171 protein-coding genes, 3 tRNA genes, 1 rRNA gene and 1 other RNA gene are annotated in these 188,647 nt (G+C 73.2%); 99 read left to right on the forward strand and 77 right to left on the reverse strand.

Going from position 1 to position 188,647, the window contains the following annotated elements:
• A 5S ribosomal RNA gene (gene rrf / locus ACFYO8_RS19425) occupies positions 1–91 on the forward strand; the annotation flags it as partial.
• Positions 92–304: 213 nt separating this feature from the next.
• Positions 305–931, forward strand: a complete 627-nt coding sequence (locus ACFYO8_RS19430; protein ID WP_354874918.1) for an NADPH-dependent F420 reductase — start codon at positions 305–307, stop codon at positions 929–931.
• Positions 932–991: 60 nt separating this feature from the next.
• Here ACFYO8_RS19430 and ACFYO8_RS19435 read toward each other — a convergent pair whose 3' ends face one another.
• The 3 genes from ACFYO8_RS19435 to ACFYO8_RS19445 form a co-directional block, all read right to left on the reverse strand.
• Positions 992–2,809 carry a VanW family protein gene (locus tag ACFYO8_RS19435; RefSeq protein ID WP_354874934.1) on the reverse strand — a complete coding sequence of 606 codons (1,818 nt, stop codon included), beginning with the start codon at positions 2,807–2,809 and terminating at the stop codon, positions 992–994.
• A 136-nt stretch (positions 2,810–2,945) separates the two neighbouring features.
• Positions 2,946–4,199: a polysaccharide biosynthesis protein gene (locus ACFYO8_RS19440; protein ID WP_355015094.1), complete on the reverse strand. Its 1,254-nt coding sequence runs from the start codon at positions 4,197–4,199 to the stop codon at positions 2,946–2,948.
• Entirely contained in the window at positions 4,196–8,596 is a 4,401-nt protein-coding gene (locus tag ACFYO8_RS19445; protein WP_354874922.1) for an alpha-(1->3)-arabinofuranosyltransferase, read from the reverse strand. Before ACFYO8_RS19445 ends, ACFYO8_RS19440 begins: the two co-directional genes overlap by 4 nt.
• 168 nt (positions 8,597–8,764) lie before the next feature.
• On the opposite strand from ACFYO8_RS19445, the gene ACFYO8_RS19450 reads away from it, so the two are divergent.
• Genes ACFYO8_RS19450 through ACFYO8_RS19460 form a run of 3 tightly spaced genes read left to right on the forward strand, consistent with a single transcriptional unit; the run spans position 8,765 to position 12,581 of the window.
• Complete coding sequence (locus tag ACFYO8_RS19450) at positions 8,765–10,642, forward strand: hypothetical protein (protein WP_387257419.1); 1,878 nt, start codon at positions 8,765–8,767, stop codon at positions 10,640–10,642.
• Positions 10,642–12,351, forward strand: a complete 1,710-nt coding sequence (locus ACFYO8_RS19455) for a hypothetical protein (protein ID WP_387257382.1) — start codon at positions 10,642–10,644, stop codon at positions 12,349–12,351. Before ACFYO8_RS19450 ends, ACFYO8_RS19455 begins: the two co-directional genes overlap by 1 nt.
• 35 nt (positions 12,352–12,386) lie before the next feature.
• The gene (locus ACFYO8_RS19460; RefSeq protein WP_354874928.1) at positions 12,387–12,581 is read left to right on the forward strand and encodes a hypothetical protein; all 195 of its coding nucleotides are present in this window, start codon (positions 12,387–12,389) and stop codon (positions 12,579–12,581) included.
• Here the strand turns inward: ACFYO8_RS19460 and ACFYO8_RS19465 are convergent.
• Both ACFYO8_RS19465 and ACFYO8_RS19470 read right to left on the reverse strand, forming a co-directional pair.
• Positions 12,566–13,744 (reverse strand): glycosyltransferase family 4 protein, encoded by a 1,179-nt coding sequence (locus tag ACFYO8_RS19465; RefSeq protein WP_387257421.1) that lies wholly within the window; start codon positions 13,742–13,744, stop codon positions 12,566–12,568. The two genes, ACFYO8_RS19460 and ACFYO8_RS19465, sit on opposite strands and share 16 nt — an antisense overlap.
• A 152-nt stretch (positions 13,745–13,896) precedes the next feature.
• Positions 13,897–15,123, reverse strand: a complete 1,227-nt coding sequence (locus tag ACFYO8_RS19470) for an acyltransferase (protein ID WP_355094796.1) — start codon at positions 15,121–15,123, stop codon at positions 13,897–13,899.
• 113 nt (positions 15,124–15,236) lie between these two features.
• Between ACFYO8_RS19470 and ACFYO8_RS19475 the strand changes: the two genes are divergently transcribed.
• The 3 genes from ACFYO8_RS19475 to ACFYO8_RS19485 all read left to right on the forward strand — a co-directional run bounded on the left by ACFYO8_RS19475 (position 15,237) and on the right by ACFYO8_RS19485 (position 19,085).
• A complete protein-coding gene (locus tag ACFYO8_RS19475; protein WP_354874932.1) occupies positions 15,237–16,388 on the forward strand; it encodes a DUF3068 domain-containing protein in 1,152 nt (383 codons plus the stop codon).
• Between the two features lie 448 nt (positions 16,389–16,836).
• Positions 16,837–17,460, forward strand: a complete 624-nt coding sequence (locus tag ACFYO8_RS19480; RefSeq protein WP_355047299.1) for a DUF6230 family protein — start codon at positions 16,837–16,839, stop codon at positions 17,458–17,460.
• A gap of 77 nt (positions 17,461–17,537) precedes the next feature.
• Positions 17,538–19,085: a DUF6114 domain-containing protein gene (locus ACFYO8_RS19485; RefSeq protein WP_387257384.1), complete on the forward strand. Its 1,548-nt coding sequence runs from the start codon at positions 17,538–17,540 to the stop codon at positions 19,083–19,085.
• 45 nt (positions 19,086–19,130) lie between these two features.
• Here the strand turns inward: ACFYO8_RS19485 and ACFYO8_RS19490 are convergent, their stop codons facing one another.
• Positions 19,131–20,801: a DUF885 domain-containing protein gene (locus ACFYO8_RS19490; protein ID WP_355047297.1), complete on the reverse strand. Its 1,671-nt coding sequence runs from the start codon at positions 20,799–20,801 to the stop codon at positions 19,131–19,133.
• A gap of 73 nt (positions 20,802–20,874) precedes the next feature.
• Here ACFYO8_RS19490 and ACFYO8_RS19495 point away from each other — a divergent pair, with 73 nt between their 5' ends.
• A complete protein-coding gene (locus ACFYO8_RS19495) occupies positions 20,875–21,849 on the forward strand; it encodes a DMT family transporter (protein WP_355015091.1) in 975 nt (324 codons plus the stop codon).
• A 3-nt stretch (positions 21,850–21,852) separates the two neighbouring features.
• Here ACFYO8_RS19495 and ACFYO8_RS19500 read toward each other — a convergent pair whose 3' ends face one another.
• Both ACFYO8_RS19500 and ACFYO8_RS19505 read right to left on the reverse strand, forming a co-directional pair.
• Entirely contained in the window at positions 21,853–22,923 is a 1,071-nt protein-coding gene (locus tag ACFYO8_RS19500; RefSeq protein WP_354869142.1) for a PHP domain-containing protein, read from the reverse strand.
• Between the two features lie 48 nt (positions 22,924–22,971).
• Positions 22,972–23,712, reverse strand: a complete 741-nt coding sequence (locus tag ACFYO8_RS19505) for a M23 family metallopeptidase (RefSeq protein WP_355047294.1) — start codon at positions 23,710–23,712, stop codon at positions 22,972–22,974.
• A 172-nt stretch (positions 23,713–23,884) separates the two neighbouring features.
• Between ACFYO8_RS19505 and ACFYO8_RS19510 the strand changes: the two genes are divergently transcribed.
• From ACFYO8_RS19510 to ACFYO8_RS19525, 4 genes are all read left to right on the forward strand, one after another.
• Positions 23,885–24,181, forward strand: coding sequence for a hypothetical protein (locus tag ACFYO8_RS19510; RefSeq protein ID WP_387257386.1), 297 nt, complete (start codon positions 23,885–23,887; stop codon positions 24,179–24,181).
• A gap of 72 nt (positions 24,182–24,253) precedes the next feature.
• A complete protein-coding gene (locus ACFYO8_RS19515) occupies positions 24,254–24,424 on the forward strand; it encodes a hypothetical protein (RefSeq protein ID WP_354869137.1) in 171 nt (56 codons plus the stop codon).
• A gap of 123 nt (positions 24,425–24,547) precedes the next feature.
• Positions 24,548–25,072: a tRNA adenosine deaminase-associated protein gene (locus ACFYO8_RS19520; protein ID WP_355047292.1), complete on the forward strand. Its 525-nt coding sequence runs from the start codon at positions 24,548–24,550 to the stop codon at positions 25,070–25,072.
• Between the two features lie 148 nt (positions 25,073–25,220).
• Positions 25,221–25,694, forward strand: coding sequence for a nucleoside deaminase (locus ACFYO8_RS19525; protein WP_355047300.1), 474 nt, complete (start codon positions 25,221–25,223; stop codon positions 25,692–25,694).
• Positions 25,695–25,729: 35 nt separating this feature from the next.
• Here ACFYO8_RS19525 and ACFYO8_RS19530 read toward each other — a convergent pair whose 3' ends face one another.
• The 3 genes from ACFYO8_RS19530 to deoD all read right to left on the reverse strand — a co-directional run bounded on the left by ACFYO8_RS19530 (position 25,730) and on the right by deoD (position 27,652).
• Positions 25,730–26,197 (reverse strand): thioesterase family protein, encoded by a 468-nt coding sequence (locus tag ACFYO8_RS19530; protein ID WP_354869132.1) that lies wholly within the window; start codon positions 26,195–26,197, stop codon positions 25,730–25,732.
• Positions 26,194–26,832: a TetR/AcrR family transcriptional regulator gene (locus tag ACFYO8_RS19535; protein ID WP_355047290.1), complete on the reverse strand. Its 639-nt coding sequence runs from the start codon at positions 26,830–26,832 to the stop codon at positions 26,194–26,196. The genes ACFYO8_RS19530 and ACFYO8_RS19535 overlap by 4 nt, the downstream gene beginning before the upstream one ends.
• 112 nt (positions 26,833–26,944) lie before the next feature.
• Complete coding sequence (gene deoD, locus ACFYO8_RS19540; protein WP_013289061.1) at positions 26,945–27,652, reverse strand: purine-nucleoside phosphorylase; 708 nt, start codon at positions 27,650–27,652, stop codon at positions 26,945–26,947.
• Positions 27,653–27,727: 75 nt separating this feature from the next.
• Between deoD and ACFYO8_RS19545 the strand changes: the two genes are divergently transcribed.
• Together ACFYO8_RS19545 and ACFYO8_RS19550 are read left to right on the forward strand one after the other, a co-directional pair.
• Positions 27,728–27,814, forward strand: a tRNA-Ser gene (locus ACFYO8_RS19545).
• A gap of 258 nt (positions 27,815–28,072) precedes the next feature.
• Positions 28,073–29,101, forward strand: a complete 1,029-nt coding sequence (locus tag ACFYO8_RS19550) for a hypothetical protein (RefSeq protein ID WP_387189297.1) — start codon at positions 28,073–28,075, stop codon at positions 29,099–29,101.
• A 24-nt stretch (positions 29,102–29,125) separates the two neighbouring features.
• On the opposite strand, the gene ACFYO8_RS19555 is transcribed toward ACFYO8_RS19550, so the two are convergent.
• A complete protein-coding gene (locus ACFYO8_RS19555; RefSeq protein ID WP_354869124.1) occupies positions 29,126–29,497 on the reverse strand; it encodes a hypothetical protein in 372 nt (123 codons plus the stop codon).
• Positions 29,498–29,714: 217 nt separating this feature from the next.
• Between ACFYO8_RS19555 and ACFYO8_RS19560 the strand changes: the two genes are divergently transcribed.
• Complete coding sequence (locus ACFYO8_RS19560; protein ID WP_354869122.1) at positions 29,715–30,362, forward strand: response regulator; 648 nt, start codon at positions 29,715–29,717, stop codon at positions 30,360–30,362.
• A gap of 83 nt (positions 30,363–30,445) precedes the next feature.
• Here ACFYO8_RS19560 and ACFYO8_RS19565 read toward each other — a convergent pair whose 3' ends face one another.
• Genes ACFYO8_RS19565 through ACFYO8_RS19580 form a run of 4 tightly spaced genes read right to left on the reverse strand, consistent with a single transcriptional unit; the run spans position 30,446 to position 33,189 of the window.
• Positions 30,446–30,967: a hypothetical protein gene (locus ACFYO8_RS19565; protein WP_354869119.1), complete on the reverse strand. Its 522-nt coding sequence runs from the start codon at positions 30,965–30,967 to the stop codon at positions 30,446–30,448.
• The gene (locus tag ACFYO8_RS19570; protein ID WP_354869116.1) at positions 30,964–31,578 is read right to left on the reverse strand and encodes a hypothetical protein; all 615 of its coding nucleotides are present in this window, start codon (positions 31,576–31,578) and stop codon (positions 30,964–30,966) included. Before ACFYO8_RS19570 ends, ACFYO8_RS19565 begins: the two co-directional genes overlap by 4 nt.
• Before the next feature lie 51 nt (positions 31,579–31,629).
• Entirely contained in the window at positions 31,630–32,142 is a 513-nt protein-coding gene (locus ACFYO8_RS19575) for an NUDIX hydrolase (RefSeq protein ID WP_091425915.1), read from the reverse strand.
• Between the two features lie 21 nt (positions 32,143–32,163).
• Entirely contained in the window at positions 32,164–33,189 is a 1,026-nt protein-coding gene (locus ACFYO8_RS19580) for a DNA-binding protein (RefSeq protein WP_354869113.1), read from the reverse strand.
• Positions 33,190–33,700: 511 nt separating this feature from the next.
• On the opposite strand from ACFYO8_RS19580, the gene ACFYO8_RS19585 reads away from it, so the two are divergent.
• Both ACFYO8_RS19585 and ACFYO8_RS19590 read left to right on the forward strand, forming a co-directional pair.
• Positions 33,701–34,033 carry a YciI family protein gene (locus ACFYO8_RS19585; protein WP_354869110.1) on the forward strand — a complete coding sequence of 111 codons (333 nt, stop codon included), beginning with the start codon at positions 33,701–33,703 and terminating at the stop codon, positions 34,031–34,033.
• Positions 34,030–35,250: a DUF6596 domain-containing protein gene (locus ACFYO8_RS19590; RefSeq protein ID WP_354869107.1), complete on the forward strand. Its 1,221-nt coding sequence runs from the start codon at positions 34,030–34,032 to the stop codon at positions 35,248–35,250. The genes ACFYO8_RS19585 and ACFYO8_RS19590 overlap by 4 nt, the downstream gene beginning before the upstream one ends.
• Before the next feature lie 63 nt (positions 35,251–35,313).
• On the opposite strand, the gene ACFYO8_RS19595 is transcribed toward ACFYO8_RS19590, so the two are convergent.
• Positions 35,314–35,398 (reverse strand) — tRNA-Ser (locus ACFYO8_RS19595).
• Between the two features lie 81 nt (positions 35,399–35,479).
• On the opposite strand from ACFYO8_RS19595, the gene ffs reads away from it, so the two are divergent.
• The 9 genes from ffs (at position 35,480) to ACFYO8_RS19640 (ending at position 45,516) form a co-directional block, all read left to right on the forward strand.
• Positions 35,480–35,569, forward strand: an RNA gene (ffs, locus tag ACFYO8_RS19600) — signal recognition particle sRNA small type.
• A gap of 107 nt (positions 35,570–35,676) precedes the next feature.
• Positions 35,677–38,316, forward strand: coding sequence for a DNA polymerase III subunit gamma and tau (locus ACFYO8_RS19605; protein WP_354869104.1), 2,640 nt, complete (start codon positions 35,677–35,679; stop codon positions 38,314–38,316).
• 108 nt (positions 38,317–38,424) lie between these two features.
• Positions 38,425–38,733: a YbaB/EbfC family nucleoid-associated protein gene (locus ACFYO8_RS19610; protein WP_354869191.1), complete on the forward strand. Its 309-nt coding sequence runs from the start codon at positions 38,425–38,427 to the stop codon at positions 38,731–38,733.
• Between the two features lie 8 nt (positions 38,734–38,741).
• Positions 38,742–39,335 (forward strand): recombination mediator RecR, encoded by a 594-nt coding sequence (gene recR, locus ACFYO8_RS19615; RefSeq protein WP_354869101.1) that lies wholly within the window; start codon positions 38,742–38,744, stop codon positions 39,333–39,335.
• Between the two features lie 228 nt (positions 39,336–39,563).
• A complete protein-coding gene (locus tag ACFYO8_RS19620) occupies positions 39,564–41,234 on the forward strand; it encodes an ABC transporter substrate-binding protein (RefSeq protein ID WP_354869098.1) in 1,671 nt (556 codons plus the stop codon).
• Positions 41,235–41,338: 104 nt separating this feature from the next.
• Positions 41,339–42,346, forward strand: a complete 1,008-nt coding sequence (locus ACFYO8_RS19625; protein ID WP_354869095.1) for an ABC transporter permease — start codon at positions 41,339–41,341, stop codon at positions 42,344–42,346.
• Complete coding sequence (locus ACFYO8_RS19630; protein ID WP_387188079.1) at positions 42,343–43,383, forward strand: ABC transporter permease; 1,041 nt, start codon at positions 42,343–42,345, stop codon at positions 43,381–43,383. Before ACFYO8_RS19625 ends, ACFYO8_RS19630 begins: the two co-directional genes overlap by 4 nt.
• A 43-nt stretch (positions 43,384–43,426) precedes the next feature.
• Positions 43,427–44,413: an ABC transporter ATP-binding protein gene (locus ACFYO8_RS19635; RefSeq protein WP_354869093.1), complete on the forward strand. Its 987-nt coding sequence runs from the start codon at positions 43,427–43,429 to the stop codon at positions 44,411–44,413.
• Positions 44,410–45,516 carry an oligopeptide/dipeptide ABC transporter ATP-binding protein gene (locus tag ACFYO8_RS19640; protein ID WP_354869090.1) on the forward strand — a complete coding sequence of 369 codons (1,107 nt, stop codon included), beginning with the start codon at positions 44,410–44,412 and terminating at the stop codon, positions 45,514–45,516. Before ACFYO8_RS19635 ends, ACFYO8_RS19640 begins: the two co-directional genes overlap by 4 nt.
• 46 nt (positions 45,517–45,562) lie before the next feature.
• Here ACFYO8_RS19640 and ACFYO8_RS19645 read toward each other — a convergent pair whose 3' ends face one another.
• Together ACFYO8_RS19645 and ACFYO8_RS19650 are read right to left on the reverse strand one after the other, a co-directional pair.
• Positions 45,563–46,024 carry a hypothetical protein gene (locus tag ACFYO8_RS19645; RefSeq protein ID WP_355047288.1) on the reverse strand — a complete coding sequence of 154 codons (462 nt, stop codon included), beginning with the start codon at positions 46,022–46,024 and terminating at the stop codon, positions 45,563–45,565.
• Positions 46,006–46,665: an HNH endonuclease family protein gene (locus ACFYO8_RS19650; protein WP_355047287.1), complete on the reverse strand. Its 660-nt coding sequence runs from the start codon at positions 46,663–46,665 to the stop codon at positions 46,006–46,008. The genes ACFYO8_RS19645 and ACFYO8_RS19650 overlap by 19 nt, the downstream gene beginning before the upstream one ends.
• A gap of 108 nt (positions 46,666–46,773) precedes the next feature.
• On the opposite strand from ACFYO8_RS19650, the gene ACFYO8_RS19655 reads away from it, so the two are divergent.
• Positions 46,774–48,219: an MFS transporter gene (locus tag ACFYO8_RS19655; protein ID WP_355047286.1), complete on the forward strand. Its 1,446-nt coding sequence runs from the start codon at positions 46,774–46,776 to the stop codon at positions 48,217–48,219.
• Positions 48,220–48,242: 23 nt separating this feature from the next.
• Here ACFYO8_RS19655 and leuA read toward each other — a convergent pair whose 3' ends face one another.
• Both leuA and ACFYO8_RS19665 read right to left on the reverse strand, forming a co-directional pair.
• Entirely contained in the window at positions 48,243–49,988 is a 1,746-nt protein-coding gene (gene leuA, locus ACFYO8_RS19660) for a 2-isopropylmalate synthase (protein WP_355047285.1), read from the reverse strand.
• A gap of 238 nt (positions 49,989–50,226) precedes the next feature.
• Complete coding sequence (locus ACFYO8_RS19665) at positions 50,227–51,501, reverse strand: MFS transporter (protein WP_387257389.1); 1,275 nt, start codon at positions 51,499–51,501, stop codon at positions 50,227–50,229.
• Between the two features lie 70 nt (positions 51,502–51,571).
• Here ACFYO8_RS19665 and ACFYO8_RS19670 point away from each other — a divergent pair, with 70 nt between their 5' ends.
• Positions 51,572–52,558 (forward strand): ArsR family transcriptional regulator, encoded by a 987-nt coding sequence (locus ACFYO8_RS19670; RefSeq protein ID WP_387257391.1) that lies wholly within the window; start codon positions 51,572–51,574, stop codon positions 52,556–52,558.
• A 10-nt stretch (positions 52,559–52,568) separates the two neighbouring features.
• Here the strand turns inward: ACFYO8_RS19670 and ACFYO8_RS19675 are convergent, their stop codons facing one another.
• Entirely contained in the window at positions 52,569–53,333 is a 765-nt protein-coding gene (locus ACFYO8_RS19675; protein WP_354869070.1) for a hypothetical protein, read from the reverse strand.
• Between the two features lie 236 nt (positions 53,334–53,569).
• On the opposite strand from ACFYO8_RS19675, the gene ACFYO8_RS19680 reads away from it, so the two are divergent.
• Both ACFYO8_RS19680 and ACFYO8_RS19685 read left to right on the forward strand, forming a co-directional pair.
• On the forward strand, positions 53,570–54,835 hold the full coding sequence (locus ACFYO8_RS19680) for an aspartate kinase (RefSeq protein ID WP_354869067.1): 1,266 nt from the start codon (positions 53,570–53,572) through the stop codon (positions 54,833–54,835).
• 6 nt (positions 54,836–54,841) lie between these two features.
• The gene (locus ACFYO8_RS19685; RefSeq protein WP_354869064.1) at positions 54,842–55,903 is read left to right on the forward strand and encodes an aspartate-semialdehyde dehydrogenase; all 1,062 of its coding nucleotides are present in this window, start codon (positions 54,842–54,844) and stop codon (positions 55,901–55,903) included.
• 33 nt (positions 55,904–55,936) lie between these two features.
• On the opposite strand, the gene ACFYO8_RS19690 is transcribed toward ACFYO8_RS19685, so the two are convergent.
• Both ACFYO8_RS19690 and ACFYO8_RS19695 read right to left on the reverse strand, forming a co-directional pair.
• A complete protein-coding gene (locus tag ACFYO8_RS19690; RefSeq protein WP_354869061.1) occupies positions 55,937–57,121 on the reverse strand; it encodes a peptidase M23 in 1,185 nt (394 codons plus the stop codon).
• Positions 57,122–57,200: 79 nt separating this feature from the next.
• Positions 57,201–58,658 (reverse strand): diguanylate cyclase domain-containing protein, encoded by a 1,458-nt coding sequence (locus tag ACFYO8_RS19695; protein WP_354869059.1) that lies wholly within the window; start codon positions 58,656–58,658, stop codon positions 57,201–57,203.
• A 179-nt stretch (positions 58,659–58,837) separates the two neighbouring features.
• Between ACFYO8_RS19695 and ACFYO8_RS19700 the strand changes: the two genes are divergently transcribed.
• The 3 genes from ACFYO8_RS19700 (at position 58,838) to ACFYO8_RS19710 (ending at position 62,460) form a co-directional block, all read left to right on the forward strand.
• Positions 58,838–59,617, forward strand: a complete 780-nt coding sequence (locus ACFYO8_RS19700; protein ID WP_354869056.1) for a phosphodiesterase — start codon at positions 58,838–58,840, stop codon at positions 59,615–59,617.
• A 5-nt stretch (positions 59,618–59,622) separates the two neighbouring features.
• A complete protein-coding gene (locus ACFYO8_RS19705; RefSeq protein ID WP_354869053.1) occupies positions 59,623–60,402 on the forward strand; it encodes a histone deacetylase in 780 nt (259 codons plus the stop codon).
• A gap of 315 nt (positions 60,403–60,717) precedes the next feature.
• Positions 60,718–62,460, forward strand: a complete 1,743-nt coding sequence (locus ACFYO8_RS19710; protein ID WP_354869050.1) for a bifunctional metallophosphatase/5'-nucleotidase — start codon at positions 60,718–60,720, stop codon at positions 62,458–62,460.
• Positions 62,461–62,552: 92 nt separating this feature from the next.
• Here the strand turns inward: ACFYO8_RS19710 and ACFYO8_RS19715 are convergent, their stop codons facing one another.
• Entirely contained in the window at positions 62,553–63,842 is a 1,290-nt protein-coding gene (locus ACFYO8_RS19715; protein ID WP_354869048.1) for an MFS transporter, read from the reverse strand.
• 109 nt (positions 63,843–63,951) lie between these two features.
• Between ACFYO8_RS19715 and ACFYO8_RS19720 the strand changes: the two genes are divergently transcribed.
• On the forward strand, positions 63,952–64,425 hold the full coding sequence (locus tag ACFYO8_RS19720; RefSeq protein WP_354869046.1) for a hypothetical protein: 474 nt from the start codon (positions 63,952–63,954) through the stop codon (positions 64,423–64,425).
• A 6-nt stretch (positions 64,426–64,431) separates the two neighbouring features.
• On the opposite strand, the gene ACFYO8_RS19725 is transcribed toward ACFYO8_RS19720, so the two are convergent.
• The 4 genes from ACFYO8_RS19725 to ACFYO8_RS19740 all read right to left on the reverse strand — a co-directional run bounded on the left by ACFYO8_RS19725 (position 64,432) and on the right by ACFYO8_RS19740 (position 67,474).
• Positions 64,432–65,535: an ionic transporter y4hA gene (locus ACFYO8_RS19725; protein WP_354869043.1), complete on the reverse strand. Its 1,104-nt coding sequence runs from the start codon at positions 65,533–65,535 to the stop codon at positions 64,432–64,434.
• Between the two features lie 76 nt (positions 65,536–65,611).
• Positions 65,612–66,286, reverse strand: coding sequence for an HAD family hydrolase (locus ACFYO8_RS19730; protein WP_354869041.1), 675 nt, complete (start codon positions 66,284–66,286; stop codon positions 65,612–65,614).
• Positions 66,287–66,368: 82 nt separating this feature from the next.
• Positions 66,369–66,445, reverse strand: a tRNA-Pro gene (locus tag ACFYO8_RS19735).
• Between the two features lie 135 nt (positions 66,446–66,580).
• Positions 66,581–67,474, reverse strand: a complete 894-nt coding sequence (locus ACFYO8_RS19740; RefSeq protein ID WP_354869039.1) for a metallophosphoesterase — start codon at positions 67,472–67,474, stop codon at positions 66,581–66,583.
• A 25-nt stretch (positions 67,475–67,499) separates the two neighbouring features.
• On the opposite strand from ACFYO8_RS19740, the gene ACFYO8_RS19745 reads away from it, so the two are divergent.
• Entirely contained in the window at positions 67,500–67,955 is a 456-nt protein-coding gene (locus ACFYO8_RS19745) for a GatB/YqeY domain-containing protein (RefSeq protein ID WP_354869036.1), read from the forward strand.
• A gap of 62 nt (positions 67,956–68,017) precedes the next feature.
• On the opposite strand, the gene ACFYO8_RS19750 is transcribed toward ACFYO8_RS19745, so the two are convergent.
• Positions 68,018–70,465, reverse strand: coding sequence for a transglycosylase domain-containing protein (locus ACFYO8_RS19750; RefSeq protein ID WP_354869034.1), 2,448 nt, complete (start codon positions 70,463–70,465; stop codon positions 68,018–68,020).
• A gap of 401 nt (positions 70,466–70,866) precedes the next feature.
• On the opposite strand from ACFYO8_RS19750, the gene ACFYO8_RS19755 reads away from it, so the two are divergent.
• A complete protein-coding gene (locus ACFYO8_RS19755) occupies positions 70,867–71,187 on the forward strand; it encodes a WhiB family transcriptional regulator (protein WP_043327856.1) in 321 nt (106 codons plus the stop codon).
• Between the two features lie 9 nt (positions 71,188–71,196).
• Here the strand turns inward: ACFYO8_RS19755 and ACFYO8_RS19760 are convergent, their stop codons facing one another.
• From ACFYO8_RS19760 to ACFYO8_RS19770, 3 genes are read right to left on the reverse strand one after another with little or no spacing between them, the layout of a single operon-like run.
• Positions 71,197–72,345: an ArsA-related P-loop ATPase gene (locus ACFYO8_RS19760; RefSeq protein ID WP_354869031.1), complete on the reverse strand. Its 1,149-nt coding sequence runs from the start codon at positions 72,343–72,345 to the stop codon at positions 71,197–71,199.
• A 54-nt stretch (positions 72,346–72,399) separates the two neighbouring features.
• Positions 72,400–73,374, reverse strand: a complete 975-nt coding sequence (locus ACFYO8_RS19765; RefSeq protein ID WP_354869028.1) for an ArsA-related P-loop ATPase — start codon at positions 73,372–73,374, stop codon at positions 72,400–72,402.
• A 49-nt stretch (positions 73,375–73,423) separates the two neighbouring features.
• The gene (locus ACFYO8_RS19770; RefSeq protein WP_354869025.1) at positions 73,424–74,002 is read right to left on the reverse strand and encodes a hypothetical protein; all 579 of its coding nucleotides are present in this window, start codon (positions 74,000–74,002) and stop codon (positions 73,424–73,426) included.
• A 335-nt stretch (positions 74,003–74,337) separates the two neighbouring features.
• Here ACFYO8_RS19770 and ACFYO8_RS19775 point away from each other — a divergent pair, with 335 nt between their 5' ends.
• The 7 genes from ACFYO8_RS19775 (at position 74,338) to ACFYO8_RS19805 (ending at position 82,045) form a co-directional block, all read left to right on the forward strand.
• The gene (locus ACFYO8_RS19775) at positions 74,338–74,769 is read left to right on the forward strand and encodes a hypothetical protein (RefSeq protein ID WP_354869186.1); all 432 of its coding nucleotides are present in this window, start codon (positions 74,338–74,340) and stop codon (positions 74,767–74,769) included.
• Positions 74,770–74,831: 62 nt separating this feature from the next.
• Positions 74,832–74,987, forward strand: coding sequence for a DUF4177 domain-containing protein (locus ACFYO8_RS19780; RefSeq protein WP_013289021.1), 156 nt, complete (start codon positions 74,832–74,834; stop codon positions 74,985–74,987).
• A gap of 5 nt (positions 74,988–74,992) precedes the next feature.
• The gene (locus tag ACFYO8_RS19785; protein WP_354869022.1) at positions 74,993–75,454 is read left to right on the forward strand and encodes a RidA family protein; all 462 of its coding nucleotides are present in this window, start codon (positions 74,993–74,995) and stop codon (positions 75,452–75,454) included.
• 124 nt (positions 75,455–75,578) lie between these two features.
• Entirely contained in the window at positions 75,579–76,373 is a 795-nt protein-coding gene (locus ACFYO8_RS19790; protein WP_387188086.1) for an MBL fold metallo-hydrolase, read from the forward strand.
• Positions 76,370–79,951, forward strand: a complete 3,582-nt coding sequence (locus tag ACFYO8_RS19795; RefSeq protein WP_354869020.1) for an adenylate/guanylate cyclase domain-containing protein — start codon at positions 76,370–76,372, stop codon at positions 79,949–79,951. Before ACFYO8_RS19790 ends, ACFYO8_RS19795 begins: the two co-directional genes overlap by 4 nt.
• Before the next feature lie 135 nt (positions 79,952–80,086).
• Entirely contained in the window at positions 80,087–80,545 is a 459-nt protein-coding gene (locus ACFYO8_RS19800) for a hypothetical protein (protein ID WP_354869018.1), read from the forward strand.
• A gap of 30 nt (positions 80,546–80,575) precedes the next feature.
• Complete coding sequence (locus tag ACFYO8_RS19805) at positions 80,576–82,045, forward strand: protein kinase (RefSeq protein WP_354869015.1); 1,470 nt, start codon at positions 80,576–80,578, stop codon at positions 82,043–82,045.
• Here ACFYO8_RS19805 and ACFYO8_RS19810 read toward each other — a convergent pair.
• The 8 genes from ACFYO8_RS19810 to ACFYO8_RS19845 all read right to left on the reverse strand — a co-directional run bounded on the left by ACFYO8_RS19810 (position 82,032) and on the right by ACFYO8_RS19845 (position 91,994).
• A complete protein-coding gene (locus tag ACFYO8_RS19810; protein ID WP_354869013.1) occupies positions 82,032–82,496 on the reverse strand; it encodes a hypothetical protein in 465 nt (154 codons plus the stop codon). The two genes, ACFYO8_RS19805 and ACFYO8_RS19810, sit on opposite strands and share 14 nt — an antisense overlap.
• A gap of 345 nt (positions 82,497–82,841) precedes the next feature.
• Positions 82,842–84,005, reverse strand: coding sequence for an acyl-CoA dehydrogenase (locus ACFYO8_RS19815; RefSeq protein ID WP_354869010.1), 1,164 nt, complete (start codon positions 84,003–84,005; stop codon positions 82,842–82,844).
• Positions 84,002–86,017 carry a biotin carboxylase N-terminal domain-containing protein gene (locus ACFYO8_RS19820; protein WP_354869007.1) on the reverse strand — a complete coding sequence of 672 codons (2,016 nt, stop codon included), beginning with the start codon at positions 86,015–86,017 and terminating at the stop codon, positions 84,002–84,004. Before ACFYO8_RS19820 ends, ACFYO8_RS19815 begins: the two co-directional genes overlap by 4 nt.
• 128 nt (positions 86,018–86,145) lie before the next feature.
• Positions 86,146–87,753 (reverse strand): carboxyl transferase domain-containing protein, encoded by a 1,608-nt coding sequence (locus ACFYO8_RS19825; RefSeq protein WP_354869005.1) that lies wholly within the window; start codon positions 87,751–87,753, stop codon positions 86,146–86,148.
• Positions 87,750–88,889: an acyl-CoA dehydrogenase family protein gene (locus ACFYO8_RS19830; protein ID WP_354869002.1), complete on the reverse strand. Its 1,140-nt coding sequence runs from the start codon at positions 88,887–88,889 to the stop codon at positions 87,750–87,752. Before ACFYO8_RS19830 ends, ACFYO8_RS19825 begins: the two co-directional genes overlap by 4 nt.
• Positions 88,886–90,556: an acyclic terpene utilization AtuA family protein gene (locus ACFYO8_RS19835; protein WP_355015090.1), complete on the reverse strand. Its 1,671-nt coding sequence runs from the start codon at positions 90,554–90,556 to the stop codon at positions 88,886–88,888. The genes ACFYO8_RS19830 and ACFYO8_RS19835 overlap by 4 nt, the downstream gene beginning before the upstream one ends.
• Positions 90,553–91,350 carry a TIGR03084 family metal-binding protein gene (locus ACFYO8_RS19840; RefSeq protein ID WP_354868997.1) on the reverse strand — a complete coding sequence of 266 codons (798 nt, stop codon included), beginning with the start codon at positions 91,348–91,350 and terminating at the stop codon, positions 90,553–90,555. The genes ACFYO8_RS19835 and ACFYO8_RS19840 overlap by 4 nt, the downstream gene beginning before the upstream one ends.
• 32 nt (positions 91,351–91,382) lie before the next feature.
• Positions 91,383–91,994 (reverse strand): TetR/AcrR family transcriptional regulator, encoded by a 612-nt coding sequence (locus ACFYO8_RS19845; RefSeq protein ID WP_354868995.1) that lies wholly within the window; start codon positions 91,992–91,994, stop codon positions 91,383–91,385.
• A 135-nt stretch (positions 91,995–92,129) separates the two neighbouring features.
• Here ACFYO8_RS19845 and ACFYO8_RS19850 point away from each other — a divergent pair, with 135 nt between their 5' ends.
• Complete coding sequence (locus ACFYO8_RS19850; protein WP_354868992.1) at positions 92,130–94,169, forward strand: aminotransferase class I/II-fold pyridoxal phosphate-dependent enzyme; 2,040 nt, start codon at positions 92,130–92,132, stop codon at positions 94,167–94,169.
• Positions 94,170–94,183: 14 nt separating this feature from the next.
• Here the strand turns inward: ACFYO8_RS19850 and ACFYO8_RS19855 are convergent, their stop codons facing one another.
• The 7 genes from ACFYO8_RS19855 to ACFYO8_RS19885 all read right to left on the reverse strand — a co-directional run bounded on the left by ACFYO8_RS19855 (position 94,184) and on the right by ACFYO8_RS19885 (position 99,423).
• On the reverse strand, positions 94,184–94,954 hold the full coding sequence (locus ACFYO8_RS19855) for a class I SAM-dependent methyltransferase (protein ID WP_354868990.1): 771 nt from the start codon (positions 94,952–94,954) through the stop codon (positions 94,184–94,186).
• Between the two features lie 4 nt (positions 94,955–94,958).
• Entirely contained in the window at positions 94,959–96,032 is a 1,074-nt protein-coding gene (locus tag ACFYO8_RS19860; RefSeq protein ID WP_354868987.1) for a radical SAM protein, read from the reverse strand.
• A complete protein-coding gene (locus tag ACFYO8_RS19865; protein WP_354868985.1) occupies positions 96,029–96,820 on the reverse strand; it encodes a methyltransferase domain-containing protein in 792 nt (263 codons plus the stop codon). The genes ACFYO8_RS19860 and ACFYO8_RS19865 overlap by 4 nt, the downstream gene beginning before the upstream one ends.
• A complete protein-coding gene (locus ACFYO8_RS19870; protein ID WP_354868983.1) occupies positions 96,817–97,311 on the reverse strand; it encodes a hypothetical protein in 495 nt (164 codons plus the stop codon). Before ACFYO8_RS19870 ends, ACFYO8_RS19865 begins: the two co-directional genes overlap by 4 nt.
• Before the next feature lie 2 nt (positions 97,312–97,313).
• The gene (locus ACFYO8_RS19875; RefSeq protein WP_354868981.1) at positions 97,314–97,775 is read right to left on the reverse strand and encodes a glycosyltransferase; all 462 of its coding nucleotides are present in this window, start codon (positions 97,773–97,775) and stop codon (positions 97,314–97,316) included.
• Between the two features lie 80 nt (positions 97,776–97,855).
• Positions 97,856–98,599, reverse strand: a complete 744-nt coding sequence (locus tag ACFYO8_RS19880) for a metallophosphoesterase family protein (RefSeq protein WP_387257394.1) — start codon at positions 98,597–98,599, stop codon at positions 97,856–97,858.
• Between the two features lie 146 nt (positions 98,600–98,745).
• Positions 98,746–99,423 (reverse strand): Crp/Fnr family transcriptional regulator, encoded by a 678-nt coding sequence (locus ACFYO8_RS19885; protein ID WP_007466162.1) that lies wholly within the window; start codon positions 99,421–99,423, stop codon positions 98,746–98,748.
• A 220-nt stretch (positions 99,424–99,643) separates the two neighbouring features.
• On the opposite strand from ACFYO8_RS19885, the gene ACFYO8_RS19890 reads away from it, so the two are divergent.
• The 6 genes from ACFYO8_RS19890 to ACFYO8_RS19915 all read left to right on the forward strand — a co-directional run bounded on the left by ACFYO8_RS19890 (position 99,644) and on the right by ACFYO8_RS19915 (position 105,054).
• The gene (locus ACFYO8_RS19890; protein WP_354868977.1) at positions 99,644–100,345 is read left to right on the forward strand and encodes an adenosylcobinamide amidohydrolase; all 702 of its coding nucleotides are present in this window, start codon (positions 99,644–99,646) and stop codon (positions 100,343–100,345) included.
• 106 nt (positions 100,346–100,451) lie between these two features.
• Positions 100,452–101,669 (forward strand): CapA family protein, encoded by a 1,218-nt coding sequence (locus ACFYO8_RS19895; RefSeq protein ID WP_355047202.1) that lies wholly within the window; start codon positions 100,452–100,454, stop codon positions 101,667–101,669.
• Positions 101,666–102,508, forward strand: coding sequence for an endonuclease III (gene nth / locus ACFYO8_RS19900; protein ID WP_387189345.1), 843 nt, complete (start codon positions 101,666–101,668; stop codon positions 102,506–102,508). Before ACFYO8_RS19895 ends, nth begins: the two co-directional genes overlap by 4 nt.
• The gene (locus tag ACFYO8_RS19905) at positions 102,505–103,110 is read left to right on the forward strand and encodes a TlpA disulfide reductase family protein (protein ID WP_354868973.1); all 606 of its coding nucleotides are present in this window, start codon (positions 102,505–102,507) and stop codon (positions 103,108–103,110) included. Before nth ends, ACFYO8_RS19905 begins: the two co-directional genes overlap by 4 nt.
• Positions 103,107–103,799 (forward strand): CoA pyrophosphatase, encoded by a 693-nt coding sequence (locus tag ACFYO8_RS19910; RefSeq protein ID WP_354868970.1) that lies wholly within the window; start codon positions 103,107–103,109, stop codon positions 103,797–103,799. Before ACFYO8_RS19905 ends, ACFYO8_RS19910 begins: the two co-directional genes overlap by 4 nt.
• A 76-nt stretch (positions 103,800–103,875) precedes the next feature.
• Entirely contained in the window at positions 103,876–105,054 is a 1,179-nt protein-coding gene (locus ACFYO8_RS19915) for a MarP family serine protease (protein WP_387257396.1), read from the forward strand.
• 15 nt (positions 105,055–105,069) lie between these two features.
• Here ACFYO8_RS19915 and ACFYO8_RS19920 read toward each other — a convergent pair whose 3' ends face one another.
• From ACFYO8_RS19920 to eccCa, 4 genes are all read right to left on the reverse strand, one after another.
• Complete coding sequence (locus ACFYO8_RS19920) at positions 105,070–105,795, reverse strand: phosphatase PAP2 family protein (RefSeq protein ID WP_387257398.1); 726 nt, start codon at positions 105,793–105,795, stop codon at positions 105,070–105,072.
• A gap of 30 nt (positions 105,796–105,825) precedes the next feature.
• Positions 105,826–106,617 carry a phosphatase PAP2 family protein gene (locus tag ACFYO8_RS19925; RefSeq protein ID WP_354868962.1) on the reverse strand — a complete coding sequence of 264 codons (792 nt, stop codon included), beginning with the start codon at positions 106,615–106,617 and terminating at the stop codon, positions 105,826–105,828.
• 40 nt (positions 106,618–106,657) lie between these two features.
• Positions 106,658–107,950 carry a type VII secretion-associated serine protease mycosin gene (gene mycP / locus ACFYO8_RS19930; protein ID WP_387189347.1) on the reverse strand — a complete coding sequence of 431 codons (1,293 nt, stop codon included), beginning with the start codon at positions 107,948–107,950 and terminating at the stop codon, positions 106,658–106,660.
• Between the two features lie 109 nt (positions 107,951–108,059).
• On the reverse strand, positions 108,060–111,998 hold the full coding sequence (gene eccCa, locus ACFYO8_RS19935) for a type VII secretion protein EccCa (protein WP_354868956.1): 3,939 nt from the start codon (positions 111,996–111,998) through the stop codon (positions 108,060–108,062).
• Between the two features lie 105 nt (positions 111,999–112,103).
• Here eccCa and eccD point away from each other — a divergent pair, with 105 nt between their 5' ends.
• A complete protein-coding gene (gene eccD, locus ACFYO8_RS19940) occupies positions 112,104–113,486 on the forward strand; it encodes a type VII secretion integral membrane protein EccD (RefSeq protein WP_354868954.1) in 1,383 nt (460 codons plus the stop codon).
• 57 nt (positions 113,487–113,543) lie between these two features.
• Here the strand turns inward: eccD and ACFYO8_RS19945 are convergent, their stop codons facing one another.
• On the reverse strand, positions 113,544–114,050 hold the full coding sequence (locus ACFYO8_RS19945; RefSeq protein WP_091425759.1) for an inorganic diphosphatase: 507 nt from the start codon (positions 114,048–114,050) through the stop codon (positions 113,544–113,546).
• A 422-nt stretch (positions 114,051–114,472) separates the two neighbouring features.
• On the opposite strand from ACFYO8_RS19945, the gene dacB reads away from it, so the two are divergent.
• The 3 genes from dacB (at position 114,473) to tilS (ending at position 118,208) form a co-directional block, all read left to right on the forward strand.
• Positions 114,473–115,999, forward strand: a complete 1,527-nt coding sequence (gene dacB, locus ACFYO8_RS19950) for a D-alanyl-D-alanine carboxypeptidase/D-alanyl-D-alanine-endopeptidase (RefSeq protein WP_387188160.1) — start codon at positions 114,473–114,475, stop codon at positions 115,997–115,999.
• Between the two features lie 66 nt (positions 116,000–116,065).
• On the forward strand, positions 116,066–117,133 hold the full coding sequence (locus tag ACFYO8_RS19955; RefSeq protein ID WP_354868948.1) for a zinc-dependent metalloprotease: 1,068 nt from the start codon (positions 116,066–116,068) through the stop codon (positions 117,131–117,133).
• Between the two features lie 124 nt (positions 117,134–117,257).
• A complete protein-coding gene (tilS, locus tag ACFYO8_RS19960) occupies positions 117,258–118,208 on the forward strand; it encodes a tRNA lysidine(34) synthetase TilS (RefSeq protein WP_354868946.1) in 951 nt (316 codons plus the stop codon).
• Positions 118,209–118,301: 93 nt separating this feature from the next.
• Here the strand turns inward: tilS and ACFYO8_RS19965 are convergent, their stop codons facing one another.
• Positions 118,302–119,261, reverse strand: a complete 960-nt coding sequence (locus ACFYO8_RS19965) for a helix-turn-helix domain-containing protein (RefSeq protein WP_354868944.1) — start codon at positions 119,259–119,261, stop codon at positions 118,302–118,304.
• Between the two features lie 42 nt (positions 119,262–119,303).
• Here ACFYO8_RS19965 and ACFYO8_RS19970 point away from each other — a divergent pair, with 42 nt between their 5' ends.
• From ACFYO8_RS19970 to folE, 4 genes are all read left to right on the forward strand, one after another.
• Positions 119,304–119,549, forward strand: a complete 246-nt coding sequence (locus ACFYO8_RS19970) for a hypothetical protein (protein ID WP_355095371.1) — start codon at positions 119,304–119,306, stop codon at positions 119,547–119,549.
• Between the two features lie 99 nt (positions 119,550–119,648).
• The gene (gene hpt, locus ACFYO8_RS19975; protein WP_013288988.1) at positions 119,649–120,224 is read left to right on the forward strand and encodes a hypoxanthine phosphoribosyltransferase; all 576 of its coding nucleotides are present in this window, start codon (positions 119,649–119,651) and stop codon (positions 120,222–120,224) included.
• Between the two features lie 431 nt (positions 120,225–120,655).
• Complete coding sequence (gene ftsH / locus ACFYO8_RS19980; protein WP_354868939.1) at positions 120,656–122,668, forward strand: ATP-dependent zinc metalloprotease FtsH; 2,013 nt, start codon at positions 120,656–120,658, stop codon at positions 122,666–122,668.
• Between the two features lie 86 nt (positions 122,669–122,754).
• Complete coding sequence (gene folE / locus ACFYO8_RS19985) at positions 122,755–123,372, forward strand: GTP cyclohydrolase I FolE (RefSeq protein ID WP_354868937.1); 618 nt, start codon at positions 122,755–122,757, stop codon at positions 123,370–123,372.
• Positions 123,373–123,459: 87 nt separating this feature from the next.
• Here folE and ACFYO8_RS19990 read toward each other — a convergent pair whose 3' ends face one another.
• Complete coding sequence (locus ACFYO8_RS19990; protein ID WP_354868934.1) at positions 123,460–124,161, reverse strand: hypothetical protein; 702 nt, start codon at positions 124,159–124,161, stop codon at positions 123,460–123,462.
• On the reverse strand, positions 124,158–126,743 hold the full coding sequence (locus tag ACFYO8_RS19995) for an FtsK/SpoIIIE domain-containing protein (protein WP_354869180.1): 2,586 nt from the start codon (positions 126,741–126,743) through the stop codon (positions 124,158–124,160). The genes ACFYO8_RS19990 and ACFYO8_RS19995 overlap by 4 nt, the downstream gene beginning before the upstream one ends.
• Positions 126,744–126,956: 213 nt before the next feature.
• Here ACFYO8_RS19995 and ACFYO8_RS20000 point away from each other — a divergent pair, with 213 nt between their 5' ends.
• A complete protein-coding gene (locus ACFYO8_RS20000; RefSeq protein ID WP_357708646.1) occupies positions 126,957–127,514 on the forward strand; it encodes a hypothetical protein in 558 nt (185 codons plus the stop codon).
• A 7-nt stretch (positions 127,515–127,521) separates the two neighbouring features.
• Here ACFYO8_RS20000 and ACFYO8_RS20005 read toward each other — a convergent pair whose 3' ends face one another.
• The 7 genes from ACFYO8_RS20005 to ACFYO8_RS20035 are packed head-to-tail and all read right to left on the reverse strand — an operon-like array spanning position 127,522 to position 135,940.
• Entirely contained in the window at positions 127,522–128,121 is a 600-nt protein-coding gene (locus ACFYO8_RS20005) for a hypothetical protein (RefSeq protein ID WP_354868931.1), read from the reverse strand.
• Between the two features lie 10 nt (positions 128,122–128,131).
• A complete protein-coding gene (locus ACFYO8_RS20010) occupies positions 128,132–129,304 on the reverse strand; it encodes a M23 family metallopeptidase (RefSeq protein WP_354868929.1) in 1,173 nt (390 codons plus the stop codon).
• Positions 129,301–129,861, reverse strand: coding sequence for a hypothetical protein (locus ACFYO8_RS20015; RefSeq protein ID WP_354868927.1), 561 nt, complete (start codon positions 129,859–129,861; stop codon positions 129,301–129,303). Before ACFYO8_RS20015 ends, ACFYO8_RS20010 begins: the two co-directional genes overlap by 4 nt.
• Positions 129,858–131,819 (reverse strand): MFS transporter, encoded by a 1,962-nt coding sequence (locus ACFYO8_RS20020; RefSeq protein ID WP_357708568.1) that lies wholly within the window; start codon positions 131,817–131,819, stop codon positions 129,858–129,860. The genes ACFYO8_RS20015 and ACFYO8_RS20020 overlap by 4 nt, the downstream gene beginning before the upstream one ends.
• Position 131,820: 1 nt before the next feature.
• Complete coding sequence (locus ACFYO8_RS20025) at positions 131,821–135,201, reverse strand: ATP-binding protein (RefSeq protein WP_354868921.1); 3,381 nt, start codon at positions 135,199–135,201, stop codon at positions 131,821–131,823.
• 49 nt (positions 135,202–135,250) lie between these two features.
• A complete protein-coding gene (locus tag ACFYO8_RS20030) occupies positions 135,251–135,613 on the reverse strand; it encodes a hypothetical protein (protein ID WP_354868919.1) in 363 nt (120 codons plus the stop codon).
• 12 nt (positions 135,614–135,625) lie between these two features.
• Positions 135,626–135,940, reverse strand: coding sequence for a hypothetical protein (locus tag ACFYO8_RS20035; RefSeq protein ID WP_354868917.1), 315 nt, complete (start codon positions 135,938–135,940; stop codon positions 135,626–135,628).
• A gap of 358 nt (positions 135,941–136,298) precedes the next feature.
• Here ACFYO8_RS20035 and folP point away from each other — a divergent pair, with 358 nt between their 5' ends.
• The 7 genes from folP to ACFYO8_RS20070 all read left to right on the forward strand — a co-directional run bounded on the left by folP (position 136,299) and on the right by ACFYO8_RS20070 (position 140,972).
• A complete protein-coding gene (gene folP / locus ACFYO8_RS20040; RefSeq protein ID WP_354868914.1) occupies positions 136,299–137,240 on the forward strand; it encodes a dihydropteroate synthase in 942 nt (313 codons plus the stop codon).
• Positions 137,237–137,596, forward strand: coding sequence for a dihydroneopterin aldolase (gene folB / locus ACFYO8_RS20045; protein ID WP_354868911.1), 360 nt, complete (start codon positions 137,237–137,239; stop codon positions 137,594–137,596). Before folP ends, folB begins: the two co-directional genes overlap by 4 nt.
• Positions 137,593–138,120, forward strand: coding sequence for a 2-amino-4-hydroxy-6-hydroxymethyldihydropteridine diphosphokinase (folK, locus tag ACFYO8_RS20050; protein WP_354868909.1), 528 nt, complete (start codon positions 137,593–137,595; stop codon positions 138,118–138,120). Before folB ends, folK begins: the two co-directional genes overlap by 4 nt.
• An 85-nt stretch (positions 138,121–138,205) precedes the next feature.
• The gene (locus ACFYO8_RS20055) at positions 138,206–138,694 is read left to right on the forward strand and encodes a DUF3180 domain-containing protein (RefSeq protein WP_120574102.1); all 489 of its coding nucleotides are present in this window, start codon (positions 138,206–138,208) and stop codon (positions 138,692–138,694) included.
• 113 nt (positions 138,695–138,807) lie between these two features.
• Complete coding sequence (locus ACFYO8_RS20060; protein ID WP_354868907.1) at positions 138,808–140,034, forward strand: ABC transporter permease; 1,227 nt, start codon at positions 138,808–138,810, stop codon at positions 140,032–140,034.
• A gap of 60 nt (positions 140,035–140,094) precedes the next feature.
• A complete protein-coding gene (locus ACFYO8_RS20065) occupies positions 140,095–140,397 on the forward strand; it encodes a hypothetical protein (RefSeq protein WP_269703652.1) in 303 nt (100 codons plus the stop codon).
• 83 nt (positions 140,398–140,480) lie between these two features.
• A complete protein-coding gene (locus ACFYO8_RS20070) occupies positions 140,481–140,972 on the forward strand; it encodes a hypothetical protein (RefSeq protein WP_354868904.1) in 492 nt (163 codons plus the stop codon).
• Positions 140,973–140,974: 2 nt separating this feature from the next.
• Here ACFYO8_RS20070 and ACFYO8_RS20075 read toward each other — a convergent pair whose 3' ends face one another.
• Positions 140,975–141,967 carry an ATP-binding cassette domain-containing protein gene (locus ACFYO8_RS20075; protein WP_354868902.1) on the reverse strand — a complete coding sequence of 331 codons (993 nt, stop codon included), beginning with the start codon at positions 141,965–141,967 and terminating at the stop codon, positions 140,975–140,977.
• 2 nt (positions 141,968–141,969) lie between these two features.
• Here ACFYO8_RS20075 and ACFYO8_RS20080 point away from each other — a divergent pair, with 2 nt between their 5' ends.
• From ACFYO8_RS20080 to ACFYO8_RS20095, 4 genes are all read left to right on the forward strand, one after another.
• A complete protein-coding gene (locus ACFYO8_RS20080; RefSeq protein WP_354868899.1) occupies positions 141,970–142,659 on the forward strand; it encodes an ABC transporter permease in 690 nt (229 codons plus the stop codon).
• Positions 142,656–143,378: an ABC transporter permease gene (locus ACFYO8_RS20085; RefSeq protein WP_091425704.1), complete on the forward strand. Its 723-nt coding sequence runs from the start codon at positions 142,656–142,658 to the stop codon at positions 143,376–143,378. The genes ACFYO8_RS20080 and ACFYO8_RS20085 overlap by 4 nt, the downstream gene beginning before the upstream one ends.
• 152 nt (positions 143,379–143,530) lie before the next feature.
• A complete protein-coding gene (locus ACFYO8_RS20090) occupies positions 143,531–144,535 on the forward strand; it encodes a glycine betaine ABC transporter substrate-binding protein (protein WP_354868896.1) in 1,005 nt (334 codons plus the stop codon).
• 121 nt (positions 144,536–144,656) lie between these two features.
• On the forward strand, positions 144,657–146,648 hold the full coding sequence (locus tag ACFYO8_RS20095; protein ID WP_387257400.1) for a hypothetical protein: 1,992 nt from the start codon (positions 144,657–144,659) through the stop codon (positions 146,646–146,648).
• A gap of 34 nt (positions 146,649–146,682) precedes the next feature.
• On the opposite strand, the gene ACFYO8_RS20100 is transcribed toward ACFYO8_RS20095, so the two are convergent.
• Both ACFYO8_RS20100 and ACFYO8_RS20105 read right to left on the reverse strand, forming a co-directional pair.
• Positions 146,683–147,852 (reverse strand): NADH-quinone oxidoreductase subunit D, encoded by a 1,170-nt coding sequence (locus ACFYO8_RS20100; protein ID WP_176722867.1) that lies wholly within the window; start codon positions 147,850–147,852, stop codon positions 146,683–146,685.
• A complete protein-coding gene (locus ACFYO8_RS20105; protein ID WP_355093786.1) occupies positions 147,849–148,895 on the reverse strand; it encodes an SAM-dependent methyltransferase in 1,047 nt (348 codons plus the stop codon). The genes ACFYO8_RS20100 and ACFYO8_RS20105 overlap by 4 nt, the downstream gene beginning before the upstream one ends.
• A gap of 192 nt (positions 148,896–149,087) precedes the next feature.
• Here ACFYO8_RS20105 and ACFYO8_RS20110 point away from each other — a divergent pair, with 192 nt between their 5' ends.
• The 7 genes from ACFYO8_RS20110 (at position 149,088) to ACFYO8_RS20140 (ending at position 155,895) form a co-directional block, all read left to right on the forward strand.
• Entirely contained in the window at positions 149,088–150,017 is a 930-nt protein-coding gene (locus tag ACFYO8_RS20110) for a Rossmann-like and DUF2520 domain-containing protein (protein ID WP_354868891.1), read from the forward strand.
• A complete protein-coding gene (gene panC, locus ACFYO8_RS20115; protein ID WP_354868888.1) occupies positions 150,017–150,859 on the forward strand; it encodes a pantoate--beta-alanine ligase in 843 nt (280 codons plus the stop codon). Before ACFYO8_RS20110 ends, panC begins: the two co-directional genes overlap by 1 nt.
• A gap of 29 nt (positions 150,860–150,888) precedes the next feature.
• Positions 150,889–151,317 carry an aspartate 1-decarboxylase gene (gene panD, locus ACFYO8_RS20120; protein WP_354868886.1) on the forward strand — a complete coding sequence of 143 codons (429 nt, stop codon included), beginning with the start codon at positions 150,889–150,891 and terminating at the stop codon, positions 151,315–151,317.
• A 211-nt stretch (positions 151,318–151,528) separates the two neighbouring features.
• Positions 151,529–152,422 carry a septum formation family protein gene (locus tag ACFYO8_RS20125; protein WP_355093782.1) on the forward strand — a complete coding sequence of 298 codons (894 nt, stop codon included), beginning with the start codon at positions 151,529–151,531 and terminating at the stop codon, positions 152,420–152,422.
• Positions 152,423–152,482: 60 nt separating this feature from the next.
• Positions 152,483–154,171 carry an L-aspartate oxidase gene (locus tag ACFYO8_RS20130; protein ID WP_355093780.1) on the forward strand — a complete coding sequence of 563 codons (1,689 nt, stop codon included), beginning with the start codon at positions 152,483–152,485 and terminating at the stop codon, positions 154,169–154,171.
• A gap of 59 nt (positions 154,172–154,230) precedes the next feature.
• Positions 154,231–155,127, forward strand: coding sequence for a carboxylating nicotinate-nucleotide diphosphorylase (gene nadC, locus ACFYO8_RS20135; protein ID WP_354868880.1), 897 nt, complete (start codon positions 154,231–154,233; stop codon positions 155,125–155,127).
• A gap of 9 nt (positions 155,128–155,136) precedes the next feature.
• Positions 155,137–155,895, forward strand: coding sequence for a type III pantothenate kinase (locus ACFYO8_RS20140; protein WP_354868878.1), 759 nt, complete (start codon positions 155,137–155,139; stop codon positions 155,893–155,895).
• Positions 155,896–155,897: 2 nt separating this feature from the next.
• On the opposite strand, the gene ACFYO8_RS20145 is transcribed toward ACFYO8_RS20140, so the two are convergent.
• Positions 155,898–156,719 (reverse strand): class I SAM-dependent methyltransferase, encoded by an 822-nt coding sequence (locus ACFYO8_RS20145; RefSeq protein WP_355047203.1) that lies wholly within the window; start codon positions 156,717–156,719, stop codon positions 155,898–155,900.
• 18 nt (positions 156,720–156,737) lie between these two features.
• Between ACFYO8_RS20145 and lysS the strand changes: the two genes are divergently transcribed.
• The 3 genes from lysS (at position 156,738) to ACFYO8_RS20160 (ending at position 161,796) form a co-directional block, all read left to right on the forward strand.
• Positions 156,738–158,246 (forward strand): lysine--tRNA ligase, encoded by a 1,509-nt coding sequence (lysS, locus tag ACFYO8_RS20150; RefSeq protein ID WP_354868872.1) that lies wholly within the window; start codon positions 156,738–156,740, stop codon positions 158,244–158,246.
• A gap of 119 nt (positions 158,247–158,365) precedes the next feature.
• Entirely contained in the window at positions 158,366–158,716 is a 351-nt protein-coding gene (locus tag ACFYO8_RS20155; RefSeq protein ID WP_354868870.1) for an Lsr2 family protein, read from the forward strand.
• A gap of 539 nt (positions 158,717–159,255) precedes the next feature.
• Positions 159,256–161,796 carry an ATP-dependent Clp protease ATP-binding subunit gene (locus tag ACFYO8_RS20160; RefSeq protein ID WP_354868867.1) on the forward strand — a complete coding sequence of 847 codons (2,541 nt, stop codon included), beginning with the start codon at positions 159,256–159,258 and terminating at the stop codon, positions 161,794–161,796.
• 114 nt (positions 161,797–161,910) lie between these two features.
• Here ACFYO8_RS20160 and ACFYO8_RS20165 read toward each other — a convergent pair whose 3' ends face one another.
• Positions 161,911–162,846 (reverse strand): A/G-specific adenine glycosylase, encoded by a 936-nt coding sequence (locus ACFYO8_RS20165; RefSeq protein WP_354868864.1) that lies wholly within the window; start codon positions 162,844–162,846, stop codon positions 161,911–161,913.
• Positions 162,847–162,942: 96 nt separating this feature from the next.
• Here ACFYO8_RS20165 and ACFYO8_RS20170 point away from each other — a divergent pair, with 96 nt between their 5' ends.
• The 3 genes from ACFYO8_RS20170 to ACFYO8_RS20180 all read left to right on the forward strand — a co-directional run bounded on the left by ACFYO8_RS20170 (position 162,943) and on the right by ACFYO8_RS20180 (position 164,864).
• Complete coding sequence (locus tag ACFYO8_RS20170) at positions 162,943–163,455, forward strand: ACT domain-containing protein (RefSeq protein ID WP_354868861.1); 513 nt, start codon at positions 162,943–162,945, stop codon at positions 163,453–163,455.
• Entirely contained in the window at positions 163,452–164,015 is a 564-nt protein-coding gene (locus ACFYO8_RS20175; RefSeq protein ID WP_354868858.1) for a peptide deformylase, read from the forward strand. Before ACFYO8_RS20170 ends, ACFYO8_RS20175 begins: the two co-directional genes overlap by 4 nt.
• A gap of 105 nt (positions 164,016–164,120) precedes the next feature.
• Complete coding sequence (locus ACFYO8_RS20180; RefSeq protein WP_354868855.1) at positions 164,121–164,864, forward strand: hypothetical protein; 744 nt, start codon at positions 164,121–164,123, stop codon at positions 164,862–164,864.
• 8 nt (positions 164,865–164,872) lie between these two features.
• On the opposite strand, the gene disA is transcribed toward ACFYO8_RS20180, so the two are convergent.
• From disA to ACFYO8_RS20200, 4 genes are all read right to left on the reverse strand, one after another.
• Positions 164,873–166,063 (reverse strand): DNA integrity scanning diadenylate cyclase DisA, encoded by a 1,191-nt coding sequence (gene disA, locus ACFYO8_RS20185; protein WP_349880028.1) that lies wholly within the window; start codon positions 166,061–166,063, stop codon positions 164,873–164,875.
• Between the two features lie 129 nt (positions 166,064–166,192).
• Positions 166,193–167,644: a DNA repair protein RadA gene (gene radA / locus ACFYO8_RS20190; protein WP_354868852.1), complete on the reverse strand. Its 1,452-nt coding sequence runs from the start codon at positions 167,642–167,644 to the stop codon at positions 166,193–166,195.
• Positions 167,645–167,745: 101 nt separating this feature from the next.
• Positions 167,746–168,507: a hypothetical protein gene (locus ACFYO8_RS20195; RefSeq protein ID WP_354868849.1), complete on the reverse strand. Its 762-nt coding sequence runs from the start codon at positions 168,505–168,507 to the stop codon at positions 167,746–167,748.
• 141 nt (positions 168,508–168,648) lie between these two features.
• Entirely contained in the window at positions 168,649–169,479 is an 831-nt protein-coding gene (locus tag ACFYO8_RS20200; RefSeq protein WP_354868847.1) for a UbiA family prenyltransferase, read from the reverse strand.
• Between the two features lie 46 nt (positions 169,480–169,525).
• Here ACFYO8_RS20200 and ACFYO8_RS20205 point away from each other — a divergent pair, with 46 nt between their 5' ends.
• From ACFYO8_RS20205 to ACFYO8_RS20220, 4 genes are read left to right on the forward strand one after another with little or no spacing between them, the layout of a single operon-like run.
• Complete coding sequence (locus ACFYO8_RS20205; RefSeq protein WP_354868845.1) at positions 169,526–170,284, forward strand: methyltransferase domain-containing protein; 759 nt, start codon at positions 169,526–169,528, stop codon at positions 170,282–170,284.
• A 41-nt stretch (positions 170,285–170,325) separates the two neighbouring features.
• The gene (locus tag ACFYO8_RS20210; protein ID WP_354868842.1) at positions 170,326–171,492 is read left to right on the forward strand and encodes an acyl-CoA dehydrogenase family protein; all 1,167 of its coding nucleotides are present in this window, start codon (positions 170,326–170,328) and stop codon (positions 171,490–171,492) included.
• Between the two features lie 44 nt (positions 171,493–171,536).
• A complete protein-coding gene (locus ACFYO8_RS20215; RefSeq protein WP_387188104.1) occupies positions 171,537–172,586 on the forward strand; it encodes a type III polyketide synthase in 1,050 nt (349 codons plus the stop codon).
• A 40-nt stretch (positions 172,587–172,626) separates the two neighbouring features.
• Positions 172,627–173,223 carry a hypothetical protein gene (locus tag ACFYO8_RS20220; RefSeq protein WP_354868836.1) on the forward strand — a complete coding sequence of 199 codons (597 nt, stop codon included), beginning with the start codon at positions 172,627–172,629 and terminating at the stop codon, positions 173,221–173,223.
• A 30-nt stretch (positions 173,224–173,253) separates the two neighbouring features.
• Here the strand turns inward: ACFYO8_RS20220 and ACFYO8_RS20225 are convergent, their stop codons facing one another.
• Positions 173,254–173,949, reverse strand: a complete 696-nt coding sequence (locus ACFYO8_RS20225; protein WP_354868833.1) for a hypothetical protein — start codon at positions 173,947–173,949, stop codon at positions 173,254–173,256.
• A gap of 327 nt (positions 173,950–174,276) precedes the next feature.
• Here ACFYO8_RS20225 and ACFYO8_RS20230 point away from each other — a divergent pair, with 327 nt between their 5' ends.
• The 3 genes from ACFYO8_RS20230 to ispF all read left to right on the forward strand — a co-directional run bounded on the left by ACFYO8_RS20230 (position 174,277) and on the right by ispF (position 176,092).
• Positions 174,277–174,762: a CarD family transcriptional regulator gene (locus ACFYO8_RS20230; protein ID WP_013288937.1), complete on the forward strand. Its 486-nt coding sequence runs from the start codon at positions 174,277–174,279 to the stop codon at positions 174,760–174,762.
• Between the two features lie 53 nt (positions 174,763–174,815).
• Positions 174,816–175,511 (forward strand): 2-C-methyl-D-erythritol 4-phosphate cytidylyltransferase, encoded by a 696-nt coding sequence (gene ispD, locus ACFYO8_RS20235; RefSeq protein ID WP_354868829.1) that lies wholly within the window; start codon positions 174,816–174,818, stop codon positions 175,509–175,511.
• Between the two features lie 98 nt (positions 175,512–175,609).
• Complete coding sequence (gene ispF, locus ACFYO8_RS20240; protein WP_354868826.1) at positions 175,610–176,092, forward strand: 2-C-methyl-D-erythritol 2,4-cyclodiphosphate synthase; 483 nt, start codon at positions 175,610–175,612, stop codon at positions 176,090–176,092.
• A 38-nt stretch (positions 176,093–176,130) separates the two neighbouring features.
• On the opposite strand, the gene ACFYO8_RS20245 is transcribed toward ispF, so the two are convergent.
• On the reverse strand, positions 176,131–176,649 hold the full coding sequence (locus ACFYO8_RS20245; RefSeq protein WP_355015088.1) for a hypothetical protein: 519 nt from the start codon (positions 176,647–176,649) through the stop codon (positions 176,131–176,133).
• Positions 176,650–176,835: 186 nt separating this feature from the next.
• On the opposite strand from ACFYO8_RS20245, the gene ACFYO8_RS20250 reads away from it, so the two are divergent.
• The 3 genes from ACFYO8_RS20250 to ACFYO8_RS20260 are packed head-to-tail and all read left to right on the forward strand — an operon-like array spanning position 176,836 to position 180,433.
• The gene (locus tag ACFYO8_RS20250) at positions 176,836–178,188 is read left to right on the forward strand and encodes a BTAD domain-containing putative transcriptional regulator (RefSeq protein ID WP_354868821.1); all 1,353 of its coding nucleotides are present in this window, start codon (positions 176,836–176,838) and stop codon (positions 178,186–178,188) included.
• Positions 178,189–178,237: 49 nt separating this feature from the next.
• The gene (locus tag ACFYO8_RS20255) at positions 178,238–179,347 is read left to right on the forward strand and encodes a tetratricopeptide repeat protein (RefSeq protein WP_354868819.1); all 1,110 of its coding nucleotides are present in this window, start codon (positions 178,238–178,240) and stop codon (positions 179,345–179,347) included.
• Between the two features lie 45 nt (positions 179,348–179,392).
• Complete coding sequence (locus tag ACFYO8_RS20260; RefSeq protein WP_354868816.1) at positions 179,393–180,433, forward strand: NAD(P)-dependent alcohol dehydrogenase; 1,041 nt, start codon at positions 179,393–179,395, stop codon at positions 180,431–180,433.
• A gap of 55 nt (positions 180,434–180,488) precedes the next feature.
• Here the strand turns inward: ACFYO8_RS20260 and ACFYO8_RS20265 are convergent, their stop codons facing one another.
• A complete protein-coding gene (locus ACFYO8_RS20265) occupies positions 180,489–181,655 on the reverse strand; it encodes a homogentisate 1,2-dioxygenase domain-containing protein (protein ID WP_354868814.1) in 1,167 nt (388 codons plus the stop codon).
• A gap of 94 nt (positions 181,656–181,749) precedes the next feature.
• Between ACFYO8_RS20265 and ACFYO8_RS20270 the strand changes: the two genes are divergently transcribed.
• The 5 genes from ACFYO8_RS20270 to ACFYO8_RS20290 all read left to right on the forward strand — a co-directional run bounded on the left by ACFYO8_RS20270 (position 181,750) and on the right by ACFYO8_RS20290 (position 186,141).
• Positions 181,750–182,619, forward strand: a complete 870-nt coding sequence (locus tag ACFYO8_RS20270; protein WP_354868812.1) for a hypothetical protein — start codon at positions 181,750–181,752, stop codon at positions 182,617–182,619.
• A 26-nt stretch (positions 182,620–182,645) separates the two neighbouring features.
• A complete protein-coding gene (gene fahA / locus ACFYO8_RS20275) occupies positions 182,646–183,845 on the forward strand; it encodes a fumarylacetoacetase (protein WP_387257423.1) in 1,200 nt (399 codons plus the stop codon).
• A 172-nt stretch (positions 183,846–184,017) separates the two neighbouring features.
• Positions 184,018–184,227 (forward strand): DUF397 domain-containing protein, encoded by a 210-nt coding sequence (locus ACFYO8_RS20280; protein WP_128137238.1) that lies wholly within the window; start codon positions 184,018–184,020, stop codon positions 184,225–184,227.
• Positions 184,228–184,337: 110 nt separating this feature from the next.
• On the forward strand, positions 184,338–184,820 hold the full coding sequence (locus ACFYO8_RS20285; RefSeq protein ID WP_355015087.1) for an SRPBCC family protein: 483 nt from the start codon (positions 184,338–184,340) through the stop codon (positions 184,818–184,820).
• Between the two features lie 67 nt (positions 184,821–184,887).
• Positions 184,888–186,141 carry a PQQ-binding-like beta-propeller repeat protein gene (locus ACFYO8_RS20290; RefSeq protein WP_354868808.1) on the forward strand — a complete coding sequence of 418 codons (1,254 nt, stop codon included), beginning with the start codon at positions 184,888–184,890 and terminating at the stop codon, positions 186,139–186,141.
• 126 nt (positions 186,142–186,267) lie between these two features.
• Here ACFYO8_RS20290 and hisC read toward each other — a convergent pair whose 3' ends face one another.
• Both hisC and ACFYO8_RS20300 read right to left on the reverse strand, forming a co-directional pair.
• Entirely contained in the window at positions 186,268–187,371 is a 1,104-nt protein-coding gene (hisC, locus tag ACFYO8_RS20295) for a histidinol-phosphate transaminase (protein WP_354868805.1), read from the reverse strand.
• Complete coding sequence (locus ACFYO8_RS20300) at positions 187,368–188,420, reverse strand: RDD family protein (protein ID WP_355093767.1); 1,053 nt, start codon at positions 188,418–188,420, stop codon at positions 187,368–187,370. The genes hisC and ACFYO8_RS20300 overlap by 4 nt, the downstream gene beginning before the upstream one ends.
• Positions 188,421–188,647: the final 227 nt, after the last annotated feature.

Here is a 188,647-nt window from a genome sequence, read left to right on the forward strand (position 1 = left end):
GCCCGGTAACATTCCGAACCCGGAAGCTAAGCCCTCCAGCGCCGATGGTACTGCACTCGGGAGGGTGTGGGAGAGTAGGACACCGCCGGACAAACATTCGAATTCAGGGCCACCCCCAACCGGGGGTGGCCCTGAATCGCGTCATGCCCCGGAATCACCACGACGGGCCACCTCGGTCTCGTACCGTCGAGCCGGGACCGACGACGCACGCCCAGGTATCCCGCCGGCTCGGTGGCCGGGAAACGTGACGTGCCGTACGCCGGAACCGCGATCAGGTCCGACCACACGGGGTACAGGAGTGGGCATGGAGATCGGAATCATCGGGTCGGGGCACATCGGGGGCACCCTCACCCGTCGTCTGCGTTCACTCGGTCACGACGTCGCGGTAGCAAACTCCCGCGGCCCAGAGAGCCTGACCGACCTCGCCGCCGAGACCGGCGCCCGTGCCGTCTCCGTGGAGGAGGCCGTGCAGGGCGCGGAACTGGTGGTCATCGCGATCCCGCTGAAGGCGGTGCCGCAGCTCCCGGCGGCGCTTTTCGACGGCAAGCTGGTGGTCGACGCCGACAACTACTACCCCGAGCGCGACGGCGACATCCCCGAGCTGCTGGACCGCAGCCTCAGCTCCAGCCGCTGGACCGCTGACCACCTCAAGGGCGCGCGGGTGGTGAAGACCTTCAACAACATCCAGGCCGCGCACCTGATGGACGAGGGCAAGCCGGCGGGCACGGCGGGCCGGATCGCGCTGCCGGTGGCCGGTGACGACGCGGACGCCAAGCGGATCGTCATGGGGCTGGTGGACGAGCTGGGCTTCGACCCGGTCGACGCGGGCACCCTGGACGAGAGCTGGCGGCAGCAGCCCGACACGCCCGTCTACGGCACCGACCGCGACGCCGACGGCGTACGCGAAGGGCTGGCCACGGCGCGGCCCTGAGAAGCGTGAGCAGAAGGCCCCGTCGGCACGTCGCCGACGGGGCCTTCTGCGTTTCGCGGATCAGTCGTCGCCCGGCTCGGGAGCGCAGATGAAACGGGGCTCGGCATCGTAGCGCCAGCTGAACTTCTCCCGCTTGATCACCTTGCCGTCCTTCTTGATCACCCGGTACGCGTCCTGGGCGAACCCGACGCTGCCGGCGGCGGCGATGCAGGTCGGCCCGGGCGTCAGGTAGACCGTCTTCGGCTGGGTGGTGTCGCGGCGAGGGCCGTACTCGGTCTTCACGCTGTCGTAGATCTTCGTGCTCCAGATCGAAACGGTGATCGAGCTGGACGTGTACGACGTGTCGATCAGCACCCCGTGGGGCGTGTTGTTGCGGAACTTGAAGTCGAGCTGCGGCCAGTAGATGGTCGACTCGATCACCGCCGGGTAGCGGCTGAAGTAGAACGAGTGCGGCTTGTGCTCGACGTCCTCCAGCCCGGCGTAGTAGGTGGCGTTGAACAGCGTGGTGGTGAACTGGGAGACACCGCCGCCGACGCCCGGCACGAGTTTGCCGCCGACGATCGTCGGCGCGTCCTTGTATCCCTGGTCGTAGCCGCGTTCGCCGGTGTGCCCGTTGAGCGAGAACGTCTCGCCCGGCTTCACCAGCGCACCGTCCACGTCCTTCGCGGCCCGGACGATGTTCTGGCTGCGCGGCGAGGAGAGACCGCCGGTGAAGTGGGTGGTGAAGCTCGACACCCGCTCCTTGATGCCGAGCTTCGCCAGCTCCGCCTCGGTCAGCTCGGGGGCGGCCGGCTTCAGCTCGGCGGTGACCGTACGGCCCTCGGTCTTCGGGAGCACCGCGAGCAGGGCCGGGCCGAGCGCGGCGGCGTCGACCTGGCGTCCGGCCTTGCTGGGCACCACCTTCGGCTTGCCGCCGCTGATGGTCAGGCCGGCGTCCTTCGGCTCCACCTCGAGCTTCGTGAGCCGGTCCCCGAGCGCGGCACGCAGCCGCTTGACGTCGACCGTCGGGGTGAGTGTGCCGGCGTCGTCGGCGGAGAAGCGCAGCGACCGGGCGATGGCGGCGGGTGGGACGGTGACCGAGCCACCGTCGGTGGTCAGCGTGACAGGCGCGGCCACCGCGGGCCGGGCCAGCTCGGCGACGAGGCGGTCCACCTCCTCGCGAGAAGTGGCCGGCCACTTCTCGACCAGCGGCACGGTGACCGGCTCGGCGGCCAGCCAGCCGGCCTTCACCACGGCGGTGGCGCCGTCGGTGTCGATCGTCAGCGCCGGCTTCGGGTAGACCGGCTTCGGTGTGGTGCCGGTCCAGATGATCGCCGGCATGGTCATCTCGCGCCCCTGCTCACCCATCGCCTTGCGCAGGGCCGCCCCCAGCTTGGCCTGGTCGACGGTGACCACCGGGTCGACCGTACGGGAGCTGACGAGGCGGCTCACCGCGTGCGCGTCGGCCTCGGCAGCCGCTGCCACTGTCGCGTCCACGTCGATGGCGAGGCCCACCTCGGACGGCTTCACCTCGGCCTTGTTCTCACCCACCGTGACCGCAAGCGGGGCGTTGAGCGTGCCGGCCCGGCGTTCCAGCTCGGCGCGCAGCGTCTGGGCCGCCTCCGCCTTGCTGCGTCCGCCCAGCTCGGCGCCGAGCACGGTGGTGCCGCGGGGCACGTCACCGGCGTACGCGTAGGCGCCCAGGCCGACGCCGCCGGCGAGAACGGCCGCGACGATCCCCCCGGCCAGCAGCAGCCGGGTCCGTCGCGAGCGTGTGGGCTTGGCCGCGCCGCCTCCGGGTGGTGTGGCGACCGGCTCGATCTCGACGCCGGGCCAGCTCACCGCCGCCACCTTGATGGTGGGTCGGTCGTCGGCAGCCGGCATCTTGTCGCCGTACATCGTCACTGCAACCTCGATCGGAAGTACACGCGGGGACCGCTTCCCCCGCGGGAGACACCTACGGTAACCAACGCTCGGACCCACCGGGAGTGTCCGGCCCGGCGGTCGTGTCGGCTGACCGCCGGTGTCGCACCGATCACCCGTTTCGGGGCCGTGCCGCGGTGTGCAGCGTCGCACGGACAGCGGCGGGCGGAGGTCCGGCCGTGCGCCGACGCGCCGGTACGGCCATCAGCAGCGTGGTGACCACGGCCGTGACGAGGGCCGCGACGACCAGGCCACCGACGGTACGCGGGCGTACGACGACGGCGACCGTCACCAGCGCGGCGGTGCCCAACCACAGCGGCGCCGCCGCCCACCTGACGCCCCCCGCGAGACGGTCGTTGAGCAGCACGAACGTCACCGCGTAGAGCGCGCCGACGGCGGCGAACAGCGGCGCGTACCGGCCCAGCGCCGTGTAGTCGGGTCCGCCGACGAGCCGGAAGGCCAGCCCGCCGGCCACTGCCGACGCGACCACCAGGACCAGACCGCAGGCGCCGGTCACCGCGAGCGCGACGGTGCGGCTGCGGCGATCCCCGCGGGCCAGGCGCGGCAGGGCCAGGACGGCGGCGACCTGCGGCGCCCAGAGCGCGCCCTTGGTCAGGACAGTCCCCACCGAGTAGGCGCCGGAGCCCGAGGGTGGCAACATCTGGCGGGCCAGCAGCAGATCGGCGTAGGAGACGACGAGCATCGCCAGCGTCGCGCCGCATCCGGCGGTCACCTGGGCGACGGTCAGGCGCGGGACGGCAGAGGGACGCCGGGGCGTGCCGGTGAGCCAGGCCAGCGCCGGGGGTGCCAGCGCGGCGGTGAGCGCCCCGATGCCGAGCGTGCCGGTCAGGCCCGCGCCGAGCAGCAGCCCGACGATCACCCCGCCGTAGCGGGCGGCGGCGAGCAGCGCCATCGCGGCGGCGAGTCGCAGGAAGCGCTGGCCGCCCTGCAACTCGCCGAGCGAGCGCGACGAGAGCACCACCGAGGCCGTGGTGACAGCCAGCAGCGCGGGTACCACGACCGGCAGGTCCAGCGTGGCGACCAGCACGGGCGTCGCCAGCACCAGCGCCCCCGCGCACAGGGCGGCGGTCAGCACGGTGAGCCGCCGGGTGTCGGACGGGCCGTGCCGGGCGTGGTGCACGGCGACGGCGAGTTGCAGGCCGAGCCCGGGCACTCCGGCGATGGCCACCAGCCCGAGGGCGGTGGCGAGCGCGCCGAGGTCGTCCGCGTCGAGCCTCCGGGCGGCGAGAACCGGCACCAGGTAGGCCAGGCCGTTGACCAGGACACCGGCCAGCGTGACGGCGACGCCCGCCGCCCCCAGCCCGGTTCTCCGGGCGTCCGCCGCCTGCGGCGGGCCCTCGCTCACGTGATCTCCGAGACGCGGGACACCGGGGTGGCGTCCGCTCCCGGTCGCCCGTCCGAGTCCGGCTCGGCGCGGTCGTCGAGGTCCGCATCCCGATCCGGAACCGGCTCGGCGTCGTTTTCCGGCGCCCGGGGGGCCGGCACGGCCGGGGCCGCCACCGGGCGGATCCGGCGTACGGGCCGTCGGCGGGCCGTCGTGGAGAGCCAGAGCGCGCCGAGGGCGGCGACCGTCACGAGCTGCGGCAGCGCGTCGGTGTGCCGGTCGGCCGACTCCAGGTAGATCCATCCCGCGAGCACCACGAGCGCCCCGGGAAGCCACGTCTCGGCGGCCCGGACGATCCGCCTGACCCGCCGGGGGTCGCCGCCCCAGGGCAGGCGACGCGGCCCGGGCACGGCGAGCATGAAGCCGGCCGCGACCAGCAGGCCGCCGAGCAGGCCGCTGTGGAGCACGAGCGCGGCGGCGCCGACTGCGAGCAGCGGCAGCGAGCGGGTGAGCCGACGCCGGGTCGCCGGCACGGCGGTGACCGCGCGATCCCCGGCGGGCCGGCGATCGGGCAGCACCGCGAGCAGGACCACCACCGCCAGCAGGACCCCGCCGAGCAACAGACCCATCCGGTACGGGGTGTCCGGCGTGAACCGCAGCACCACGTCCCCGGAGGCCCCGGCGGGCAGGATCCAGCCCTGCTGCCAGCCGTCCACCACGAGCGGGGTGAGCGTCTTGCCGCCGATGGTGGCCTGCCAGCCGGTGTTCGTGTTCTCCCGGACCGCGAGCACCCGGTCGACGGGGTGCTCGGTCACGCGTACCCGCCGCTCGGTGGCCGACCAGGAACCCACCTCGATGTCGCCGGCGGTGGCCGCCGCGACGGGCGTGGCGGTACGGGGCGCCAGCGCGACGCGGGTGGCCGTGGCGAGCGTGCCCGCCGTGGTGACGACGCGGTGTTCGCCGCTGCCCAGGTCGAGTTGCCGGGGCGTCTTCCGGCCACAGGCGGTGACCGGCATCTCGCGCAGTTCCAGCAGGTCGCGCACCGTGCCGGTGAGCGTGGTGGTGATCCGGGACGAGCCGACCTGAAGCGTCGGGCCCGATCCGCAGGGCAGCTTCAGCGGCGTCTCCGGGCGGGGTGCGACAGTGGTCCCGAGGGGCAGCACCGTCACCTCGCCGACCGCGATGGGCAGCGGCTCGGGCAGCCGCAGGCGGTACGGGTCGGCGCTGGTGGCGGACGGCTTGTCCAGGAACTGGATGGTGATCGAGTCGGTTCGCATCGGCGGGTCGAGCGTGAGCACACCGTCGTTGGTAAGCAGGTTGCTGCGGAACCCGTCGTTGCCGACCACCCGTACGCTGCCGACCCGGGTGGCGGCCGTCCCCTCCTCGACGGTGAAGCGGATCCGGCTGATGACCTGCGGTTCGAGCCAGGTGAGGCGGAGGATCGGCGCCTCGTCGTTCAGCGCCGGTGACCAGCTCGTGGCCGGGTCGCCGTCGAGAACCGCGCCGGGCCGGCCGGCCGGGTCGGGCACCGCCGTCGAGGACGCGGTGACCTGCGGCGCGAGGCGCAGCGGCTGGGCGTCGGTGACCAGCTTGTCCAGGGCGGCGTTCAGCTCCGGGCCGGGCGTCGGCCGCGCCCACAGCTTCGCGTCGTACGTCCCGGCCACCGGCAGCGTGAAGGTGCGGTCGATGGTGGAGGCGTCCTCCGAGCCGCGGATCGCGTCGGTGGAGCAGCGCGGGCGGCCGTCGACGGTGAAGCAGGCGGGCGTGGTGGGGGCCGCCGACACGACGACGCCGGCCGGCTGGTCGGTGGCGGGCGCGGCGGGCAACTGGAGCGTCCGACTGGTCTCGACGCCGGGGATCTTGATCTCGGTGATGCCGACCGACTTGTCGCCGAACGGGCGCAGGTCGAACGCGGCGTCCACGGAGACCTCGACCTTGCGGGTGGCGTGCACGCCCTGCAGCTCGAAGACCATGTGGTCGCCGAACTGCTCGACGGTGCGGCTCTCGTACCCGGCGGTCACGGTGACAGTGGTGGGCAGGGCGTCGGCCTTCAGGTCGAACCACACCTCCACCCGGGTGACCCGGGTCGGGTTCGCCAGGTTCACCTCGATCCACTGCCTGTCGCTGCGCGAGTGCGGCGCCGACCGCCAGGACGTGGCGGTGTTCCCGTCCATCGCCGCGTACGGCTGGTATTCGGGCCGGGCGCCGCCGGTGGCGTCGATCTGGGAGCGGGCGGTCGAGGCGCGGATCCCGCGGATGCCCTCGAAGCGGGCGACAGTCGACCACTCCGGTCCCCAGTCGGGCAGGTAGTCGTGTGCGGGCGCGGACACCGCGAAGGTGTCGTCGGCGGTGAGCGTCTGGGAGGAGTTGTCGCGCAGCCGGCCGAATGAGACGTCGCGCCGGCGCAGCCCGTCGGTCAGCACGACCCGGCCCGTGGACTCGCCGGCCTTCGCGTCGCCGGCCAGGACCGTCGGCGCGGCGCCGAGCTGGCCCGAGGCGGCCAGGTCGAGCAGCGACTCGGGACCGCCGACGACGGTGGTCACGTCGTCGCGGTCGTACGCGACCACCGGCTGGACGGCCCGGTCCACCCGGTACACCTCAAGCGCCCGCCCGGACACGTCCAGGCCCTGGTCGCGGAACTCGTCAGGGGAGTCGGAGCCGCCGCGTACCGGGCCGAAGGACGCGACGCGGCTCAGGCCGGGCGAGCGTTCCAGCGCCTGCCGGACGACCGCCGGGCGGGCCGTGTCGGAGCGGCCGTGGTCGAGGTCGGCGCGGAACAGGACGTGGCTGATCCCGGAGCGGGCGAGCAGGTCGGCCAGGCCGGCCGAGCCGGCGCCGGTGGCGAGCGTCGACTCGATCGCGTCCAGCAGCCGGATCGTGGCGGGCGGGGTGAACGGGATGGCGTTGCGCACCGCCCACCGGCTGTCCAGCAGCGGCTGGGCGATCTCGTCGGTGGTGCTGCCCCAGTCGTACGCGGGGAAGCGCGCGCCGGGAACGACGAGCACGCGCCCGCGGCCGGTGTTCGCGTCCAGCCAGTCGGTGGCCTCGTGCCAGTAGCCGGGCACGTCCTTCATCGCGCCCGGGGTGGCGAGGCCACCGGCGAGCGCCGGCGCCGCGACGCCCGCGACCGCGACCATGGCCGTGCCGGCGGTGAGCCAGGCGCGGGCCGTGGCCCGGCCACGGCGCTGCTCGGGGGCGGTCCGGGCGGCGCGTACCGCGAGGCTGACCAGGTGTGCCAGGCCGAGCGCCAGCGGCAGGCGGAGCAGGACGTCGAACTTGTGCACGTTGCGCAGCGGCGCGCCGATGCCGTCGAGGAACTGCTGCTGCGGCCCGGCGAGGATGTTCGGCAGGTCACCGGTGTGCCCGAGGCCGACGAGCGCGACGCCGAGCAGCAGGCCGGTGATGAGGAACCGGCGGTGCGGCATTCCGCGCCGGGACAGGCCGAGCACCCCGAGCGCGGCGACCGCCAGGGTGGCCACGACGAGCAGCGTGTCGTTCGCCAGCCGCGCGCCGGCCGGGATGTTCGCGCCGAACGGGGAGGCGAGGTACGCGACCCAGTAGGACGCGCCGCGCAGCGTCGTCACCGCGTCCGTGACGCTCGTGGTGTTGCGGGCGGTCTCGATGTAGTCCAGGAAGGGCGGGCTGTACCGGCCGAGGACGAGCAGCGGGATCAGCCACCACGCGGTGGCCAGGGCGACCGCGCCGCACCAGGCCGCGAGGGCGGTGACGCGGCGGCGCAGGGGCTTGAGCGTGGCGAGCCAGAGCAGGGCGAGCGGCACCACCGCGGCGACGGCGGTGGCGTTGACGCCGCCCGCGCAGGCGACGGCGACCGCCGACCCGGCGACCGCGCGGCGCAGCCGGGCGCCCCGGGCGAGCCCCACGAGCGGGATGAGCACCCACGGCGCGACGGCGCTGGGCCAGGACTCCACCGACGACCAGCCGAGCTGGGTGAGGATGCGCGGGGACAGCGCGAACGCGACACCGGCGATCATCCGGCCGGCGGGGCTGCCGATGCCGAGCCGGCCCGCCAGCCGCACCACACCGAGGTACGCGACGCAGAACAGCAGCGCCCACCAGAGGCGCTGGACGACCCACGGCGCGATGCCCAGTTCCGTGCCGAGCAGGAAGAACGGGCCCATCGGCCAGAGATATCCGTACGCCTGGTTCTGGAGCTGGCCGAACGTGCCGGTGGGATCCCACAGGTGCAGCGAGCGCAGCAGCCACCCGGCCGGATTGACGTTCAGGTCGACCTTGGTGTCCGGGACGACCTGCCCGGGCGCCTGCTGGAAGGCGAGGGCGGTGAGCGCGAGGCAGATCGTCAGGTGCCGGAACCGCCGTGCCGTCTGCCGGGCACGGCCGGTCTCCCGGACGGGGGCATCCGTCCCCGTCGGCGGCGTTGTCGTCCCGTCCGCCCGCATTTTCGGCTCCTGTCTCCGCCGGCCGTACGCGCCCTACAACTTGACGCGTGTCGCGCGACGTTATCCGGAACGGGCTCGCAGCGGCGACCGGGGGCCGGTGCTGGGCGTTATCGGCAGAACGGCCGTCCCCACGGCAGGTAAGCGTGTGGCAGGCTGCCGACCATGTCAATGCCACAAGCAGCGGCCGAGACGCGTCCGGCAGCCGTCGGCGCGGAGGACGACGGGCCCGGACCGATCGGTCGTTGGGTAGCTGCCGACCGGGTCCGCGCGGTCGCGATCGCCCTCATCGTCGTGTCCGTCGCGTCGCGCGCCGGGCTGGCCGCCCGTGGCTGGTTCTCGCAGGACGAGTTCGTCATCGCCGCGCAGGTGCTGGACACCCGGCTCGACGCCGACTACCTGCTGGGCACGTTCAACAACCACCTGATGCCGGCCGGGCTGGCGGTCGCGTGGCTGATGGTCCGGGCGGCCGGTTTCGCCGCCTGGCCGTGGATCCTGCTGCTGGCGGCCGGGCAGGCGGCGGTCGGGATCGCCCTGTACCGGCTGCTCCGTGACCTGCTGCGGCCCGGCTGGGGACTGCTGGTCCCGCTGAGCCTGTTCCTGTTCAGCCCGCTGACGCTCGAGGTGTCGTCGCTGTGGCTGGTCGGGCTGCTCGTGCTGCCGCCGCAGCTCGCGCTGGTCCTGGCGGTGGCGGCCCAGGTCCGGTACGTGCGCACCGGGCGGAAGCGGCACCTCGTCCTGGTCGCGCTCTGGGTGGTGTTCGGCCTGCTCTTCGACACCAAGGCGCTGCTGATCGTGCCGCTGCTGTTCCTGCTGACCGCGTTCCTGTTCACCAAGGGACGCGCGTGGCGCAGCCTGGTGACCACCGTCGTGCGGTTCTGGCCGGCGTGGCTGCTGCTCACCGCGCTGTCCGGGGCATACCTGGCGTACTACCTGACCCGTCCGGCCCGAGGGCTGGACGAGCCCACCTCGGTCGGGCAGGTCTTCACCTTCCTCGGCGACCTGATCGGCGACACGGTGGTGCCGGGCCTGCTCGGCGGGCCGTGGCGTTGGACGTACGCCGGAGACGGGCCGCCGCTGTCCGACCCGTACGACATCGCGAAGTGGCTGTCCTGGGCCGTGCTCGCGGCGCTGGTCGTGGTCACCGTGCGGCGGCGGCCGTCCGCCGGGCGGGCCTGGCTGCTGCTCGCCTGCTACCTCGGCCTGGTCGCGGCGCTGTTCGCGGTGACCCGGCTCGGCGGCCCGCTCGGGCCGCTGGTCGGCGTCGTCCCCCGGTACGTCGCGGACGTGGTGCTGGTGGCCGCGATCTGCGTCGGGGTGGCGCTGCTCGGAATGAAGGACAGCGACGAGGGCGACGTGTCCGCGTGGCCGCTGCCGACGGTGCTGAGGGAGCCGGGAGCCTTCGCGGTCGGCCTGGTCTCCATGGTCGTGCTGTTGGCCACCATCGGCGTGGGCACGCTGTGGAGCACCGCGCGGTTCGGCGACAACTGGAGCATCAAGCACGGGCGGGACTACCTGGCCACGACGCAGGCCGAGCTGGCCGCCGCGCCGCCGGGCACCGTCTTCTTCGACACGGCCGTGCCGGACCGCGTGGTGGCCGGGTACTTCTGGCCGGACAACCTCCAGTCCCACTTCTTCCGTCCGGCGGAGCGGCGGCCGACGTTCGTGACGATGAGCGAGAAGCCGTCGACGTTCGACGAGAACGGCCGGATCCGGCCGGTGGTGGTCGAGGGGCGCAAGGTCGCGCCCGGCACCGTGGAGGGCTGCGGGCACCTGGCCGAGGGCGGCCGGACCGCCCGGATCCCGATGGACGGCTACCTGGTGGAGTGGCCGTACGTGGTGCACTTCGGCTACGTCAGCTCCGGTGACTCGACCGCGGTGTTCAAGCTCGGCGAGGCGACCCGCGAGATCACGCTGACGGAGGGGCTCAACGACGTGTACTTCATGCTGGAGGGCGCCGGGTCCGCCGTCGAGCTCACGGTGAACACCCCCGGGGTCAGGTTGTGCACTAACCTGATCACCATCGGCAAGGCGGTGCCGAAGCCGTAATGACCGGACGTCCCGCCGAGGGTGGCGGCCCCGCGGCCCAGCGGTGGCGGGAGACGCTTCCGCTGTACCTCGTGGCGATCGTCGCCACCGCGTTGATCCTGGCCCCGCTCGCGGCGCCGGGCTACGCGCTGCGGTACGACATGGTGTTCGTGCCCCGGCAGCCGCTGAGCTGGGATCTGGTGGCCCCGGCGCAGAGCCTGCCCCGGGCGGTGCCGATGGACGCGCTGGTCTCGCTGGTGACCCAGCTCGTGCCGGGCTGGGTGGTGCAGCGGGTGGCGCTGGCCGGTGCGGTCCTGTTCGCCGCGGTGGGCGCGGGACGGCTGGTGCCGACGCGGCGGCGTGCGGTGCGGCTGGTCGCCGCGGTGGCGTACGCGTGGACGCCGTACCTGGCCGAGCGGCTGCTGATCGGGCAGTGGGGGCTGCTGCTGGCGTACGCCGCACTGCCCTGGCTGGTGCGGGCGGCGCTGGACCTGCGGGCGGGCCGCGACGGCGCGCTCGCTCGGGTGGTGCTGCTCGCCGCGCCCGCCGCGATCACCCCGACCGGCGGCCTGATCGCGCTGGCGACGGTGCTGGTGCTGGCGACGGACCGGGCCCGGCTGCGGCTGTCCGCGGTCGCGGTGGGCGGTGTCGCGTTGCTGAACGCCCCGTGGATCGTGGCGGCCCTGGTGACCGGCGCGGGCGGCACGTCCGATCCGGCCGGCGTGGCGGTGTTCGCGGCACGCGCGGAGAACTGGGCCGGCCCGCTGGTGGCGCTCGCGGGCACCGGCGGCATCTGGAGCGCGCAGGCCACCCCGTCCAGCCGGTCCGCCATGTTGGCCCCGCTGGCGACTGTGGTGCTCGTGGTCCTGGCCGTGGTGGGCGTCGGCCTGTTGCGACGCCGGCTGCCGGCGGGCGCGGCGGTACGGCTGGGCGTGCTGGCCGGTGGCGGGTACCTGCTGGCCGCCCTCGCGGTGCTGCCCGGTGGACAGGCGGCGTTGAGCTGGGCGGTGGCGCACGTGCCGGGGGCGGGGCTGCTCCGCGACGGCCAGAAGTTCCTCGCGCCGTACGCCCTCGTGCTGGTGGTGTGCGCGGCGCTGGGCGCCGAACGGCTGGTGGCCCGGATCGACCGCGAGGTGGGTGGGATCGTGCTGGCCGGGCTGCTGCTCCTGCCGGTGGCCGCGATGCCGGACCTGGCGTTCGGCGGGGCCGGCCGGATCAGCCCGGTGCGCTACCCGGCGGACTGGCGGGCGGTCGCCGAGCGCCTGCCCGACGATCCCGGTGAGATCCTCGCCCTGCCGCTGACCACCTACCGGGCCTATCCGTGGAACCCGGGCCGGGTGGTGCTGGACCCGGCGCCCCGCTATCTGCCGGGAACCGTGCTCACCGACGACACGCTCGTGGTCGACGACATCGCGGTGGCCGGGGAGAATCCGCGCCTGCGCGAGGTGCGCCGGGTGCTCGCCGAGGGGCGGCCGGTCTCGGCCACCGGCGTGCGCTGGGTGGTGGTGCAGCACGGTACGCCGAGCACAGTGGACCCGGCCGTTCTGGCCGGTCTCGACCTCCGGTACGAGGGGGAGTCGCTGAGCCTCTACCGGAACCCGGCCGCCTCGGGTTCGCCGCCGCGGGCCGGAGCGAGCCGCTGGCTGGTCGTGCTCGCGTGCGGAACTGCCGTTCTGGCGGTCATGGCTGCCGCCTTTTCGACCCTACGCCGGCGAGCTACTGCGTGGTAACGTCCGCTCGCACGTCTCACCATCGGAGGAATGGCATGCGTAGAGCTTTGACCCTTGTCGTGTCCGGCCTGGTGGCGGCGTTGCTGGGGATCCTGGCCCTCGGCGGGCTGTCGGCCGCCGCGACCGCCACGGCGGAGGAGGCCGCGACCGAGGCGCGTAACGCCTCGGAGGCGGCCAAGCGGGCCGGGAAGCAGGACCCGTACGCCCCCGAGGTCTACGGCAACAGGTAGGACGGGTCGCCCCGCCGCTGGACCGGGCGGGGCGAGTCCGCGGTCTCCAGCAGGGTCGCGAAGCGTTCCCCCGCCGCCGGCCAGGTGAAGTTCGCCGCGTGCTGCCGGGCCTGAGCGCCCATCTCCTGACGCATCTCGTCGTCGTGCAGCAGCGCGCGCACCTTGGCCAGGTAGTCGTCGATGTCGTCGGCCAGCAGGCCGGTACGCCCGTCGACCACCGCCTCCGCGACGCCACCCGCCTCCCGGAACGCCACTGTCGGCGTGCCCGCCGCGCCGGCCTCCACGATCGTCAGCCCCCAGCCCTCCTTGAGCGACGGCGTCAGGGCGACCCAGGCCGAGGCGAGCAGCGCGGCCTTCTCCTCCTCCGTCACGAAGCCCCGGAAGTCCACCCGGTCGGCGATGTCCAGCTCGGCGGCGACCTCGCGCAGGTGCGACTCCCACCAGCCCTGCCCGGCGACCACCAGCCGGAGCTGGGGCAGCTCGTCGGCGAGCGCCGCGACCGCTTGCAGCGCCACTTCCACCCGCTTGTGCGGCACCAGACGGTTGAGCGTCACGAGCAGCGGGAACGGGGCGCGCTCGGCGTCGGTGCGGGGCATCTCCGGCGTGCCGTTGTAGACCACCGAGACCTGCTCCGGCGGTACGCCGAGGGTGGCGAGTTCACGCCGGGTCGCCTCGGACACGGTGACGTACCGGCACCGCCGGTAGACGCGTACCGCGAGCGACGACTCGACCCACCAGCCGAACCGGGCGGCCCACTTCGGCAGGACCACCGGCCACTGCTCGCGGTGCACGTGGTGGATCAGCTTGACCACCGGGCGCCGGGCCCAGAGCGGCGCGAGGAACGGCAGGCCGTTGCAGACGTCGACCAGGATGTCCGGCCGGCCGCCCCGGCGCGCGGCGAGCGGGCCCAGGCCGAATGCTCCGGCCAGGTAGCAGAGCGCCGCCCACAGGTAGACGGTGTGCCGGCCGCCGCGCCGGACGAATCGGATGCCCGCCTCGTTGACCTCGTCGGGGGGGGCCTCGCGGTGCGCGGCGCAGAACAGGGTGGCGCGGAACCCGCGCGCCACCAGCTCGGCGGCGATCCGTTCCACGTACACCTCGGAACCGCCGCCCTCGGGGTTGCGAGTGTCTCGCCAGTTGAGGAACAGCACGTGTCCGGGCATGCCGAAGCGACGCTCCACGCGAACCCTACTCTCAAGTAATTTAGCGGTGCGCGTCACATTAAGGGCTGGGCTCCCCGCCCGGCAATGCCCCGACCGGCGGCGTCGGGCCGTCGGCCGTCGCCGGGTGACCTGGGGTGATCGGGGCGTTACTGTCAGGCTGGCGCCGCCACGTCCGGCGTGGCGGCCGCGACGGCGGGCGTCTCCGGCGCCGGCCCGGACCCGGTCGGCCGGCGGCGCTGCGTGCCGAGTGTCTGGAGAGGGCGCTCGACGCCGTAGTAGCTGATCGCGGCGTACACCAGGCCGAAGACCATGGTCAGGGCGAAGGTGTTGAGGAACCCGCCGGTGAACAGCGGCCGGTCGTCGAGCAGGTAGATCAGCTCGATGACCAGCGGGTGCCACAGGAACAGCCCGTACGACACGTGGCCCATCCACCGCGCCGCCCCGGCGCTGAAGACCTCCTTCGCGCGGGTCGGGCCGCCGAACGCCACCGGGACCGTGATGAGGACGGCGACCAGGAGGTAGAGCGCCAGCTTGGTGCCGAATTCGACGGCGGTCGGGCTGGTCAGGTCGCGCGGCCCGGCGATCGGCGTCGTCGCGATGGCCATCACCGCGACCGCCGCTCCCCAGCAGGCCAGCGGCGCCGAGGCGAGGTCGTCGAGCACGCGGAAGGCGGCCGGCGCGGTGCCGGTACGCAGGGCCACGTGCGCCGCGGCCAGCGCCATGCCGCCGCCGAACCAGGCGCCGTACGACGGGAACCACATCGTGTGCAGCGCCCCGTCGAGCCAGCCGGCGCCCATCATGGCGACCCACGCGAGGGTCAGCAGCGCGCCGGAGAAGGCGAGCAGGACGGTGCGGACGGGACGCCACGTCCGGCCCACGGCGAACACCGCGAGCAGCGGCAGGAGCAGGTAGAACACGACCTCGGTGGCGAGGCTCCAGGTCTGGCTGAGCCCGTGCCGGAGCTGGCCCGGCCCGTAGATCTGGGTGAGCGTGAGGTGGCGCAGCCAGTCACCCGCCGACACCGGGTGGTTGCCGGGCAGGACGACGAAGCAGACCACCACCGCCAGCCAGTAGGCGGGCAGGATCCGCAGCGCGCGGCGCCAGAAGTACCGCTTGGCGCGGGGCCGCGGCCGCCCGGTCGCGACGGTGAGCGCCCACGGGCGGAACAGCAGGAAGCCGGAGAGCACGAAGAAGATCGCGACGCCCACGTCCAGGCGCGCCAACCAGCCGCCCCACGTGGTGTTCATGGTGACGGCGGTCTGGAAGCCGACGTGGTGGCCGACGACCGCCACCGCGCCGATCGCGCGCAGCGCGTCGAGGGCGGGAAGACGGCCGGTCAACGACGGTTCCGGCGTTGTTGGCGTGGTGGCTGTGGACATCTGGACATCCAGGGGGTCGCTTTTGCAGGTGACTGGGGAGTAACCTCCCGCCAATGCTAAGGATCGGGTGCCCCGGACGACAGACCGTAGGGCGGCAGGTTACAGGAGGATGAGTGAAGCTTCGCGTGGGCGCCGCGCTCTTCGGGCTGGGTGTCTTGTTGCTGGTCTTCGCGGTTGGGCTGCCGTTCTACGTGGCCCCCGCCGTGACCAAGCTGCCCTATGACCTGGAACCAACGACGTCCGTCGCCGAGGCGAAGGGCGCGAAGTTCCTACAGATCAAGTCGGAGAACGGCGCGGTGAGCATCGACGTGCCGCAGGCCGATCTCGTGTCCAGCATCGAGGTCATCCCGCAGCCGGAGGACACCAAGGACCGCGTGCCCAAGGAGCTGAAGGGCGACGCGGTCATCTGGAACGTCTACCAGACGGTCAAGCGCAACGACAACCAGGATGTGATCAGCCAGTACAGCACCGAGCTGGCGCTGTACCGGATCTCCGGCGCGGCGGCGCCGTGGGACGAGCAGTGGCTCAACGAGGCCGGCGCGGAGCAGGCCCCGGTCGGCAACGTGCGTTACTCCGGCCAGATCTACAAGTTCCCGTTCGGCACCGGCAAGCGTGACTACCAGGTGTTCGACCGCGACCTGAAGAAGACGTACCCGGCGCGGTTCACCGGTACGGAGAAGATCAAGGGCGTTGAGACGTACCGCTTCGAGCAGCGGATCGAGAACGAGCCGCTGAACACCCCGGCGGACAGCATCAAGACCCTGCTGGGCAAGTTCGCGCCCAGCGCCACCAGTGGACAGGTCGTCTACAGCAACACCCGGACGCTCTGGGTCGACCCGGTGACCGGCGCCTACATCAAGGTGCGTGAGCAGCAGTACAAGGAGCTGCGCCCGGACGCCGGCGCCCCGACCGTGCTGCTGGACGCGGACTTCAACTACAACGACGCCACGATCAGCCGCAGCGTCGAGACGGTGAAGGACAACCGTTTCAAGATCGGCATGGTCAGCCTCTGGGGCCCGATCATCGCCGGTGTGCTCGGCCTGATCGCCCTCATCGCGGGCGTGTGGCTGGTGACGCGGCCCAAGGGCGACGGCAGCGCCCGGCACCGGGCGGACGTCCCGACCTCCGACCCGACGTCGACGCGGGTGGACCAGCAGCCCGTGGGTGGCCCGCTCGACGACGAGATCCCGCCGGCGTCGACGAACTGGCGGACCGACGAGCTGCCGGCCCAGCGTTCGGGCGCCGGTGAGGTGGAGCGCCGCTGACCGGTACGCCGGAAGCACGACGGAGGGGGGGGGGGGGGGGGGGGCCCCCCCCCGCGCGCCCCCCCGCCCCCCCGGGGGGGGGGGGGCCGGGGGCCCCCCCCACCCCTCCGTCGTGGAGGTCTCCCATGCGGGCGAAGCTACTTTACATTTGTTACTCGATTGTAACTGGCGGATGTCCGGTAACTTTCCGTCGCTTTCACCGTCATCTATGCCGGTTTTGCGGCGACATATCGCCCTCGACCCCCCGCCTGGGCTGGTATCTCGTGACGCCGGGTCACCTCACCGCCCCGCCCCCGTATTACCGCCCGGTAAGCGGGGGGTTGTGACCTACGCCCCATCGGGTGCACGATCAGGCTCGATCGTTACCCGTCGGTAACAGAGGGCGGGTCCAGCGCGTGCCACCGGTTCCCCCACCGGCCGCCGCGCACATTCGTTCGAGGAGGAACCCGTGCAGAATCGGCTCGACAACCAGGGTCGTACCCGGTGGCGGCGCTTCGCCGCCATGATCGTGCCCACCACGGCCGCCGCCGGTGCCATCCTGTTCGGCATGTCGACCGGCGCCATCGCCTCCGACATCACCGTGTCCGGGCAGACGTTCAAGATCGGTGCCGACCGCCTGGAGGGCGAGGGCTTCAAGCAGTACGGCGGCATCGTCCGCGAGAAGGGCGAGAACGGCAAGGCCGGCGCGACGCGCCCGGTCGCGATGGCCGAGATCAGCAGCGCCGAGCTGTACAAGCTCTGCCAGTCCGTCCGCGCCGACCTGCCCGGCCTGCCGGTGGTGCTCACCATCAACGCCGGTGACGGCAAGGAGCCGGCCCGGGCCAAGGACCTCGTGATCGCGATGGACTCGCTCGAGGGCGACGCGACCTTCACCAACATCCAGATCGGCCGCGACGCCAGCGACCTCAACCCGACGGCGCAGCGGGGCTCGTTCGGCCAGAACTCCGACCGGGTGACCATCCGTGAGCTGAAGCAGGTGTCCCGCTACACCACTTCCTCGACGTTCAACCTGGTCGGGCTCCGGCTCAAGGTCAACGTGGGTGACGACGCCAAGGGCAAGGAGTGCTTCTGAGCTGAGCACGGCCCGCGGTGGCGGACCACCGCGGGCCCGCCCCACCGTCCCCGTCCCCGCTCCGCCAGGAGGAGTACGTGACAATCGTCGACCCGTCCCACGCCCGGCCCGGCACCGCGGCCGGGGCGTGGCGGACCTTCCGCCGCTGGCAGCGGAGCCGGCCGTTCTGGGGTGGCCTGTTCGTCATCCTGGCCGGAGTGGAGATGCTCGTCTCCACCCGGCTGACCCTCAACGGCCTGAGCTTCAGCAGCGGGGCCACCGGCCTGCTCTCCCTGCTGATCCCGGCCATCCTGGTGACCTGCGGCGTGCTGCTCTGGCTCAGTCCGGCGCAGCGGCTGTTCTACTCGATCGTCGCCGCGGTCACCGCCGTCTACTCGCTGATCGGGCTCAACCTCGGCGGCTTCTTCCTCGGCCTGCTGTTCGGCATCGTGGGCAGCGCTCTCGCCTTCGCCTGGGTGCCGTCCCGTCCGGCTGCCCCCGGCGCGGAGGAGCCCGCCGCCGAGCCCGACGACGAGACCGACGACGAGCGCGCCGTCGAGGCCGACGCCGAACTCGATACCGTCGTGGCCGCGCAGCCGGTGGACGAGCCGCCCGCGGACGAGCGGCCGACAGTCGAGGTGCCGGCCGCAGTACGGCCGGCCGTCGAGCAGCCGACTGCCGAGTGGCCGGGCGGGGAGCGGCCGGTCCCTCGGCAGTCGGTGAACGGGAAGCCGGCCGGATCCGAAGGCGGCCCGCCGGAGTGGGCGGGTCGCTCGGCGGACCCGCGCACCTTCGGCATCGTCCTCGTGGTGCTCGGCCTCGCCACCGCCGGCCTGGCCGTACAGCCGAGGGCGGTGCAGGCCGCCCCGAGCAAGCCCGCCGCGAGCGCCTGCCCGTCGAAGCCTGCCACGCCGGCGCCCGGCGCGAGCGCACCCACCGCGACGCCCACCCCGTCGCCGAGCGCGAGCCCGACGCGGGACGGCAACATCATCACCGACTTCTTCGACGGGATCGGCGACCTGTTCCGAGGCGGCAGCAAGAAGAGCGCGACGCCCTCGCCCACACCGGCCGCCGACAAGTCGGCGGCGCCGACGAGCAAGCCGGCGACCCGGCCCGGATCGACCGAGTGCCCGGCGCCGGGCAAGCCGGGCAAGGCGGAACCGGCCAAGCCCGGCAAGGTGGAACCGGGCAAGCCGCTGCCGCGTATCGCCGCCGACCCGAGCCTGCCGAAGGTGGGCCAGCAGCCGTCGAAGCTCACCGGCTCCAAGGTGGCCATGACCGGGCTGCGGTTCGAGGGGATCACCGACCTCCAGACCGAGCAGGGCGCGCTCAAGGTGCTGAAGTTCAGCATGAAGGAGGCGGTGACCGACGACTTCCTGCTGGTCGCCGACGGTCCACGCGGTCGCACCCAGCAGTACGTGACCCCTCAGCTCGTCGTCCGCGACGACGTCGCGTTCTACTGCACCCGGTTCGTCGGCAAGCTCGCCGGCATCAAGCTGACGCTGACCCCGGACCTGCCGTTCCCGGACGGGCTGCCGGTCACGCTGCCCTTCAAGGTGACGTTCACCGACCCGGTCATCGACCTGGCGTACGTCACCAGCAACACGTTGACCGGCGAGCCGCTGCGGTTGACCCTCGGCGCGTAGGGCGACGGGTGCCGGCGGACGCACCGCCGGCACCCGGACCACTGCTCAGATCCGGGCCAGCGCCTTGCGCAGCGGGTCGAGCCCCAGCGAACCCAGGTCGAGCGCCTGGCGGTGGAACTCCTTGAGGTCGAAGTCGGCGCCCTTGCGGGCCTTCGCGTCCTCCCGGGCCTGCAACCAGATCCGTTCGCCCACCTTGTACGACGGGGCCTGCCCGGGCCAGCCCAGGTAGCGGTTCAGCTCGAAGCGCAGGTTCTCGTCCGGCACCCGGCAGTGCGCCCGCATGAACTCCCAGCCCAGCTCCGGCGTCCATCGCTCGCCCGGGTGGAAGCCGAACGGGTTGTCCTTCGGGATCTCCAGCTCCAGGTGCATGCCGATGTCCACGATGACCCGGGCCGCGCGCAGCGCCTGCCCGTCGAGCATGCCGAGCCGGTCACCGGGGTCGGCGAGGTAGCCCAGCTCGTCCATCAGCCGCTCGGAGTAGAGCGCCCAGCCCTCGCCGTGCCCGGAGACCCAGCACAGCAGCCGCTGCCAGCGGTTGAGCAGGTCGGCCCGGACGGCCGTCTGGGCGACCTGGAGGTGGTGACCCGGCACGCCCTCGTGGTAGACGGTGGTCACCTCGCGCCAGGTGGAGAAGTCGGTGATGCCCTGCGGCACCGCCCACCACATCCGCCCCGGCCGGGAGAAGTCCTCGCTCGGTCCGGTGTAGTAGATCGCTCCGTCGCTCGTCGGCGCGAGGCAGCACTCGATCCGGCGGGCCTGTTCGGGGATGTCGAAGTGGGTGCCGTTCAGGTCGCTGATCGCCTGGTCGGCGAGCACCTGCATCCAGTCCCGGAACGCCTCCTTGCCGCGTACCGTCCGCGCCGGGTCGGCGTCGAGCGTGCGTACCGCGTCGTCGACCGAGGCGCCCGGCCCGGCGATCCGCGCGGCCACCGCCCGCATCTCGGCCTCCAGCCGGGCCAGCTCCGCGAAGCCCCAGGCGTACGTCTCGTCCAGATCGACAGTCGCGCCGAGGAAGTACTGCGAGGCCAGTTCGTAGCGTTCCCGTCCGGCGGCCTGCTTCTCCCGGCCCACCGGCGCCAGCTCGGTACGCAGGAACTGCCCGAACTCGGCGGTGGCAGCGGTCGCGGCGGCGGCGCCCTTGCGCAGCTCCGCGCCGAGCGCGCCGTCGGCGTCGAGCCGCTCGACCAGCCCGTGGAAGAAGTTGTCGCCCTCCGGGTCGACCCACACGTCGCACTGCTTGGCGACCTCGACGAGCTGCACCTGCGAGCTGACCCGCCCCGCGGCGGCGGCCTCGCGCAGCGTGCGCTTGTAACCGTCCAGCGCGGACGCGAACCGGTTGAGCCGGGCGGCCACGTCGGCCTTCGCCTCCTCGCCGTCGGTGGGCATGAGGTCGAAGACCATCCGGATCTCGTGCAGACCACTGGAGATCACGTTGACCTCGCTGCCGGTCTCGCCCGCTTCGTAGCGGGCCAGCTCCAGGCCGAGGCGCTCCTGCATGGCCTCCCTGGCGGTCCGCTCCGGCTCGGTCTCCGGCTCGGTCGCGTCGAGTTCGCCGAGCGTCCGGCGGGCCAGCTCGGCGCGCGCCGCGTAGCCCTCGGGCGACAGGTCGTCGAGTTGGTGGTCGTAGCCGGCGATGCCGACGTAGGTGGCGCCGGTCGGGTTCAGCGGGGCCCATTCGGCCACGTACCGGTTGGCGAGGTCATCGATTCGTCCCACGAGGCGACCCTACGTGACCGCGCATCCGGAATATCGCGCGACTTCGTCGTACCCCTGCGGCAGAGTGTCAGGGGTGAACATCGAGATCACTCCTGACCGGGCGCCGGCGCGGGCCTGGTTGCCCGGCTTCGTCGCGCTCGCCGCCATCTGGGGTTCCAGTTTCCTGTTCATCAAGGTCGGCGTGACCGAGCTGCACCCCGTGCACCTCACCCTCTACCGGGTGGCCATCGGCGCGCTGACGCTGCTCGTGGTGCTCGCCGTGCTGCGCGACCGGCTGCCCCGCGACAGTGGCGTCTGGGCGCACATGCTCGTGGTGGCCGCGTTCGGCGTCACTGTGCCGTTCACCCTGTTCGGCTACGGCGAGCAGCGGGTCGAGTCGATGCTCGCCGGCATCTGGAACGCCACCACGCCGCTGATCGTGCTGCCGCTGGCGGTGCTGGTGTTCCGCACCGAGCGGCTGACCGCCCGGCGTTGCGTCGGGCTGGGGCTGGGCTTCGCCGGCGTGCTCGTGGTGCTCGGCGTCTGGGAGGGCGTGGGCGGCGCCCACTTCGTCGGCCAGCTCATGTGCTTCGGCGCGGCGGCCTGCTACGGGTTCGTGATTCCGTACCAGAAGAAGTTCGTCGCGGGCAGCGCGTACTCCGGGCTGTCGCTGTCGGCGGCCCAGTTGCTGGTGGCTACCGCGCAGCTCGCGCTGGTCGCGCCGTTCGTCGGGACGCCGTCGTCGCCGGCCGGCCTCTCCCCGCGCGTGATCGCGAGCGTGCTGGCGCTCGGCGCGCTCGGCACCGGGCTCGCCTTCGTGATCAACATGCGCAACATCCGGCTGGCCGGGGCGAGCACGGCGTCCACGGTGACGTACCTGATCCCGGTGTTCGCGGTGCTCGTCGGCGCGGTGGTGCTCGGTGAGCGGATGAACTGGCACCAGCCGGTGGGTGCGCTCGTGGTGCTGGCGGGCGTGGCGGTCGCGCAGGGGCTCTTCGGGCGGCGTCGTCCACGCCCGGAGGCGACAGCACCCGCCGTCCCCGCCGTCGAACCGGCCGCCCGGGGCTGACGCTCAGCTACGGCCGGCCGTCCACTTCACCAGCCGGTCGGCCGTCCAGGTGTTCACCACCCGCTTCGCCGGCACCCCGCACAGCGCCGCCCGCTCGCAGCCGAAACGCTGCCAGTCGAGCTGACCCGGGGCGTGCGCGTCGGTGTCGATGGCGAACCGGCATCCGGCCTCCAGCGCGAGGCGGATCAGCCGTTTCGGCGGGTCCTGCCGCTCCGGCCGCGAGTTGATCTCGACGGCCACGTCGTGTTCGGCGCACGCGGCGAAGACGGCGTCCGGGTCGAACTCGCTCTCCTTGCGGGTACGCGCCCGGTGCCCCCGGTCGCCCGGCCCGGTCACCCCGGCGGGCCGCGAGGAGACCATCCGGCCGGTGCAGTGACCGAGGATGTCCAGGTGCGGGTTCGCGATCGCGGTCAGCATCCGGCGGGTCATCTTCGCCCGGTCGTCGTTCAGGCCGCTGTGCACCGAGCCGACCACCACGTCGAGGCGGGCCAGCAGATCCTCGTCCTGGTCCAGCGAGCCGTCGGCGAGGATGTCCACCTCGATGCCGGTGAGGAGCCGGAAGCCCTTCGGCAGCGCCTCGTTGACGGCGCCGACGTGGTCGAGCTGCTTGCGCAGCCGCTCCGCGGTCAGGCCCCGGGCCACGGTGAGCCGGGGCGAGTGATCGGTGAGCACCATGTACTCATGGCCCAGCTCGACCGCAGCCAGCGCCATCTCCTCGATCGGTGAGCCGCCGTCGGACCAGTCCGAGTGGGTGTGGCAGTCGCCGCGCAGCGCGTCCCGCAGCTTCGCCGCAGCCTCGTCCAGGTCGGTGCCCTCGGTCGCCAGCAGCCGGCGCAGATAGACCGGTTCGTCGCCGGCCAGCGACTCGGCCACGCAGCGGGCGGTGACGTCACCGACGCCGGACAGCTCGGTCAGCTTGCCGGTGCGCGCCCGCTCGGCCACCTCGGCGGCGGGCAGCGCGCCGAGCGTCTTCGCCGCCGACCGGAACGCGCGTACCCGGTACGTGGCCTCGTTCGCCCGTTCCAGCAGGAACGCGATCCGGCGCAGATCGGCGATGGGATCCCGGGCAGTCATGTCCTGGAACCTACGCGCTCACGCCGCCCGCCGGGTGACAGCGCACCGTCAGCCGCCGCGGGTGGACCGGCCGGGCGAGGCCGGGCAGCCGTGCTTGCGCTGCCAGGCGGTGATCTCGGCGACCGGCGATCGGTTGCCGCCCTTGCGCCAGGAGTTCAGGTACGGCGCCGGCCAGACCACGCCCCGGCGGATCCACCAGTCGTCGGCGCCGGTGCACTTCGGGGAGAGCCCGAAGTGCAGGTGGCAGACGTTGTTGGCGTTGCCCGTACGGCCCACCTCGCCGAGCTGCTGCCCGGCGCGCACCCGTACCCCGGCGTCGACACCGGCGGTGACCGCGCTCAGGTGCGAGCCGTAGTAGCGCACGCCGTCGTCGCCGAGCAGCGACACGGAGAGCCCGCCGTTGTTCGGGCCCAACGGTCCGCGTCTGTCGAACCGGTCGACGCGGCTCACCTCAAGCACCACGCCGTCGGTGACCGCCACCACCGCTTCCCCGCAGTCCGCGAACACGTCGGTGCCCGGGTAGCCGCCGTGCGTCGGGTGGTAGTCGACGTTGCCGGCCCGTACCGGGAAGACCCGCTTCACGTCCGCGCGGGCCGGCGACGGCGGGGAAACGGTCGGCGGGGCCGGGCTCGCCGGGTCGGCCGGCTGCGCGGCGGTCGCCGGCGGGCTCGGTTCCTGCCACCTCTCGGCGCGCCCGGCGGGGGTGCCGCACCCGGCGGCGAGCGCCGCCACGAGCAGCACCACCGGGTACGCCGGCAGCGTGCGGCGTCCGATCGATGGCGAGCGCATCCGGTCATCCTGACAGACCACTACCGTAGGGACGAATGCCGAACGCGGGACGGACGGTCCGGGAGAGGGGGCGGCGGTGACGAACGGGTGGCACGGCGGACCAGAGGGGACCGGTCCCGGGGCGTTCCCGCCACCGCGTACGCCCTCGGGGTTGTTTCCGTCGAGCACGTCGATGCGGCCCAGCTACCGCGAGCCGCACCCGGTCACCGGCACCGGCGTCGCGGTCGGCGCGCTCGTCGCGTTCGCCTGGTTGCTGCTGTTCGGGCTGGTCGGCAGCGGCGTGGCCGGCTACGTCTGGTGGACGCTGCTGGCCGGTGGCCTGGCGTGGGTGGCCGCCGCGGTGCTGGTCCGCCACGGCGACCGGGGGGTGGCGACGGGCGTGACCATCGTCACCGCGGGTGGCTGGAGCATCGCCGCGGCGATAGTCGCGACCCGGTGGGCGCAGACCGGGAACTGGCCGCTCTGGTGACCTTCGGTGCCGATCTCGCTGCGTAGCGAAGGCCACCTTGACGTACGCGCGAGGACGGTCCACCCTCGCGGTATGGCCTGGACCACAACGCCGCGGCTCGACCCCGATCGGAGCCGCCGTCGCATGCAACTCCTCGCCGAGTTGGCCGGTGCCCGGGCGGTACAGCAGCGCCAGCGGCCGCAGCGGGCCCGCACCGAGCGGCTGCGCCAACTCATCGCCACCCGTCGGCGCGTCGTCGGCTGACCGGCTTTCTCTCTCAGAACGGGCCGGTTCATCCGGGGCGTTGACCGCTCGCCCGCCGACCCGACCGGTTAACGTGCATCGCGTGACGTGTCGGCGTGCTGCCGAGCCAATTTTGGGGGGACCGTGTCGTACTTCGCTGCTGCCGTGGCGCGCGTCGACGGCGGCTGGACCGCCGGTGAGGTGAGCCTGCGGGGCGTCACCGACATCGAGGAGGTTGCCGACCGGCTGCGCGACGTCGAGCCGGACGCCGACCTCTCGCTGCTGTTCGTCGAGGCCGACGACACGTACCTGGTCGTCATGCGCCTGGACGAGGGGGAGGACCTGCGGGTCTTCGGCTCGGACTCGGCGTACGCGGAGGAGTCCCGGCTGGGTGCGCTGCTCGTCGGCGACCTGAAGACCTCGGTGACCGGGCTGGAGGAGGTCGACGAGCCGCGCGCCTCCGGCGGCGACGACGAGACCGAACAGCCCGCTGTGGACCCGGAGGCCGACCCGGTGGGCGACGCGGATCTCCTCGCCGACCTGGGCATCACGGCGCAGAAGCTGCTGGCGCTCTGTGCGCACGAGGGCTCCATGCCGGCCGACGTGACTTCCGAGATCTGCCAGGTCCTGGGCTGTGTGGACGAGGTCGAGGAGCTGCGTGAGGTCTGAGCCCGGACAGTCCCTGACGCCCGGCGCCGCCGAACCGGCCGACGTGACCGATCCGGCGCTGGCGACCGTACGCCCGGGGCAGCCCACCCCCGGCCGGGCCGGGCGCGCCGGTCCCGGCCCGGACGAGGCGCTCGCCGACCCGGGTGCGATCGGCCGCCGGCAGCGGCACGAGCTCTGGATGCGCCGGGCCCTCGAGGTGGCGGTGACCGGCCCGGACGGCCCGACGGCCGACCGCGACGCCGAGGACGTGCCGGTGGGCGCGGTGCTCTACGGACCCGACGGCGCCGAACTGGCGGTCGGGCGCAACGAGCGGGAGCTGACCGGCGACCCGACCGCGCACGCCGAGGTGCTGGCGTTGCGCCGGGCCGCGCGGCGGCTGGGCCGCTGGCGGCTGGACGACTGCACGCTCGTGGTCACGCTGGAACCGTGCACCATGTGCGCCGGGGCGATCGCGCTGGCCCGCGTCTCGACGGTGGTGTTCGGCGCCTGGGAACCCAAGACGGGCGCCGTCGGGTCGCTCTGGGACGTGTTGCGCGACCGCCGCGTCACGCACCGCCCCGAGGTGTACGGCGGCGTGCTGGAACGCGAGAGCGCGGCGTTGCTGCGCGCGTTCTTCCGCTGAGGGGTCCCTGTTCCAGGCTTTGGCCGCCCCGGTTCTCAGGCTTCGGCCGGCGCCTGGCGCAGCAACGTCGCGGCGATCCCGCGGCCGACCTCGGTCCAGGCGGTCGGGCGCAGCGTGGCCGGGTCCAGCCGGACGATCGACCGGGTGCCGGTGGCGTGCACTGTGGCGCCGTCGGTCGAGCGGAACTCGAACGCGTAGCGGGCACTGCTGGTGCCGAAGTGTTCGAGCCAGAAGTGCACAGCCACAGTGCCGACGCCGACGACCGGGGCCCGGTAGCTGATGGTGAACTCGCGGACCGCGTGGAACACGTCGGGGGTGGCGTGCACGTCGCCCCGGAAGGCGACGCCGCGCTCCGCCCAGTAGGGCGTCAGCGCGCGTTCCAGCAGCACGGCGTACCGGGCGTTGTGGAGGATGCCCATCGCGTCCAGGTCGTCGAAGTGCACCGGCACGTGCGCGACGTGCCCGAACTCGGCGACCGGCCGGTCGACTGCGGCGTGGCTCATGACTGGCCTTCCGGTAGCAGGGCCGGATCCGGGCAGAGTGCCCGCAACCGGTTCAGCAGGCCCTGGCGGGCGTGCCGGTAGGAGGCGTCCGGGTCGAGCAGCCGGGACCGCATGACCGCGCTGATCCCCAGTGCGTCGATCTCGTACGCGAGCAGTGGCACGTCCAGGTCGGCGGGGAGTTCGCCGAGGTCGACCGCCTCCTGGACGAGGCGTTCGAGGAGCGCGGTCCACCTGCCGAACGCCTCGGCGAGCCGGTCCCGGACCGGGCCGGGCCGGGCGTTGTACTCGAACTCGGTGTTGGCGAAGAAGCAGCCGCCGGGCAGCACCCGGGCGGCGTAGAAGTCGATGCGGGCCTCGTGCAGCGCGTGCAGCCGGCGTACGCCCCGGGGAGCCCCCAGGGCGGGCGCGAGGATCCGCTCCCGCCACTGCGTGACGGCCCGGTCGACGGTGGCGAGTTGCAGCGCCTCCTTGGAGCGCCAGTGCGCGAACAGCCCGGACTTGCTCACCCCCAGCCGGTCGGCGAGCTGGGCCAGGGACAGGCCGTGCAGGCCGACCTCGGTGGCCAGCGCCACGGCGGCGTCCAGCACCGCGGTGCGGGTGCGGTCGCCACGGGCGACGCGGCCGTCGGAGGTCATGCGGGCAGCGTAGCGAAAACAAGCACGACCGGTCGTATTTATTTTCGTGACGTGGGTAACGCGAACCGCCCCGCCACCTTGCGGCGACAGGGCGGTCCAGGATCGATCAGGGTCAGGCGATGATGGTGTCCAGCGCGATCTCGACCATCTGGCCGAACGTCTGCTCACGCTCCTGCGACGTGGTCTTCTCACCGGTCTTGATGTGGTCGCTGACGGTCAGGATGGTCAGCGCGCGAGCCTTGAAGCGCGCGGCGATCGTGTAGAGCGCCGCCGACTCCATCTCCACCGCCAGCACGCCGTAGTCGGCGAGCCTGTCGTACAGGTCCGGCCGGTCCGTGTAGAAGGCGTCCGCCGCCAGGATCGGCCCCACCCGCATGCTGATGCCGCGCCGCTCGGCCACCTCGACCGAGGTACGCAGCAGCCCGAAGTCGGCCACCGGGGCGTAGTCGATCAGCCCGTCGAAGCGCATCCGGTTCATGTTCGAGTCGGTCGACGACCCGATCGCCGCCACCACGTCCCGCAGCTGCAGATCCTCGGTCAGGGCCCCGCAGGAGCCGACCCGGATCAGCGACTTCACGCCGTACTCGTTGACCAGCTCGTGGGCGTAGATCGAGGCGGACGGCATGCCCATGCCGGAACCCTGGACGGACACGTCAACGCCGTTCCACCGGCCGGTGAAGCCCAGCATGCCGCGCACGGTCGTGTAGCAGCGGGCCCCCTCCAGGTAGGTCTCCGCGATCCACTTGGCCCGCAGCGGGTCGCCCGGCATCAGGACCCGCTCGGCGATCTCTCCCGGCTCAGCGCCGATGTGCGTACTCATGGCAAAGATCCTGCCAGGCCGGGCGGAGGGATACCGGTTCGGCGTCCAGACCGGTGGTCCTGTACCCTCGTCGGCGGTGGCGTGTCCGAGTGGCCTAAGGAGCACGCCTCGAAAGCGTGTGAGGGTTTACGCCCTCCGCGGGTTCAAATCCCGCCGCCACCGCTCGTGAACAGCGAGAACGCCCGGTCGATCCGCAGGGATCGGCCGGGCGTTCCGCTTCTGGTCGTGCCCTCTTGCTCGCTCTTCAGGAGCTGTAGGCCGAAGGGCGCATCCCTGCTCGGGCAGGCCCAGCACCTGGCTGCTGCGGCGATCGTCCGGGCGGAGCTGAATACTCGACCCCGGCCCGCCCTAGGTATCCGGGCTCGTGTATCTGCGTGATCCGCGGGTTAGTGTCAGCGTCCACCCGAGGGAGGAATCGCTGTGGTTTTCACACCTGCACAACCATCGGCACCCGCCGGACCGGTCACGTCCCGTTCCGGCAATTTCCTTCGGCCGCACCTGTTCTGGGAGGCGGTGCTGCTGGCGCTGACCGTCGTCGCCGCGGTGGTGTGGTACTCCCAAGACGGGTCGCGGCTGTCGCCGCTGGTGTTCAACATCGCCTCCGGTGGCCTGCTGGCGACCGCTTTCGCGCTGTCGCTGCGCACCGCCACGCCCAACCTCGCGGTCGTCGGCGTCGCGGCCCTCGCCGGTCTGACGTACGCGGAGGTGCTCGACACCGGCACCCCGGTCTTCGTCGCGGCGGTCGCCGCGATCGCCGCCGCGGCGCTCGTCGGTCTCGGGATGGGCCTGGTCGCCGGGCTGCTGCAGGCGCCCGGGTGGGCGGTGTCGCTGGGCGGGCTGGCGCTGACGCAGGGCATGCTGCTCGCCGCCATCGGCAGCGGCGGTCCACAGCGGCTCGCGAGGGAAGGTTGGATCCGGTCCGACGGTGCCGCGGCCGGCTGGTTGGTGCTGTTTCTCCTGCTGTCGATCGGCGGCGCGGTGGTGTGGTCGATTCCGGCGGTGCGGCGGGCGCTGAGCGGCAACCGGGTCGTCGCCGGGGAGCCGCCGTCGCCTTTCGGCGCACGGCTGCTGGGCGCGGTTGTCGGCCTGGGCGGTTCCAGCCTGATCGCGGGCGCGGGCGGAGTCCTGCTGGTCGGCGGGATCGGCGCCACAACCCTGTCGGCCGATATCGGCCAGCTGGCGTTCGTGGCCGGCGCCGTCCTGCTCGGCGGCGTGAGCGTGGCCGGCGGGCGGGGCGGCTTCGCGGGCACCGTGCTGGGGGTCGCCCTGCTGAGCCTGGTGCAGATGACCATCCTCCTCGCGAATGGCCCCCGGTGGCTGTCGACGGTCGTCTTCGCGCTGGCGGTCCTCGTCGGCCTGGGCGTCAGCCGGGCGCTGGAGGCCCTGCAACCGGCACTGCCCGCGAGCGTGCCGGGCGCCGGGCCGGCTGAGCCGTCGCGGAAGTACTGACCGCTGTCAGCTCGGCCGGCGTTCTCACTGCCGGGTGTCGTCGGCGGGTACCGGCGACGAGCACTGCCGACGTGGTCGCGGATCGATGAGCTGAGCGAGGCTGTTCTCCCGGTGACGCTGCTGGGGACCAGCGGTCTCAACTGTGGTCTCATTCGCTGCAGTACAGGATCGTTCACGGCAGTCCTGCAGGTAGTCGAACCGCTGATCATGTCCGCCGTTGAACCTGTCGGGACGCGCGATCACCTCCTTGGCCAGGTCGTCGATGATCCATCGCAGCGCCGAGACGGCGTTGGAGTGCCGCAGGTAGCGAGGATTTTGGTTCGACTTGGGTTCGCACTGCAGCCGCATTCGCCGAAGATCCTCGATCATCTGCTGGAGTCGCTCCTCCGGAGTCATGGCTGAAGCCTGCCTGTTCGGTGCCAGGTTTGATAGGTGTGGCTCCGGACGACCCGTCTGAGGCGGCGGCACGAAGTGCGATCTAAAGATGATCTGGCGGCGACCGGAATGAGTCGGCAATCCGCTACGCCTCTTCTTATGGGGTTTCAGGCATCGACGGAACTCGGCGGCGAACGCTACCCTTCGATGGGCTTGTTCAGGGGTGGATGGAGAGTGGATGTCTCAAGCCATTGCCGTTGAGTTGATCAAAGCCGTACCTACGCTGCTCTGGGTCACCTTCGCCGCGCTGGTCTACCTTTCTCTTCGGAGCGCGATCATTCCGCAGATCGGTCGCCTTCACAGCGTGAAGACGCCAGTGATCGAGTTCGGCTTCGCCGAGAAGTTGCTGGTCGAAGCGGCTGCCCGATCCGAAGCAAGCGCGCCGCCCTCGGTCAGTGAGCAGCGCGCCGCCGTCTCCCGGCTGCAACATGCGGCCGAGATGCTGAAAGGTGGCCAGATTCTCTGGGTGGATGACAACCCGGAATGGAACTTGCCGCTGATGCAACTCTTTCGGCGACTCGGCATGACGGTCGACACATCGCGTTCCACGGACGGGGCGATCTCCAAACTCCGGAGTCGTCAATACGACTTGATCATCAGTGATATGCGGCGGGATACGGAACAGCCGGCGCAGAGTGCGGGAATCACCCTGCTCGACGCACTTGATCGTCAAGGGGTCAGAAGCCCGGTGATCATCGCCGCGGCGAACTTCGACCCCCGGATCGGCGTGCATCCTGGGATCTTCGCCTACACCAACGCCGTCGACGACATCGTCCACTACGTCATCGACATCATGGAGCGCATCAAGTTTGGGACCGACTTCTGACCCGTGGTCCAGTCGGGCCCGCCCGCAGCGCTCAGGTCAACAGCATGGTTCCCTCGCCTGTCGCCGCTGGTGCCGATAGACGATCAGCAGGGGCCGTAGCCCTCGTCGAAGAGGCGGCGGGCCCAGTCCGCGTACCCGGCGATGATCTCCCGGACGGTGACCCCGTCGTGCAGGAACAGGTAGGCGCGGTCGCCGTCGCGGGCGAGCAGCCCGGCGAAGCGGTGACTGCCGGGCGGCGCCGGCAGGTCGACGGCGCCGGGGTACGCGGCGCGGGCCGTGCCGACCGGTGAGCCGGCGCTGATGCCCTCGGGCGTGCTCATCGGGTCGTCGAGCCAGAGCAGGACGAGCCGGTCGTCGACGAAGATCGGGCTGACCGAACCGTGCCCGACGAGTGCGGGCCCGCAGGCCGCCTCGTCGGCGCGCAACACGCCGCGCCGGGTCAGGTCCGCCTCGCTGTCGCCGAACTCGGCGTTGCGCAGTCCGTCCAGGCTGACCACCTGAGCGGCACCGACCGGGCGGGTGGGCCACTGTGGATGAACGCCGCTGCCGGCTGCGGACGCGGCAGCAAGCAGTGCGGCGATAAAGCCGAATTGTCGTAGTTTCATGCAATCCCCCAGTCACCAACGGGACCGGTGCGATGAGGTTGCTGGTGCTGATCGGATTGGCGCAGTTCCCAGTCCTCGGCCAGCTCGTCCCAGTAATCGGCGGACAGTCCGCGGCGGCCGTGCGCCAGCCAGCCGTCCGTGTCGCGTTCCAGGTGCAGGCCCAGCTCGGCGAACGGGTCGATCCACGCGCCCGGCTCCGCGCCCAGCCGGGCCAGCGCGGTGTTGATCGGCCACTCGGTGCGCGGCCGGTCCAGCGCGGCGTCGTACCGTGGGCCCCAGCTCACCTCTCCGCCCAGCCAGACCACCGCTGACTGGTGGCCCAGGCCGCCCGCGAACTCCGCTTCCAGGTACGCCACCGGGCCGCTCCTCGACCAGCGGGCCAGCGCCTCCGCCAGTGGCGGCGAGAGCACCAGCCGGAACGGGCGCTCGGCGTGGGGCTCGTCGACGGCGTAGTCCGGCAGGCCACCTGTCAGTTCCTGCACCAGTTGCGGGGTGACAGGCAGCAGCGCGAAGTCCTGGCGGAGCGCGGCGAGCACCGCGTGGTCCAGGTCGGCGGTCTGCTCGCGCAGCAGCTCGACGTCGGCGACCACGGCGCTGAGCTGGTAACTCATCCGGTCCTCTCGGCGTCCACAGGCTGTGGATGGAACATGTGTACGACGGTCTCAGATGGTTCCGTTGGTCAGGTACCTCGGGCGTCCGTCGCTCAGCGCGGCCACCGCGTGACGCAGCCGATGCCAAACGTACGGGCGAAGCAGCGCCTGCGCATCATCGAGCGCAACGAATCGTGCGTCGGCCAGTTCGCCGTCAGCCGGTTTCAACAGCTCGGCGGGAGGCAGTGCGCCGCCGTCGAAGATGAACATCAAGCTGTCGTCCCAAGGGCCGTGCGGTGCCACCCAGTCCACGACCAGCAACGGCCCGACGCGCAGTTCGAGACCCAACTCCTCGCGTACCTCCCGCTCGGCGGCCAGGTGCGGCGGCTCGTTCGCCTCCGCCATGCCGCCCGGCAGGTCCCAGTCCGGCTTGTAGCGCGGATCTACCAACAGGATGTCGCCGTCACCGTTGCGCAGCAGTACGTCGGCCCCCACCCGCTTCCGGGGCTGCCGCGCGTTGCCCTCGGCGAGGTGGATCTGCCAGGCTGCCGGATCTCGCTCGTACAGGGGACGCTCGTCGGCCATACCGACGATTGTCAGCCGTCCTCACTTCGTCGGCAGCGGCAGCGCCACCCATCTCCGCTCCCGGACGGTGTCGCGAAGCCGGTCCAGAAGCTGTGGCACGTCCGGGCACCGGACGGCATGCGACCGCAGGAGCAGTGCGAGATGTCTGAGCTGGTCGAGGACGACAGCCGATCCCAGACCGTGGGTGAGTTCGACGGTCTGGTGCGTCAGGTCGCACGCCTCCTCGATCCGGGCCTGCCCGACGAGCGCAGTGGCCAGGAGCATCCGCGCGAGCGCCTGACTCCGCACCCGGCCGCCCGGCCGCTCGGCGACGTTGCCGTTGAGGATGCGAAGAGCGGCCGTGACGTCACCGAGGCGAAGCAGGCAGCGCGCCGACTCGATATCGAACGAGGTGCGGTCGAATGGACTCAGCCATTCCGTGGGTGCAGGTGCCGCCTCCGCGAAGGCGGACTCAGCCCGCTGAAGGGAAGAGTGGCAGTCGGCGGTGAGACCCGCCGCGGCGAGGCCGCGTGCCTGCAAGGCGAGAAGACGGGCGCGTATCAGAGCGCCGGCCTCCTCTTGAGCGACGGCCCCGAGCCCGTCGCTGGCATGTGAGATCGCGGCCTCCGCGTTTCCACCGTGGCAGGCGAGGTGGCTCAGGCTTCCGTGCACCTGCGCCACCAGCAGCGCATCTCTGCTGTCGACGGCGAGCGCCAAGGCATCAAGGAAGTGCCGTCTACTCGTCGTGCTGTCCCCGGAATCGTGTGCCATCCAACCGGCCATCTCGTGCAGGACGGCGGCCGCCATGAGCACTTGCGGGGGCATGGCAGGAGGACGACCTGTCGGCCTGGAGAAGGTGACGAGGTGTGCCCGCACGGTGCTGTAGAGGTTCTTGCCGCCGACTTGACGATCTGCGGACCGGAGTGCGCGGATCAGGTGAGGACCCACCTCCACGGCATCGACCGGCACCGGGGTGTCACCTGGTGCGGGCGGCAGTCGGAACCACAAGGTGTGCGCGGGTATCCGCAGCACGCGGGCCCAATGCGCCAGTCGGTCGAGGTGCACCACCGCTGGTCCGTTCTCGATGCGGCTCAGTTGCGCCTGCGTAATCCCGAACCAGCCGGCGACAGTGGTTTGGGGCAGCGGCTGTCGCCCGTGATAGGGATGGTGACGGTAGGCGCGGACAACGCGACCGAGGTGCCGATCCGCAAGCGCATGGCGAAGCGGTTCATGGGACCAGAAGCTGGGTGGAACGTCGGGAGCAGCGACGATGCGGTCCCGCTCCGCTCGTTGACAGGGAGCGCACCGTCCCGAGCCGTTGTCGGCAGCCAGGTTGGCGCCGCAACGCGCACACCTGTCTGGCCTCGATGCCGCGATCACTCACTTATTCAACCTGCTCAGTGACTGTCGGTTATACATGCAACGCATAACCGGCCATGACTAGGACGAGGGCTTTGACGTGCCACGTACGAGAATTGGGTGATCGACCTCGTCGGAGGCTGTCGGATCGGGGTGGCGGCGTTCGTAGCCGGGGTGACGGCAGCCCGGGCGGCGGCCGACCAGAGTGAAAGAGGAACCGATGGCGCAGTACCTGATCTCCGTACTCGACGACACGACCGGCTCGGCCACCGACGCGGAGATGGCCGCGATCGGTGAGTTCAACGAGCGGCTGCGAGCCGACGGCCACTGGGTCTTCGCCGGTGGCCTCGCGTCGCCCGAGACGGCCACGGTCGTCGACGCGCGGGACGGTGGCCCGGTGCTCACCGACGGGCCCTACCTGGAGACGAAGGAATACGTCGGAGGGTTCTGGATCATCGAGGCGCCGGACTTCGACGTGGCGCTCCCGCTCGCCGCACTGGCGTCGCAGCGGTGCAACAGGCGGGTCGAGTTGCGGCCGTTCCTGGGCGCGTGACCGACGTCGGCGAGGTGCTCACCCGGGTGCACCGTGAGGAGTGGGCCCGGGTGGTCGCCACGATCGCCCGGCGCATCGGCGACCTCGACGTGGCGGAGGAGATGGCAGCCGAGGCGTTCGCCGCCGCCGTCGAGCGGTGGTCGGCCGACGGCGTACCGCCGAACCCCGGCGCGTGGCTCACCACCACCGCGTACCGGCGGGCCGTCGACCGGATCCGGCGCGAGAGCCGGCGGGAGGACAAGCACCGGGAGGCGCTGATGCTGGCCGACGTCCCGGAACCGCTTGGTGTCATCGACGACGACCGGCTCCGCCTGATCTTCACCTGCTGCCACCCGGCGCTGGCCATGGAGGCGCGGGTGGCGCTGACGCTGCGCCTGGTCGGCGGGCTCACCGTGCCGGAGATCGCGCGGGCGTACCTGGTCCAGGAAGCCGCTATGAGCAGGCGGATCACGCGGGCCAAGACGAAGATCAAGGCGGCCGGGATCCCGTACCGGGTGCCGTCCCGCGATGACCTGCCGGCCCGGGTATCCGGCGTGCTCGCCGTGCTCTACCTGATCTTCAACGAGGGCTACCTCGCGTCCGATCCCGGCAAGGAGGCGGTCCGCGCCGACCTGACCGGCGAGGCGATCCGGCTCACCCGGCTGGTCCGTACGCTCATGCCCGACGACCACGAGGCCACCGGACTCCTGGCGCTGATGCTGCTCACCGAGGCCCGCCGTCCCGCCCGGGTGTCCGCGACCGGCGAACTCGTCGTCCTCGCCGAGCAGGACCGCGGCGCCTGGGACCGCGACCTCATCGCCGAGGGTCACGCCCTGGTCCGCGCGTGCATCGCCGCCGGCCGGCCGCCGGGCCGCTACCAGATCCTCGCCGCGGTCAACGCCGTCCACACCGACGCCCACGACGCGCGGGACACCGACTGGGCGCAGGTCGCCGCGCTCTACGACCATTTGGTACGCGTCGACCCGTCGCCGATCGTGCGGCTCAACCGGGCTGTGGCGGTCGCCGAACTGGACGGGCCGCAGGTCGCGCTGGCCGAGGTGGACGGGTTGCCGCTGGACGGCTATCACGCGTACCACGCGACGCGCGCCGAGTTGTTGCGCCGGATGGGGCGGGGTGGGGAGGCGCGTGAGGCGTACGAGCGGGCGATCGAGCTGGCCGGGAACAGCGCGGAGACGGCGTACCTGAAGCGGCGGCGGGACCAGTTGGGCGGCCGGTGAGTCTCGCCGCGCAGTACGACTCAGGGCCGGTCCCGTGCGGGAGCCGACCCTGTCGTCTGCGAGCGGAGGATACGAGATTCGAACTCGTGAGGGTGTAAACCCAACACGCTTTCCAAGCGTGCGCCCTAGGCCTCTAGGCGAATCCTCCGCGAGCCAGGATACAGGTCCCGCGGCGGCGGGCCACCCCACCCTCCCGGAAGATCCACAACCCTTCGGGTAGGCTTGGCGTCACCTCCCGTGCGGCGGTATCTCGTGAACCTCCCCAGGGCCGGAAGGCAGCAAGGATAAGCGAGCTCTGCCGGGTGCACGGGAGGCCTTTCTGTCTCCCGGGCCGGGTAACGTCGCTGCGGGTCGGGTCACGGGGTGGTGGGTGGTCACCCGGGGCCGACCGGCGCAGAATGGCTCGGTCGAGAGGAGGCGGGACGGGTGGCACTGGCCCTTTACCGCAAGTACCGGCCGCGGACGTTCGCCGAGATGATCGGCCAGGAGCAGGTCACCGAGCCGTTGTCGCAGGCGCTGCGCAGCGGACGGCTGAATCACGCCTACCTCTTCTCCGGTCCGCGGGGCTGCGGCAAGACCTCCAGCGCCCGGATCCTGGCCCGTTCGCTCAACTGCGAACAGGGCCCCACCCCCGAGCCGTGCGGGCAGTGTGACTCGTGCCGCGGGCTGGCTCCCGACGGCGGCGGTTCGATCGACGTCATCGAGATCGACGCGGCCAGCCACGGTGGTGTCGACGACGCCCGTGAGCTGCGCGAGAAGGCGTTCTTCGCGCCGGCCCGCAGCCGCTTCAAGATCTACATCATCGACGAGGCGCACATGGTCTCGTCGGCCGGCTTCAACGCCCTGCTCAAGCTGGTCGAGGAGCCCCCGGAGTACGTCAAGTTCATCTTCGCCACCACCGAGCCGGAGAAGGTCCTCGGCACGATCAAGTCGCGGACCCACCACTACCCGTTCCGGCTGTTCCCGCCGAAGGTGGTCCGCCCCTATCTGGAGCAGCTCTGCGAGGCGGAAGGCGTCAAGGTCGAGCCGGCGGTCTTCCCGCTGGTGGTGCGCGCCGGCGGGGGCAGCATGCGGGACAGCCTCTCCGTGCTCGACCAGCTCATCGCCGGCGCCGGACCTGACGGCGTCGGCTACGCCAAGGCCGCCGCGCTGCTCGGTGTCACCGACGCCGCGCTGATCGACGAGATGTGTGACGCGCTCGCCGCCGGTGACGGCGCCGCCGCGTACGCCACCGTCGACCGGGTCGCCGAGGCCGGGCACGACTCGCGCCGCTTCGCCTCCGACCTGCTGGAGCGCCTCCGCGACCTGATCGTCCTGCAGCAGGTGCCGGACGCCGCGGCCAAGGGCCTCATCGACGGCCCGGCCGACCAGATCGAGCGGATGGCCGCCCAGGCGCAGCAGCTCGGCCAGGCCACCCTGTCCCGCTGCGCGGACATCGTGCACAACGGCCTGGTCGAGATGCGCGGCACCACCGCGCCCCGACTGCTGCTGGAGCTGATCTGCGCCCGGATGCTCCTGCCCGGCGCGGACGACTCCTCCGGCGGCCTGCTCCAGCGCCTGGAACGCATGGAACGCCGGCTGACGCTCGGGGGCGCCGAGCTGCCGCCGGCCGCCGCCGACTCCGCGCACCCCACGCAGACCCAGGGGGTACGCCCCGCGGCTCCCGCCCCGGGCGCGGCTGCCGCCGTGACGGAGCCGGGAGGCGGCCCGGAGGCCGGTTCCGCTGCCCCGGCCGCTCCCGAGCGAGCCACCGTCAACCCGGTCGCTTCCGGCCCGGCTCCTGTCGCCTCGGACGCTCCCGCTGCTGCCCGACGCCCGGTACCGCCGTCCGCGGTGATGCCCGACCCGGCCACGCCCGAGCCGCCCCGCCCCGGCGCGGCGAATCCCGGCGCGCTCGACGCGGTCGCTGTACGCCGGGTCTGGTCCGAGGTGGTCGGCAAGGTCAACCGGAGCAACAAGCGGATCGCCGCGCTGATGCGTGACGCGGTGGTACGCGACCTGGACGGCGACACGCTCGTGCTGACCGTGAAGTCGACGGTGCTGGCGAAGATGATGGCCGACCACGCGGCCGTGCTGACCGACGCGCTCTACGAGGAGCTGGGCGGTCGCTGGCAGATCCGCTGCGAGGTGGCGGGGGAGCGCGGCGCGGCCACGCTCGGTGGCCCGTCCCGCCCGTCCGGAGCGGGCCGCGCGCAGGCCGACGCCGCACCTGCCCGCAACGCGTCCGACAGCGCCCCGGCCCGCCCGGCACCCGGTCCGCCCGGCCCGGCGTCCGACACCGCGCCCGCCCGCCAGCCCATCTCCGGCGCGGCTCACGTGCGCCCCGATTCCGGCGCCGCTCCGGCCTTCCCCCCGCCGGTCGCAGCCGACGCGGGTCCGGGCCGAGCCGCCGGCGATCCAGCTACCGGAAGCCAGGCCGGGAGGCCGGCGGGCCGGTCCGGTGCGGGTTCGGCCGACGCCTCGTACCGACCGGCGACGGCCGCTGCGGTCGAGCAGGTCGGCGAGGAGGACTGGCCGGAACCGGCCCGCCTCGGAGGCGCGGCGACCGGCACGGCCTCGACAGCCGGTACCGCCTCGGCGAGCACCGGCGACGGGGAGGACTGGCCGGCGGCGGCTCGTCCGGGCGGGGGCACGGCGACCGCCACCGCGCCTGTCGTCGTACCCAAGCCTGCCGCACCTGCGGCGGCGCCGGCACCCGCCGGTGGGCCGCGATCCGCGGGTGGTGGGGCGAAGAACAGCGCTATCGCGGCGGCGCGTGCGGCCGCGGCGGCGGCCGCTGCGGGCGGTGGTCCCGGCAAGGGGCCGCGCGCCGCGCAGCCGTCGCGGAAGACGGCCGATGCCGAGTGGGCGGGCGAGCCGCCCTACGACCCGGACTTCGACGGCCCGGTGCGGGGCGGTGGCGCGCCGGCGGCGGCACCTGCCTACGAGGGTTTCGATCCGGGCGACGAGCCGCTTGACGAGGTGATCGACGAGCGGACGGCGCGGCAGTCGAGCGAGGAGCAGGCGGTGCAGCTGCTGCGTGAGACGTTCGGGGCGGAGAAGATCGACGAGGTGGACGCGCGCTGAGCGCGCGCCGACCGCGAGGAAGCGGCGCCGTGGCCCGACTAGGCTGGGCGCGGCCGAGCAGTCGAGTGGAAGAAGGAGCGGTCCGTGCGCCCAGGTGGACAGCCGAACATGCAGCAGATGCTGAAGCAGGCGCAGAAGATGCAGCAGCAGATCGCCAAGGCCCAGGCCGAGCTGGCCGAGGCGGAGCTGACCGGCACCGCCGGCGGCGGCCTGGTCACCGCGACGGTCGCCGGTACCGGTGAGCTGAAGGCGATCAAGATCGACCCGAAGGCGGTCGACCCGGAGGACGTCGAGACGCTCGAGGACCTGGTCGTCGCGGCCGTGCACAACGCCGCCGAGGCGGCCCGCGAGCTGACCGAGAAGAAGATGGGCCCGCTCGCGGGCGGCATGGGCGGCCTCGGCCTGTCCGGGTTCTGAGCCGGCAGATGTACGAGGGTGCCATCCAGGATCTGATCGACGAGCTGGGCCGGCTGCCGGGCGTGGGCCCGAAGAGTGCCCAGCGGATCGCGTTCCACGTGCTGTCGGCGGATCCGGCCGACGTCAACCGTCTGGCCGGCGCGCTGCGCAAGGTCAAGGACCTGGTCCGGTTCTGCACGACCTGCTACAACGTGGCGGAGTCGGAGCAGTGCCGGATCTGCCGCGACCCACGGCGCGGCGACGAGGTGCTCTGTGTGGTCGAGGAGCCGAAGGACGTGGTGGCGATCGAGCGGACCGGCGAGTTCCGCGGGCGCTACCACGTGCTCGGCGGCGCGATCAATCCGCTGGAGGGCATCGGGCCGGACAACCTGCGGATCCGTGAGCTGATGACCCGCCTCGGCAGCGGGACGGTCCGCGAGCTGATCCTCGCCACCGACCCGAACACCGAGGGCGAGGCGACCGCTACCTACCTGGCGCTGATGGTCAAGCCGATGGGGATCGCGGTGACTCGGCTCGCGAGTGGACTGCCGGTCGGCGGCGACCTGGAGTACGCCGACGAGATCACGCTGGGCCGGGCCTTCGAGGGGCGCCGGGCGGTCTGAACCCGGCCCGGTGGTGTGCGGCGTGCCCACCACCGGGCCCGGGGCGGGCCGCGCCGACGGCAACATTCCTCGATACCGCGCCGCAAGCCGTGAGAATCTCTCAGAAGGTGTCGGCTTGATAGCGATTGCCCTTCGCCCGTTCCTCTTCTGTGTGACATGCCATAACCTCCCGCTCACGGACTGAGTCACAGCTCGGGCGTGAACACATGCGCATGACAGAGGTGAGAGATGCAGGCGAGCAGGCTGAAAACGGCCGTGGCCCTCGCGGCCGTGGCCGCCCTGGCGGTCGGTGCGTCCGGCTGCGCCAAGAGCGACCGCGAAGAGGGCGGTGGTGACGCCAAGACCGGCGGCACCTTCGTCTTCGCCGGTGCCGGGGACCCGAAGAACTTCGACCCGATCTTCAACGACGACGGTGAAACCTTCCGGCCGATCCGCCAGATGTACGACACCCTCGTGCAGAACAAGCCCGGCACCGCCGATCTGCAGGGTGCCCTGGCGGAGAGCTGGGAGCACGACCCGGAGGGCAAGGTCTGGACCTTCAAGCTCCGCAAGGGGGTGAAGTTCCACGACGGCACCGACTTCAACGCCGCTGCGGTCTGCTTCAACTTCGACCGCTGGTTCAACATGAAGGGCGCCGCCGCCCAGTCGCAGATGATCTACTACTCGGACGTCTTCGGCGGTTTTGCCAAGAACGAGGCCGAGGGCGCCGGAGACCCGGTCTACAACAAGTGCGAGGCGAAGGACGACGGCACCGCCGTCGTCACGTTGAACAAGTACAAGGGTGCCTTCCCCGGTGCCTTCGCGCTCACCGCGCTCTCGATCGCCAGCCCTGACGCGCTGAAGAAGTACGACGCCGACACGGTCAAGCAGAACGGCGACTCCTTCGAGTACAGCGCGTTCGCCAACGAGCACCCGGTCGGCACCGGCCCGTTCAAGTTCGTGGGCTGGGACAAGAGCAAGGGTGAGGTCACCCTGGAGCGCAACGCCGACTACTGGGGCGAGAAGGCCAAGGTCGACAAGCTGATCATCAAGATCATCAAGGACGAGAACACCCGCAAGCAGGAACTGAGGGCGGGCACCGTCCAGGGCATCGACTTCCCGGCCCCGGCCGACCGCAAGGCGCTGGCCGGTGAGGGCTTCCAGGTCCTCGACCGCCCGGCGTTCAACATTCTCTACCTCGGCTTCAACCAGAAGAACCCGAAGCTGAAGGACCTGCGGGTGCGGCAGGCGATCGCCTACGCCCTCAACCGTCAGCAGCTCGTCCAGACCAAGGGCCCGGGTGGCACCAAGGTCGCCGACGAGTTCATGCCGGAGAGCGTGCTCGGCTACGCGCCGGACGTGCAGAAGTACGACTACAACCCGGAGAAGGCCAAGCAGCTGCTCAAGGAGGCCGGCGCGGAGAAGTTGACGCTCAACTTCTACTACCCGACCGACGTGTCCCGGCCGTACATGCCGAACCCGCAGGAGATCTTCACCGTCCTCGCCAACGACCTGAAGGCCGTCGGCATCACGGTCAACGGTGTGGCTCGCCCGTGGAACGGTGGCTACAAGGACGACGTGCAGCAGTTCGGCAAGCACGACCTGCACCTGCTCGGCTGGACCGGTGACTACAACGACCCGGGCAACTTCGTCGGCACGTTCTTCGGCCGCGCGAAGGTCGAGTTCGGCGCCGCGGGCATGACCGAGATGTTCGACGCCATCGCCAAGGCCGACGGCACGGTCGACGAGAACGCCAAGAAGGCGGCCTGGGAGCAGGTCAACCGCGACGTCGCCGCCAAGTGGCTGCCGGCCGTGCCGGTCTGGCACGCCCCGCCGGCCATCGTGGTCACCAAGGACGTCAAGGGTCTCGTCGCCAGCCCGCTGACCGACGAGCGGTTCAACACCGTCAGCGTCGGCTGACGCGACATCCACCGCTGACGTTATACGCGGAATCGGCCCGGGCCGGGCGCTCGCTCCCGGCCCGGGCCGACCCGCTGTTCAACCAAGAATCTGGTGTGTGAGAGATGTTGCGAGTCATAGTTCGCCGCCTGCTCCAGCTGGTGGTGACCCTGATAGGGCTGTCCGCGCTGGTCTTCGTCTGGCTGCGGAACCTGCCCGGTGGCCCGGTCGAGGCGCTGCTCGGTGAGCGGGCCACGCCGGAGCGCCGCGCGTTGCTGATCAAGGCGCTGGGCTACGACCAGCCGATCCTGGTGCAGTACGCGAAGTTCATGCAGCGGCTGCTCACCGGCGACTTCGGTAACTCGATCCGGAGCGGTGACCCGGTCACCGAGGTGATCGGCCGTGCCTTCCCGGCGACCGTCGAGCTGGCCGCCGCCTCCATGATCATCGCCATCGGGCTCGGTGTGCCGCTCGGCTATCTCGCCGCCCGCCACCGCGGCCGGCTGCTCGACAACCTGAGCATCGGCGGCACCCTGCTCGGCATCTCGATCCCGATCTTCTTCCTGGGCTATCTGCTCAAGGACGTCTTCACCCAGAACATGCACCTGTTCCCACCCTCGGGTCGGATCAGCACCGGGATCGACAACACCGACATCACCGGCTTCTTCGTGCTGGACGGCCTGCTCACCCGGGAGTTCGACGCCGCCGGCGACGCGCTGTGGCACCTGATCCTGCCGGCGATCACGCTGGCCACCATCCCGCTCGCGGTCGTCGTCCGGATCACCCGCGCCAGCGTGCTCGACGTGCTCAACGAGGACTTCGTCCGCACCGCCGAGGCGAAGGGCCTGCGGCACCGTACGATCCGGGGGCGGCACATCCTGCGGAACGCGCTGCTGCCGGTGGTCACCACCATCGGCCTGCAGACCGGTGCGCTGCTCTCCGGCGCGGTGCTCACCGAGCGGGTCTACAACTGGGGCGGGCTCGGCACGCTGATCTACGACTCGATCAGCGGCGGCCGCGACTACCCGGTGCTCCAGGCGCTGATCCTGCTGGCCGCGCTGGTATTCGTGCTGGTCAACCTCCTGGTCGACCTCTCCTACGCCTTCATCGACCCGAGGGTGCGTGTCCGATGAGCGATCCGATCACCCGGCCCGTCGTGGGTACCCCGCGCGAGAGCGTGGACCCGTCGGCCGTCACCGAGAAGCCCGAGGGCAGCCTGCCCCGTGGCCTGGACCGGCTCGGCGAGCGCAAGCGCGCCCGGCTGGAACAGCTGGCTCAGGCCACCGCCGAGAAGGGCGGGGTGAGCCTGGTCCGGGACGCGCTCCGCCGGCTGCGCCGCAACCCGACCGCGATGGTCGGCGCGGCGATCGTAGCGCTCTTCGTGCTCGTCGCGATCTTCGCGCCGCTGCTCGCGCCACACGACCCGGCGCAGCGCTTCGACGAGCTGACCAAGAACCTGACCGTCGACAACATCCCCGGGGCCAGCAGCGACTTCCCGCTCGGCTCCGACCCGCTCGGCCGGGACTTCCTGTCCCGGATGATCCACGGCAGCCGGCAGACACTGTTCGTCGGCGTGCTCGCCACGCTGATCGGGCTGGTCCTGGGTGTGCTGGTGGGTGCGTTCGCCGGCGCGTTCGGGGGCTGGGTCGACAACATCCTCATGCGCTTCACCGACGTGATGCTGGCCCTGCCCGCCCTGCTGCTGGCGATCAGCCTGGTGGCCCTGGCCAGCCGGTCCAGCCAGTGGACGGTCATCCTCGCGGTGGCCATCGTCAACGTGCCGATCTTCGCCCGGCTGCTACGCGGCTCGATGCTCGCCCAGCGGGAGAGCGACCACGTGCTGGCTGCCCGGGCGCTCGGCGTCAAGCGTGGGGCGATCGTGCTGCGGCACATGCTGCCGAACGCGATGACGGCGGTGATCGTGCAGGCGACGCTGACGCTCTCCACCGCGATCCTGGAAGCCGCGTCGTTGTCCTTCCTCGGCCTCGGTGACCCCGACATCAACCGGGCGGAGTGGGGCCTGATGCTCGGTGTGGACGGTCAGCGCTACTTCGAGGTCCGGCCCGAGCTGGCCTATTTCCCGGCCGCCGCGATCATCGTGGTGGCGCTCGGCTTCACCCTGTTGGGCGAGGGCATGCGCGAGGCGATCGACCCGAAGAGCCGGCGGTGACGGCGGTGCGGATCAACGACCAGCACGGTGAGGAAGTGACCCGATGAGCCTGCTCGACGTACGCGACCTGAGCGTCGTGTTCCAGCGCCGCGGTGAGCGCCCGTTCACCGCGGTCGACGAGGTCAGCTTCAGTGTGGAGCCGGGGCAGACGGTGGGCCTGGTCGGCGAGTCCGGCTGCGGCAAGAGCGTCACCAGCCTGGCCATCATGGGCCTGCTGCCGCGGCGCGGGAACCGGGTCACCGGCGAGGTCAACTTCGACGGGGCCGATCTGCTGAAACTGCGCGCGGAGGACCTGCGGGACCGGCGCGGCCGAGACATCGGCATGATCTTCCAGGACCCGCTCTCCTCGCTGAACCCGGTGATCCCGATCGGCATCCAGGTGGCCGAGGTGCTCGAACGGCACCGCGGCATGGACCGCAAGGAGGCGCGGAAGGAGGCCCGGGAGCTGCTCGACGCGGTCGGCATCCCGGACCCGGCCCGGCGGCTCAAGGAATACCCGCACCAGATCTCCGGCGGCATGCGGCAGCGCGCACTGATCGCCATCGCCCTGGCCTGCAAGCCGCGGCTGCTGATCGCCGACGAGCCGACCACCGCCCTGGACGTGACGATCCAGGCGCAGATCCTCACGCTGCTCAAGCAGCTCGTCGATGAGACCGGCACCGCGCTGATCATGATCACGCACGATCTGGGGGTGGTGGCCGGGCTCTGCGACACGGTCAACGTCCTCTACGGCGGGAAGATCGTGGAGCGGGCGGACCGGCACGAGTTGTTCGGCCGGCCACGGCACCCGTACACGCACGGGCTGCTCAGCTCCGTGCCGAGGCTCGACTCGCCGCGGAGCGAACGGCTGCACGCCATCCGCGGCTCGGTGGCCGACAACATCCCCTGGGCGGAGGGCTGCGCGTTCGCGCCCCGGTGCGACAACGTGGTGGACGCCTGCCTCGACGGCACGCCCCCGCTCGAGCCCACCGTCGCCGGCGGCGACCTGCGCTGCAACAACCCCGTTTCCGAGGAGGTGGCGGTCCCGTGACCGAGTCGACCGAGCGGACCGGACCCCTGGTCGAACTGCGCGACGTGAAGGTCCACTTCCCGATCAAGAGCGGTGTGCTCTTCGACCGGACGATCGGGCACGTCTACGCCGTCGACGGGGTCTCGCTCTCCATCAACCGGGGCGAGACGTACGGGCTCGTGGGCGAGTCGGGCTGCGGCAAGTCCACGCTGGGGCGAGGGCTGCTGCGGCTGGTCGAGCCGACCGACGGTGAGATCGTCTTCGACGGCACCGACCTTCGCGCGCTCAAGGACGAGCCGATGCGCCGGATCCGCCGCCGCATCCAGATGATCTTCCAGGACCCGCTGTCCAGCCTCGATCCCCGACAGTCGGTGGAGTCGCTGCTGGTCGAGGGCCTCAAGGCGCACGGTCTGGCAAAGGACAAGGCGGCCGTCGACAAGCGGCTCCGGGAGGCGCTCGCCGCGGTCGGCCTGCCCGCGTCCGCGCTGAGCAAGTATCCGCACGAGTTCTCCGGCGGCCAGCGCCAGCGCATCGGCATCGCCCGGGCGCTGGTGCTCGAACCGGACCTGATCGTCGCCGACGAGCCGGTGTCCGCGCTGGACGTGTCGATCCAGGCCCAGGTGCTCAACCTGCTGGTCGACCTCCAGAAGGAGCGCGGCCTCACGTACCTGATCATCGCGCACGACCTGGCGGTGGTCCGGCACATCGCCGACACGGTCGGGGTGATGTACCTCGGCGGCCTGGTGGAGGAGGCGTCCAGCGACGACCTCTACCGGGAGCCGATGCACCCGTACACCAGGGCGCTCATGTCGGCGGTGCCGGTGCCCGACCCGCAGGTCGAGGACCGCCGGGAGCGGATCCTCCTCGCCGGCGACCTGCCGTCACCGGCGAACCCGCCGGCCGGCTGCCGGTTCCACACCCGCTGCCCGTGGGCCCAGCCCACCCGCTGCGCCGCCGAGCGGCCCGCGCTGCGCGAGGTGCTCGACGGACACCGGGTCGCCTGCCACTACGCCGAGGACATCGCCGCCGGCAGGATCCGGCCGCACGAGGTGGAACCGGAGCTGGTCCGGCCGGACGACGGCGCGGCGCCGGGCGAGACCGGCGAGCTCATCCCCACCCCGTGACACGACGACGCGTCGGCCCCGCCCGGGGCCGACGCGTCGCCCCGGATCAGCCCTCGGGGCGGTTGAGCAGGCCCACCGCGATCGTGTGCACGGCGTCCAGCGCGGCCGGGTCGGCCAGCGGCGCCGAACCGCCGGTGACCACATACCACTCGTCGGCGTCCTTGTACTGCACCCGCAGCGTGACCCGGCCGTCGGCGTGCTCGGTGCGCAGCGTCAACTCGCCGGTCACCACGCCCACCTCGTCGGTCATGACCCCGCCCGGGCCGGGGGTGATGTCAGCGGTGCGGTCCGCCGGACCGCCCGGCGCGCCCCCGGCCGGTGCGCCCGGCACCGCGTCGGCGGCCATGCCCGCCCCGGAGACGTCGGCGGGCGCCGTCTGCCGGCCGTCCGCCGTCATCCCGGCCGAGGCCGGCCCGGCCGCCGTCTCCGGGGCCGGTGCGGCGTCTGTCTGCGGCGTGTCCGCCGGCGCCGGTGTGGCCTCCGGCCCGGTCACGGCTTGCTCGCCCATGTGCAGCCCTCCAGCATGTCGGTGAGAGCGGCCTTCTCGGCGCTTGTCACAGTCAGCTTCCAGTAGTGCTTGACCGTCACCCAGTCCGCCGCGTACTGACACCAGGACGACCGGTTCGGCGGCTTCCACTGGGACGGATCCTGGTCACCCTTTGCCCGGTTGGACCGCGCCGAAACCGCGATGAGCTGTGGCCGGGTCAGGTCGTTGGCGAAGTCGCCGCGCTTCGAGTCGTCCCACTCGTCCGCGCCGGAGCGCCACGCGGCGGCCAGCGGCACGGTGTGGTCGATGTCCACGTCCGACGGATCGTTGAGCACCACACCGTCGTAGACGCTCTCCCACCGGCCACCCACCACGTTGCAGCCGGACAGCTTGATGCCCTCGCCGTCGCGTTGCAGCACGCTGTCGCGTACGTCGCAGTTCTTGCCGGTGTTCCGCCAGTGCGGGAAGCGGGAGCGACTGTAGCCCTTCATCGCCCCGGCGGTGGCCACTGTCAGCTCACCGAGCTGCTTGTTCACGTTCCCGGAGGCGCTCGGCGGCGCCTCCGGCTCGTTGACCGACACGTCGCAGCCGGCCACGCCGAGGGCGAGCACCGCGCTCAGCGCGGCGGCCAGCCCGGCTCGGGCTCCTGATCTCGTACGCACAGACGACACCTCTCCAGCTTGCGTGCTCCGGGCGAGTCCGCACAGTACCCGGCCGCGGTTTCCGTGATTCGTGGCGTCGACGGTGGGCGGCGGGCAGAGTGGTGAGACGTGACAGCACCCGCTCCCGCGCTGCGTACCGGCACCGCCGCCGGACGCGGCACGCTGCTCGCCGCGATCCTCGCCTCCGGCATGGTGTTCCTGGACAGCACCGTGGTCAACGTCGCGCTGCCACGCCTCGGCGCCGAGTTGGACGCCACGGTCGCCGGTCTGCAATGGACCGTGAACGGCTATCTGCTCATGCTCGCCGCGTTCGTGCTGCTCGGTGGCGCGCTCGGCGACCGGTTCGGCAGGCGGCGCGTCTTCCTGTCCGGTGTGGTCTGGTTCGCGGCGGCGTCGGTGCTCTGCGGGCTGGCCCAGGACACCGGCTGGCTCGTCGCCGCCCGGTTCCTCCAGGGCGCCGGCGGGGCGCTGCTCACCCCCGGGTCGCTGTCGGTGCTCCAGGCCAGCTTCCACCCGGACGACAGGGGCCGGGCCATCGGCACCTGGTCCGGGCTGTCCGGAGTGTCCACCGCGCTCGGTCCGCTGCTCGGCGGCTGGCTCATCGACACGCTCTCCTGGCGGTGGATCTTCTTCGTCAACCTGCCGCTGGCCGTCGGCGTGGTGCTCGCCGCGCTGCGCTGGGTTCCGGAGAGCCGCGACGAGCAGGTGTCACGTACCGGCGGCGGGCGGCGGTTCGACGTGGCGGGCGCGCTGCTCGGCGCGCTCGCGCTCGGCGGCATCACGTACGCGCTGATCGACGCCCCGGCGCGCGGCCCGGACTCCCCTGCGGTGCTGGTCTCGGCGGTGCTCGGGGTGGCCGCCGTGGTGGTCTTCGTGCTGGTCGAGCGGCGGCGCGGCGACACCGCGATGCTGCCCACCGGGCTGTTCTCCAGCCGGCTGTTCTCGGTGCTCAACGTCTTCACGGTGGTGGTGTACGCGGCGCTCGGCGGGTTCACCTTCTTCCTCGCCGTCTACCTGCAGAACGTGGTCGGCTGGTCGGCGCTGCTCACCGGCCTGGCCACCGTGCCGATGACGGTGCTGCTGCTGGTCGGCTCGCCGCGCGCGGGCGCGCTGTCGGCCCGCATCGGCCCCCGTCTGCCGCTCACCGTCGGCCCGGTGATCGCCGCCGTGGGCCTGCTGCTGCTGCGACGGGTCGGGCCGGGCGCGTCGTACTGGGTGGACGTGCTGCCGGGCGTGGCGTTGTTCGGCGCCGGGCTCACGCTCGTGGTCGCGCCGCTGACCACGTCGGTGCTGGGCGCGGTGTCGGACCGGTTCGCCGGAGTGGCGAGCGGCTTCAACAACGCCGCCTCCCGGGCCGGTGGGCTGCTCGCGGTGGCCGCGCTGCCGCTGCTGGTGGGGCTGTCGGGCACCGGGTACGAGCAGAAGGGGGCGCTGGCCGACGCGTACCGGGGGGCGTTGGCGTGGTGCGCGGGGCTGCTGCTGGTCGGCGCGGTGCTCGCCGCCGTGCTCATCCACCGCCCCGGGCGGGAGGGCGGGGCCCCCGCGTCACGCTGAGGCCCCGCCGTGCCGTGCCGGGATCAGGCGCGGGTGCGGTTCACCGCGCTCGTGACCGCCTTGATCGAGGCGGTGACGATGTTGGCGTCCATTCCGACGCCCCACACCGTACGGCCGTCCACCTCGCACTCCACGTACGCGGCGGCCTGCGCGTCCCCACCGGAGGACAGCGCGTGCTCGTGGTAGTCGAGCACCCGTACCGCCACGCCCAGGGACTGCAGCGCGTTGACGTACGCGTCGATCGGACCGTTGCCGACGGCGGTGAGCGCGCGGGTCTCGCCGCCGAAGCCGACGCGGGCGTCGATCTCGACCTTGCCGTCGACGGTGCCGATCGTGTAGTCGGCCAGCTTCACGGCCGGGTCCACCTGGTGGTCGACCAGGTAGTTGCGGGCGAAGATCTCCCACATCGTGCCCGGCTCGACCTCGCCGCCGTCGTGGTCGGTGACCTGCTGCACCACTCCGGAGAACTCGATCTGGAGGCGGCGCGGCAGGTCGAGCTGGTGCTCGGTCTTCATGATGTACGCGACGCCGCCCTTGCCGGACTGCGAGTTGACCCGGATGACCGCCTCGTACGTGCGGCCCAGGTCCTTCGGGTCGATCGGCAGGTAGGGCACCGCCCAGGTGAAGTCGTCCACCGGCACCCCGGCCGCCGCCGCGTCGGCGTTCAGCGCGGCGAAGCCCTTGTTGATCGCGTCCTGGTGCGAGCCGGAGAACGCGGTGTAGACCAGGTCGCCCGCGTACGGGTGGCGCTCGTGCACCGGCAGCTGGTTGCAGTACTCGACGGCGCGCTTGATCTCGTCGATGTTGGAGAAGTCGATCATCGGGTCGATGCCCTGGGAGAACATGTTCAGGCCCAGCGTCACCAGGTCGACGTTGCCGGTGCGCTCGCCGTTGCCGAACAGGCAGCCCTCGATCCGGTCGGCGCCGGCCAGCAGGCCGAGCTCGGCGGCGGCCACGCCGGTGCCCCGGTCGTTGTGCGGGTGCAGGCTCAGCACCAGGCTGTCCCGCCGGGGCAGGCGCCGGTGCATCCACTCGATCGAGTCGGCGTAGACGTTCGGCATCGCCATCTCGACGGTGGCCGGCAGGTTGATGATCAGCTTCCGGTCCGGGGTCGGGTCGATCACGTCGATGACCGCCGAGCAGACCTCCAGCGCGTACTCCAGCTCGGTGCCCGTGTACGACTCCGGCGAGTACTCGTAGTGGATGTCGGTGTCCGGGGTGTGGATCTCCGCGTACTTCTGGCACAGCCGCGCGCCCTGGGTGGCGATGTCGGTGATGCCGTCGCGGTCCAGTCCGAAGACCACCCGGCGCTGCAGCGTCGAGGTGGAGTTGTAGAAGTGCACGATGGCCCGGCGGGCGCCGCGCAGCGACTCGAAGGTCCGCTCGATCAGGTGCTCCCGGCACTGGGTCAGCACCTGGATGGTGACGTCCTCGGGGATCAGGTCCTGCTCGATCAGCTGCCGTACGAAGTCGTAGTCGGTCTGGCTCGCCGAGGGGAAGCCGACCTCGATCTCCTTGTAGCCCATCTGCACCAGGAGCTGGAACATCCGCCGCTTACGCTCGGGCGACATCGGGTCGATCAGGGCCTGGTTGCCGTCGCGGAGGTCGACGGCGCACCAGCGGGGCGCGGCCTCGACGCGGCGGGTGGGCCAGGAGCGGTCCGGCAGGTCGACGCCGAACTCACGGTCGTACGGAACGTAGCGGTGGACCGGCATCCGGCTGGGGCGCTGGCGGGCGAACGGATCGGTCTCGGTGACAGGTTGAGCCATCTCGGAGTGCTCCCTGGAACATGTGGCGTCAGCAGATCGGAAAGGTGTCGGCGGGATGCCGGGCGACGGTGCGCGGCGGTGCCGAGGAAAAGATCGGATGTGCTGGACGGCGCGTAGCGACTCCGCGACGAGGTGCCGGCCGGTCAGGCCTCGTCGCGGCAGCCAAGGAGAAGGTACGCGCGCCACATGACAAGGTCACCCTACGTGGTGGGATGGGCCGTGGGAAGAGCGGTCCGGACTATGGGACCAGAGTCACGGAGTCGGAGGACTTCGCAACGTCCGGTAGCCGAGGTGTCCGCTCCGCCCGGGTCACCGCGGGCACGATCGCCAGTCCGACGAGGATGAAGATCGCCGCGGCCGGGTACCAGCCCCAGCCGCCGGTGCTCACGCCGAGCGCTGTCAGCCCGGCCGGAGCGATCAGGAACTGCACCTGGGAGCCGAGCCCGAACGCGCCGACGTACGCGCCGCGCTGGGCGGCGGGCGGCAGCGTGGCGGTGAGTCCCCAGGCGCCCGCCGACTCGATCAGCTCCGCCAGGATGAGCAGCGTCGCGGCGGCGACCAGCACCGCCACGGTGAGCGGTCCCCGGGTCGCGCCGGAGATCGGCAGGACCACGCAGAACCCGGCGATCAGTACCGCGCCCCGGCGGGACGCCCGGGCCGCGCCGGACGCGTCGTCCGCGCCCCGGCTGGCGCGTACCTGGAACAGCACGATCAGCACGGTGTTGAGCAGCACCAGCCCGGCGATGATCGTCTTCGGCGCGTCGGTGTGGGTGAGGATCCACAGCGGCATCACCGTCAGGTAGAGCGTCTGGTGCGCGGTGAGCAGCCCGGAGAGCAGCGCGACGGCCATGAAGGGCCGGTCCCGCAGCACCGCCAGCCGGCTCATCGGCTCGGCGGGGCGGGTCACCTCCGGCAGCCGGGGAAGGCGGCGGACAAAACCGGCAGTCACCAGGAAGACCACGGCGATGAACCAGACCATCCCGCGGTACGCCCAGATCGTGTCGACGGCCAGCACCAGGCCGCTGATCAGCGCGCCGATCCCGAAGCCGACGTTCAGCGAGGAGCGCTGGTAGGCCATCGCGGTGACCCGTTCCTCAGGGCGCAGCACGTTGATCGAGTAGACCTGGCGGGCCACGCCGGTCGCCGCGCCCGTCACGGCCAGCGCGATCACCACCGCGAGGAACCCGGCGAAGCCGCCGACGAACGGGTACGCGGCGAACAGCGCCGCGTCGAGCAGCAGGCAGACGATCCACACCCGCTGCGGCCCGTACCGGTCGGTGAGCCCGCCCAGCGGCACGGTGCCGAGCAGGGACGCGCCGGCGGCGAGTGAGAGGCCGAGCCCCACCTGGGCCGGACTCAGCCCGAGCGCCCGGGTGAAGAAGACGGCGCTGCCCGCCTGGAACAGGCCGGTGCCGACGGCGTAGACCATCGCCTGCACGGCCAGGGCGCGGGTCAGCCCGGCCGGTGGTACGACGTCGCGGACGGCGGTGCGGATGCTTTCTCTGGCCCTCATGACCGGTGAGCAGATCGTGCCCCCCACGCGAGGGGCGAGCCTTTTAGGCTGAGCCGAATCGGGGGTGCGCATGTCCGAGTTGCGGTTCACGCTGGCCGACGTCGCGGGCGTGCGGTTCGGTGTGTCGCCGGCCAACGAGACGGTCATGAGCATGTGGGCGCTTGCCGATCCGGCCCGCTATCCGGTGCACCTGCGGTGGATCGATCGGGCGCGGGTAACACTGCGCCGCCCGGAGGTGGCCGAGCGGGTCGCTCCGCTGGTGCATCTCACCCTGCCGCGCCGCTGGCTGCCCGACTTCCTCACCCCGGCGGCCCGCCCGGGGGTGGAGATGGACGGTCAGCTCGACCAGATCGCCGCGACGCCGCCCGACGTGGTGGTCAGGGACCTGCTGTCGACCACGCCGAGCGGACCGCTTCGCCCGTTCGGGCGGGCGTTGCTCGCCGACCCGACCGGGCTGTTGCCGCGGCTCGTCGAGGCGATGCGGGTCTGGTACGACGAGGCGATCGCCCCGGACTGGCCGCGGATGCGGGCGGTGCTCGATGCCGACGTCGCGTACCGGGCGGCACAGCTCGCCGAGGGCGGGACGGGGAAGCTGTTCGAGCGGCTCCACCCCGGCCTGCGGTGGCTCGGCGACCGGGTGGTCAGCGACGACCCGTTCGAGCGGGACTTCGACCTTCGAGGGCGAGGGCTGGCGTTGAACCCGAGCGTGTTCAGCCGCCAGCGGGTGCTGTGGAACCTGCTGGAGGACTCGTTGCCCGCCGCGGCGTACCCGGTGCGGGCGGTCGGGACGCTGTGGGAGCGCGACCCCGAACCGGCCGGCGACGCGCTGGCCCGGGTGGTCGGCGGCGGCCGGGCGGCGTTGCTGCGCCTGCTCGACGCGGCGTCCACCACCACGGACCTCGCCCGGCTCACCGGGCTGTCCGCCGGGAACGTGTCCCAGCACCTCTCCGCGCTGCACGCCGCCGGTCTCGTCACCCGGTCCCGGGCCGGGCGGCACGTGCTCTACCGCAACACCGAGGTCGGCGCCGCGTTGCTCCGCGCGGCCCGGGACGGCTGAGCGGTACGCGTCACGGCGTGCCCGGGCTCGGCGCCTCCCGGCCCACCGGCTCGCCCTCGGTCACCGCGCCGGCCAGCTCGACGGCGCCCGGCGCGGCGCCCGGCTCGCCGGTCAGCGTCAGGGTGCCGAACCCGGCCCGTACCGCCGCCGGGGTGCCGTCCTCCCGGAAGCAGTAGATGCCCACGTCCAGCGGCGCGTTCAGCGACGCCGAGGTGGTGTCGACCGTGTAACACGGGCCGCCGGCGCCGGGTAGCGACTCGGCGGGGGAGACCGCGAGCGGCGCACGCCTGTCGGTGAGCACCTCCAGCCAGTCGGTGAACGGGTGCTGCACGCGGGGGTCGAGCCGGCGCGGCACCGCGTCGTCGGCGTCGCCGAGGCGGACGCAGGTCGCCGCCCGGGCCCAGCCGGCCGAGGGCAGCGCGCACTGGAACAGCCCGTCGGATGTGGCGGCCAGCGAGACGTCCACCGTTCCGGCGTGCCCCCAGCCGGGCACGTCGACCCGCCAGCTCCCGTCGTTCGCGCTGGTGAAGGAGACCGTCCGGGGCGTGCCCTCGGCGGGCGTGAAGGCGTACGTGGCGGTGAGGTGCCGGTCCTGCGCGGCGGCGGCCAGCCCGGCCAGTTCCTCGCGGGCAGCGTCGACCTGCACCGGGACCGGGTCGGCGGTGCCGGTGGGCGCCGCCTCGGGGTGGTCGCCGCCACAGGCGGCCAGCAATGCCGGCAGGGTGAGCGCGAGCACGCCGGTCAGCCGGCGGGCCGCACGTCGATGAGCGTGCACCGGGTCATTCTGCGTCGTGAGGGCGGTCGCGGTCAGCCCACCGTACGGCTGTACCGCTTGGCGTGTCGCGTCTGCCGGCCTGGTGAGCCGCCCCACGCCCGGGCCGGATGGTGGGATCACCCGGTCCGGCGGCGCGGCCCGCCCGATAGGCTGAGGCGGTCTGACACGCGCCGCCGGACCGAGAAACCCGGCGGCGTCGGCACGCTCAGGGTCGTCGCTGGGAGGGAGTGCACGTCGTGGCACTCGTGGTGCAGAAGTACGGCGGGTCCTCCGTCGCCAACGCCGAGCGGATCAAGCGGGTGGCCGAGCGCATCGTGGCCGCGCGCAAGGCCGGCGACGACGTGGTGGTGGTGGTGTCCGCCATGGGCGACACCACCGACGAGCTGCTCGACCTGGCCAACCAGGTCAGCCCGCTGCCGCCGGGCCGCGAGCTGGACATGCTGCTCACCGCCGGGGAGCGGATCTCCATGGCGCTGCTCGCCATGGCCATCCACAACCTGGGGTACGAGGCTCGCTCGTTCACCGGTTCCCAGGCTGGCGTGATCACCACCTCGGTGCACGGCCGGGCCCGGATCATCGACGTGACCCCGGGGCGCCTCAAGGGCGCGCTGGACGAGGGTGCGGTGGTCATCGTCGCCGGCTTCCAGGGCGTCTCGCAGGACACCAAGGACGTGACCACGCTCGGCCGGGGCGGCTCGGACACCACAGCCGTCGCGCTCGCCGCCGCGCTGGAGGCGGACGTCTGCGAGATCTACACCGACGTGGACGGGATCTTCTCGGCCGACCCTCGGATCGTGCCGAACGCCCGGCACATCAAGCGGATCACCTACGAGGAGATGCTGGAACTGGCGGCCTGCGGCGCGAAGGTGCTGCATCTGCGCAGCGTCGAGTACGCGCGGCGCGCGGGCTTGCCGATCCACGTCCGTTCGTCATACTCGACCAACACCGGCACGATGGTCACCGGATCGATGGAGGACCTTCCTGTGGAACAGGCATTGATCACCGGGGTCGCCCACGACCGCAGCGAAGCGAAGATCACGATCGTCGGCGTGCCCGACGAGCCGGGCGCCGCGGCGTCGATCTTCGACACCGTGGCCGGTGCGGAGATCAACATCGACATGATCGTGCAGAACGTGTCCACCGAGGGCACGGGCCGCACCGACATCTCGTTCACGCTGCCCAAGGCCGACGGCCCGACCGCGATGACCGCGCTCAGCAAGATCCAGGAGGCGGTCAAGTTCAAGGGCCTGCTCTACGACGACCACGTCGGCAAGGTCTCGCTGATCGGCGCGGGCATGCGCTCGCACCCGGGCGTGGCGGCCGGCTTCTTCGCCGCCCTCGGCGCGGCCGGTGTGAACATCGAGATGATCTCCACTTCGGAGATCCGGGTCTCCGTGGTCTGCCGCGACACCGACCTGGACAAGGCGGTCCGCGCCATCCACGACGCCTTCGAACTGGGTGGTGACACCGAAGCCGTCGTCTACGCCGGCACCGGGCGGTAACGCGCCGTGGCGTCGCTGCCCACCCTCGCCGTGGTCGGGGCGACAGGTGCCGTCGGCACGGTGATGTGCCAGATCCTCTCCTCCCGGCGCAACGTGTGGGGCGAGATCCGGCTGCTCGCCTCGGAGCGGTCGGCCGGCAAGCGCGTGCAGTGCCGGGGCGAGGAGCTGACCGTCCAGGCGCTCACCGCCGACGCGTTCGACGGCGTCGACGTGGCCATGTTCGACGTACCGGACGAGGTCTCCGCGCAGTGGGCCCCGGTCGCCGTCGCGCGCGGCGCGGTGGTGGTGGACAACTCCGGCGCGTTCCGGATGGACCGGGACGTGCCGCTCGTGGTCCCCGAGATCAACCCCGAGCAGGTACGCAACCGGCCCAAGGGCATCATCGCCAACGCCAACTGCACCACGCTGGCGATGATCGTGGCGGTCGCGCCACTGCACCGCGAGTACGGCCTGCGCGAGCTGGTGCTCGCGTCGTACCAGGCGGTCTCCGGGGCGGGGCAGGCCGGCGTGGACGCGCTGCACCTGCAGCTCGGCAAGATCGCCGGGGATCGGGTGCTCGGTTCCCGCGCCGGCGACGTACGCCAGGCGGTCGGCGACGAGCTGGGTCCGTTCCCGGCGCCGCTGGCGCTCAACGTCGTGCCGTGGACGGGATCGCTGGCCGACGGCGGCTGGTCCACCGAGGAGATGAAGCTGCGCAACGAGTCGCGCAAGATCCTCGGGCTGCCCGACCTCAAGGTCTCGGCCACCTGCGTACGGGTGCCGGTGGTGACCGGTCACTCGGTCGCCGTGCACGCGGTCTTCGCTACCGAGGTGGACGCCGAGGGTGCCCGTGAGGCGCTGCGCAACGCGCCGGGCGTGATCCTGGTCGACGACCCGGCGGCCGGGGAGTTCCCGATGCCCATCGACGCGGTCGGCACCGACCCGTCGTGGGTGGGCCGGATCCGTCGCGCGGTGGACGACCCCCGCGCCCTGGACCTCTTCGTGACGGGCGACAACCTCCGCAAGGGCGCCGCCCTGAACACGGCCCAGATCGCCGAGCTCCTGGCCAAGGACCTGACCCGCCCCTGAGCGGTGTCCGCTCGCCGCGCCCGGCGCGGTGCGTCAGCACGAACCGTTCACCGGTTTGGCCGATCCGGTGTACAGGTACGCGTCGGGGACCCAGGTGCCGTCGGTGAGCTTGTTCCACAGCGTGCTGGCGCCCCAGCGGCCGGTCACGGAGGTGCCGCTCGACGAGCAGGCGACGGCTGCCGTGGCGCCGTCCGCGATCGAGCCGACCACCCCGTACCCGGTGCCCGGCCCGGACCGCCGGCTGACCGACGTGCCACCGTAGCTGTCGACGATGCCCTCGGTGAAGCCGAGCGCCCCGTAGTTGTACAGCGATCCGCCGACGTTGGCGCGTTTCGAGCCGTGCAGCGCGTACCCCTCGTAGGCCGTGCTGCCCTCTCTCGGCACCCACTTGCCCAGGTTGTGGGTGGCGATCGCCACGTACGCGCTGTTCTGCCGGAGGCCCAGGTGCACGTGTCGGCTGCTGGCGGAGCCGCCGCAGGTGATGTCGGTACCGGTGTCGCCGAGGTAGGTGCCCGCGCTGACCGACGCCCCGTCGACGTCGATGTTGTTCCAGAGGTGGTAGTAGTCGGTGGTGTAGCCCCGGTCGTGGACCACCCGGACCCAGCCCTTGCACATCGTGTACGCGGTGCCGGCGCGCACGGCCAGCACTCGCTGGTCACCGCCGACCAGGTCGATCGAGCTGAACGGTCGCGGGGAGCCGGACCAGCCGTGCGGGCCGCCCCTGAGGGTCCACGACTGGCCGAGGGCGAACGGCAGGCGCATGCCGGTGCGGTAGTCCCCGTCGGCGGAAAGCGTGCCGAGGGTGGTGAAGGCGTCCCGCTCCGCGTGGGCGAGGACGGACGCTGGAGCTGCCGCGGCCAGGTCGGCGAAGGTGGCCTCGCCCTCCAGGGCGACCTGCCAGTCGCCGCGCTGCCAGCGGGCGATGAAGATCCAGCCGGACGGGTACAGCCCTTCCTTCTGCGGGGCGACGAGCACCGCGGTGCCGAAGGCCCAGGCCCGGCCGTCGCGGCGGGTGACGCTCACCCGGGTGTCCTCCGCACCGGCGGCGCGGATCTCCTGGTCGGCCGCGACCGCGGCTCTGTCGAGCAGCCTGTGTCGTACGGCGGCCGTGACGTCGTCGGCCGGTGCGGCCTGGGCGCTGTTCGGCGCGGTGCCGATCGCTGCGGCAACGAGCAGGATCGCGGTGGCGGTGCCGAACCGACGTCGCGTATCGATCATGTCCTCTCCCAGGGGGGTCGAGAGGTTGACACGTGTCCGACGGACGATATCCGAGTGATTTACATATGTCTATGCGTTGTCAGGCGGCGGAGAGGTGGACGCCGTCCCGGCCGTGGCGCTTCACGGCGTACAGGGCCTGGTCGGCTCGGTGCAGGGTGCGTTCCGGGGACTCGCCGGGTCGCGGCAGGGCCACGCCGACGCTGATCGTCCGGCCGGTGCGGCGGGCCGCCTCGGTGAGCCGTTCGGCGATCCGGACCGCCTCCTCCGGGCGGCTCACCTCGATCACCGCCACGAACTCGTCGCCGCCGGTCCGGTACAGCTCGTCGCCCTGGCGCAGCGCGCCCTCCAGCGCGCGGGCCAGGCCCACCAGCAGCCGGTCGCCGGCCTGGTGGCCGTACGTGTCGTTGACGTCCTTGAACCCGTCCACGTCGATCGCCAGCAGCGCGGTCCGCCCCGGCATGGCGGTGGCGATCCGCTTCCCGAACGGGCCGGTGTGGCGCAGCCCGGTGAGCGGGTCCGAGTTGGCCTGCTCGCGGAGCCGGGCGAGCGTACGCAACCGGTCCAGGCAGGTCCACGCCTGCCCGGCGAGCAGCTCGATCAGGTTGACTGTGGTCGGATCGGGACGCAGGCGCTGCTCGTCGGCGACCAGCAGCACGCCACCGGCGGCCGGTGTGCCGACCGGCACCGCCACCAGCGTGCGCGCGCCGGCCCGGGTCAGCGGCAGGTACTCCTCGGTGGGCGGATGGCCCGCCTCACCCAGCGTGTACGCCGAGCCGTACCGGTGGGCCCGGTCGATCATGCGGTCGAGCGCGGCCGGTCCGGCCTCGTCCAGCTCGGCCCGGATCCTCGCCTCCAACTCGCCAGGCGTGTCGGTGGGCGCGCCGAGGCGCGGGCCCTGCCGGCCGGTGAGCACCAGCACGGCGGCGGAGAGCGCCGACACGTCCCGGGCCGCGGCGAGCGCGGCGGTCATCAGGTCCCAGTCGGTCGGCGCGGCGGTGAACGCGGCGGCGTGCCGGAGCAGCTTCTCGCTCCGGCTCTCGGCCGGTGGCCCGCCCAGCGCGGCGATCCGCCCGCCGAGGCGGTCGGCCACCAGTTCGGCGGTCTCCCGCCACGCCGCGAGCACGACCGGCTCGCTCCACTGGAGGTCGAGCACCCCGATCGGACGGCCGTCCGGGTCGCGTACCGGCACGCAGAGTTCGGCGATGACGTCCGGGCGGACCTCGAGGTAGTCGGGGTCGGCGCCGACGTCGGGCACGGCGGCGGTGAGCCCGGAGGCGTAGACCCGCCGCACCACCGACGGTTCGGGCCGGTGGCGGCCCGGCGGGGTGCCGTCGGCGGTCGCCGGCACGTGCGAGAAGACCTGCCAGGCGCCGGTGGCGGCGACACAGCGCAGATGGTCGCGGACGCGGAGCAGGACGGTGGCGGTCGCCGGGGTGTGCCGGGCGAGCGCGGCGACGGTCCACTGGCACGCCTCCGGGACGGTGGACGCCGTGGGGAGGCGCACCGTGACGTCGCGGAGGACTCGCTCGTGATCCACGTCGTTCCTGCTCGGAGGGGGGTCGGGTCGCGATCAAGGGTACTCAGCGCAACTGCCACCGACCCTCGTACACATGTGCTATCCACAGGCTGTGGACGCAGCCTGTGGGCGGAATCGGGCCTGCGCGAGCAGGCGCGCGGCGATAACGTGAGGGCCCGGGCACCCGAGGAGGCGCACCGATGCTCATCGCCCAGCTCAGCGACCCGCACGTGACCACCGGCCCGCTCGCGGCCGACCCGGCGTCCGGGTTGCACCGGGCGCTCGGCGCGGTGCTCGCCCTGCGGCCCCGGCCCGACTGCGTGGTGATCACCGGTGACCTCACCGCCAACGGCCGCCCGGACGAATACCTCGCGCTGCGCGAGATCGTCGGCGCGTTCCCGCTGCCGGTGCACCTGGCGACCGGCAACCACGACGACCGCGAGTCGCTGCTCGACACGTTCGGCGGCACCCCCTATCTGGCCGGTGGCTTCTCGGCGCACTACCACGTCGACCTGCCGGACGCGACGCTCGTGGTGCTCGACTCGCTCACCCCGGGCAGCCCCGGCGGGCGGCTCGGCGACGAGCAGCTCGCCTGGCTCGACGGGGTGCTCGCCGGGCGTACCGACGTGCCCGCCGTCGTGTGCCTGCACCATCCGCCGGTCGCGGTGGGCGCACCCGGCATGGACGCCGTGGGCCTCGCCGACGCCGACGCGCTCGCCGCCGTGGTCGCCCGGCACCCCCATGTCGTACGCGTCGCCTCGGGGCACCTGCACCGCCACGTGACGAGCGCCTTCGCCGGTACGGTGCTGACCACCGCGCCGAGCACCTGGGTCCAGGTGAGCCTCACCATGACCGACGACGAGGAGCCGGGCTTCGTCGCCGAGCCGACCGCCTTCCTGCTGCACCTGATCGCCGACGGCGGCTGCGTGACGCACACCGTCCAGGTCAGCCACGCAGCCGGGCGTACCTGCTGGTTCTGACGCCGATGCTCTGGTACGTCGCGTACGGGTCCAATCTGCACGCCGCACGGCTCGACTGGTATCTGCGTGGCGGGTGTCCACCCGGCGGGCTGCGCACGTACCCCGGCTGCCGGGACCGCCGCCCACCGCGCCGGACGGTCCCGGTGCTGATCCCCGGCGGCGTCTACTTCGCCGGGGAGTCGCGGGCCTGGACCGGCGGCATGGCGTTCTACGACCCGCTGTTGCCCGGCCGGGCGGCGGCGCGCGGCTACCTGGTGACCGTCGAGCAGTTCGCGGACATCGCCGCGCAGGAGATGTACCGGTCACTCGGCGCCGACCTGGCCGGGATCCGCGTGGCGGTCGAGACCGGGCGGGCGAGGCTCGGGCCGGGCCGCTACGAGACGCTGCTGCGCGTCGGTGTCCACGAGGGCCTGCCGATGCTCACGTTCACCGCGCCGCACCGGGCGGTGGAGGTGCCCTGGACCCGGCCCGCCCCGGTCTACCTCGGCCTGCTGGCGCGCGGGCTGCGCGAGGCGCACGGATGGGACGCCGCACGCACTGTCGGCTACCTGGCGGGCCGGCCGGGGGTCGCCGGGCGGTGGACCCGGTCCGCGTTGCGCGGGCTCGTCGGTGCCGCCTACAGCGGGCGGCCGGACCGGCCCTCCGGGGCGTCAGTCGAGTTCGGACAGTGTGCCGGATATGCCGGGCCGTCGGAGATGAACGACCGTTCGGTCGACGATGGGTGTCCGGCAGGTGGTGATTCGGGCGAGGACGGTTGCCAGCGCAAGGAATTCCGCGTGACATGAGCGTCGGCGCCGGCTCCCTGTCCCTGGGGGCCGGCGCCTTCGACGACGGCCGGCGTCGACAGCGTGCGCCGCGCGGAATTTCACCTGACCGTCATGTCCGACTCGTCCCGCAGGCCGGTACCCGTCGCCGGAGACAACGACGATTCCTGATGCCGCCCCGTTCGACCTGGCGGCCGGTGGATGAGAAGCTACCCCGGCGGGGTGGCATTCCCCCGAGTACCGCTCTCCGCGATCGACACCTGTCACGGCACGGATCAGGGTCGCCGGGCGAACCATCGTCCGGACGCCACATACCTGCATCTCACGAGGAGTTCCATGTCCGTCACCGGGATGCGACGCCGGGCCGCCGTCGGCCTGGCCGCACTCGCCGCGACCGCGTTCACCGCGGTCGCCGTCACCCCCGACCAGGCCGAGGCCCGCCCGAAGCCGGTCGACGTCCAGTTGCTCGCGCTCAACGACTTCCACGGCAACCTGGAGCCGCCGACCGGGTCCAGCGGCACCATCGACGGTCAGCCGGCCGGTGGCGCGGAATACCTGGCCAGCCACCTGAAGTCGATGCGCGCCGCCGCGAAGCAGCAGGGCAAGGGCACCGTGACCGTCGCCGCCGGTGACCTGATCGGCGCCTCGCCGCTGCTGTCCGCCGCGTTCCACGACGAGCCCACCATCGAGGAGATGAACCTCGCCGGGCTGGAGTTCGCGAGCGTCGGCAACCACGAGTTCGACGAGGGCGCGGCCGAGCTGCTGCGCATGCAGCGCGGCGGCTGCCACCCGGTCGACGGCTGCGCCGACGGCACGCCGTTCGGCGGCGCCAAGTTCACGTACCTCTCGGCGAACGCGTTCAAGACCTCCACCGGCCTGCCGCTGATGCAGCCGTTCGGCATCAAGATCGTCAAGGGTGTCCCGATCGGGTTCATCGGGATGACCCTGGAGGGCACCCCGAACATCGTGAGCCAGCAGGGCGTCGCCGGCCTGCGGTTCACCGACGAGGCCGACACCGCCAACAAGTACGCCAAGATCCTGCGCCTGCTCGGGGTCAAGAGCATCGTCGTGCTGGTGCACGAGGGCGGTGTGCAGAACGGCGGCGGCATCAACGACTGCACCGGTTTCAGCGGCCCGATCGTCGACATCGCCAACCGGATGGACCCGTCCATCGACGTGATCGTCAGCGGGCACACCCACGCCGCGTACAACTGCAACATCAACGGCAAGCTGGTCACCAGCGCCAGCTCGTTCGGCCGCCTGGTCACCCAGATCGACCTGAAGATCGACCCGCGCACCCGCGACGTGGTGAGCGCGTCCGCGAACAACGTGGTGGTCACCCGGGACGTGAAGCCGGACCGGCCCTCGACCGACCTGATCAACAGGTACAAGACCGCGCTCGGCCCGGTGGCCGACCGGGTGGTCGGCGAGACCACCGCCGTGATCACCAAGACCCCGGAGAACCTGTACCAGACCGGGGTCGACGCCAACGGGAAGCCGACGTACCAGACCGGTGAGTCGCCGCTGGGCAACCTGATCGCCGACGCCCAGCTCGCCGCCACGGACACCGAGCAGAACGCGGTCGCCGCGTTCATGAACCCCGGTGGCGTACGCGCCGACCTCGACGCCGGCCCGGTCACCTACGCCGAGGCGTTCACCGTGCAGCCGTTCGCCAACAACCTGGTGACGCTGGACCTGACCGGCGCGCAGCTCTACTGCATGCTGGAGCAGCAGTTCACAGTGGCGCGCGTGCTCTACGCGTCCTCGACCGTCAACTACGTCGTGGACGTCAACGGCACCACCGCGCCGGCCGGCACGCCGTGCGCCGGCACCCGGGTGGTCCGGGGCAGCCTCACCATCAACGGCACCCCGGTGACGGACACCGCCACCTACCGGGTCACCGTGAACAACTTCCTCGCCGGTGGCGGCGACGGCTTCAGCGTCCTGACCGGCGGCACCAACGCGGTGACCGGCCAGATCGACCTGGACGCCTTCACCGCGTACCTGACCGAGAAGTCGCCGGTCTCCCCGCCGGCGCTGGACCGGATCCGCACGACCACCGAGGTCGCCGCCGGCTGACGGCCGACCGCACCGCCGACGGGCCCCGGAGCGACGCTCCGGGGCCCGTTCGTGTCAGGCTGCGCGCTTCGTCGCAGGCCGCCGGCTTCGTGTCAGGTCGCCCGCGCGGGCTCGGGCTCCGGCGTCGCGGCGGCCGTCGGGCGGCCGTCCTGCGCGGCGGTGAGCAGCGGACGCAGCGACAGCGCGAGCACCGAGGCGGCCAGGCAGCCGCCCACCACGACAGCGACCCACACCCGCCCGTTCGCCGCGCCGATCAGCGGTCCGGCGGTGACCGGGCCGACCACCCCGCTGATCCCGAAGATCATCGAGCTCATCGCGTTGTACCGGCCGCGCAGCTCGTCGGTGGCGAGCGCGTTCGTGAGCGCGGGCATGACCGGCGACAGCATCGTCTCGCCGAACCCGAAGATCGCCGAGCAGGCCACCACGCCGAGCGCCGCGAGCGCCGCGTTGCCGCCGCCCACCACGCCCGCCGCGCCGAGCACCAGCCAGGCGCCGGCGAAGACCGCGCCCACAGTGGCGAGTGCACGGGTACGGCTGCGCCCCTCCAGCCGCCGGATCACCAGCAGCTGCGAGAGCACGATCATCACGGTGTTCGCGGCCAGCGCCCACGCCACCACCCGGGGCGTCACCTCGACCACCCGTACCGAGTACGCCGCGAAGCCCACCTCGATCTGCGCGTACCCGCAGGTGGTGAGCACCAGGCCGAAGATGACCAGGCGGCGGAACGGCCGGTCCCGCAGCACCGTCAGGTAGCCGCCGGTGCTCCGGCCGTCAGCCTTCGCGTCCGTCGCCACGGGCGGCCGGCGCCCGACGTGCGGCAGGCTCAGCAGGATCAGCGCGGGCGTCAGGTAGCTCACCGCGTCCAGCAGGTAGATCACCTCGAAGGTGATCGGACGGGCCACGTCGATCACCGCGCCGGAGATCAGGCCGCCGGTGCCGATACCGAGATTGAGCAGCGCGAAGTTGAGCCCGAAGACGCGTTGCCGCTCGCCGTCGTCGGTCAGCGACGCGAGGATGGTGTTCTGCCCGGCCCAGATCGCCGAGCTGCCGATGGCGACGAGCGTCATCACGCCGAACGCCGAGGCCGTCGAGTCGACCAGCGCCAGCGAGCCGGTGCCGATCGCCTCGATCACCAGGCAGGGCAACACCACCCGGCGCGCGCCGAACCGGTCGATGAACGTGCCGGCCAGCGGCGAGAGAGCCAGCGTGACCGCGCCGAACCAGCCGATCACCAGCCCGGCCCGGGTGTCGGTCAGACCGCGTACGTCGGTGAGGTAGATGAACAGGAACGGCAGGGTGAGGCCGCGCCCGACAGCGGAGAAGAGCGTGCCGAGCAGGATCCGGCGGGCTTCGGGACGGGCGGGGAGGGCGCGGCGCAGCATGCGGGGATTCTGTTCGGCGGGTACGACTACCGCGACCCGTTTACCCCTTACGCGAGCGGTCGCCGGGCCGGAAGGTGAGCGAGCACACGTGCTCTGCCATGCTGGCTCGGTGACGACGACCTGGCGGCACCTGCCCGCACCGGCCCGCGAGATCGCCGAGACGGCCACCGACGCGGTGACCGCCGCGCAGGCCCGCGACGCCGAGGCGTACGCCCCGTCCGTCGAGCGGCTGGCCGCCGCCGACCGGGCCGGGCTGGTGCTCGGTGGCGTGGTCCGGCTGCTGCTGGAGGAGGGGCATCCGGACGGGCTGGACGGCGACGACGTACGGCAGGTGCTGGAACAGTGCGTCCGGTCGGCGGCGCCGTGGTGGCCCGACGTCGACCCACACGTGCTGCTGGTGCTGCTGGCCGGCGCGCTCGGCGTCTACGACCCCGGCGACGACGAGAATCCGCCCGGCCCGGCGGCGATCGCCCGGCACGCGCCGCTGCTCGTGGCCGACCTGCTGGCGGTCACCGGGCGCCCGTTCGCCGAGTACCTGACCGCCGCGTTCGCCGAGGTGGCGCGCACGGAGACGCACGACTGACGGTCTTTACGGGCTGGCGGCCAGGAAGACGAACGCGGCTAGCAGCACCAGGTGCACCCCGCCCTGGAGCACCGTCGCCCGGCCCGGCACGACGGTGAGCACGGCGGTCACCGCGGTCAGCGCCAGCAGCGTCATCTGGGTGCCGCCCAGGCCCAGCATCAACGGCCCGTCCAGCCAGATCGAGGCGATCGCGATGGCCGGGATGGTCAGGCCGATGCTGGCCATGGCCGAGCCGAGAGCGAGATTGAGGCTGATCTGCACCCGGTCCCGCCGTGCCGCCCGGGCGGCGGCGAGCGTCTCCGGCAGCAGCACCAGCAGCGCGATGACCACGCCGACGAACGCCTGCGGCAGGTTGGCGGCGCTGACCGCCGTCTCGATCGCCGGGGAGATCGTCTTCGCGTCGCCGACCACCGCTACGAGCGCCACCACGAGCAGGGCCAGGCTGGCCAGCGCGGTACGCGTGGACGGCGGTTCGGCGTGCCCGTCGCCGGTCTTGTCCTCGGCGAGGATGCTGCCCTCCTGCGTGACCGGGAGGAAGTAGTCGCGGTGCCGGCCGGTCTGCACCATGACGAACAGCAGGTAGAGCGCCAGCGAGGCGACGGCCGCGAAGGCGAGCTGCGCGGGGGAGAACTCCGGCCCGGGCCGGCTCGTGGTGAACGTCGGCACCACCATGCTGAGGGTGGCGAGCGTGGCCACCGTGGCGAGCGCCCCGCCGGTGCCCTCCGGATTGAACACCGCCACCTGCCGGCGTAGCGCGCCGAGCAGCAGCGACAGGCCGAGGATGCCGTTGCAGGTGATCATGACGGCGGCGAAGACCGTGTCCCGGGCCAGCGCCTGCGTCTTGTCGCCACCGCTGATCATCAGTGTGACGATCAGACCGACTTCGATCACGGTGACAGCCACCGCGAGCACGAGTGACCCGTACGGTTCACCGACCTTGTGCGCGACCACCTCGGCGTGGTGCACCGCCGCCAGTACGGCCGCCGCGAGCAGGGCAGCTACCACAGGGATGAGCGGGCCGGGCAACTCCCGTCCCCAGGTCATCACGAGCACGAGCACGGCGACCAGGGGCGCGACGGTGGTCCAATCGGTGAGTCGGGATCGGATCATCGGCGGCATGCGCATACTTTGCCAGGGGGCAGGGTCAACCGCGCGTGGCGGGGTGGCTTCGCGCAGTCCTGTCGATCTATTCGATCGAGGCCGGCTGCTTCACGTGGGCGAGCACCTCACGGAGGTTCGCGATCACGGTTCCGATCCAGCCCGGATCGGTGTCCTGGTGTTCGGTCGTCCGGAGCACCGTCATGCCGACCGCCGCCGCGCCGGCCAGCTCGCCGTCCGCGCCGTCGCCCACGTACACGCAGTCGGCGGGCGCGACGCCCAGCCGCTGCGCGGCGGTGCGGTAGATCGCCGGGTCCGGCTTGGCCAGCCCGACGGCGCAGGAGAAGACCGCGACGTCGAAGCGCCGGGCCAGCGGGGCGTCCGCCCACGCCTCGGCCGTCTCCGAGGTGGCGTTGCTGATCAGCGCCAGCCGGTGCCCACGCTCGCGCAGTGCGTCGAGCACGTCCAGCGTGGCGGGCGAGACGCGGCCCAGCACGCGACGGGCGAGCGCGCGGCGGTGTGCCGCGGCCTGGGCCACCTGCTCGTCAGTCGGCGCACCCCCGAGGCGCCCGGCGAGGATGCGGACGGTCTCCTCCACGTCCCACCGGACCAGGCGGTCCCGCCAGGTCGCGTGGTACGCGGCGACGAGCGCCGCCGGATCCACCCCGACGACGAGCGCCATCTCGCCGACCACCCGGTCCCGCTCGTCGTCGGCGCCGTGGACCAGGGTGTGGAAGAGGTCGAGGACGACCGGCCGTGGCATGCCGGGATCCTACTGCGACGGTGACCGGGGCCTGGCGAAACGCAGAGGGCACATCCGGTGACCGGATGTGCCCTCTTACCTCTGGTCGGGGTGGCCGGATTCGAACCGACGACCTCTTCGTCCCGAACGAAGCGCGCTACCAAGCTGCGCCACACCCCGAGGCGTGCCGACAAATAGTAGCCCACCCGCCCGCACGGTCAAACTCGGTACCCCCGCCCCCGCGGACCCGGCAGATCTCGGTATGTAACGGCCCCTGGAGGGCGGCACGTACCAAGATCCGCCGGGGGAGGGCGGTCAGCGGGGGATCAGGGTGAGGATGCTGGCCTCGGGGGGGCAGGCGAAGCGGACCGGGGCGGTGGGGTGGGTGCCGAGGCCGGCGGAGACGTGCAGCCAGGAGTCCGAGCCGGGCCAGCGGTGCAGTCCGCGCGCCATCGAGCGGGGCAGCCCGCAGTTGGTCACCAGGGCGCCGTACCCGGGCACGCAGACCTGGCCGCCGTGGGTGTGCCCGGCGAGCAGCAGACCGAAGCCGTCGGCCGCCATCCGGTCCAGCACCATGGGCTCGGGGGAGTGGGACACCGCGATCGACAGCGCCGCGTCGCCGCTGACCGGTCCGGCCACGGCGTCGTAGTCGTCTCGCTCGATGTGCGGATCGTCGACGCCGACGAGTTCGATCGCCCGCCCGCCGGCCTTGAGCGTGGTGCGGGCGTTGTTCAGGTCGGCCCAGCCCGCGCCGGTGAGGATGTCGCGCAGCTCCTCGTACGGCAGCGGCACGCCCTCGGTGTACTCCCGGTCGGGCAGGAAGTAGGTGAAGGGGTTCTTGAAGACCGGACCGGTGTAGTCGTTGGAGCCGAAGACGAACGCGCCGGGCAGGTCGAGCAGCGGTTGCAGGGCGCGCAGCACGCCCGGCACCGACGCCGGGTGCGCCATGTTGTCGCCGGTGACCACGACCAGGTCGGGGTCGAGCGCGGCCAGCGAGGCCACCCAGTCCTGCTTGCGGCGCTGGCCGGGCGTCATGTGCAGGTCGGACAGGTGCAGCACCCGCAGCGGTTCGGCGTCGGTCGGGAGCACCGGTACGTCGTACCGGCGGAGGGTGAACATGTTGCGCTCGATGAGCGACGCGTACGCCAGGGTGGCCGCGCCGGCGGCGACGGTTCCGGCCGCGAGCCGGAATAGTGTGCGCTTTCGCATGACGTTCAGGGTAGTTTCACCGTCCATGAGCACGCTGAAGGACCGTCTCACCGCCGACATGCGCGCCGCTCTCAAGGCGCGCGACGAGCTGACCACCTCCACGCTGCGGATGGCCCTGGCCGCCGTGGGCAACGCCGAGGTCGCCGGCCGGGTAAAGCGCGAGCTCAGCGACGACGAGGTGCTCGCCGTGCTGACCAAGGAGGCGAAGAAGCGCCGGGAGGCGGCGGTGGCGTTCGCCGACGCCGGGCGCACCGAGCAGGCCGGCAAGGAGACCGCCGAGGGTGAGGTGCTGGAGCGCTACCTGCCCAGGCAGCTCTCCGACGAGGAGTTGGCCGAGTTGGTCTCGGGGGCGCTCGCCGCGGACGGCTTCACCGGCAAGGCGCAGATGGGCCCGGCCATGAAGGCCGCCCAGGCCGCGGTGGCCGGCCGGGCCGAGGGGGGCCGGGTGGCCGCCGAGGTACGCCGCCAGCTCGGTCTCTGATCCCGTAGACAGACGACGGCCACCTCCCCACGGATGGGGAGGTGACCGTCGTCTGTCGGCTGTCAGTTCGGCGGTCGTCCCGGACGGCCGCCGTTACCCGGTCCGCCGGGGCCACCCGGCCGGTCCGGTGTCGCGGTGCCGCCCTGCTCCGGGGTGCCGCCCTGGCCGGAGCTGACCTCGATCATCACCACGCCACCCTTGATGGTGCGTCCGTCCGGGCTGGTGCCGGCCGCGGTGCCGGCCGGGCACTCCGACGCCACCTTGTTGCTGGAGACCACCGGCTCGAAGCCGGCACCCTTCAGCCGGGACTTCGCGGTCTCGATCGACTCGCACTTCACGCCCGGGATCGAACGCTGGTCACCCAGGACGATCTTGCCGCTGGGCGGGGTGAAGTTCTTCCGCTCCTTGCCCTTCATGGCGTCGCGCAGCGTCTGGTAGACCGCCGGGTTGATGCCCTGGGGCGTCTCGTCGTGGCCCATCTTCTGGTTGGTCTGCGGCCAGTCCGGGTCGGCCATGATGCCGGCCACCGCGTACTGCTTGGTCATCGCGACCAGCGCCGAGGTGCGGTCGGAGTCGGTGGTGCCGGACTTGCCGGCCACCGGCGCGTTGACGATGTTGCGGACGTTGCCGGCGGTGGCGGTGCCGCACTTGGTGGTGGACGAGCGGTCACCGACCGGGCAGCGGGCGGCGTCCACGGCGGCGCGGGCCACCTCGGTGCTGATCCGCTGCTCGCAGCGGGGGTTGGCGACGTCCAGCTTGTCGCCGTCCGGGCCGCGGATCTCCTGCACCGGGATCGGCTCGCAGTACTTGCCGTCCGCGGCGAGCGTGGCGTACGCGTTCGCCAGCTCCAGCGGCGTGGTCTGGGAGACGCCGAGGCTGAACGCGCCCCACTGGTGCGGGTTGGCGGCGAGCTGCGCGTCTTTCGACGAGCGGAACGTGATGCCGAGCTTCTGTGCCGCCTTCACCACGTTCTCCGCGCCGACCCGCTGCTGCAGGTCGATGAAGAAGGTGTTCACCGAGAAGCCGAAGCCGCTCCACATGTTGTGCATGCCGGCCATCGCCGGGTTGGCGTTCTTCGGGCAGTACTTGCTGGTGCCCGGGCAGGCGGCCGGCGAGTTGAACTCGACCGGGTAGTCGGACTCGAAGACCGGCTTCGCGTTGATGGGGTAGCTGAGCGGGTAGCCCTTCTCCAGCGCGGCCACCAGGGTGAAGATCTTGAAGGTCGAGCCGGCCTGGTAGCCGGCGATGCCGGGACCGCCGGTGACCAGCGGGTTCACCGTGTTGGGGTAGTTGCCCCGGATCTTCTTCTGGGCCTTCTTCGGGTCGCTGGAGATCTTGTTCTGCGGGTCGGACGGGTCGTCGAGCTTGAAGTTCCGGTTCACGGCCACGGCGCGCACCCGGCCGGTGCCCGGCTCGACAGCGGCCACCATGCGGGCCGCCTTGCTGCTCTCGCCCAGCTTGTTGCGGACGGCCTTGTCGGCGCCCTTCTGCGCCTGGACGTCCAGCGTGGAGATGATGGTGTAGCCGCCGCTCTTGAGCCGCCGCTCCCGGTCGTACGAGGTGGCGCCGAACGTCTCCTGCTGGAGCCACCAGCGGTAGAGGTAGTCGCAGAAGAAGCCCCACGAGCGGGTCGTGGTCTGGGTGCAGCCGTTCGGGGTGCGCTTGCCCTTGACCTCGAGCTTGATCTTCTTGGCGGCGTCCGCCTCCTGCTGGGTGATCGCGCCGGTCTGCACCATGTTGGCGATGACGTAGTCGCGCCGGCCGACCGCCTCCGGGTAGCCCGCCTTGGTGGTCGGGTCGAACGCGGTGGGGGCCTTCACCATGCCGGCGAGCATCGCCGACTCCTGGATGTCGAGCTTGCTCGGCGGCTTGTTGAAGTAGACCTGGCTGGCCGCCCAGATGCCGTACGCGCCGTTGCCGAACGCGGCGATGTTGAGGTAGCGCCGGAGGATCTCGTCCTTGGAGAGTTCCTTGTCGACCTGGAGCGCCAGGCTCATCTCGCGCAGCTTGCGGCCGCTGGTGTCCTCGGTCGCGGCGACGACGTCGGCCGGGTGGGTGGCCGAGTAGGAGATGGCCAGCCGGACGTACTGCATGGTGAGCGTCGACGCGCCCTGCCGGGAGGAGCCGGCGGCCTGGTTGTTGACGAAGGCCCGCGCCACACCGTTTATGTCCACGCCGTTGTGCTTGTAGAAGTCGTGGTCCTCGGCCGCGATGATGGCCTTCTTCATGGGCTCCGAGATGTCCTCGAACTTGACGTCCTTGCGGTTCTCGTCGTACATCGTGGCCAGCACCGTCTTGCCGTCCGCGGCGAGCAGCTTGGTGATCTGCGGAGCCCGGGCGACGGTCAGTTCCTTGGGCAGCGCCTCGAACGTCTCCGCGCCCGCCTTGGCGGCCAGTCCGGACATCGCCGCCACGGGGAAGGCCGCCGCAGCGACCACCACTCCGGCCAGTAGGCCGCAGATCAGCAGCGATGCGGCGTTGGTCAGCACGTTGTGGTCACGTTTCCGCATCCAGGTCACCTCGACAGGGTACGCGAGCAGGGAACGGCGGGCGCGCGGGGAACTTTCCCCATTTCCTGCATGCGCCGGCCTCGTTGTGCTAAACGCACGAGCCCTGGTCCGAGGTTGCGTGAGACCCGGCGGAAGTCTCGCCGAACTCCGGGAGCGGCGCAGCGTTTTCCCGTAGTCGGGCCGGGTAGTCGCGGGGCGAAAGCCCGGGAAGCCGGGAGTGTCCGGAATGATGGATTTCGCCGACAACGTTGCGTAATCGGGCGACTACACAGCATGATGGTGGCCGTAACCGCAGCCAGGTGTCGTTCGCGCCTCCCTGGGGAGGCTGGCGCGAACGGTCGGGGATGTACGAGGGCTGCTCGCGCGAAGTCGGTAGGTACTGCAAGGGGGGACGTGTACAGATGGGCATGATCACTGACTGGCCGTCACTGGCGGCGTGTCAGAACGGAGACCCGGACGCGTTGTTCGTACAGGGCGCCGAACAGAACGTGGCGAAGAGGATCTGCCGGAGCTGCCCAGTTCGGTACGAGTGCCTGGCCGACGCGCTCGACAACCGGATCGAGTTCGGCGTGTGGGGTGGCATGACCGAGCGCGAGCGCCGGGCGTTGCTGCGCCGTCACCCGCAGGTGACCAGCTGGCGCAAGATGTTCGAGGCGGCGATGAAGAAGAACGCCAAGGAGAAGGCCGGCAAGGACAAGGTCCTGGTCACCACGGCCACCTGACCGCACCGGTCAGCTCCGGCTGATCGCCTCGCCGATCGTCCGCAGCCCGTCGACGTCGTGCACGTCGGCGGGCTGCGCGGTCACCGACACCGCCGGCACCGCCGGGAACGCCTCGGTGAACCGGGTCGCCACCTGCTCCTCGCGTGCCGCCTGCTGGGCGAGCGCGGCGTGCGCGCGCAACACCCCGACGGTGCCCTCGTGCCCGCCCGTGCCGGCCAGCCGCTCCGCAGCGGCCAGGCTCTCCGCCGCGGACAGGTCCGACGCCGGCCGGTGCACCCGGTTGAGCACCAGCCCGGCCAGCGGCATCCGTTCGGACCGCAGGCGGCCGGCGAAGTAGGCGGCCTCCCGGACCGCGTCCGGCTCCGGCGTCGCGACCAGCAGGAACGCCGTCTCCCGGGCCTGCAGGATCCGGTACGTCTGCTCGGCGCGCTGCCGGAACCCGCCGAACATCGAGTCGAGGGCGGCCACGAAGCCGGACAGGTCGGTGAGCAGTTGGGCGCCGATCACCTTCTGCACCACCCTCGAGAACATCCCGAAGCTCGCCGTGACCAGGCTGAACATGCTCCGTCCGCCGCTGCGCGCCGGAGCCAGCAGCAGCCGCAGCATCCGGCCGTCGAGGAACCGGGACAGCCGGGCCGGCGCGTCCAGGAAGTCGAGCGCGGACCGCGACGGCGGCGTGTCCAGCACGATCAGGTCCCACTCGCCCCGGGCGTGCAACTGGCCCAGCTTCTCCATCGCCATGTATTCCTGCGTGCCGGCGAAGGTGGAACTCATGGCCTGGTAGAAGGGGTTGGCGAAGATCTCCGCCGCCTTCGCCGGGTCGGTGTGCTGGAGCACCACGTCGTCGAACGTGCGCTTCATGTCGAGCATCATGGCGTGCAGTTCGCCGCCGCTGGCCTCGACGTCGATGCCCTTGACCTGGCGGGGTGTGTTGTCCAGCTCGGTCAGGCCGAGCGACTGCGCCAGCCGGCGGGCCGGGTCGATGGTGAGCACCACCGTCCGCCGGCCGTGCCGCTCGGCCGCTCGCAACGCCAGCGCCGCCGCGGTGGTCGTCTTGCCCACTCCGCCCGCCCCGCAGCAGACCACGATCCGTACGCCGTTGTCGGCGAGGATCTGGTCGACGTCGAGCGGAGGCGCCGTGTCTTCGGAAGGCACCAATCGAGCGTATCGGTCCCGAGGGGCACTCTGCTCCGTGCCGGCCGCAGGTGTGAGTCAATCCGCCCGGACGAGGGCCTCGGCGAGCGTCTCCAGCCCGGCCCGGTCGACCCCCTCGGGCAGCAGCGGCAACTCGACCAGGGGCAGGCCGAGATCCACCAGGTCACCGCGGAGCGAGTCCTCCAGCTCACGGCGTACCTGCTGGTCACGAGCCTCCTCGACGAGCCCGGCCACGGTCGGGCCGTCGGTCGGCAGGCCGGCGGCGGCCAGCCCGCGCTTCAGCTCGGCCGCTGTCACCGCCCGTCCGGCCGGCACCGGTGGGCGCACGCCGTTCACGATCACCCGGCCGACCGGGAAACCGAGCTGAGTCAGCTCCGCGACCGCGTCGAGCGTCTCCTGGATCGGCATCTCCTCCAGCAGCGTGACCACGTGCACGGCGGTCATCGGCGACCGGAGCAGCGCGGAGACACTGTCGCTCTGGGTCTTGATCGGGCCGACCTTCGCCAGCCGGGCGGTCTCCGCCGTCACGTTGAGGAAGCGGCCGATCCGTCCGGTCGGCGGCGCGTCCAGCACCACCGCGTCATACGTCCGGCGCGACCCGCTGGTCCGGGTGGTCGCCTCTTTGACCTTCCCGGTGAGCAGCACGTCGCGCAGGCCCGGCGCGATCGTGGTGGCGAAGTCGATCGCGCCGAGCTTGCGCAGCGCCCGGCCGGCCGCGCCGAGCTTGTAGAACATGTCCAGGTATTCGAGGAGCGCCTCCTCGGCGTCGACCGCCAGCGCCCGCACCTCACCGCCGCCGGGCGCGTCGGCGAGGTGCCGTTCCTCGTACGGCAGCGGGTCGGTGCCGAAGAGCTGGGCGATGCCCTGCCGGCCCTCCACCTCGACCAGCAGGGTGCGCCGGCCCTCGGCGGCCAGGCCGAGGGCCAGCGCGGCGGCCACGCTCGTCTTACCCGTGCCGCCCTTGCCGGTCACCACGTGCAGGCGGGCCGGCCATCTGCCGGCGGACTCGGCCGGCTGCTCACTCGCTGCCACCCGTCGAGCCTAACCAGCCGTTGGGACCAGCCCTGTCCGGCCGGTGGGATCAGCCCACCTCGCAGACCCACCAACCCGTCTTCCGCACCACCGTGAAGCGCAGCGCCTGCTCGGCGACCTTCTCGTCGGCGGTGGTCATGGTCACCTTGGCGGAGACGGTGGCCCGGTCGCCGGTCTGGTTGTCGACGGTCGGGGTGGGCCAGCGGAACCGGGGGTTCTGGTACTGCGCGACGTACTTCTGCACCTCGGCGACCTTGGTGCTGATCTTCTCGTCGTCGCGGGCCGCCGAGCAGACGAACGTGGCCGCCTTCTCGGCGTCGCGCTCCTGGTAGACGGCCTTGAGGAAGCCGTCCACCGCGACCTGCGGCTCCTTCGCGCCCTGGCCGTCCTCGCTGTCGCGCAGCGCGAGGAACGCGGCCGTGCCCCCACCGCCGCAGAGCAGGACCGCGGCGGCCAGCACCAGCGAGGCGATCAGCGCGGCCGGCCGCTTGCGCGGCTGGGTGCCGGACGGGTACGCCGGCGGACCGGCTGTGGGAGGGGATCCCGGCGGCGCACCGCCGGTGGGCGGCGGTTGCGGATTCGGGTCGCCGGGCGTGCCGGTGTCGCCACCGGCGGGCGGTTGGGTCATCTGTCTCCCCCGGGTTGCGGCTCCCGTCGCCGCCCCAGGCGACGGGCACGGGTCGAGGTGTGCGGGCGCGCGTCGGCGCGCGTCCAGTCCGGAAGGGTAGCGGTCGGCGAGGCGGTTGCCAGCCCCGCGTACACGCCCCATCGGACGGAAACCGGCTATCGCCTTCCCGACCAGCCTTGTGTCGTAAATGTGACTCGACGTAACGAGGAGTGCGCGTCCCGTTGCCGGTAGTTGTCGGAGGCTCTACGTTCGTCCCGACGCGGAGAGCCGGACCGGGGACGGTTCCGAGCCGAATGGCGGATTTGGTGAACAGGTACGACGCCCGGAGGCGACGGATGCGCGACGCGGAGAACAGTCCCCGAGCCCAGTTTCCCGGTGACCGGGCTGGCCGGCCGGGGGAGGCGGAGCTGCAGTTCAACGAGCGGTCCTACGGCCTTCCGGTCGAGGTGGTCCGGACGCTTCCGCGCCCCGGCGGGAGAGGGCGGGACGAGGACGAGCCCGGCTACGTCATCCACCTGCCGGTCCGGGTGTCCGATCTGGCGGCGGCCACCGCGCTCGCCGGAACCGTGGCGACCTCGCTCGGCTTCCTGGTGGAGCTGGACGCGGGCGAGACCACCGTCTCCACCGCCGACGACCAGAACAACAGGCACCGGGTCTTCTGCGACCTGCTGCTGCCCGGCCGCAGCCGGTGTCCGCAGCCCTTCGAGCACGAGGGCCCGTGCGGCGAACCGCCACTGCCGCCGGAGCCGCGTCCCGCGTCCTGGTGACGACGGCGGACCGTAGGCTGTGCCTGACCGAAGTCCAAGTCAGGCAAGGGAGCCCTCCTCCGATGCAGAAGTGGGAATACGCCACGGTGCCGCTGCTGGTCCACGCGACCAAGCAGATCCTCGACAACTGGGGCGAGGACGGCTGGGAACTGGTCTCCGTGGTCCCCGGCCCGAACCCGGAGCAGCTCGTCGCGTACCTGAAGCGCCCGAAGGGCTGACCCGGATGAGCAACGGACCCCACGCGAAGCTCGCCGAGCTCGGCCTCGAACTGCCCGAGGTGGTGCCGCCGGTGGCCAGCTACGTGCCGGCCGTCCAGTCCGGTCAGCACGTCTACGTCTCCGGCCAGTTGCCGATGGCCGAGGGCAAGCTGCTCGCCACCGGGAAGGTCGGCAACGGCGTCTCGGCCGAGCAGGCGAAGGACCTGGCGCAGCGGTGCGCGCTCAACGCGCTCGCCGCCATCGACGCGCTGGTCGGCCTGGAGAACGTGGTGAAGGTCGTGAAGCTGACCGGCTTCGTGGCCAGCGCACCGGGCTACACCGGGCAGCCCGGCGTGATCAACGGTGCCTCCGACCTGTTCGGCGCCGTGTTCGGCGAGGCCGGCCGCCACGCCCGCAGCGCCGTAGGCGTAGCCGAGCTTCCCCTCGACGCCCCGGTAGAGGTAGAGGTCATCGTCGAGGTCGCGTAACCCAGCCGTCTCTCGCTCGCGATCTTGCGGTTGCCGCCCCGGCAGAAGCCCCAGACGGGGACAAAGTTCGGGCCGGTGCTGCAAGATCGCGGGGAGCGGCGGGCGGAGTCGTACGATCGCAGCCATGGGTGGTCGGATGGCCGGGGCCGCGGGGGCGCTCGCGGAGGAGCTGCCGGCGTGGGTGACGTTGCTGCGTGCGCCGAACCCGGGGCCGATGACGCTCGACGGGACGAACACGTGGGTGCTGCGGGCCGGGCCGGACGCGCCGGCCGTCGTGGTCGACCCCGGGCCGGCCGACGAGGGTCATCTGGCCGCTATCGCGGCGCAGGGGCCGGTCGGGCTCGTGCTGATCACGCACGGGCACGCGGACCACACCGAGGGCGCGCCCCGGCTGCGTGAACTGCTCGACGGCGTGCCGGTGCTCGCCGCCGACCCGGCGCACACCGCCGGAGGCGAGCCGCTGACCGCCGACACCACCCTCGACCTGGGGCTGGACCTGCGGCTGCTGCCCACCCCCGGGCACACCGCCGACTCGGTCTGCCTGCTCGCCGCGCACGACGGCGAGCGCGTCGTGCTGACCGGTGACACCATCCTCGGCCGGGGCACCACAGTGGTCGCTCATCCGGACGGGCACCTCGGCGACTACCTGTCGAGCCTGGAGCTGCTCTCCGCGTACCGGGAGATCCCGGCGCTGCCGGGCCACGGCCCGGCGCTCGCCGACTGCGGTGTGGCGGCCGACTTCTACCTGGCCCACCGTCGGGCCCGGCTGGACCAGGTGCGCGCCGCGGTCGCCGCGGGCGCCACCACCGCGGCCGAGGTGGTCGCCGTGGTCTACGCCGACGTCGACAGGTCGCTGTGGTGGGCCGCCGAGTGGTCGGTCCGGGCCCAGCTCGAACACCTCGGAGTGGAGCAGCCGTGACCTGCCCGGTGTGCGGAACCGTAGCCGTGCCCGGGGCGCGGTTCTGCCACAACTGCGGGGCGGCGCTGCCGGCCGCCGCCACGCTGCCCGCCGCCGAGCGCCGCGTGGTGACCGTGCTCTTCGGCGACCTGTCCGACTTCACCTCCTGGTCGGAGGACCTGGACCCGGAACGGGTCGGCGCGGTCACCGATCGGGTGCTCGCCGCGCTGGCAGGTGCGGTCAAGACGTTCGGCGGGCACGTCGACAAGCTCACCGGCGACGGGATCATGGCGGTTTTCGGCGCCCCGGTCGCGCACGAGGACGACGCCGAGCGGGCGGTCCGCGCCGCGCTGTCCATGCAGCGCGCGGTGCGGCGGGTGCTCGACGACGAGCGCGGCGGCGGTGCGCCGCTCGGCCTGCGCGTCGGCCTCAACACCGGGGACGTGATCGCGGGCATCCAGGCGGCGATCGAGTACACGGTCATCGGCGACACGGTGAACACCGCCGCCCGGCTGGCCGACGCCGCCGCGGTCGGCGCGGTCTACGCCGGGGCCCGCACCTCCGCCGCCACCCGGCACGTCGCCTCCTGGCGGACGCTGCGCCCGCTGCGGCTCAAGGGCAAGCGGGAGCCGGTCGAGGCGTACGAGCTGCTGGGTCTGCTCGACGCGCCCGGCACCCGGTCCGGTCTCGGCGACGAGGCGCCGTTCGTGGGCCGGGAGACCGAGATCGGCCGGGTCGCCGGCCGGCTCGCCGAGGTGATCGACCGAGGCGAGCCGCGGGTGCTGCTGATGACCGCCGAGGCCGGGATCGGCAAGTCCCGGTTCGCGGCCGAGGTGGAACGCCTCGCCGCCGGCTACGACGTCGGTGCCGGGCGGTACGCGGCGCACACCGGCGCCCGGGTGCTGTCGGTGCACTGCGCGGCGTTCGGCGAACGCCGCCGGCTGGCGCCGCTGGCCGATCTGGTCCGGGCCGCCGTCGGCCTGCCCGGTGACGCGGCCACGGCGGTGACGCGGGCGGCCGTCGAGGAGCGGCTGCGCCGCCTCGGCCAGCGCCTGTCCCGGCTGCCCGGCGACGCGCCGCCGATCGCCGTGGACCAGCTCCTGGCCCTGCTCGGGTACGCCGAACTCCCGCCCGCCGCCGAGAACGGCGAGTGGAACGCGGCCGGGCCGCCACCTGACGACGAGGCAGTGCCGACGGCGGTGGCCGACCTGCTCAGCGCGCTCGCCGGTGAGGCGCCGCTGGTGATCGTGGTGGACGATCTGCACGACGCCACCGCCGAGACGCTCAAGGCGCTGGCGCTGACCCTCAACCGGCTCAGCGGGCCGGTGCTGGTGCTGCTGCTCGGCCGCCCCGAGCTGGTACGCACCGCCGGTGCGCTGACCCGCGTCGCGGACGCCGAGGTGCACGCGCTGCCGCCGCTGCGAGGCGCGGACGCCTCCCGGCTGCTCACCAGCTATCTGTCCGGTGGCCGCATGCCACAGGCCGACGCGGACCGGCTGCTCGCCACCGCGCAGGGCAACCCGTTCTACCTGGCCGAACTGGTCACGTTGCTGATGGAGCGCGGAGCGCTCACCGCCGGGCCCGGCCGGGGCGATGACGTCGGCTGGCGACTCGCCCCCGGCTCGCTCGGCAGCCGGCTGCTCTCCCGTGACCTGGCCGCGGTGCTCGCGGCGCGTATCGACGCGCTGCCGCCGAGCGCCCGCTCGGCGCTGCGCGACGCCGCTGTGGTGGGCGACATCGTGCCGGCGGGCGCGCTGGAGGCGTTGCGGGAGCAGCGGGTCGGACGCGACGGGCGGCCCGCCGCGGTGGCCGCCGTCGAGGAGGACCGGGCGGTGGAGGAACTGCTGCAACGGCGCATGCTGCACCGCACCCGCAGCGGGTTCGCCTTCGCCACCCCGCTGATGCGGGAGGCCGTGTACGCCGGGGTGAGCAAGGCCGAACTGGCCGAGCGGCACGCGGTGCTGGCCCGCTGGGCCGCGCCGGAGAGCGTCGACGAGACCGGCGCCGCTCCGGGTGGCGCCTTCACCGAGGCCGCCCGGGACGACTTCGTCGCCGAGCACGTGGAGCGGGCCACGGCACTCGCCGACGCGGTCAAGCTGCGCCCGGACGCGCCGGCCCGGGCGGTCGCCCCGCTGGGCGTGGCCGCGCTGGGCCGGGCCGCCCGCCGGTCGCTGCGGTCGGGGGAGCCGGCGCTGGCCGTCGAGTACGCCGAGCGCGCCGCCGAGCTGGCCCGCGACGGGGTGCCGGCGGCCGATCGGGTTACGCACGCCCGGGCACTGCTCCAGATCGGCCGCCCGGCCGACGCGCTCGCGTTCGCCGAGAAGATCGCCGCGAACACCGCCGACCCGGCCACCCGGACCGCCGCGCTGCTGCTCGCCGGGCAGGCCCAGCAGACCCTCGGTGACGCCGAGCGGGCCGAGGGTAACTGGCAGGAGGCGTTGCAGGTGGCCACCGACGCCGACCTGCCCATCCTGCGGGCCTCGGCGATGCGGCGGCTCGGCATGGCCGACTTCATCGCGGGCCGGCTCGGGCAGGCGAGCAGCCGGCTGGCCGCGTCGTATCAGGTCAGTCTCGCCGCGCGGGATCCCCGCGGGCAGGCGTGGTCGTTGCAGAATCTGGCCTGGGTGACCACCACCCGGGGCGACTTCGCCGGCACGGACGCGGTGCTCGGCCGGGCCGCCCGGCTGTTCGCCGAGCTGAAGGATCCGTACGGGCGGGCCTGGCTGCGCGGCACCACAGCGTTCGCCCGGCTGCTCGCGGGCCGGCTGCGGGAGGCGTGCCGGATGGCGCGGGTGTTCCTGCCGTTCGGGGAGCGCGTCGGCGAGGCGTGGGCGGTGGGCACGCTGCGCGCGGTCGAGGCGTACGCCACCGCCGAACTGGGCGAGTTGGCCGAGGCGGACCGGGCCGCGCGCCGCGCGTACCGGGACTTCGCCGAGGTCGGCGACGACTGGGGGCAGGGCTTCGCGCTGGTGGTGCGCGGGGTGGTGGCGCGCGGGCTGGGCGAGCCGGAACACGCGGCCGACCTGCTCACCGACGCGCTCGGGTACGCCGACCGGACCACCCATCCGCTGCTCACCGGCATGGCCGGCACGCTGCGCGGCTTCGTGGCACTGGACATGGGCGACCACGAGACCGCCGAGCGGGACGCACGGTCGGTGCTGACCCGGGTGGAGCCGCACAACCCGCAGGCGCCGGCCCAGGTCGCGCCGCGCGTGCTGCTCGCCATGGCCCGGCTCGCGGCGGGTGATCCGGGCACCGCCGTGGGACTGCTCGCCCCGGTCGCCACCGGCGCGGCGAACGCGCCCTCGCTGCTGTTCTCCCGGCGGCAGACGATGGCCCGGTACGCCGCCGCGCTACTCGCCCACGGCCAGCGCGAGCAGGCGCTCGACTGGGCCCAGCGGTCGATCGGCGCGCCCGCCGAGGACGTGCGCAGCCAGGTGGTGGCGCGGCTGGTGCTGGCCGAGGCGCTCGACGCCTGCGGTCGCCGGGCCGAGGCGCTGACGAACGCGGAGAAGGCGGTACGCCTCGCGTACGCCACCGAGCAGCGCAGTGAGCGGATGGTCGCGGACGCGTTGCGGGTGCGTCTGTCCGGCGGCTGATGGCCGTTTGTTCTGACGGTTCCGGGGATGTGTTCGGCCGGGTAGCCGGTTAGCGTGGGTCGGCGACAGTCGTAGATCGACTGTCGCCTCCCGGTGCGCGCACGCGTCACCGGCAGACCACGCTGGGGAGGAACGATGAGGCTGCCGCGCTCGGGCGCCGGCTGGACGATCGCCGTCTTCGGACTCCTCGCGCTGCTGCTCGGCGCGCTCGGTCTGATCTGGCCGGAGACGCAGCTTCACCTGCTCGGCTTCGAGGTGCCGGCCGAGCGCGCTCCGGGCGACTACACCGGCACGTTCCTCACCGCGTCCTCGATGGCCTCGTTCAACATGGGGGTCTACTACCTGCTCGCCGTCGCCACCGAGTGGCGGCCGTTCTATCGGTTCACCGTGTGGTTCCGCCTGGTCACCTTCACCGTGTTCACCATCGCGGTGCTCTCCGACGTCGCGCCGGACCGCTTCTTCGCGGTCGCCGCGTGGGAGGGGCTGGGCGCGGTAGCGACAGCCGTCGGCCTGTGGTGGGACGCCCGGCGCGGGGCCGCCGCCACGCCCGACTCCGCCCCGGGTCCGGTGCCGGCCACCGACGCGGCGCGCTGACGGGCCCGGATCGTTGGGTATTTTCGAGCCGTGACCGAGACCCCGCCCGGCGCCGTACGGCTGCCCATCGTGCCCGGTCTGACCGACTTGCGGGTGTTCGCCCGGGGCGGCTACGCCACCATCTACCGGGCCACCCAGATCTCGGTGGGCCGCGAGGTCGCGGTCAAGGTCGAGAACCGCACGCTCGACAGCGAACGCGACCAGGCCCGCTTCCTGCGCGAGGCCCGTGCCGCCGGGCGGATGTCGTCGCACCCGCACGTGGTCGACCTCTTCGACGTCGGGGTCACCGTCGACCAGCACCCCTACCTCATCATGGAACTCTGCGACGGCTCGTACGCCGAGCGGATGCGCACCTCCCCGCTGGGCCCGGCGGAGACCCGCGACCTCGGCGTGAAGATCGCCGACGCGCTGGCCCACTCGCACGCGGCGGGCGTCCTGCACCGCGACGTCAAGCCGGCGAACATCCTGCACTCCGAGTTCAACTCGGCGGTGCTCGCCGACTTCGGCCTGGCGGTGCTCGCCGAGTTCCGTGACTCCTCGGTCATGCTGGAGGCGCTCACCCCGGCGTACGCGCCGCCGGAGACGTTCAACCACAGCCCGCCCACCCCCGTCGTGGACGTCTACTCGCTCTGCGCCACGCTCTACGCGCTGATGTACGGCCGTCCGCCGCGCTGGCACTCCGAACGCAACCCGAGCCTGGTCACCGTGCTGGAGATGTTCCAGCAGCCGATCCCGGGCCTGCCCGGCGTGCCCGGCGAGCTGATCGACGTACTCCGGTTGGGCATGTCGAACGACCCGGGCGCGCGGCCTTCCGCTGTCGAGCTGCGGGGCCTGCTCGCCTCCCTGCCGCTGGACGGCGCCCCGGCGACCGGCGGCCTGTACGACGGCGACCGGTTCCACCACGGCGGTGGGCCGAACCCGCGCCCGCCCGCGGACGACGATCACCCGACGGTGGCCTCGCCGCGTGGCCGCCGCTGGCCCATGCGCTGGTTCCTCGGCGGCGCCGGCGTGCTCGCGCTCGCCGCCTCGGCCGGGGGCGGCTGGGTGGCCGCCGGCCACGCGCCGGCCGCCGTGCCGACGCCGGCCACCAGCGGTGTGGCCGGGGCGGCGCCGGTGCCGGGATGTGCGTCCGCCGACGTGCGGCTGCCCACCGGGGCGCGCTGCGCGGACGAGCTGGAGTGCTTCGGTCCGGTACGGCTGCGCCGCGACCGGGCCGAGGCGAGCCGGGTGCCGTGCGACGGCCAGCACACCTGGGAGACCTACGCCGCCGGCGACCTGCCGGCCGCGCTGACCGGGGCCCGGCACGAGACGGTCGCGGCCGACCCGGCGGTCGGCAAGGTGTGCAACGCCGACACGTTCCGGCTGGTCAGCGGCGGCAAGTCGGCGAGCGGGTGGAACCTGGAGGTGCTGCCGCCGGAGGCCGAGGCGGACCGCACCTACCGCTGCCTGGCGGGCCGGGGCGTCAACGCGCTCGCCGTCCCCACGCTCACCGGTCGCTGAGCCCGTTCACGGTCCGGCCCTGCCGCACCGATCTCGGGTCGAGCGTCTCCAGCGTGTCGGCGTCCACGGCTGTCGTCGTCCGCATGCCGCGTACCACCCGCGGGTCCAGCGTCTCCAGCGTGTCCGCGTCGATCGGCTGACCCGCGGGGGTGCGCAGGTTGCGTACCGCGCGTGGGTCGATCGCCTCGAGCGTGTCGGCGTCCACTCCGTAGCCGGCGTGGGGGACCGGCCAGCTCTCGGACTGCGGAGCGGACTCGCCGGTGCCGCCGGGTTGGCGGGCGGCGGTGATCGTCACTCCCGCGATCATGGCGAGCAGGACGCACGCCAGGGCCAGCACGACCGACAGGATGCCGGGCGGACGCCAGACGGCGAGGGTCACCACCGCCGCCACCGTCGCCACGGACGCGACGACGGCCTTCACCCGCGCATCGGACTTCGGGAACGATCTCACCCGACAAGCATGGCCCAGCACGTCGACCTGTCAACCGGTGGGATGAGACGGCTTCCCGTCAGCAGCGCTCCACTTCGGAGCGGCGGGGTGGCGACGATCGGGAAAATTGTCCCATCCTTTGGTCGTTTGCCGCATCGATCCCTGTCTGGGCCCACGAGCGTGCCCGTAGACCTCTGGGTGCGAAGCTGCTGCCGGGGTGGACAGAGCGGTGCAGACGAGGTCGGCCAGTTCCGCCGCGTCGATCAGGTCGTCGCCGCCCGGCGTGCCGGGCCGACCGGGTGGAACGTCATGGGTGTCGAAGCGGGCCGGAGACACCCATGACGTTCCACCCACCGGAGGGGTGGGTCAGTAGGACTTGTCCTGGCCGAGGACGTGCTGGGCGACGAAGTTGAGGATCATCTCCCGGCTGACCGGGGCGATCCGTCCGGCGCGTACCGCGCCGAGCAGCGTCGCCACGCCGTACTCGGTGGTCATGCCGGCCCCGCCGAGCGCCTGGACGGCGGTGTCGACGGCGAGCGCGGCGGCCTCGCCCGCCGCGTACTTGGCCATGTTGCCGGAGATGCCGGCCTCCAGGTCGCGGCCCGCGTCGTACAGCGTCGCCGCCTTGTGGATCATCAGCCGGGCCAGCTCGACCTGAACGGCCGCGTGCGCCAGCGGGTGCGACACGCCCTGGTGCGAGCCGATCGAGCGTCCGCCCCACACCTTGCGGGTCGCCGTGTAGTCGGACGCCCTCTCGATCGCGTACCGGCCGGTGCCGGCGCCCATCGCGGCGACAGTGATGCGCTCCGGGTTGAGCCCGGCGAACAGCGCCGGCAGCCCGGCGTCCAGCGACTCGCCGACGAGCGCGTCGGCCGGGAGCCGGACGTCGTCGAGGAAGAGCAGGAACTGGTTCTCCGGCGACAGGATCTCCATGTCCAGCTTGGACTTCTCCAGGCCGGGCGCGTCGGTCGGCACGATGAACAGGGCGGGCTTCAACTTTCCGGTGGAGGCGTCCTCGGTGCGGGCGACCACGAGCACGTGCCCGGCCTCGTCCACCCCGGAGATGTAGATCTTCCGGCCGCTGAGCACCCAGTCGTCGCCGTCGCGGCGGGCCACGGTGGCGAGGCGGTGGAAGTTCGAGCCCGCGTCCGGCTCGGTGATCGCGAAGACGATCTTCTGGGAGCCGTCGGCGAGGCCCGGGAGGTGCTTCTTGCGCTGCTCCTCCGTGCCGTGCTTGTGGATGATCGTGGCGGCGATGGCGGGGGAGACCACGAGCAGCAGCAGCGGGCAGCCGGTCGCGGCCAGTTCCTCGCACACCAGAGCCAGCTCGGTGATGCCGCCGCCCCCGCCGCCGTACTCGGTGGGGATGTTCACGCCCAGGTAGCCGAGCCGGCCGGCCTCGTGCCACAGCTCGGTGGTGTGTTGCCCCGATTTCGCCTTGGACACGAAGTAGGAGTGGCCGTACTTGCGGCCCAACGCCCGTACGGCGTCGCGGAGCTGGTCCTGCTCGGGGGTCAGGTCGAAGTTCACTGCGGGTCCTCCTCGGGGTCCACCACGGCAAGTACGGCGCCCGTCTCGACCTGGCCGCCGGCCGGTACCGGCAGCTCCGTCACCACGCCGTCAGCGGGGGCGAGCACGGGGTGTTCGAGCTTCATCGCTTCCAGCGTCAGCAGCAGGTCACCGGCGGCGACCCGCTGGCCGACCTCGACGTGCACCCGGGTCACCGCCCCGGGCAGCGGCGCGAGCAGCGACCCGGCCGCCAGCTCCGCGGTGGGCAGGGGCAGGCGGGGCAGCTCGGTGAGGCTCGCCGCCCCGTCCGGGCCGTCCACGAAGACCGACGACCCCGCCCGGTGTACGCGGAAAGCCCGCCGTACCCCGTCCACGTCGAGCACCACCCGGTCCGGGGCGGCGGTCACCAGCTCCACCCGCGGTTGCTCGCTGTCGACAGGGGTCCCTTCCTCTGCCGGATCCGTTGCGAAGGGGCCCTTCCCTCCCCACTCGGCGAGGCGGCCGGCGCGGTCCAGCCGGTAGCGGACCTCGATCTCCTCGCCGTCGCCGACGGTGAACCGGGTGACCTGCGGGACGGACGGCACGTTGCGCCAGCCCGACGGCAGACCGGCCAGCACCGGGGCGGCGGCCCGGCGCGCGGCGGCCCCGGCAAGTGCGGCGGCCAGCGCCGCCACCGGAAGCTGCTCGGCCGGCAGCAGCGGCTCGAACACCTCCGGGTGCCGGTCCAGGAATCCGGTGTCCACGTCCACGGCGGCGAACTCCGGGCTGCGCAGTACGCGTACCAGCAGGTCCCGGTTGGTGGCCACCCCGTGCAACTCGGCGCGGGCGAGCGCGCCCGCGAGCGCCCGGGCCGCCTCGGTGCGGGTGGGCGCCCAGGCGACGAGCTTCGCCAGCATCGAGTCGTAGTGCACGCTCACCGTCGAGCCGTCCACCACCCCGGAGTCGAGGCGCAGCCCACGGGCCGGGCCGAACTCGGCGGTCACCCCGGGGATCGCGAACCGGTGCAGCGTCCCGGTGGCCGGACGGAAACCCTGGGCCGGGTCCTCGGCGCACAGCCGTACCTCGATGGCGTGACCGTCAGCCGGCGGCGTGGCGGTGACCGGCAGCGGCTCGCCCTCGGCGACGAGCAGTTGCAGCCGGACCAGGTCCAGCCCGGTGGTCAGCTCGGTGACCGGGTGTTCCACCTGGAGGCGGGTGTTCATCTCCAGGAAGTGCACCTGACCGTCCGGCGCGAGCAGGAACTCCACGGTTCCCGCGCCGACGTAGTCGACAGCCCGCCCGGCCGCCACCGCCGCCTCGTGCAGCGCGGCGCGCACGTCGTCGGGCAGCACACCGGGCGCCTCCTCGACGATCTTCTGGTGGCGGCGCTGGATCGAGCAGTCGCGTACCCCCAGAGCCACGACGGTGCCGTGGGTGTCGCCGAAGATCTGTACCTCGACGTGCCGGCCGCGTTCCACGTACCGCTCGATGAAGACCGTGCCGTCGCCGAACGCCGCCGCCGCCTCGCGGCGCGCGCCCGCGACGGCCTCGGCCAGCCCGGCGGCGTCGCGGACGATCCGCATCCCCCGGCCACCGCCACCGGCGGAGGCCTTGACCAGCACCGGGAAGGCGGTGACCTCGGCCGGGTCGGTCCAGGTGGGCAGCATCGGCACGCCCGCGTCGGCGAGCAGCGCCTTGGCGGCCATCTTGTCGCCCATCGCGGCGATCGCCTTGGCCGACGGACCGACCCAGGTCAGGCCCGCGTCGGTCACCGCCGCCGCGAACTCGGCGTTCTCGGCCAGGAACCCGTAGCCGGGGTGGACCGCGTCCGCGCCGGAGCGCCGGGCCGCGTCCAGGATGGCGTCGATACGCAGGTACGTCTCGGCCGGCGTGTTACCCGGCAGCCGGACGGCCTGGTCGGCGTCGGCCACGAACGGCGCGTCGGCGTCCGCGTCGGAGTGCACGGCGACGGTGGCCACGCCGAGGGCGCGGCAGGTGGCGAAGACCCGGCGGGCGATCTCGCCCCGGTTCGCAACCAGAAGTTTGTTGATCATCCGCGCTGAGCCTGCCTTTCGTTCGCGACTGCGGGACTCCGCTTCGCTGCGTTCCTCGCGCTCACGGTTGCCTGCCTTTCGTTCGCGACTGCGGGACTCCGCTTCGCTGCGTTCCTCGCGCTCACAGGTCACATCCGGAAGACGCCGAAACCGTCGGCGCCCTTCACCGGTCCGTTGTGGATCGCCGACAGGCACAGCCCGAGGACGGTGCGCGTGTCCCGGGGGTCGATCACCCCGTCGTCGTAGAGCCGCCCGGACAGGAACAGCGCGCCGGACTGCGACTCGATCTGCTGCTCGACCATCATCCGCATGGCGGCGTCGGTGTCCTCGTCGTACTCGCGGCCCCGGGCCGCGGCGGCCTGCCGGGCCACGATGGACAGCACGCCGGCGAGCTGCGCCGGGCCCATCACCGCCGACTTCGCGTTCGGCCAGGTGAACAGGAACCGGGGGTCGTACGCCCGGCCGCACATGCCGTAGTTGCCGGCGCCGTAGGAGGCGCCCAGGTTGACGGTCAGGTGCGGCACCTTCGAGTTCGACACCGCGTTGACCATCATGGCGCCGTGCTTGATGATGCCGCGCTGCTCGTACTCGGTGCCGACCATGTAGCCGGTGGTGTTCTGCAGGAAGACCAGCGGCGTGTCCGCCGCGTTGGCGAGCTGGATGAACTGGGCCGCCTTCTGCGCCTCCTCGCTGAACAGCACGCCCCGGGCGTTCGCCAGCACACCGACCGGGTAGCCGTGCAGCTCCCCCCAGCCGGTGACGAGCGCCGTGCCGTAGCCGGGCTTGAACTCGTCGAACGCGCTGTCGTCGAGCACCCGGGCCAGCACCTCGCGCGGGTCGAACGGCACCTTCAGGTCGGCGCTGGCGATGCCGAGCAGCTCCTCCGGGTCGTACCGGGGTGGCAGCGGGTGCGGGTTGCGCGGCGGCGGGCCGTGCTTGCGCCAGTTCAGCCGGCGGACGCACTGCCGGGCCAGCCGGATGCCGTCGCGCTCGTCCTCGGCGAGGAAGTCGGCCAGGCCGGACGTGGTGGCGTGCATCGCCGCGCCGCCGAGCGACTCGTCGTCGGTGATCTCGCCGGTGGCCATCTTCACCAGCGGTGGCCCGGCCAGGTAGACCTGCGAACGGTCGCGGATCATGATGGTGAAGTCCGACATGCCCGGCACGTACGCGCCACCGGCGGTGGCGTTGCCGAAGACCACGCTCACGGTCGGGATCCGCTGGGCGGACAGCCGGGTCAGGTCACGGAACACCCGGCCGCCGGGAATGAAGATCTCCGCCTGGGTGGGCAGGTCCGCGCCGGCCGACTCGACCAGGTTCACCATCGGCAGCCGGTTGGCCGCCGCGATCTCACCCGCTCGCCGGGTCTTCGCCAGCGACCACGGGTTGATCGCGCCGCCGCGTACCGTCGGGTCGTTCGCCACGATCAGGCACTCGACGCCCTCGACCACGCCGATGCCGACCACGGTGCTGGCGCCGACCGGGAAGTCGGTGCCGAACGCGGCCACCGACGACAGCTCCAGGAACGGGCTGTCCGGGTCGAGCAGCAGCTCGATGCGCTCCCGGGGCAGCAGCTTGCCGCGACCGTGATGTCGGGTCACGTACTTCTCGCCGCCACCGCCCCGGGCCTGGTCGAGCGCCGCCTCCAGTTCGGCCAGGCGCTCCAGCAGCGCCTCCCGGTTGGCGGTGAAGGCGGGCGCGGACGGGTCGATCGTGCTCTGCAGGACAGTCGTGCTCACAGACCCATTCCCTTCGAGATGATCTCGTTCATGATCTCGGTGGTGCCGCCGCCGATGCCGAGCAGACGGGCGTCCCGGTAGTGCCGCTCCACCTCGGCGTCGCGCATGTAGCCGAAGCCGCCGTGCAGTTGCAGTGCGGCGTCGACCACGAAGTCGCACGCGGACACCGCCACGTTCTTCGCGATCGCCACCTCGGTCACCACCGGCTGCCCGGCGGCCACCCGTGCGGCGACCTCGTGCACGTACGCCCGCGCCGCCTCGGTGCGGGAGTGCATCTCGGCCAGTTTGTGCCGGACGACCTGTCGCCCGACGAGCGGACGGCCGAACGTCTGGCGGTCCCGGCACCACTGCAGCGCCAGGTCGACGCAGCGCTGCGCGGTCGCGTACGCCTGGGTGGCGAGCGACAGCCGCTCGTTGGCGAACTGCTGCATGATGGCGAGGAACCCGGTGTCCTCCGGGCCGACCCGGTTCGTCACCGGCACCCGCACGTCCACGAAGGACAGCTCGGCGGTGTCCGAGCAGTGCCAGCCCAGCTTCTCCAGCCGCCGGCCCACAGTGAACCCGGGCGTGCCCTTGTCGATCACGAGCAGGCTGACCGAGCCGGACCCGGGGAAGTCGGTGCAGACCGCCGTGGTGACGAAGTCGGCGCGGACCCCGCTGGTGATGTACGTCTTGGACCCGTTGACGACGTAGTGGTCACCGTCGCGTACCGCGCAGGTGCGGATACCCGCCACGTCGGAGCCGCCGTCCGGCTCGGTGATCGCCAGCGCGCCGATCATCGTCCCGGCCAGCGCGGGCCGCACGTACCTGTCGATCAGCCTCTCGTCCTGGGTCCCCACCATGTGCGGCAGCGCGATGCCGTGCGTGAACAGCGCGGCGACCAGCCCCGACGATCCACCCGAGCGGATGATCTCCTCGGTGACCACCATCGAGTCGAGCAGGTCGCCGCCGCTGCCGCCGACCGACTCCGGGAAGCCGATGCCGAGCAGGCCGATCTTCGCGGCAGTCTCGTGCAGCGACCGGGGCACCTCGCCCGCCCGCTCCCAGTCGGACAGATGCGGCAGCACCTCCCGGGTGACGAACGAGCGGGTCAGCTCGCGCAGTTGCCGGCGTTCCGGCGTGTCCGCGATGGTCATGCGGGTGCCTCCGTCGGTAGATCGACCACCCGGGAGCGCAGCAGCTCCCCGAGGGCCTTGGCCTGGGGGTCGAACCGGGTGGAGGCGGCCACGCCCTGACCGAGCAGCCCGCGGATCACGAAGTTGACAGCACGCAGGTTCGGCAGCTCGTACCGCTCGACGGTGAGCGCGGCGGTCTCCGGCAGCAGCTCGGCCAGCCGCTCCACGGTGAGCCAGTCGCGCAGCCAGGGCCAGGTCGCGTCGGTACGTGCCCAGACGCCCAGGTTCGCGTCGCCGCCCTTGTCGCCCGACCGCGCGCCGACCAGCTCACCCAGCGGCCCGCGCCGGGTGGCGGCCGGAGCCGGTACGGCATCGGTCGCTCGCGCCGGCGCCCCGGCCGGCGTCCCCGTGACGGCCGGCGGCGGGATCGTCACCCGCTCGCCGGACGGAAGCACCGCGACGTGCTCGACAGCGTCCTGCGCGATCGTGTCGGCGGTGAACACGCCGTACGGCGTCGCGTCGCCGGGCAGCGTGGTGAGCGTGCAGCCCGGGTAGGAGGCCAGCGCCAGCTCCACCGCGGCCGCCGAGAACGCCCGCCCGGCCCGCGACTTGTCCCAGTCCCGCATGTGTACGTGCAGCAGCGCGCTCGCCGCCTCGGTGTCGCCGGTGTCCGGGTGGTCGGTGCGGGCCAGCGTGAACTCCAGTCCTTCCGTGCCGACCGACTCCTCGATCTGGCCCCGGACCAGCGCCGCCTTGGCCGGGATGTCCAGCCCGCACAGCACGAACGTCATCGAGTTGCGGAAACCGCCCAGGTTGTTGACGCCCACCTTGAGGGTGTCCGGCGGCGGCGTGCCGCGTACCCCGGACACGCGCACCCGGTCCGGGCCCTCCTGCTCCAGCCGTACCGTGTCCAGCCGGGTCACCACGTCCGGCCCGAGGTAGTCCGGCCCGCCCACCTCGTACAACAGTTGGGCGGTGACCGTCTCGACTGTCACCGCGCCGCCGGTGCCCTGGTGCTTGGTGAGCACCGACGAGCCGTCCGGGTGCAGCTCGGCGATCGGGAAGCCGGGCCGGTGCCCGCCGTCCGGCAGCTCGGTGAAGAAGCTGAAGTTGCCGCCGGTGACCTGCGCGCCGCACTCGATCAGGTGCCCGGCCACCGTCGCACCGGCCAGTGCGTCCACGTCGTCGCGGGTCCACCCGAAGCGGGCGATCGCCGGGCCGACCGCCAGTGAGGCGTCGGTGACCCGTCCGGTCACCACCACGTCCGCGCCCGCGTCGAGGCAGGCCGCGATCCCGAACGCGCCCAGGTAGGCGTTCGCGGTCAGCGCGTCCGGCCGCTGGATCGCGTCACCGTCGACGTACCCGACCCGGACCTGGAGGCTGAGCCGGTCGCCGAGCGACCGGATCGCGTCGGCCAGCCCGGCCGGGTTGAGGCCGCCCGCGTTGGTGACGAGCGTGACGCCGCGCTCCAGCGCGGTGCCGAGCACGTCCTCCAGTTGACGCAGGAACGTCTTGGCGTAGCCGAGCGACGGGTCGCGCATCCGGTCGCGGCCGAGGATGAGCATGGTCAGCTCGGCCAGGTAGTCGCCGGTCAGCACGTCCAGCTCGCCGCCGTCGAGCATCTCCCGCCAGGCGGCGAGGCGGTCGCCGTAGAAGCCGGACGCGTTCCCGATCCGCAGCGCGCTCACGGGGCCGCCTCGCGGTTCACGGACTCCCGCTTGCCGCCGGGCGGGCCGGCGAACGCCTGGGCCACGTCCAGCCACTCGCCGGCCACCGGCCCGGTGGCCGACAGGGCCAGGTCCGCGCGGTGCCGGCGCTGCGTGACGAGCAGGCAGAAGTCGAGCGCCGGGCCGGTCACCCGGTCGGCCGCGTCGGCGGGCCCGAACTCCCACACGTCACCGCCCGTGGGGGCGGTCAGCTCGACCCGCACCGGCGCCGTGGGCACCTCGCGGCCGTGGGCTGCGAAGCCGTGCCCGAGGGTACGGAAGCCGAGGTGCGCGATGTGCCGGAGCCGCCCGGTCGGGGTGCGGACGACACCCAGCGCGTCGGCCACGTCCTCGCCGTGCGCCCACGTCTCCATCAGCCGGGCGGTCGCCATCGACGTCGGCGACATGCTGGTGCCGTACCAGGGGATCTTCTGCCCGGCCGGGACGGCGGCGAGCGCTCCGGCGAGCGCCGACCGGCCGGCACGCCAGCGGGCCAGCAGCGCGGGCGCCGGGGCGAGGAAGGACTCGGCGCCGTCCTCGACCAGACGCGACGGGTCCGGCGCGGCCATGACCGAGGCGAAGAACGCCGACTCATCGGTGGCCGCCAGGTAGGCGACGTGGTCGGTCCAGGCCAGGTGCGCGATCTGGTGCGCGACGGTCCAGCCCGGGGCCGGTGTCGGCTGCTCCCATCCCTGCGGCGGCAGTTCCGCGACGAGCGCGTCGAGCTGTTCGGACTCGGCGGCCAGGTCCGCGAGCAGGGCTGTCAGGTCGACCATTGTGCCTCCGGGCGGGGTGGGGCGTCAGGTGATCAGGGCCGCTGGCTCTCGGGGTTGAGCAGCGCGGCGAGCTGGCGTTTCCAGGTGTGCAGCAGGGCGGCGCGGCGGGGTGAGTCGTCGCTGAGCAGGTTTGCCACGCCGAGGCCGCGAAGCAGGTCGAGGGTGGCCTGCACCGACTCGCGCACCCCGGGCCTGCGCTCGTCCACGCCGAGCAGCTCGACGGTGAGCCGGTACATCTCCCGGCCGATCCGCGCCTCCAGCGGCACCAGCGCGGCGCGCAGCTCGGCGTCGGTGCGGGCAGCCACCCACAGCTCCAGCGCGGCAGCGAACAGCGGGCCGGTGAAGGAGGCGGCGAGCAGGTCCACCACTCCGTCGAGCCGCTGCGGTCCGGACGGCAGGACCGCCGCCTCGGCGCGCAGCTCGGCCGCCCGGCGCTCGGTCAGGTGCGTGACGGCGGCGGTCACCAGCGCGGCCTTGGTGGGGTAGTGGTGCAGCTGGGCGCCCCGGGAGACGCCGGCGCGGGCCGCCACCACAGTCGTCGTGGTGCCGGACCAGCCGTGCTCCACCAGGCATTCGACAGTCGCCTCCAGCAGGCGGGCCTGGGTGGCCCGGCTGCGTTCCTGCTGCGGAACTCGACTCGACACGCAGACAGCCTGCCCCGCCCAAAACAAACAGTCAAGCCTGACTTTTTCTGACGCGCCGACGTCGACCCCGGACCGCTATCCGACACCTCCGCGCGGCCGTCCGCGATATCGTGCTGGATCACGGGGAGGCACAACATGAATGAATTTGTGCTCGTCGGTGGGGCAGGTTTCCTGGGCACGGCTACCGCCGGGGCGCTGCTGGCCGTCGGCGCGCGGGTCACCACCGTGGACCGTCATCCGCCCGCCGAGGCGAACACCGCCGCCGGCCTCGACTGGATCAGGGCGGACCTGCTCACCGCCGACCCACCCGAATTGCCGCCCGGCATCGTCGTGGTGCTGCTCGGCGCGAGCCACCCCCGGCCCCGCCACCCCTGGACACTGCCGCTGGACAACGCCGTCAGCACCGCCCGGCTCCTGCCCCGCCTGGCCGGACGCCAGGTGGTGCTCACCTCATCCGTCGAGGTCTACGGCGCCGCGTCCGGCCCGCTCACCGAGGACACCACGCCCGACCTGCCGTGGTCCGCCGGGGAACTCGACCGCTGGTGCGCCCGCGTGCGCGACCTGGCCCGGGAACCCTGCCCGCCGTGGCGGGCCGCGCCACTGGCCCGGGCGATGGCCGACGCCGACCCCACCCTCCGGTGGACGTACGCGATGGCGAAGCTCGCGCAGGAACGACTCGTCGCGGACGCGGTCCCGCCCGACCGGCTGACCGTGCTCCGGCTCGCGAACGTCTTCGGCGCGGGCCAACACCGGGTGGCCACCCGACTGGTCCGCCGAGCCCGCCAGGGACTGCCGCTGCCGGTCACCGCGGACACCGTACGCAGCTTCCTGCCCGCCGGCGCCCTCGCCCGGATCCTCCTACGCGGGATCGGCCCCGGCACATGGAACGTGGGCGGGGAACCGGTGCCACTGACCGACCTCGCCACCTGGATCCGGGACCTGTGCGGTTCGTCGGCACCGCTGCTGGCCATGCCGCGCCCGGCGTCGGACAGCTCCGGCCTGGTGGTCACCGACAAGCTGACCGCCGCCGGCCACCGGGTCGAGCCGCTCCGCCCGGCCCTGGCGAAGCTGGTGGCCGAGGTCGACGACGACCCGACACCCCTGTTCCGGCCGCCGCTGCCGGTCGTCGTGCCACCCCCGCCGGCCCACCCCGAGACGGTCGTCGCCCGCCAGCAGGAGGCGCTCGTCAGCGGGGAGGTCAAGCACGGCAACCGGTGGACGCGCGAGCTGACCGAACGCCTCGGCAAGGAGCTGCAACTCGACGACGACCACCGGGTGCTGGTCACCGCCTCGGGGACCGCCGCCCTGCGGATCATGGTGGCCGCCACCGTCGGCCCGGCCCGCCCCGGCGACGTGGCGGTGCTGCCGTCCTACACCTTCCCGGCGACCGCCGAGATCCTGGTCCAACTCGGATACACGCTGCGCCTCGTCGACGTGGACGCCGCGACCTGGACGATCGACCCCGTGGCTGTCGCCGCCGCGATCGCCCGGGGCGGCGTACGGCTGGTGCTCTGCGTCGACACCTTCGGCAACCCGTGCGACTATCCGGCCCTGCGGGCGGTCTGCGACCCCGCCGGGGTGACCCTGCTGGCCGACTCCGCCGCCGCCCTCGGCAGCCTGCACCAGGGGCGACCGGTGGCACAGCAGGCGTTGTCGCACTCGTACTCGATGAGCTTTGCCAAGGTCGTGTCGGCCGGTGGCGCCGGCGGCGCGCTGGTGCTGCCCACCGACGCCGCCGAGGCGGTCCTCGCCGCACCGGCCGGCTGGACCCGCTCCGAGCTGATGAACGAACTGCACGCCATCGTCGCGGTCGACCAGCTCGCGGAGCTGGACACGCTGGTCCGGTGCCGGACCGAGGTGGCCGAGGTCTACGCCGCCGCCGCGGCCGCCCTGCCCGTGGAGGTCCAGCAGGTACGCGCCGGGGACCGGCACTGCTGGGTGCACTGGGTGGCCCGCTTCGCCCGGCGCGACCGCGTGGCGACGCGGCTGGCCGCCCTCGGTGTGCAGACCAAGCCCTACTTCGCGGCCGTGCACGGCGGTCCGCTCGGCGGCGGTGAGCGCCTACCGGTGACCGAACGGCTGGACGCTGAGGCGCTGGCCCTGCCGATGTCCTCGGAACTCACTGTGGAACAGGCGGAACGGGTCGTCGCGGCGCTCCGCCGCTGCCTGGACTGAACCGGGGCGGGCGGTCAACCCGGAACGCGGCGGCCGGTCACCAGGAGTTGCTTGCCGGCGTCGGCGAGAACCGGGTCGTCGCCCAGCCGTCGCTCCAGCGCCAGCAGCGCGTCCCGGTCGGTGGCCAGCCGTGCGGTCAACCCGGCCCGCCCCACCGAAGCGGCGCTGACCAGCAGCCCGGCGCTGTGGACGTCCACCAGGCCGGCGGCGCGGAACGCGGCCTCCAGCCGGGCCCGGTCCAGCAGGTGCAGGTCGGCGGCGTGCCCCTCGGCGCGCCACACACCCCGCCGGCGGGTCAGCCGGTCCACCGCCTCGTCGTCCCGGCCCGCGCCGACCAGTTCGAGGACCAGGCCCACCAGCGAGTCGACAAGCACGGCCAGCACCCCGCCCGGACGCAGCCACCCGGCCAGGTGCCGGACCGTCCGCTCGGGGTCGGCTGTGTACTGCAGGGAGCCCATCGCCAGCACCGCGCCGGCCGTAGCCGGCAGCGTCACCTCCGTCATCGACCCCTCGACCAGGGTGAAGCCGGAACCGGGCGGATGCCGGCGCAGCTCGGCCACCATCCCCGGCGCCTGTTCGACGCCGGTCACCGGATGGCCGAGGTCGAGCAGCCGCCGCGCCCACCGGCCCACGCCGCAACCGGCGTCCACCACCGGAGCGCCCGGCGGCAGCAGCGCCCGGACGCGCTCCCACGCCAGGTCGTCGTAGGCACGCCGGTGCGGCACCGCGAAATGCTCCTCGTAGCCGGGCGCCAGCGCGTCGTACAGCGGCTGGCTCGGGCGCATCGGCTCAGACAAGACTGCGCCGCCCTCGCAGCCACTGCCGGTCGGCCAGGTAGGTGCCCGGTCGCCAGCGCAGGTTGAGGCTGTAGTTGCTGCCGCAGCCGACACACTCCTTGCGGAACAGCCGCGCGTGCTCGGCACGGTATTCCGGCGCGTCGACGATCTCGGCGATCGGGCGCTGCCGGACCGAGGCGGTCGGGTCGTGCGCCCAGCAGCCGCCGATCTCCCCCCGGGAGTGCACCATCAACTTGAGCTGCGACTCGGCGCACGGCAGGTCGCGCTGGACGAGGTCGTCGAAGTGCCCACGCAGGTAACGCAGCTCCGAATAACGTGGCAACCACCGCCGGTCGGCCCGGGCCATCGTCTCCAGCTCGGCCAGCGCCGCGTCGAGCCGGTCGCCTTCCACATCGGTCTGGGTGGTGACCGCGTCGGTGCGGAACAGGAACGTCCGGTCGGTGACCAGGTTGAGATAGAGCGTCACGCCCAGCTCCTGGGCCAACGCCGCGATGCCGGGCAGGCTGTCCACGTTGTCCCGCATCACGGTGAAGTTCATCCGTACCTTCAGACCGAGCCGGTCACGGGCGGCGATCAGGTTCCGCAGGTGCCGGGTCGTCGTCTCGAACGCGCCGAGTCGCCCGCGGATGCGGTCGTGCACCAACGCCGTCGGGCCGTCGACGGAGACGTTGAAGCTGCGTACGCCCGCGGCGAGCACCTCGTCCAGAACGGGCGGGGTGAGGCGGACGCCGTTCGTGTTCAGATGCAGGTGGCGTACGCCCACCTCGCGGGCGTACGCCATCAGGGTCAGCGCGTCCGGCCGGATCAGCGGCTCGCCGCCGGTGAAGTTCACCTTGTGGATGCGCAGCGCGACGAGCTGACGCAGGACGTCGCGCCACTCGTCGGTGGAAAGTTCACCCTTGGTGTTCGTGGTCCAGCAGCCGCAGCTCGTGCAGCGCAGGTTGCAGTTGTCGGTGAGGAACAGCTCGGCGACCAGCGGCCGTACGTGCAGCCGGGGCGCGATCCGTTCCTTGACGGCGAGCCGGCCGAAGAACCAGGCGAGGCGGGCGGTGTCGGCGACGGTCACGGCAGTCTCCGGGCGATGACGAAGAGGTTGGCCGAGCGGAACAGCCGGCCGTCGAGATGGATGCCGCGCTCCAGCAGTCGGCGCACCGGGCCGCCGGTGAGCAGCGCCGGGATCTGCAACCACCGCCAGAAGAGGTTGGCGCCGGTCACCGTGGTCGGGGTGAAACCCGTCGCGCGCAGCAGCCGGAGCAGGTCTTCACTGCGGTAGTTGGTGTGCCGGTCCCGGCCGACCGACATGTCGCCGCGCAGGTTGTCGGAGAGGTCGGCGAACCGGCTGTGCCACACCTGGGACCCGAACCGCCACGAGTAGATCCGGCGGTGCAGCCGGGGGAAGTCGAACTTGGCGTTGTCGGGATCGAGGAAGGTGAAGACGTGCCGGCGGGGCACGGTGAGCACCAGCAGCCCACCGGGGGTGAGCACCCGGTGGGCCTCGGTCAGCAACGCGATCTCGTCGGGGACGTGTTCCAGCACGTCGAGCAGGCTCAGCGAGTCGAAGCGGCGGTCGGCGAACGGCAGCGGCTCGCCGACCCCGAGCCGGTACAGCGGCAGATCCGGGTGGCGGGCCGCCAGCTCGGCGAGGTAACCCGGGTGCGGGTCGGCGCCCTCGCAGGTCAGGGTGCCGTGTTCGTGCAGCACGGCGAGGAAGTCTCCGGTGCCGCAGCCCAGGTCGAGGTGCCGGCCGGTGCGGCCGGACAGCGCCGCCCAGGCGAACGCGTACCGACGCAGCGGGTGGGCGGCGAACGGTTGGACAGCACCCGCCCGGCGCGTCGCCTCGTCGGCCCGGCTCATCGGACCAGCCGGGCGCAGAGCGCGTCCAGGGTGGCGGCCAGGCGTTCGCCGTCGACCGGGCCCGGCAACGGGCGTTCCGCGAGCAACAGGTGTTGCCGCTGCGGGTGCGCGGCCACCACGGCCGGCAGCTCGGCCACGTCCCACACCGCTACCACCCGGCCCGAGCGTTCCTCCTCGCGCAGGTAGTCGACCTGGTGGTCGTTGCCCATCTCGCCCCGTGCCGCCTCCCGGGCCACCGCGACCGGCACCCGGCCGAGCCGCTGGACCAGCCGCACCGTGTTCCCGGCATGGGTGATCACCACGTCGGCCTCGGCCAGCCGCCTCCGCAGGTCGTCCAGGGGCAGGAACGGGGCGTGCGGACACGGCGGGGCCACCGCCGACGTGCCGGTCTGGACGAACACCTCGTGCGCGGCACACAGCGGCGCGACAGCCCTGATCAGGCGGTCGAACGGCCATGGACCCATGCCGACGGTGACCAGGAGTCGGGCCATGGCTAGTAGAGCTCTCCGATGAGGACCGCGCGGGGCCGGGACGCCAGCAGGGCGGGACGCTGCACCAGCACGGCGGCGGCGAGGCGGGAGCAGAGCCGGGCGGCGGCTCCGGCGGGCCCGGTCATGTTGAACGTCTCCAGCCACAGCGACGGCACCCCGAGCAGGCGGGCGGCGAGGAAGACGCCGACGGCCACGCCGGTGCCGGCCGAGACCACCACGTCGGGTCGCTCCCGGCGCAGCAGTCGCAGGGCCCGCCAGGCCGCCGGCAGCACCCGCCACCGGGTGCGCGTGGACAGCTCGGGCTGCCAGTGCACCCGCTGCCCGGTCAGCGCCACCTCGGTGTCGGGGGCGCGGACCGCCACCCACACCGGGTCGTGCCGCTCCCACCACGGGCGGAGCGCGAGCAGGTCGAGCAGGACGCCGCCGCTGCTTGAGACGAGGAGGATCCGATACCGCCGGTCCATCACCTCACGCTATCCCAGCGTCGCGGATGGCGATGCCCCGCTCCAGACTGGACGGTGGATCCCCCCCCGGAGGGCTCGGGTCAACGGCCGTCCCGTGGAGCGAAGACGGTCAGGGCGTCGGCGTCGGAGTGGCGGGAGCGGACGTACTCGTCGGCCCAGGCCGCGGCGTCCGGAAACGCCGACCCGGCGGCGACGGCGGCGCACGCGGCGTCCACGTCGAAGCGGGTCCGGCGCAGCTGCACGCCCGGGCCGAGCAGCGCCCACCAGGCGCCCGCGCCCCCGTACGGCATGCCGACGCTGCCCGGGTTGACCACCAGGCGGCGGTCGACCAACCGGGTGAACGGCATGTGCGTGTGCCCGCAGACCACCGTGCCGACCTCGGCCGGCAGGCCGGCGAAGACCTCGGCCCAGCGGTCGAGCCGCGAGTCGACGAGCACGACCTCCTCGTCGTCGCGCGGGGTCGCGTGGCAGAACAGCACCTCGCCCAGCCCGGTGACCGGCACCGTGACGGACGGCGGCAGCGCGGCCAGCCGGGCCACCTGGTCGTCGCGCAGCTGCCCGGCGGCCCAGTTCGAGACGGCGATCGGGGACGGCCGGCCGGCCCGCGCCTGCACCAGCTCGCGGTCGGCGTTCCCGCCGACCCAGCACGCCCGGTCGCCGAGCGCGGCCAGCCGGTCCAGCACCTCGACCGGCTGCGGACCGGCCGCCAGGTCGCCGGTGAGGACGATCAGGTCGGCGGCGGCCACGTCCGGCTCGACCAGGACGGCGTCCAGGGCGGGCAGCACGCCGTGGATGTCGGAGAGCACGGCGACGCGATCAGGCATCGCCCGAGCCTCGTGCCGGACTGCCGCGAAGTCCAGCGATTCTGCGCCGGGCAGAGCCGACCGGGACGGACCGGGGGACGCGCGGCGCGGACGGCACCGGCCCGGTCCGCGCGGAGGCGGGCCGGGCCGGGAAGCGGGTGCGGAGGTCAGACCCGCGCGCGGCGGGCCAGGCGCTCCGGGTCGAGGATGATGATGCTCTTGCCGTCCAGCCGCAGCCAGCCGCGCGAGGCGAAGTCGGCCAGCGCCTTGTTGACGGTCTCCCGGGAGGCGCCGACGAGCTGGGCGATCTCCTCCTGGGTGAGGTCGTGCGTCACGCGCAGCACGCCGCCGTCGCGGGTGCCGAACCGGCCGGCCATCTGGAGCAGGTTCTTGGCCACCCGGCCGGGCACGTCGGTGAAGATCAGGTCGGCGAGCGAGTCGTTGGTCCGGCGCAGCCGGCGGGCCAGCACCCGCAGCAGCTGCTCGGCGATCTCGGGCCGGTTGTTCAGCCACGGCCGCAGCGCCTGCTTGCGCAGCCGGACCAGGCGGGTGTCGGTGACCGCCGTGGCCGTCGCCGTACGCGGACCGGGGTCGAACAGCGACAGCTCGCCCACCATGTCCGACGGGCCCATCACGGCGATCAGGTTCTGTCGGCCGTCCGCCGCGCGGCGACCCACCTTGATCTTGCCGGACAGGAGGATGTAGAGACTGTCGCCGGGTTCGCCCTCGTTGAAGACGATTTCGCCCTTGCGGACCTCGATCGTCTCCATCTCCTTGGCGAGCGCCTCGGCAGCCTCCGGGTCGACACCCTGGAAGATCCCGCTGCGGGCCAGTACCTCGTCCATCGCGCACCTCCGCCTGCGCGTGCCGTCCGTCGGCCGGGTCCGCCGTCCGCTGATCCCCTCGCGCGCCGCCAGTCTAGGCGCACATGAGGAGGAATCAGAGGCGCACCCCTGGAATCTTGATCGTTGGGCGTAACCCGCCGGACGTGGTGAGCAGCTAAGATCCCGCGCTCGGCCCGGCCCGGCGCCACCCGTTCCCACCTGTGATCGTAGGGTGACCGGCGTGCTGTGTGAGCCTTTCCTGACCAGCCGGTCCGAGACCGGGTGGGACATCCCGCTGCTGGTGTGGCGGGCCGAGAGGCCGCTGCTGGCGGTCGGCTCCGCGCCGCTGGGCGGGGGGATCGGCGTCCGCGGGTGGGTGCTGAACGCGACCGTGCCGATGTCGTACGACCGGGACGACCCCGCCGCCCATCTGGCCGAGCTGGCGGACGGCCTGGACCTGGACGGCCCCGGCGTGGGACTGCTGACCGGCGTGGACGTGACCGAGGTGGTGCGCCGCACGGACGGCGGCGTCCGGGTCTGGGCGACGGTGGGCCTGGGCACGCCGGTCTGGGCCGCCGCACCCGAGCCGGCGCCCGCCCAGCCGGCCCCGCAAGCCGCATCCGAGCCGGCCCGGCCCGTGCAGCACGTCGGCACCGTCAACATCGTCGCGTACGTGCCGGTGCGGCTGAGCGACGCCGCTCTGGTGAACGCCGTGGCCACCGCCACCGAGGCGAAGGCGCAGGCGATCTGGGAACTGGGACTGCCGGCCACCGGCACCCCCACCGACGCGGTGACGGTGCTCTGTCCGGCCGACGGCGATCCGGCGGCGTACGGCGGTCCCCGTTCGGCCTGGGGCGCGCCGCTGGCCCGGGCCGTGCACGCCGCCGTCCGCTCCGGTGGCGCCGGGACCGTGGTGCCGTGGTCCGACCGGCGGGCGGGCTGAGGTGCGCCGGCGATACCCGGCGCGGCGGGTTTTCCGACCGATCGGCCCTCGTCGCCGTGTTCCGGGGACGGTAGCGTCGCCGACGATGTACGCTCCCGCCCGTTCTGTGCCCCGTACCCTCCGTGCCGTTGTCGCCGGACCGCCCGCCGCCGCTCCCGGGCCGCGTCACGCGGTGCTCGGCCGGCGCCTGGCCGCGTTCGCCGCGCTCGTCGCCGTCCTGTTCGTCGCCGGCTGCGCCGGGGAGGCCGGCGGGTCCGGCGACCCCAGGTGGCAGGCGGGCCAGGGCGGCGGGTCGACCGGTTCGGCCGGGCCCGCGACGGGTGACCAGCCGGCGGCGCCGGACGGCGCGAACGAGCCGTCGATCTCGCTCACCGCGACCGGTGACGTGATCATGGGGAACGCGCCGGACCGGCTGCCACCCAGCGGCGGCAAGGGCTTCTTCGACGACGTGAAGCCGGCGCTCAAGGGCGACCTGGTGATGGGCAACCTGGAGGAGCCGCTCACCGACGACACCGGGGCCGGCAAGTGCGGCCCGCAGCCGAAGAACTGCTACCAGTTCCGTGCGCCGCCCGGTTATGCCGCGCACCTGCGGTCGGCCGGGTTCCAGCTGCTCAACCAGGCCAACAACCACGGCTACGACTACGGCCGGCAGGGCTACGAGAACACCCAGTCGGCGCTGGAGGCGCACGGGCTCAAGCACACCGGCGCGCCGGGCGAGATCACCGTGGTGGACGTCAAGGGCGTCAAGGTCGCCGTGGTGGGCTTCTCGTCGTACCCCTGGTCGAACAGCCTGGTCGACCTCGACGCCGCCAAGCAGGTCGTCGAGATGGCCAAGGAATCCGCCCAGATCGTGGTGGTGCAGGTGCACATGGGCGCCGAGGGTGCGGACAAGACCCGGGTGAAGCCGGGCACCGAGATGTTCTTCGGCGAGAACCGCGGCGACCCGATCCGCTTCTCCCGGACCGTCATCGACGCCGGGGCCGACCTGGTCATCGGGCACGGCCCGCACGTGCTGCGCGGGATGGAGTTCTACAAGGGGCGGCTGATCGCGTACAGCCTGGGCAATTTCGCCGGCGGCGGGAAGTCGCTGAACAGCTCGGGCCGGCTCGGCTGGGGCGGGGTGCTCAAGGTGTCGCTCACCGCCGAGGGGAAGTTCGTCGGCGGCACGTTCACCTCCACCGTGATGAACGGCGTGGGCCGTCCGTCGGTCGACCGGCAGAACCGCGGCCTCGGACTGGTCCGCGAGCTGAACCGGGCCGACTTCCCGGACACCGGCGCGAAGCTCGACGGGACCGGCAAGATCACCGCACCGGCGGGTGGCTGACCGCGCGCCGACCACGCCGAGCCGCCGGAGCGTCGGCCCCGCGACGTAGGCTGGCCGGCGTGACCACGCGCTCCCCCGAGACCGACCTCGGCCGTACGCGCCGCGCCCGGCGCATCGGCCGGGTGCTGACCGAAACGCACCCCGACGCGCACTGTGAACTCGACCACTCCAACGCGCTGGAGCTGGCCGTCGCGACGATCCTGTCCGCCCAGTGCACCGACAAGAAGGTCAACGAGGTCACGCCGAAGCTGTTCGCCCGCTACCGCACCGCCGCCGACTACGCCGCGGCGGACCGCGTCGAGCTGGAGGAGCTGATCCGGCCCACCGGGTTCTACCGCAACAAGACCAGCTCCCTGATCAACCTCGGGCGGGCGCTCTGCGAGCGGTACGACGGTGAGGTGCCCGGCCGGCTCGACGACCTGGTGACCCTGCCCGGGATCGGCCGCAAGACCGCCAACGTCATCCTCGGCAACGCCTTCGGCGTCCCCGGCATCACCGTCGACACGCACTTCCAGCGGCTGGTGCAGCGGTGGCAACTCACCACCGAGACCGACCCGGTCAAGATCGAGCACGCGATCGGCGCGCTCTACCCCAGGCGCGACTGGACGATGCTGTCGCATCGGGTGATCTTCCACGGTCGCCGGGTCTGCCACGCCCGCAAGCCCGCCTGCGGCGCGTGCACGCTGGCGAAGCTCTGTCCCGCGTACGGCACCGGGCCGACCGAGCCGCCCGCCGCGGCCAAGCTGCTGAAGGGCCCTCGGGCCCGTGACCTGGCGGTCGCCGTCGGCCTGGATCCCGACCTGGTGCCACAGCAGGCCGCCGCGGCGGACGTGCCGTGATGCGCCGGCTCGCGTACCTGCTCGTACCGCTGCTGCTGGCGGCGGCGGGCTGCACCGCCACGGCCGGGCAGCCGGAACGCCCGGCGCCGGCCACCCGGGCCGAGCGTCCTTCGCCGTTCGCCGACTGCGCCCCGCTGACCGTCGCGCCGACCGCCGCGTCCCCGGCGCCCGCCGGAACGGCCGGGGACCGACTGCCCGACCTGACGCTCAACTGCTTCACCGGCGGCACGCCGGTGAATCTGCGCGACGTCAAGGGCCCGGCGGTGATCAACGTGTGGGCGTCCTGGTGCCCGCCGTGCCGCAAGGAGCTGCCCGCCTTCCAGCGGCTCAGCGAGCGGGCCGACGGCCGGTTCCAGGTGATCGGCGTGAACAGCCGGGACAGTCGAGGCGGCGCGCAGTCCATCGGCGAGGACTACGGCGTCGACTTCCCGATGCTGCTCGACCAGGGCGACGCGTTCCAGCGCGCGCTGGAACGCAACGCGTTCCCGCTCACAGTGCTGGTCGACGCCGACGGCCGGATCCGGCACACCGACGCGACCGGCGCGCTCGACGACGCCCGCCTCGCCGCGCTGCTCCAGCGCCACCTCGGGGTGCGGGTATGACCCGACGGCCACCGGGCTGGTTCGACCCGCTGCTGGACCGGCTGGGCACCGCGCGGGCGGAGGACTTCACCCGCATCGTCACGCCGGAGAGCGGCGGCCGGGAGAGCGCCGTGCTCGTGCTGCTCGGCGAGGAACCCGGCGCCGGGCCGGACGTGCTGGTCCTCCAGCGTGCCGCGACGCTGCGCAACCACGCCGGGCAGCCGGCGTTCCCGGGCGGTGCGGCCGACCCGGAGGACGCTGACCTCCGCACCACCGCGCTGCGCGAGGCGAACGAGGAGGTCGGCCTCGACCCCGCCAGCGTCACCGTGCTGGCCGAGCTGCCCCGGCTCTGGATCCCGGTCAGCGACTTCGTGGTCACCCCCGTGCTCGCCTGGTGGCACGACCCACACCCGGTGCACCCGCGCGAGCCGGCCGAGGTGGCGCACGTGGCCCGGCTGCCGGTGACCGAACTGGTCGACCCGGACAACCGCATGCGGGTACGCCATCCGAACGGCTGGATCGGCCCGGCCTTCTCGGTACGCGGCATGCTGGTCTGGGGTTTCACGGCAGGCGTGATCGACCGGCTGCTGGAGATGGGCGGCTGGTCCCGCCCGTGGCCGCGCTCGCGCGTGGTGGAGTTGCCGCCCGTCGACGCCACACCCGCTCCCTCGGCCGGCACCGAGCCGGCCGACGAGAGCCCGGTGCGCTGATCACCCGTACGCATCCTCGGGTCACGTTCCGCGAGCGCTGAGCCGACCGTGGGCCCGGTGCCCGTACCCTTGGGGCGTGTCCGCCGTGGATCTCGTCCTTCTCCTGCTCATGCTTGTGTTCGCGATCAGCGGATACCGTCAGGGATTCGTCATCGGGGCCCTGTCGTTCTCCGGCTTCTTCCTGGGCGCGCTGCTCGGCCTCCAGGTCGGGCCGCTGATCGCGCAGCAGTTCGCGGCGAGCGGCACACGCGTGCTGATCTCCCTGGTGGCGATCTTCGGGCTCGCGGTGCTGGGTCAGGCGCTGGCCGGCTGGCTCGGCTCCAACCTGCGGGCCGCCATCACCGGGCAGACCAGCCGGAAGATCGACGACGTCGGCGGCGCGTTCATCTCGGTCATCGCGGTCATGCTCGTGGCGTGGCTGGTCGCCGTGCCGCTCGGCTCCTCCTCGGTGCCGTGGCTGGCCTCCTCGGTCCGCAACAGCGCGTTGCTCACGGTCGTCGACCAGGTGCTGCCGGACAAGGCGCAGGACCTGTCCACAGCGCTGCGCGACACGGTCGACACCAACGGATTCCCGGACGTGTTCGGCGACCTCGCGCCGACCCGGGCCCGGCAGGTCGCCCCGCCCGACCCGGCGCTGGCCAACTCCCAGGTGGTGCAGAACAGCAGGCGGTCGGTGGTGAAGGTGCTCGGCTCCGCGCCGAGTTGCTCACGCCGCATCGAGGGCTCCGGCTTCGTCTACGCCGACGACCGGGTGATGACGAACGCGCACGTGGTGGCCGGCACCCGCTCGGTGGCGGTGGAGTTGCGCGGCGAGCGGTACGACGGCGAGGTCGTCGTCTACGACCCGGACCGGGACCTCGCCGTGCTCTACGTACCCGGGCTGCCCGGACCGTCGCTGCGTTTCGCCGCCGGACCGGCCGCCACCGGCGCGGGCGCGGTCGTGCTCGGCTTCCCGCTCGACGGCCCGTACGACGCCCGGCCGGCCCGGATCCGGGACGTCGACCGGATCACCGGCCCGGACATCTACGCGAGCGGCGACGTCACCCGCGAGATCTACACGATCCGGGCGCTGGTGCGCAGCGGCAACTCCGGCGGTCCGCTGGTCTCCTCGAACGGTGTGGTGCTCGGCGTGATCTTCGCGGCGGCGGCGGACGACCCGAACACCGGTTTCGCGGTGACCGCCGCCGAGGCGCGGCCCGTGGCGCTGGCGGGCGCGGAGCGTACCCGGGGAGTGGCCACCGGCGACTGCACCTGAGCGGGCCGGCGGCGCTCAACCACCGGCCGGTGCTCCCGCCGGTGTCGTCTCGTCGCCGGAGCGGGACAGCGGCAGCCGGGCGCGGCCCCAGGTGAGCGTGCGGTCGAGCACCGCCCGCGCCATGATCGCCACGCAGGTGCCGCCGTTGAGGAACGAGGCGAGCACGTCGCTGGGGTGGTGCATGCCCCGGTACATCCGGGTGAGCGCCACGCCGATCGGCACCAGCACCAGCAGCGTCCACCAGGCAGCCTTGGCCTGGGTGCTGCGCGCCCGCAGCGCCAGCAGCAGCGCCAGACCGACGTAGAGCGCGGTGGCCGCCGACGTGTGCCCGGACGGGAAGCTGGACGTGGGCGGGGAGGCGTCCATGTGCGCCACGGCCGGGCGGTTCCGGTCGATGACCATCGTGGTGAACAGGAAGATCAGCGCCTGCGCGGTCACCGCCGCGCACAGGAACAGCGGTTCCCGCCAGCAGTGCAGCACCAGCCGCAGCACCAGCGCCGCCAGCACCGTCACCACGACGATCATCTGGGTGCTGGCGAGCGTGCTGAACACCAGCGAGACGTCGTTCCAGCCCGGCGTCCGGTCGCCGGCCAGCTCACGGTTGACCGCGCCCTCCACAGTGAACGGCCAGGTGTGGGCCAGCACCCGGGTCACCAGCAGTCCCAGGCCCACCATCAGCGCGAAGAGCAGGGCCAGCGGCAGCAGGACACGCCGGGTGACTCGGATCACGACATCGGACATGGGTTCGCCTGTACCCCGGCGGGGGACCGGCTATGCCCGGCCGTCCTCCGGCCGCTGCTCGGCCAGTTCCGGCTCGACCCCCTCGCGCAGGGGACGGGTGGATCGCCGCCCGGATCCGCTGCGCCAGGTGGCGAACCCGGCAGACGTCGCGGCCACCACCGCCGCCCCGAGCACCCAGCCGCCCACCACGTCGCTGGTCCAGTGCACGCCGAGCGCGATCCGGCTGAGCCCGGTCACCACCGTGACCAGCACGGCTGCGGTCCACAGCGCGAACCGGCCCCGGCGGCTGTCCCGTACGAACGGCAGGAACACCAGCAGCAGCACGCCGGCGGCCAGCGTGGCATTGAGCGCGTGCCCGGACGGGAACGAGTAACCGGCGGCCCGCGCCATCGGGTCGAGCAGATCAGGCCGGTCCCGGCCGACGAGCAGCTTGAGCAGCGCGCCGAGCAGCCCACCGGCGACCATGGTGACGACCACCCAGACCGCGAGCCGGGGCGCGCGGCGCCGGACCAGCCAGACCACGACCGCGACGGCGGCCACCCGCAGCGGGCCGGGCCCGAACACGTGCGTCCAGACCGTCATCACGTCGACCCAGACGGGATGGTCCTGCGCGTACCCGTGGAACGCGTCGGTGATCGAGGCGTCCAGCCGCAGCAGGGGCGGCCAGGCGCCGAGCGCCAGCAGCGCGATCAGGGCGAACGGCACCAGCACCAGGAACGCCGCCGCAGCGGCAAGCGTGAGCCGCAGGCCCAGCGAGTGTTCGCGGTCGAGGCGGCGGCTGCGCCACGACCGGTGCGTGACCGGCGCCCCGGTGGTCTCCATGGGGCTTCCCCTACCCACCGGAGGGCGGGATCAGACCGGTTCAGCGGCGGGTCTGCCGGACCCGGCGAACCATCAACGCGGTGCCGGTGACGAGCGCGACGAACAGGGCCAGGCCGGTCCGGAGCCGGTCCGGGGCGGAGACCTCCGTCTGCCCCGCCGGCCGGGCGGCCCAGCCCTCCGCCGTACGCCCGAGCGGATCGCCACCCCGGCCCGCCGCGGCGGCCCGGGTGTCCCGTCCCTCGCCGGGTGCCGGGCCGAAGCCCACCACGCCGGGGGAGGCGTTGTCGTCGAGCGGGTTGTGGCCCACCCCCGGCACGTCGCCGGTGAGCGCGGCCACCGGGTCGACCAGGCCGTAGCCGAACCGGTCGTCCCGGCCGGTCGGTCCGAGGTCCCGGGCCGTGGCGATCAGCCGGTTGACCACGTCGCCGGCCGACATCTTCGGGTAACGCGCGCGGACCAGGGCGGCGGTCGCGGCGACGAGCGGCGCGGCGAAGCTCGTCCCCTGCACCCGCCAGTAGCCGTCCGGCCGGGCGCCGTAGAGCCCGGTGGCCGGCGCGCTGAGCACCGTCTCGTGCCCGGTGATCGAGCCGGACCAGAGGTTCTCGCTGGTCCGCTCCAGGCCGGTGACCGCGAGCACGCCCGGTTCCCGGGCCGGGTACCAGACCTCGGTGGTCGTCGAGGTGGCCAGGTTGCCGGTGCAGGCGACCACCACCACGTCCCGCGCGAACGCGTAGTCGAGCGCCGCGGCCAGGGCCGGGTTGTCGATGCTGCCGCCGAGCGACAGGTTGACCACCCGGGCGCCGTTGTCGACCGCCCAGCGCACCGCCTTCGCGACGATCAGCGCGTCGTCGTAGCGGTTCTCGGCGTCGAGGACCCGGACCGGAAGGATCTTGGCGTCCGGCGCGAGCCCCACCACGCCCCGGTCGTCGTCGGCCCGCCCGGCGATCAGCCCGGCGACTGTGGTGCCGTGCCCCACCGGGTCCGGGCCTTCCGAGCCGTTGGGCGTCACCAGATCCAGGCCGGGCAGCACCTGACCGACCAGGTCGGGATGGGAGCCGTCCACACCCGAGTCGATCACCGCGACCACCACGCCGCGCCCGGTCGAGGTGCGCCACGCGGTCTTCGCCCGCAACTCCTCCAACTGCCACTGCTCGTCGCGTACCTGGTCGGTGCGCAGCAGGCCGTCGGGGGCCAACCAGGGCCGCGCCACAGTGGCCGGGGCGGCAGGCGCGGCGTGTGCCGGCGGCGCCAGCGGACCGGCCACTGTGACCAGTGCCGACGCGGCGGCGAGGAGCGCGCGTCCGGCGAGACGCCGGGGCGGCCCACCGGGCAGTCCCTGCCGATCCCCTGTCACATTCCCCAGCCGTTCGGTCGCGTCAGACACGTGCTGCACGGAGATTACCGGTTGTCCCGCCCGTCTCGGGGCAACTCGGCGAGCCCGATCACCCGGGCGGGAGATGCGCCAACTGCACCAGGCGCACGCCCTCCCGGCGGGAGACCAGACGCGCCCGCCCCGGGGGCAGCGGCCCGGCCTTCACCTGGCCGACGAGCGTGCCCTCCTCCGGCCCGCCCGACATCACCAGCCCGGCCGTGGACAGCTCGCGCAGCCGCTGCACGATCGGCTCGTACGCGGTCCGCCCGGCACCGCCGGTACGCCGCGCCAGCACCAGGTGCAGCCCGACGTCCCGCGCGTGCGGCAGGTGCTCCTCCAGCGCCCGCAACGGGTTCGTCGGGCCGCCGGCCACCAGGTCGTAGTCGTCCACGAGCACGAACAGCTCCGGCCCCTTCCACCACGACCGGCTACGCAACTGCGCCGGGGTCACCTCCGGCCCCGGCTGCCGCCCGTGCAGGTAGCCGGCGGCCGACTCGATCAGCTCGGCGGTGTGCGGCGCGGCGGTGCCGTACCCGATCAGGTGCGGAGTCTCGATCACGCCCATCAGGCTGCGCCGGTAGTCCACGAGCATCACCCGGGCCTGCTCGGGGGTGAACCGGTTGACGATCGAGGTGGCGAGCGCGCGCAGGAACGACGACTTGCCGCACTCGGCGTCGCCGAAGACCAGGAAGTTCGGTTCGGTGGCGAAGTCCAGCACCACCTGGGACAGGTCCGCCTCGGCCACGCCGATCGGGAACGCCAGTCCGCTCGTCGCGCTCTGGTCCAGCTCGGCGTACGGCAGCACCGGCGGAAGCAGCCGCACCCGGGGCGCGGGCGGACCGGTCCACGCGCCGGCAACCGCCTTGACCAGGTCGGCCGTCTCGGCCCCCAGCGCCTCGACGCGGGGTTCGGCGGTGAGGAAGTGCAGCCCGCCCGGGGTGATGCCGCGGCCCGGACGCTCCTCCGGCACGGTCGCCGCGAGCGCCCGCTTGACCACCACCGAGTCGGCCGGGTCGCCCAGACGCAACTCCAGCCGGGAACCGAACAGGTCGCGGATCGCGGGGCGGAAGTCCGACCAGCGCAGGGCGCTCGCCACCACGTGCACCCCGTACGCCAGACCCCGGGTGGCGAGCTCGGTGACCAGTGGTTCCAGATCCTCGTACTCGCCGCGCAGCGTGTTCCACCCGTCCACCACCAGGAACACGTCCCCGAACGGGTCGGGTGCGCCCGCCGCCCGCCGTCGTCGCCACGCGGCCATCGACTCCACACCGGCCTCGGCGAACCGCCGCTCCCGCTCGGCCAGCAGCCCGGCGACCTCGCCGACGCTACGGCGCACGGCGGTGCCGTCGGCCCGCCCGCTGACACCGCCCACGTGCGGCAGGTCGCGCAGCGCGCCGAGCGTCCCGCTGCCGAAGTCGAGGCAGTAGATCTGCACCTCGGCCGGGGTGTGGGTGAGCGCGAGCGCGCAGACCAGCGTGCGCAGCAGGCTGGACCGGCCGCTGCGGGTGGTGCCGACCACCGCGACGTGCCCGGCCGCGCCGTCCAGCGCCAGCCAGAGCAGGTCGCGCCGCTGCTCGAACGGCTTGTCCACCACCGCCACCGGCACCTGGAGTGCCCCGTGCAGCTCCGGGTTGGCCACCGCGAGCCCGCGTGCCGGGTCGGCGCCGACCGGGCCGAGCAGCTCGTCCAGCGTGGGCGAGGCGTCCAGCGGCGGCAGCCACACCTGGTGTGCCGGCGGGCCCTGCCCGGCCAGCCGGTCCACGAGCAGGTCCAGCAGCGTCTCGCCGCTGTCGTCCTCGGCCGGCGAGGCGGCGGGGGCGGGCGGCTCGGGCACCGGGACCAGGTGGGTGGAGAAGGCGAGCACGCGTGCCTCACCGCCGCCGAGGGCGCCCGCCGCGCCGCCGCGGCGGCGGACCGCGCCGGAGACGTACGCGGCCTTGAACCGGACCAGCGGGTCGGTGCCGGAGCGCAGGTAACCGTGCCCCGGGCTGCGCGGCAGCTCGTGCGCGTCCGGCACGCCCAGCACCGTCCGGGACTCCAGCGCCGAGAACGTCCGCAACCCGATCCGGTACGACAGGTGCGTGTCCAGCCCGCGCAGCCGTCCCTCCTCCAGCCGCTGGCTGGCCAGCAGCAGGTGCACCCCGAGCGACCGGCCCAGCCGGCCGATCTGCACGAACAGGTCGATGAAGTCGGGCTTGGCGGACAGCAGCTCGGAGAACTCGTCGCAGATCAGCAGCAGCGACGGCAGCGGGGCCAGCGGCGAGCCGGCCGCCCGGGCCCGCTCGTAGTCGCGCACGCTCGCGAAGTTGCCGGCCCGGCGCAACAGCTCCTGCCGGCGCATCAGCTCCCCGTTTATCGCGTCCACCATCCGGTCCACCAGCGGCAGTGCGTCGGCCAGGTTGGTGATCACGGCGGCGGTGTGCGGCAGCCGCTCGAACGGCGCGAACGTGGCGCCGCCCTTGAAGTCGACGAGCACGAAGTTGAGCTGCTCCGAGCTGTGCGTGGCGGCCAGCCCGAGCACGAGCGTGCGCAGCAGCTCCGACTTGCCCGAGCCGGTCGCACCGATCAGCAGGCCGTGCGGGCCCATGCCGTCCTGCGCCGACTCCTTCAGGTCGAGGTCGATCGCCCCGCCGTCGGCGCCCACCCCGATCGGCACCCGCAGCCGGTCCCGCGCTGCCCGGGGCGCCCAGCCCTGCTCGGCGGTGAAGCTCTCCGGATCGCCCAGACCCAGCAGCTCGGGCAGGCCCAGCTCGGCGCCGGGCGGCGCGTCCGGCCCGCGTACCGTGCCGGCCAACCGCAGCGGCGCGAGCCGCCGGGCCACCGCCTCGGCGTCGGCGGGTGCCAGCGCGTCGGCTGCGCCCACCTCGGCGTGCCCCTCGGCGGAGTGCGAGTGCAGCCGGTCGTCGACCAGGTCGAGCAGGAGCGCGTACCGGTCGAGCAGCCGGGGCGGCGGGGTGTCCAGGTCGAGCACGGTGACCGCGTCGATGCCGCCGTCACCGGCCAGGTCGGTCGCGCCGGTCAGGTCGCCGCCGTCGAGCACCACCACCACGTGCGGCCCGTCCGTGGCCGTGCCGTGCGGGCTGAACCGGGACCGGGCGCCGAGCACGTCGTCGAGCAGCCGTTCCAGGTCGGCGGCGGCGCTGGTGACCAGCCGCACCGGGCCGAGCGCGTCGGTACGCGCCGGATGGTGGGCGTGCGGCAGCCACTTCACCCACTCCCAGGCGGCCCGTCGTTCCGGCCCGGCGCAGACCGCGATCAGCAGCTCGTCCGGCGCGTGGAAGACGGCGAGCTGGGTGAGCACCGCCCGGGCCAGCGCCTGCGCGGCGGGCGAGCCGGCGCCGCGCACCGGGCCGGCCGGCCCGCGCACGAAGACCCGGGCGAAACTGCGCAGCGACAGCGCCACCGGCAGGTCCGGCACCACCGAGTACGCGTCCAGGAAGCGCCGCAGCGCCCCGGCCGTCATCGGCTCCAGCTCCTCCAGCGGGCGGGTGACCGGCGGGACCAGCGGAGTGGCAAGCGTCTGCGGACCCGTACCGACCCGGACCACGGCGAAGTCCGGGTCGCCGGGCCGGCGTTCCCAGACCCGGTGACTGTCGACGGTCGACCAGAGCCGCCCCGGTTCGGGATGGCGGTAGGACAGCCCGGCCCGCTGGGCCCCGGCGGTCTCCCGTACCCGCCGCCGGAGCGTGGCCAGGTGACGCAGGTATTCCCGGCGGGCGGTCATCAGCTCGGACTTCTTCGGCCCGGCGCTGCCCCAGGTGGTCACCAGCATCGCCACCGAGGAGAGGCCGAACATGCCGCCCACGACGTACGAGTAGGCCCCGCCGCCGCGGCCGAACATCATCGCCATGGCCACCGTCCCGCCGAGCATCGGCAGCACCGTCAGCGCCTGCTGCCAGCGCCCACCGGCAGCGGCGGGGATCTCCGGCGGCGCCTCGACGGGCAGCTCACCGACCGGGATCTCCGGGGCCGGGCGGCGTGGCGGCCGTTTGATGACGACAGTGGACACTCACCCTCCCCGAACGTGGCTCTGGGTAACCCGAGCCTGGCTCATCGTAGGTAAAGTCCTCTCGTCCGTCAGCCCACTCCCTCCGCTCGATATGGAGATGCCTCGATGACAACCGGGCTCGCCCGGGTCACGATCAGCGCGCCCAGGCGGCGGGTGGACGTGGCCCTACCGGAGCAGGTCCCCCTGGCCGAGCTGCTGCCCGAGGTGCTCCGGCACGCCGGTGAAGGGCTGGCCGACGACGGGGAACGGCACGGCGGATGGGTGCTGCGCCGGACCGACGGCGCGGTGCTCGCCACCGCCCAGGCGCTGCTGCCCCAGGGCGTCCGCGACGGCGAGGTGCTGCACCTGGTGCCGGCCCGCGCGCAGTGGCCCGAACTGGAGTACGACGACGTGGTCGAGGCGATAGTGGACGGCGCCCGGCGCCGGGGCGCCGCCTGGTCGGGACACGCCACCCGGGCCGCCGCGCTGAGCGGCGCCGCCGTACCCCTGGCCGTCGGGCTGGTCGCAGTCGTCGCGGCCGGTCCGGGGGAGCGCGGCTGGCCGGTCGCCGCGGCGGTCGCCCTGATCCTGGTGCTCACCGCCACCGCCGCGTCCCGGGCGTACGGGGACGGCCCGGTCGGTGCCACCCTCGGCGGGTACGCGCTGCCCTGGGCGGCGGTGGCCGGAGCGCTCTCGGTCGCCTCCGGCGATCCGGTCGGCCCGATCACCGGCCTGCGCTGGGTGGGCGCCCCCGAGCTGCTCGTCGGCTCGGTGGCGCTGCTGCTGGCGGCGGTGCTCGGCCTGCTCGGCGTGGCCAGCCGGTCCCGCGTCTTCGTGGCCGGGGTGACGGTCGGCGTGGCCGGCGTGGCAGCCGCGCTCGGCGGGCTGCTGCTCGACCCCGACGGCACCGCCGCCGTACTGCTCGCCGTGCTCGTGTTCGCGCTCGGCGGGCTGCCGCTGCTGGCCATCCGGGTCGGCAAGCTGCCGCTGCCGCCGCTCACCCTGCCCGGCCCGGCCGGCACCCGGGACCTGCCGGACCGCGGGCGGGTGCACGCGGCGGTGGCCCGCGCCGAAGAGGTGCTGACCGGGATGCTGCTCGGCCACGCGGTGCTGGCCGTCGGCGCGGTCGCGGTGCTCGTCTCCGTCGGCCGGACGGCCGGGCTGCTGCTGGCCGCCGTCGCCGGCGGGGTGCTGCTGCTGCGTTCGCGCCTGTTCGTGGCGGTACGGCACCGGGTGCCGGCGATAGTCGCCGGGCTGATCGGGTTCGCCCTGCTCGGCGTGGTGCTGGCCGGCCGGGCCGGTCCGGGTGGCCGGCTGGCGCTGACGGTGGGCGGGCTGTCCCTGGCCGTGACGGCGGTCACCGCCGGGGCGACGTACGCCCGGCGCCCGGTCTCCCCGTACCTCGGCCGGCTGGCCGACCTGACCGACACCGCGCTCGTGGTCGCGGTCGTGCCGGTGGCCTGCGCGGTGCTCGACCTCTACGACCGGGCCCGCGACCTGCTCGCCTGAGACACGCGGAGGCCCGGGGCGCGAAGCGCGGCCCGGGCCTCCGGCAAGCATCGAGCGTCAGTGCAGCGTCTCGCCGCGCTCCTCGGCCTCCTTGGCGCGCCGGTACGACGCGACGATCTCCGCCTCGGCCTCGACCCGGCCCACCCAGGTCGCGCCCTCGACCGACTTGCCCGGCTCCAGGTCCTTGTAGACCTCGAAGAAGTGCTGGATCTCCAGCCGGTCGAACTCGCCCAGGTGGTGGATGTCGCGCAGGTGCTCCTGACGCGGGTCCTCGTAGGGGACGCAGAGGACCTTGTCGTCGCCGCCCTTCTCGTCGGTCATCCGGAACATGCCGATGGTGCGGCAGCGGATCAGGCAGCCCGGGAAGGTCGGCTCGGGCACCAGCACCAGCGCGTCCAGCGGGTCGCCGTCCTCGCCCAGGGTGCCCTCGATGAAGCCGTAGTCGGCCGGGTACTGCGTGGAGGTGAAGAGGGTGCGGTCCAGCCGGATGCGGCCGGTCGCGTGGTCTACCTCGTACTTGTTGCGGTGACCCTTGGGGATCTCAACCGTGACGTCGAAATCCATCTTCCACGCTCCCTCGTTTGCCCACGCTGGCTAACGGAAACCAGCGGCTCACCCCGGGCGCGGGGTGAACGCCCCCCGCCGGCTCCGGCCGCCGCATAGTGTTCGGACCGAAGTAGTGTCGCCCAAGGCGATTTCGAGCGGGGGAGGAGGGGGCCGTGGGGAGGGAAGATTCACACTACCGCCCCGAGAGGGTTGACGGGCGCGGGTCTGCCGGTTCCGGTTCCGGCGGGGCCACCGGGCGGGTGTCCGTCCCGGGCGCCAACGTCCCTCGTCGTCCGGCTCCGGCCGCCGGGTCCGCCTCCGTCGGCCCGCCGCACCACGGCCCGGGCTTCGCCCGTCCGCACGACGGGCGTGGCCCCGCCTCCGGGTCGGCCCGCGGCGGTCCGCCGTACGATTCGGCACGCCCGGTGGGCCGGCCCGGCATGCCGGGCTCGATCCCGGTCAGCCCGCCGGTTCCGCCGTCCGGCGCCGCGCCGCCCGTACCTTCCGCCCCGCCGCCGGGCCGGCCACGACGCCGCTCGCGGCTGCTCGCGGCGCTGGCCTGCGTGCTCGTGCTGGCCCTGGCGGTGGCCGGGCTCGCGGTGCTGCGCCCCGGCCCGGTCGCCGGGTGGCTGGGCGACGTCGACAGCACGGGTACGGCGGTCGCCGCGCCGCCCGAGCCCACCCCGCCGGCAGTGCTCGCCGAGCCGAACGGCAACGCACCGCTGCCCACCGAGGCCGGCATCCGCGCGGCCCTCGACCCGCTGGTCCGCGCCGCCACGCTCGGCGACCGGGTGCACGTGTCGGTGGCCGACGTGAGCACCGGCCAGGCGCTCTACGGCAGGGGCCAGGACACCCCCACCGTGCCCGCCTCGGTGACCAAGCTGGCGACCGGCGTGGCGGTGCTCGCGGCACGCGGCCCGGCGTACCGGATCCCGACCCGCGCGGTGGCCGGGGCCAACCCGGGCGAGGTGGTCCTGGTCGGCGGTGGTGACCCCACGCTCGCCGTGAACAAGGACGGTTTCTACCCGGGCGCGGCCCGGCTGGACGACCTGGCCGCCCAGGTGCGCGACGCGTTGGGCGGCACCGCGCCGACCAAGGTGATCGTCGACTCGTCGCTGTTCAACGGCCCGGTCTTCGAGCCCGGCTGGGACGCCGACATCCCCACCGGTGGCTTCGGCGCGGCGATCACCGCGTTGATGACCGACGGCGCCCGGAAGAACCCGGCCGAGGCGCGGCGCACCGCCGAGCAGACCAACCACGCCGCCGAGCGGGTGCCGCAGCCCGACCTGACCGCCGGCCGGCAGTTCGCCAAGCTTCTCGGCCTGACCGGCGGCGCGGCCCAGGTGGCCCGGGGTGCCGCGCCGGCGGCCTCCGGCGCCACGGGTACGGCCCCCGGCGCCGAGCTGGGCAAGGTGGAGTCCCTGCCGATGATCCGGCTGGTCGACATCATGATCAGCGACAGCGACAACGTGATCGCCGAGGCGATGGCCCGGCAGGTGGCGCTCGCCAAGGGCAAGCCCGGCTCGTTCGCCGGCGGCGCGGCGGCCACCGACCAGGTGCTCGGCGAGATGGGCCTGCCGGCCGGCGAGATCAGCCTGGCCGACGGCAGCGGCCTGTCCCGCACCAACCGGATCAGCCCTTCGCTGCTGACCGATCTGATCACGCTGGCCGGCAACGGCAGCCACCCGGAACTCGCCGCGATCTTCGGCGGCCTGCCGGTGGGCGGCTGGTCGGGCACGCTCGGCGAGCGCTACCGGGCGGCGGCCACGAGCGCGGGGGCGGGCGTGGTGCGGGCCAAGACCGGCACGCTGAGCGGCGTCAACGCGATCGCCGGCACGGTCACCACCGCCGACGGCCGGCTGCTCACGTTCGCCGTGCTCACCGACCGGACCCAGGGCTCACTGGACGAGACCCGCGCGGCGCTGGACCGGATTGGCTCCGCGCTGGCCGGGTGCGGCTGCCGCTGACCGACGGGGGTCGATCGGCCGGCGCGAGCCCGGGTAGGGGTGTTCCGGCGCGGGTACGGTGGGTTCATGGCGCAGTTCGTGGACTGGGATCTGGCCGCCGCTACCGCGGGGGCGCTGAGTAAGTCGGGCCCTCGGGTGTCGTACGCCGAGGCGACCGACGTGGTCGGCGACCTGCGCCGGCTGACCGAGGAGGCGGCCGGGCACGTCGCCGACTACACCGGCCTGCGGGCGCAGGTCGCGCACCCGCCGGTACGCGTCGTCGACCGCCGCGACTGGGCGGCGGCGAACATCGCCGGGCTGCGTGAGGTGGTCTCCCCGCTCGTCGAGCGCCTCTCCGGCGACAAGCGACCGGGCGCGCTCACCGAGGCGATCGGCTCCCGGGTGACCGGTGTGCAGGCCGGCACCGTGCTCGCGTACCTCTCCGGACGCGTGCTCGGCCAGTACGAGGTCTTCGCCGGCGATCCCGGCCAGTTGCTGCTGGTCGCGCCGAACATCCTCGAGGTCGAGCGGAAGCTCGGCGCGGACTCGCGCGACTTCCGGCTCTGGGTGTGCCTGCACGAGGTCACCCACCGCACCCAGTTCACCGCCGTGCCGTGGATGCGCGCGTACTTCCTCGGGGAGGTGCAGGCGTTCGTGGACGCCTCGCAGGGCGGCGAGCACCTGCTTGAACGGCTGCGCCGTGGGGTGGCCACGCTCTCCGACGCGGTCAAGGACCCGGAGAGCCGGGCCAGCGTGCTGGACATCGTGCAGACCCCGGCCCAGCGTGCGGTGCTGGACCGGCTGACCGCGCTGATGACGCTGCTGGAGGGCCACGCCGAGTTCGTGATGGACGGCGTGGGGCCGCAGGTCATCCCCAGCGTCGAGTCGATCCGCGCGGCGTTCAACCGCCGCCGCGAGTCCGGCAACCCGCTGGAGAAGGCGATCCGGCGGCTGCTCGGCATCGAGGTCAAGATGCGCCAGTACGCCGAGGGCCGCAAGTTCGTGCACGGCGTGGTCGACCGGGTGGGGATGCCCGGCTTCAACAAGATCTTCTCGTCCCCGCTGACGCTCCCCCGGCTGGACGAGCTGGGCGATCCGGACGCCTGGGTGAACCGCGTACACGGGCCCGCCGGTGCCACCCCGCCCGTCGTCTGATCCGGCCGTTACTGCTGGTCGGCTCGGCTCGGCTGGTCCGGTCGGCTCGGCTGGTCTCGGCTCGGCCGATGGCGCCGGCGCCCGGTCGCGGAGATCGCCGTCGCCCGCGCCCGCCGTCGCCGCCGTGCGGCTCGCCGTACGCCGGCTGCTGACCGGCCTGCCCGGCGGCGGTCCGGTGCTGGTGGCCTGCTCCGGCGGGGCCGACTCGCTCGCGCTCGCCGCCGCCACCGCGTTCGTGGCCCCCCGGCTCGGGCGTCCGGCCGGCCTGGTGACAGTCGACCACGGCCTTCAACCCGGGTCCGCCGAACGGGCCGAGGCGGTCGCCGGCTGGGCCCGCGCCGCGGGGCTCGATCCGGTCGAGGTGCTCGCGGTACGGGTGGACGGCCGGCCGGGCGGCCCCGAGGCGGCCGCCCGGGAGGCCCGGTACGAGGCGCTGGTCGCGGCCGCCCACCGGTACGACGCGGCCGGGGTGCTGCTCGGACACACACGCGACGACCAGGCGGAGACCGTCCTGCTGGCGCTGGCCCGGGGCGCCGGGCCGCGCGGGCTGTCCGGGATGCCGGAACGGCGCGATCTCGACGGGGTGCCCCTGCTACGCCCGTTCCTCGACGTCGCGCGTGCCGACACCCGGGCCGCCTGCGCCGCGCTCGGACTCGACCCGTGGGCGGACCCGCACAACGCCGATCCCGCGTACGCCCGGGCCCGGGTCCGGTCCGACGCGCTGCCCGCGCTCGTCGACGCGCTGGGCCCGGGGGTGGTGGCGAACCTCGCCCGTACCGCCGGGCTGCTCGCGGCCGACAACGCCGCGCTCGCCGCGCTCGCCGACGCCGCGCTGCCCGACGTCCGGACCGAGGGGAGCGGCCTGTCCGTCGCCGGGCTCGCCGAGTTGCCGGCCGCCGTCCGCACCCGGGTGCTGCACGCGTGGGCCCGCGAGCTGGGCGCCGCGCCGGCCGCGCTGTCCCACAGCCACGTGGCGGCGCTGGACGCCCTGGTCACGGCCTGGCGCGGACAGGGCCCGGTGCACCTACCCGGCGGCCACCAGGTCCGCCGCCACGCCGGCCACCTCCTACCCTGACCACCCACCAAGGCACGACCAACCTCATGATCGACGGGACGAGCCGGGTGCGGTGGGCGAGGCGGGGCGGGGTGTCGGGACGGGCCAGGTCGGTCAGGTCGTTTGGCGGTCTCGGAAGGTGGTGCGGTAGGCCAGCGGGGTGGTGCCCACCCGGCGGGTGAAGTGGTGCCGCAGGGCGGCCGCGTCGCCGAAACCGGCCTGCTCGGCGACCCCCTCCACGCTCAGCGTGGTGTCCTCCAGCAGGTGCCGGGCCAGCAGCACCCGCTGGTTGGTCAGCCAGTCGTGCGGGGTGGTGCCGGTCTCGGCGCGGAACCGGCGGGCGAACGTACGCGGGGCCATCCCGGCGCGCGCCGCCAACTCGTCCACTGTCACCTGCCGCCGTAGGTGTCCCATCAGCCACTCCAGCACCGGTTCCAGGGTGGGTGCCTCCGGCGCCTTGGGGATCGGCGCCTCGACGTACTGTGACTGGCCGCCGTCGCGGTGCGGTGGCACCACCATCCGGCGGGCCAGCCGGGTCGCCACCGCCGAGCCGTGCTCCTGGCGTACCAGATGCAGGCAGGCGTCGATGCCGGCGGCGGTGCCGGCGCTGGTGAGCAGCCGGTCGTCCTGTACGTAGAGCGAGTCGCACTGGACCCGGGCGGCCGGGAAGCGCCGCTGGAGTTCGTCGGTGTACCGCCAGTGGGTGGTGCAGTCGCGCCCGTCGAGCACGCCCGCCTCACCGAGCACGAACGCGCCGGCGCAGACGCTGAGGATCCAGGCGCCCCGGTCGGCGGCGCGGCGCAGCGCGGCGAGCACCGGTTCGGGGACCGGGGCGCCGTCGGCGTGCGCGGGCACCGCCACCAAATCGGCGTCCTCGACCGGGCCCAGGCCGGCGGTGGGGGTGAGCAGGAAGCCGGAGCGGCTGCTGACCGCGCTGCCGTCGGCGGTGCAGACGTCGAACCGGTAGCCGGGGAAGCCGTCGGTGGTGCGGTCGGTGCCGAAGACCTCCGCGAGCACGCCGAGTTCGAACGGGGCTACCTCGTCCAAGGCGATGACGGCGACCGAGTGGAGCATGTGACGAGGGTAACCCGATGAGTGGCAGGAAGTCGATGCCCAATGGCTTTCCTGCCACTGTCGGGCGCGGTCGGTGGTCCGCAGAATCAATGGTGTCCGGTGCGCACCGGCGGCGAAAACCGTCTCGACCATGTGAAAGCGAGCGCCGCCATGACCATTCTCCTGCTTCTGCTCTTCCTGCTCCTCCTCGTCGGCGCCAGCGCCTTCGGGTTCACCGCCGACACCCGCGACTCGGCCGACTGGAAGCCGAGCGACGACGGGCAGCGCTGGCGCTCCCGTACCTGCTGAGGTGATTTGTTCATTTCGCGCCGAAAATCCCTGGCGGGACCGCGCCAAAAGGGGCGGCCCCGCGGGCGGCGGCGCGGGGGCGTACGGCAGGCTAGGAGCATGGCTGACGGCTCCTGGTACGACGCCGACATCGACCACGTGATCATTTCGGAGGCGCAGATCCGCGACAAGACCGCGGAACTGGCCAAGCAGGTCTCGGCGGACTACGCCCACGTCGAGGACGGCCTGCTGCTCGTGTGTGTGCTCAAGGGAGCGGTCATGTTCATGGCCGACTTCGCCCGCGCGCTGGGCCGTCAGGGCCCGCCCGCCGAGCTGGAGTTCATGGCCGTCTCCTCCTACGGCCAGGGCACCACCTCGTCCGGCGTGGTCCGGATCCTCAAGGACCTCGACCGCGACATCGCCGGCCGGCACGTCGTGGTCGTCGAGGACATCGTCGACTCCGGTCTGACGCTGTCCTGGCTGCTGCGCTACCTGGAGTCGCGCTCCGCGGCGAGCGTCGAGGTGGTCGCGCTGTTCCGCAAGCCGGACGCGGTCAAGGTCCAGGTCCCGGTCAAGTACGTCGGGTTCGACATCCCGACCGAGTTCGTCGTGGGCTACGGGCTCGACTTCGGCGAGCGGTACCGCGAGGTGCCCTACGTCGGGGTGCTCAAGCCCGAGGTGTACGCCCGGGCCTGACCCCGCCGAGCCCTTCGTCAGCTGACATTCAGCGGGCTCTCAGTCTTCCGGTCTACGGTAGGAGCCGGTGACGTGGAGGCACCCTCCACGCCCGGCCCCTCGAACCGCGTGACCGTGCGGTGTGGGCGGGTCGGGTGGGAGCTCCCCGTCACGCTGGCTCAAACCCGGGTTCGCCCTACGCGTAAGTGCCGGGCTCGCAAGCTCGCTTGTCGCGCGCACCGAGGTTTCGAATGTGCGCGACTGCGGGGCTCGCAAGCTCACTCCTCGCGCGTACGGTGTACCGTCGAATGACCGTGGTGCGGCAGTTTGCGTGCCCCGGGGGTCGGGCCGGCCCGCACGGCGGCCCCGGCCGCCGCTCAAGGCGGCGACACCATTCAGACGGTCAGGACGTCGATCAGGAGGATGCGGGCGCCTCGGCACCCGACTACAGCATGGAACGTACGCGTTTCTTCCGCCGACCGGTGGTCTGGATCATCCTGGTCATCCTCGGCGCCGTCGTGCTCAGTCAACTGTTCACCGCTGGTCCCAGCTACCACCGGGTGGACACTTCCGTCGCGCTCGACCAGCTCAACAAGGGTGGCATCGAGAAGGTCGTCTTCCAGGACAAGGAGCAGACGCTCCAGCTCGACCTGAAGGACAAGGCCAAGTTCGGCGACGACACCACCACCGACAAGATCGAGGCGCAGTTCCCGTACGAGGTCGGCGGCCAGGTCTGGAACCAGGTACGCGAGGCCGAGGCGGCGGACCGCATCACCGGCCCGGTCGACACCAAGGTGTCGTCGGACAGCATCTGGGTCAGCCTGCTGGTCAACCTGCTTCCCATCGCGCTGCTCGTGCTCCTGCTGCTGTTCTTCATGTCGCAGATGCAGGGTGGCGGCTCGCGGGTGCTCAACTTCGGCAAGTCCAAGGCGAAGATGATCACCAAGGACACGCCGAAGACCACCTTCGCGGACGTCGCGGGGGCGGACGAGGCCGTCGAGGAACTGCACGAGATCAAGGACTTCCTGCAGAACCCGGCGAAGTACCAGGCCCTGGGCGCCAAGATCCCGAAGGGCGTGCTGCTGTTCGGCCCGCCCGGTACCGGCAAGACGCTGCTCGCCCGCGCGGTGGCCGGCGAGGCCGGGGTGCCCTTCTACTCCATCTCCGGCTCCGACTTCGTCGAGATGTTCGTCGGTGTCGGCGCCAGCCGTGTCCGCGACCTGTTCGAGCAGGCCAAGTCGAACGCCCCGGCGATCGTCTTCGTCGACGAGATCGACGCGGTCGGCCGGCACCGTGGCGCCGGCATGGGCGGCGGCCACGACGAGCGGGAGCAGACGCTCAACCAGTTGCTGGTCGAGATGGACGGCTTCGACACCAAGGGCGGCGTCATCCTGATCGCCGCCACCAACCGGCCGGACATCCTCGACCCGGCGCTGCTGCGCCCGGGCCGGTTCGACAGGCAGATCCCGGTCGACGCCCCCGACATGGAGGGCCGCAAGGCCATCCTGCGGGTGCACGCCAAGGGCAAGCCGTTCACGCCCGACGTCGACCTCGACGCGGTCGCCCGGCGTACCCCGGGTTTCAGCGGCGCCGACCTGGCTAACGTGATCAACGAGGCCGCGCTGCTGACCGCTCGTAAGGAGCAGCGCGCGATCTCCAACGACTCCCTGGAGGAGTCGATCGACCGGGTGATCGCCGGTCCGCAGCGCCGGACCCGGGTGATGAGCGACAAGGAAAAGAAGATCACCGCGTACCACGAGGGTGGGCACGCGCTGGTCGCCTGGGCGCTGCCGCACGCCGCGCCGGTGCACAAGGTGACCATCCTGTCCCGAGGTCGCTCGCTGGGTCACACGCTGGTCCTCCCGACGGAGGACAAGTACACCCAGACCCGGGCCGAGATGATCGACACCCTGGCGTACGCGCTGGGTGGCCGGGCGGCCGAGGAACTGGTCTTCCACGAGCCGACCACCGGCGCCGGCAACGACATCGAGAAGGCCACCCAGCTGGCCCGCGCGATGATCACGCAGTACGGCATGAGCTCCAAGCTCGGTGCGATCAAGTACGGCACCAGCGGCGACGAGCCGTTCCTCGGCCGCAACATGGGCCACGAGCGGGACTACTCCGACTCGGTGGCCGCCGAGATCGACGGCGAGATGCGCGCGCTGATCGAGCTGGCCCACGACGAGGCCTGGGAGATCCTGGTGGAATACCGGGACGTCCTGGACAACATGGTCCTGGAGCTGATGGAGAAGGAGACGCTCTCCACCGCCGACATGGCCCGGATCTGCGCGCGCGTGGTCAAGCGCCCGCCGATGGCGCCGTACCACGGCTTCGGCAAGCGTCTGCCCTCCACCGAGCCGCCGGTGCTCACGCCGGCCGAGAAGGAGGCGCTGGCCGCTCAGGCCCGCGCCGACGGCGCCGCCTCGATCGGCGGTTCCAGCAACAACTCGGACGGCACGCACTGAACAGCGATCCGACGACGGCCGGCTCCCCGCACAGGGAGTCGGCCGTCTCCGCGACCGAGCCCGACGGCGACGACGCGCTCGACTACGTGGCCGCGCGGCTGATCAGCGGCAAGCTCACCGGTGGCCCGGTGGAGGAGAGCGTCGACCTCGCCCGGATCGAGAAGGCGGTCCGCGAGATCCTCATCGCGGTCGGCGAGGACCCGGACCGCGACGGCCTCCAGCAGACGCCGGCCCGGGTGGCCCGCGCGTACGCCGAACTCTTCGCCGGCCTGCGGGTCGACCCCGCGCAGGTGCTCCGCACCACGTTCGAGGCCCACCACGAGGAGTTGGTGCTCGTCCGGGACATCGACGTGATGAGCCTCTGCGAGCACCACCTGCTGCCGTTCCGGGGCAGCGCGCACATCGGCTACATCCCCGGCCCGGACGGCCGGATCACCGGCCTGTCCAAGCTGGCTCGGCTGGTCGAGGTGTTCGCCCGCCGGCCGCAGGTGCAGGAGCGGCTCACCTCGCAGATCGCCGACCTGCTGATGTCCAGCCTCGCCCCGCGCGGCGTGATCGTCGTGCTGGAGTGCGAGCACATGTGCATGGCGATGCGCGGCATCCAGAAGTCGGGCGCGAAGACCATCACGTCCGCAGTGCGCGGCGGCCTCCAGAACGACGCCAAGTCGCGGGCCGAGGCGATGGCACTGATCATGGCTCGCTGACACCGAGCGCCACCGACGGCCGCGTACTCCCGCCCGGGAGCGCGGCCGGCCCGTACCCCGCGCGGCCGGGTGGCGACGGAGCCGCCGTCAGTCCGGCAGCATGGCCAGCAGCAGGCCGGCGGCGGTGAGCACCGCCGGCACCAGGCAGACCAGGGCGCCGAAGCGCGGCGTCCGGTCCACCCGGTCGGTGGGACGCGGACGGAAGATGCGCCCCACCGCGAGCCAGCCCAGCATGAACGCGACAGCCGGCAGCGGCAGCCCGACCAGCAGCGCCAACACCGTCACCGGGCCCGGACCGGCGACCGCGTACAGCACGAGCTGGAGCAGCGGCACCACGAGCGCCAGCGGCCCGTACACCAGCAGGTTGCGGGGGCGGGTCGGCCACCGCGCCAGCCGCGGCAGGCCACGCGCGCTCAGCGTGTCGTCCGCCGCGTCCGCCCAGTCCCCGGCCGCGCGCAACGCCGCGAGCACCGCCGACGGCCCGCCCGCCATCGACCGGGCCGCCTCGGTCACCTCCGGCGGCGTCGGGACCAGCGACAACGCCGGTACGCCCAGCTCACGCAGCCGGGACTGCTGCGGCGCCAGCCGCTCGCGTACCGCGGTCAGCTCCTCGCGGGCCGCGGCCACCGACCGCGCCTGCTCCCCGGCCGCGGTGGCCGCCGCCCGGCGTACGCCGTCGAGCGCCCGCGCGGCCGCGACATACTCCGCCCAGGCCGACTCGGCGGGATCCGCCACCGTGGCCGGCCCACCCGGGCGGGGCCCCGGTACGGTCGTGCCGGTCTCACTCATGCCGCCCCCTCCCCGGTGCGGTCCGTCAGGCGCGGGTGCGGCTCGACCCGCGCGGTCGCCGCCGCCTCGGTCGTGCCGAACGGCACGAAAACCGTGCCCTGCTCGTCCGGGCCGTCCCAGAGCACCGCGCGACCCGGCCGGGGCCGCCACCACACCGGGCGGTCGAAGAGCTGCTCCAACCGGCCGCCCGGCACGTCGGTGACCGCCACGGCGGTGAGCTTGTCCACCTCGCCCTCCGGGCCGAGCAGCCCGGCCAGCGGGGCCGGTGTCCGCCACCAGCCGAGCAGGTGCCGGCCGGCGGGCGGGCCCTCCAGCAGCAGCGACCGCAGCAGGTCGGGCGGCAGCTCGGAGGCGTCCGGCACGTCCAGCCCGAACACCACCAGGTAACCCGGCTCGTCCGACGCCATGGCGTCCCGCAGCCCGGCCGCGTCGACGGTCTGCACCCGGTGCCGTGCGGCCAGCTCGGCGGCGAGCACCCCGGCCGGGTCGGCCGAACCGTTCGCCAGCGGCGCCAGCACGAACCGGGCCCCGCCCGGCTGTGCCGCCGCCGCGCTGCGGGCCGCCGTCACCAGCAGGCGCTCCGCCTCCTCGTCCCGCCCCAGGACGGCCAGGTTCCGCCCCGCGCCCGGCCCCAACGGCACCGTCACGGTGGACCGTCGCACGTCCACCGCCCGGCCCAGCAGAGCGGCGGGCCCGTGCGCGCGGCCGGCGAGCGCGGCCCGGTGCCGCGGATCGTTTGCGAGCAGCGGACGGGCGTACCCGGCGAAGACCACCGGCGGCGTCGCCGACTCGCCCCGCGCCTCCCAGAGCCGTCGCCGCAGGCCGGTCAGGACCTCGGGGTCCTCGTACGGGTCAGGGAAGCGGATCATCCGCTCGTGCCCCCGGGTCGCGCCGCGCGGGCCGCCCAGGCCACCCGCCGTGTTCACCACCGCGCTACCCACCGGCAGCCCGGCCGCCGAGTCGTTCGCCGGTTCCAGCACCGCCGAGCCGCCGGGCAACGCCACCCGCACCGGGAACTGGCCGAGCAGCGGGTCGCGCGGACCACCGATGCCCAGGTCGCCCTCACCGGCCAGCACCAGGTGGATCCCGTACGACCGGCCGGCGCGGGCGAGCGCGTCCAACCGGGCCAGCAGATCAGCGGCGAGCCGGTCCCGCTCGCGCAGCGCCAGCGGGAAGTTGTCGACCACGCAGACGATCCGGGGCAGCGGCTGGTGCTGCCGCAGCTCGGTGTAACGCTGCCCACCGGCCCGCCGGGACGCCTCCTCGCGGCGACGCAGCTCCGCCTCCAGCTCGCCGAACAGGTCGGCCACGTACTCCCGGTCGGCGGCCATCCCGGCGGCGCGCACCTGCGGCACCCAGGAACGATCGCGTTCGGTCTGGAGGAACTCCACGAAGGACTCGCCGTCGGCCAGGTCCGCCAGGTAGAGCGCCAGCTCGTCCGGTCCGTACCGGGCGGCGAGACCGAACAACGCATCGGTCAGGAACGCCGACCGGCCCGCCTGGCCCCGGCCGCTGACCAGCCAGTGCGGGGTCAGCTCGGTGAAGCCGAGGCTGACCGGGCGCCCGGCGGCGTCACCGACAGTGGTGCTCAGCCCGTCCGCCGAGCCGGCCGCCCAGAAACCGTCAGCCGGCAGCAGGTCACGCAGGGACAGACGCGAGCCGTCCTCGATCTGCCGCACCAGCCGCGCGCACACGTCGGCGACCAGGCCGGCGGGCGGATCGTCGTCGAGGAAGACGGGCGAGTTCAGCCCGCCCGGCGGTTCGGCGCCGGGACTGCTGAAGCCGGCGCCGGGCGGGTCGCCGACCAGCGCGTACGCGGTGCGCACCGTGACCGGGGTGGCGCGCGGCAGCGGGCTGCCGTCCGGCCAGCCGGCGAGCACCAGATGCAGCCCGGCGCGCGGCCCGCCCTCGGCCAGTCCGGCGAGCCGGTCCAGGTCGGCCGTGGTCGTACCGTCGGGCAGTGCGGCGACCACGAGCAGCAGCGTCCGGTCGTGTCCACGCTGCCGGGCCGTTCCGGCCGCCGTCCACTGCTCCGCCTCGGCCAGCACCGCGCGCATTCCGGCGAGGTCGGTGGCGGGCGGGGGGAGCAGGCCGGCGTCGGCCAGCGGCGCGTACCCGGCGAAGGTCTCACCGGAAGCGCCGTCGACCGCGCGGGCCAGCAGCGCGCCCGCCGGAGTAGCGGCGAACACGCGCAGCAGCAGCGCCCGGAGCAGCCCGGCCACCCGGGCGTCCGAGGCGTCGGCGTCGAGGCTCAGGTGGCCGCTGCCGAGCAACGGCACCAGCGCGGGGAAACGGGCGTCGTCGAGCGGCGCGGCGGCGCCGACCCGGACCAGCGGCGGTAGACCGTCACCGGGCGGCGTCGTCGCGCTCAGCGATTCCAGCGGCCCGCCGGCCCAGCCGGGCGCCGCCAGGTCGGCCACCGCCCGCAGACGCTCGGCCAGCTCGTACTGCCGGTGGTGGTCGGCCGGCGCGGGCCGGATCTCGTCGAGGATGCCCGCCGCCGCCGTCGCGGCTGCCTCGGCCCGGCGGTGCAGCGCGGCGGCCCGGCCGGCGCGCGCCTTCGGAGTCGCCACCGCGTCCACCTCTCTTTCCGAGGCCGACATGTCCTCCCCGAGGTGTGACGGTAACCCAGGTGGCGGCCGTCCACCGGGATGTCGGTCGGCGCGGTGAGCTGGTCGGCGGTGAGCAGCCTCACCCCGCCGCCGGGCGGCGTCCGCCCGGCGGTTCGCCACGATCCGCCGGTTCCAGGCATTGGGTACGCGACGCGCAGCCGATAGCCTCAGGAGGTGGAATCAGTGCAGCCCCCCGCCGGTTCCCAGGTGTCCCGAGTACCGGCGCAGCGAACCCCGCCGGAGCAGTTGGCGCCCCCCGCGCCCGCTCCCGCCCCGGTACGCCCCAAGCGCCCGGTGCGCACAGTGCTCGCTGTCGTCGCCGGGGTGCTGGCGTTGCTGTGCACCGTCGGAGCGGTGGTCGGATTCGTGCTGTACGACCGCGCGACCGCCCCGGACCGCGGTTCTCCCGAGGTCGTAGTAGCGAGTTACATCCAGTACTCCGTTGCCCAACGAAATGACGTGAAGGCTGCGGAGTTCGAGTGCCGCAACGAAGCGGACCTTGACGGTCTCCGATCACTACGGGATGACCTTGTCGCACGAGAGCGACGTTTCAATACAACGATCTCCGTTAGCTGGGAGAACCTCAGCGTTGAGCAGACGGGGGACAAGGCTCAAGTGCGTGTGGACCTTGTGCTCTCAGCGGTCGTGGATGACATTCGCCAGAGTGATCGTCAGACCTGGATTTTCGAGACAAAGCGCCAGGACGGCTGGGGCGTCTGCTCGGCGCAGCGCGCCGACTGACTTGCGGTTATTCCAGCCAGAGCAGGTGCACCGGCACCTCCAACGTGGTCGGTGCCTGCCCACGCCAGGCCCACCGGTACCACTCCAGCTCCGGGGCGACCCGCACGCAGATGTCGCCGTCCGCGCCGGAGTAGGTCTCGGTGACGGCGCGCAGGTCGCGCCGCTCCACGCCGTTGTCCACGTGCACCACGCGCCGCCCGGTCACCGCGTCGGCCTCGAACACCGGCGTGGGCGGCCGGCGTTCCGGCACATCAAGCGAGACCAGCCGGAGGCCCCCGCCGATCGTGCCGGCCACCGGCCGCCGCTCGCCGATGGTCTCCACCCAGACCCGTTCCACGGGCACCAGCGGCGCGAACACCTCCACCTGCTCGGCCTCGGCGCGGTACCACTCGTGTTCCGGGATCACTGGCACGTAGGTGCGGCTGCCCTGCACCACCCGCTCGTCGGCCCGCAGGTCGCCGCGCCAGCCGAGGCCGGGCAGGCCGACCAGCACGCGGCGTCCGCGCAGCTCGGCCCCGCCGGCCGCGGGCACGGTCTCCACCGGCCGGGGCGGCAGCGGCGCCCAGTCCGGGCGGTCGGCGAACGGGTCGGGCAGGGGATTGCTCATCCGCCCGGCCTCACCCGGTCTCACCGAGGGGTGCGCCCCGCTTACGCATGAAGGGCACCGGGTTCTCCGCCCCGTTGCTGGACCGGTCACCGTTGTGGTGCACCTCGAAGTGCAGGTGCGGGCCGGAGGAATTGCCGCTGCTGCCGGAGACCCCGATGACCTCGCCCGCCGCGACTGCCTGGCCCGGCACCACGCGGGGTCGTTCGACCATGTGGCAGTAGCGGGTGATGAACCCGCCGGCGTGCAGGATGTCCACGAACCATCCGCAGCCGCCCTTGTCCGGCCAGCCGTCCCGGTCGCAGTCCCGCCGTCCGGAATTGTCGGGGTCGCAGCGGGCCACCAGCACCCGGCCCGCCGACGCGGCGTGGATCGGGGTGCCCTTGGCCGCGGCCAGGTCCACACCCTGGTGGCTGGGACGGGCGGTGGTGCGGAAGCCGGAGACCACGCCGCCGGGCAGCGGGGCGGTCCAGCCGGAGGCGGCGATCCGGTCTCCGGCGGCGGCGTCGCACACCGCCTTGCCGGCGATCTCGACGGTGCGGGCGGCGCCTCCGGCGAGTTCGTCGACGATGCGTCCGGCCAACTCCTCGTGCTTGGCGTAGGCGTCGGGGTAGGCGCTGACCTGGACCTGCTGGGCCACGACCGTGAGCGGGCGCTGCTGCCAGTTCGGCACCTTCTCCATCTTCTGGTAGAACTTGCGGGCCGCGTACGAGGGCGTCATCCGCTGCTCGACGCTGCCCCACCCGGGCCGCTGCTGGAACAGGCCGAGCGAGTCGTGGTCGGCGCCCACTCCCTCGTGTGGCAGCGCGAGCGACGCCGGGACGGTGGTGTTGGCGAGGTTGCGCAGCGCTGATTCCTGCATCGCGGTGGCCAGCGCGATCACCCAGCCGCGGGCAGGGAGTTTCATGTCCTGGCCGACCTTGATGATGACCGCGGCGTTGCGTAGCTGGCGCTCGCCGTACTCGGCGAGGCGCGGCATGTCCCCGGTCAGGTTCACCTGGTAGGCCGGGTCGCAGTTCAGGGCCGCGAGCTTCGGGTCGTCCTCGTCGCCGCCCAGTTCGGTGAGGAGGAAGGCGCCGGCGCCACCGACGCAGCAGAGCAGGGCGAGCACGCTCGTCACGGCGGCGGCGACCACGCCGAGGCGCAGCTTCCGGCGGACCTCTCCGGCGGCCGGGCCGGCGGTCACGACCGCTCCCAGTCGACCGCGTCCACCAGCCAGGGCCCGTCCGGTGCGACGAGTTCGAGCCGGAGCGTGCCGTTGTCGAGCGGAACCAGCGCCTCCACGAAGGACTCGGTGCGGGGCCGGAGCGTCGGGGCGCCTGTCACCTTCCGCGCGGGCACCGTCTCCGGGTCGGCGCCCGTCATCTTCTCGACCAGCGCCGGGGTGGACAGTGGCCGCAGGCGGGCCTGCCAGGCGTCGCCGCTGCTGCCCGGCCCGCTCAGCCACGCCGTGGTGAACCGCCCGGCTATCTGCTCCGGGGTGGCCTCGCCCGGCCGGACCTTGGGTGCGACAGCGGCGGGCGGGCTGGACAGCACGCCGTCGTCACCGACCGCCGGGTCGGCCGTGCTGACCGGCTGGGTGGGGCGGCTGGTCAGACCGGGGCCGGTGTCGCCCGGCCCGGCGACCAGACGGGCCGCGCCGATCACCCCGAACACCAGCACGGCGATCACCAGGGCGACACCGATCCGGGACCGGAGAACCCGGGTGAAGAGGAATTCCAGCGCCCGCCGCACCGGACTCACCGGGCCTCGGAGCGGATGCGCGGCGCCGGCCGGGCCGGGGAGGTGCCGCGGCCCGCCGAGTCCGGCCGGTAGACGGCGTAGGAGGGTGACTCCTCCGGCACGTCCGGCTCGGTCCAGGTCGACGGCGCGCGTCGAGGCCGGGGCGTGGCGGTGGGACGCCCGCCCGGTCGCCCGGTCGCGGGCGGCTCCTCCGGCCGTTCCCGTCCGTCCGGCCGTTCCCGTCCGTCCGGCCGTTCCCGCTCGGCGGGTGTGGCGCTGTGCGCCGGATCCTCGTGCCGGGCCTCCGGCCGGAGGCTGCGCTGGTCGGCCGTGACGGTGCGGCGCTTGCCGATCGCCGGCTCGTTGGTGCCGCCGGGCTCGGCCACGTCCAGCCGGGCGGCGATACGCATGTCCCGAAAGAACCGGCGGTGCCAGGACCCGGCCGAGCTGACCGCCTCGCTGCTGTCCTTGCCGCCGAGCTGGGTGATCCGGCGGTACGGGCGCAGCAGCAACCAGCCGACCACCCCGCAGAGCCAGACCAGGACCACCTGGAGCCAGCCGGGCAGCGTGGCGGTGTTCATGATCAGGTCGACGGCGAAGAGGTAGATGGCCGCGCCGGTGCCGAAGATGGCGATGTTGAAGACGGCGGCGACCACCGCGTTCGCCAGCCGCCGGAGGCCGGCACTGGCCGGGCGCATCAGGCCGACAGTGCCGAGGATCGGCGCGGCGATCACCGCCCAGCGGAAGATCAGGAAGCCGAGCAGCACCAGCAGCGACGCGGTGAGGTCGAACATGGCGAACAGCACCGAGGCCAGCACCGCGATGAATCCGGCACCGATCCGGTCCATGTCCCGGGTGCCCTGAAGGTACTCGTACGCCTCCGGATCCTCGGTCTTGATCTGCTCGGCTACCTTGGCCCACTGCTGCTGCTTGCCCTTGATGACGACATCGCGGGTGGCCGGCTTGGACCGGATAGCCTCCGCCTCGCCCCAGGTCAGAGATTTGGCATCGTAGAGGGCAGGGCCGTACTTCTTCGCGGTCTCGCTGTCCGCCGAGCCGAGCACACCGCGTAGCCAGTTGCGGTAGAGCATCGTCTCGGTCGCCGTGTCGCTGGCGCGCACGGCGGGTGGCCGCTTGTCGACACAGGCGCTCGGGTTCGGCAGCGCGCACTTGTCCGGCGGGACGGTCTTGGATGAGGGGCCGACCGCGTCGTGCACCACGCCCAGCGTGGTGATCAGTGTGCTGTCGGCGATGTTCGCGGACTTGACCGGCCAGGCGGCCAGCGCGGTCACCGCCACCATCACCAGCAGCGCCCAGCCGGCCGTGGTCATCGCGTTGCTCATGTCCGACTGGCGGGACCGCCAGAGCAGGTAGAGACCGACCACGCAGACGGTGATGATGCCGAAGACGCTGAACACCTTCTGGTAGACGGCCTTCGTGGCCTGATCCACCAGCGGATCGGCCCAACTCCACATCGTCCGCGGATCCCAGGCGCGCTCGCGCAGCGCGTTGGAGGCCCCGATCACCGCGTTGGCGAACATGAACTCGCCGTTGGCGACCATCGTGGTGAAACGGTAGTCCGGATGCAGCACCGAGGAGGCGCAGCCGCCGTCGATGTCGTACGTGTTGTAGCTGTATCCCGAGTACCCGTAGCGGCTGTAGAGGCCACTCGGGCCGGGCTCCTTCGCCGAGTCGGGCCGGGACGCGAACCAGCCGGCCAGGCCCGAGTCCGGCGCGGCGGGCACCGGCGCGTTGCGGCACTCGACCTGGTCCTCGCTGACGGCCTTGAGCTTGCCGACGCAGGACCGGAAGTCCGTCTGCCACTCCTTGGTGCTGCACAGCTCGGCGCGCGCCTGGGCGACCGGCGCGGCGGCGTACGCGGGTGTCGCCGCCCCGATCACCGGCCAGGAGATCGTGGCCCCGGCGAGTACGCCGAGCGCGAGGAGGAGCGCCGCGATCCGTGCCCGGGCCCTCGCCATGTCACGCCTCCAGATCAGCCAGGACGGTCGGCAGTATCCCGGCGGCCTGGGCGGCCGCGGCGGGGGTGGTGTCCAGGTGTTCCAGCAGCCCGTCGACGTACGACACGTCGACCCGGACCTTCTGCACGCGGCCGTCGACGTCGCGCATGACGAACTCGCGGAAGCCGAGCCGGTTGGCCGACCCGCTGTCGGCCTGGGAGAGCGAGGCGAGTGTCGCCTCGTACCCGTCGTCGACAGGCACCCGCAGCAGGCGCAGCGCCTCGGAGGCGATCTCGCTGTCCTCGGCGATCCGGCCGACGAAGACGGTGGAGACGAGGTTCTGCACGTCGAGGCCGAGGATGTCCTTCGGGTTCTGCGAGGCGACCAGCGCGGCCAGGTTCCACTTGCGGGAGTCGCGGGCGAGCCGGACCAGGAACGACCGGCCGGAGCGCCAGCCCTCCATGAAGTGCGCCTCGTCGAGACCGACCAGCTTCCGGGAGGACATCGACCCGCCGTAGCAGCGGCGTACCGCGAGCCGGTGCGCGGTGTGCAGCATCGGCAGCGCCAGGGCCTCCTCAGCCGACCAGTACTCCCGCTCGATCTTGAGGTCGGGGAGCCGCAGGCCGGCCATGGTGATGACGGTGAGCGCGGCGTCGGCGCCGAGCAGCCCTTCCGGCGGCCGGCCGAAGAAGAGCATGGCCAGCGGCATCTCGGCGGTGTCGAGCAGCAGGTGGGCCAGCTCGCGGCCGGCGTCGTCGTCGAGCCCTTGCAGGCAGGTGACCACGTCGTCGAGCGTGGAGGTCTCCTCGGCGGGCACCTGGCGTACGGCGTGCCGGAACAGCGTGGCGGTGGACGCCTCCCGGGCCACCTGCGGCGGCACCAGCATCATGCAGATGTCCTGCACCAGCATCCGGCGCTCGGCGCGGGCGTTCGACACGGCGATCTCGAACTCGCGGTCGCCCGCCGCGCCGCCGGCGAACTCGCTGCGCAGTGGCGTCGGGATCAGCGCGTACGGCGCCAGCGTGCCCTGCTCCGAGCCGGTCAGGTTGAGCACCCGGGAGTACGGGGCCAGCTCGGGCATGGCGCAGAGCCGGGCCAGCGGGCCGGACGGGTCGAGCAGCGTCACCTGCACGCCACGGCGCGCGGCCAGGTAGCCGAGCGCGCCGAGCAGCGTCGACTTGCCACCACCGGGCTCGGCGACGAAGACGGCGAGGCCGGAGCGCTCGCGTACCTCCATCGGGAAGTGCAGGTCGAGGAAGACCGGCCGGCGGCAGGTGCCGGCGGTGCGCCCGATCAGGTCGCCGCGCCGGTCGCCGACGGTGGACGCGGCCTGCGGCAGCGCGGCGGCGAGCAGGTTGACGGGCATCCGCCGGACGTAGCCGGTGTTGGCGATCGGCTCGCCGGGGATGAACTCGCGGGCCAGCCAGTCCTGGTTCTTCGGGTGCTGGAGCGAGATCCGCAGCTCGCGGGAGTAGAGCTGGATGAGCCGCCGGGCCCTCTCCAGGCACTCCTCCCGGGTCCGGCCGCCGACCGCGACCCGGTGCCAGCCGTGTGCCCGGGCCGAGTCGACGGGCAGACCGGTGGTCATCTCGTCGCCGATCACCAGCGCGCGCTTGGCCAGTCGTTCCAGCTCCGGTGGCGCGTCGATGCCGTGCTCGGCGTAGTCGAGCTGCTGGGAGCGGATCATCCGGAGGCGGTGTTCGAGGTTCCGGAAGGAGTCGTTGGGGCCGAGGATGTCGACCCGGGTGGACAGCTCCATCGGCCACGGCAGCCGCTCGTGGAAGTGCAGCCAGGGCTCGTGCCGCTCGGGGATCTCCAGCGGCTCCATCCGGCCGACAGCGAGCACCGCGACGTGGCGCTCCTCGCCGGTCATCCGGTTGACCAGCTTCACTGTCGAGCCGTACGGGGTGCGGTAGCGCTCGACCTGCTCGGTGAGGGCCAGCAGGTCGCCGCGTTCCCACCGGCCGTTCGTGATGGGGGAGAGCACGCCGGGCGGTGCCATGCACAGCGCCACCGAGCGGTAGAGCAGCCATTCCAGCTCGGGCGCGCTGACCCGCCGCCCGCGCATGCCGAACGCGCCGAGGACCTCGTCGAACTGCTCGACGGTACGGCTCAGCCGGCGCCGTTCGCCGTCGGCGGTGCCCCGGCCGAACGTACGCAGCAGTCGCTCGGTGAGCGAGTCGCCGAGTGACCGGCGGGCGAACGTGACACCGAGGTAGGTCTGGCCCTCGGCGTGGTTGACCGCCATCAGGTGCCGTTGGGCGGCGACCAGGTGGTCGGCCCAGCCGGTGGTGCCCGGCACGTCGGGCAGCGGTGCGGCGGTGTGCGCGTCGATGGTGCGGGCCCACTCGTCGGCCGGGAAGGGCCGGGTGGTCCGGCGCAGGTGCAGCCGGAACCCGGCGAGGCCGGCGTACTGCTCGGAGATCGCCGAGAGCAGCGCCTCGCGTTCCGCGTCCGGCCGGAACGCCCACCGCACCTCGGGCAGCCAGTACCAGGCGGTGACCGTGTTGGGGGTGAAGGTGAGGTGGCCGGCGATCTCGGTGATGGCCAGCTCGACCGACGGGTCCCGGTCGCCGAACTTGATCTTCGGGGCGCGGACCCGGGCCGGTTTGGCCGGCCGGTTGCGGCGTTCCGGCGTGCGTTGCCGGGGTGGCGTCACCTCGCGGTGCGCCGGACGACCCACCTCGCGTGACGGTGCCGCGCCGGCCGCGATCGTCTCCGCCGGGGCGAGGTCCGCTTCCCGGTACTCGGCCGGGGCGGGCACGGGTGGCGCGGGGATCTGCGGGGGCGGCGGCAGCGCCGGCTCCGGTTCGGCCGGGGGCCGGAGCACGGGCAGCCGGTCACCGGCCTGCTGCGGCACCCGGCTCCGGGAGGGCGGCGGCGGCGCGAGCACGGCGGGCGGTTCGGGCAGGGACGGCTCGACCGGTAGCGGCGCGGCGTGTGCGGGCTCGGGCCGGGGGCGAAGGACCGCGCGTACCCCGGGGGTCTGCTCGCGGACTGGTGGCTCCGGTGCGGCCCGGGGCGCCGGCTCGACCGGCACGGCGGGCTGGTGCGGGATCGGCAGGGGCTCGCGGCCGACGCCGCGGCGTGGTGGTGCCACCACCGGCTCGACCGGCGTGGGCGGCGCGGACGCGGCGGGTCGCCGCCGGGGCTGCGCGCCGCCGAACAGGTCGAGGAAGGGCGAGTCGATGTCGCCGTCGGGGCGTACCGGCTCACGCGGGGTGATCGGGCGTGGCGGCTGGAAGACACCGACGCGGCCGTGCCCGGGGCTGGTGACGAGCGCGCTGTCCAGGACCACCTCGTCCAGATCCTCGTCCGGCGGGTAGTCGAGTGATCGCGCACGGTTACCGTTGGGCCCGGCCGGGCGCCCGGCCGGGGAACCCGGCGTGGAAGAGCGACTCATGCGACCGCCTCACCCGCGTCGTTCGTCTGCACGGTTGTCGTACGCCCAGTCATGCCAGTTCCTCCCGGATCCTGATCCGGCTCGCGACGAGCCGCGGATCCCGCTGCTCGGTGGCCGGTTCCCGGGTGCGTCGCCAGTCGGTCAGCGCGGTCCGGATGACCATGCGCGCGGGCCGGTCCGGGTCGACGTACCGGAAGATGAACGAGGTCGTCACGATCGCCAGCGAGATCTCCCAGGCGGGGAACAGCTCGACTTGGAGCGTGAGCAACCAGTGGATGAACATGTAGAGGGGTACGAGCAGCATGAACAGGCCGTACTGGGCGTACGGCAGGTGGACGGGAAGGGTGTACCCGGGCGGCCCCAGGTAGACGAGGCGTGCCCGGTAGATGTCGTCGTCGGTGCGCAGCCGCATCGTCGCCCGCGCCTATTCGAAGATCAGGTTGATCAGGTAGTCGCCGACGAAGAAGAGTGTTGCCGCCCCGGCGATGAAGGCCAGGCCGATGATGGCGATGGCCGAGCTGGTCAGGACCTTGGAGATCTCACCCCGGCTGGCCCGGCCGATGAAGATCACCCCGAGGACGGCCAGCAGGATCGGCGCGACCTTGCTGGCGAAGAAGGTGACGACGTTGTCGGTGTCGATGCCCTTCGGGGCCGGCTCGGCGAGTGGAGTCGACGCCAGGGTGTGGAGCGCGTGGTCCACGGCACTGGACGCCGTTGCCATGAGCTCGATGGCGATCACTGGAAAACCTCCCCAAGGTCGCGGCCGGCGGCGCCGCGTTGGTGCAAGTAGGCAAGCCTGGCGGGATGGTGCTCGTCAGAGACAGCGCCGTCAACGCTGAGTCCGTCACCCATCACGTAGAGTGGTGAGTTTTGGGGGGATTCTTCCCGCTTCGGCCCTCCCTCCAGGCTTCGCCATCTCCATGCTGGGCAATTCCAAAGCGTACGGCCCGCCCACCATTGCGACAAGCCGCGAAGACTCGACCTCCGAAGGCCCGGATGTCCGATCGTACACCTGTTCCAATGCGCACGTCAGGGGTGCCACGTTCCGCGTTCGCCCGGTGGCCGGAAGCCCTGGCGGCGAACGGTACTGTCGGGCCGTGACCGATCTGGTACGGGCGGAGAACCCGGTGGTGATGGGCGTCCTCAACGTCACGCCCGACTCCTTCTCCGACGGCGGCAGATACGCCGATCTGGACGCGGCCGTCGCACACGGGGTGCGACTGCGCGGCGACGGCGCGGACCTGATCGACGTGGGCGGCGAGTCCACCCGGCCCGGCGCCGACCGGGTCGACCCGGAGACGGAGACCGCCCGGGTGCTGCCGGTGGTCCGCGAGCTGAGCGCCGCCGACATCCTCGTCAGCATCGACACCAGCCGCGCCCGGGTCGCCGAGGCGGTGCTCGCCGCCGGCGCGTACGCGGTCAACGACGTCTCCGGCGGCCTCGCCGATCCGGACATGGCCCGGGTGGTCCGCGACGCGGGCTGCCCCTGGGTGCTCATGCACTGGCGGGGGCACTCCCGAGGGATGCGCGAGCTGGCCACGTACACCGACGTGGTGGCCGACGTCCGGGACGAGCTGAGCCGCCGCGTCGACGCCGCGCTCGCCGCCGGGGTGGCCGCCGACCGGATCATCGTCGACCCGGGCCTGGGCTTCGCCAAGACCGCCGCGCACAACTGGGCGCTCAGCGCCCGCCTTCCCGAGCTGGTCGAGCTGGGCTTCCCGGTGCTGTTCGGGGCCAGCCGCAAGTCCTACCTGGGCCGGCTGCTCGCCGACCCGGCGGGCGAACCCCGGCCCACCGCCGGACGGGAGGCCGCGACCGTCGCCACGAGCGTGCTCGCCGTCGCGGCCGGCGCCTGGGGGGTACGCGTGCACGACGTCCGCGGCACCGCCGACGCGCTCGCCGTCTGGCGGGCCACCGGCAGCCCTCGGCTCGCCACCGCGACCGGCACCCGGCGTGCGACAGCGTGGCGGACCGAAACGGCCACGGGCGGCACGCGGCCGGCCGAAACGGCCACCGGCCCGAGCGGAGGCGACAGGTGACCGACCGGATCGAGCTGACCGGCCTGCGCGCGCACGGCCGACACGGCGTCTACGACTTCGAGCGCGCGCAGGGGCAGGAGTTCGTGGTCGACGCGGTGCTCGAACTGGACCTCGGCCCGGCCGCCGGATCGGACCAGGTGACCGACACCGTGCACTACGGCGAGCTGGCCGACCGTCTGGTCGCGGTCATCACCGGTGAGCCGGTGAACCTGATCGAGACACTCGCCGACCGGCTGCTCGCGGTCTGCCTGGCCGAGCCGCTGGTGGACGCCGCGACGGTGACCGTGCACAAGCCCGAGGCCCCGATCCCGCACGCCTTCCGGGACGTGGCCGTCACGATGCGGCGTACCAGGTGACCCGGGCCGTGCTGTCGATCGGCAGCAACCTGGGCGACCGCCTCGGCCACCTGCGTGGCGCGGTGGCCGCGCTCGGCGACCGGGTGCTGCTGGCCTCCGGCGTCTACGAGACTCCACCGTGGGGGGACGCCGACCAGCCCGCGTACCTGAACGCGGTGGTGATGGTCGCGGACCCGGCGGCGGCGCCGGAGGACTGGCTGGCCCGCGCCCGGGCCGCGGAGGCGGCGGCCGGGCGCGACCGCGACCCGCGACGACGGTACGGGCCGCGCACGCTGGACGTGGACGTGATCGCGGTCTGGGACGACGCCGGCGAGCCGGTGCTCCGCGAGGACCCCGAGCTGACCGTGCCGCACCCCCGGGCCCACCTGCGCGCCTTCGTGCTGCGCCCGTGGATCGACATCGAGCCGCACGGCCGGCTGCCCGGGCACGGCTGGCTGACCGACCTGCTCAACGCCGAGCCGCTGGCCGGGGACGCCCTGGAACTGAGCCCTCGGCCCGATCTGACGCTAGAGTCGGAAACATGACCCGCTGGAGTGCGGCCCCGCCGTCGCGAGCCGAGGAGGCGCGGTGAGCACCGCGCGCTCCCCGCAGGGGCCCGACCGCTTCCGGATGGGTCCGACCCGGGCCTCCACCCTGGTGGTGGCCGGCCTGGCCGCCGCCGCGGTGGCCTGGCTGCTGATCAGCGGCTTCTACTACGACTTCGCGCCCGACCTGCCCTGGCTGCCGGTGATCACGCTGGCCGGGCTGGCCGTGCTGGAGGGCTACGCGGCGGTCAACACCCGGGGCCGGATCGAGCGGCGGCCCGGCCGGGAGCCGGTGAACCCGCTGCTGGTGGCCCGGTTCGTGGTGCTGGCCAAGGCGTCCGCGCTGGCCGGTGCCATCTTCGCCGGCTTCTACGCCGGGCTGACCGGCTGGCTGTTCGTGGAGCGCACGAACGCGGCGGTGGGCGACCGGCCCGCCGCGCTCGGCGGCCTGATCGCCGCGCTCGCGCTGGTCGCGGCCGCGCTCTGGCTGGAACGCTCCTGCCGGGTCCCGGAGCAGGAGGACGACGAGGACCGGGAGCCGGGCGACCGGGAGACGCCCCGCGGCCGTCTCTGAGGGTTCCCCCCACCCCGGCCCGGCGGTACCGTCCCTGGCGACCGGAGAGCGACGGCCGCCACCGGTCCGCCCGCCCGTGGGCCGGACGCGGCCACCTGGGGAGGCGCAAGCCAATGGCGTACGACGATGCGGGCCGGACAGCGCCGCCGGAGACGTCGTCCGGGGTGCCCGCTGCCGTGCTGGAGAACGTCTTCGACGACCCGGCGCACGGCGAGCCCGGCCGGGACCGGATCGCGGTGCACGTGCTCTGGGAGTTCGTGCTGCTGGCCGCGCTGGTCGCGATGGCCTGGCTGCTCTGGCGGGAGGACTCGGACGCGCTGCACGGCACCGCCCTGAAGACGCTGCTCGTCGACGTGGCCGCGCTCGGCCTGTTCACCCTCGGAGCCGGCCTGAGCCTGCGGGCGGGCGCGGTGAACCTGGCGGTCGGCCCGGTCGCGCTGGCCTCCGCGCTGCACTTCGCCGAGCAGGGCGACCGGGGCGTGCGGGAGGCGCTGCTGCCGGCCCTCGGGGTGGCGGCGGCGGCCGGGCTGGCGCTCGCCCTGGCCGTCGTGGTGCTGCACGTGCCCGGCTGGGCGGCGAGCCTGGCCGGGGCGGCCGGCGTGATCGTCTACCTGGAACGGCGGACCGGTCCGATCACCGTGCAGGGGGACTACGACCCCCGCCGCAGCGCGCTGTACTTCTTCGTCGGCTTCGCCGCGGTGGCCGTCCTCGGCGGCCTGTTCGCCGCGATGAAGCCGGTACGCCGGCTGATCGGCCGGTTCCGGCCGGTCGCCGACCCGGCCCGGCGGCGCGGCGCGGTGGCCGCCACGGTGACCGCGCTGGCGCTCGTCGGGTCCACCGTGCTGGCGATGCTCGCCGGCGTGCTGATCGCGGCGAACGGGGACGGTCAGGTCGCGCCCGGCACCGGACTGGACTGGACCGTACTGGCGATCGGCACGGCGATGCTCGCTGGCACCAGCGCCTACGGGCGGCGCGGCGGCATCTTCGGCACCCTGTTCGCGGTCTGCCTGGTGGTGGTGTTCCTGGCCTGGACCGTGCCGTACGGCTGGACGATCAGCCGGTGGGCGCTCGGCGGTGCCGTGCTCGGCGTCGGCCTGCTCGTCACCCGGCTGGTCGAGACGTTCGGCCGGCCGCGACCGGCGGCATCGGTCGGGCCCGTCCCGGTCCGCTCGGCCCGGGACGGCGCGTCGAGCGGCGGCTGGACGATGACCCCGGCGCCCCAGCCGGGCGACACCTGGCCGTCGGTGCTGCCGGTACGCGAGCACGACACCCCGGTGGAGGCCTGGGAGGCCCCGCGCTGGGACAGCGAACCCCGGCGCTGGGACGCCGACGACCGCTGACCCGGCGGTGGCCGTGCGTCCCGCACGCCGGGACTGATCTCTGCGGTTAGGCTCGGCGGCATGACCGATACTCCTGCCCCCGGCGGCCGCACCTTCGACGAGCTCGACAAGCTCTCCACCGAGGAACTGCGCGAGCAGGCGTTCAACCTGGCGCGCGAGCGCCGCGACGTGGGCTTCTTCTGGTCGGTCCTGCGGCACCTGCCGAACGCCGACGAGGCCGCCGCGCTGGACGGGGCGCCGAACTCGATCGGCCCGACCATCGACGAGGCGAACGCGCTCTGGCGTGAGCTGACCGGGCACGGCTACGACGAGTCCGCGCCACTGCTGCGCGCCGCCTTCATCGACTACCTGATGAAGCACTGAGGTCGATGACGGCCCGCCGGCCGACGCCGGCCGCCCGCCTACGCAGGTTTGCCCGGCGGGACCGGCCGGGAACTGACCGTCGCATGGCTCTGAGCAACCGCCCTCGTACCGTCTCCCGGTACGGCACGGCCGCCGGCACCGGGATGCTCGCCGCGTTCCTGCTCGTCGCCGTCGGCGGCAGCCCGATGTACGTGGACTGGGCGCAGCGCGGCACCGACCCGACCGGGGCCGGTGGCTGGTTCCTGCGGCTGCTCGCCTGGCCGTCCTGGCGGTGGCAGGCCGACGAGGGCGTGTTCGCCACCAATCTGCGGGCGATCCTGCTCCTCGTGCTGGCCGCGGTGCTGCTCTACCTGTTGCCCGGCCCGCAGGTCGACCGGGTGACGTCCTCGGGCAGCCAGTTCCTCTCCGGCTGGGGCGCGTACGCGCTCGCCGCCGGGCTCAGTGCCCTGCTCGCCACGCTCCTCGGCCCGCACGGCTCGCTGTATGCCTCGTTCCAGGCGGCCAGCACCGGCGTCACGTACGGCTTCTTCGCCGGCTGGATCGTCGGCCTGGCCAGCCTCGGCGGCCGGGCCTGAGGTCAGTCCACAGCGCCCAGCGTCAGCACCCTGGTGCGGGCGAGCAGCCCCACCGCCCGGCCCTCCTCGGTGACCACGGCGTGCTCGGCGCCGGAGGTGAGCAGCGCGCCGAGCGCGTCGTACGCCGAGTCGCCGAGCGCCACGGTGGGCAGGCCGGCGCCGCCGTCGGCCGGGAGCGGGTCGAGCACCGCGTGGGTCACCGGGGTGACAGCGAGCCGCCGGATGCCCCGGTCGGCGCCGACGAACTCGCGGACGAAGTCCGAGGCGGGCGAGCCGAGCAGCGCGGCGGGCGTGTCGTACTGCTCCAGCCGGCCGCCCTCGGAGAGCACCGCGATCCGGTCGCCCAGCCGGACCGCCTCGTCGAGGTCGTGGGTGACCAGCACGATCGTCTTGCGTACCTCGGCCTGCAACCGCAGGAACTCCTCCTGCAGGCGGGCCCGGACGATCGGGTCCACCGCCGAGAACGGCTCGTCCATCAGCAGCACCACCGGATCGGCGGCCAGCGCCCGGGCTACGCCGACGCGCTGCCGCTGCCCGCCGGAGAGCTCGTGCGGGTACCGCCGGCCGAACTGCGCCGGGTCGAGACCGACGAGTTCCAGCAGCTCGCCGACCCGGGCCCGGGTCCGTTGCTTCGGCCAGCCGAGCAGCCCCGGCACGGTCGCCACGTTCGCGGCGACGGTCTGGTGCGGGAAGAGGCCGACGTTCTGGATGACGTAGCCGATGCGGCGGCGCAGCGCCACCGGATCGACCCGGGTGACGTCGTCGTCGCCGAGCAGGATCCGCCCGTCGGTCGGCTCGATCAGCCGGTTGACCATCCGCAGCACCGTCGACTTGCCGCAGCCGGACGGGCCGATCAGCACCACCAGCTCACCGGCGGTGACCTGCAGGCTCAGCTCGCGTACCGCCTCGGTGCCGTCCGGGTAGCGCTTGCGGATGCGCTCCAGCGTGATCGACGCCGCGCCGCCTCCGGCGGCCCTGCCCGGGGTACCGTCCACGTGTGTCCCTCCACCTGAGCTACCGGGCCGACCCGGGTAATCCGTGGTTCTCCTGGCAGTACGTGCGGGACAACTCTGACACGATCCTGGCCGCGCTGCGGGAGCACACCTGGCTGACCGCCCGGGCCGTGGTGATCGCCGCGCTGGTGGCGCTGCCGCTCGCGGTGCTCGCGTACTGGTTCCGGTCGCTGTCGGCGCCCATCGTGGCGGTGACCGGGGTGCTCTACACCGTCCCGTCGCTGGCGTTGTTCGCGTTCCTGGCGCCATACCTGGGCATCGGCGCGATCACCGTGCTCACCGTCGTGGCGCTGTACGCGTTGCTGGTCATCGTGCGCAACGCGCTGGCCGGGCTGACCCAGGTGCCGCCGGAGGTGCGCGAGGCCGCCGAGGGCATGGGGTACGGCAGGTGGGGCCGGCTGTTCCGGATCGAGCTGCCGCTGGCGCTACCCGGCATCCTCACCGGCGTACGGCTGGCGACCGTGTCCACTGTCGCGCTCGTCACCGTCGGGGTGGTGGTCGGCCGGGGCGGGCTCGGCCAGCTCATCTTCGCGGGCTTCCAGAACAACTTCTACAAGGCGCAGATCATGACCGGCACGGTGTTGTGCGTGCTGCTGGCGCTGGTGCTCGACCTGGTGCTGGCGGGCGTGGGACGCCTGCTCACTCCCTGGCTGCGCGCAAGGTCCGCCCGGTGAACCCCGTCGAGCAGGCAGTGGTCTGGCTGAACGACCCGCTGAACTGGACCAACCCCGGCGGGGTGCTGGACCGCCTCGGCGAGCACCTCAGCATGTCCGCGCTGGCGGTGCTGCTGGGCTGCCTGGTGGCCTGGCCGATCGGGCTCTGGCTCGGGCACAGCGGCCGGGGCGGCGGGCTGGTCCTGCTGGTCTCCAACGTCACGCTGGCGATCCCGACGCTGGCGCTGCTGACCATCCTTCCGTTGACGTTCCTCGGCTTCGGCCGGCCGGCCGTGGTGGTGGCGCTCGCGGTCTTCGCGGTTCCGCCGCTGCTGGCGAACGCGTACACCGGGGTGCGGCAGGCCGACCCGGAGGCCCGGGACGCGGCCCGGGGGATGGGCCTGTCCGGCGGCCAGGTGCTGCGCCGGGTGGAGCTGCCGCTCGCGGTGCCCTACCTGGCGGCCGGCTTCCGTACCGCGGCGGTGCAGGTGGTGGCCACCGCGGCGCTCGCCTCGTTCGTCAACGGCGGCGGGCTGGGCCAGATCATCCGGGCCGGGTTCGGGCTCGACATCGCCGCCGGCGGGGGTCAGATCATCGCCGGCGGGGTGCTGGTGGCCGGGTTGGCGCTGCTCGTCGAGGGATTGCTCGCGGTGGTGGAGCGGGTGGTGACGCCGCGCCCGCTGCGCCGGGTACGCCGGCGGGCGAACCGCCGCGCGACGGCGGCGACGACCGGCGGTTGAGCCGTCGGTGACGATCGGGTGACGAAAACCGCTCCGAGTTTGTCGGTCGGGTCCGGAAGATATTGGCTGGAGTCGCGGGTGGCCGTCCGGGTCGCCCGTCGGACACGCGGCCGGCCCGACGGGTCGCGCCGGGACACGGAAGGCGGGCACTCATGCGTGCGCGTACACGAATGGCCGCCGGGGCGATCGGCGCTCTCACTGCGGCCGCACTGCTCACCGGCTGCGGCGACGCCGGCTCGTCCGGCACCGACGCGCCCGAGCAGGGCGCCTCGGGGGCGGGCTGCGCCCCGGTGGCGGGCGACCAGCTCGTCGTCCTGACCGACGACAAGAAGCTCCAGAACACCGACAACGTCATCCCCGCGATCAACGCGAAGGCGGCCACGCCGCAGCTGGTCGCCGCGCTGGACAAGGTCTCCGCGAAGCTCGACACCCCGAAGCTGATCCAGCTCAACCGGGCGGTCGACGTCGACCGCAAGACGCCTCAGGTCGCCGCGCAGGAGTTCGCCTCCGCCAACGGCGCGACCGACGGGATCGAGAAGGGCCCGGGCGGCCAGATCACCGTCGGCGCGGGCAACTTCAGCGAGAGCCAGACCATCGCCGAGCTCTACAAGATCGCGCTCACCGCGGCCGGCTACCAGGTCAAGGTGCAGACCATCGGCAACCGGGAGCTCTACGAGCCGGCCCTGGAGAAGGGCCAGATCCAGGTCGTCCCGGAGTACGCCGCCACCATGGCGGAGTTCCTCAACACCAAGAACAACGGCAAGGACGCCCAGCCCGTCTCCTCGCCGGAGCTGGACAAGACGGTCGCGGCGCTGAAGACCCAGGGTGACAAGAACGGCCTGGTCTTCGGCCAGCCGTCCCAGGCGCAGGACCAGAACGCGTTCGCTGTCACCAAGGCGTTCGCCGACAAGTACGGCGTGTCCACGCTCTCCGAGCTGGCCGCCAAGTGCTCCGGCCAGGCGACAGTGCTGGCCGGCCCGCCGGAGTGCCCGCAGCGGCCGAAGTGCCAGGCCGGTCTGGTCGAGATCTACGACTTCAGGGCCGGTTCGTTCAGCTCGCTGGACGCCGGTGGCCCGCAGACCAAGAACGCGCTGAAGACCGGCTCGGCGAGCGTCGGCCTGGTCTTCTCCTCCGACGCCGCGCTGGCCACGAGCTGACGCACCACCGCCGGCCGGCACACGTGCCGGCCGGCGGCACGGGCAGCCCGTTCGGCGGTCCGTGCATCGAGTGGTGCCGACCCGTTCCCCTCGGGTGGAACTCTCGGTAATCTGCTCAGCCATGCCCGCCTCGGTCGCGCCCACCGACAAGAGCACGCCCACCCTGCTCACCGTCCTGTTCTGGGTCGGCGTGGGGCTGGCGCCCCTGGCGGCGCTCGTCCTGCTGATCGCGGACGGCAACGGCTCGCTCCGGTTCGGCGCGGTCCTGGCGATCCTCGCCGTCGTGCTCATCGGTCTGTCCATGGCGCTGCGGCCGGAGGGCGGTTCCGACGACGCGGCCGCCGAGGAGCTACGCGAGGAGTTGGCGCAGCTCCGGCGGGAGTTGCGAGCCGAGATCGTGGCCGCCGCCCAGCGCGGCAACCAGGCACTCGACCAGGCACGCCGGGCCGAGGAGGTGGCCGGCGCGGTACGGCACCGGCTCGACGTTGCCGCCGCCGGACTGGCCTCCGCGTCCACGCCCGCCTTCGCCTCCGCGTCCACGCCCGCCTCCGCGTCCACGCCCGCCTCCGCGTCCACGCCCGCCTCGGCCTCCGTGTCCGCGTCCGAGCGCCCGATCGGTGCGGCCCGGGTGCCGGTCACCGGCACGTCCGACGCGGGACCGGCGCACCCGGCCGGCCGGGACGACGACGAACCGGCCCGTCCGGCGAGCGCCGCCGGCCGCTACGGAACCGGCTCCGACTCGCCCCGGGCGGGCCGCTACCACTCCGACTCGCCAGGGGCGGGCGCCGAGCCGCCCCGGGCCGGCCGCTATGACACCGAGCCGCCCCGGGCCGGCCGCTATGACACCGAGCCGCCCCGGCCCGGCCGTTACGACGATGAGTCGTCCCGGGCGGCCCACTACGAACCCGAACAGTCCCGGTCGGGCCGTTACGAACCCGACCCGGTGCGGACGGGCCGGCACGACGCCGAGCCGGCGCGGGCCACCGTACGTCCGGACCGGCCGGCGAGCGGGGTGTACGGCGCGGCGGGGGTCTCCGACCCGGCGGCCCGCCCGGTCGGCGTGGTCCATCACACCGAGACGGTGCACGTCACCACCCGGCACACGATCGTCGGCGGTGGTGAGCCGGCCGGAAACCGGTACGGCGGACTCCCCGGCGGCTGGTCGGACGAGAGCCGGTCCCGGGGCACGGACCCGGCCGATCACTGGCGTGCGGGACACCGCGACCCGGGCGACCGGTCGGGCCGTCGGGCCGCGTCTGATGACGGTGGCTGGGGTGCCGGGTCCGGCGGCGACGGGCCCTCGTGGACCGACCCCGGCCGCCCGGGCGCCGAGCATCCGTGGGCGGGCATCGGCCGGGCCGCCGACGGCGAACCGGGCTGGTCCGCGCGCACCGGCGGCGAACAGGGCCGGTCCGGGCATGCCGCCGGGGAACCGGGCTGGCCCACGCGTACCGCCGGGGGCGGCTGGTCGAGCGACCAGGGCCGGACGGCGGCGGAGGAGCAGCGACAGTGGTCCGGCGGGGGTGACGACCGGGCGGCGGGCGCGTGGCCGGCGGCAGCAGCGGGCCGACCCGACGCCCCGGCCGGCCGGGCGAGCACCGACGGCGACCAGTGGTCCGAGATGGGTGCCGGCAACCGGTGGGCCGCGGTCCGCGACGACGGCGCGGGCCGCGAGATCCGGCTCGGGGAACGGCGGGCCGCGGTGCACGCCGACGGCGGCGGCACCGAGTACCGGGTCGAGGACCGGTGGGCGTCGGTACGCGGCGGCGGTCCGGCCGCGAGCGGGCCGGGCGAGCCGGACGGCCGCTGGTCGGGGGAGAGTCACCCGGCGCTGCCGGCCGGTGGGGTGCCGGTGCCCGGGGAGTGGCGGCCACCGACGCAGCGCAGCGGCCAGCCGGAATGGCGGCAGCCGCCCCCGGAGTGGCGGCAGCCCGAGCCGCAGTGGCGTCAGCCCGAGCCGGAGTGGCGTCAGCCCGAGCCGGAGTGGCGCCGGCCCGAGCCGGAGTGGCGGCCGGCGGAACCGGAGTGGCGTCAGCCCGAACCGGAGTGGCGCAGCCCGGAGCGCGGTGGACAAGGCGGGCCGCACGGAGACGCCACCGACCGCTGGCGCTGAACCGCCCACATCGCTGACCGCGCCGGGACGACCGTCACTTGTCGATGTCGCCCACCACGAAGAACATCGAGCCGAGAATGGCGATCAGGTCCGGCACCAGGCAGCCGGGCAGCAGCGACGAGAGCGCCTGCACGTTCGCGTACGAGGCGGTGCGCAGCTTCATCCGCCACGGCGTCTTCTCGCCCCGGGACACCAGGTAGTAGCCGTTGATGCCGAGCGGGTTCTCGGTCCAGGCGTACGTGTGCCCCTCCGGCGCCTTCAGCACCTTCGGCAGCCGCGTGTTCACCGGGCCGCTGATGCGGTCCACCCGGTCCAGGCACTGCTCGGCCAGGTCGAGCGAGACGTACACCTGGTCGAGCAGCACCTCGAAGCGGGCGTGACAGTCACCGGCGGTCTTCGTCACCACCGGCACGTCGAGCTGGTCATAGGCCAGATAGGGCTCGTCGCGGCGCAGGTCGAGGTCGAGCCCGGAGGCGCGGGCGACCGGCCCGGACGCGCCGAACGCGGCGGCGTCGGCGGCGGACAGCACGCCGACGCCGACGGTGCGGGCCAGGAAGATGTCGTTGCGCCGGATCAGGTTGTCGAGATCGGGCATCCGGCGGCGTACCTCGGCGATGGCGGCGCGGGCGCGCCCGGTCCAGCCGGACGGCACCTCCTCCTTCAGGCCGCCGACCCGGTTGAACATGTAGTGGATCCGGCCGCCGGAGACCTCCTCCATCACGGCCTGGATGGTCTCCCGTTCCCGGAAGGCGTAGAACATCGGCGTGATCGCGCCGATCTCCAGCGGGTACGAGCCGAGGAACATCAGGTGGTTGAGCACCCGGTTCAGTTCGGCCAGCGCCATCCGCAGCCAGGTGGCGCGCTCCGGCACCTCCATGCCCATCAGCCGTTCGACCGCGAGCACCACGCCCAGCTCGTTGGAGAACGCCGACAGCCAGTCGTGCCGGTTCGCCAGCACGATGATCTGCCGGTAGTCGCGTACCTCGAAGAGCTTCTCCGCCCCCCGGTGCATGTAGCCGACGATCGGTTCGGCCGCGACCACCCGCTCCCCGTCGAGCACCAGCTTCAGCCGCAGCACGCCGTGCGTCGACGGGTGCTGCGGCCCGATGTTGAGCACCATGTCGGTGCCGAGCTGCTCACCGCCCGCGCCGGTGCCGACTGTGAGCTCGCGGAGGTCGGCGGCGTCCGTGGTCATGCCCGTCATCGTGCCACGACCGCGTCGAGCGCGACGCCGACCGGCTGCCGCAGCCACAGGTGCCCGCCGAGCCCGGCCGGGTCGGTCAGCTCGGCCGCCGCCGACGCCGCGGCCAGCGCCCGCAGATAGCCGGCCGGGTCGCGGGAGGCCAGACTCAGCGGCGGTCGCCCGCCGTCGGCCCCGAGCGCCCGCAGTGCCTCCCGCTGAGAGACCAGGGAGTACGCGCACCGCGCGACCCGCTCACCGGCGGAGGCGACCGAGTCCATGGCGACGTGCGCCGTCACGTCGCACGACCCGTCCGGAACCGGCGGCACCTGCCGCCCATCCCGATACCCGGTCAACGTCCCGTCAAAGGGACGCGACTCACGCAGATGCCCGTAGTCCACAGCCAGCGCCAGCCCTCGCGTGACCCGCCCCACGGCCTCCGCCCAGGCCAGATCCCGCCCCACCCCGACCTCCGCCCTCTCACCGGCCATGGCCCCGGTGATCACGGAGTTTGTGTCCTGATCCGGGCCCTCCGCCGGCACGAACTCCTTGATCAGCGGGGTGGAGGGCGGTGGCCACCACTGGGTGAGCCAGGTGGTCTCGGTGGGGGAAGGCTGCGGGCCGACGGTCTCCTGGCCGGTTTCGGGGTCCACCAGGAGCAGGCGCCAGCCTGCCGGGGTGTGTACAGCTACGTCCAGTGGAACGTTGTCCAGCCATTCGGTGGCCAGGAGCAGGCCGGTGACGCCCTCGGGGATGTCGGGGCGCCACTCGATCTCCGGTGGCAGGTCCGGAGGGCGGGCCGACAGTTCCACTGCCACCGGGTGGAGCCGGGCGGCTAGTTCGGATGCGGCCTGGGCCAGCAGCGCCTTGAGTAGTTCGCCCCGGCCCGCGCCCACGTCCACCACGTCCAGCCGCGCCGGGTGGCCCAACGCCGCGTCCACCAGTTCGAGCTGCCGCACCAGGCACGCGGCGAACACGGGCGAGGCGTGCACGCTCGTGCGGAAGTGCGCGGCGGGCCCGGCGCCGGAGACGAAGAAGCCGTCCGGCCCGTACAGCGCCCGCTCCATCGCGTCGCGCCAGCGCAGCGGGGAGGTCACCTGCCGACCCTACGGGACGTACCGGAACGGGCGGTTTGCCCGCCACCGCAGCGGCCGGTTCCGGTGGCTGGTGAAGGTTTTCACACCTTCTTGTTTCCGCTCTGTCACCCGAGCGCATACTTGCCATCGACCGGTACCCCCTTCGAGGACTGGATCGCTGCCATGAGCGCACCGCTGCGCCCTCGGGCCACCGCTGCCCCGCTCGTCTTCCCCCGTACCCTCACCGTCGGCGTGCTCGGCGCCGGCCGGGTCGGCGCCGTGCTGGGCGCGGCCCTCGCTGCCGCCGGCCACCGGGTGGTCGCCGCGTCCGGCGCCTCCGGCGCGACACGGGCCCGCCTGTCGCTGCTGCTGCCACAGACCCCGCACCGTTCCGCGACCGCCGTGGCACGCGCCGCGACCGACCTGCTGATCGTCGCGGTCCCGGACGACGCGCTCGCGGACGTGGTCGCCGAGTTGGCCGCGAGCGGCGCGCTGCGCCCCGGCCAGGTGGTCGCGCACACGTCCGGCGCGCACGGGCCGGCCGCGCTGGCCCTGGCCGTCGAGGCGGGTGCCCGGCCGCTCGCGCTGCACCCGGCGATGACCTTCACCGGCACGCCGGACGACCTGTCCCGCCTGCCCGGCATCTCCTACGGGGTGACCGCCCCGGCCGAGCTGCGCCCGTTCGCGGCGCGGCTGGTGGCCGACCTGGGCGGTGTGCCGGAGTGGGTGGGTGAGGCCGACCGGCCGCTGTACCATGCGGCGCTCGCACACGGCGCGAATCACCTGGTGACGCTCGTCAACGAAGCGGCCGACCGGCTGCGCGACGCCGGGGTGGAGCGGCCGGAGAAGGTGCTCGCCCCGCTGCTGCGGGCCGCGCTGGAGAACGCGCTGCGGCTGGGCGACGACGCGCTCACCGGCCCGGTGTCGCGGGGCGACGCGGGCACCGTACGCCGGCATCTGGACCGGCTGGCGCGGACCGCGCCGGAATCCGTACCCGCCTACCTGGCGTTGGCACGACGGACGGCGGACCGCGCCGTCGCGGCCGGCCGCCTGCGCCCGGCGGACGCGGCCGCGCTGCGGAACGTGCTCGACGGAATCGAGGTGGCGGCCTGATGGCCGAGGTGATGCACACGCGCAAGGAGCTGGCTGTGGCCCGCGACGCCATGACCGGCACCGTCGGCGTCGTGATGACCATGGGCGCGCTGCACGCCGGGCACGAGGCGCTGCTGCGGGCCGCCCGCGAGCGGGCCGACCACGTGGTGGTCACGATCTTCGTCAACCCGTTGCAGTTCGGGCCGAACGAGGACTTCGACCGTTACCCGCGCACGCTCGACACCGACATGGAGATCTGCCGCCGGGCGGGGGTGGACGTGGTGTTCGCGCCCTCGGTGACCGAGATGTACCCGGAGGGCCGCCCGGCCGTGGGGCTGAACCCGGGGCCGCTCGGCGAGGACCTGGAGGGCCTGAGCCGTCCCGGCTTCTTCCACGGCGTGCTCACGGTGGTGATGAAGCTGCTCCAGCTCACCCGGCCCGACCTCGCGTTCTTCGGCGAGAAGGACTATCAGCAGCTCACCCTGGTCCGCCGGATGGTGCGGGATCTCGACGTGCCGACCGAGATCGTCGGCGTGCCGACCGTACGGGAACCGGACGGGCTGGCCATGTCGAGCCGGAACCGGTACCTCTCGGCGGTCGAGCGGCAGACCGCGCTGAGCCTGTCCGCCGCGTTGCGGGCCGGCACCGAGGCGGCCGAGCGGGGCGAGGACGCGGGCGCGGTGCTCGCCGCCGCCCACCGGGCCTTCGACGCGCCGGACGCCCGCCTGGACTATCTGGTGCTCACCGACACCCAGCTGGAACCCGGCCCGGTCGACGGTCCGGCCCGGCTGCTGATCGCGGCCTGGGTCGGCGCCACCCGCCTGATCGACAACACGGCGATCCACCTCGCGCCGCGTCCCTGAACCCCACCACGAATGCGGAGGGCATCCCGATGCTGCGGACCATGCTCAAGTCGAAGATCCACCGGGCCACCGTGACCCAGGCCGACCTGCACTACGTCGGCTCGGTCACCGTGGACGAGGATCTGCTCGACGCGGCCGACCTGCTCCCCGGCGAGCAGGTCGCGATCGTGGACATCACGAACGGCGCCCGGCTGGAGACCTACGTGATCCCGGGGCGGCGGGGCAGCGGCGTGATCGGCATCAACGGCGCCGCCGCGCACCTGGTGCACCCCGGCGACCTGGTCATCCTGATCTCGTACGGGCAGATGGACGACGCCGAGGCCCGCGCGTACCGCCCTCGGGTGGTGCACGTCGACGCCGACAACAGGGTCGTCGATCTCTCGACGGACCCGACGACAGCCGCCCCCGGCACCGCAGGCGCCCCGATCCCCAACCCCCTGGCCGCCTCCCTGAGCTGACCCGCCCGCCGCCCTCGCCCGGCTTCCCGCGCCCGCTGATCTTGCACTTCCGGCCCCTCGGATGCGTCTCTTGTCCTTGCTTGTCGGGGCAGCCGGTGCAAGATCGGCGGGGCGGTCATGGCGGGGAACGCGGTCTGTCACCGGAAGGTCATTTTCGGCTACCCTGAGCGGACCGTCGGGGATCGACGGTCGTCGGCTGGGGGAGGCCGCGATGCGCCGTGCGATGAGCGCCCTGGTCGCCGCGACTGTCGCGAGCGTCGCCCTGGCCGGCTGCGCCGGCACCGGCGGGCTGGACGGCGACCTCACCGACGACTGGGCCGCGATGGCGGCCCCCGCACCGTTCACCCCGGCGGCCGGGGTCTGCCAGGTCGCCGACTTCACCCCGAGCGTCGGCCTGGCCGCGTACGCACCGGTCGGCTGCGAGCTGCCGCACCGGGTGGAGACGGTGCACGTCGGCGCGTTCACCGCGGACCGGCCCACCCCGCCGCCGCTCGCCTCACCCGAGCTGCGTACCGCGTTCGCCGACTGCGACAAGCGGGCCACCGGGTACGTGGGTGACGACTGGCGGGCCGGACGGCTCCGGCTCGCCGTGGCGCTGCCGACGGGCATCGGCTGGACGGCCGGCTCCCGCTGGTACCGGTGCGACCTGGCCGAGCTGACGACCACCGAGGCGGCGGCCACCGTGGTCACCCGGACGGGCAGCCTGCGCGACGCGCTGAAGACGCCGTCGCCGCTGCGGCTGGGCTGCCAGCGCACCGTACGGGAGACGGGCCGCGTGCAGCGGCTCACCCCGATCGCCTGCACCGTGGCGCACGACGCCGAGTTCGTCGGCGTGTGGGCCGCGCCGGACCGCCCGTACCCGAAGAAGCCGGAGGACTGGGCGCCGCTCTACGACGGCTGCTTCGCCGTGATCGCCCGGTACGCCGGGCTGCCCGCCGACGCGTACCTGCGCTACCGCAGCGACGTGGTGGTCCGCCCGCCCGCAGCGGGTCGCTGGGCGGTCGGCGACCGGGGCGTGCGCTGCTACCTGTGGCTCAGCGACCGTACGGTGACCACCTCGCTCAAGGGTGCCGGGCCGGCCGCCCTTCCACGCCGGACGAGGTAGCGACAGCATTCGTCACGCCCCCCGCGCCCGAGCCGAGGACGCTTCGGGTTGACTGTGCTCATGGACGTACCGACAGTCGACCTGCCGGCGCTGCCCCGGCTGCTCGCCGCGCCCGCCCCAGGCTGGGTGGAGACGACGGACGTGATCGTGGTCGGCTCCGGCGTGGCCGGGCTGACCGCCGCGCTGCACCTGCGCGAGGCGGGCCTGCACGTCACCGTGGTCACCAAGGTCGACATGAACGAGGGCTCCACCCGCTGGGCGCAGGGCGGGATCGCCGCCGTGCTGGACCCGGCTGATACGCCGGACGCGCACGCGTACGACACGGAGGTGGCCGGCGTCGGCCTCTGCGATCCGGCGGCGGTCCGCGCGCTCGTGGCGGAGGGCCCGACCCGGCTGCGCGAGCTGATGCGGATCGGGGCGGAGTTCGACCGCAACCCGGACGGCTCGCTGATGCTGACCCGGGAGGGCGGCCACCGCGCCGACCGGATCGTGCACGCCGGCGGCGACGCCACCGGCGCGGAGGTGCAGCGGGCGCTGCACGACGCGGTCCGCCGCGACCCGTGGATCCGGCTGGTCGAACACGCCCTGGTGCTGGACCTGCTGCGCGCTCCCGGCGACGGGCCGGGCGGGCTCGGCCCGGCCTGCGGCATCACGCTGCACGTGCTCGGTGAGGGCAGCGAGGACGGCGTCGGCGCGATCCTCGGCCGCGCGGTGGTGCTGGCCACCGGCGGAATGGGGCAGATCTTCGCCGCCACCACCAACCCGGCGGTCTCCACCGGTGACGGGGTGGCGCTGGCGCTGCGCGCCGGCGCGGCCGTCACCGACGTGGAGTTCGTCCAGTTCCACCCGACCGCGCTCATCGTGCCGGCCGGCGGGCCGGGCGCCGGGCTGGCCCAGCAGCCGCTGGTCTCCGAGGCGCTGCGCGGCGAGGGGGCCCACCTGGTCGACGGCGACGGCAAACGGTTCATGGTCGGCCAGCACGAACTGGCCGAGCTGGCGCCCCGGGACGTGGTGGCCAAGGGCATCCACCGGGTGCTGCTCGCCGACGGCGCCGACCACGTGTTCCTGGACGCCCGGCACCTGGGCGGCGACTTCCTGGCCCGGCGTTTCCCGACCATCGTGGCGTCCTGCCTGGCCATCGGCGTGGACCCGGCGACCGACCTGATCCCGGTCGCGCCGGCCGCGCACTACGCCTCCGGCGGCGTCCGGACCGACCTGCGCGGGCGCACCTCCATCCCCGGCCTGTACGCCTGCGGCGAGGTCGCCTGCACCGGCGTGCACGGCGCCAACCGGCTCGCCAGCAACTCGCTGCTGGAAGGGCTGGTCTTCTCCCGCCGGATCGCCGAGGACATCGCCGCCGGGCTGCCCGAGCAGGCTCGCCCGGCGGAGACCGGCGCCTGGGTGGGCGGTCCGGGTCCGCTGGTGCCGGCGTCCGGCACGGCGGAACTGCAACGGGCGATGACCCGGGGCGCGGGCGTGCTCCGGTCGGCGCAGACCCTGGAGGCCGCCGCCGCCACGCTCACCGCGCTGGGCACGGGGCAGGGCGTGCCGCGTACCGCCGACTGGGAGGCCACGAACCTGCTCACAGTGGCGTCGACGCTGGTCGCCGCCGCGTACGCGCGTCAGGAGACGCGGGGCTGCCACTGGCGGGAGGACTTCCCGACGGCTGACGAGCGGTGGCTGGGCCACCTGGTGGCCGAGGTGGGTACGGACGGCATTGTGGCCGAACGCTGGGAAGGGATCCAGTGAGCGCGAGGAGTGAGCCGGTCTTGCGAGCCCCGCAGTCGCGAACGAAGGAGGCACAGTCCATGAGGGAGTCGACGGAGCGGGCGCTGCGGGAGGGCGGCCTGGACCCGGAGTGGGTCCGGCACGTCGTCGTCGAGGCGCTGCGCGAGGATCTGGGGCCCGACTTCCTCGACGTCACGAGCGTGGCCACCATCCCGGACGAGCAGCAGGACACGGCCGATCTGGTGGCGCGCGCCGACGGCGTGGTGGCCGGGCTGCCGGTGGCCGCCGCCGTGTTCGAGCTGGTCGGTGAGGTGACCGGCGCGGGGCGTACGGTCGAGGTGTCGCTCGTGGCCCACGACGGGCAGCGGGTGACGCGCGGCGACGTGCTGGCCACGGTGACCGGCCCGACCCGGCTGCTGCTGACCAGCGAGCGGACGGCGCTGAACCTGCTGTCCCGCATGTCCGGCGTGGCGACGCACACCCGGGCCTGGGCCGACGAGCTGGCCGGCACGAAGGCGACGGTGCTGGATACCCGCAAGACCACGCCGGGCCTGCGGGCGCTGGAGAAGTACGCGGTCCGGGCCGGTGGCGGCACCAACAAGCGGATGGGCCTGTACGACGTCGCCATGATCAAGGACAACCACAAGGTCGCGGCGGGCGGAATCGGTGCCGCGTTCCGCCGGGTCCGGGAGGCGTTCCCCGACGTCGCGGTGCAGGTCGAGGTGGACACGCCGGCCGAGGCGGTGGAGGCGGTCGAGGCGGGCGCCCGCTTCCTGCTGCTGGACAACATGACTCCGGCGCAGCTGCGCGAGGTGGTGGCGTCGGTGGGCGACCGGGCGGAGCTGGAGGCCACCGGCGGGCTGACGCTGCCGATGGCCGCCGAGTACGGCGCTACGGGCGTGGACTTCCTCTCGGTCGGCGCGCTCACCCACTCCTCGCCGATCCTGGACATCGCCCTCGACCTGCGCGACGTCTAGGCTGCCGCTGTGCTGCTCTGCATCGACATCGGAAACACGAACACCGTGCTGGCGACCTTCGACGGCGACAAGCTGGTGCACTCGTGGCGCATCAAGACCGACGCCCGCTCCACGGCGGACGAACTGGGTCTGATGTTCCGCGGGCTGCTGGCCGGTGACGCCGTGGAGATCACCGGGGTGGCCGCCTGCTCGACCGTGCCGGCCGCGCTGCGCTCGCTGCGCACCATGCTCGACAGGTACTACGCCGACCTGCCCAGCGTGATCGTCGAGCCGGGGGTGCGGACCGGCGTCCAGCTCGCCATCGACAACCCGAAGGAGGTGGGCGCGGACCGGGTGGTGAACACGCTCGCCGCGTACACGCTCTACGGCGGCCCGTCGATCGTCGTGGACTTCGGCACCACCACCAACTTCGACGTGATCAGCAGCCGGGGCGAGTTCCTCGGCGGTGCGTTCGCGCCGGGCATCGAGATCTCCTTCGACGCGCTGGCCGCCCGGGCCGCCCAGTTGCGCAAGGTCGAGGCGACCCGCCCGCGCTCGGTGATCGGCAAGAACACCGTCGAGTGCCTCCAGGCCGGGCTCTACTTCGGCTTCGCCGGGCAGGTGGACCGGATCGTCGAGCGGATGTCCGAGGAACTGGGCGGCGTGAAGGCGGTCATCGCCACCGGCGGCCTGGCCTCGCTGGTGCTCGGCGAGTGCCACACCATCACCCACCACGAGCCGATGATCACGCTGATCGGCCTGCGGATGGTCTACGACCGCAACGTCTGAGGTCAGCGGCGGCGGGCGCGCAGCACGAACGTGCGGTAGGGCAGCTCCACGGCGTCCCGGCCGGCCAGGTCGGGGTGGGTGGCGAACAGCTCCGCCAGCGCCGCGTCCACCCGTCGCCGCTCGTCCGCGTCGGCGGTCAGCCAGAACGAGCGGGTGTGCAGCATCGCCACCACCTCGTCCGGCGTGAGCGTGGCGGCGTGCGCGAACTCGCCCACCTCGACGGCCGTGAAGGCGGGGCCGAAGTCCGCGTACCGCTGGGTCACGTCGCCCGCGTCGTCGCCGAGGTGGGCGATCCGGGTCAGCTCCGCGACCCAGCCGACCCGCTCGTCCCGGATGTTCCAGACCGGCGCGAACGTGCCACCCGGCCGCAGCACGCGGGCCACCTCGGCGTGCGCCCGCTCCCTGTCGAACCAGTGGTACGCCTGCCCGACCAGCACCGCGTCCGCCGACCCGTCCGGCAGCGGCACCGCCTCGGCGCTGCCGGCGAGCGCCGTCGTGCCGGGCGTGGCGGCGGCCAGTTGCGCCCGCATCCCGGGATCCGGCTCCACGGGTACGACCTGCGCCACCGGCCCGCTCAGCGCCAGCAGCCCTCGGGTGAGGATGCCGGTGCCGGCGCCGAGATCCACCACCCGGGGGGCGGGCAGCCCGTCCAGCGCCCAGCGCAGCGCCGCCTCCGGATAGCGGGGACGGAAGCGGTCGTACTCGGCCGCGGCGGCACCGAACGAGAGGGCAGGGGTGGGCTCGGTCCTGGCGGGCAGGTTATCCCGTAACGGCCGTCCGGGCGCTTGAGTACGCTCATGTGCTGACCCCGCCGATGTTCCCAAGGCCTGAGGAAGCGTGCCGTGACCGAGCAGAACGCCCTGCCAACTGACCCCGCCGACGACCTTCCCGAGCAGATGAAGGTCCGCCGGGAGAAGCGGGACCGGATGCTCGCCGAGGGCGTCGAGCCGTACCCGGTGGGTTTCCCGCGGACCACCACGCTCGCGCGGCTGCGGGAGCGCTACGCCGACCTGCCCACCGACACCGCCACCGGCGACCGGGCCTCGGTCACCGGCCGGGTGATCTTCATTCGCAACACCGGCAAGCTCTGCTTCGCGACGCTGCGCGACGGCGACGGCACCGAGGTCCAGGCGATGCTCTCGCTGGACCGGGTGGGCGCCGAGCGGCTGGCGGACTGGAAGCGCCTGGTCGACCTCGGCGACCACGTCGGGGTGACCGGCGAGGTGATCACCAGCCGGCGCGGCGAGCTGTCCGTCCTCGCCGAGGAGTGGGCGGTGACCGCCAAGGCGCTGCGCCCGCTGCCGGTGGCGCACAAGCCGCTCAGCGAGGAGTCCCGGGTCCGCCAGCGCTACGTGGACCTGGTCGTCCGCCCGCAGGCGCGGCAGATGGTACGCACCCGGGCCACCGCCGTACGCAGCCTGCGCGACACCCTGCACGGTCAGGACTTCATCGAGGTCGAGACCCCGATGCTGCAACTGCTGCACGGCGGGGCGGCGGCACGCCCATTCGTGACCCACAGCAATGCGCTCGACACGGATCTGTATCTGCGAATCGCGCCGGAACTGTTTCTCAAGCGTGCGGTGGTCGGTGGCGTGGATCGCGTCTTCGAGATCAACCGCAACTTCCGTAATGAGGGCACCGACTCCTCGCACTCGCCCGAGTTCGCGATGCTCGAGGCGTACCAGGCGTACGGCGACTACCACACGATGGCGGAGCTGACCCAAAATCTCGTGCAGCGGGCCGCACTGGCGGTCGCCGGCTCGACGGTGGTGACCCACGCCGACGGGCGTGAGTTCGATCTGGGCGGACAGTGGCGGTCGGTGTCACTGTTCGGTGTTCTTTCCGAAGCGCTCGGTGAGGAGGTCACCGTCCGCACCGAAAGGGCGCGCCTCGTCGAGTACGCGGACAAGGTCGGTCTCTCCGTCGACCCGAAGTGGGGACCGGGCAAGCTGGCCGAGGAGTTGTTCGAGGAACTGGTGGTGCCGTCCCTTCAGGCGCCGACGTTCGTGATGGACTACCCGGAGGAGACCAGCCCGCTGACCCGGGCCCACCGCAGCGAGCCGGGCCTGGCCGAGAAGTGGGACCTCTACGTGCTCGGATTCGAGCTGGGCACCGCGTACTCGGAGCTGGTCGACCCGGTCGTGCAGCGGGAGCGGCTGGTGGCCCAGGCGCAGCTCGCGGCGCGCGGCGACGACGAGGCCATGCGGCTGGACGAGGATTTTCTCCGAGCGATGGAGTATGGAATGCCGCCGTCCGGAGGCATGGGAATGGGAATCGACAGGCTGCTGATGGCACTGACGGGGCTCGGAATTCGGGAAACGATCCTGTTCCCGTTGGTCCGGCCCGAGTAGGCGCTCCCGGAAGCCTTCTCCGGCTCGTTACCCGGTCCTATTGACGGAACAAGCGCCGGACGGGTTATTGTGCTCGGGGTATTGCAGGAGCACAACCCTGCTCGAAAGGAATGTAGGACGTGGCCAAGCAGATCATTCACAAGCTGGTCGATGACCTGGACGGCGGGGACGCTGACGAGACCGTCAAGTTCGCGCTCGACGGGGTGCAGTACGAGATCGACCTCTCCGCATCCAACGCCGGTAAATTGCGGGACGTATTCGCGCCGTACATCGCGAACGGTACGAAGGTCGGTCGCGGGGGTGTGGTCGTGGGTGGCCGGGCCGCTCGGGGCCGGGGCGGCGCGACCGCCGACCGCGAGCAGAACCGGGCCATCCGCGAGTGGGCCAAGAAGGCCGGCAAGGACATCTCCGACCGGGGCCGGATCCCGCAGGAGATCGTTGATGAGTTCCACGCGAAGGCGGGGCACTGACCCCACCCTCGTCACGGGCGACGCGACGCCGGACCGGAGTGCCACTCCGGGCCGGCGTCGCCGTCTCCGGGCCGCATCGCCGTTTCCGCCGCCGGCGTCCGGCTCGGGTCCGGCCGTCCCGGTCCCGTCCCGCCCGGTGCGGGATGTCCGGTCCGGCCCGCCCTGCGGTCCTCGGTCGCCTTCTCCCGGGAAGAAATCGCCCCGGGGGGCCGTTGTCCACAGGCGGTGGAGACTTCGTCCACAGGCTGTGGACGACCGCGGTGAGCGCATCGGCAGCGCCCCGGATCCACTCGGCCGGCCGTTCCGCCGCCGGTCGGATTTCGCTCTGCGCGTACAGGCAGGGGTCCCGGAACACCTCCTGAGCGTGGACGGTTGTCAGAAACGACGTCGGAACGGTCATCCGCGGGGGCACACGACCTCAGCGGAGACGGTCCGCGGCGATAGAGTAAGGAGGCACGGACGCCCGTCCCGGACGTCCGCGCACCGGCCCCGCCGAGATCTGACCATCAAGGCGCACGGCACGTGAGGAGCACGAGGGCATGTTCGAGCGGTTCACCGACCGAGCGCGACGGGTTGTCGTCCTGGCCCAAGAAGAGGCCCGGATGCTCAACCACAACTACATCGGTACGGAACACATCCTGCTGGGCCTGATCCACGAGGGTGAGGGTGTCGCGGCAAAGGCCCTGGAGAGCCTCGGCATCTCCCTGGAGGGCGTGCGTCAGCAGGTCGAGGAGATCATCGGCCAGGGCCAGCAGGCACCGAGCGGGCACATCCCGTTCACGCCGCGGGCCAAGAAGGTGCTGGAGCTGTCGCTGCGCGAGGCGCTGCAGCTCGGCCACAACTACATCGGCACCGAGCACATCCTGCTCGGCCTGATCCGCGAGGGCGAGGGCGTCGCCGCCCAGGTTCTGGTGAAGCTGGGCGCTGACCTGAACCGGGTGCGCCAGCAGGTCATCCAGCTGCTCTCCGGCTACCAGGGCAAGGAGCCGGCCGCGGCCGGTGCCGCGCCGGGTGAGGCCGCGCCGTCGACCAGCCTCGTGCTGGACCAGTTCGGCCGCAACCTGACCCAGGCCGCCCGCGAGGGCAAGCTCGACCCGGTCATCGGGCGCGAGAAGGAGATCGAGCGGGTCATGCAGGTGCTGTCCCGCCGCACCAAGAACAACCCGGTGCTGATCGGCGAGCCCGGCGTCGGCAAGACCGCCGTGGTGGAGGGCCTGGCCCAGAAGATCATCAAGGGCGAGGTGCCCGAGACGCTGAAGGACAAGCAGCTCTACACGCTCGACCTCGGTGCCCTGGTCGCCGGTTCCCGCTACCGCGGTGACTTCGAGGAGCGCTTGAAGAAGGTGCTCAAGGAGATCCGTACCCGCGGCGACATCATCCTCTTCATCGACGAGATCCACACCCTCGTCGGTGCGGGTGCGGCCGAGGGCGCGATCGACGCCGCCAGCATCCTCAAGCCGATGCTGGCCCGTGGTGAGCTGCAGACCATCGGCGCCACCACGCTCGACGAGTACCGCAAGCACCTGGAGAAGGACGCCGCTCTGGAGCGTCGTTTCCAGCCGATCCAGGTGGGCGAGCCGTCGCTGGCACACACCATCGAGATCCTCAAGGGCCTGCGGGACCGCTACGAGGCGCACCACCGCGTCTCCATCACCGACGCCGCCCTGGTCGCCGCCGCTACGCTCGCCGACCGCTACATCTCCGACCGGTTCCTGCCGGACAAGGCGATCGACCTGATCGACGAGGCGGGCGCACGGATGCGCATCCGCCGGATGACCGCGCCGCCAGACCTGCGCGACTTCGACGAGCGCATCGCCCAGGTGCGCCGCGACAAGGAGTCCGCGATCGACGCGCAGGACTTCGAGCGGGCCGCCCAGCTTCGCGACACCGAGAAGCAGCTGCTGGGCCAGAAGGCGCAGCGGGAGAAGGAGTGGAAGGCCGGTGACCTGGACGTCGTCAGCGAGGTCGACGACGAGCAGATCGCCGAGGTGCTCGGCAACTGGACCGGCATCCCGGTCTACAAGCTGACCGAGGAGGAGACCTCGCGCCTGCTGCGCATGGAGGACGAGCTGCACAAGCGCGTCATCGGCCAGGAGGACGCGGTCAAGGCGGTCTCGAAGGCGATCCGGCGTACCCGGGCCGGCCTGAAGGACCCGAAGCGCCCCTCCGGCTCGTTCATCTTCGCCGGCCCGTCCGGCGTCGGTAAGACCGAGCTGTCCAAGGCGCTCGCCGAGTTCCTGTTCGGCAGCGAGGACGCCCTCATCCAGCTCGACATGTCGGAGTTCCACGACCGGTACACGGTGTCCCGGCTCGTCGGTGCCCCTCCCGGCTACGTCGGCTACGACGAGGGCGGGCAGCTCACCGAGAAGGTGCGTCGCCGGCCGTTCTCGGTGGTCCTCTTCGACGAGATCGAGAAGGCCCACCCGGACGTGTTCAACACGCTCCTCCAGATCCTGGAGGACGGGCGCCTCACCGACGGCCAGGGCCGGATCGTGGACTTCAAGAACACGGTCATCATCCTGACCACCAACCTCGGTACGCGCGACGTCGCCAAGGCGGTCTCGCTGGGCTTCCAGGCATCTGAGGACTCCGAGTCGAACTACGACCGGATGAAGCAGAAGGTCAACGACGAGCTCAAGCAGCACTTCCGGCCCGAGTTCCTGAACCGGATCGACGACACCATCGTCTTCCACCAGCTGCGCGAGACCGAGATCCTCTCGATCGTGGACATCATGATCCAGCGCATCGAGTCCCAGCTGCGCAACAAGGACATGGGCCTGGAGCTGACCGACAACGCGAAGAAGTACCTCGCGAAGAAGGGCTTCGACCCGGTGCTGGGCGCGCGGCCGCTGCGTCGCACGATCCAGCGCGACATCGAGGACAACCTGTCCGAGCGGATCCTGTTCAACGAGCTGACCCCGGGTCAGATCGTGGTCGTGGACTGCGAGGGCGACCCGGAGAACATCGACAAGTCCAAGCTCGTCTTCCGGGGCGCGGACCGGCCGGACGCCGTGCCGGACGCGGTCCCGGCGGACCTCGGCGGCACCGCCGCCACCGGTGCGGACGACGCCGCCGCATAACGAGAGCACGAAGGGCGACGGCCCCGGTAGGCGAAAGCCACCGGGGCCGTCGCCTTTCCACACCCCCGTCCGGCCCTAGACCCCGGTGATCAAGGAGTTTGTATCACTCCTTGATCAACGCTGGTGGTGGGGCGGGTGGGGCAGGTGGGGGAGTGGGGAGGGGGACGGCGGGCCGTCGCCGGCCAGGCGGAACGACTCCTCGCCCACCGGTTCCACCAGGCCGTCCGTGACCAGGCCGGCCAGGGCGCGGGCCCGCTGCACGTCGTCGTGCCAGACCTGGTCCAGCCGCCGGTGTGGCACCGGGCCGGTGGACTCCCGCAGCACCGCGAGCAGCAGTCCGCGTACCTGCCGGTCGGTGCCCGCGTAGCGCTGCGGGCGGCGGGTCGGTCCGGTGGGGGCGGCCTGGCCGGAGGCCCGCCAGGCGCAACTCGACTCGACCGGGCAGATCGCGCAGCGGGGCGCGCGGGCGGTGCAGACGACAGCGCCGAGTTCCATGAACGCGGCGCTGGCCAGCGCCGCGGCGGCCGGCTCGATCGGCAGCAGTTCCTCGGTGGCGACGAGATCGGCCGGGCGGGTGGTGGGCCCGGCGTCGGGTTCACCGGCGATCGCCCGGGACACCACCCGCCGGACGTTGGTGTCCACCACCGGGTGCCGCTGCCCGTACGCGAAAGCGGCGACGGCGCGGGCGGTGTACGTGCCGACGCCCGGCAGCGCCAGTAAGTGGTCGAGCCGGTCGGGCACCACGCCGCCGTGCCGCTCCACGATCGCCACCGCGCACTCGCGCAGGCGTACCGCCCGGCGGGGGTAGCCGAGCCGCCCCCACATCCGGATCGCCTCGGCCGGGGTGTCCTCGGCCAGCGCGCGCGGCTCGGGCCAGCGGGCCAGCCACGCCTCCCACGCGGGCACCACCCGGACCACCGGCGTCTGCTGGAGCATGACCTCGCTGACCAGGATCGCCCACGCGCCGATGCCCGGCTTGCGCCAGGGCAGGTCGCGGGCGCTGCGCTCGTACCACCGGCTGACCAGGGTGGCGAATGTGGGCTCGGACATCGCGTCGCCGATCATGTCACGGCTGTCTTTCCCGCAGGGTGGGCGGGCCGGGTGGCCGGCCGCGATCAATCATGGACGACGGGGCAGAATGTCCGGATGAACGAGCTCGCGATCACCGTCATCGGCCGGGACCGGCCGGGCATCGTGGCCGACGTCGCGGAGGTCCTCGCCCGGCTCGGCGCGAACCTCACCGACTCGACGATGACCCGGCTGCGTGGACACTTCGCGATGACGCTGATCTGCGTCGGCCCGGCCGCCGCCGACGTGGAGGCCGCGCTGGCCCCGCTCGCCGCCGAGGGGCACCTGCTGGCGACCGTACGCGCGGTCACGCCGGACGGCGGCAGCGAGCCCACCGGGGAGCCGTACGTGCTGACGGTGCACGGTGCCGACCGCATGGGCATCGTCGCGGCGATGACCCGGGTGCTCACCGACGCGGGCGGGAACGTGACCGACCTGAGCACCCGGCTCACCGGCTCGCTCTACGTGGTGGTCGCCGAGGTCGAGCTGGCGCCCGGCGTGTCGGACGAGGTGGCCGGCCGGCTCACCCGGGTCGCCGCGGATCTGGGCGTGGGGGTCAGCCTCCGCCCGGCGGACACGGATCTGCTGTGACCGGGCCGGAGTACGCGGGCCTGGGCGGCTGGACACCGGAGAAGCTCGGCGTTCCCGGTGCGGTACGTCCGGTGGTAACGGCCCCGGAGCCGGTGCTGAGCCGACCCGGCCCGGAGGTCGATCCGACGTCTGCCGACGTGGTGCGCCTCGCCGCCGACCTGGTGGCCACGATGCGCGTCTCGCCCGGCTGTGTGGGCCTGGCGGCGCCGCAGGTCGGGGTGAGCGCGCAGGTGTTCGCGGTGGACGTGACGGGGCATCCGAAGGCGGTCACGGTGCACGGCGCGTTCGTGCTCTGCAACGCCCGGGTGGTGGAGGCGTCCCGGTGGAAGGCCGGCCGGGAGGGCTGCATGTCGGTGCCGGACCTGACCGGCGATGTGAAGCGGGCCGGCCGCCTGGTGGTCGAGGGTGTGCTTCCGGGCAGCGGCGAGCCGGTCCGGCTGGTGACCGACGCCTTCGAGGCGCGTGCGCTCCAGCACGAGATCGACCACTGCGCCGGGCTGCTCTTCCTCGACCGGGTGGCCGGCGCGCACGCGATCTACCAGCGCAAAGTCTACCTCTGACGGTGGCCGTGGTGCTCCACTCTGGACGGCTGCGCGGGTGCCGCGGCGGGTTCCCGGCGCGTCGGACCGACGAGCCGTGCGCCGCGCGGCTACGGTAGGCGCATCATGCGTCTGACGGTCGGCCCTCTGCCCCCTGCCGTGTACTGGCGGCGTCGTGCCGTCGTGCTCGGAGCGGGGCTGCTCTTCCTGATTGTCCTGCTTTATTCCTGCACCGGTACGGACCGCAACACCGGTGCGCCGGGTACGGACCCGTCCCCGACTGGTTCCGCCGGCGCTCAGCCCGACCCGTCCGGTTCGGTGCTCACCCCGCAGTCGGGCGGCCCGTCACCGACGGCCGGCGACGCCGACGGCGGTGGCGCCAACACCGGCGGGGGCGCGAACAACGGGGGCGGCGCGAACAACGGGGGCGGCACCGGTAACGGCGGCGCGACCGGCCAGCCGGTCTCCGACGACGGCACCTGCACCGACTCCGAGTTGCTGGTGACGCCGGTAGCGGTGCCGCCCACCGCCCAGCGGGGCACTGTGGTCACGCTGCGCCTCAAGGTCAAGAACGTGTCGAAGCGTACCTGCAGCCGGGACGTCGGCGCCGATCTCCAAGAGCTGTACCTCAAGTCGGGCGCGGAGAAGATCTGGTCGTCGGACACCTGCGGCACCGGCAAGGGCTCGGACGTGCAGTCGTTCACGCCGAACTTCGAGCGCTCCTACGAGCTGGGCTGGAACGGCCGGCGGGACAACAGGTGCGCCAACGGGGTGGCGAACGGTGACTTCGCCGCGATCGGCGCGTACCAGCTGTTCGCCCGGGTCGGCACCAAGATCAGCGAGCCGGTGAAGCTGACCGTCACCGGCTGAGCGGTCGGTCAGACGTACCGTTCGAGGATGCTCGCCTCGGCGAGCCGGGACAGGCCCTCGCGGACGCCGCGGGCGCGGGCGTCGCCCACGCCCTCGACCGCTTGAAGGTCTTCGACTGTGGCGCCGAGCAGCCGCTGGAGGCTGCCGAAGTGCACCACCAGCCGGTCGACCACGGCGACCGGCAGCCGGGGCACCTTGGCGAGCAGGCGGAACCCGCGCGGGCTGACCGCCGCGTCGAGCGCGTCGGAGGCGGACGGATAGCCGATCGCCTTCGCCACCGCTACGAGGTCGATGAGTTCGGTGGCGCTGAGCAGGTCGAGCTCGACGAGCGCCTCGTCGAGCGTGCGCGACTTGCGGCCGGTCGGCAGGTAGTCGCGGATGACCAGGGTGCGATCGGCGTCCACGCCGGCCATCAGCTCGTCGAGCTGAAGCGCCAGCAGGCGGCCGTCGGTGCCCAGCTCCACCACATAGCCGGCGATCTCGTCGGCGATCCGGCGGACCATTTCCAGCCGCTGCACCACCGCCACCGCGTCGCGGACGGTGACCAGATCCTCGATCTCCAGGGCGGAGAGGGTGCCGGAGACCTCGTCCAGCCGCAGCTTGTAGCGCTCCAGCGTGGCGAGCGCCTGGTTGGCGCGGGACAGGATGGCCGCCGAGTCGTCCAGCACGTGCCGCTGGCCGTTGACGTAGAGGCTGATGATCCGCATCGACTGGCTGACCGAGATGACCGGGTAGCCGGTCTGCCGGGCCACCCGCTCGGCGGTGCGGTGCCGGGTGCCGGACTCCTCGGTGGGGATGGACGGGTCGGGCATCAGGTGCACGCCGGCCTGCACGATCCGGGTGCCGTCGCTGGAGAGCACCACCGCGCCGTCCATCTTGCACAGCTCCCGGACCCGGGTGGCGGAGAACTCCACGTCCATCGGGAAGCCGCCGGTGCAGATCTGCTCGACCACCTTGTCGTAGCCGAGCACGATCAGCGCGCCGGTGCGGCCGCGCAGGATCCGCTCCAGGCCGTCGCGCAGGGCGGTGCCCGGAGCCATCAGGGCGAGATTGGCGCGCAGCGGATCGGCGCCGGCCCCGCCGCCGACGCTTCCGTTGACGCTCACGCTGATGGCGCGAGCGGGGTTGCCGCTCACGGCGCCGGTACGGGCGTGCGGCGTCGCCGTTGCGGGCTTTGTGGCATCGCGGTCGATCGGCACGGGCACAGTCTACGGACTGCCATGCGGTGGGTGCTCTCGTGGTTACTGTGATGTGTCACGATGCCCGGCTCGGGCGGGTCGGTGCGGCCTGCGTGGCCTGCCCGAAAACGTCCGGCGGATCCCACCGTGTCACTCCGCCGACGCCCGGGCGGCCGCCTGGAGGGCGGCTCGCACGTCGGTGACCTCGACCACCCGCATGTTCTCCGGCCCGGCGCCGCTGCTCTCCGGCCCGCACCCGGTCGGCACGAGGGCCAGCCGGAAGCCGAGCCGGGCCGCCTCGGCCAGCCGGCGGGGCACCGCGCCGACCCGGCGGACCTCGCCGGTGAGCCCCACTTCGCCGATGGCCACCAGGTGCGGGTTGAGCGCCAGGTTGAGCCCGCCGGACGCGACCGCGAGCGCCACGGCCAGGTCGGCCGCCGGCTCCACCACCCGGATGCCGCCGACGGTGGCGGCGAAGACCTCGCGGTCGTGCAGCGTGAGCCGCTCGGTGCGGCGCTGGAGCACCGCGAGGACCATGGCGAGCCGGGCGCTGTCGAGGCCGGAGACGGTGCGCCGGGGCGAGCCGGCGACAGTTGCCCCGATCAGCGCCTGCACCTCGGTCACCAGCGCCCGGCGCCCCTCCATCGCCACCGTCACGCAGGTGCCCGGCACCGGCTCGGAGTAGCGGGTCAGGAACAGCCCGGACGGATCGGCGAGGCTGCTGATGCCGCCCTCGTGCATCTCGAAGCAGCCCACCTCGTCGGCCGCGCCGAAGCGGTTCTTCACGCCACGCACCATGCGCAGCGAGGAGTGCTTGTCGCCCTCGAAGTGCAGCACCACGTCGACCAGGTGCTCCAGCACCCGGGGACCGGCCACCTGGCCGTCCTTGGTGACGTGCCCGACCAGCACGGTGGCGATGCCGCGTTCCTTGGCGACCGCGACCAGAGCGGCGGTGACCGCGCGGACCTGGGTGACGCCACCCGGCACCCCCTCGGTGCCGGTGGTCGAGATGGTCTGCACCGAGTCGAGCACCAGCAGCCCCGGCTTCACCGCGTCGAGGTGGCCGAGGACCGCGGACAGGTCGCTCTCGGCGGCCAGGTAGAGCTGATCGTGCAGCGCGCCCATCCGCTCGGCGCGCAGCCGCACCTGGCTGACCGACTCCTCGCCGCTGACCACCAGCGACGGGCTGCCGGCCCCGGCCGCCCACTGCTGGGCCACGTCGAGCAGCAGCGTCGACTTGCCCACGCCGGGCTCACCGGCGAGCAGCACCACCGCGCCGGGGACCAGCCCGCCGCCGAGCACCCGGTCCAGCTCGCTGACGCCGGTGGGACGGGCCCGGGCGGGCGCGGCGCTGATCGTGGCGATCGGCCGGGCCGGCTCGGCCGGCATCCGTGAGCTGACCACCCGGCCGGAGACCATCGGGCCGGTGACCGTGCACTCGACCACCGAGCCCCACTCGCCGCACTCGGGGCACCGGCCCACCCACTTCGGGGGCTGGTGGCCGCAGGCGTCGCACTCGTAGGCCGGGCGGGGTTCGCGGGCGGCGGCGCGACCGCGACCGGCGCCGGCGCGGGAGGAGGTCGATCGGGGCGAGGTCACCACCGGACGCTAACCGGACCGTACGACGAAAGCCCACCCGAAACGGCGACACCGCCGGCGTGGCGCTGGCCACGGCGGCGGTGCCGACGGAAGGAGGACGGAGGTCAGTGGCCGCCCTCGGCGCCGCCGTCCTCACCGGCGTGCTCACGCGGGTTCACGATCTTCGACGGCGTGGCCTCCGCGGTCAGCGGGATGCCGATCGGGGCCGGGGTCTTGATGACCTTGCCGTCGCCGAAGTCGAAGGTCAGGTCGACCTGCTGGCCGACGAGCAGCTTCTCGGTCAGGCCGACGAGCTGGAGGAACCGCGGGTTGCCGGCGTTGAGCTGGGCGTAACCGAGCGCCGGGATCTCGATCCGGGCCGGCTGGCCGGCGGGCGCGGACTCGGTCTCGCTCGGCGACGGGCTGGCGGACCCGCTCGCCGACGGCGACCCGGTCACCTCCAGCGACTGGCTCGGCGACGCGCTCGGGTCGCTCGCGGTCGGCGAGGTGGTGACCGGCTCGGTGGGCGAACCGGTCGGCGTGGCCGCGCCGCTCTCGCCCGCTCCGGAACCGGCGAGCACGATCTCCCGCGCGCTGTCGGTGGTGACGGTGACGGTGACCGGCTTCTCGCTGTCGTTGTAGATCACCACGTTGACCGGCGCGTTCGACCCGGCCTCGTAGCCCTTCGGGCCCGGGAACTGCACGTAGAGACCGCGCACCTTGTAGAGGTTGTCGGAGGTCTGGACGTTGACGCCCTGCACCGACGGGATCTTGTTGGCGGTCTCGGAAATCTGCCCGGTACCGCACCCGGACAGCAGCAGGCCCGCCGCCGCCGTGCCGGCCAGTAGCAGGGCCGACCCCCGGGAACCCCTGATCGAGCGCGTCACGTCGGTCCTCCTCGTCACGATCCCCGCCCGGTCGACCACCGGGCACGGGGTGGCCATACCCGCGCAGACCGCGCTCCAGGGTAGTTGGAGCTGATCGAGGCCCGCACGCGGACCCGGCAATACCACCTCGGAGGGGCCTGCTCACACGACCCGGCCGCTCGTCACCAGGAGCACCACATCGATGAGCGCCACCACCAGCACCGCCCGGAAGGCGGCGGCCGAACGTCCGGCGGCCGAGCGTCCCGCGTACCAGCCGGCCGCCGGCACGGCGACGGCGGCGGCGACCGCCGTCAGGCCGGTCCACGACGGCGGCCCGGGCGGGCCGAGGACCAGCGCGACGGTGGCCGCGAGCAGCAGCCCGGCGGCGGCCAGCCGGCAGCCCGCCGGCCCGAGCCGGTGCGGCAGCCCGCGCACTCCGGTGCGGGCGTCGTCGGCCAGGTCGGGCAGCACGTTGGCGAAGTGCGCGCCGGCGCCGAGCAGCGCGGCGGCGGCCACCAGCCACGGCGGGGGCGCCGGCGAGCCGGGCAGCGCGAGCACCACGAACGCGGGCAGCGCGCCGAACGAGACCGCGTAGGGCAGCACCGACACCGGCGTCGACTTCAGCGGCCGGTTGTAGAGCAGCGCGGAGGCCAGGCCCAGGGTGGCACAGGCCGCCGCGGCCGGGCCGCCGGCCAGCGCCAGCAGGGGCACGGCGACGGCGGCCACCGCGGTGGCCCGGGCCAGCGTCGGGCGGGCCACCGCGCCGTCGGTCACCGGTTTGTCGGTACGCCCCACCGCGGCGTCCCGGTCGGCGTCGATCAGGTCGTTGCTCCACCCGACCGCGAGCTGACTGGCCAGCACGGTCAGCGCCACCGCCACGACACCCCCGGCCGAGTGGCCGACACCGACGGCGAGCAGCGCGGCGACCACCGTGACCGCCGCCGCCGGCTCCGGATGGCTCGCCCGGACGAGCCCTGACACCCGTGTCGACATACCCGGAAGTCTGGTCGTTACCGGTCAGTCGTGCCACGCTCGACGCATGCCCGACGCGTCCCCGGTGTCCACTCCGTACCGGGTGCTGCCGCCGAACGACCCCCGGCAGTACGACGACCTGGCCGGCGAGTGGTGGCGGCCGGACGGAGCGTTCGCGATGCTGCACTGGCTGGCCCGCGCCCGGGCGGAGCTCGTGCCTCCGGCGTCCACGGCGGACGATTTGCTCGTCGACCTGGGCTGCGGCGCCGGGTTGCTGGCGCCGCACCTGGCCGGAAAGGGCTACCACCACGTCGGGGTGGACCTGACCCGCTCCGCGCTCGACCAGGCCGCCGCGCACGGCGTGACGGTGATCCAGGGCGACGCGACAGCGGTGCCGCTGGCCGACGGCTGCGCCGCTGTGGTCTCCGCCGGAGAGGTGCTGGAGCACGTACCGGACTGGCGGCGGGCGGTCGCCGAGGCGTGCCGGCTGCTGCGACCGGGCGGCCTGCTGGTGCTGGACACGCTCAACGACACGCTGCTGGCCCGGCTGATCGCGGTGGAGCTGGGCGAACGGCTGCCCACGGTGCCGCGTGGCATCCACGATCCACGGCTGTTCGTCGACGCCCGCGCACTGGTCGCCGAGTGCGCCCGGCACGGCGTGTCCCTGACGGTGCGCGGGGTGCGCCCGGAGCTGGGCGGGACACTCGCCTGGCTGCTGCGCCGTGTGCGCGGCGGCGGCGACCGTCCGGGCAGGACCGAACCGCGCATCGTGCCGACCCGGTCGACGGCGGTGCTGTACCAGGGCTGGGGGCGCCGGAGCGGGTAGCCGGGGCCACCCAGGGTAAAGGACGCCGAGAAGGGGGCGACATGAGTGTGCACGCGCTGGAGGCGGCCCGCCGGTTGGCGCCGCGACTGGCCGCCCGCGCGGCCGAGCACGACCGGGACGGCTCGTTCCCGGTGGACGACTTCGCGGACCTGCGGGCGGCCGGGCTGTTCGGCCTGATGGTGCCGCCCGAGCTGGGCGGCGCGGGCGCGAGCTTCGCCGAGTACGCGGCGGTCGCCACCGAACTGGCCCGGGGCAACGGCGCGACCGCGCTGGTGTTCAACATGCACGCCTCGGTCACCGGGGCGCTGGGCGCGGTCACCGAGGAACTGGCCGAGGCGCTCGGCGTACCGGACGAGGCGCTGGCGGCGCGGGACCGGCTGCTGCGCGCGGCGGCCGACGGCGCCTGGTACGCGGTCGCGATGAGCGAACGCGGCGCCGGCGCCCGGCTGTCCCAGCTCAGCACCGTCTACGAGCCGGTCGAGGGCGGCTGGCACATCAAGGGCAGCAAGACGTTCTGCTCCGGGGCCGGCCACCCGGACGGCTACCTGGTGGCCGCCCGCAGTGCCGCCGACCAGTCGGTGGTGTCGCAGTTCCTGGTCCCGGCCGGGGAGGGAATCACCGTCGAGCCCACCTGGGACTCACTCGGCATGCGGGCCACCTCCTCGCACGACGTGCACCTGGACGTGACGGTCCCGGCCGACCGGCTGCTCGGCGGCGTCGAAGGGCTGGCCCTGGTCGTCGCCCAGCTCATGCCGCACTGGCTGGTGGCGAGCTATGCGGCGGTCTACGTCGGCGTGGCCCGGGCCGCCGTCGACGCCGCGGCCGAGCACCTCAACGCGCGCAACCTCGCCGGCCTGCCCGCCGTGCGGGCCCGTCTGGGCCGGGCCGACGCGGCCACCGCCGCCGCCGAACTGGTGGTCGCCGAGGCGGCCCGGCGGGTCGACGAGGCGCCCGGCGACGCCGAGACGAACCGCTGGGTGTGGCGGGCCAAGTTGCTCGCCGGCACCACCGCGGCCGAGGTCGCCGCCTCGATGCTGGAGGCGGCGGGCACGTCGGCGACGCGGCGCGGGCATCCGCTGGAGCGGCTCTACCGGGACGCCCGCTGTGGATCGCTGCATCCGGCCACGTCCGACGTGTGCGCCGACTGGCTCGGCATCGCCGCGCTGGGCGGCGACCCGGACCGGGACAGCGCGCTCCCTCGTTGGTGAGCAGGGTTGGTGCGAGAGGTGAGGGAGGGCGAGGGGTGGGGGACGTGGGCATACCGGTGATCGCGGGTCTGGGTACGGCACAACCGCCGGCCGCGGCGCAGGACGAGCTGTGGACGGGTTTCTTCGCGGAGCACTTCCAGGGGAACACCCGGGCACTGGCCGAGCGGATCTTCGCGAACTCGGGCGTGACCCGGCGGCAGGCGGCGGTCAACCCGCTGCTGGAGGACGTCTCGGAGTGGCCGACCGAGCGCCGGATGCGCCGCTACCAGGTGGAGGCGCTGCCGCTGGGCAAGGAGGCGGTCAGCCGGGCACTCACCGCCGCCGGGCTGGACGCCGCCGACATCGGCCTGTTCATCGTCTGTTCCTGCACCGGGTACGCCACGCCGGGGCTGGACATCCTGCTCGCCCGGGACCTCGGCATGTCGCCGAGCACGCAGCGCATGTTCGTCGGGCACATGGGCTGCTACGCGGCGCTGCCCGGACTGGGCGCGGCGAGCGACTTCGTCACCGCCCGGGGGCGGCCGGCGCTGCTGCTCTGCGCGGAGCTGACCAGCCTGCACATCCAGCCGCCGGGCGCCCGGGTGGACACCCAGCAGATCGTCTCCCACGCGCTGTTCTCGGACGCCGCGGTCGCCGCCGTGGTCGTCCCGGGCGGCCGGGGGTACGCGCTGCGCGAGGTCGCCTCGGTCACCGACACCTCCACGGCCGACCACATGACCTGGGACGTCACCGACACCGGGTTCCGGATGGGGCTGTCGCCGAAGGTGCCGCAGGTCCTCTCCCGGCACGTACGGACGCTTATCGACGACCTGCTGGCGCGGCACGGGTGCGAGCGTTCCGACGTGGACGGCTGGGCCGTGCACCCGGGCGGGCCGCGGATCCTCAACGTGGTGGAGCGCGAACTGGCCCTGCCGCCGGACGGGCTCACCGCGTCCCGGGGGACGCTCGCCGAGCACGGCAACTGCTCGTCGCCGACGGTGCTGCTGATCCTGGACCGGCTGTGGCGCGCGGAGCCGTCGCCGCGCTGGGTGGTGATGCTCGCGTTCGGGCCAGGGCTGACGCTCTACGCGGTGTTGCTGGAACGGGTGGGCTGACGGCTCGCCCCGCCCGGGTCTGCGCGGATAGGCTGCCGTCATGGCCTCCGACGAGCGGGACGGGCGGGTGGTGCTCGCCGTCCTGACCGTTCTGGCGCTGGTGGCCGGGGCGGCCTGGTGGTTGTCGGCGGCACCGGAGCCCGGTCCGGCCACGGCGGCCCCGGACGCGAGTGTCGAACCGCTCTCCCGCACCTTGATGGTCGACCCGTCGACCGGCGCCGCCTGGCCGTCCCGTCCGGGAAGCGATCTGCCGCTCGGGGTGCGCCGTGGGGCGGTCACCGAGCCGGACCGGTCGGTGCTGATGCGGGTGGAGGCGGACGGCACCGCGCGCGTGCTCCAGACGTCGCACGTGGTGTGGCGGGAGACGTCCGGCCTGACGCCGGACGGCCCGCCCGTCGTACGGCAGGTGAACCCCTCGCGCGGTGACGACTACCGATTGACGGTGAGCTGCTCCGGGGACGGGGCGGTCGCCGTGCAGCTCTCCGGCGCCGGGTCCGGCGACGGGCGTCGGTTCCTCCGGTGCGGCGGGCGACTGGAGCTGCCCGTGCTGGGCGGGACCGGCGCACCGGTGCTGGTGCGGTTCAGCGGTGTACGCGGCCGGGTCGAACTGGACGCCCGGCTCGAAGCGCTCTACTGACCGCGGTCGCGCCGCCCTTCTCGCCGCGGCTCAGCCGGCCAGCCGGGCCAGGTCGGCGCCGTAGTCCGACAGCGGGCCCAGTTCCGGCACCACCCGGACCAGAGCGCCCCGCCGGTCCACGAGCAGCGCGGCGGCGGTGCCGGGGTGGGGCGACAGGTGCAGGTAGGAGCGCAGGCCGCCGGCCGGGTCGCCGAGCGGGCGTACCCCGGGGACGCTCGCGGGCCCGGCGCTGCGGCCCTCGGTGACGGTGACCACTGTGACGCCGGGCGGGGCGGCGCGTGCCGCGGTGCCGACCTGCTCGGCGCAGGCACAGGCGTCGACCAGGATGATCACGGCGGGCAGCAGGCTGCGCAGCGGCACCGGCGTGTCGTCCGCGCCGACCAGGTCCAGGGCGGGCAGCGGGCCGACCGGCTGGGGCGCGGCGGTGGAGCGCGGGAGCACCGTCGGCGCACCGGACCGGGTGCCGGTACGCGGCCACGTGACGGCGGCCAGCCCGGCGAGCGTGACGAGCACCGACACGAGCAGGATCAGCACCGGCAGCCCGAGGCGGGCCGGGCCGGTATGCCGGCCGGAGCTGCGCCGCGCGCCACGCAGCTCCCGGCGGACCTGCCGGGCCTCGTCGGCGAGCGCCGAGGCGTCGTCCGGGACGACCACCCTTCCCCACTCCGGGGGCAGGCCGGGCAGCCCGTCCGACGGCCCCTGGCCGTCAGCGTCAGGCACGCCCATCGGACCCCCAGGTACGTCTCGGTGAGCGGACGTCACGTCCCTCACCAGCGTCCCGCACCGGCCGTCGTAACGCCACACCTGGGCGCGAACGGAGTTGCGGAGCTACCATGGAAGGAGCGCATAGCCCTAGATCTGACGCTCCCGTCACCCGTTACCGGGTTGTCACGTGTTCCTGACGGAGCGTGTTGAAACCATTGGTTTGGCCGCCTGTCAAGCTGAAGAAATACCTCTCACAGGGCCCCTGAGCTGCGCCAACGGTCAGGACAGCGGTGAGACATCGGTGCCTGAGCGTGTTACCCTAGACACAGCGAAAGGGGTTTCGAACCTATGGTTTTCAGTGTCGGCGAGACCGTTGTTTACCCCCACCACGGGGCCGCACTCATCGAGGCAATCGAGACTCGGGTCATCAAGGGCGAGCCCAGGGAATACCTCGTCCTGAGGGTCGCGCAGGGTGACCTGACGGTCCGGGTGCCTGCCGAGAACGCCGAGATCGTGGGTGTGCGCGAGGTGGTCGGCGAAGAGGGCCTGGGCAAGGTCTTCGACGTGCTCCGTGCACCGCACACCGAGGAGCCGACCAACTGGTCGCGGCGTTACAAGGCAAATCTGGAGAAGCTGGCCTCCGGTAACCCGCTGAAGGTGGCGGAGGTCGTTCGCGACCTGTGGCGCCGGGAGCGGGAGCGTGGCCTGTCGGCGGGCGAGAAGCGGATGCTCGCCAAGGCTCGTGACATCCTCGTCGGCGAGGTCGCGCTGGCGGAGAAGAGCACCAAGGACGAGGCCGAGACGCTGCTCGACAAGGTGCTGACCGAGGCCTGATCCACGCCTCTGCCTCTACCCACCCCGCAGCGAACGAATCCGAGGACCGCGACGTGACCGCGCAGCTCAATCCGCGCGGTGACGTCGCGGTCCTCGTTCCTGCGGCCGGTGCCGGGGTACGCCTCGGACCCGGCGCCCCCAAGGCGCTCCGGATGCTGGCCGGCGAGCCACTGCTGGTGCACGCGGTCCGCCGGATCGCCGCCGCGCCCTCCGTGCACACGATCGTGGTGGCCGCGCCGGCCACCGAGGTCGAGACGGTCCGCGCGATGCTCGCCCCCGTGGCCCCGGTGGCAGTGGTCCCCGGTGGCGCCGAACGCCAGGCGTCGGTGGCGGCCGCCCTCGCGGCAGTTCCCGCCGGTCCGGACATCGTCCTGGTGCACGACGCGGCCCGTGCGCTCACGCCACCCTACCTGGTCGAGTCAGTGGCCGCGGCGGTCCGCGCCGGGCACGACGCCGTGATCCCGGTGCTGCCGGTGGTCGACACGATCAAGGAGGTCGACGCGACCGAGCGCGTGCTCGGCACCGTCGACCGGTCCGCGCTGCGCGCGGTGCAGACGCCGCAGGGCTTCCGCCGGTCGGTGCTGATCGCGGCCCACGGTTCGGCTGGTGACGTGCTCACCGACGACGCCGGGCTGGTCGAGAAGCAGGGCGGCGCGGTGACCTGCGTACCCGGCTCAGAGTTGGCCCTGAAGATCACCCGCCCGTTCGACCTGGCCCTGGCCGAACACCTGCTGACCACCGGCGCCTGACGCTCGCCGCTCGCGGCTTCGAGATCTTGGTACGTAACGGCCCCCATAGGGGCTCCTTGCTACCAAGATATCTCCCGGCATATGCGTACCCTCTGGTCATGATCGTTCCTCGGGTGGCCATCGGCACCGACGTGCACGCGTTCGCGGCCGGGCGGCCGTGCTGGGTCGCGGGCCTGCACTGGCCGGACCAGGACGGCCTGGCCGGTCACTCCGACGCCGACGTGGCGGCGCACGCCGCCTGCAACGCCCTGCTGTCCGCCGCCGGACTCGGTGACCTGGGCGCGAACTTCGGGGTGGACCAGCCGGAGTGGGCCGGCGCGTCCGGGGTGGCGCTGCTGACCGAGAGCGCACGCCGGGTACGGGCGGCCGGCTTCCGGATCGGCAACGTGTCGGTGCAGGTGGTCGGCAACCGTCCCAAGATCGGGCCGCGCCGGGAGGAGGCGCAGCGGGTGCTCTCCGAGGCGGTGGGCGCCCCGGTGACGGTCTCCGCGGCCACCACCGACGGTCTGGGCTTCACCGGGCGCGGGGAGGGACTGGCCGGGATCGCTGTGGCCCTGGTCTACGAGCCGCCGGCCGACTGACGCGGTGACCGGGAACGCCGGTCACCGCGTCCGGCGGATCAGTCGACGTCGGTGCAGACGTTGTGGGTCGTGCCGTGGAGCATCGTGATGGTCTTGTCGAAGGTGGGGGAGAACTCGACTCGGAACTGGCCGTCGACGATCCACAGCCCCTTCGGCAGCGTTCCCGCGTTCTCCCGGAAGCCGAGCAGCACCGGCCCGGTCACGTACCAGGTCATCGAGCCGTCGGTGCGGTAGGCGACGAGGGAGGTGCCGCTCGCGTCCGCCGTGGACGTGGCACCGGTCTCCAGGTTCGTCACCCGGTTGATCAGGGCGCCGGTGAACAACTCCCGCTTCGGTGCGCCGTCCGGGTAGGTCTCCAGCGTCAGCTTCCGCACCTCGTCCACGATCGGCTCGACCCGTACCGCGAACTCGCACCGCGCACCGGCCGGCATCTCGAACGGCGCCTGGGGCGCGGGTTCCCAGGCGCTGGCGCCGTGGTGCCGCTCCGGCGCGGCGGACGCCGGGCCGGGCATCGCCGCGACCACCGCCGCCACGACGCTCGCCACCGTGACACTCATCCTGAACCGCATCTTCACTCCATCCGTCGCTGGTCTGGACGGGCAGCATCACCGGGCCTGCTCACCACCGGCTCACCGCGTCGAGCGACGGCCCGTCCGAGCGGGCGAGGCCGGCCGCCGGGTCCCTCACCACGCGATCACCGTCGGACGACAACCAGGGACCCGGGCCGGGTCGTCCTGTTCGGTATGGAATTCCGCCTGCTCGGGCCGTTCGAGGCCCGCCACGACGGTCGACCGGTCGAGGTCGGCAGCCGGCGCCAGGAGCGTTGCCTGCTCGGGGTGCTGCTGCTCGACGTGGGCCGGGTGGTGCCGACCGGCCGCCTCATCGACCTGCTCTGGAACGGCCGGCCGCCGGCCACGGCCCGCGGCGCGGTGCAGACGTACATCGGGCGGCTGCGGGGGTCGCTCAACCCGTACGGGGTGCGGATCAGCACCCGGGGCGAGGGCTACGTGGTGGAGGAGGACGGGCATCGGGTCGACGCCGACGAGTTCGCGGAGCTGGTCCGGGCGGCCGGGAGAGCCGTCGATCCCGGCGAGCGGGTGCGGTCGCTCGACCGGGCGCTGGCCCTCTGGCGCGGACCGTTGCTCGCCGACGCGGCGGACGACGAGTTGCGCGACCGGCTGCACGGCTCGCTCGACGAACTTCGCCTGGTCGCCGTGGAACTGCGCGCCGAGGCGCAGCTCGCGCTGGGCCGGCACCCGCAGGCGATCGCCGAGCTGATGCCGCTGGCCGCCCTGCATCCGACCCGGGAACACCTGGTGGCAGTACTGATGACAGCCCTGTACCGGGGTGCCCGGCGGGCCGAAGCACTGCGCCTCTACCGCGCCACCCGGGACCTGCTCGTGGCCGACTTCGGCGTCGAGCCGGGGCCTCGGCTCCGGGAGGTGCAGCGCCGGGTGCTCACCGGCGACGACCGGCTGGACCGGGTCGGCCGGCCGATGCACGAGATCCGGGTCGGCGACGAGAGTCTGCCGTGGAGTGTGGGCGGCCACCCGGCCCTGGACTTCTGCAACACCCTCGCCGGCTGGGGGCACGAGCCCTCGTTGCCCGGCGCCGAGTGGCTGCGCGGCTACCGGACGCTTGCCGTCTGGGCCGGCCACGTCGGGCTGGTGGACGAGGTGTCGGTGAACCGCCTGCTGCACCTGGCGCGGCGTGACCCGGAAGCGGCGGAGGCGGTGCTCGACGAGGCCCGTACGCTCCGCGCCGCGCTCTACGCCAGCCTGGTCGACCCGGACGACGGCCCGGCGTTCGAGACGGTCGCCCGGGCCGCCGAGGCCGCCGCTCGTACGCTCGTCTTCCGGCGCGAGGCCGACGGACGCGGCCGCTGGTGGCCGGACCTGACGGCCGGGCTCCGGCTGCCGGTGCACGCCGCCGCGTTCAGCGGCGCGCAGTTGCTCGCCGAACCGGCCCGGTTCACGGTGCGGGTCTGCCCGGACCGGCGGTGCGGGTGGTTGTTCCTCGACGAGAGCGGGCTGCGCCGGTGGTGCAGCCTGGGGACGTGTGGCGGCCGGGCGGGCACGTCCTGCCGGAGTGCCTGACGCCGGGCACGCCCGTACCCGGTGGGCCGGGGCGGATACGCTCGCGGTGATGCCGAGTGACGCCGCACCCGACCAGTCCGCCGCCGACGGCTACCTGCAGCGTGCGCACCTGCTCGCCGAGCTGGGGCGCTACGACGAGGGGATCGGCGAGCTCACCGCGCTGCTCGCGGCCGAGCCGGGGCACCTGCCCGCGCTGACCATGCTGGCGCGGATGCACCTGGCCGCCGGGCGCCCGGCCGAGGCGCTCGCCGCCACGGAGACGGCTGTGGCCGCCGTGTCACCGGCCGTCGAGACGGCCACTGCCGACGGCGGCGCGCAGCCGGCCGCTGAGACACCCGGCACGGGGACGCGCGCCGCTGAGACACCCGGCACCGGCGTGCACGCCGCCGCTGCGGTCGTACCGGCGCTCGTGGCGCGCGGGTTCGCGCTCCTCGACCTCGAACACTGGAAGCCCGCCGCGGCCACCGCCGACGAGATCCTGACGCGTGCGCCGGGCGACGCGTACGCGCAGCGCAGTGCCGCCGCCCTCCTCTCCGCGTCGCGCAACGGGCAGGCGGCGCTGGACGCGGCGTGGCGCGGGGTGGAGCTGGCCCCGGACGAGCCGGAGGCGCATCTGGTGCTCGGCCTGGTCGCGGTGCGGCTGCAACTGTTCGACCTGGCCGAGCGGGCCTACCGGGAGGCGCTGCGGCTGGACCCGGAGCTGGGCGAGGCGGGGCAGGACGTGGGCGTGGCCCGCCTGGAACGACGCCGGTACGCCGAGACGCTGGAACACCTGACCGCGATGGCAGACCTGCCGGTGGCCCGTCCGGACCCGGCGCGGACCGTGGACGCCGGCATCCGGAGGCTCCTGCTGTCGGTGGCCGGCTGGTCCCTGGCCGCGAGCGTGCTGGTCGCCGCCCTGGCCCCGGCCTCGCCGGGCGCGTCGCGGCTGTTCGCGGTGCTGTCGGTGGCCGGGGTGGCGGTGCTGTTGCGGCGTCCGGCGACATGGCGGCCCGGCCTGCGCGAGGCGATGTCGCGCGGGCTGTCCGCACCGGTCTACGGGGCCGCCGCCGCGGTGCTGCTGCTGCTCGTGTACGCGCTGGTCGGCGGCCCGTGGCCGCTGGCCGGGGCGATCACCGCCGCGGTGGTGGCGGGATTCACCGCGTTCGCTCGCCGGTGAGAGGGTAGGAGGACCGGAAACACCGGCTGAAGGAAGCGGGAACCAGTGCTCACCGTCAACGCCTACGCGGCGACGTCCGCGACCGAACCGCTCACCCCGACCACCATCGAGCGGCGCGATCTCGGACCGGACGACGTTCTCATCGACATCAAGTTCTCCGGCATCTGCCACTCCGACATCCACACCGCGCGCAGCGAGTGGGGGCCGACCCGCTACCCGATCGTGGTGGGTCACGAGATCGCGGGCGTGGTGCGGGAGGTCGGTTCCGCGGTGACGAAGTTCGCCGCCGGCGACCGGGTCGGCGTCGGCTGCCTGGTCGACTCCTGCCGCGAGTGCGACAGCTGCCGCAAGGGCCTGGAGCAGTACTGCCTGAAGGGCAACACCGGCACGTACGGCGGGGTGGGCCGGGACGGCAAGCCGACCCAGGGCGGCTACTCGCAGGCCATCGTGGTCACCGAGGACTTCGTGCTGCGCATCCCGGACGGCATCGCGCTGGACGCCGCCGCGCCGCTGCTCTGCGCCGGCATCACCACGTACTCGCCGTTGCGGCACTGGAACGCCGGGCCGGGCCGCCGGGTGGCGGTGATCGGCATGGGCGGCCTCGGCCACATGGCCGTGAAGCTGGCTCACGCGATGGGCGCCGAGGTGACGGTGCTGTCGCAGTCGCTGAAGAAGCGGGAGGACGGGCTGCGGCTCGGCGCCGACCATTACCACGCCACGGCGGACGAGGACACGTTCACCGCGCTGGCGGGCTCGTTCGACCTGATCATCAACACGGTGAGCGCGACCATCGACATGAACGCGTTCCTGCGGCTCCTCGCGGTGGACGGGACGCTCGTCAACGTGGGCGCTCCGGAGGAGCCGCTGTCGGTGCACGCGTTCTCGCTGATCCCGGGCCGGCGGTCGTTCGCCGGGTCGAGCATCGGCGGCATCAGGGAGACCCAGGAGATGCTCGACTTCTGCGCCGAGCGCGGGCTGGGCGCCGAGATCGAGGTCATCGGAGCCGAGAAGATCAACGAGGCGTACGAGCGGGTGCTCGCGTCCGACGTGCGCTACCGCTTCGTCATCGACGCGTCCACGTTCTGACGACCGCGTGCGAAGGGGCCGCGTCCGTGCCGGGCGCGGCCCCTCGTCGCGTACGTCAGGACTTGCGCGCCCAGGTCCAGGCGTAGCCGTCGTCCTCGCAGTCGGCGGCCGCGTCGCAGAGGTCCAGCGGCCGGAACGTGTCCACCATGACCGCCAGCTCGTCGAAGAACTCCGCCCCGATCGACCGCTCCGCCGCCCCCGGCTGGGGGCCGTGGGTGAAGCCGGACGGGTGCAGTGAGATCGAGCCCTGCTCGATGCCGGAGCCGCGCCGGGCCTCGTAGTTGCCGCCGGTGTAGAACAGCATCTCGTCGGAGTCGACGTTGTGGTGGTTGTACGGCACCGGGATGGCGGCCGGGTGGTAGTCCACCTTGCGCGGCACGAACGAGCAGATCACGAAGTTCGGGCCCTGGAACGTCTGGTGGACCGGCGGCGGCTGGTGGATCCGCCCGGTGATCGGCTCGAAGTCGTGGATGGAGAACGCCCACGGGTACATGTGCCCGTCCCAGCCCACCACGTCGAACGGGTGGTTGGCGTAGACGTACCTCGTCCAACCGCGGCGGTGCTTGACCAGCACCTCCACCTCCTCGCCGTCGACGAGCAGCGGGCTGTCCGGTCCCCGGACGTCGCGCTCGCAGTAGGGCGCGTGCTCCAGGAACTGGCCGCGTACGGAGAGGTAGCGCTTGGGCGGCCCGATGTGGCCGGCGGCCTCGACGGCGAGCAGCCGGGTCGGTTCGTCGCCGGTGGGCACCAGGCGGTGGATGGTCGAGGTGGGGATGACGACGTAGTCGCCCGCCACCGCGTCGAGCACGCCGAACGGCGACTCGACCCGCATCGACCCGGCCTCCAGGTAGAGGCAGTGATCGCCGGTGGCGTCGCGGAACAGCGGCGACGGGCGGTCGGCCAGCACGTACGCGATGCGTACGTCGTCGTTGGCGAGCAGGTACTGCCGGCCGAGCACCGGGTCGGCGCCGGTGCCGTCGAGCTTGTGCGTGCGCAGGTGGCGCGGCTTGAGCGGCAGGTTCGGCACGCGGGTGACGGTGGGCGGGGCGTACTCCTCGGCGGCGAGGATCGCGGTGGGCGCGTGCCGGTGGTAGAGCAGCGACGAGTCGGAGGAGAAGCCCTCCTGGCCGACCAGTTCCTCCGCGTAGAGCGTGCCGTCGGGCTGGCGGAACTGGGTGTGGCGCTTGCGCGGCACGTCGCCGACGCTGCGGTAGTACGGCATCTCGCCTCCCGATATGTCCCGTTCTCCGGCCGGTGGCGTCCGATAATCGGACGCTGTTGTCCGTTCCTCGTAGCGTCCCGTACATTCTTGTCTCGTGTCAACGCAGGTGCCCCGCCTCCTCTCCGGCCTGGTGGACGACGCCGCGGTCTTCCCGCCGGGCAACGCCCCGCTGCCCGACGCGGTGACCGCGCACCGCACCCACCGCACCGCCTGGTACGCCGGCATGGTCGGCCCACTGCTGCTGCCCGCCTCGGAGATCCAGCGCGGGTCGCTCGACGGCCTGGTCGACCCGGCCGAGGGTTTCGTCGTCGGCCTCATCGGCGACACCGGCCTCGACCGGTTGCCGCAGGCGCTGTCGTTCCTCCCGCCGCTGGGCGTCACCGCCCGCCAGGTCGAGGCGCCGGTGGCCAAGCGCGGCGAGGACCCGCAACCCGGGCTGTCCGAGCTGGTGGTGCTCGCCGACCGGCTCGACGGCGCCGCCGCCGTGTACGCGGAGATCCCGCTGACCTTCGGCCTGATGGGCGCGCTCGACACGCTCGCCGAGGCGCGCGCCGGCGGGCTGCCGGTGGCGGTCAAGTTCCGCACCGGCGGGCTCGCCGCCGAGTTGTTCCCCACCCCGGTCGAGCTGGCCGCGGTGATCTGCGCCTGCCGGGACCGGAAGCTGCCGTTCAAGCTCACCGCCGGGCTGCACCACGCGATCCGGCACCGCGACCCGGAGACCGGCTTCAACCACCACGGTTTCGTCAACGTGCTGGGCGCGACGCTCGCCGCCGTCGGTGGCGCCGAGGTGGACGGCGTGGCCGAGCTGCTCGCCGCCACCGACCCGGTACGCGTGGTCGAGCCGGCCCGGGCGCACCGCGACGCCGAGCGCCCGCTCTGGGTCGGGTACGGCTCGTGCAGCATCGCCGAACCACTTACCGATCTGATCCGGCTGGGGCTGGTGAACGGAGGCTACGAGGCATGAGCGAACGCACCGAGCGGAGTGCCGGCATGAGCTGGGTTCCAGGGGCGGCGGGCTCGGCGTACGGGGTGACGAACCTGCCGTACGGCGTGTTCCGGCACGGCGAGGGCGAGCCGCGCGTCGGCGTCCGGATCGGCGACGTCGCGCTGGACCTGGCCGGCGCGGAGGCGGCCGGTCTGGTGCTGGCCGGCGGCGCGCTGGGCCGGCCGACGCTCAACGCCTTCATGGCTCTCGGCCGCCCGCAGTGGACGGCGGTCCGGCAGCGGATCATCGAGCTGCTCACCGAACCGGAGCACCGGGCGGCGGTCGAGCCGTTGCTGGTGCCACTGCGCGAGGTCGAGATGGCGCTGCCGTTCGAGGTGGCCGACTACGTCGACTTCTACTCCTCCGAGCACCACGCCTCGAACGTCGGGCAGATCTTCCGGCCCGGCCAGCCGCCGTTGCTGCCGAACTGGAAGCACGTGCCGATCGGCTACCACGGCCGGGCCGGCACCGTGGTCGTCTCCGGCACCCCGGTGACCCGCCCGACCGGCCAGCGCGCCAGCGCACAGGGCCCGACCACCGGCGCCTCGGTACGCCTGGACATCGAGGCCGAGGTGGGCTTCGTGGTGGGCGTTCCGAGCCGGCTCGGCGAGCGGGTGCCGGTGGCCGACTTCGCCGACCACGTCTTCGGCGTGGTGCTCGTCAACGACTGGTCGGCCCGGGACATCCAGGCGTGGGAGTACCAGCCGCTCGGACCGTTCCTCGGCAAGTCGTTCGCCACCTCCGTGTCGGCCTGGGTGACGCCGCTGGAGGCGCTTGCCGACGCGTTCGTGCCGGCGCCGGACCAGGACCCGCCGGTGCAGGACTACCTGCGCGACACCCCGCGCCTCGGGCTGGACCTGACGCTCTCGGTCGAGTGGAACGGCGAGCGGGTCGCCGAGCCGCCGTTCGCCGGGATGTACTGGACCCCGGCCCAGCAGCTCGCGCACCTCACCGTCAACGGCGCGTCGCTGCGTACCGGCGACCTCTACGCCTCCGGCACCGTCTCCGGTCCGGAGCGCGGCCAGGTCGGGTCGTTCCTGGAGCTGACCTGGGGCGGGTCCGAGCCGGTCAAGTTCGCCGACGGCCGCGAGCGGACGTTCCTGGAGGACGGCGACACGGTGACGATCACCGCCACCGCGCCCGGCCCGGACGGCACCACTGTCGCGTTGGGCGAGGTCACCGGGACGATCCTCCCGGCCCGCTGACATCCGGCCTGCCACGGCCCCGGTCGCACCAGATGTGCGACCGGGGCCGTTTCCTTCGCCGTTGATCGGTCCGGATCACGTACGCCCGGCCGGCGGCTCCCGGTCGAGCCGGGAGCCGCCGGCGGTGCCGGGTCGGGGCGTACCCCGGGAAGCCGAACAGGAAGGACCGAGCATGACCGAGTTGACCGGTGCCGTCTGGCGCACCAGCAGCCGCTCGAACGATCAGGGCCTCTGCGTCGAGGTGGCGACGAACGTGGTCGCCGCGCACGGCGTGGTGGGCGTACGCGACTCGAAGGACCCGGACGGTCCGGCGCTCGCGGTGAGCCCGCCGGGCTGGGCCGCGTTCGTCACCGCGTTGCGGGGCGGCGCGTTCGGCGGCTGACCGCTCCCCGCGCCACCGGTGCCCCCGCCGGGGCACCGGTGGCGGAAATGTCAGCGCGAGGCTCCCCGTTTCCCGTCACGCCCCGTACCGTGTACGACACGGGAGGTGCCATGTCGACGGTGACGGTATCCGCATTCATCGAAGCGCAGGACGCCGACCTGTGGCGGCTGCTCGCCGACCTCCCGGCCCGCGCCGACTGGCTCTCGGCGGTGGACGCGGTCGAGGTCCTGGGCGCCGGCGGGTTCGGGCCGGGCACCGTGTGGCGGGAGACCCGCGTCCGGCCGGACGGCGGCACCGAGCCGGAGGAGTTCGAGGTGATCGAGGCGGTCGCGCCCGGACGCCTGGTGCTCGGGTCACGCGGCGCCGGCGCCGACTACCGGATCACCTGGACGCTGCGCACGGTCGAGCGGCGGCGGCGCGGCTGCACGGAGGTCATTGTCGAGCAGGAGGCGGTGCCGACCCGGGCGTACGGCCGTGTGCTGGCCCTGATCCTCGGCGGCCTGGCCGCCCGCGCGGTCGAGGCCGCGCTCCGGCGTGACCTGGCCGACCTGGCACTGGCCGCCGGTCCGGCCCGATCCACCGAGGCCGTCTGAGCCGACCCGGCCGCTCCTCGTACCCGGCCCGTACCCGGCCGGTATGGTGCCGGGGCGGAGGTGACGGATGGCGAAGGCCGCGAAGCGGCGGGCCGTGGTGGCGCTGGTGGCGGTGCTCGCCGTCGCGGCGTCGGTCGCCGTGGTCGTCCGGGTGCTGGCACCCGCCGAGGTCGACACCCCAGCCCGCAAGCCCTACCCGGAGGCGCCCGCGCCGACCTCCGGGGCGCTCGCCCGGCTGCCGGTGGCGCCACTGGTGGTGGACGGCCGGCTCCGCGTCTACGCCGGCACCCGTCAGGTGTACGCGGACCAGCCGGTCACCGGACGGCACCGGGTCACGCCGTTCTGGTCCTTCCGCCGCTGGCCGGCGAAGCTGGCCGGAGTGTTCGCCGAGCAGACCACCGTCGTCAGTCGCTGGTCCGACGGGAGGCTGGTGGCGCTCGACGCGCGTACCGGCCGGGTGGCCTGGCGGGCCGACGGCCCGCGGCCGGGATCGGTGCCGGAGCCGCGGCGCACCTTCGCCGCCATGGTCTGGGATCCGGCCGGACTGCACGTGGCACGCACGGCCGAGGGGCGGACCGTGCTGCTCGCGGCCGGTCCGGACGGGATCGGCGGGTACGACCTCGCCGACGGCCGCCGGCTCTGGCACGCCGACGTGAGCCGGGGCTGCCGGTCCGACGTGGGTACGACCGCCAGCGGCGAGCTGGTGGGCGTGGACCGCTGCGACGGACCGGCCGCCGTCGAGCTGCGGGACGCGGCGACAGGTGTGGTGCGGACCCGCTGGCGCCCGCCGGGCGCGTCGGAGCAACTGGTCGTCACGCCGGTGGGTTGCCGCGACGGGCACTCCGGTTGCCGAGGGCTGCGGACCGCCGGGCCGGACGGCGCGGGCAGCCGGGGCTGGCTGGTGACCGACCCGGGCGAGCCGGCCGTCGCGCCCGGCCTGGACCACCCGGACACGGTGCTGGACGGCGAGCGGGCGGTGGACACGTCCGGTGGCGTGGTGGTCGGGCGATCGGCGCGTACCGGCGAGGAGCTGTGGCGCCGGGCGGACATCCATCCGGCCCGGGTGCTCGCCACCGAGCCGGGACGGGTGCACCTGCTGACCGACCGGCGGGAACTGGTCACCGTCGACCCGCTCACCGGTACGACCCGGTCGAGTTTCGTGCTGGACCTGGGACGGGACGGGATCGGCTGGCGGCCGGGCCGGGCGTACGCGGTGGACGGCTACGTCGCGGTGGAGCGGCTGCGGGAGAGCGCCACCGCTGAGGACGACGACCAGGGGTACTTCCTGATGGCCGAGCCGGTGCTGCTCGCGGTGACCTGACCCGGCGCGTCAAGCATAACAAAACGGACAAAAGGCCCTAGGGTTCTCTTGTCTGGTCGGTCTTCGGACGAAGACGCCCGGCGCCGGTCCGTAGGGGGTTGACGGACCGGCGCCGGGCGCGCCCGGTCAGGCCAGCGCGGCCTCCGCGGCGGCCAGGAACGCGTCGTTCTCGACCGGGGTGCCGATGGTGACCCGGACGCCGTCACCGGGGAACGGCCGGACGATCACGCCGCGCGCCTCACACGCCCGGCCGAACTCCACCGCCCGCTCGCCCAGCGGCAGCCACACGAAGTTGGCCTGGCTGTCCGGCACGTCCGGCACGAACTTGCGCAGCGCCTCGGTGACCCGATCCCGCTCGGCCACCACCAGGGCGCAGCGTCGCTCCATCTCGTCGGCCTGGGCCAGCGCGGCCAGCGCGCCGGCCTGAGCGGCCATGCTGGTGGAGAACGGGGTGACCACCTTGCGCACCGCGGCGGCCACCTCCGGCGCCGCGACCAGCCAGCCGATCCGCAGACCGGCCAGGCCCCACGCCTTGGACAGCGTGCGCAGCACCGCCACGTTCGGCCGGTCCAGGTAGGTCAGGCCGTCCGGCACCTCCGGGTCGGTGACGAACTCCCGGTACGCCTCGTCGATCACCACGAGCACGTCGTCCGGCATCGCGTCGAGGAAGCGGTCCAGCTCGGCCCGGCGCACCGCCGTACCGGTGGGGTTGTTCGGGTTGCAGACCAGGACCATCCGGGTCCGGTCGGTCACCGCCGCCGCCATCGCGTCCAGGTCGTGCCCGTGGCCGGCGTCGTTCGGCACCCGCACGCTGGTCGCGCCGCTGGTCGCCGCGATGATCGGGTACGCCTCGAAGGAGCGCCACGAGTAGAGCAGCTCGTCACCGGGCAGGCAGGTGGCGCGCACCAGGTGCTCGGCCAGCGCCACCGACCCGCAGCCGGTGGCGATCCGGTCGGCGTCCACGCCGTACCGCTCGGCGAGCGCCTGGCGCAGCGCCACCACGCCCATGTCCGGGTAGCGGTGCGAACCGGCCACCGCCTCGGCCACCGCCTCCACCACGCCCGGCAGCGGGCCGTACGGCACCTCGTTGCTGGCGAGCTTGATCGCCTCGGCCAGGCCCAGCTCGCGGGCCAGGTCGGCCGGGCTGCGGCCGGGCACGTAGTTGGGCAGCGCGTCCAGGTCGGCGCGGGTGAGCCGCAGCGCGGGCTGCTGGCGTCCGGTGTCGGTCATGGGGTGTCTCCCGGGGTGTCGGCGCTCTCGGGCGGGGTGGTACGGGGGTCACGCTTTCGAGGGAGCTGGACCACCACCGTCTGCGCCCGCTTGTCGTGCAGGGCCTGGCGCAGCGGATGGTCGAACAGGGGCGAGAGCGCGTCGATGAGCTGGAGCAGCAGGCCCAGCCCGCAGCAGTACCAGAGCAGCGTCGGCAGGCCGAGGGTGCTCCAGCGCCGGGTGGCCCGGCCGAAGCCGAGCGGCTGGTCCGCCTCGACCGGTAGCGCGCGTACGCCCATCAGCCGCTTGCCGAAGGTCTGACCGCGCGCCGCCATCGACGGCACCTCGTACGCGTACCAGAGCGCGGTGGCGATCACCAGGATGGCGATCTGGAGGCCGCCGGCCTGGTCGTCGATCTGGGGCAGCCCGTCGGTGGAGGTGTCACCGTTCAGCGCCCGGCGCACCGACTCGCGCAGGTACGGGGAGACGGCCTCGACGTAGCGCCAGACGAACCAGCCGTTGACCACGGCGTTGAGCAGGAACACGATGCCCAGGTCGATCAGGCGCGCGACCAGCCGTGCGCCGTACGAGGCGAGCGGCAGCCCGTGCGGGCGCGGGATCGGCTGCGCACCGGGCCAGTGCGGGTACGGCCAGCCCGGCGGCGGCCCCTGCATGCCCGGCCCGGCCTGTCCCGGCTGCCCGGGCCCCGGCTGCCCGGCCTGACCCGGCTGTCCCGGCCACGGGTTCGGCTGTCCCGGCTGTCCCGGCCACGGACCGGCCTGTCCCGGGGGTCCGGCCTGTCCCGGCTGGCCGGGCCACGGGCTCGGTCCGCCCGGTCCGCCGGGCGTGCCGGACGCCGGGGTCGCCTCGGGCCGGTCACCGGGCCCGGGGGCCGGGCGGTCGGCGGCGGGCGTCGCGGCGACCGGCGTGGGCTCTGGTTCCGCGGGCGGCGGACCCTCGGGCGGGGTGACGTCGACCGGAATCGGCGCGCCGATCCAGCCCTCGCCGTCCCACCACCTTCGGGTCTCCGTATCGGCGGGGTCGACGTACCAGCCAGGTTCCAAACTCACGATGCCGTCCTTGTTCGCGACTGCGGGGCTCGCAGACCCGGCTCACTCCTCGCGCTCACGATGCCGTCCTTGTTCGCGACTGCGGGGCTCGCAGACCCGGCTCACTCCTCGCGCTCACGATGCCCCCTCAGTTCGCGACTGCGGGGCTCGCAGACCCGGCTCACTCCTCGCGCTCACGATGCCCCCTCAGTTCGCGACTGCGGGGCTCGCAGACCCGGCTCACTCCT

This window comes from Micromonospora sp. NPDC005257 (assembly GCF_042872445.1).
Classification (GTDB): domain Bacteria; phylum Actinomycetota; class Actinomycetes; order Mycobacteriales; family Micromonosporaceae; genus Micromonospora.

What these genes read in the sequence shown, in the direction of transcription:
- ACFYO8_RS19430 (WP_354874918.1), top strand. Translation starts at nt 305, where the DNA reads ATGGAGATCGGAATCATCGGGTCGGGGCACATCGGGGGCACCCTCACC.
- ACFYO8_RS19435 (WP_354874934.1), bottom strand. Translation starts at nt 2,809, where the DNA reads ATGTACGGCGACAAGATGCCGGCTGCCGACGACCGACCCACCATCAAG.
- ACFYO8_RS19445 (WP_354874922.1), bottom strand. Translation starts at nt 8,596, where the DNA reads ATGCGGGCGGACGGGACGACAACGCCGCCGACGGGGACGGATGCCCCC.
- ACFYO8_RS19450 (WP_387257419.1), top strand. Translation starts at nt 8,765, where the DNA reads ATGCCACAAGCAGCGGCCGAGACGCGTCCGGCAGCCGTCGGCGCGGAG.
- ACFYO8_RS19455 (WP_387257382.1), top strand. Translation starts at nt 10,642, where the DNA reads ATGACCGGACGTCCCGCCGAGGGTGGCGGCCCCGCGGCCCAGCGGTGG.
- ACFYO8_RS19460 (WP_354874928.1), top strand. Translation starts at nt 12,387, where the DNA reads ATGCGTAGAGCTTTGACCCTTGTCGTGTCCGGCCTGGTGGCGGCGTTG.
- ACFYO8_RS19465 (WP_387257421.1), bottom strand. Translation starts at nt 13,744, where the DNA reads ATGCCCGGACACGTGCTGTTCCTCAACTGGCGAGACACTCGCAACCCC.
- ACFYO8_RS19470 (WP_355094796.1), bottom strand. Translation starts at nt 15,123, where the DNA reads ATGTCCACAGCCACCACGCCAACAACGCCGGAACCGTCGTTGACCGGC.
- ACFYO8_RS19500 (WP_354869142.1), bottom strand. Translation starts at nt 22,923, where the DNA reads ATGACTGCCCGGGATCCCATCGCCGATCTGCGCCGGATCGCGTTCCTG.
- ACFYO8_RS19505 (WP_355047294.1), bottom strand. Translation starts at nt 23,712, where the DNA reads ATGCGCTCGCCATCGATCGGACGCCGCACGCTGCCGGCGTACCCGGTG.
- ACFYO8_RS19510 (WP_387257386.1), top strand. Translation starts at nt 23,885, where the DNA reads ATGCGGCCCAGCTACCGCGAGCCGCACCCGGTCACCGGCACCGGCGTC.
- ACFYO8_RS19515 (WP_354869137.1), top strand. Translation starts at nt 24,254, where the DNA reads ATGGCCTGGACCACAACGCCGCGGCTCGACCCCGATCGGAGCCGCCGT.
- ACFYO8_RS19530 (WP_354869132.1), bottom strand. Translation starts at nt 26,197, where the DNA reads ATGAGCCACGCCGCAGTCGACCGGCCGGTCGCCGAGTTCGGGCACGTC.
- ACFYO8_RS19535 (WP_355047290.1), bottom strand. Translation starts at nt 26,832, where the DNA reads ATGACCTCCGACGGCCGCGTCGCCCGTGGCGACCGCACCCGCACCGCG.
- deoD (WP_013289061.1), bottom strand. Translation starts at nt 27,652, where the DNA reads ATGAGTACGCACATCGGCGCTGAGCCGGGAGAGATCGCCGAGCGGGTC.
- ACFYO8_RS19555 (WP_354869124.1), bottom strand. Translation starts at nt 29,497, where the DNA reads ATGACTCCGGAGGAGCGACTCCAGCAGATGATCGAGGATCTTCGGCGA.
- ACFYO8_RS19560 (WP_354869122.1), top strand. Translation starts at nt 29,715, where the DNA reads ATGTCTCAAGCCATTGCCGTTGAGTTGATCAAAGCCGTACCTACGCTG.
- ACFYO8_RS19565 (WP_354869119.1), bottom strand. Translation starts at nt 30,967, where the DNA reads ATGAAACTACGACAATTCGGCTTTATCGCCGCACTGCTTGCTGCCGCG.
- ACFYO8_RS19570 (WP_354869116.1), bottom strand. Translation starts at nt 31,578, where the DNA reads ATGAGTTACCAGCTCAGCGCCGTGGTCGCCGACGTCGAGCTGCTGCGC.
- ACFYO8_RS19575 (WP_091425915.1), bottom strand. Translation starts at nt 32,142, where the DNA reads ATGGCCGACGAGCGTCCCCTGTACGAGCGAGATCCGGCAGCCTGGCAG.
- ACFYO8_RS19585 (WP_354869110.1), top strand. Translation starts at nt 33,701, where the DNA reads ATGGCGCAGTACCTGATCTCCGTACTCGACGACACGACCGGCTCGGCC.
- ACFYO8_RS19610 (WP_354869191.1), top strand. Translation starts at nt 38,425, where the DNA reads ATGCAGCAGATGCTGAAGCAGGCGCAGAAGATGCAGCAGCAGATCGCC.
- recR (WP_354869101.1), top strand. Translation starts at nt 38,742, where the DNA reads ATGTACGAGGGTGCCATCCAGGATCTGATCGACGAGCTGGGCCGGCTG.
- ACFYO8_RS19620 (WP_354869098.1), top strand. Translation starts at nt 39,564, where the DNA reads ATGCAGGCGAGCAGGCTGAAAACGGCCGTGGCCCTCGCGGCCGTGGCC.
- ACFYO8_RS19625 (WP_354869095.1), top strand. Translation starts at nt 41,339, where the DNA reads ATGTTGCGAGTCATAGTTCGCCGCCTGCTCCAGCTGGTGGTGACCCTG.
- ACFYO8_RS19630 (WP_387188079.1), top strand. Translation starts at nt 42,343, where the DNA reads ATGAGCGATCCGATCACCCGGCCCGTCGTGGGTACCCCGCGCGAGAGC.
- ACFYO8_RS19635 (WP_354869093.1), top strand. Translation starts at nt 43,427, where the DNA reads ATGAGCCTGCTCGACGTACGCGACCTGAGCGTCGTGTTCCAGCGCCGC.
- ACFYO8_RS19645 (WP_355047288.1), bottom strand. Translation starts at nt 46,024, where the DNA reads ATGGGCGAGCAAGCCGTGACCGGGCCGGAGGCCACACCGGCGCCGGCG.
- leuA (WP_355047285.1), bottom strand. Translation starts at nt 49,988, where the DNA reads ATGGCTCAACCTGTCACCGAGACCGATCCGTTCGCCCGCCAGCGCCCC.
- ACFYO8_RS19665 (WP_387257389.1), bottom strand. Translation starts at nt 51,501, where the DNA reads ATGAGGGCCAGAGAAAGCATCCGCACCGCCGTCCGCGACGTCGTACCA.
- ACFYO8_RS19670 (WP_387257391.1), top strand. Translation starts at nt 51,572, where the DNA reads ATGTCCGAGTTGCGGTTCACGCTGGCCGACGTCGCGGGCGTGCGGTTC.
- ACFYO8_RS19690 (WP_354869061.1), bottom strand. Translation starts at nt 57,121, where the DNA reads ATGATCGATACGCGACGTCGGTTCGGCACCGCCACCGCGATCCTGCTC.
- ACFYO8_RS19700 (WP_354869056.1), top strand. Translation starts at nt 58,838, where the DNA reads ATGCTCATCGCCCAGCTCAGCGACCCGCACGTGACCACCGGCCCGCTC.
- ACFYO8_RS19705 (WP_354869053.1), top strand. Translation starts at nt 59,623, where the DNA reads ATGCTCTGGTACGTCGCGTACGGGTCCAATCTGCACGCCGCACGGCTC.
- ACFYO8_RS19710 (WP_354869050.1), top strand. Translation starts at nt 60,718, where the DNA reads ATGTCCGTCACCGGGATGCGACGCCGGGCCGCCGTCGGCCTGGCCGCA.
- ACFYO8_RS19715 (WP_354869048.1), bottom strand. Translation starts at nt 63,842, where the DNA reads ATGCTGCGCCGCGCCCTCCCCGCCCGTCCCGAAGCCCGCCGGATCCTG.
- ACFYO8_RS19725 (WP_354869043.1), bottom strand. Translation starts at nt 65,535, where the DNA reads ATGATCCGATCCCGACTCACCGATTGGACCACCGTCGCGCCCCTGGTC.
- ACFYO8_RS19730 (WP_354869041.1), bottom strand. Translation starts at nt 66,286, where the DNA reads ATGCCACGGCCGGTCGTCCTCGACCTCTTCCACACCCTGGTCCACGGC.
- ACFYO8_RS19740 (WP_354869039.1), bottom strand. Translation starts at nt 67,474, where the DNA reads ATGCGAAAGCGCACACTATTCCGGCTCGCGGCCGGAACCGTCGCCGCC.
- ACFYO8_RS19745 (WP_354869036.1), top strand. Translation starts at nt 67,500, where the DNA reads ATGAGCACGCTGAAGGACCGTCTCACCGCCGACATGCGCGCCGCTCTC.
- ACFYO8_RS19750 (WP_354869034.1), bottom strand. Translation starts at nt 70,465, where the DNA reads ATGCGGAAACGTGACCACAACGTGCTGACCAACGCCGCATCGCTGCTG.
- ACFYO8_RS19755 (WP_043327856.1), top strand. Translation starts at nt 70,867, where the DNA reads ATGGGCATGATCACTGACTGGCCGTCACTGGCGGCGTGTCAGAACGGA.
- ACFYO8_RS19770 (WP_354869025.1), bottom strand. Translation starts at nt 74,002, where the DNA reads ATGACCCAACCGCCCGCCGGTGGCGACACCGGCACGCCCGGCGACCCG.
- ACFYO8_RS19775 (WP_354869186.1), top strand. Translation starts at nt 74,338, where the DNA reads ATGCGCGACGCGGAGAACAGTCCCCGAGCCCAGTTTCCCGGTGACCGG.
- ACFYO8_RS19780 (WP_013289021.1), top strand. Translation starts at nt 74,832, where the DNA reads ATGCAGAAGTGGGAATACGCCACGGTGCCGCTGCTGGTCCACGCGACC.
- ACFYO8_RS19785 (WP_354869022.1), top strand. Translation starts at nt 74,993, where the DNA reads ATGAGCAACGGACCCCACGCGAAGCTCGCCGAGCTCGGCCTCGAACTG.
- ACFYO8_RS19790 (WP_387188086.1), top strand. Translation starts at nt 75,579, where the DNA reads ATGGGTGGTCGGATGGCCGGGGCCGCGGGGGCGCTCGCGGAGGAGCTG.
- ACFYO8_RS19800 (WP_354869018.1), top strand. Translation starts at nt 80,087, where the DNA reads ATGAGGCTGCCGCGCTCGGGCGCCGGCTGGACGATCGCCGTCTTCGGA.
- ACFYO8_RS19820 (WP_354869007.1), bottom strand. Translation starts at nt 86,017, where the DNA reads ATGATCAACAAACTTCTGGTTGCGAACCGGGGCGAGATCGCCCGCCGG.
- ACFYO8_RS19830 (WP_354869002.1), bottom strand. Translation starts at nt 88,889, where the DNA reads ATGACCATCGCGGACACGCCGGAACGCCGGCAACTGCGCGAGCTGACC.
- ACFYO8_RS19840 (WP_354868997.1), bottom strand. Translation starts at nt 91,350, where the DNA reads ATGGTCGACCTGACAGCCCTGCTCGCGGACCTGGCCGCCGAGTCCGAA.
- ACFYO8_RS19850 (WP_354868992.1), top strand. Translation starts at nt 92,130, where the DNA reads ATGAATGAATTTGTGCTCGTCGGTGGGGCAGGTTTCCTGGGCACGGCT.
- ACFYO8_RS19855 (WP_354868990.1), bottom strand. Translation starts at nt 94,954, where the DNA reads ATGCGCCCGAGCCAGCCGCTGTACGACGCGCTGGCGCCCGGCTACGAG.
- ACFYO8_RS19865 (WP_354868985.1), bottom strand. Translation starts at nt 96,820, where the DNA reads ATGAGCCGGGCCGACGAGGCGACGCGCCGGGCGGGTGCTGTCCAACCG.
- ACFYO8_RS19870 (WP_354868983.1), bottom strand. Translation starts at nt 97,311, where the DNA reads ATGGCCCGACTCCTGGTCACCGTCGGCATGGGTCCATGGCCGTTCGAC.
- ACFYO8_RS19875 (WP_354868981.1), bottom strand. Translation starts at nt 97,775, where the DNA reads ATGGACCGGCGGTATCGGATCCTCCTCGTCTCAAGCAGCGGCGGCGTC.
- ACFYO8_RS19880 (WP_387257394.1), bottom strand. Translation starts at nt 98,599, where the DNA reads ATGCCTGATCGCGTCGCCGTGCTCTCCGACATCCACGGCGTGCTGCCC.
- ACFYO8_RS19885 (WP_007466162.1), bottom strand. Translation starts at nt 99,423, where the DNA reads ATGGACGAGGTACTGGCCCGCAGCGGGATCTTCCAGGGTGTCGACCCG.
- ACFYO8_RS19910 (WP_354868970.1), top strand. Translation starts at nt 103,107, where the DNA reads ATGACCCGACGGCCACCGGGCTGGTTCGACCCGCTGCTGGACCGGCTG.
- ACFYO8_RS19920 (WP_387257398.1), bottom strand. Translation starts at nt 105,795, where the DNA reads ATGTCCGATGTCGTGATCCGAGTCACCCGGCGTGTCCTGCTGCCGCTG.
- ACFYO8_RS19925 (WP_354868962.1), bottom strand. Translation starts at nt 106,617, where the DNA reads ATGGAGACCACCGGGGCGCCGGTCACGCACCGGTCGTGGCGCAGCCGC.
- eccD (WP_354868954.1), top strand. Translation starts at nt 112,104, where the DNA reads ATGACAACCGGGCTCGCCCGGGTCACGATCAGCGCGCCCAGGCGGCGG.
- ACFYO8_RS19945 (WP_091425759.1), bottom strand. Translation starts at nt 114,050, where the DNA reads ATGGATTTCGACGTCACGGTTGAGATCCCCAAGGGTCACCGCAACAAG.
- dacB (WP_387188160.1), top strand. Translation starts at nt 114,473, where the DNA reads ATGCCGGGCTCGATCCCGGTCAGCCCGCCGGTTCCGCCGTCCGGCGCC.
- ACFYO8_RS19955 (WP_354868948.1), top strand. Translation starts at nt 116,066, where the DNA reads ATGGCGCAGTTCGTGGACTGGGATCTGGCCGCCGCTACCGCGGGGGCG.
- ACFYO8_RS19965 (WP_354868944.1), bottom strand. Translation starts at nt 119,261, where the DNA reads ATGCTCCACTCGGTCGCCGTCATCGCCTTGGACGAGGTAGCCCCGTTC.
- ACFYO8_RS19970 (WP_355095371.1), top strand. Translation starts at nt 119,304, where the DNA reads ATGGCTTTCCTGCCACTGTCGGGCGCGGTCGGTGGTCCGCAGAATCAA.
- hpt (WP_013288988.1), top strand. Translation starts at nt 119,649, where the DNA reads ATGGCTGACGGCTCCTGGTACGACGCCGACATCGACCACGTGATCATT.
- ftsH (WP_354868939.1), top strand. Translation starts at nt 120,656, where the DNA reads ATGGAACGTACGCGTTTCTTCCGCCGACCGGTGGTCTGGATCATCCTG.
- ACFYO8_RS19990 (WP_354868934.1), bottom strand. Translation starts at nt 124,161, where the DNA reads ATGAGTGAGACCGGCACGACCGTACCGGGGCCCCGCCCGGGTGGGCCG.
- ACFYO8_RS20005 (WP_354868931.1), bottom strand. Translation starts at nt 128,121, where the DNA reads ATGAGCAATCCCCTGCCCGACCCGTTCGCCGACCGCCCGGACTGGGCG.
- ACFYO8_RS20020 (WP_357708568.1), bottom strand. Translation starts at nt 131,819, where the DNA reads ATGGCGAGGGCCCGGGCACGGATCGCGGCGCTCCTCCTCGCGCTCGGC.
- ACFYO8_RS20025 (WP_354868921.1), bottom strand. Translation starts at nt 135,201, where the DNA reads ATGAGTCGCTCTTCCACGCCGGGTTCCCCGGCCGGGCGCCCGGCCGGG.
- ACFYO8_RS20030 (WP_354868919.1), bottom strand. Translation starts at nt 135,613, where the DNA reads ATGCGGCTGCGCACCGACGACGACATCTACCGGGCACGCCTCGTCTAC.
- ACFYO8_RS20055 (WP_120574102.1), top strand. Translation starts at nt 138,206, where the DNA reads ATGGGTCCGACCCGGGCCTCCACCCTGGTGGTGGCCGGCCTGGCCGCC.
- ACFYO8_RS20060 (WP_354868907.1), top strand. Translation starts at nt 138,808, where the DNA reads ATGGCGTACGACGATGCGGGCCGGACAGCGCCGCCGGAGACGTCGTCC.
- ACFYO8_RS20065 (WP_269703652.1), top strand. Translation starts at nt 140,095, where the DNA reads ATGACCGATACTCCTGCCCCCGGCGGCCGCACCTTCGACGAGCTCGAC.
- ACFYO8_RS20070 (WP_354868904.1), top strand. Translation starts at nt 140,481, where the DNA reads ATGGCTCTGAGCAACCGCCCTCGTACCGTCTCCCGGTACGGCACGGCC.
- ACFYO8_RS20090 (WP_354868896.1), top strand. Translation starts at nt 143,531, where the DNA reads ATGCGTGCGCGTACACGAATGGCCGCCGGGGCGATCGGCGCTCTCACT.
- ACFYO8_RS20095 (WP_387257400.1), top strand. Translation starts at nt 144,657, where the DNA reads ATGCCCGCCTCGGTCGCGCCCACCGACAAGAGCACGCCCACCCTGCTC.
- ACFYO8_RS20100 (WP_176722867.1), bottom strand. Translation starts at nt 147,852, where the DNA reads ATGACGGGCATGACCACGGACGCCGCCGACCTCCGCGAGCTCACAGTC.
- ACFYO8_RS20105 (WP_355093786.1), bottom strand. Translation starts at nt 148,895, where the DNA reads ATGGAGCGGGCGCTGTACGGGCCGGACGGCTTCTTCGTCTCCGGCGCC.
- ACFYO8_RS20110 (WP_354868891.1), top strand. Translation starts at nt 149,088, where the DNA reads ATGAGCGCACCGCTGCGCCCTCGGGCCACCGCTGCCCCGCTCGTCTTC.
- panC (WP_354868888.1), top strand. Translation starts at nt 150,017, where the DNA reads ATGGCCGAGGTGATGCACACGCGCAAGGAGCTGGCTGTGGCCCGCGAC.
- panD (WP_354868886.1), top strand. Translation starts at nt 150,889, where the DNA reads ATGCTGCGGACCATGCTCAAGTCGAAGATCCACCGGGCCACCGTGACC.
- ACFYO8_RS20125 (WP_355093782.1), top strand. Translation starts at nt 151,529, where the DNA reads ATGCGCCGTGCGATGAGCGCCCTGGTCGCCGCGACTGTCGCGAGCGTC.
- ACFYO8_RS20130 (WP_355093780.1), top strand. Translation starts at nt 152,483, where the DNA reads ATGGACGTACCGACAGTCGACCTGCCGGCGCTGCCCCGGCTGCTCGCC.
- nadC (WP_354868880.1), top strand. Translation starts at nt 154,231, where the DNA reads ATGAGGGAGTCGACGGAGCGGGCGCTGCGGGAGGGCGGCCTGGACCCG.
- ACFYO8_RS20160 (WP_354868867.1), top strand. Translation starts at nt 159,256, where the DNA reads ATGTTCGAGCGGTTCACCGACCGAGCGCGACGGGTTGTCGTCCTGGCC.
- ACFYO8_RS20165 (WP_354868864.1), bottom strand. Translation starts at nt 162,846, where the DNA reads ATGTCCGAGCCCACATTCGCCACCCTGGTCAGCCGGTGGTACGAGCGC.
- ACFYO8_RS20170 (WP_354868861.1), top strand. Translation starts at nt 162,943, where the DNA reads ATGAACGAGCTCGCGATCACCGTCATCGGCCGGGACCGGCCGGGCATC.
- ACFYO8_RS20180 (WP_354868855.1), top strand. Translation starts at nt 164,121, where the DNA reads ATGCGTCTGACGGTCGGCCCTCTGCCCCCTGCCGTGTACTGGCGGCGT.
- ACFYO8_RS20200 (WP_354868847.1), bottom strand. Translation starts at nt 169,479, where the DNA reads ATGTCGACACGGGTGTCAGGGCTCGTCCGGGCGAGCCATCCGGAGCCG.
- ACFYO8_RS20205 (WP_354868845.1), top strand. Translation starts at nt 169,526, where the DNA reads ATGCCCGACGCGTCCCCGGTGTCCACTCCGTACCGGGTGCTGCCGCCG.
- ACFYO8_RS20210 (WP_354868842.1), top strand. Translation starts at nt 170,326, where the DNA reads ATGAGTGTGCACGCGCTGGAGGCGGCCCGCCGGTTGGCGCCGCGACTG.
- ACFYO8_RS20220 (WP_354868836.1), top strand. Translation starts at nt 172,627, where the DNA reads ATGGCCTCCGACGAGCGGGACGGGCGGGTGGTGCTCGCCGTCCTGACC.
- ACFYO8_RS20225 (WP_354868833.1), bottom strand. Translation starts at nt 173,949, where the DNA reads ATGGGCGTGCCTGACGCTGACGGCCAGGGGCCGTCGGACGGGCTGCCC.
- ACFYO8_RS20230 (WP_013288937.1), top strand. Translation starts at nt 174,277, where the DNA reads ATGGTTTTCAGTGTCGGCGAGACCGTTGTTTACCCCCACCACGGGGCC.
- ispF (WP_354868826.1), top strand. Translation starts at nt 175,610, where the DNA reads ATGATCGTTCCTCGGGTGGCCATCGGCACCGACGTGCACGCGTTCGCG.
- ACFYO8_RS20245 (WP_355015088.1), bottom strand. Translation starts at nt 176,649, where the DNA reads ATGAGTGTCACGGTGGCGAGCGTCGTGGCGGCGGTGGTCGCGGCGATG.
- ACFYO8_RS20250 (WP_354868821.1), top strand. Translation starts at nt 176,836, where the DNA reads ATGGAATTCCGCCTGCTCGGGCCGTTCGAGGCCCGCCACGACGGTCGA.
- ACFYO8_RS20255 (WP_354868819.1), top strand. Translation starts at nt 178,238, where the DNA reads ATGCCGAGTGACGCCGCACCCGACCAGTCCGCCGCCGACGGCTACCTG.
- ACFYO8_RS20265 (WP_354868814.1), bottom strand. Translation starts at nt 181,655, where the DNA reads ATGCCGTACTACCGCAGCGTCGGCGACGTGCCGCGCAAGCGCCACACC.
- fahA (WP_387257423.1), top strand. Translation starts at nt 182,646, where the DNA reads ATGAGCTGGGTTCCAGGGGCGGCGGGCTCGGCGTACGGGGTGACGAAC.
- ACFYO8_RS20280 (WP_128137238.1), top strand. Translation starts at nt 184,018, where the DNA reads ATGACCGAGTTGACCGGTGCCGTCTGGCGCACCAGCAGCCGCTCGAAC.
- ACFYO8_RS20285 (WP_355015087.1), top strand. Translation starts at nt 184,338, where the DNA reads ATGTCGACGGTGACGGTATCCGCATTCATCGAAGCGCAGGACGCCGAC.
- ACFYO8_RS20290 (WP_354868808.1), top strand. Translation starts at nt 184,888, where the DNA reads ATGGCGAAGGCCGCGAAGCGGCGGGCCGTGGTGGCGCTGGTGGCGGTG.
- hisC (WP_354868805.1), bottom strand. Translation starts at nt 187,371, where the DNA reads ATGACCGACACCGGACGCCAGCAGCCCGCGCTGCGGCTCACCCGCGCC.